The organism is Streptomyces sp. NBC_01515, from assembly GCF_045040345.1.
Lineage (GTDB): Bacteria > Actinomycetota > Actinomycetes > Streptomycetales > Streptomycetaceae > Streptomyces.
The window spans coordinates 3,482,039-3,709,415 of sequence record NZ_CP109416.1; the positions used below are offsets into that span (position 1 = coordinate 3,482,039).

The 227,377-nt window shown below is 70.0% G+C and carries 201 protein-coding genes, 3 pseudogenes and 2 riboswitches (2 of these 206 cut by a window edge); of the genes and pseudogenes, 99 read left to right on the forward strand and 105 right to left on the reverse strand.

Going from position 1 to position 227,377, the window contains the following annotated elements; translation table 11 throughout:
- The 10 genes from OG407_RS15420 to rsmH all read right to left on the reverse strand — a co-directional run.
- Nucleotides 1–552, reverse strand: partial view of a cell division protein FtsQ/DivIB gene (locus OG407_RS15420; protein ID WP_405858496.1) — the 5' portion only. Its footprint begins 243 nt before the window's first position; only the first 552 of its 795 coding nucleotides appear in the window; its start codon is at nt 550–552; the stop codon falls past the left edge of the window.
- Nucleotides 553–577: 25 nt separating this feature from the next.
- Nucleotides 578–1,669, reverse strand: coding sequence for an undecaprenyldiphospho-muramoylpentapeptide beta-N-acetylglucosaminyltransferase (gene murG / locus OG407_RS15425; protein ID WP_403595278.1), 1,092 nt, complete (start codon nt 1,667–1,669; stop codon nt 578–580).
- Between the two features lie 6 nt (nt 1,670–1,675).
- A complete protein-coding gene (gene ftsW, locus OG407_RS15430) occupies nt 1,676–3,043 on the reverse strand; it encodes a putative lipid II flippase FtsW (RefSeq protein ID WP_405858498.1) in 1,368 nt (455 codons plus the stop codon).
- A gap of 21 nt (nt 3,044–3,064) precedes the next feature.
- A complete protein-coding gene (murD, locus tag OG407_RS15435) occupies nt 3,065–4,498 on the reverse strand; it encodes a UDP-N-acetylmuramoyl-L-alanine--D-glutamate ligase (RefSeq protein ID WP_405858500.1) in 1,434 nt (477 codons plus the stop codon).
- Nucleotides 4,480–5,553, reverse strand: coding sequence for a phospho-N-acetylmuramoyl-pentapeptide-transferase (gene mraY / locus OG407_RS15440; RefSeq protein WP_200712987.1), 1,074 nt, complete (start codon nt 5,551–5,553; stop codon nt 4,480–4,482). The genes murD and mraY overlap by 19 nt, the downstream gene beginning before the upstream one ends.
- Nucleotides 5,550–6,965 (reverse strand): UDP-N-acetylmuramoyl-tripeptide--D-alanyl-D-alanine ligase, encoded by a 1,416-nt coding sequence (gene murF / locus OG407_RS15445; protein ID WP_405858503.1) that lies wholly within the window; start codon nt 6,963–6,965, stop codon nt 5,550–5,552. Before murF ends, mraY begins: the two co-directional genes overlap by 4 nt.
- Nucleotides 6,966–6,969: 4 nt before the next feature.
- The gene (locus OG407_RS15450; RefSeq protein WP_405868421.1) at nt 6,970–8,505 is read right to left on the reverse strand and encodes a UDP-N-acetylmuramoyl-L-alanyl-D-glutamate--2,6-diaminopimelate ligase; all 1,536 of its coding nucleotides are present in this window, start codon (nt 8,503–8,505) and stop codon (nt 6,970–6,972) included.
- A gap of 173 nt (nt 8,506–8,678) precedes the next feature.
- The gene (locus tag OG407_RS15455) at nt 8,679–10,673 is read right to left on the reverse strand and encodes a peptidoglycan D,D-transpeptidase FtsI family protein (protein WP_405858505.1); all 1,995 of its coding nucleotides are present in this window, start codon (nt 10,671–10,673) and stop codon (nt 8,679–8,681) included.
- 5 nt (nt 10,674–10,678) lie between these two features.
- Complete coding sequence (locus OG407_RS15460; RefSeq protein WP_405858507.1) at nt 10,679–11,308, reverse strand: septum formation initiator family protein; 630 nt, start codon at nt 11,306–11,308, stop codon at nt 10,679–10,681.
- 37 nt (nt 11,309–11,345) lie between these two features.
- Nucleotides 11,346–12,302 carry a 16S rRNA (cytosine(1402)-N(4))-methyltransferase RsmH gene (gene rsmH, locus OG407_RS15465; protein ID WP_405858509.1) on the reverse strand — a complete coding sequence of 319 codons (957 nt, stop codon included), beginning with the start codon at nt 12,300–12,302 and terminating at the stop codon, nt 11,346–11,348.
- 432 nt (nt 12,303–12,734) lie between these two features.
- Between rsmH and OG407_RS15470 the strand changes: the two genes are divergently transcribed.
- The 4 genes from OG407_RS15470 to OG407_RS15485 all read left to right on the forward strand — a co-directional run bounded on the left by OG407_RS15470 (nt 12,735) and on the right by OG407_RS15485 (nt 18,279).
- Nucleotides 12,735–13,283 (forward strand): beta-class carbonic anhydrase, encoded by a 549-nt coding sequence (locus OG407_RS15470; protein ID WP_403595257.1) that lies wholly within the window; start codon nt 12,735–12,737, stop codon nt 13,281–13,283.
- A gap of 237 nt (nt 13,284–13,520) precedes the next feature.
- Nucleotides 13,521–14,546 carry a MoxR family ATPase gene (locus OG407_RS15475; protein WP_365309893.1) on the forward strand — a complete coding sequence of 342 codons (1,026 nt, stop codon included), beginning with the start codon at nt 13,521–13,523 and terminating at the stop codon, nt 14,544–14,546.
- Nucleotides 14,546–15,901 (forward strand): DUF58 domain-containing protein, encoded by a 1,356-nt coding sequence (locus OG407_RS15480; protein WP_405858512.1) that lies wholly within the window; start codon nt 14,546–14,548, stop codon nt 15,899–15,901. Before OG407_RS15475 ends, OG407_RS15480 begins: the two co-directional genes overlap by 1 nt.
- Nucleotides 15,898–18,279, forward strand: coding sequence for a DUF3488 and DUF4129 domain-containing transglutaminase family protein (locus tag OG407_RS15485; RefSeq protein WP_405858514.1), 2,382 nt, complete (start codon nt 15,898–15,900; stop codon nt 18,277–18,279). The genes OG407_RS15480 and OG407_RS15485 overlap by 4 nt, the downstream gene beginning before the upstream one ends.
- A gap of 128 nt (nt 18,280–18,407) precedes the next feature.
- Here the strand turns inward: OG407_RS15485 and OG407_RS15490 are convergent, their stop codons facing one another.
- The 3 genes from OG407_RS15490 to OG407_RS15500 form a co-directional block, all read right to left on the reverse strand.
- The gene (locus tag OG407_RS15490; protein WP_405858516.1) at nt 18,408–18,806 is read right to left on the reverse strand and encodes a DUF3040 domain-containing protein; all 399 of its coding nucleotides are present in this window, start codon (nt 18,804–18,806) and stop codon (nt 18,408–18,410) included.
- A 277-nt stretch (nt 18,807–19,083) separates the two neighbouring features.
- Nucleotides 19,084–19,854, reverse strand: coding sequence for a methyltransferase (locus tag OG407_RS15495; protein ID WP_405858518.1), 771 nt, complete (start codon nt 19,852–19,854; stop codon nt 19,084–19,086).
- Between the two features lie 161 nt (nt 19,855–20,015).
- Nucleotides 20,016–20,555 (reverse strand): SAV_6107 family HEPN domain-containing protein, encoded by a 540-nt coding sequence (locus tag OG407_RS15500; RefSeq protein WP_405858520.1) that lies wholly within the window; start codon nt 20,553–20,555, stop codon nt 20,016–20,018.
- A gap of 182 nt (nt 20,556–20,737) precedes the next feature.
- On the opposite strand from OG407_RS15500, the gene OG407_RS15505 reads away from it, so the two are divergent.
- The 5 genes from OG407_RS15505 to OG407_RS15525 all read left to right on the forward strand — a co-directional run bounded on the left by OG407_RS15505 (nt 20,738) and on the right by OG407_RS15525 (nt 26,758).
- Nucleotides 20,738–21,430 (forward strand): ATP-binding cassette domain-containing protein, encoded by a 693-nt coding sequence (locus OG407_RS15505; RefSeq protein WP_405858522.1) that lies wholly within the window; start codon nt 20,738–20,740, stop codon nt 21,428–21,430.
- Complete coding sequence (locus OG407_RS15510; protein ID WP_405858524.1) at nt 21,402–23,486, forward strand: YhgE/Pip family protein; 2,085 nt, start codon at nt 21,402–21,404, stop codon at nt 23,484–23,486. The genes OG407_RS15505 and OG407_RS15510 overlap by 29 nt, the downstream gene beginning before the upstream one ends.
- 62 nt (nt 23,487–23,548) lie before the next feature.
- Nucleotides 23,549–24,178, forward strand: a complete 630-nt coding sequence (locus OG407_RS15515) for a TetR/AcrR family transcriptional regulator (protein ID WP_405858525.1) — start codon at nt 23,549–23,551, stop codon at nt 24,176–24,178.
- A gap of 384 nt (nt 24,179–24,562) precedes the next feature.
- The gene (locus OG407_RS15520; RefSeq protein WP_403595229.1) at nt 24,563–25,201 is read left to right on the forward strand and encodes a DUF4126 domain-containing protein; all 639 of its coding nucleotides are present in this window, start codon (nt 24,563–24,565) and stop codon (nt 25,199–25,201) included.
- Between the two features lie 45 nt (nt 25,202–25,246).
- The gene (locus OG407_RS15525) at nt 25,247–26,758 is read left to right on the forward strand and encodes a phytoene desaturase family protein (protein ID WP_405858528.1); all 1,512 of its coding nucleotides are present in this window, start codon (nt 25,247–25,249) and stop codon (nt 26,756–26,758) included.
- 41 nt (nt 26,759–26,799) lie between these two features.
- Here OG407_RS15525 and OG407_RS15530 read toward each other — a convergent pair whose 3' ends face one another.
- From OG407_RS15530 to OG407_RS15555, 6 genes are all read right to left on the reverse strand, one after another.
- Nucleotides 26,800–27,804 carry a hypothetical protein gene (locus OG407_RS15530; RefSeq protein ID WP_405858530.1) on the reverse strand — a complete coding sequence of 335 codons (1,005 nt, stop codon included), beginning with the start codon at nt 27,802–27,804 and terminating at the stop codon, nt 26,800–26,802.
- 56 nt (nt 27,805–27,860) lie between these two features.
- Nucleotides 27,861–28,784 (reverse strand): methylenetetrahydrofolate reductase [NAD(P)H], encoded by a 924-nt coding sequence (gene metF, locus OG407_RS15535; protein ID WP_405858532.1) that lies wholly within the window; start codon nt 28,782–28,784, stop codon nt 27,861–27,863.
- Between the two features lie 111 nt (nt 28,785–28,895).
- Entirely contained in the window at nt 28,896–29,555 is a 660-nt protein-coding gene (gene thiE, locus OG407_RS15540) for a thiamine phosphate synthase (protein WP_405858534.1), read from the reverse strand.
- A 118-nt stretch (nt 29,556–29,673) separates the two neighbouring features.
- Nucleotides 29,674–30,045, reverse strand: a complete 372-nt coding sequence (locus OG407_RS15545) for an Rv2175c family DNA-binding protein (RefSeq protein WP_327404714.1) — start codon at nt 30,043–30,045, stop codon at nt 29,674–29,676.
- Between the two features lie 63 nt (nt 30,046–30,108).
- Nucleotides 30,109–31,338 carry an NAD(P)/FAD-dependent oxidoreductase gene (locus OG407_RS15550; RefSeq protein ID WP_405858536.1) on the reverse strand — a complete coding sequence of 410 codons (1,230 nt, stop codon included), beginning with the start codon at nt 31,336–31,338 and terminating at the stop codon, nt 30,109–30,111.
- A gap of 44 nt (nt 31,339–31,382) precedes the next feature.
- Complete coding sequence (locus OG407_RS15555; RefSeq protein ID WP_405858538.1) at nt 31,383–31,721, reverse strand: hypothetical protein; 339 nt, start codon at nt 31,719–31,721, stop codon at nt 31,383–31,385.
- Between the two features lie 50 nt (nt 31,722–31,771).
- Nucleotides 31,772–31,883, forward strand: a riboswitch (TPP riboswitch).
- Here OG407_RS15555 and thiO point away from each other — a divergent pair.
- From thiO to OG407_RS15580, 5 genes are all read left to right on the forward strand, one after another.
- A complete protein-coding gene (gene thiO / locus OG407_RS15560; RefSeq protein ID WP_405858540.1) occupies nt 31,881–33,044 on the forward strand; it encodes a glycine oxidase ThiO in 1,164 nt (387 codons plus the stop codon). It overlaps the preceding riboswitch by 3 nt.
- Nucleotides 33,041–33,241: a sulfur carrier protein ThiS gene (gene thiS, locus OG407_RS15565; protein WP_327404710.1), complete on the forward strand. Its 201-nt coding sequence runs from the start codon at nt 33,041–33,043 to the stop codon at nt 33,239–33,241. Before thiO ends, thiS begins: the two co-directional genes overlap by 4 nt.
- Before the next feature lie 3 nt (nt 33,242–33,244).
- Nucleotides 33,245–34,039: a thiazole synthase gene (locus OG407_RS15570; protein WP_405858543.1), complete on the forward strand. Its 795-nt coding sequence runs from the start codon at nt 33,245–33,247 to the stop codon at nt 34,037–34,039.
- 200 nt (nt 34,040–34,239) lie between these two features.
- On the forward strand, nt 34,240–36,174 hold the full coding sequence (gene pknB / locus OG407_RS15575) for a Stk1 family PASTA domain-containing Ser/Thr kinase (RefSeq protein ID WP_405858545.1): 1,935 nt from the start codon (nt 34,240–34,242) through the stop codon (nt 36,172–36,174).
- Nucleotides 36,175–36,208: 34 nt separating this feature from the next.
- Complete coding sequence (locus OG407_RS15580) at nt 36,209–37,123, forward strand: deoxyribonuclease IV (protein WP_405858547.1); 915 nt, start codon at nt 36,209–36,211, stop codon at nt 37,121–37,123.
- A gap of 29 nt (nt 37,124–37,152) precedes the next feature.
- On the opposite strand, the gene OG407_RS15585 is transcribed toward OG407_RS15580, so the two are convergent.
- The gene (locus tag OG407_RS15585) at nt 37,153–37,767 is read right to left on the reverse strand and encodes a sulfite oxidase-like oxidoreductase (protein WP_405858549.1); all 615 of its coding nucleotides are present in this window, start codon (nt 37,765–37,767) and stop codon (nt 37,153–37,155) included.
- 159 nt (nt 37,768–37,926) lie between these two features.
- Between OG407_RS15585 and bfr the strand changes: the two genes are divergently transcribed.
- A complete protein-coding gene (bfr, locus tag OG407_RS15590; protein ID WP_019062355.1) occupies nt 37,927–38,403 on the forward strand; it encodes a bacterioferritin in 477 nt (158 codons plus the stop codon).
- A gap of 14 nt (nt 38,404–38,417) precedes the next feature.
- Here bfr and OG407_RS15595 read toward each other — a convergent pair whose 3' ends face one another.
- Nucleotides 38,418–38,678: a bacterioferritin-associated ferredoxin gene (locus OG407_RS15595; RefSeq protein WP_078623126.1), complete on the reverse strand. Its 261-nt coding sequence runs from the start codon at nt 38,676–38,678 to the stop codon at nt 38,418–38,420.
- Nucleotides 38,679–38,830: 152 nt separating this feature from the next.
- The gene (locus OG407_RS15600) at nt 38,831–40,183 is read right to left on the reverse strand and encodes a class II 3-deoxy-7-phosphoheptulonate synthase (protein WP_405858551.1); all 1,353 of its coding nucleotides are present in this window, start codon (nt 40,181–40,183) and stop codon (nt 38,831–38,833) included.
- 96 nt (nt 40,184–40,279) lie between these two features.
- On the opposite strand from OG407_RS15600, the gene OG407_RS15605 reads away from it, so the two are divergent.
- Both OG407_RS15605 and OG407_RS15610 read left to right on the forward strand, forming a co-directional pair.
- Nucleotides 40,280–40,336, forward strand: coding sequence for a trp operon leader peptide (locus tag OG407_RS15605; RefSeq protein ID WP_073735655.1), 57 nt, complete (start codon nt 40,280–40,282; stop codon nt 40,334–40,336).
- A gap of 96 nt (nt 40,337–40,432) precedes the next feature.
- A complete protein-coding gene (locus tag OG407_RS15610; protein ID WP_405858553.1) occupies nt 40,433–42,313 on the forward strand; it encodes an anthranilate synthase family protein in 1,881 nt (626 codons plus the stop codon).
- On the opposite strand, the gene OG407_RS15615 is transcribed toward OG407_RS15610, so the two are convergent.
- The 5 genes from OG407_RS15615 to OG407_RS15635 all read right to left on the reverse strand — a co-directional run bounded on the left by OG407_RS15615 (nt 42,265) and on the right by OG407_RS15635 (nt 47,686).
- The gene (locus tag OG407_RS15615; RefSeq protein WP_405858555.1) at nt 42,265–43,260 is read right to left on the reverse strand and encodes a 2-hydroxyacid dehydrogenase; all 996 of its coding nucleotides are present in this window, start codon (nt 43,258–43,260) and stop codon (nt 42,265–42,267) included. The genes OG407_RS15610 and OG407_RS15615 overlap by 49 nt on opposite strands.
- A gap of 572 nt (nt 43,261–43,832) precedes the next feature.
- The gene (locus OG407_RS15620) at nt 43,833–44,861 is read right to left on the reverse strand and encodes a 6-phosphofructokinase (RefSeq protein WP_327404697.1); all 1,029 of its coding nucleotides are present in this window, start codon (nt 44,859–44,861) and stop codon (nt 43,833–43,835) included.
- A 133-nt stretch (nt 44,862–44,994) separates the two neighbouring features.
- Nucleotides 44,995–45,672 (reverse strand): response regulator, encoded by a 678-nt coding sequence (locus OG407_RS15625; protein ID WP_405858557.1) that lies wholly within the window; start codon nt 45,670–45,672, stop codon nt 44,995–44,997.
- Nucleotides 45,669–46,892 (reverse strand): MacS family sensor histidine kinase, encoded by a 1,224-nt coding sequence (gene macS / locus OG407_RS15630; RefSeq protein WP_403595178.1) that lies wholly within the window; start codon nt 46,890–46,892, stop codon nt 45,669–45,671. Before macS ends, OG407_RS15625 begins: the two co-directional genes overlap by 4 nt.
- A 32-nt stretch (nt 46,893–46,924) precedes the next feature.
- A complete protein-coding gene (locus OG407_RS15635) occupies nt 46,925–47,686 on the reverse strand; it encodes a lysophospholipid acyltransferase family protein (RefSeq protein WP_405868423.1) in 762 nt (253 codons plus the stop codon).
- Between the two features lie 192 nt (nt 47,687–47,878).
- On the opposite strand from OG407_RS15635, the gene OG407_RS15640 reads away from it, so the two are divergent.
- Nucleotides 47,879–48,691 (forward strand): alpha/beta hydrolase, encoded by an 813-nt coding sequence (locus OG407_RS15640; RefSeq protein ID WP_403595625.1) that lies wholly within the window; start codon nt 47,879–47,881, stop codon nt 48,689–48,691.
- On the forward strand, nt 48,684–49,304 hold the full coding sequence (locus tag OG407_RS15645) for a hypothetical protein (protein ID WP_403595175.1): 621 nt from the start codon (nt 48,684–48,686) through the stop codon (nt 49,302–49,304). The genes OG407_RS15640 and OG407_RS15645 overlap by 8 nt, the downstream gene beginning before the upstream one ends.
- 1 nt (nt 49,305) lies before the next feature.
- Here OG407_RS15645 and OG407_RS15650 read toward each other — a convergent pair whose 3' ends face one another.
- The 6 genes from OG407_RS15650 to OG407_RS15675 form a co-directional block, all read right to left on the reverse strand.
- Nucleotides 49,306–50,055, reverse strand: coding sequence for an endonuclease/exonuclease/phosphatase family protein (locus OG407_RS15650; protein WP_405858560.1), 750 nt, complete (start codon nt 50,053–50,055; stop codon nt 49,306–49,308).
- Between the two features lie 139 nt (nt 50,056–50,194).
- On the reverse strand, nt 50,195–51,148 hold the full coding sequence (locus tag OG407_RS15655; RefSeq protein WP_033284421.1) for an ROK family glucokinase: 954 nt from the start codon (nt 51,146–51,148) through the stop codon (nt 50,195–50,197).
- A 174-nt stretch (nt 51,149–51,322) separates the two neighbouring features.
- Nucleotides 51,323–51,820 (reverse strand): DUF5304 domain-containing protein, encoded by a 498-nt coding sequence (locus tag OG407_RS15660; protein ID WP_405858562.1) that lies wholly within the window; start codon nt 51,818–51,820, stop codon nt 51,323–51,325.
- A gap of 81 nt (nt 51,821–51,901) precedes the next feature.
- Nucleotides 51,902–53,074 carry an ArsA family ATPase gene (locus OG407_RS15665; protein WP_405858563.1) on the reverse strand — a complete coding sequence of 391 codons (1,173 nt, stop codon included), beginning with the start codon at nt 53,072–53,074 and terminating at the stop codon, nt 51,902–51,904.
- A 241-nt stretch (nt 53,075–53,315) separates the two neighbouring features.
- Nucleotides 53,316–53,780: an SRPBCC family protein gene (locus OG407_RS15670; RefSeq protein ID WP_403595165.1), complete on the reverse strand. Its 465-nt coding sequence runs from the start codon at nt 53,778–53,780 to the stop codon at nt 53,316–53,318.
- A 147-nt stretch (nt 53,781–53,927) separates the two neighbouring features.
- Nucleotides 53,928–54,683 carry a metallophosphoesterase gene (locus tag OG407_RS15675; protein ID WP_405868425.1) on the reverse strand — a complete coding sequence of 252 codons (756 nt, stop codon included), beginning with the start codon at nt 54,681–54,683 and terminating at the stop codon, nt 53,928–53,930.
- A 338-nt stretch (nt 54,684–55,021) separates the two neighbouring features.
- Here OG407_RS15675 and OG407_RS15680 point away from each other — a divergent pair, with 338 nt between their 5' ends.
- Complete coding sequence (locus tag OG407_RS15680) at nt 55,022–56,857, forward strand: AMP-dependent synthetase/ligase (protein ID WP_405858565.1); 1,836 nt, start codon at nt 55,022–55,024, stop codon at nt 56,855–56,857.
- Between the two features lie 22 nt (nt 56,858–56,879).
- Here the strand turns inward: OG407_RS15680 and OG407_RS15685 are convergent, their stop codons facing one another.
- Entirely contained in the window at nt 56,880–58,466 is a 1,587-nt protein-coding gene (locus OG407_RS15685) for a GMC oxidoreductase (protein WP_405868427.1), read from the reverse strand.
- A 163-nt stretch (nt 58,467–58,629) separates the two neighbouring features.
- The gene (locus OG407_RS15690; protein WP_405858567.1) at nt 58,630–59,772 is read right to left on the reverse strand and encodes a glycosyltransferase family 4 protein; all 1,143 of its coding nucleotides are present in this window, start codon (nt 59,770–59,772) and stop codon (nt 58,630–58,632) included.
- Between the two features lie 141 nt (nt 59,773–59,913).
- Between OG407_RS15690 and OG407_RS15695 the strand changes: the two genes are divergently transcribed.
- Entirely contained in the window at nt 59,914–61,149 is a 1,236-nt protein-coding gene (locus OG407_RS15695; protein WP_405868429.1) for a glycosyltransferase 87 family protein, read from the forward strand.
- A gap of 33 nt (nt 61,150–61,182) precedes the next feature.
- On the opposite strand, the gene OG407_RS15700 is transcribed toward OG407_RS15695, so the two are convergent.
- The 5 genes from OG407_RS15700 to OG407_RS15720 all read right to left on the reverse strand — a co-directional run bounded on the left by OG407_RS15700 (nt 61,183) and on the right by OG407_RS15720 (nt 66,521).
- Complete coding sequence (locus OG407_RS15700) at nt 61,183–62,373, reverse strand: hypothetical protein (RefSeq protein ID WP_405858568.1); 1,191 nt, start codon at nt 62,371–62,373, stop codon at nt 61,183–61,185.
- Between the two features lie 30 nt (nt 62,374–62,403).
- Nucleotides 62,404–63,426 carry an NlpC/P60 family protein gene (locus OG407_RS15705; RefSeq protein ID WP_405858570.1) on the reverse strand — a complete coding sequence of 341 codons (1,023 nt, stop codon included), beginning with the start codon at nt 63,424–63,426 and terminating at the stop codon, nt 62,404–62,406.
- Nucleotides 63,427–63,656: 230 nt separating this feature from the next.
- The gene (locus OG407_RS15710; protein ID WP_405858572.1) at nt 63,657–64,691 is read right to left on the reverse strand and encodes an NlpC/P60 family protein; all 1,035 of its coding nucleotides are present in this window, start codon (nt 64,689–64,691) and stop codon (nt 63,657–63,659) included.
- A gap of 210 nt (nt 64,692–64,901) precedes the next feature.
- Nucleotides 64,902–66,245: an NYN domain-containing protein gene (locus OG407_RS15715; protein ID WP_405858574.1), complete on the reverse strand. Its 1,344-nt coding sequence runs from the start codon at nt 66,243–66,245 to the stop codon at nt 64,902–64,904.
- 36 nt (nt 66,246–66,281) lie between these two features.
- A complete protein-coding gene (locus OG407_RS15720) occupies nt 66,282–66,521 on the reverse strand; it encodes a hypothetical protein (protein ID WP_019067815.1) in 240 nt (79 codons plus the stop codon).
- A gap of 161 nt (nt 66,522–66,682) precedes the next feature.
- Here OG407_RS15720 and OG407_RS15725 point away from each other — a divergent pair, with 161 nt between their 5' ends.
- Together OG407_RS15725 and OG407_RS15730 are read left to right on the forward strand one after the other, a co-directional pair.
- Nucleotides 66,683–67,468: a rhomboid family intramembrane serine protease gene (locus tag OG407_RS15725; RefSeq protein ID WP_405858576.1), complete on the forward strand. Its 786-nt coding sequence runs from the start codon at nt 66,683–66,685 to the stop codon at nt 67,466–67,468.
- On the forward strand, nt 67,465–67,746 hold the full coding sequence (locus OG407_RS15730) for an Lrp/AsnC family transcriptional regulator (protein WP_019062383.1): 282 nt from the start codon (nt 67,465–67,467) through the stop codon (nt 67,744–67,746). The genes OG407_RS15725 and OG407_RS15730 overlap by 4 nt, the downstream gene beginning before the upstream one ends.
- A gap of 140 nt (nt 67,747–67,886) precedes the next feature.
- Here OG407_RS15730 and OG407_RS15735 read toward each other — a convergent pair whose 3' ends face one another.
- The 6 genes from OG407_RS15735 to OG407_RS15760 all read right to left on the reverse strand — a co-directional run bounded on the left by OG407_RS15735 (nt 67,887) and on the right by OG407_RS15760 (nt 75,029).
- Entirely contained in the window at nt 67,887–69,248 is a 1,362-nt protein-coding gene (locus OG407_RS15735) for an aminotransferase class V-fold PLP-dependent enzyme (RefSeq protein WP_405858578.1), read from the reverse strand.
- A gap of 165 nt (nt 69,249–69,413) precedes the next feature.
- A riboswitch (SAM riboswitch) is annotated at nt 69,414–69,530 on the reverse strand.
- A gap of 76 nt (nt 69,531–69,606) precedes the next feature.
- Nucleotides 69,607–70,671 carry an anthranilate phosphoribosyltransferase gene (trpD, locus tag OG407_RS15740; RefSeq protein WP_405858580.1) on the reverse strand — a complete coding sequence of 355 codons (1,065 nt, stop codon included), beginning with the start codon at nt 70,669–70,671 and terminating at the stop codon, nt 69,607–69,609.
- A 134-nt stretch (nt 70,672–70,805) separates the two neighbouring features.
- Nucleotides 70,806–72,470: a cytochrome bc complex cytochrome b subunit gene (locus OG407_RS15745; RefSeq protein ID WP_405858582.1), complete on the reverse strand. Its 1,665-nt coding sequence runs from the start codon at nt 72,468–72,470 to the stop codon at nt 70,806–70,808.
- Complete coding sequence (locus tag OG407_RS15750) at nt 72,467–73,522, reverse strand: Rieske 2Fe-2S domain-containing protein (RefSeq protein WP_403595132.1); 1,056 nt, start codon at nt 73,520–73,522, stop codon at nt 72,467–72,469. Before OG407_RS15750 ends, OG407_RS15745 begins: the two co-directional genes overlap by 4 nt.
- On the reverse strand, nt 73,519–74,328 hold the full coding sequence (locus tag OG407_RS15755; protein ID WP_365309806.1) for a c-type cytochrome: 810 nt from the start codon (nt 74,326–74,328) through the stop codon (nt 73,519–73,521). The genes OG407_RS15750 and OG407_RS15755 overlap by 4 nt, the downstream gene beginning before the upstream one ends.
- A gap of 80 nt (nt 74,329–74,408) precedes the next feature.
- Nucleotides 74,409–75,029: a heme-copper oxidase subunit III gene (locus OG407_RS15760; RefSeq protein ID WP_019062389.1), complete on the reverse strand. Its 621-nt coding sequence runs from the start codon at nt 75,027–75,029 to the stop codon at nt 74,409–74,411.
- Between the two features lie 157 nt (nt 75,030–75,186).
- Between OG407_RS15760 and OG407_RS15765 the strand changes: the two genes are divergently transcribed.
- Nucleotides 75,187–75,588 (forward strand): hypothetical protein, encoded by a 402-nt coding sequence (locus OG407_RS15765; protein ID WP_390158860.1) that lies wholly within the window; start codon nt 75,187–75,189, stop codon nt 75,586–75,588.
- A gap of 101 nt (nt 75,589–75,689) precedes the next feature.
- Here OG407_RS15765 and OG407_RS15770 read toward each other — a convergent pair whose 3' ends face one another.
- The 4 genes from OG407_RS15770 to coxB form a co-directional block, all read right to left on the reverse strand.
- Nucleotides 75,690–76,955: an Ig-like domain-containing protein gene (locus OG407_RS15770; RefSeq protein ID WP_405858585.1), complete on the reverse strand. Its 1,266-nt coding sequence runs from the start codon at nt 76,953–76,955 to the stop codon at nt 75,690–75,692.
- Nucleotides 76,956–77,085: 130 nt separating this feature from the next.
- A complete protein-coding gene (locus OG407_RS15775) occupies nt 77,086–77,484 on the reverse strand; it encodes a cytochrome c oxidase subunit 4 (RefSeq protein ID WP_033284401.1) in 399 nt (132 codons plus the stop codon).
- Nucleotides 77,481–79,217, reverse strand: a complete 1,737-nt coding sequence (gene ctaD, locus OG407_RS15780; RefSeq protein ID WP_318015828.1) for a cytochrome c oxidase subunit I — start codon at nt 79,215–79,217, stop codon at nt 77,481–77,483. Before ctaD ends, OG407_RS15775 begins: the two co-directional genes overlap by 4 nt.
- Nucleotides 79,214–80,173 (reverse strand): cytochrome c oxidase subunit II, encoded by a 960-nt coding sequence (coxB, locus tag OG407_RS15785; protein WP_033284151.1) that lies wholly within the window; start codon nt 80,171–80,173, stop codon nt 79,214–79,216. The genes ctaD and coxB overlap by 4 nt, the downstream gene beginning before the upstream one ends.
- A gap of 287 nt (nt 80,174–80,460) precedes the next feature.
- Here coxB and OG407_RS15790 point away from each other — a divergent pair, with 287 nt between their 5' ends.
- On the forward strand, nt 80,461–81,837 hold the full coding sequence (locus OG407_RS15790; RefSeq protein ID WP_405858586.1) for a cysteine desulfurase/sulfurtransferase TusA family protein: 1,377 nt from the start codon (nt 80,461–80,463) through the stop codon (nt 81,835–81,837).
- An 85-nt stretch (nt 81,838–81,922) separates the two neighbouring features.
- Here the strand turns inward: OG407_RS15790 and OG407_RS15795 are convergent, their stop codons facing one another.
- On the reverse strand, nt 81,923–82,897 hold the full coding sequence (locus tag OG407_RS15795; RefSeq protein WP_365299580.1) for a carbohydrate kinase family protein: 975 nt from the start codon (nt 82,895–82,897) through the stop codon (nt 81,923–81,925).
- 131 nt (nt 82,898–83,028) lie between these two features.
- Here OG407_RS15795 and OG407_RS15800 point away from each other — a divergent pair, with 131 nt between their 5' ends.
- Together OG407_RS15800 and OG407_RS15805 are read left to right on the forward strand one after the other, a co-directional pair.
- Nucleotides 83,029–83,274 (forward strand): hypothetical protein, encoded by a 246-nt coding sequence (locus tag OG407_RS15800; protein WP_405858587.1) that lies wholly within the window; start codon nt 83,029–83,031, stop codon nt 83,272–83,274.
- 167 nt (nt 83,275–83,441) lie between these two features.
- Complete coding sequence (locus OG407_RS15805) at nt 83,442–85,460, forward strand: hypothetical protein (protein WP_405858589.1); 2,019 nt, start codon at nt 83,442–83,444, stop codon at nt 85,458–85,460.
- Between the two features lie 115 nt (nt 85,461–85,575).
- Here the strand turns inward: OG407_RS15805 and OG407_RS15810 are convergent, their stop codons facing one another.
- Complete coding sequence (locus tag OG407_RS15810; RefSeq protein ID WP_019065032.1) at nt 85,576–85,932, reverse strand: iron-sulfur cluster assembly accessory protein; 357 nt, start codon at nt 85,930–85,932, stop codon at nt 85,576–85,578.
- A gap of 296 nt (nt 85,933–86,228) precedes the next feature.
- On the opposite strand from OG407_RS15810, the gene nadA reads away from it, so the two are divergent.
- Nucleotides 86,229–87,425, forward strand: coding sequence for a quinolinate synthase NadA (nadA, locus tag OG407_RS15815; protein WP_329351113.1), 1,197 nt, complete (start codon nt 86,229–86,231; stop codon nt 87,423–87,425).
- Nucleotides 87,426–87,435: 10 nt separating this feature from the next.
- On the opposite strand, the gene OG407_RS15820 is transcribed toward nadA, so the two are convergent.
- The 4 genes from OG407_RS15820 to OG407_RS15835 all read right to left on the reverse strand — a co-directional run bounded on the left by OG407_RS15820 (nt 87,436) and on the right by OG407_RS15835 (nt 90,619).
- On the reverse strand, nt 87,436–88,122 hold the full coding sequence (locus OG407_RS15820; protein ID WP_403604151.1) for a response regulator: 687 nt from the start codon (nt 88,120–88,122) through the stop codon (nt 87,436–87,438).
- A complete protein-coding gene (locus OG407_RS15825) occupies nt 88,119–89,366 on the reverse strand; it encodes a sensor histidine kinase (protein WP_405858591.1) in 1,248 nt (415 codons plus the stop codon). The genes OG407_RS15820 and OG407_RS15825 overlap by 4 nt, the downstream gene beginning before the upstream one ends.
- Before the next feature lie 148 nt (nt 89,367–89,514).
- A complete protein-coding gene (gene pspAA, locus OG407_RS15830) occupies nt 89,515–89,793 on the reverse strand; it encodes a PspA-associated protein PspAA (protein ID WP_405839209.1) in 279 nt (92 codons plus the stop codon).
- Nucleotides 89,794–89,815: 22 nt separating this feature from the next.
- On the reverse strand, nt 89,816–90,619 hold the full coding sequence (locus OG407_RS15835) for a PspA/IM30 family protein (RefSeq protein WP_328683821.1): 804 nt from the start codon (nt 90,617–90,619) through the stop codon (nt 89,816–89,818).
- 178 nt (nt 90,620–90,797) lie between these two features.
- Between OG407_RS15835 and OG407_RS15840 the strand changes: the two genes are divergently transcribed.
- From OG407_RS15840 to OG407_RS15850, 3 genes are all read left to right on the forward strand, one after another.
- Complete coding sequence (locus OG407_RS15840) at nt 90,798–91,499, forward strand: DUF3043 domain-containing protein (protein WP_405858593.1); 702 nt, start codon at nt 90,798–90,800, stop codon at nt 91,497–91,499.
- Between the two features lie 83 nt (nt 91,500–91,582).
- The gene (locus OG407_RS15845; RefSeq protein ID WP_405858595.1) at nt 91,583–92,284 is read left to right on the forward strand and encodes a class I SAM-dependent methyltransferase; all 702 of its coding nucleotides are present in this window, start codon (nt 91,583–91,585) and stop codon (nt 92,282–92,284) included.
- A gap of 95 nt (nt 92,285–92,379) precedes the next feature.
- Nucleotides 92,380–93,465, forward strand: a complete 1,086-nt coding sequence (locus tag OG407_RS15850) for a S1C family serine protease (RefSeq protein WP_405858597.1) — start codon at nt 92,380–92,382, stop codon at nt 93,463–93,465.
- An 86-nt stretch (nt 93,466–93,551) separates the two neighbouring features.
- Here OG407_RS15850 and OG407_RS15855 read toward each other — a convergent pair whose 3' ends face one another.
- Nucleotides 93,552–93,764: a hypothetical protein gene (locus OG407_RS15855; protein WP_033284163.1), complete on the reverse strand. Its 213-nt coding sequence runs from the start codon at nt 93,762–93,764 to the stop codon at nt 93,552–93,554.
- 210 nt (nt 93,765–93,974) lie between these two features.
- Between OG407_RS15855 and OG407_RS15860 the strand changes: the two genes are divergently transcribed.
- Nucleotides 93,975–95,177 (forward strand): bifunctional adenosylcobinamide kinase/adenosylcobinamide-phosphate guanylyltransferase, encoded by a 1,203-nt coding sequence (locus tag OG407_RS15860; protein WP_405858600.1) that lies wholly within the window; start codon nt 93,975–93,977, stop codon nt 95,175–95,177.
- Here OG407_RS15860 and OG407_RS15865 read toward each other — a convergent pair.
- The gene (locus OG407_RS15865) at nt 95,174–95,707 is read right to left on the reverse strand and encodes a methyltransferase domain-containing protein (protein ID WP_405858602.1); all 534 of its coding nucleotides are present in this window, start codon (nt 95,705–95,707) and stop codon (nt 95,174–95,176) included. The genes OG407_RS15860 and OG407_RS15865 overlap by 4 nt on opposite strands.
- Nucleotides 95,708–95,845: 138 nt before the next feature.
- On the opposite strand from OG407_RS15865, the gene cobT reads away from it, so the two are divergent.
- The 3 genes from cobT (at nt 95,846) to OG407_RS15880 (ending at nt 99,669) form a co-directional block, all read left to right on the forward strand.
- Nucleotides 95,846–97,060 (forward strand): nicotinate-nucleotide--dimethylbenzimidazole phosphoribosyltransferase, encoded by a 1,215-nt coding sequence (gene cobT / locus OG407_RS15870; protein ID WP_405858603.1) that lies wholly within the window; start codon nt 95,846–95,848, stop codon nt 97,058–97,060.
- A 177-nt stretch (nt 97,061–97,237) separates the two neighbouring features.
- Nucleotides 97,238–99,004, forward strand: a complete 1,767-nt coding sequence (locus OG407_RS15875; protein WP_405858605.1) for a phosphatidylglycerol lysyltransferase domain-containing protein — start codon at nt 97,238–97,240, stop codon at nt 99,002–99,004.
- Nucleotides 99,001–99,669: a hypothetical protein gene (locus OG407_RS15880; protein WP_405858607.1), complete on the forward strand. Its 669-nt coding sequence runs from the start codon at nt 99,001–99,003 to the stop codon at nt 99,667–99,669. The genes OG407_RS15875 and OG407_RS15880 overlap by 4 nt, the downstream gene beginning before the upstream one ends.
- Nucleotides 99,670–99,694: 25 nt before the next feature.
- Here OG407_RS15880 and OG407_RS15885 read toward each other — a convergent pair whose 3' ends face one another.
- A complete protein-coding gene (locus OG407_RS15885) occupies nt 99,695–100,462 on the reverse strand; it encodes a hypothetical protein (RefSeq protein ID WP_405858609.1) in 768 nt (255 codons plus the stop codon).
- A 60-nt stretch (nt 100,463–100,522) separates the two neighbouring features.
- On the opposite strand from OG407_RS15885, the gene OG407_RS15890 reads away from it, so the two are divergent.
- A complete protein-coding gene (locus tag OG407_RS15890) occupies nt 100,523–101,299 on the forward strand; it encodes an adenosylcobinamide-GDP ribazoletransferase (protein ID WP_405858611.1) in 777 nt (258 codons plus the stop codon).
- Between the two features lie 85 nt (nt 101,300–101,384).
- Here OG407_RS15890 and OG407_RS15895 read toward each other — a convergent pair whose 3' ends face one another.
- Together OG407_RS15895 and OG407_RS15900 are read right to left on the reverse strand one after the other, a co-directional pair.
- On the reverse strand, nt 101,385–102,188 hold the full coding sequence (locus OG407_RS15895; protein ID WP_405868431.1) for an endo alpha-1,4 polygalactosaminidase: 804 nt from the start codon (nt 102,186–102,188) through the stop codon (nt 101,385–101,387).
- Nucleotides 102,189–102,551: 363 nt separating this feature from the next.
- Nucleotides 102,552–102,880 (reverse strand): annotated as a pseudogene (locus OG407_RS15900) (hypothetical protein); the annotation flags it as partial.
- A gap of 572 nt (nt 102,881–103,452) precedes the next feature.
- On the opposite strand from OG407_RS15900, the gene OG407_RS15905 reads away from it, so the two are divergent.
- The 9 genes from OG407_RS15905 to OG407_RS15945 all read left to right on the forward strand — a co-directional run bounded on the left by OG407_RS15905 (nt 103,453) and on the right by OG407_RS15945 (nt 115,771).
- On the forward strand, nt 103,453–104,976 hold the full coding sequence (locus tag OG407_RS15905) for a leucyl aminopeptidase (protein WP_405858613.1): 1,524 nt from the start codon (nt 103,453–103,455) through the stop codon (nt 104,974–104,976).
- Between the two features lie 304 nt (nt 104,977–105,280).
- On the forward strand, nt 105,281–106,669 hold the full coding sequence (gene lpdA / locus OG407_RS15910; protein ID WP_365615787.1) for a dihydrolipoyl dehydrogenase: 1,389 nt from the start codon (nt 105,281–105,283) through the stop codon (nt 106,667–106,669).
- A 57-nt stretch (nt 106,670–106,726) separates the two neighbouring features.
- A complete protein-coding gene (sucB, locus tag OG407_RS15915) occupies nt 106,727–108,553 on the forward strand; it encodes a 2-oxoglutarate dehydrogenase, E2 component, dihydrolipoamide succinyltransferase (RefSeq protein ID WP_405858615.1) in 1,827 nt (608 codons plus the stop codon).
- Nucleotides 108,554–109,082: 529 nt separating this feature from the next.
- Entirely contained in the window at nt 109,083–109,706 is a 624-nt protein-coding gene (locus tag OG407_RS15920; RefSeq protein ID WP_327404646.1) for a GntR family transcriptional regulator, read from the forward strand.
- Nucleotides 109,707–110,006: 300 nt separating this feature from the next.
- A complete protein-coding gene (gene aceE / locus OG407_RS15925; RefSeq protein WP_405858618.1) occupies nt 110,007–112,718 on the forward strand; it encodes a pyruvate dehydrogenase (acetyl-transferring), homodimeric type in 2,712 nt (903 codons plus the stop codon).
- Between the two features lie 235 nt (nt 112,719–112,953).
- Nucleotides 112,954–113,937, forward strand: a complete 984-nt coding sequence (locus tag OG407_RS15930) for a helix-turn-helix transcriptional regulator (RefSeq protein ID WP_405858619.1) — start codon at nt 112,954–112,956, stop codon at nt 113,935–113,937.
- A gap of 78 nt (nt 113,938–114,015) precedes the next feature.
- Nucleotides 114,016–114,537 carry a DUF4240 domain-containing protein gene (locus OG407_RS15935; RefSeq protein ID WP_019065398.1) on the forward strand — a complete coding sequence of 174 codons (522 nt, stop codon included), beginning with the start codon at nt 114,016–114,018 and terminating at the stop codon, nt 114,535–114,537.
- Between the two features lie 67 nt (nt 114,538–114,604).
- Entirely contained in the window at nt 114,605–115,132 is a 528-nt protein-coding gene (locus OG407_RS15940) for a carboxymuconolactone decarboxylase family protein (RefSeq protein WP_405858621.1), read from the forward strand.
- A 159-nt stretch (nt 115,133–115,291) separates the two neighbouring features.
- On the forward strand, nt 115,292–115,771 hold the full coding sequence (locus tag OG407_RS15945) for a hypothetical protein (protein WP_405858623.1): 480 nt from the start codon (nt 115,292–115,294) through the stop codon (nt 115,769–115,771).
- Nucleotides 115,772–115,784: 13 nt separating this feature from the next.
- Here OG407_RS15945 and OG407_RS15950 read toward each other — a convergent pair whose 3' ends face one another.
- The 4 genes from OG407_RS15950 to OG407_RS15965 form a co-directional block, all read right to left on the reverse strand.
- Nucleotides 115,785–116,015 carry a hypothetical protein gene (locus OG407_RS15950; protein ID WP_405858625.1) on the reverse strand — a complete coding sequence of 77 codons (231 nt, stop codon included), beginning with the start codon at nt 116,013–116,015 and terminating at the stop codon, nt 115,785–115,787.
- Nucleotides 116,016–116,118: 103 nt separating this feature from the next.
- The gene (locus OG407_RS15955; protein WP_405858627.1) at nt 116,119–117,006 is read right to left on the reverse strand and encodes a hypothetical protein; all 888 of its coding nucleotides are present in this window, start codon (nt 117,004–117,006) and stop codon (nt 116,119–116,121) included.
- 267 nt (nt 117,007–117,273) lie between these two features.
- Nucleotides 117,274–117,522, reverse strand: coding sequence for a DUF397 domain-containing protein (locus OG407_RS15960; protein WP_405858629.1), 249 nt, complete (start codon nt 117,520–117,522; stop codon nt 117,274–117,276).
- On the reverse strand, nt 117,519–118,301 hold the full coding sequence (locus tag OG407_RS15965) for a helix-turn-helix transcriptional regulator (RefSeq protein WP_405858631.1): 783 nt from the start codon (nt 118,299–118,301) through the stop codon (nt 117,519–117,521). The genes OG407_RS15960 and OG407_RS15965 overlap by 4 nt, the downstream gene beginning before the upstream one ends.
- Before the next feature lie 113 nt (nt 118,302–118,414).
- Between OG407_RS15965 and OG407_RS15970 the strand changes: the two genes are divergently transcribed.
- The gene (locus OG407_RS15970) at nt 118,415–118,822 is read left to right on the forward strand and encodes an ATP-binding protein (RefSeq protein WP_405858633.1); all 408 of its coding nucleotides are present in this window, start codon (nt 118,415–118,417) and stop codon (nt 118,820–118,822) included.
- Nucleotides 118,823–118,878: 56 nt separating this feature from the next.
- The gene (locus OG407_RS15975) at nt 118,879–120,009 is read left to right on the forward strand and encodes a lipid II:glycine glycyltransferase FemX (RefSeq protein WP_405858635.1); all 1,131 of its coding nucleotides are present in this window, start codon (nt 118,879–118,881) and stop codon (nt 120,007–120,009) included.
- A gap of 83 nt (nt 120,010–120,092) precedes the next feature.
- Here the strand turns inward: OG407_RS15975 and OG407_RS15980 are convergent, their stop codons facing one another.
- On the reverse strand, nt 120,093–120,908 hold the full coding sequence (locus OG407_RS15980; protein WP_405858636.1) for a peptidoglycan recognition protein: 816 nt from the start codon (nt 120,906–120,908) through the stop codon (nt 120,093–120,095).
- Nucleotides 120,909–121,101: 193 nt separating this feature from the next.
- Here OG407_RS15980 and OG407_RS15985 point away from each other — a divergent pair, with 193 nt between their 5' ends.
- Nucleotides 121,102–122,286, forward strand: a complete 1,185-nt coding sequence (locus tag OG407_RS15985; RefSeq protein ID WP_405858638.1) for a MarP family serine protease — start codon at nt 121,102–121,104, stop codon at nt 122,284–122,286.
- A gap of 10 nt (nt 122,287–122,296) precedes the next feature.
- Here the strand turns inward: OG407_RS15985 and OG407_RS15990 are convergent, their stop codons facing one another.
- A complete protein-coding gene (locus OG407_RS15990; RefSeq protein WP_327404632.1) occupies nt 122,297–122,785 on the reverse strand; it encodes a GNAT family N-acetyltransferase in 489 nt (162 codons plus the stop codon).
- Nucleotides 122,786–122,858: 73 nt separating this feature from the next.
- On the opposite strand from OG407_RS15990, the gene OG407_RS15995 reads away from it, so the two are divergent.
- The 3 genes and pseudogenes from OG407_RS15995 (at nt 122,859) to OG407_RS16005 (ending at nt 125,704) form a co-directional block, all read left to right on the forward strand.
- Nucleotides 122,859–123,755 carry a TIGR01777 family oxidoreductase gene (locus tag OG407_RS15995; RefSeq protein ID WP_405858641.1) on the forward strand — a complete coding sequence of 299 codons (897 nt, stop codon included), beginning with the start codon at nt 122,859–122,861 and terminating at the stop codon, nt 123,753–123,755.
- Between the two features lie 236 nt (nt 123,756–123,991).
- Nucleotides 123,992–124,186, forward strand: a pseudogene (locus OG407_RS16000) (FAD-dependent oxidoreductase); the annotation flags it as partial.
- A 216-nt stretch (nt 124,187–124,402) separates the two neighbouring features.
- Complete coding sequence (locus OG407_RS16005; RefSeq protein ID WP_405868434.1) at nt 124,403–125,704, forward strand: FAD-dependent oxidoreductase; 1,302 nt, start codon at nt 124,403–124,405, stop codon at nt 125,702–125,704.
- 78 nt (nt 125,705–125,782) lie between these two features.
- Here OG407_RS16005 and OG407_RS16010 read toward each other — a convergent pair whose 3' ends face one another.
- Nucleotides 125,783–127,219 (reverse strand): regulator, encoded by a 1,437-nt coding sequence (locus OG407_RS16010; protein WP_328683795.1) that lies wholly within the window; start codon nt 127,217–127,219, stop codon nt 125,783–125,785.
- A 284-nt stretch (nt 127,220–127,503) separates the two neighbouring features.
- On the opposite strand from OG407_RS16010, the gene lipB reads away from it, so the two are divergent.
- The 4 genes from lipB to OG407_RS16030 all read left to right on the forward strand — a co-directional run bounded on the left by lipB (nt 127,504) and on the right by OG407_RS16030 (nt 130,617).
- Nucleotides 127,504–128,301 carry a lipoyl(octanoyl) transferase LipB gene (gene lipB / locus OG407_RS16015; RefSeq protein WP_405858643.1) on the forward strand — a complete coding sequence of 266 codons (798 nt, stop codon included), beginning with the start codon at nt 127,504–127,506 and terminating at the stop codon, nt 128,299–128,301.
- 105 nt (nt 128,302–128,406) lie between these two features.
- The gene (lipA, locus tag OG407_RS16020; protein ID WP_327404627.1) at nt 128,407–129,372 is read left to right on the forward strand and encodes a lipoyl synthase; all 966 of its coding nucleotides are present in this window, start codon (nt 128,407–128,409) and stop codon (nt 129,370–129,372) included.
- Between the two features lie 261 nt (nt 129,373–129,633).
- On the forward strand, nt 129,634–129,834 hold the full coding sequence (locus OG407_RS16025; RefSeq protein ID WP_327404626.1) for a hypothetical protein: 201 nt from the start codon (nt 129,634–129,636) through the stop codon (nt 129,832–129,834).
- Between the two features lie 75 nt (nt 129,835–129,909).
- Nucleotides 129,910–130,617, forward strand: a complete 708-nt coding sequence (locus tag OG407_RS16030) for a DUF4191 domain-containing protein (protein ID WP_043682242.1) — start codon at nt 129,910–129,912, stop codon at nt 130,615–130,617.
- A gap of 203 nt (nt 130,618–130,820) precedes the next feature.
- Here the strand turns inward: OG407_RS16030 and OG407_RS16035 are convergent, their stop codons facing one another.
- From OG407_RS16035 to OG407_RS16050, 4 genes are all read right to left on the reverse strand, one after another.
- Nucleotides 130,821–131,210, reverse strand: a complete 390-nt coding sequence (locus tag OG407_RS16035) for a hypothetical protein (protein ID WP_405858646.1) — start codon at nt 131,208–131,210, stop codon at nt 130,821–130,823.
- A gap of 182 nt (nt 131,211–131,392) precedes the next feature.
- Nucleotides 131,393–131,734 (reverse strand): hypothetical protein, encoded by a 342-nt coding sequence (locus OG407_RS16040; RefSeq protein WP_405858648.1) that lies wholly within the window; start codon nt 131,732–131,734, stop codon nt 131,393–131,395.
- 920 nt (nt 131,735–132,654) lie between these two features.
- On the reverse strand, nt 132,655–133,290 hold the full coding sequence (locus OG407_RS16045; protein ID WP_405858650.1) for a hypothetical protein: 636 nt from the start codon (nt 133,288–133,290) through the stop codon (nt 132,655–132,657).
- Nucleotides 133,291–133,296: 6 nt separating this feature from the next.
- On the reverse strand, nt 133,297–138,153 hold the full coding sequence (locus OG407_RS16050) for a ricin-type beta-trefoil lectin domain protein (protein WP_405858651.1): 4,857 nt from the start codon (nt 138,151–138,153) through the stop codon (nt 133,297–133,299).
- Here OG407_RS16050 and OG407_RS16055 point away from each other — a divergent pair.
- A pseudogene (locus OG407_RS16055) lies at nt 138,112–138,921 on the forward strand (DNRLRE domain-containing protein); the annotation flags it as partial. The gene OG407_RS16050 and the pseudogene OG407_RS16055 sit on opposite strands and share 42 nt — an antisense overlap.
- A gap of 1,032 nt (nt 138,922–139,953) precedes the next feature.
- Here the strand turns inward: OG407_RS16055 and OG407_RS16060 are convergent.
- From OG407_RS16060 to OG407_RS16070, 3 genes are all read right to left on the reverse strand, one after another.
- Entirely contained in the window at nt 139,954–140,469 is a 516-nt protein-coding gene (locus tag OG407_RS16060) for a flavin reductase family protein (protein WP_403604263.1), read from the reverse strand.
- A gap of 447 nt (nt 140,470–140,916) precedes the next feature.
- Complete coding sequence (locus OG407_RS16065) at nt 140,917–142,092, reverse strand: acyl-CoA dehydrogenase family protein (protein WP_405858653.1); 1,176 nt, start codon at nt 142,090–142,092, stop codon at nt 140,917–140,919.
- 191 nt (nt 142,093–142,283) lie between these two features.
- On the reverse strand, nt 142,284–142,754 hold the full coding sequence (locus tag OG407_RS16070) for an RDD family protein (RefSeq protein WP_405858655.1): 471 nt from the start codon (nt 142,752–142,754) through the stop codon (nt 142,284–142,286).
- Between the two features lie 198 nt (nt 142,755–142,952).
- Between OG407_RS16070 and glnA (OG407_RS16075) the strand changes: the two genes are divergently transcribed.
- The 5 genes from glnA (OG407_RS16075) to pspAB all read left to right on the forward strand — a co-directional run bounded on the left by glnA (OG407_RS16075) (nt 142,953) and on the right by pspAB (nt 147,765).
- A complete protein-coding gene (glnA, locus tag OG407_RS16075; RefSeq protein ID WP_405858657.1) occupies nt 142,953–144,362 on the forward strand; it encodes a type I glutamate--ammonia ligase in 1,410 nt (469 codons plus the stop codon).
- Between the two features lie 142 nt (nt 144,363–144,504).
- Nucleotides 144,505–144,762, forward strand: coding sequence for a hypothetical protein (locus tag OG407_RS16080; protein WP_405858659.1), 258 nt, complete (start codon nt 144,505–144,507; stop codon nt 144,760–144,762).
- A gap of 2 nt (nt 144,763–144,764) precedes the next feature.
- Nucleotides 144,765–146,111 carry a hypothetical protein gene (locus OG407_RS16085; protein WP_405858661.1) on the forward strand — a complete coding sequence of 449 codons (1,347 nt, stop codon included), beginning with the start codon at nt 144,765–144,767 and terminating at the stop codon, nt 146,109–146,111.
- Nucleotides 146,112–146,254: 143 nt separating this feature from the next.
- Entirely contained in the window at nt 146,255–147,178 is a 924-nt protein-coding gene (gene htpX, locus OG407_RS16090) for a zinc metalloprotease HtpX (RefSeq protein ID WP_403603560.1), read from the forward strand.
- A gap of 2 nt (nt 147,179–147,180) precedes the next feature.
- Complete coding sequence (gene pspAB, locus OG407_RS16095) at nt 147,181–147,765, forward strand: PspA-associated protein PspAB (protein WP_403603558.1); 585 nt, start codon at nt 147,181–147,183, stop codon at nt 147,763–147,765.
- Nucleotides 147,766–147,781: 16 nt separating this feature from the next.
- On the opposite strand, the gene OG407_RS16100 is transcribed toward pspAB, so the two are convergent.
- On the reverse strand, nt 147,782–148,081 hold the full coding sequence (locus tag OG407_RS16100) for a hypothetical protein (protein ID WP_405858664.1): 300 nt from the start codon (nt 148,079–148,081) through the stop codon (nt 147,782–147,784).
- A 269-nt stretch (nt 148,082–148,350) separates the two neighbouring features.
- Nucleotides 148,351–149,691, reverse strand: a complete 1,341-nt coding sequence (locus tag OG407_RS16105; RefSeq protein ID WP_405858666.1) for a DUF2252 domain-containing protein — start codon at nt 149,689–149,691, stop codon at nt 148,351–148,353.
- A gap of 161 nt (nt 149,692–149,852) precedes the next feature.
- On the opposite strand from OG407_RS16105, the gene OG407_RS16110 reads away from it, so the two are divergent.
- Nucleotides 149,853–151,037, forward strand: a complete 1,185-nt coding sequence (locus OG407_RS16110; protein ID WP_405858668.1) for a winged helix DNA-binding domain-containing protein — start codon at nt 149,853–149,855, stop codon at nt 151,035–151,037.
- Between the two features lie 251 nt (nt 151,038–151,288).
- Here OG407_RS16110 and OG407_RS16115 read toward each other — a convergent pair whose 3' ends face one another.
- The 4 genes from OG407_RS16115 to OG407_RS16130 form a co-directional block, all read right to left on the reverse strand.
- Nucleotides 151,289–151,603, reverse strand: coding sequence for a hypothetical protein (locus OG407_RS16115; RefSeq protein WP_033284269.1), 315 nt, complete (start codon nt 151,601–151,603; stop codon nt 151,289–151,291).
- A gap of 228 nt (nt 151,604–151,831) precedes the next feature.
- On the reverse strand, nt 151,832–152,254 hold the full coding sequence (locus tag OG407_RS16120) for an arsenate reductase ArsC (protein ID WP_405858669.1): 423 nt from the start codon (nt 152,252–152,254) through the stop codon (nt 151,832–151,834).
- Nucleotides 152,255–152,307: 53 nt separating this feature from the next.
- On the reverse strand, nt 152,308–153,093 hold the full coding sequence (locus OG407_RS16125; RefSeq protein WP_405858671.1) for an aquaporin: 786 nt from the start codon (nt 153,091–153,093) through the stop codon (nt 152,308–152,310).
- A 29-nt stretch (nt 153,094–153,122) separates the two neighbouring features.
- Nucleotides 153,123–153,521: an ArsR/SmtB family transcription factor gene (locus OG407_RS16130; protein WP_405858673.1), complete on the reverse strand. Its 399-nt coding sequence runs from the start codon at nt 153,519–153,521 to the stop codon at nt 153,123–153,125.
- Between the two features lie 112 nt (nt 153,522–153,633).
- On the opposite strand from OG407_RS16130, the gene arsM reads away from it, so the two are divergent.
- From arsM to OG407_RS16145, 3 genes are all read left to right on the forward strand, one after another.
- The gene (arsM, locus tag OG407_RS16135) at nt 153,634–154,425 is read left to right on the forward strand and encodes an arsenite methyltransferase (protein WP_405858675.1); all 792 of its coding nucleotides are present in this window, start codon (nt 153,634–153,636) and stop codon (nt 154,423–154,425) included.
- A gap of 10 nt (nt 154,426–154,435) precedes the next feature.
- Nucleotides 154,436–154,795, forward strand: coding sequence for an arsenate reductase family protein (locus OG407_RS16140; RefSeq protein ID WP_405858677.1), 360 nt, complete (start codon nt 154,436–154,438; stop codon nt 154,793–154,795).
- Nucleotides 154,796–154,925: 130 nt separating this feature from the next.
- Nucleotides 154,926–155,609 (forward strand): hypothetical protein, encoded by a 684-nt coding sequence (locus OG407_RS16145; RefSeq protein WP_405858679.1) that lies wholly within the window; start codon nt 154,926–154,928, stop codon nt 155,607–155,609.
- Nucleotides 155,610–155,612: 3 nt separating this feature from the next.
- Here OG407_RS16145 and OG407_RS16150 read toward each other — a convergent pair whose 3' ends face one another.
- Entirely contained in the window at nt 155,613–156,476 is an 864-nt protein-coding gene (locus OG407_RS16150) for an alpha/beta fold hydrolase (protein ID WP_405868436.1), read from the reverse strand.
- Nucleotides 156,477–156,803: 327 nt separating this feature from the next.
- Here OG407_RS16150 and glnII point away from each other — a divergent pair, with 327 nt between their 5' ends.
- From glnII to OG407_RS16185, 7 genes are all read left to right on the forward strand, one after another.
- Nucleotides 156,804–157,832: a glutamine synthetase gene (glnII, locus tag OG407_RS16155; protein ID WP_365299683.1), complete on the forward strand. Its 1,029-nt coding sequence runs from the start codon at nt 156,804–156,806 to the stop codon at nt 157,830–157,832.
- Between the two features lie 86 nt (nt 157,833–157,918).
- The gene (locus OG407_RS16160) at nt 157,919–158,842 is read left to right on the forward strand and encodes a DUF6891 domain-containing protein (protein WP_405858681.1); all 924 of its coding nucleotides are present in this window, start codon (nt 157,919–157,921) and stop codon (nt 158,840–158,842) included.
- A gap of 293 nt (nt 158,843–159,135) precedes the next feature.
- Nucleotides 159,136–159,714, forward strand: coding sequence for a winged helix-turn-helix domain-containing protein (locus OG407_RS16165; protein WP_405858683.1), 579 nt, complete (start codon nt 159,136–159,138; stop codon nt 159,712–159,714).
- A 75-nt stretch (nt 159,715–159,789) separates the two neighbouring features.
- The gene (locus OG407_RS16170; protein ID WP_405858685.1) at nt 159,790–160,791 is read left to right on the forward strand and encodes an NAD-dependent epimerase/dehydratase family protein; all 1,002 of its coding nucleotides are present in this window, start codon (nt 159,790–159,792) and stop codon (nt 160,789–160,791) included.
- Nucleotides 160,792–160,937: 146 nt separating this feature from the next.
- The gene (locus OG407_RS16175; protein ID WP_405858687.1) at nt 160,938–162,206 is read left to right on the forward strand and encodes a sensor histidine kinase; all 1,269 of its coding nucleotides are present in this window, start codon (nt 160,938–160,940) and stop codon (nt 162,204–162,206) included.
- Nucleotides 162,191–162,844, forward strand: a complete 654-nt coding sequence (locus tag OG407_RS16180; RefSeq protein ID WP_329351093.1) for a response regulator transcription factor — start codon at nt 162,191–162,193, stop codon at nt 162,842–162,844. The genes OG407_RS16175 and OG407_RS16180 overlap by 16 nt, the downstream gene beginning before the upstream one ends.
- Before the next feature lie 183 nt (nt 162,845–163,027).
- Nucleotides 163,028–164,578, forward strand: coding sequence for a DUF1996 domain-containing protein (locus OG407_RS16185; protein WP_405858689.1), 1,551 nt, complete (start codon nt 163,028–163,030; stop codon nt 164,576–164,578).
- An 88-nt stretch (nt 164,579–164,666) separates the two neighbouring features.
- Here OG407_RS16185 and OG407_RS16190 read toward each other — a convergent pair whose 3' ends face one another.
- Nucleotides 164,667–165,068: a hypothetical protein gene (locus OG407_RS16190; protein WP_327404602.1), complete on the reverse strand. Its 402-nt coding sequence runs from the start codon at nt 165,066–165,068 to the stop codon at nt 164,667–164,669.
- Nucleotides 165,069–165,210: 142 nt separating this feature from the next.
- On the opposite strand from OG407_RS16190, the gene OG407_RS16195 reads away from it, so the two are divergent.
- The 5 genes from OG407_RS16195 (at nt 165,211) to OG407_RS16215 (ending at nt 170,587) form a co-directional block, all read left to right on the forward strand.
- Nucleotides 165,211–165,744 (forward strand): tetratricopeptide repeat protein, encoded by a 534-nt coding sequence (locus tag OG407_RS16195; protein WP_405858691.1) that lies wholly within the window; start codon nt 165,211–165,213, stop codon nt 165,742–165,744.
- A 61-nt stretch (nt 165,745–165,805) separates the two neighbouring features.
- Entirely contained in the window at nt 165,806–167,731 is a 1,926-nt protein-coding gene (locus OG407_RS16200) for a hypothetical protein (RefSeq protein WP_405858693.1), read from the forward strand.
- 203 nt (nt 167,732–167,934) lie between these two features.
- On the forward strand, nt 167,935–168,801 hold the full coding sequence (locus OG407_RS16205; protein WP_403603529.1) for a metal-dependent hydrolase: 867 nt from the start codon (nt 167,935–167,937) through the stop codon (nt 168,799–168,801).
- Nucleotides 168,801–169,841, forward strand: a complete 1,041-nt coding sequence (locus OG407_RS16210; protein ID WP_405858695.1) for a PDR/VanB family oxidoreductase — start codon at nt 168,801–168,803, stop codon at nt 169,839–169,841. Before OG407_RS16205 ends, OG407_RS16210 begins: the two co-directional genes overlap by 1 nt.
- 56 nt (nt 169,842–169,897) lie before the next feature.
- Nucleotides 169,898–170,587: a TetR/AcrR family transcriptional regulator gene (locus OG407_RS16215; RefSeq protein ID WP_318015921.1), complete on the forward strand. Its 690-nt coding sequence runs from the start codon at nt 169,898–169,900 to the stop codon at nt 170,585–170,587.
- Nucleotides 170,588–170,605: 18 nt separating this feature from the next.
- On the opposite strand, the gene OG407_RS16220 is transcribed toward OG407_RS16215, so the two are convergent.
- The 3 genes from OG407_RS16220 to pulA all read right to left on the reverse strand — a co-directional run bounded on the left by OG407_RS16220 (nt 170,606) and on the right by pulA (nt 178,097).
- Nucleotides 170,606–170,962: a 5-carboxymethyl-2-hydroxymuconate Delta-isomerase gene (locus OG407_RS16220; RefSeq protein ID WP_405858697.1), complete on the reverse strand. Its 357-nt coding sequence runs from the start codon at nt 170,960–170,962 to the stop codon at nt 170,606–170,608.
- A 31-nt stretch (nt 170,963–170,993) separates the two neighbouring features.
- Entirely contained in the window at nt 170,994–172,613 is a 1,620-nt protein-coding gene (locus tag OG407_RS16225) for a SpoIIE family protein phosphatase (RefSeq protein ID WP_405858699.1), read from the reverse strand.
- A gap of 78 nt (nt 172,614–172,691) precedes the next feature.
- Complete coding sequence (gene pulA, locus OG407_RS16230) at nt 172,692–178,097, reverse strand: pullulanase-type alpha-1,6-glucosidase (RefSeq protein WP_405858701.1); 5,406 nt, start codon at nt 178,095–178,097, stop codon at nt 172,692–172,694.
- 192 nt (nt 178,098–178,289) lie between these two features.
- Between pulA and OG407_RS16235 the strand changes: the two genes are divergently transcribed.
- Together OG407_RS16235 and OG407_RS16240 are read left to right on the forward strand one after the other, a co-directional pair.
- Nucleotides 178,290–180,356: a carbohydrate-binding module family 20 domain-containing protein gene (locus OG407_RS16235; RefSeq protein WP_405858703.1), complete on the forward strand. Its 2,067-nt coding sequence runs from the start codon at nt 178,290–178,292 to the stop codon at nt 180,354–180,356.
- Nucleotides 180,357–180,496: 140 nt separating this feature from the next.
- The gene (locus tag OG407_RS16240; protein WP_405858705.1) at nt 180,497–181,111 is read left to right on the forward strand and encodes a DUF4232 domain-containing protein; all 615 of its coding nucleotides are present in this window, start codon (nt 180,497–180,499) and stop codon (nt 181,109–181,111) included.
- Between the two features lie 61 nt (nt 181,112–181,172).
- Here the strand turns inward: OG407_RS16240 and OG407_RS16245 are convergent, their stop codons facing one another.
- The 5 genes from OG407_RS16245 to OG407_RS16265 all read right to left on the reverse strand — a co-directional run bounded on the left by OG407_RS16245 (nt 181,173) and on the right by OG407_RS16265 (nt 187,872).
- Entirely contained in the window at nt 181,173–182,549 is a 1,377-nt protein-coding gene (locus OG407_RS16245) for an alpha-amylase family protein (RefSeq protein ID WP_405858707.1), read from the reverse strand.
- A 129-nt stretch (nt 182,550–182,678) separates the two neighbouring features.
- Nucleotides 182,679–184,361, reverse strand: coding sequence for a glycoside hydrolase family 13 protein (locus OG407_RS16250; RefSeq protein ID WP_405858709.1), 1,683 nt, complete (start codon nt 184,359–184,361; stop codon nt 182,679–182,681).
- 196 nt (nt 184,362–184,557) lie between these two features.
- The gene (locus tag OG407_RS16255) at nt 184,558–185,421 is read right to left on the reverse strand and encodes an ABC transporter permease subunit (protein ID WP_328683755.1); all 864 of its coding nucleotides are present in this window, start codon (nt 185,419–185,421) and stop codon (nt 184,558–184,560) included.
- Nucleotides 185,422–185,434: 13 nt separating this feature from the next.
- Nucleotides 185,435–186,439 carry a sugar ABC transporter permease gene (locus OG407_RS16260; protein WP_327404588.1) on the reverse strand — a complete coding sequence of 335 codons (1,005 nt, stop codon included), beginning with the start codon at nt 186,437–186,439 and terminating at the stop codon, nt 185,435–185,437.
- 158 nt (nt 186,440–186,597) lie between these two features.
- Nucleotides 186,598–187,872, reverse strand: a complete 1,275-nt coding sequence (locus OG407_RS16265) for an extracellular solute-binding protein (protein ID WP_405858711.1) — start codon at nt 187,870–187,872, stop codon at nt 186,598–186,600.
- 362 nt (nt 187,873–188,234) lie between these two features.
- Between OG407_RS16265 and OG407_RS16270 the strand changes: the two genes are divergently transcribed.
- The gene (locus tag OG407_RS16270) at nt 188,235–189,269 is read left to right on the forward strand and encodes a LacI family DNA-binding transcriptional regulator (RefSeq protein WP_318015932.1); all 1,035 of its coding nucleotides are present in this window, start codon (nt 188,235–188,237) and stop codon (nt 189,267–189,269) included.
- A gap of 153 nt (nt 189,270–189,422) precedes the next feature.
- Nucleotides 189,423–190,283, forward strand: coding sequence for a phosphatase PAP2 family protein (locus OG407_RS16275; protein WP_405858713.1), 861 nt, complete (start codon nt 189,423–189,425; stop codon nt 190,281–190,283).
- A 232-nt stretch (nt 190,284–190,515) separates the two neighbouring features.
- On the opposite strand, the gene OG407_RS16280 is transcribed toward OG407_RS16275, so the two are convergent.
- The gene (locus OG407_RS16280) at nt 190,516–193,515 is read right to left on the reverse strand and encodes a bifunctional [glutamine synthetase] adenylyltransferase/[glutamine synthetase]-adenylyl-L-tyrosine phosphorylase (RefSeq protein WP_405858714.1); all 3,000 of its coding nucleotides are present in this window, start codon (nt 193,513–193,515) and stop codon (nt 190,516–190,518) included.
- Nucleotides 193,516–193,737: 222 nt separating this feature from the next.
- Between OG407_RS16280 and OG407_RS16285 the strand changes: the two genes are divergently transcribed.
- From OG407_RS16285 to OG407_RS16305, 5 genes are all read left to right on the forward strand, one after another.
- On the forward strand, nt 193,738–194,250 hold the full coding sequence (locus tag OG407_RS16285) for a pyridoxamine 5'-phosphate oxidase family protein (protein ID WP_405858716.1): 513 nt from the start codon (nt 193,738–193,740) through the stop codon (nt 194,248–194,250).
- Nucleotides 194,251–194,274: 24 nt separating this feature from the next.
- Nucleotides 194,275–194,715, forward strand: coding sequence for a VOC family protein (locus OG407_RS16290; RefSeq protein WP_328683750.1), 441 nt, complete (start codon nt 194,275–194,277; stop codon nt 194,713–194,715).
- A 134-nt stretch (nt 194,716–194,849) separates the two neighbouring features.
- The gene (locus OG407_RS16295; RefSeq protein WP_405858718.1) at nt 194,850–195,725 is read left to right on the forward strand and encodes an alkaline phosphatase family protein; all 876 of its coding nucleotides are present in this window, start codon (nt 194,850–194,852) and stop codon (nt 195,723–195,725) included.
- A gap of 1 nt (nt 195,726) precedes the next feature.
- Nucleotides 195,727–197,118 (forward strand): MFS transporter, encoded by a 1,392-nt coding sequence (locus tag OG407_RS16300; protein WP_405858720.1) that lies wholly within the window; start codon nt 195,727–195,729, stop codon nt 197,116–197,118.
- On the forward strand, nt 197,115–198,134 hold the full coding sequence (locus OG407_RS16305; RefSeq protein ID WP_405858722.1) for a TolB family protein: 1,020 nt from the start codon (nt 197,115–197,117) through the stop codon (nt 198,132–198,134). Before OG407_RS16300 ends, OG407_RS16305 begins: the two co-directional genes overlap by 4 nt.
- A gap of 153 nt (nt 198,135–198,287) precedes the next feature.
- Here the strand turns inward: OG407_RS16305 and glnA (OG407_RS16310) are convergent, their stop codons facing one another.
- On the reverse strand, nt 198,288–199,649 hold the full coding sequence (gene glnA / locus OG407_RS16310) for a type I glutamate--ammonia ligase (protein WP_327404576.1): 1,362 nt from the start codon (nt 199,647–199,649) through the stop codon (nt 198,288–198,290).
- 354 nt (nt 199,650–200,003) lie between these two features.
- Between glnA (OG407_RS16310) and OG407_RS16315 the strand changes: the two genes are divergently transcribed.
- The 5 genes from OG407_RS16315 to OG407_RS16335 all read left to right on the forward strand — a co-directional run bounded on the left by OG407_RS16315 (nt 200,004) and on the right by OG407_RS16335 (nt 206,176).
- Entirely contained in the window at nt 200,004–200,675 is a 672-nt protein-coding gene (locus OG407_RS16315; RefSeq protein ID WP_405858724.1) for a DUF3105 domain-containing protein, read from the forward strand.
- Entirely contained in the window at nt 200,672–201,301 is a 630-nt protein-coding gene (locus tag OG407_RS16320) for a DUF305 domain-containing protein (protein WP_403602209.1), read from the forward strand. The genes OG407_RS16315 and OG407_RS16320 overlap by 4 nt, the downstream gene beginning before the upstream one ends.
- A gap of 265 nt (nt 201,302–201,566) precedes the next feature.
- Nucleotides 201,567–203,486 carry a protease pro-enzyme activation domain-containing protein gene (locus tag OG407_RS16325; protein WP_405858726.1) on the forward strand — a complete coding sequence of 640 codons (1,920 nt, stop codon included), beginning with the start codon at nt 201,567–201,569 and terminating at the stop codon, nt 203,484–203,486.
- 119 nt (nt 203,487–203,605) lie between these two features.
- The gene (locus OG407_RS16330; RefSeq protein WP_405858728.1) at nt 203,606–205,642 is read left to right on the forward strand and encodes an NAD(+) synthase; all 2,037 of its coding nucleotides are present in this window, start codon (nt 203,606–203,608) and stop codon (nt 205,640–205,642) included.
- Nucleotides 205,643–205,762: 120 nt separating this feature from the next.
- The gene (locus OG407_RS16335; RefSeq protein ID WP_405858730.1) at nt 205,763–206,176 is read left to right on the forward strand and encodes a peptidoglycan-binding protein; all 414 of its coding nucleotides are present in this window, start codon (nt 205,763–205,765) and stop codon (nt 206,174–206,176) included.
- A 69-nt stretch (nt 206,177–206,245) separates the two neighbouring features.
- Here OG407_RS16335 and OG407_RS16340 read toward each other — a convergent pair whose 3' ends face one another.
- From OG407_RS16340 to OG407_RS16355, 4 genes are all read right to left on the reverse strand, one after another.
- A complete protein-coding gene (locus OG407_RS16340) occupies nt 206,246–207,460 on the reverse strand; it encodes an MFS transporter (RefSeq protein WP_405858732.1) in 1,215 nt (404 codons plus the stop codon).
- A 98-nt stretch (nt 207,461–207,558) separates the two neighbouring features.
- On the reverse strand, nt 207,559–208,611 hold the full coding sequence (locus tag OG407_RS16345; RefSeq protein ID WP_405858734.1) for an endonuclease/exonuclease/phosphatase family protein: 1,053 nt from the start codon (nt 208,609–208,611) through the stop codon (nt 207,559–207,561).
- A gap of 196 nt (nt 208,612–208,807) precedes the next feature.
- Nucleotides 208,808–209,464, reverse strand: a complete 657-nt coding sequence (locus OG407_RS16350) for a TetR/AcrR family transcriptional regulator (protein ID WP_405858736.1) — start codon at nt 209,462–209,464, stop codon at nt 208,808–208,810.
- A 55-nt stretch (nt 209,465–209,519) separates the two neighbouring features.
- On the reverse strand, nt 209,520–211,109 hold the full coding sequence (locus tag OG407_RS16355; protein ID WP_405858738.1) for an MFS transporter: 1,590 nt from the start codon (nt 211,107–211,109) through the stop codon (nt 209,520–209,522).
- Nucleotides 211,110–211,342: 233 nt separating this feature from the next.
- On the opposite strand from OG407_RS16355, the gene panB reads away from it, so the two are divergent.
- The 3 genes from panB (at nt 211,343) to OG407_RS16370 (ending at nt 214,323) form a co-directional block, all read left to right on the forward strand.
- Nucleotides 211,343–212,218: a 3-methyl-2-oxobutanoate hydroxymethyltransferase gene (gene panB, locus OG407_RS16360; RefSeq protein WP_405858740.1), complete on the forward strand. Its 876-nt coding sequence runs from the start codon at nt 211,343–211,345 to the stop codon at nt 212,216–212,218.
- A 264-nt stretch (nt 212,219–212,482) separates the two neighbouring features.
- On the forward strand, nt 212,483–213,502 hold the full coding sequence (locus OG407_RS16365; RefSeq protein ID WP_405858742.1) for an ATP-binding cassette domain-containing protein: 1,020 nt from the start codon (nt 212,483–212,485) through the stop codon (nt 213,500–213,502).
- Nucleotides 213,499–214,323 (forward strand): ABC transporter permease, encoded by an 825-nt coding sequence (locus tag OG407_RS16370; RefSeq protein WP_329351082.1) that lies wholly within the window; start codon nt 213,499–213,501, stop codon nt 214,321–214,323. The genes OG407_RS16365 and OG407_RS16370 overlap by 4 nt, the downstream gene beginning before the upstream one ends.
- 39 nt (nt 214,324–214,362) lie before the next feature.
- Here OG407_RS16370 and OG407_RS16375 read toward each other — a convergent pair whose 3' ends face one another.
- Nucleotides 214,363–217,674, reverse strand: a complete 3,312-nt coding sequence (locus tag OG407_RS16375; protein ID WP_405858744.1) for a BTAD domain-containing putative transcriptional regulator — start codon at nt 217,672–217,674, stop codon at nt 214,363–214,365.
- Nucleotides 217,675–217,900: 226 nt separating this feature from the next.
- Between OG407_RS16375 and OG407_RS16380 the strand changes: the two genes are divergently transcribed.
- Entirely contained in the window at nt 217,901–218,671 is a 771-nt protein-coding gene (locus tag OG407_RS16380; RefSeq protein WP_405858746.1) for a site-2 protease family protein, read from the forward strand.
- Here OG407_RS16380 and OG407_RS16385 read toward each other — a convergent pair.
- The 3 genes from OG407_RS16385 to OG407_RS16395 all read right to left on the reverse strand — a co-directional run bounded on the left by OG407_RS16385 (nt 218,668) and on the right by OG407_RS16395 (nt 220,810).
- Nucleotides 218,668–218,832 carry a hypothetical protein gene (locus OG407_RS16385; RefSeq protein ID WP_403602175.1) on the reverse strand — a complete coding sequence of 55 codons (165 nt, stop codon included), beginning with the start codon at nt 218,830–218,832 and terminating at the stop codon, nt 218,668–218,670. The two genes, OG407_RS16380 and OG407_RS16385, sit on opposite strands and share 4 nt — an antisense overlap.
- A 69-nt stretch (nt 218,833–218,901) precedes the next feature.
- The gene (npdG, locus tag OG407_RS16390; protein ID WP_405858748.1) at nt 218,902–219,654 is read right to left on the reverse strand and encodes an NADPH-dependent F420 reductase; all 753 of its coding nucleotides are present in this window, start codon (nt 219,652–219,654) and stop codon (nt 218,902–218,904) included.
- 37 nt (nt 219,655–219,691) lie between these two features.
- A complete protein-coding gene (locus OG407_RS16395) occupies nt 219,692–220,810 on the reverse strand; it encodes an exo-alpha-sialidase (protein WP_405858750.1) in 1,119 nt (372 codons plus the stop codon).
- A 105-nt stretch (nt 220,811–220,915) separates the two neighbouring features.
- On the opposite strand from OG407_RS16395, the gene OG407_RS16400 reads away from it, so the two are divergent.
- Both OG407_RS16400 and OG407_RS16405 read left to right on the forward strand, forming a co-directional pair.
- On the forward strand, nt 220,916–221,518 hold the full coding sequence (locus OG407_RS16400; protein WP_405858752.1) for a hypothetical protein: 603 nt from the start codon (nt 220,916–220,918) through the stop codon (nt 221,516–221,518).
- A 316-nt stretch (nt 221,519–221,834) separates the two neighbouring features.
- A complete protein-coding gene (locus OG407_RS16405; RefSeq protein ID WP_405858754.1) occupies nt 221,835–223,169 on the forward strand; it encodes an MFS transporter in 1,335 nt (444 codons plus the stop codon).
- On the opposite strand, the gene OG407_RS16410 is transcribed toward OG407_RS16405, so the two are convergent.
- Nucleotides 223,170–223,409, reverse strand: coding sequence for a hypothetical protein (locus OG407_RS16410; RefSeq protein ID WP_019064315.1), 240 nt, complete (start codon nt 223,407–223,409; stop codon nt 223,170–223,172). It lies immediately after the preceding gene.
- Between the two features lie 58 nt (nt 223,410–223,467).
- On the opposite strand from OG407_RS16410, the gene map reads away from it, so the two are divergent.
- Both map and OG407_RS16420 read left to right on the forward strand, forming a co-directional pair.
- Nucleotides 223,468–224,325, forward strand: coding sequence for a type I methionyl aminopeptidase (map, locus tag OG407_RS16415; protein ID WP_405858756.1), 858 nt, complete (start codon nt 223,468–223,470; stop codon nt 224,323–224,325).
- A gap of 148 nt (nt 224,326–224,473) precedes the next feature.
- Entirely contained in the window at nt 224,474–225,121 is a 648-nt protein-coding gene (locus OG407_RS16420; protein WP_405858758.1) for a heme oxygenase (biliverdin-producing), read from the forward strand.
- A gap of 79 nt (nt 225,122–225,200) precedes the next feature.
- Here the strand turns inward: OG407_RS16420 and OG407_RS16425 are convergent, their stop codons facing one another.
- The 3 genes in view from OG407_RS16425 to OG407_RS16435 are tightly spaced (at most 11 nt apart) and all read right to left on the reverse strand, a layout consistent with a single transcriptional unit that may run on beyond the window.
- A complete protein-coding gene (locus tag OG407_RS16425; RefSeq protein ID WP_405858760.1) occupies nt 225,201–225,845 on the reverse strand; it encodes a PhzF family phenazine biosynthesis protein in 645 nt (214 codons plus the stop codon).
- Nucleotides 225,838–226,722, reverse strand: coding sequence for a hypothetical protein (locus OG407_RS16430; RefSeq protein ID WP_405858762.1), 885 nt, complete (start codon nt 226,720–226,722; stop codon nt 225,838–225,840). The genes OG407_RS16425 and OG407_RS16430 overlap by 8 nt, the downstream gene beginning before the upstream one ends.
- Before the next feature lie 11 nt (nt 226,723–226,733).
- On the reverse strand, nt 226,734–227,377 hold the end of the coding sequence (locus OG407_RS16435; RefSeq protein ID WP_405858764.1) for an HtaA domain-containing protein. It continues 838 nt past the right edge of the window; 644 of the gene's 1,482 nt are visible here — the last part of the coding sequence; its start codon lies beyond the right edge, outside the window; the stop codon is at nt 226,734–226,736.

Genomic DNA, 227,377 nt, shown 5'->3' on the forward strand with positions numbered 1-227,377 from the left:
CACGAGTCGGTCCTCGCCGAAGCGGCGCAGGCCCGCTGCGGACGAACTCGATTGGGAGAGCGCCAATTCGAGGGTGGGGACGGACTTCGGTGGCGTGGAAACAGTGGCGAACCGTACGCCCTGGTCGTCCACTTCGATGAAGTTTCCGCCCTTTTTCTCCATCAGGACCGGGCTGCGTTCGGTCACTTTCAGCCCGATTCCATGAGGCCAGGAACGGACTACGTCAACGGTGTCAATTCGGGTCAATTTACTGCGGAGTCGGGCTTCGATCGCATCGGTGTCGACGGAAACGAGCGGTCCGCCGACCGGAACGCCGGCGGCTTCGCGCACCTGTTCCGGCGTCAGAACCCTCGTCCCGGAGACCGACACCTTCTCCACCCGCAGCCACTGCGAGCCGTAGAGCAGCCAGATCGCGGCGGTGCCCAACAGGACTGCGGCCAGGGCGAGTACGACAATCAGACGAAGGCGTCTTGGTCCCAGACGCCGGACAAGGGGCGGGCCGGACGACTCCTGTTGGCGTTCACCGCGCTCGGCGGTGCTCGGTCCGGCCACGCTCCCCTGCCTCTCTCACATATGGCTAACGGTGCCGCGAGGCGATCGCCTCGTACACCATGCCGACGAGCAGGTCGTCGGCGTCCCGGCGGCCGAACTCGCTTGCCGCGCGCGACATCTCGTACAGCCGGTGCGGGTCGGCGAGCACGGGCAGGATGTTGCCCTGGACCCACTCGGGCGTCAGTTCCGCGTCGTCGACCAGGAGTCCGCCGCCGGCCTTGACCACCGGCTGGGCGTTCAGCCGCTGTTCGCCGTTGCCGATGGGCAGCGGGACGTAGGCGGCCGGGAGTCCGACGGCGGAGAGTTCGGCGACGGTCATCGCGCCCGCGCGGCAGAGCATCATGTCGGCCGCGGCGTACGCGAGGTCCATCCGGTCCACGTACGGTACCGGGATGTAGGGGGGCATCCCCGGCATCTGGTGCACCTGCGGCAGTTCGTTCTTCGGGCCGACCGCGTGCAGGATCTGGATTCCGGCCTGTTGGAGGTACGGCGCGACCCGCTCGACCACCTCGTTCAGGTGCCGGGCGCCCTGCGAGCCGCCGGAGACCAGCAGCGTCGGCAGGTTCGGGTCGAGCCCGAACGCGGCCCGGGCCTCGGGCCGTACGGCCGCGCGGTCCAGGGTGGCGATCGTGCGGCGCAGCGGGATGCCGATGTAGCGGGCGTCCCGCAGCTTGCTGTCCGGGGTCGAGACGGCGACCCGCGCCGCGTACCGCGAGCCGATCTTGTTGGCCAACCCGGGCCGGGCGTTGGCCTCGTGGATCACGATCGGCACCCCGAGGCGCTTGGCCGCGAGGTAGCCGGGCAACGCCACATAGCCGCCGAAGCCGACGACACAGTCCGCCTTGGTGCGCTCCAGGATCTGCTCGGCCGCCTTGATCGTGCCGCGCAACCGGCCCGGCACGGTGATCAGTTCGGGGGTGGGCTTGCGCGGCAGGGGTACGGCGGGGATCAGCGCGAGTTCGTAGCCCCGCTCGGGTACGAGACGGGTCTCAAGGCCGCGCTCCGTGCCCAGGGCCGTGATCCCCACGGTGGGGTCCTGCCTGCGCAGGGCGTCCGCGAGGGCGAGCGCCGGCTCGATGTGGCCGGCGGTCCCCCCACCGGCGAGTACGACATGCACCGAAATTCACCGCTCTCCGGACGAACGCGCCGCCGAGGCACGCCGTCTCATCGTGTTCCATCTCCGGGAACTCCGGCCGGAACCGGGTGCCCTGCCGCCCCGCTTTCTACCAAAGCGGGGTTGCCGCATCGCAAGCGCCGCCCGCGCAGCGGGGTCGTCGCGCGCGAAGGCGATCAGCAACCCGATGGCGAACATGGTCGGCAGCAGGGCGGAACCCCCGTAGGAGAACAGCGGGAGCGGGACGCCGGCGATCGGCAGCAGGCCGAGCACCGCACCGATGTTGATCACCGCCTGAGCGATGATCCAGGTGGTCACGCCTCCCGCGGCATACCTCACGAAGGGGTCCTCCGTGCGTCCGGCCACGCGGATACCCGCATAGCCTAGAGCCGCGAAGAGGGCGAGCACCGACAGTGTGCCCGCCAGACCCAGTTCCTCACCGGTGACGGCGAAGATGAAGTCGGTGTGGGCCTCGGGGAGTTGACCCCATTTCTCCACACTCGCCCCCAGCCCGGAGCCGAAGATCCCGCCGGATGCGAGCGCGTAGATCCCGTGCACGGCCTGCCAGCAGTCGGCGACCCCGGTCTTGGGCTCGGTGGCGCCGATGCAGGCGAGCCGGGCCATGCGGTTGGGGCTGGTCTTGATGAGGATCACACCGATAGCGGCCGCGATCGAGAGAACGCCGACGAAGAGCCGGGTCGGGGCGCCGGCCAGCCACAGCAGGCCGAACAGGATCGCCGTGAGGATGATCGCCGTACCCATGTCGCCGCCGAGCATGATCAGCCCGAGCAGCATGAACGCGACCGGCACCAGCGGCACCAGCATGTGCTTCCACTGGGACAGCATCGCCTTGTCCTGCTTGCGGGCGAGCAGGTCGGCGCCCCACAGGACCAGGGCCAGCTTGCCGAACTCGCTGGGCTGGATCTGGAAGGAGCCGCCGAGCGAGATCCAGTTGCGGTTGCCGTTGACCGACATCCCTATCCCCGGCAGCTGCACCAGCGCCATCATGAAGACGGCGCCCGCGAGGATCGGATAGGCCAGCGCCCGGTGCAACTTGACCGGCATCCGCGAGGCGGCCAGCGCCAGGACCCCGCCGATACAGGCGGCGAGGAACTGTTTGCGGAAGAAATACGAGCCGGGCAGCGAGAGTTGGAGCGCGGTGATCTGGGAGGCCGAGTAGACCATCACCAGACCGAGCACGGTGATCAGCACGCTGCCGCCGGCGATCAGGTAGTAGGCGGTCAGCGGCCGGTCCCAGGCCCGGCGCGCGTTGGCATAGAGCCGTCGTACGGGGTTGTCGCGGACGGTCCTGGCGGCGGCGGGACGTCTGGGGGGCCGCTGCTGCACGGGCGGCCGGCCGGTACGGCTACTGGGCATCAGCGCCTCCGCTTGCGTCGGTCAGGCGCCGAGTTCGCGAACCGCCGTGGCGAACGCGTCACCGCGCTTGTTGTAGTTGGCGAACATGTCCATGGAGGCGCAGGCCGGGGCGAGCAGCACCGTGTCGCCGGCGGCGGCGAGCCGCTGTGCCTCCTGGACAGCCGCGAGCATCGCCCCAGTGTCGGTCCGGTCGAGGTCGACGACGGGTACTTCCGGCGCGTGTCGCGCGAGGGCTTCGCGGATCAGCGCGCGATCGGCGCCGATCAGCACCACACCCCGAAGGTGCTTCGCCGACTTGGCGACCAACTCGTCGAAGGTCGCGCCCTTGGCGAGTCCGCCCGCGATCCACACGATCGACTCGTAGGCCGCCAACGAGGCTTCCGCCGCATGGGTGTTGGTGGCCTTGGAGTCGTCGATGTACGCGACACCGTCCACATCGGCCACGTGCGCGATGCGGTGCGCGTCGGGCGTGAAGGCCCGCAGCCCGTCCCGTACGGCCTTGGCGGGCACCCCGAAGGCGCGCGCGAGGGCAGCGGCGGCAAGGGCGTTGGCAATGTTGTGCGGGGCGGGCGGATTGACGTCGGAGACCTCCGCCAACTCCTGCGCGTTCTTCTGCCGGTCCTCGACGAAGGCCCGGTCCACCAGAATGCCGTCCACGACGCCGAGTTGGGACGGCGCGGGGCTGCCGAGGGTGAAGCCGATCGCCCGGCACCCCTCCTCGACGTCGGCCTCGCGGACCAACTCCTCGGTGGCTTTGTCGGCGACGTTGTAGACGCAGGCGACCCGATTGCCTTCGTAGATACGGCCCTTGTCGGCGGCGTACGCCTCCATGGAGCCGTGCCAGTCGAGATGATCGGGCGCCAGGTTGAGCACGGCCGCGGAGTGGGCGCGCAGCGAGGGCGCCCAGTGCAGCTGATAGCTCGACAGTTCGACGGCGAGGACGTCGTACCGCTCGTCCCCGAGTACGGCGTCCAGGACCGAGACGCCGATGTTGCCGACCGCCGCCGTGCGCAGGCCGCCCGCCTTCAGGATCGAGGCGAGCATCTGGACGGTGGTGGTCTTGCCGTTGGTGCCGGTGACGGCCAGCCAGGGGGCCGCCTCGGGGCCGCGCAGGCGCCACGCCAGTTCCACGTCGCCCCAGATCTCGACACCGGCTGCCCGGGCCGCCGTGAACAGCGGCTTGTCGGGCTGCCAGCCGGGGGTGGTGACGATCAGTTCGGTGCCGTCGGGCAGGGACGCTCCATCACCGAGGCGCACGGTGATGCCGAGCGCTTCCAGGTCGGCCGCCTGGGCCCGGGAGCGCTCGTCGGCGCCGTCGTTGACGACCGTGACGAGCGCGCCGAGGCCGTGCAGGACCTTGGCCGCCGGGATGCCGGAGACACCGAGCCCGGCGACGGTGACGTGCTTGCCCTCGAAGGAGAGCCCCTGCCCATCGGTCACTTTTCCGCTGCCCATCCCGCGTAGAAGAGGCCCAGGCCGACGATCACGCAGATGCCCTGGATGATCCAGAAGCGGACCACCACGAGCACTTCGGACCAGCCCTTGAGTTCGAAGTGGTGCTGGAGCGGGGCCATGCGGAAGACCCGCTTGCCGGTGAGCTTGAAGGAGCCGACCTGGATGACCACCGACATGGTGATGAGGACGAAGAGGCCACCCATGATGGCGACGAGCAGCTCCGTGCGGGAGAGGATCGCCAGACCGGTGAGGACACCGCCGAGGGCGAGTGAACCCGTGTCGCCCATGAAGATCTTGGCCGGCGAGGTGTTCCACCACAGGAAGCCCAGGCAGGCACCCATCAGCGCCGAGGCGATGACCGCGAGGTCGAGCGGATCGCGCACTTCGTAGCAGGCGTTCGGGTTGGTCAGGGTCGTCGCGTTGGCGCAGGACTCCTGGAACTGCCAGACACCGATGAAGGTGTAGGCGCCGAAGACCAGCACCGAGGCACCGGTGGCCAGGCCGTCCAGACCGTCCGTCAGGTTCACGCCGTTCGACATCGCGAGGATCATGAACAGCGCCCAGATCACGAACAGGATCGGGCCGAGCTTCCAGCCGAAGTCCGTGATGAACGACAGCTTCGTGGACGCCGGGGTGTTGCCGCGGGCGTCCTGGAACTGCAGGGCGAGCACCGCGAAACTGATGCCGACGATCAGCTGGCCGGCCATCTTCGCCTTGGCCCGCAGGCCCAGCGAACGCCTCTTGACGATCTTGATGTAGTCGTCGAGGAAGCCGACCAGGCCCATGCCCACCATCAGACCGAGCACCAGCAGACCCGAATAGGTCGGCGTGTAGCCGGTGATGACCTTGGACAGGAAGTACGCGGCGACCGTCGCGAAGATGAACGCGATACCGCCCATCGTCGGCGTACCGCGCTTGCTGGCGTGCTCGCGCGGGCCGTCGTCACGGATGTACTGGCCGTAGCCCTTGCGGGCCAGCAGCTTGATCAGCAGCGGGGTGCCCACCAGGGTCAGGAACAGGCCGATGACTCCTGAGAACAGGATCTGCTTCATCATCGGGCGGCAACCTCACCCTCGGTACCGGCCTCGACGAGCGCCTGCGCCACGCTCTCCAGACCGACCGACCGGGACGCCTTCACGAGAACGACGTCTCCCGGGCGCAACTCGCTGCGCAACAGGTCGACCGCCGCCTGTGCGTCGGACACGTGCACCGACTCCTCACCCCACGAACCCTCGTTATATGCGCCCAGTTGCAGCCAGGACGCTTCCCTGCCCCCGACCGCGACGAGCTTGCCGACATTGAGCCGGACGGCCAGCCGTCCGACCGCGTCGTGCTCGGCGAGCGCCTCGTCCCCGAGCTCGGCCATCTTGCCGAGCACCGCCCAGGTCCGCCGCCCCTTGCCCATGGCCGCGAGCGCGCGCAAGGCGGCTCGCATGGACTCGGGGTTCGCGTTGTAGGCGTCGTTGACGATGGTCACGCCGTCCGGTCGCTCGGTGACCTCCATCCGCCAGCGGGAGAGGGAGCCCGCCTCGGAGAGCGCGGTGGCGATCTCGTCTGCGGACATGCCCAGCTCATGGGCGACGGCGGCCGCGGCGAGCGCGTTCGACACGTGGTGCTCACCGTACAGGCGCATGGTCACTTCGCTGCACCCGGAGGGTGTGTGAAGGCTGAAGGCGGGCTGTCCGCTGTCCGTGAGTCTCACGTTCTCGGCCCGTACGTCCGCTTCGCCGGACTCTCCGAAAAGGATCACCTTCGCCTTCGTACGGGACGCCATGGCCCGTACGAGCGGATCGTCCGCGTTGAGGACCGCGACACCGCCGTCTTCAACTGAAGGGAGCGCTTCTACGAGTTCGCCCTTTGCCTGCGCGATCTGCTCCCGGCCGCCGAACTCGCCGATGTGGGCGGTGCCGACGTTGAGCACGAGGCCGATCTGCGGGGGCGTCAGATCCGCGAGGTAGCGGATGTGACCGATGCCGCGGGCGCCCATCTCCAGGACGAGGAACCTCGTCTCGGCGGTGGCGCTCAGCGCGGTCAGCGGCAGCCCGATCTCATTGTTCAACGATCCCGGTGTGAACACCGTGGGCGCCTTGCGGGCGAGCACCTGGGCGATGAGGTCCTTGGTGCTGGTCTTGCCCGCCGAGCCGGTGAGGGCCACGAGGGTCGCGCCGAGCCGTCGTACGACATGACGGGCGAGGGCGCCCAGGGCGCTCTGGACGTCGTCCACGACGATCGCGGGCACGCCGACCGGGCGGGACGCCAGGAGGGCCACCGTGCCCGCCTGGACGACCGCGTGCGCGAAGTCGTGGCCGTCGACGTGCTCGCCGACGAAGGCGACGAAGAGGCTGCCGGGTTCCACTTCCCGGGAGTCGCGGACCACCGGGCCGGTGACCTGGACGGACGGATCCGGTATGTCGTGCGTCTGCCCGCCGACGACTTCAGCGATCTCGGCGAGGGAGAGGGCGATCACAAGTTCATCCCTGGGTCTTCTGGATAGCTTCGCGAAGCACCTGGCGGTCGTCGAAGGGACGGACCACACCGGCGATGTCCTGGCCCTGCTCATGGCCCTTGCCCGCGACCAGCACGGTGTCCCCCGGCTGTGCGCGGGCGACGGCGGCGGCGATGGCGGCGGCCCGGTCCTCGAAGACCTGGACCTCGCCACGCTCGTGCGCGGGCACCGACGCGGCGCCCTGGAGCATCGTCGCGAGGATCGCGAGGGGGTCCTCGGAGCGGGGGTTGTCCGATGTCAGTACGGCGGTGTCGGCGAGCCGGGCCACCGCGGCGCCCATCGGCTCACGCTTGGTCTTGTCCCGGTCGCCACCGCAGCCGAGCACGACGTGCAGCTTGCCCTCGGTGACCTTGCGCAGCGCGCGGAGAACCGATTCGACGGCGTCCGTCTTGTGGGCGTAGTCGACGACCGCGAGATACGGCTGCCCGACGTCCACGCGCTCCAGGCGCCCCGGCACGCCCGGCACCGCGGCGATGCCGTCGGCGGCGAGCTGCGGGTCGAGGCCGGCGGTGGCCAGGGCGGCGATCGCGGCGAGGGTGTTGGCCACGTTGAAGGAACCGGCGAGCGGCGAACGAGCGGTGATCAGCTCGCCCTTGGGGCCGACCGCGGTGAACGTCGAGTCCATCGGGCCGACTTCGACGTCCTGGGCGCGCCAGTCGGCGTCCGGGTGGCCCTCGGCGGAGTAGGTGACCACGGGGACCGTGGCCTCGACGGCGAGCCTGCGGCCGTACGCGTCGTCGAGGTTGACCACTCCCTGCCGGCTGCGCAGCGGCGTGAACAGCTGCGCCTTGGCCTGGAAGTAGTCCTCCATGCCCGTGTGGAACTCCATGTGTTCCGGGCTGAGGTTGGTGAAGACCGCGATGTCGAAGATGCAGGCGTCGACCCGGCCGAGGACCAGCGCGTGACTGGAGACCTCCATGGCGACCGCGTCGACCCCGCGCTCCAGCATGACCGCGAACAGGGCCTGGAGATCGGTGGCTTCGGGGGTCGTGCGCTCCGACTTGATGCGCTCGTCGCCGATGCGCGTCTCGACCGTGCCGATCAGACCGGTGGACCGGACCGTTTTCAGGCCGCCCTCCACGAGGTAAGCGGTCGTCGTCTTGCCGGACGTCCCGGTGATGCCGACCTGGAGCAGATCGCGGCCGGGATGACCGTAGATGGTCGCCGCCAGCTCCCCCATCTGCCCGCGCGGATCCTCGACGACCAGCACCGGCAGGCCCGTCGCGGCCGCGCGGTCGGCACCGGCCGGGTCCGTCAGCACCGCTACGGCGCCGAGGCCGGCCGCCTGGGTGACGAAGTCGGCGCCGTGCAGGCGGGCGCCGGGCAGCGCGGCGTACAGGTCGCCGGGGCGGACGGCGCGCGAGTCATGGGTGATGCCCGTGATCTCGGCGGTCGGCACCGGCGCTGTCGTCATGGTCACGGCGGCGCCCAGTTCGTCGGCGAGTTCCGCGAGGGGTGTGGCGGAGATCCGCGCCGGCCTGGGCGGCCCCGGGTAGGTCACGGATGCGCCCTTCTGGGGGGTTTGGGAGTGGTCGGCGGATGGCACGGCGGTGAGCGTACCGGGCACACCCGCCCCGGGGCGAAGCGAGGGGCCGGGCCTGCTGTCCTGCTGGCCCTGGTTCCCGGACTGGGAGGTGATCATGGTCACGGATCGGTTCCTGGCTGTTGCGCTGATCAGGGCGTGAAGGTCACGGGCAGATTCGCGGCCTTCGCCCCGGTGGGCGGGACCTGGAGGGTCTTGAGGGCGAACTCCATCACCTGCTTGTAGATCGGTCCGCAGATCTGACCGCCGAAGTAGCTTCCGCTGGTGGCGTTCTGGATCGCGCAGTAGACGGTGATGCGGGGGTTGTCGGCGGGCGCGAACCCGGCGAACGACGAGGTGTAGCCCTTGTACTTGCCGGTGGCCGGATCCACGCGGTTGGCGGTGCCGGTCTTGCCCGCGACCCGGTACCCCGGAATCGCGGCCTTACCGCCCGTGCCCTGCTCGTCGTCCACCACGGACTCCAGCATCTGGGCGAGGGTCTTCGCCGTCTTCGCACTGATGACCCGGGTCTTCTTGGGCGTCGCCGCGGGCGTGAAGCGGCCGTCGGGTCCCTTCGTGCCGCGCACCAGGGTGGGTTCGACGCGGACTCCGCCGTTGGCGACCGTCGAGTAGACGGAGGCCGCCTGGAGCGCGTTGAGGGACATGCCCTGGCCGAAAGGAATCGTGTACTGCTGCGAGGTCGACCACTTGTCGGCGGGCGCGAGGATGCCCTTCGTCTCGCCGGGGAAGTTCAGCCCGCTGTAGCTGCCGATGCCGAACTTGCGCAGATACGAGTACAGGACCTGGTTGGCCTCGGGCTGGGTCTTGCCGAGCTGGCCGGCCGCCTCGATGGTGCCGATGTTGCTGGACTTGGCGAGGACGCCGTTGAGCGTCAGGTTCCAGGTCGCGTGGTCAACGTCGTCCTGGAAGAGCCGGTCCCCGCGGTGCAGCCGGTTCGGCACGACGACATGCGTCAGCGGGGTGGCCGCGTTCTCCTGGAGTACGGCGGCCATCGTCATGACCTTGGCGGTGGAACCGGGCTCGTAGGCGTCCTGGACGGCCGCGTTGCCGAGCGACGCCGCGCTGGCCTGCGAGAGGTCGTTCGGGTCGAAGCCGGGCGCGTTGGCCATGGCGAGGATCTCGCCGGTGCGGGTGTCCTGCACTATCACGTACCCGCGGTCCGCCTTGGACTTCTTGACCTGCTCGGTGATGGCGTTCTGCGCGGCCCACTGGATGTCGCGGTCGATCGTCAGCTCCACGTCGGCACCGGGCACCGCGGGCGTCTCCGTGGAGCCCGCGGTGGGCACCTGGAGACCGCCGGACTGGGCGTAACGGACCTTGCCGTCCTTGCCGGTGAGGTCCTTGTTCAGCTGCTGCTCGACCCCGCCGCCGCCCTTGCCGTCGGCGTTGACCCAGCCCAGTATCCCGGCGGCGAGATCGCCGTTCGGGTACACGCGCTTAGTGGTGGGGACGGCGAGGACACCGGCCAGGACGTTGACCGTGGTCGGGTCGGTCGAGGCCTTGGTGTTGAGGGCGCTCTTCAGGTCCTTGATCTGCTTCCAGACCTGCGGCGTCTGCCGGTTGGCGAGCACGACGTAGCGCAGGTTCTTGTTCGCGGGCCTGAGCTTCTTGACGAGGGAGGCCTGGTCCACGCCGAGGATCGGGGCGAGGAGGGCGGCCGCCTGTTCGGGCCCGTCGTCGATCTTCAGCTGCTTGCGGGTGAACAGCGTCGGGTCGGCGGTGATCGTGTACGCGTCCACGCTGGTCGCCAGGGCCACTCCGGAACGGTCGGTGATCTCACCGCGCTCGGCGGCCAGGACGTAGTCGACGTACCGGTTCTGCGCGGCCTTGGCGGCGTAGGCGCTCGCGTCGACGGCCTGTACCTGGAGCAGCCGTACGACGAACGCGATCAGGACGAGGGTCAGCGCCAGGCTGATCATGCGCAGCCGGGGGCGGGGGCTGCCGAGCCTGAGGGAGGGGGAGCCCGCGGGCCGCCCGGAGGAATGGGCTGAGGGCGGGGGCGAGGCCGGGCGGCGGGCCGGACGGGCGCCGGGCCCTGGACGGCGCCGGGGGGCGTTGCCGCCCTCGGGGCGTTCGGGCCTGGCCGGTCCGGGCACTCGGCGGCGCGGCGGTTCCCTGTCGGACACTTCCGTCACCTGCCGGGGATTGTCGGGGCGGAGGACCGTGCTGTGGATGACTGTGCTGTGGAAGACCGCGCTGTGGAGGTCTGGGTTGTAGAGGACTGCGCGGGAGATGTCTGTGCGGGCCGGGTCGCGACAGGGGTGGCCGCGGGGGCCGGTGCCGGTACGACGGCCGTGGGGCCCGGGCTCGAACCGGGGCTCGGGCCCGGCCTGCTGACGAGTGCTTCGGGTGCGAGGACCGCCGGTGTGCTGACGGTCCTCGCGGCGGCCTGCTCCGGGACACCCTTCACGGTGCCGTTGGGGTCGAGGAAGGCGGGGTCCCCGCCGGGCACCATGCCCAGCTCGTGGGCGCGGCGCTGGAGGGCGTCGGGGGCGGAGTAGGCGTCGACGTCCCGCTGGAGGGCCTGTTCCTCGTCGGTGAGGCTCTTCGTCTGCTTCTGGAGGTCGTCCAGCTTGAACTGCCCTTCGCTGAGCGCGGAGTTCAGCACGAGCAGCGCGATCAGGCCGCCGCCGAGAAGCAGCACGACAAGGAGGACGAACGGGGTCCTGGCGGCCTGGATCCCGCCCGTCTGCGCGGGCCCGGTCGGGAAGAGCCGCGCGAGTCGGGCGGCCCTGCCCCTCAGTTCGGGTTTCCTGCTCACTCGCACCCCAGACGCCACGCCCACACGCGATACGCACTCACCCGATGTCCTCCCTGATGCGCTGAGCCCCTCGCAGCCGCGCGGGTGCCGCTCGCCGGTTCTCGGCGACCTCTTCCTCGGTGGGAAGTTCGGCACCACGCGTCAGGAGCTTGAGCCGGGGCTGGTACTGCTCGGGCACGACAGGCAGCCCAGGAGGCGCGGTGTTGGCCGCGCCGGCCGCGAACACCTGCTTGACCAGGCGGTCTTCGAGCGAGTGGTACGACAGGACGGCGATCCGGCCGCCCACGGCAAGGGACTTCACGGCGGCGGGGATCGCGGCCTCCAGGACGGACAGTTCGCCGTTGACCTCGATGCGCAGCGCCTGGAAGGTGCGCTTGGCCGGGTTGCCGCCGGTGCGCTTGGCGGCCTGCGGCAGCGAGTCGCGGATCAGCTCGACGAGCCGCGCGCTGTTGCCGAACGGCTCCTTGTCGCGTTCCCGTACGACCGCGGACACGATCCGCTTGGCCTGCTTCTCCTCGCCGTACGCCCGCAGGATGCGGACGAGTTCACCGGGCGCGTAGGTGTTGAGGACCTCGGCCGCGCTGATGCCGGTCGTCTGGTCCATGCGCATGTCCAGGGGCGCGTCCTGGGCGTAGGCGAAGCCGCGGTCGGCCTCGTCGAGTTGCATGGAGGAGACGCCGAGGTCGAACAGGACGCCCTCCACGCGCGGGATGCCCAGGCGGTCGAGCACGTCGGGCAGTTCGTCGTAGACGGCATGCACGAGGGTGGCCCTGTCCCCGAAGGGGGCGAGGCGCTCGCCGGAGAGGCGCAGGGCCTCCTTGTCGCGGTCGAGGGCGACGAGGCGGGCCTCGGGGAACTGGGTCAGCAGGGCCTCGCTGTGCCCGCCGAGGCCGAGCGTGCAGTCGACGACCACCGCGCCCGGCCGCTCCAGCGCGGGGGCCAACATGTCCAGGCACCGCTGGAGCATCACCGGGACGTGTCGACTCTGGCTCAAGGGGCCCTCTCAGATCCGGCGCGGAGCCGTACGCACCGCCGGGTCCCCGCCCGCCGATGAAGAGGAGGCCTGCCGGCGCCGGAAGCGTCAGCCGACCGGGAGCGGGAGGAGGCCGAGCCGTACGTACGCGCCGCGCACGTGGGGAGAATCCGGAAAGTCGCCGGGGTCTCCGGGAAAAGTCCAGCGGGAAAAATCCAGCAGGGAGAGCCTCGCCTCCCGCTTCGCGCAACTTTAGTCCACGCTGTCTCACGGTCAATCAACCGGCCTGCGCGTCGCGGGTCCGGGTGCGTGCGAAGCGTCAAAACGGGAAGAATCACCCGGACGGGTGCACCCCCGCCACCCGTGTGGGTTACCTCACAAGAGGACGCGATGACGCTCTTTTTCCCGCCCCGCACCAAGACCGCACCGCCGTTGACCAGTACCGTCATAGGTATGACGACCTCCGCATCCGTACCCACAGAGTCCGAAGGCGCCATAGTCGACGGCGGGACCGTGACGGACCGCCTCGTCGAGGCCAACGCGCGGTACGCCGCCGCCTTCACCGATCCCGGGATGGACGCCCGTCCCGTCCTGCAGGTGGCCGTGGTGGCCTGCATGGACGCGCGTCTCGACCTGCACGCCGCGCTCGGTCTGGAACTGGGCGACTGCCACACGATCCGCAACGCGGGCGGCGTGGTCACCGACGACGTGATCCGCTCCCTCACCATCAGCCAGCGGGCGCTCGGCACCCGCAGTGTCGTGCTCATCCACCACACCGGCTGCGGCCTGGAGTCCCTCACCGAGGAGTTCCGGCACGACCTGGAGATGGAGGTCGGCCAGCGCCCCGCCTGGGCGGTGGAGGCCTTCCGGGACGTCGAGCAGGACGTACGGCAGTCCATGCAGCGTGTGCGCACCTCGCCGTTCCTGCTGCACACTGATGATGTGCGCGGCTTCGTCTTCGACGTGAAGTCGGGTCTGCTGCGCGAGATCGACCCCGCCTGACGCACCCGCCCGCCCCGAAACTTTCGAAAAGTTCGCCTCTCGGACCGCCCAAAAGGTCGTAAGACCTGACAAAGCGAAGGCAGTTGTCCACAGGCGAGTGACACGAACCGGTAACGGCAACAAGAATGCGGGTGTGGCGTCACGCGGAACTTTTCCCGCGTGCCGTCCGTGTTTCGGGGTGGGCCGGTCCGCAGTGCGTGCGCCGGCCCATGGAAAGAACGGGCCGAGGAGGGCCGGGTGACGACCTATGACGATCGAGCGAGCCTTACAGATCTGACCGCCACTGTGGAGCGAGTCCGCAGTTCGGTGGAAGGAGTGATCGAGGGCAAGCCCGAGGTCGTACGGCTTTCGCTGACCGTGCTGCTCGCCGAGGGACATCTTCTGATCGAGGACGTCCCGGGTGTGGGCAAGACAATGCTGGCCAAGGCGCTGGCGCGGTCGATCGACTGTTCGGTGCGGCGAATCCAGTTCACGCCCGACCTGCTGCCCTCGGACATCACCGGTGTGTCCATCTGGGACCAGCAGCAGCGGGACTTCGAGTTCAAACCGGGCGCCATCTTCGCGCAGATCGTGATCGGCGACGAGATCAACCGCGCCTCGCCGAAGACCCAGTCCGCGCTCCTGGAGTCCATGGAGGAGCGCCAGGTCACCATCGACGGCCAGACCTACGAGCTGCCCAGCCCCTTCATGGTGGTCGCCACGCAGAACCCGGTCGAGATGGAGGGCACGTATCCGCTGCCCGAGGCGCAGCGCGACCGCTTCATGGCCCGGGTCTCCATCGGCTATCCCAGCGCGGAGGCCGAGTTGCAGATGCTGGACATCCACGGCGGGGCGAGCCCGCTGGACGACCTCCAGCCCGTGGCCCACGCGCACGACATCGTCAAGCTGGTCGAGGCGGTCCGCGGCGTCCATGTCGCCGACCCGGTGCGCAGGTACGCGGTGGACCTGGTCTCCGCCACGCGCAACCACGCCGACCTCAGACTCGGCGCCTCCCCGCGCGCGACGCTGCACCTGCTGCGCGCGGCGAAGGCCTCCGCCGCCCTGAGCGGCCGTGAGTACGCGCTGCCGGACGACATCCAGGCGCTCGCGGTCGCGGTCCTGGCGCACCGCCTGCTGCCCACCGCGCAGGCCCAGCTGAACCGTCGTACGGCGGAGCAGGTCGTCCAGGAGATCCTCCAGCGCATCCCCGTGCCCGCGGCGCCGGCCCCGCAGAGCGGCCTGGGTCTCGGGGCGTACGGGCAGCAGCAGCCCCGGAGGCTGTGATGACCACCGGGGAGGCGGAGACCGACCGGGACGAGAAGGGCGGTGTCCGTACGGCCCTGGCCGGGCTGACGACCCGTGGACGTTCCTTCCTGGCCGCCGGTATCGCCGCCGCGGTGTGCGCGTACGTCCTGGGGCAGAGCGATCTGCTCCGGGTCGGGCTGCTCCTGGCGGTGCTGCCCCTGGTCTGCGCGACCGTGCTCTACCGCACCCGCTACCGGGTGGCCGGCAGCCGTCGGCTCTCACCCGCGCGCGTGCCCGCCGGCAGCGAGGCCCGCGTCCATCTGCGGATGGACAACGTCTCCCGGCTGCCCACGGGCCTGCTGATGCTCCAGGACCGGGTGCCGTACGTGCTCGGCCCGCGTCCCCGGTTCGTCCTGGACCGGGTCGAGGCGGGCGGGCGGCGCGAGGTGTCCTACCGGGTCCGCTCGGACCTGCGCGGCCGCTACCCCCTGGGCCCGCTCCAGCTCCGCCTGACGGACCCCTTCGGGATGTGCGAACTGACCCGCTCCTTCTCGACCTTCGACACCCTGACGGTCATCCCGCGCGTGGAGGCCCTCCCCCCGGTCCGCCTCAGCGGCGAGGCCAAGGGCTACGGCGACGGCCGCAACCGCTCGCTGGCCCTGGCGGGCGAGGACGACGTGATCCCGCGCGTTTACCGCTACGGCGACGACCTGCGCCGCGTGCACTGGCGCTCCACCGCGCGCTACGGCGAGCTGATGGTGCGCCGCGAGGAGCAGCCGCAGCGCGCCCGCTGCACGGTCCTGCTCGACACCCGGGGCATCGCCTTCGCGGGCCAGGGCCCGGACTCGGCCTTCGAGTGGGCCGTCTCCGGCGCCGCCTCCGTCCTGGTGCACATGCTGGAACGGGGCTTCTCCGTACGGCTGTTGAGCGACACCGGCAACTCGGTGCCGGGCCAGGACGCCGACGGGTTCGCGGGCGCGAGCCAGGAGTCGGCGGACGCGGCCGGGCTGATGATGGACACCCTCGCGGTGATCGACCACTCGGACGGCTCGGGCCTGTCCCGGGCCTACGACGTCCTGCGCGGCGGGAACGAAGGGCTGCTGGTGGCCTTCTTCGGCGACCTCGACGAGGAACAGGCGGCGGTGGTCGCGCGGATGCGCCAGCGCAGCGGGGGCGCCCTCGCCTTCGTGCTGGACAGCGACGGCTGGGTGCGTGAGTCGACGGATGTCCCCGGTGCCGGGGACGGGCCCGATGAGCGGCTGAGGATGCTGCGCGACGCGGGCTGGACCGCCGTGGGCGTACCGCGCGGCGCGTCCCTGACCGATCTGTGGCAACAGGCCGACCGGGAGCGCAACGGCATCACCGCGACCGGCCTCGGGGAGGGATGGGCATGAGCGGGCGGGCACGACTGGCGATCTGCGCCTGGGTCGCCACACTGCTGGCGTCCTGCGCCATGCTCCCCCTGGTCTCCCCGGCGACCTGGTTCATCCAGGCCGCCTTCATGCTGGCGATCCAGACCGGCGTGGGCGCGGCGACCCGCCGGGTGCCGCTGGCCCGGCCGCTGACCGTCGCGGCGCAGGCCCTGGTCACGCTGCTGATGCTGACCCTGGTCTTCGCGCACGCGCAGGCCCTCGCCGGGTTCGTCCCGGGCCCCGAGGCCTTCCAGCACTTCGCCGACCTGCTCCAGCAGGGCTCCGACGACGTCTCCCGGTACGCGATCCCGGCACCGCTGCACGACGGCATCCGGCTGATGCTCATCGGCGGTGTCCTGGTGATCGGCCTCGCCGTGGACACCCTGGCCGTCACCTTCCGCAGCGCGGCCCCGGCCGGACTGCCGCTGCTCGCGCTGTACTCGGTCGCCGCCGGGCTGTCCGAGAGCAGCGTCAGCTGGCTGTGGTTCCTGCTCGCCGCCGCCGGCTATCTGATGCTGCTGCTGGCCGAGGGCCGGGACCGGCTCGCCCAGTGGGGCCGCGTCTTCGGCGGGGCACCGCGCACCACCCCGGGCTCGGACTCCTCGGGCCCGCTCGCCCCGGTCCGCACCGGGCGGCGGATCGGCGCGGTCGCGATGGCCATCGCCCTGCTGCCGCTGCCCACCATCTCGGGCGGCCTGCTGGACGCCGCCGGGACGGGTGTCGGCGCGGGCAACGGAAACGGCGGCACGATCTCCGCGGTCAACCCGCTGGTCTCGCTGCGCGACAGCCTGAACGTGGACGAGAACCGCCAGGTCCTGTCCGTGCGCACCAACACGAACGACATCTCGGACATGTATCTGCGGATCGTGTCCCTGGACGACTTCGACGGCACCACCTGGAAGCCGTCCCAGCGGCACATCCAGGGTGTGCCGAACCAGTTCCCCACCCCGACCGGTCTCGGCGCCGACATCAAGCGCTCGGAGATCAAGACCCGGATCTCGGCCGCTGACTGGTACGCCCAGGACTGGCTGCCGATGCCGTACCCGCCCAGCGGCGTGAGCATCGACGGCAGTTGGCGCTACGAGCCCGTGGGCATGACGGTCGTCGGCGATCACGGGCAGAACACCCGCGGGGTGACCTACCAGGTCACCAGCCTCGACGTACAGCCGACCGCGGAGCAGCTGGCCACGGCGCCGGAGCCGTCGGCGGCCCTGCGGAACCAGTACACGAAGGTGCCGAAGTCGCTGCCCGCGGTGGTGGCCGACACCGCCCGCAAGGTCACCGAGGGCTCGACCAGTCACTACGAGCAGGCGGTCAAGCTCCAGGACTACTTCGCGGTGAACGGCGGCTTCCAGTACGACACCCAGGTGGACGTCGGCACCGGCCGCGACGCGATCGCCAAGTTCCTGAAGGACAAGCAGGGCTTCTGCGTCCACTTCTCCTTCGCGATGGCGGCGATGGCCCGCACCCTGGGCATCCCGGCCCGGGTCGCGGTGGGCTTCGCGCCGGGCACCCCGGAGGCCAACGGCTCGGTGTCGGTGGGCCTGAAGGACGCGCACGCCTGGCCCGAGCTGTACTTCGAGGGTGTGGGCTGGACCCGCTTCGAGCCGACCCCGAACCGGGGCTCGGTGCCGTCGTACACCCAGTCGACCACGCCCGGCAGCGACGTCCCGGATCCGGCCCTCCCCTCGACCTCGACGAGCACGGCGCCGTCCGCGGCCCCCTCGGCGAGCGAGAGCTGCACGGCCCAGCTGCGGAAGCTGGACGGCTGCACGAGCCAGGCCCCGGCGTTCGCGACGGGCGGTGACCCGCGCGGCCCCTGGTCGTACGTGCAGCTGGTGGCGCTGGGCCTGGGCGCGCTCCTGCTGCTGACGATCCCGTTCTCGCCGATGCTGTGGCGGACCCGGATGCGCTCCGTACGCCTGGGAGCGCACGGTCGTACGGATGCGGACGCGGCGGTCCACACGCTGGCGGTGTGGGAGGAACTGACCGATACCGCCTGGGACTTCGGGATCTCGCCCGACGAGTCGCTGACCCCGCGCAGGGCGGCGGCGCGGATCGTGGAACTCGGGCATCTCGACCCGCCGTCGGCCGCCTCGGTGCACCGGGTGGCGGACGCCGTGGAGCAGGTCCTGTACGCGCCCCGGCCGCAGCTCGCGGCGGGGCTCGCGAAGGACGTCCGGCAGGTGATCGCCGGGTTCCAGGACACGTCCGGCCGCTCCACGCGGCTGCGCGCACTGGTCGCCCCGCGCTCGACCGTCCGGGTGGTGTGGGCGCTGTCGGCCTGGCGGACATCGGTGACGACCCGGGCGGCGGCGCTACGGCCGACCCTGCGCAAGCCGTCCGGACAGCGGGGCTAGCGGACACGGCAGGGCAGGGCAGGGCAGGCGAGCAGGGCATACGGGAGGGGGTGACCACCGGTCCGGTGGTCACCCCCTCACTCGTGTCCGAGTCCGAGGAGCGCCGCGTGTGTGCGGCGCCGGTGCTGCTACTGGCCGCCCTGTTGCTCGTCGCGGCGGCGCTGCCAGCGCTGCTCGATTCGATTCATCACCGAGCGCCGCTGCCGTCCCTGGCTGCGGGCCTGCGGAGCGCCTGCGGCGGGCTGTTCGCCAGGCTTGGGGGCCTTGCGCCAACCGGTCACGGCGAGTACCGCACAGCCCAGCATGACGAGGAATCCCACCACGCTGACCCAAATCTGCAGCGTGACCATGCCGGCGATGAGGAGCGCGATACCTACGAGAAAGCCGGCCACTGCCTGGTAGACCCGTCGCCGGGTGTACGTGCGCAGGCCGCTTCCTTCGAGCGCTGTCGCGAACTTGGGGTCTTCGGCGTACAGCGCTCGCTCCATCTGCTCAAGCATTCGCTGCTCGTGCTCCGAGAGCGGCACGGAGTCCTCCTCATCGTGCAGTCGCCGGGGCGACCCGGGGGGTCCCTTCAGGATAGGCAGGGAATCGCCCCCGTGAAACCCGCCCCTCTACGCCAATTGGCCAACCGGAACCCGTCATGGCCGTTCCGACTCGCTGAGGCTTCCATTCCCCAGGAGCCGTCCCGTCATGCCGGGCGGTCTCCCTCGATCATACGGCGCCGGGCCCCCGATCGGGGGGCCTGTGGCGTACTCCATGTGCTGTCGAGCCCCTGATCAGGGGTCCGGCGCGGGAGGCCACTCACGCCTCGTGGGCACCCCGCGTCTCGCCGAGCACATGAAGCTGGGTGGCCACGGAGTGGTACGCCGGGAGCTCGGCCACCGCGGCCTCCAGCTTCAGCAGCGCGTCCAGGGCGCCGGGCTCGGTGTCCACGAGGACTCCGGGAACCAGGTCGGCGAAGACCCGCACCCCGTGCACGGCGCCGACGTCCAGGCCCGCGCCCTCGACGAACGCGGCGAGCTGCTCGGCGGTGAAACGGTGCGGGACGGGGTCGGCGTCGCCCCAGCGGCCGTTCGGGTCGTCGAGGGCCTGCCGGGCCTCCTTGAAGTGGCCGGCCAGGGCGCGCGCGAGCACGGCACCGCCGAGCCCGGCGGCGAGCAGGCTGAGGACGCCCTCGGGGCGCAGCGCGGCCACCACCGTGCGGACGCCCTCGGCGGGGTCGTCCACGTACTCCAGGACGCCGTGGCACAGCACCGCGTCGTAGCCGCCGCGCTCGACCACGTCGAAGAGGCCGTGGGCGTCGCCCTGGACGCCCTGCACGCGGTCGGCGACCCCGGCCTCGGCGGCGCGGCGCTCCAGCGCGAACAGCGCGTTCGGGCTGGGGTCGACGACGGTGACGCGGTGTCCGAGGCGGGCGACGGGCACCGCGAAGTTGCCGCTGCCGCCTCCGGTGTCGAGGACGTCCAGCGCGTCCCGACCCGTGGCCTTGACCCGGCGGTCGAGGGCGTCCTGCAGGACGTCCCAGACCACGGCGGTACGGAGGGAGGCGCGGGGGCGGCTCGGGTCCGACACGGCAGTTGACTCCTCGGCGCGGCACCGCCTGTGCACGGCGGAGCGAACGGGCTGCCTTCCCGGCCCGGGCTGCGGGCGGAGGGAAGGCTTCAGGCGCCTTCCACCCTATTGCCTCCGGTGCCGTACCTGGTCATGCGTCTCGCGCGGCGAACACCGCGTGGTCACCCCGCGCGGTCCCCCGGCCGCTCCGGGTCCCGGCGTGGCTGGGGCAGGACCGGCTGGAGGACGAGCATGCGCTCGACCAGGCGCAGGAACATCGCCACGTCGCGTATGAGGTCGTCGGCGTCCCGGCGGGTCGCCGCGCCCTGGATGCCCGCCTCGGCCCGCGCGCGGCGCCGGGCGCCGGAGGCGAACAGGGCGCTCCACTCGGTGAGTTCGGGCGCGATCTCGGGGAGCACTTCCCAGGCGCTGCGGATACGGCCGCGACGCCGGGCCGTGGGCTCGGGCTGGACCCGCGCGGCGAGTACCGCGGCGGCGGTGCGCAGGGCGGCCAAGTGGGCTGTTGCGTAGCGCTCGTTCGACGTTTCGAGGACGGCTGCCTCGTCCAGTCCGGCACGGGCCTGGGCGAGGAGGTCGAGGGCGGCGGGCGGGGCCGTGGTCCGGCGGAGCACGGGGTGCACGTCGCTCGCCGGGCCGTTCAGTGAGGGGGCAGGGCCGGCGGCGCGGCGCCGGCGGGCGGCGGCTGCGGACGGATGGGCCATGACGAACCTCCTGTCGTCGTGTGACGGCACGCCCAGTCAGGTAGTGCCGTATGTGCCCATCGTGAGGTATGGCACTGACAATCCGTTCTGACCTGCGCTTTTGCTTCGATCGAAGGTTCGGGTTACTTTTTGCACTGACCAGTCAGTTCAAAAGTTCGCTTTGCGGCGGGGAGCGGGGAACCGTGGGTGGGGTCGGTGTGACAGCCGAGGACTTCGGGGTCGAGGGGCCGCGCGGCTGGGCGTTCCGGGGGATCTCCCTGGACGCCGGGCCCGGGTCGCTGATCGCCGTCGAAGGGCCGTCCGGGTCCGGGCGTACGAGCCTGCTGCTCGCGCTCACCGGGCGGATGAAGGCGTCCGAAGGAACCGCCGCCGTGGGCGAGTTGACGCTCCCGAAGCAGTCGGCGGCCGTACGCCGGGTCAGCGCCCTGGCGAATGTCGGCGGGGTCACCGACCTCGAACCGGCGCTGACCGTCGGCGAGCATCTGCGCGAACGGGCGCTGCTGCAACGGCGGTTCGGCGACTCCGTACGCGGGCTGCTGCGGCCTCGCACCGAGCGCGCCGTGGAGGCGGGGCTGCGGATCGAGCGGGCGCTGACCGCCGCCGGGCTCGACCGCGAGGCGTTGCCCAAGGGCGCCCGGACCGCCGTACGGGACCTGGAACGGCCGCAGGAGGTGCGGCTGTCCATCGCGCTGGCGTTGATCGGGCGGCCCGCGCTGCTCGGGGTGGACGACGTCGATCTCAAGCTCTCGGATGCCGAACGGGCCGAGATCTGGGACCTGTTGAGGTCGCTCGCCGATTCCGGAACGACTGTCGTAGCGGTGTCCACCGAAGGGACGGAGAAGGCCGATGCACGCGCCACGACTGGCCGCGCTTGAGCTCAGGCGCTTCGGCAGGGGGAAGCTGCCACGCGCGGCTCTCGTCGCCCTCCTGCTGCTGCCGCTGCTCTACGGCGCCCTGTACCTGTGGTCCTTCTGGGACCCCTACGGCCGCCTGGACCGCATCCCCGTGGCGCTCGTCAACGACGACAAGGGGGCGAGTGCCGACGGGAAGAAGGTCACGGCGGGCGACGACATCACCCGGGGGCTGCGGGACAGCGGGACGTTCGACTGGCACGAGGTGAGTGCGGCCACCGCGCGGAAGGGCGTCGAGGACGGCACGTACTACCTGTCGCTGACCATGCCGGCCGACTTCAGCGAGCGCGTCACCTCCAGTGCGGGTGACTCCCCGGAGACGGGCGCGCTCCAGGTGCGCACGAACGACGCGAACAACTACATCGTCGGGCAGATCTCCCGGACGGTGTTCAGCGAGGTGCGGTCGGCCGCGTCCACCAAGGCCTCGCGGACCTTCCTGGACCGGATCTTCGTGTCGTTCTCCGACATCCACGGCCAGACCGTGAAGGCGGCCGACGGCGCCGACAAGCTCAAGGGCGGCATCGGCACGGCCGAGGAGGGCTCCAAGGATCTCGCCGACGGCCTGAAGGACGCCAAGAAGGGCAGCGGCAAGCTCTCCAAGGGCCTGGAGAAACTCGACACGGGCGCGGGTGACCTGGCGGACGGTTCGCGGCAGGTGGCGGCGGGGACGCAGACCCTCGCCGACACGGTCAACGGGGTCGCCGACAAAGTGGGCCCCTTCCTTAAGGACAACGAGAGGACCATCGGGGACACGGCTCAGTTGGTCGCCGACTCGGCGAGGACGATCCGCGCCAACCTGGGCACCCTCGTGAAGACGGCACCGGTCGCCGCCAAGGGCGCGCACGCGGCCTCGGACACCCTGGACGAGGTCTACAAGGCGCGCTGCGAAAACGTCGTTCTGAAGGAGGACGCCTGTCCCGACCTGAAGAAGGCCGCTACGGCCGCCTCCGACGTGGCGAAGGTCGCCGACGACGTCAACAGCCTGGTCGTCGACCAGAACGGCGGCCTGAAGAAGCTCGACGCCAACCTCGCCACGCTCCAGACGCAGGCCCAGGCGCTCGCCGACCGCGCCCCGCACCTCTCCGAGGACCTCGACGACGCGGTGGCCAAGGTCAACAGGTTGAACGACGGTGCCTCGAAGGTCGCCGCGGGCGCCAAGACGCTGCACACAGGGCTCGGAACGGCCAAGACCGGCGCCGCCGACCTGGACACCGGCGTCGGCAAGCTCAGGACGGGTGCCGTGGACCTCAACGGCGGCCTGTACAGGCTCGTCGACGGCTCCGGGAAGCTCGCGGGCGGGCTGCACGACGGCGCGGCCCAGATCCCGGACTACGACAAGCAGGACCGCGACCAGCGCACCGGGGTCATGGCCGACCCGGTCCAGCTGGCCACCCAGGACATGCACAAGGCGCCCAACTACGGCACCGGATTCGCCCCGTACTTCATCCCGCTGTCCCTGTGGGTCGGCGCGATGGTGGCCTACATGCTGATCGCGCCCATGAACCGGCGCGCACTCGCCGCCGGTGCCTCGGCCTGGCGGATCGCACTCGCGGGGTGGCTGCCGGTGGTCGCGGTCGGGGTGCTCCAGACGGTGGCCCTGATGGCCGTACTGCACTGGGCGATCGGCCTGGAGATGGCGCGGGCGGCCGGCACGGTCGGCTTCCTGTTCCTGGTGACGGCGTGCTTCGCGGCCATCGTGCAGTGGCTGAACGCACGCTTCGGAGCGGCGGGCCGGATCCTCGTACTCGCCCTGCTGATGCTCCAGTTGACGTCGGCGGGCGGCACCTATCCGGTGCAGACCAGTCCCGGTTTCTTCAACGCGATCCACCCCTTCCTGCCGATGAGTTACGTCGTCGAGGCTCTACGGAGGCTCATCACGGGCGGTGGCCTGGGACCCGTGTGGCACGCGTGCGTGGTGCTCGTGGCGTTCACCGCGGGGGCGCTCGCGCTGACCGCGCTGTCGGCGCGCCGCCGCCAGGTGTGGACGCTGGACCGGCTGCACCCGGAGCTGAGCCTGTGACCGCGCGCGGGACCTCGGCACCCGTGCCCGGCGCGGGAGCCGGGCCTGTGACAATCAGGCCCATGGAAAGCAGCAACACCCCGTCGGGCGGCAGCACGCGCCGCGAGGCCACCCGGCAGAAGCTCTACGAGGCGGCCGTCACGCTCATCGCCGAACAGGGTTTCTCGGCCACCACGGTGGACGAGATCGCCGAGCGTGCCGGGGTCGCGAAGGGCACCGTCTACTACAACTTCGCCAGCAAGTCCGTCCTCTTCGAGGAGCTGCTGCGGCACGGAGTGGGCCTCCTCACCGCCTCCCTGCGGGAGGCGGCCGAGCAGACCGCGCGGGACGGCGGCAGCAAGGTCGACGCCCTGGACGCGATGGTCCGCGCGGGCCTCGTCTTCATCGCCCGCTACCCGTCCTTCACCCAGCTCTACGTGGCCGAGCTGTGGCGCACCAACCGCGCCTGGCAGTCAACGCTCATGGTGGTACGGCAGCAGGTGAACGCGGCGATCGAGGACGTGCTGCACGCGGGCGTGGCCAACGGCGAGTTCAGCCCCGAGATCGATGTCCGGCTGACCGCGGCCGCGCTGATCGGCATGGTCGTGGTGGCCGCCCTGGACTGGCAGTCGTTCCAGCCGGAGCGTTCCCTGGACGACGTCCACGCGGCGCTGTCCCGGCTGCTCCAGGGGCGGGTCAGCGGCAGCCGCTGACAACAAGTCACAAGACGACAGACCACAAGCGGAAGCGCCGGTCCGTTGTGGCCGCGTCCCCCGCGGGCCACCTCGAACCGGCGCTCCCTTGTGCTTCCCCCGTACGTTCCCCCTGTTGGAACCCCCGTTGGTCAGTCCCAGGGTTCCCCCGTGCCTCGCTCCCGCCGAAGATCCGGCGGAAGGAGCGGCCAAGGGCGCGGGCCCCGTTCCGCCGCCCCGTGTCGGCGGTTCCGGAGCCGCGCCCCTTTCCGTGCCCCTACTCTCTCGTTCGCGCAGGTCGCACCCCATCCGCGCGCGTACTCATCTCACTCCCTAGGTACGGATACTCAGCCGTACGCACTCAGGCCCAGGACGTCATGTTGCCGAGTGGTTACTATCGCCTCCGTGTCCGTACTCCCCCTGGTCTTCACCAGCGGCTGGGCCAGCGGCATCAACGCGTACGCGGTGGTGCTGCTGCTCGGGATCTTCGGCGCGACCGGAGTGACCGACGCGGTCCCCGAGTCGCTGCAACGCCCTGAGGTCCTCGTCACAGCGGGCGTGCTGTTCCTGTGCGAGGCCGTCGCCGACAAGATCCCCTACGTCGACTCCCTGTGGGACTCCGTGCACACGGTGATCCGGCCGGCCGCCGGGGCGTGGGTCGGGGCGGTGCTCGCGGGGCACAGCGGTTCGATGAACGACGTGGTGGCGGGCCTGATCGGCGGTTCGTCGGCGCTGGCCAGCCATACCGTCAAGGCCGGGACGCGGATGGCGATCAACACCTCGCCGGAGCCGTTCAGCAACGTGATCATGAGCTTCGCGGAGGATCTCGGCGTCGGCGGGATCGTGTCGTTCGCGATGTTCCATCCCCAGGCGGCGGCGATCATCGCGGCCGTGCTGCTGGTGGCCGGACTCACGGTCCTGTTCTTCCTGGTCTCGCGGATCCGCCGCTTCCTGCGCCGCCGGGCCCAGCGGCGGGAGGAGAAACGGCTCGCCTCGCAGGTGGGACACCCACCCGGCCGGCCACCGGATCCGCCACCGTGGTGACAGCCCGTGGCCGGACTGTCAGTGGCGGCCGATAAAGTCGCTGGCATGGCACGGATTGCGGTGATCGGCGCCGGCATGGGCGCGATGGCGGCCGCTGCCCGGCTGGCCGTCGCGGGCCACCGGGTGGCGGTGTACGAGCGTACGGAGACGTACGGCGGTGCGGTGCGCCGCTTCGAGCGGGACGGGTTCGCCTTCGACACCGGCCCCGGTCTGCTGCCCGTGCCCGCGGTCCACCGCGACCTGTTCGTCAAGACCGGCAAGGAGCCGCTGGAGGACCTGGTCGAGCTGGTCCAGGTCGACCCGTCCTCCCGGCACGTCTTCGCGGACGGCACGGAGGTGTCGTTGCCGAACGCCTCCCGCGCGGGCGTCGTCACGGCCCTGGACGAGGCCCTGGGCGGCGGCGCGGGGCAGCGCTGGGGCGACTTCCTGATCCGGGCCCGCGAGGCCTGGGACCGCACCCGCAGGCCCCTCCTGGAGGAGCCTCTGTGGACCGACTGGTCGGTGCTGGCCGACCAGGAGCCGTATCCGGCGGTCCCGCACAAGAAGCTGCTGCGCACCCGGCGGGCGGGCACCCTCGCCGAGATCGGCGCCTGGGAGCTGCGCGACGAGCGCCTGACGGCCCTCCTGGAGAGCCACGCGCTCGCGTACGGCCTCGATCCCCGGACCGCACCGGCGAGCGCGGCCGTGCTGCCGTACATGGAGCACGCCTTCGGCACCTGGTATGTGCGGGGCGGCATACGGGAGTTGGCGCGCGCGGTGTACGAGCGGTGTCTGGCGAGGAGGGTCGAGTTCGTCTTCGGGGCCGAGGTGATCCGGGTGCTGGAGAAGGACGGGCGGGCGGCGGGGGTGGAGCTGGCCGACGGGACGGTGGTCGACGCGGACCATGTCGTCGCGGACGTGGACCCGGCTCGGTTGCGGGCCCTGACGGAGCGTCCGCTGGACGAGGACGGTGATGTGCGGGCCGACGCGGACGCACCCCGGCCGGTGCGGTGCACGCTCCTGCTGGCTCTGCGCGGACCGCGTGAGGACGGGGCCGTTCACCGGACGGTGGTCCATGCCCCGGACCGCGAGGCCGAGTTGGACCTCCTGGCCTCCCCGGGCGGCGACGAGCCCCGCTGTCCCACGGTGACGGTGCTGCGGCCCGACGACCCCGCGCTCCGGCCGGACGGTGACCACGAATCCGCGGTGGTGTCCGCCGTGCTGTCGGGCGAGGCCGGCTGGGACGACGAGGGCACGGTCCGGCGGTACACGGACTTCCTCCTGGAAGCCGCCGGACGGGCCGTACCGGGGCTGCGGGAGCGCCTGTTGTGGCACGAGGTGCGTACCCCGGAGCACACGGAGAGTGAGACGGGCGCCCGCTTCGGTGCCGTGCCCGCGCCCTCGCTCGCAGCCGGGCGGGGCCGTTTCCTGCACCCGGCGAACACCACGCGCGTGCCCGGGCTCTACCGGGTCGGCGGCTGGTCCCACCCCGGCGGCGGGCTTCCGCACGCCGGGATGTCAGGAGCGCTGGTCGCCGGACTGATCGTGGAGGGACCCCAGTTCAGGGGGTCCCAGTGAGCGGCCTCTGAGCGGCCTCGGCAAGCGGGTCTCAGCAGGCTTCAGAAACGGTACTGCTCGTCGTAGCCGGGGCCCGACTGCGGCTGCTGCTGCGGCTGTTGCTGGCCGTCGCCCTGGTAGGGGTACTGCTGCTCCGGCGGCATGTCGCCGTTGTACGTCTCGTCGTTGCGCTGCTGCGGGACCCACACCCCGCCGGCCGGGGTCTCGCCGCCGTAGCCGCCGTTGCCGTACTGGTCCTGCGTGTAGCCCTGTTGGGGGTACTGCTGCTGACCGTCGTAGCCCGTGTCGTAGCCGGTGCCACCGTAGGTCTGGGTGCCGATGTACGGGTCGGAGTAGGCCGCGTACTGCTGCTGGCCGGTCGTGTCGTAGCCGTACTGCTGCTGGTCGTAGCCCGAGTAGTTGTCGTAGCCGTACTGCTGCTGGTCGGCCGCCGCGTAGGCCTGGTCCTGGGGCTGGCCCGCGGCCGCCGCGGCGTACGCCTGGTCCGCGCCCTCGTAGTTGGGGTCGGCGGCGTTCGCGTACGCGGTGGCGTTGTACACGCCGTAGGAGCCGGTGTCGTCCGGGAGGGGCTGCGGCTCGTAGACCGAGGTGGACTCGGCGGACGTGGGGGCGGCGGGGCGGTTCGGGGTGAACACGTCATCGCGGTCGTAGTCGTCGTCCTGGCCGTAGGCGGCCTTGTTCTGGCCGTACTCCTGGAAGCCGCTCTCCGCCCCTTCGAGGCCGGAGGCGTCCAGGTTCGGGTCCTGCTCGTCCGGCTCGCCGCGGCGGCGCTTGATGCCGCCCGCGCCCGGTCGGCCGGAGACCGCCCAGCCGGCTTCGAAGCCGCGGCGGAAGGACAGCGTGACGTAGGTCTGGCCGACGGCGAACGCCACGGCGCCCAGGCCGATCACGACGACGGAGGGGATCAGCACTCCGAGGACGACGCCCAGGAAGCCGACGAAAGCGAGCAGCCGCCAGCGCAGGCGTGCCTTGTACTGCAGCAGCACCTCACCGAGCAACCACAGTGCGACGACGCCGAACGCGATGTAGAGGACCGTCCAGCCCATGTACGCCCCTCTCCCAGTGGCCGCTACGCAGTGTGTCCTATTCCGGAGCGACCGGTCTAGGCCTGCGGTGGGTGGTGCAGGCCCAAGTTCTCGTAGATTTCGAGTGACGCCGTGGAACTGTTGAGCGTGATGAAGTGAAGTCCGGGGACTCCCTCGGCCAGCAGCCGGGCGCAGAACTCGGTGGCGAACTCGATTCCGATCGAGCGTACAGCGGCCGGATCGTCTTTGGCTGTGAGGATTCGCTCTTTCAGAGCGGCCGGGATGTCGGCGTTGCTGAGCTGCGGCAACCGCTCCAGCATCCGCACGCTGGTGACCGGCATGACCTCGGGGATGACCGGGGTGCCGCAGCCCGCGGCCCCGACGCGGTCGCGCAGCCGCAGATACGACTCGGGTTCGAAGAACATCTGGGTGATCGCGTAGTCGGCGCCGGCCCGGCACTTGTCGACGAAGTGCGCGACGTCCGTGTCCCAGTCCGGGGAGCGCGGGTGCATCTCCGGGAAGGCGGCGACGCCGACGCAGAAATCGCCCGACTCCTTGATGAGCCGCACCAGTTCGGCCGCGTACGTCAGCCCCCGTGGGTGCGCCACCCAGTCGGCCATGGGATCGCCGGGCGGGTCGCCGCGCACGGCGAGGATGTTGCGGATCCCGGCGTCGGCGTACTGGCCGATGATGTTGCGCAGTTCGGCGACGGAGTGGTTGACCGCGGTGAGGTGGGCGACCGGGGTGAGCGTGGTGTCGGCGACGATCTGCTCGGTCTCCCGGACGGTTCCCGCGCGCGTGGAGCCGCCGGCGCCGTAGGTCACCGAGACGAAGTCGGGGGCGACCGCCTCGACCCGCCGCAACGCGCTCCACAGGTTCCGCTCGCCCTTGGGGGTCTTCGGCGCGGAGAACTCGAACGAGTACGTCGCTTTGCCGGTCGCGAGCATGTCCCGCACGGTGCGTGCGCGATCAGTCCTGGTCGATGCGGTTCCGAAGGCCATACCCGCAGGTTAGTCAGGGGGCGGCGGTCACCCAACCGGAAGCGGGAATTTGCCTGGTTTGTCGCCCTCTTGTCCACCCATCGGACAACAGCCCGACTTCCTGGACGCCCGTCAGAGCTGCCGCAGCCGCTTCGCGAACTCCGCCGCCGCCGCGCCGGGGTCGTCCGCCTCCGTGATCGCCCGTACGACGACGACCCGGCGGGCGCCCGCTTCGAGGACCTCGTCGAGGGTGCCGAGGTCGATGCCGCCGATGGCGAACCAGGGGCGGTCGGTGCCCAGGGCGGCCGCGTACCGGACCAGGTCGAGGCCGGGGGCGTGGCGGCCGGGCTTGGTGGGGGTGGGCCAGCAGGGGCCCGTGCAGAAGTAGTCCACGCCCTCCTGGACGGCGGCCGCCGCCACTTCGGACTCGGCGTGCGTGGAGCGGCCGATCAGGATGTCGTCGCCGAGGATCGCGCGGGCCGCGGGGACCGGGAGGTCGCCCTGGCCCAGGTGCAGGACGTCGGCGCCGGAGGCGTGGGCGACGTCCGCGCGGTCGTTCACCGCGAGGAGTCTCCCGTGCCGGGCGCAGGCGTCCGCGAACACCTGGAGGTGCTCCAACTCCTCGGCGGCCTCCATGCCCTTGTCGCGCAGCTGCACGATGTCGACCCCGCCGGCCAGGACCGCGTCCAGGAACTCCGGGAGGTCGCCCTGGCGCCGGCGGGCGTCCGTGCAGAGGTAGACCCGGGCGTCGGCGAGTTCCGCGCGGGCGGCGGCTGCGGCGGTGTCGGGCATGCGTGTGTCCCCCGTTGTCCTGCTGGTCGTGTGGTGGTGTCGCGCACGGGCCGCGGGCAGGGCCTGTTCAGGCAGGCCCTCGCGTCGCCGCGGCCCGTACACCTCTCGGTCGTGCGGGTCAGACGGCGAGCGCCTGGGCGCGGCGCTTCACCTCCGTGCCGCGATTCTCACTCAGCGCCTGCGCGGGGGTGCCGGGCAGGCTGGGGTCGGGGGTGAAGAGCCATTCGAGCATCTCTTCGTCGGAGAAGCCGTCGTCCCGCAGCAGCGTCAGGGTCCCCGTGAGGCCCTTGACGACCTTCTGCTCGGCCCCGTCGATGAAGGCGGCGGGGACGTGCAGCGCGCGGTTCTCACCACGGCGTACGGCGATGACTTGGCCGTCCTTGACCAGCTGCCGCACGCGTGTCACCTCGATATCGAACATTTCTGCGATGTCGGGCAGCGTGAGCCAGGCGGGGACGAGAGCATCGATCTTTGCGTCAATCTCGGTCACGTAAACAGCGTGCCATCCCGGACTGACAGTCGGAAGTCGGGCCGGTCCGACCCGGGGGACGAACTAGGCGATAGCCGCCTTCATCGGCAGAGAAGCATCGGCCAGCAGTGCGTGATCCATGGGCGTGGCCGACTCGATCAGGCGGCGGCCCTGGGCCAGGTCACGGGGGCGGCCGACCGCCAGGAGGGCCACCAGACGGTCCTCGCGCAGCCAGCAGACGCTCCACGCGGGGTTGGCCGGATCGCCGCGCCAGAGGGTGGTGTCGGCGGACGCGTGATGGCCGGCGTACTGGACGAAGCGGCCGAACTGCTCCGACCAGAAGTACGGCACCGGGTCGTACACCGCCGGGCTCTCCCCCACGATGTTCGCGGCGACCGTGCGCGGCCCCTGGAGGGCGTTGTCCCAGTGGTGGACCAGAAGGCGCTCGCCGTACCTTCCCGAAGGGAAGGAGGCGCAGTCGCCGACCGCGTACACGTCCGGTACCGAGGTGCGCAGCCCGGCGTCGGCCAGGACCTCGCGGTGCGCGCCCAGTTCGATGCCGGAGCCCGCCAGCCAGGCGGTGGCGGGGCGGGCGCCGATGCCGACCACGACAGCACCCGCGGGCAGCCGTGAGCCGTCGTCGAGGACCACCTCGCCGGGTTCGACGTGCGCCACGCGCGCGTGCGTCCGCAGCGAGGCTCCGGCGGCGGCGTACCAGGCGGCCATCGGCGCGGCCACCTCGGCGGGCAGCGCCCCCGCGAGCGGCCGGTCGGCGGCTTCCACGACGGTCACCGCGCAGCCCGCCTCACGCGCGGCCGTGGCGAACTCGGCGCCGATCCAGCCCGCGCCGACCACCACGATGTCGTGCTGCCGGGCGAGCACCGGCCGCAGCCGCTCGGCGTCGTCCAGGGTGCGCAGCAGGTGCACCCCGGGGATGCCGTCGGCGCCCGGCAGCCGGATCGGTTCGGCACCGGTGGCGAGCACGAGGACGTCGTAGGGCACCGGGCCCTCGGCGGTGTCCAGTTCGTGGTCGGCGGGGCGCACGCCCACCACCTCGCGCCCCAGTTGCACCTCGATGCCGAGCGCCTCGAAGTCGACGTCGAAGGCGGAGCCCTCGGCCTTGCCGAGCAGGACGGCCTTGGACAGCGGGGGCCGGTCGTACGGCTGATGGGGTTCCGCGCCGATCAGGGTGACGGTGCCGGTGAAGCCCTGTTCCCGCAGCGCGACCGCGGTCTGCACCCCGGCCATGCCCGCGCCGACGACGACCACACGCCGTCCTGCCACCGTGCCCTGGTCCCGCGTCTGCTCGCTCACTCGATCACCATAGACACCTGACAATTTGTCAGTCAGCGGGCGCGTCAGGTGACCTGTTCCACAGTGCTGGTCCCGTTTCCCTCCTGGGACTCCCACTCCCAGGTCTCGTCGAGGCGAATGCGGCCGTCCGGCAACGCGACCACTTCGGACACGCAGTGCCCGGAGGACGTCGTCCCGTCCGTCTTCAACTGCACGTACCGGAAGTCGATCCGGTCCCCCGCGCGCGTGCCGACGAGACGCCCCCGTACGACGTCGCCGCCCCCGTACTCGGCCCAGATCTCGCCGTCCTTCTCGTGGTACGCGAACCGGGTGCGCGTACCGACCTGACCTGGGGCCTGGTCCGCGACAGGGGCGAGGACGAGACCGTCGAGCGAGCGGGCCATGGACGAAGGCTCCCTTACTGGCGCACAAAGCACGGGCTAGGGTGGCCGAGTAAAGCACTCGCGGGAGTCCGGACGTACCGGGCTGAGAGGGAGGCTGGCGGCCTCCGACCGTACGAACCTGATCCGGGTCATGCCGGCGAAGGGAGGGGCTGGACGCCCATGCCTGCACGTACGTCAGACGTCCTCGTCGTCGGGGGCGGGATCATCGGCCTGGTCACGGCCTGGCGCGCGGCCCAACGCGGCTTCTCCACGGCGGTGTTGGACCCCGAGCCGGGCGGCGGGGCCGCCCAGGTGGCCGCCGGGATGCTGGCCGCCGTCACCGAGCTCCACTACGGCGAACAGACCCTGCTCGCCCTCAACCTGGCCTCGGCGGACCGCTACCCGGACTTCGCGGCCGAGCTGACCGACCTCACCGGCCTCGACCTCGGCTACCGCCGCTGCGGCACGCTCGCCGTCGCCCTGGACGCCGACGACCGGGCCCATCTGCGCGAACTCCACGCCCTCCAGCACCGGTCGGGGCTCGACTCCGAGTGGCTGTCGGGGCGCGAGTGCCGGCGCCTGGAGCCGATGCTCGCGCCGGGCGTGCGCGGGGGGCTCAGGGTCGACGGGGACCACCAGGTCGACCCGCGGCGGCTGGCGGGCGCGCTGGTGGCCGCGTGCGAGCGCGCCGGGGTCGTCTTCCACCGGACGTGGGTCGAGCGGCTCACGGTCGGGCGGGACCGCGCCACGGGGGTCGTCACGCGTGAGGACGTCACGCTCGCCGCGGACCAAGTAGTGCTCGCGGGCGGCAGCCTCAGCGGGCAGCTGCGGGGGGTCCCGGACGACGTCCTGCCGCCCGTACGGCCCGTGAAGGGGCAGGTGCTGCGGCTGACCGTGCCGGAGCGACACGCGCCGTTCCTGAGCCGGACCGTGCGGGCCGTGGTGCGCGGCAGCCAGGTGTACCTGGTGCCGCGCGAGAACGGCGAGCTGGTCGTCGGCGCGACCAGCGAGGAGCTGGGCTGGGACACCACCGTGACCGCCGGCGGTGTCTACGAACTGCTGCGCGACGCCCACGAGTTGGTCCCCGGGATCACCGAACTCCCGCTCACCGAGACCCGGGCCGGACTGCGCCCCGGCTCCCCCGACAACGCACCCCTGCTCGGCCCGACCGCGCTGCCGGGACTGCTGCTGGCCACCGGGCACTACCGCAACGGCGTGCTGCTCACCCCGGTCACCGGCGACGCCCTGGCGCACGCGCTCAGTACCGGTGAACTCCCGGACGAGGCACGCCCGTTCACCCCGAAGCGGTTCGCCCGCACGCACCTCGTGGAGCAGCCCGCATGAACATCTCCGTCAACGGCGAGCACCAGGAGATCGCTCCCGGCACGCCCCTCGACGTGCTCGTACGGTCCCTCACCCCGGCCCCCTCCGGTGTGGCCGCCGCCCTCAACGAAACCGTCGTCCCGCGCGCGGAGTGGCCATCGACGTCCCTCTCCGAGGGAGACCGCGTCGAGGTCCTCACCGCCGTCCAAGGAGGCTGACCCATGGCCGACGACCCCTTCGTCCTCGGTGGTACGTCCTTCACGTCCCGGCTGATCATGGGCACCGGGGGTGCGCCCAGCCTCGACGTCCTGGAGCGCGCGCTGGTGGCCTCCGGTACGGAGCTGACGACGGTCGCGATGCGGCGCGTCAACGCCTCCGTGCACGGCTCGGTGCTGTCCGTCCTGGAGCGGCTCGGTATCCGGGTGCTGCCCAACACCGCGGGCTGCTTCACGGCGGGCGAGGCGGTGTTGACGGCGCGGCTGGCGCGGGAGGCCCTGGGGACCGCGCTGATCAAACTCGAAGTGATCGCGGACGAGCGCACGTTGCTGCCCGACCCGATCGAACTCCTCGACGCCGCCGAGACGTTGGTCGACGACGGCTTCACCGTACTGCCGTACACGAACGACGATCCCGTGCTGGCGCGGAAGCTGGAGGACGTCGGGTGTGCGGCGATCATGCCGCTCGGGTCGCCGATCGGGTCCGGGCTCGGGATCCGCAACCCGCACAACTTCCAGCTGATCACCGAGCACGCGCGCGTGCCGGTGATTCTGGACGCGGGGGCGGGTACGGCGTCCGACGCGGCCTTCGCGATGGAGCTGGGGTGCGCCGGTGTGATGCTTGCCTCAGCGGTGACGCGGGCGCAGGAACCGGTGCTGATGGCGTCGGCGATGCGGAGCGGGGTGGAGGCGGGGCGGCTGGCGTTCCGGGCGGGGCGTATCCCCCGCCGGCATTTCGCCGAGGCGTCCTCTCCTGCGGAGGGCCTGGCGGTACTGGACCCTGAGCGGCCCGCTTTCTAGGCACCCTGCGCCGCACTTCCGTTTTGTCTCCCACCCGCGCACCACCCGTTTCCAGTCGGCCAAGAGGTGACCCAACCTGCGGGACTGCCCCGCCATTGGCGGCCGACCGCTCGTGGGATCCGTCACAGGTCCGCTTCAGTACCGCCTCGAAACCGGGCGAAAAGGCCGTACTGTCAGCCTTGGCTCGTACACTCACCTGCGTGGATACGACCCTTCATGACCCTCTCGTCGGGCAGTTGCTCGACGGCCGGTATCGCGTCGACGCGCGGATCGCCGTCGGCGGGATGGCCACGGTCTACCGGGCCGTGGACACCCGCCTGGACCGGGTTCTCGCGCTCAAGGTGATGCACCCGACGCTGGCGGCCGACGCCCACTTCGTGGACCGGTTCATCCGCGAGGCGAAGTCCGTGGCGCGGCTGGCGCATCCGAACGTGGTGCAGGTCTTCGACCAGGGCGCCGACCGGTCGTACGTCTATCTGGCGATGGAGTACATCGCCGGCTGCACCCTGCGGGACGTGCTGCGCGAGCGCGGGGCGCTCCAGCCGCGGGCCGCCCTCGACATCCTGGAGCCGGTGCTGGCCGCGCTCGGCGCCGCGCACCGGGCCGGGTTCGTGCACCGGGACATGAAGCCGGAGAACGTGCTCATAGGGGACGACGGCCGGGTCAAGGTCGCCGACTTCGGGCTGGTCAGGTCCGTCGACACGAACACCAGCACCACGGGGGCCGTGCTCGGCACGGTGTCGTATCTCGCGCCGGAGCAGATCGAGGGCACCACCGCCGACCCCCGGGTCGACGTGTACGCGTGCGGTGTCGTCCTGTACGAGATGCTCACCGGCCAGAAGCCGCACGACGGGGACTCCGCCGCGATCGTGCTCTACAAGCACCTGCACGAGGACGTCCCGCCGCCCTCGGCGCAGGTGCCGGGGCTGGCGTACGAGCTGGACGAGCTGGTCGCCACCGCCACCGCGCGTACCCCGGACCTGCGGCCGTACGACGCGGTCGCGCTGTTCGGTCTGGTCCGCGAGGCGCGGTCGGGGCTGAGCATCGAGCAGCTGGACGCGGTGCCGCCGCAGGCGCTGACCGCGGAGCATCCCAACGCCGAGAACCGTACGAGTGTGATCCCGCGCTCGCTGACCGTGCCACGTCCGCTGCCGGTCAACGAGGACGACGAGCCCGGTGACCGGTTCGACCGGACCAGCCGGTTCGAGAGCGGGCCGCCGCTGCCGCCCCGGCGGCGCGAGGCACGGCGGCCCCGGCGCGGGCTGCTGGCGATCGTCGCCGCGCTGCTGCTGATCGTCGGGGTCGGGGCGGGGGTCTGGTACATCAACTCGGGCCAGTTCACCAAGGTCCCGCTGCTGCTGGCGAAGACCGAGGCGCAGGCGCGGGAGCGGCTGGAGGACGCCGGTCTCGACGTCAAGAAGGTCGACCACGCGTACAGCGACACCGTGAAGCGCGGCACGGTCATCAGCACCGACCCGGAGTCCGGCGCCCGCATCCGGAACAACGACTCGGTCGCCCTGACCATCTCGGACGGCCCGGAGACCGTGAACGTCCCCGACCTGACGGGCACCCGCCTGACCAAGGCGCAGACCCTGCTGAAGCAGGACGGGCTGGCGGCCGGCATGGTCACCAGGGAGTTCAGCGACGACGTCCCCAAGGGCTTCGTGATCAGCACGGACCCGGAGGCGGGCACCAAGCGCCACGCGGGCTCGGCGATAGCCCTGACCGTCAGCAAGGGCAGCGCGATCGACGTCCCCGACGTCACCGGCGAGGACCTGGACGACGCGAAGTCGGACCTCCAGGAAGCCGGCCTGAAGGTGACGGTGTCGGACACCGAGATCACCTCGGAGTACGACGCGGGCCAGGTCGCCCGGCAGACCCCGGCCGGCGACGGCCAGGCCGCCGAGGGCGACACGGTGACGCTGACCCTGTCCAAGGGCCCGGAGATGGTCGAGGTCCCGAGCGTGGTCGGCGCGAGCGTCGACGCCGCGACGAAGCTCCTTGAGCAGTCCGGCTTCGAGGTCAAGGAGGACCGGGGCCTGCTCGGTCTGTTCGGCGACACCGTGAAGAGCCAGTCCGTGGACGCGGGCGAACAGGCCGCCAAGGGGTCGACGATCACGATCACCATCCGGTGACGGGGGCGGCACGCGCGCGTGACACCCTGGACGGGTGAGCAGCGAGTCCCCTTCCAGCGCCCCCGAGTTCTCTTCCCGCGCCCCCGAGTTCCCCTCCCGCAACCCGGTCGGCGGCCATGTCCCGGTCGCCGGCGGCCTCCACTCCGTGGGCCTGTCCTACGCCCGTGAGCTGGCCGCCGAGACCGTGCAGGTCTTCGTCGCCAACCCGCGCGGCTGGGCCACACCGGTCGGGAACCCGCGCCAGGACGAGGAGTTCCGCGCGGTCTGCGAGGCCGAGTCGATCCCGGCGTACGTGCACGCCCCGTACCTGATCAACTTCGGCTCGCACACCGAGGCCACCGTGGAGAAGTCCGTCGATTCGCTACGGCACTCGCTGCGGCGCGGGCGGGAGATCGGCGCGCTCGGTGTCGTCGTGCACACCGGGAGCGCGACCGGCGGGCGGGAGCGGTCGGTGGCGCTGGCCCAGGTGCGGGAGCATCTGCTGCCGCTGCTGGACGAGTTGACCCATGACGACGACCCGTTCCTGCTCCTGGAGTCGACGGCCGGGCAGGGCTCGTCCCTCTGCTCCCGGACCTGGGACTTCGGACCGTACTTCGAGGCGCTGGACGCCCATCCGAAGCTGGGCGTATGCCTGGACACGTGCCACATCTTCGCCGCCGGGCACGATCTGACCGGCCCGAGCGGCATGCACCAGACTCTCGACCTGCTGGTGGACACGATCGGCGAGGGGCGGCTGAAACTGATCCACGCCAACGACTCCAAGGACGTAGTCGGCGCCCACAAGGACCGGCACGAGAACATCGGCTCCGGCCATATCGGCGAGGATCCGTTCCGAGCCCTGATGACCCACCCGGCGACCGCGGGCGTGCCGCTGATCATCGAGACGCCCGGCGGCAAGGAAGGGCACGCGGCGGACGTGGAGCGGCTGAAGAAGCTCCGGGACGCATAGCCCCGAGAGGCTCACAACGCCGCGGGGGTTTACAGCTCCGGGCCCTCGCCGGGTCCCTCCTGGTACGAGTACCGCTGCTCCTGCCAGGGATCGCCCACGTTGTGATACCCGCGCTCCTCCCAGAACCCCCGCCGGTCCGCCGTCATGTACTCGACGCCCCGGACCCACTTCGGGCCCTTCCAGGCGTACAGGTGGGGGACGACCAGGCGGAGCGGGAAGCCGTGTTCCGCGGTGAGGAGTTCGCCGTCCTTGTGGGTGGCGAAGATGGTGCCGTCGGCGGCGAAGTCGGCGAGGCGGAGGTTGGCGCTGAAGCCGTACTCCGCCCAGACCATGACGTGCGTGACCGTCGGCGCCGGCGGGGCGGTGTCCAGGATCGTGCGGGCGGGGATGCCGCCCCATTCCGAGCCGAGCATGCTGAACTTCGTGACGCAGTGCAGATCGGCCACTACGGAGTCGTAGGGCAGGGCAGTGAACTCGTCGTGGTTCCAGCAGTGCTTGTCGCCGTCCGCTGTGGCGCCGAAGACCCTGAACTCCCAGCGCTCGGGGCGGAACTTGGGCACCGGGCCGTAGTGCGTGACCGGCCAGCCGCGCTGGAGCCGCTGGCCCGGCGGAAGCTCGGACTGTTCGACCCCTCTCTGACCCATGACTCCATCCTGACAGACCGGGGGCGGTGCACATGACCGGCTCTGGGCGGATTAGGGCAACTCCTACTAAGCATGCACTTACTGGACGACGTCTTCGCGCCGGTGCAATCATGCGGCGCAACCCGCCAGTTCCCCCCGTTTTTGGAAGGAGCCTCTGCGATGCAGGGCGACCCCGAGGTCCTTGAATTCCTGAACGAGCAGCTCACCGGCGAGCTGACCGCGATCAACCAGTACTGGCTGCACTACCGCATCCAGGACAACAACGGCTGGACCAAGCTCGCCAAGTACACGCGTGAAGAGTCCATCGATGAGATGAAGCACGCGGACAAGATCACCGAGCGCATCCTGATGCTCGACGGTCTGCCGAACTACCAGCGGCTGTTCCACGTCCGGGTCGGCCAGACGGTCACCGAGATGTTCCAGGCGGACCGGCAGGTGGAGGTCGAGGCGATCGACCGCCTCAAGCGCGGGATCGAGGTGATGCGCACGAAGGGCGACATCACGTCGGCCAACATCTTCGAGGACATCCTTGAGGACGAGGAGCACCACATCGACTACCTCGACACGCAGCTCCAGCTGATCGAGCAGCTCGGCGAGGCGCTGTACATCGCGCAGCAGATCGAGCAGCCCAGCTAGAGCCTGCGAGCCTGCTAGGCAGCGTCTTCCAGATCGGCCATCGCGGCCACTCCGGTCAGCTCGGTGAGTATCGACTCGCCCTGGTCGGCCGCCTCGCGGCGCGGGCAGGCGCCCCGGCCCAGCAGGGCCTGGATCCGGCGTACGCACGACCCGCAGTCGGTGCCCGCCTTGCAGGCCGACGCTATCTGCCGGGGGGTGCAGGCACCGCCCTCCGCGTGCTTCGCCACCTGCGCCTCGGTCACACCGAAGCAGTTGCAGACGTACACGCGGGTCACCTCCCGGGCGGGATCGAAGGTCGTCGTGCCATCCCGATAATCGGTGAGGCTAACCTAACCTTACCCGCCGCGCAGGTGCCGCAAAAGTGCCGTGGGGCGGGGATCGTATGTGATCCCCGCCCCACGGCACACTGCTGTAACAGGCGAAACGGCTACTGGTCCCTGTACATCTCGGCGACGAGGAAGGCCAGGTCAAGCGACTGGCTGCGGTTGAGGCGCGGGTCGCAGGCCGTCTCGTAGCGCTGGTGCAGGTCGTCGACGAAGATCTCGTCGCCGCCGCCCACGCACTCGGTGACATCGTCGCCGGTGAGCTCGACGTGGATGCCGCCCGGGTGGGTGCCGAGGCCCTTGTGGACCTCGAAGAAGCCCTTCACCTCGTCGAGCACGTCGTCGAAGCGGCGGGTCTTGTGACCGGAGGCCGCCTCGTACGTGTTGCCGTGCATCGGGTCGGTGATCCAGGCGACGGTCGCGCCGGACGCGGTGACCTTCTCGACCAGCTCGGGCAGCTTGTCGCGGACCTTGTCCGCGCCCATCCGCACGATGAAGGTGAGGCGGCCGGGCTCGCGGTCCGGGTCGAGGCGCTCGATGTACTGCAGTGCGTCCTCGGCGGTCGTCGTCGGGCCGAGCTTGATGCCGATCGGGTTGCGGATCTGGGAGGCGAACTCGATGTGCGCGCCGTCCAGTTGACGGGTGCGCTCGCCGATCCACACCATGTGCGCGGAGACGTCGTAGAGCCGGCCGGTGCGGGAGTCGACCCGGGTCAGGGCCGACTCGTAGTCCAGCAGGAGCGCCTCGTGCGAGGAGTAGAACTCGACGGTCTTGAACTCCTCCGGGTCCGTGCCGCAGGCCCGCATGAAGTTCAGCGCGCTGTCGATCTCGCGCGCGAGCTGCTCGTAACGCTGGCCGGACGGGGACGACTTCACGAAGTCCTGGTTCCAGGCGTGCACCTGGCGCAGGTCGGCGTAACCGCCAGTGGTGAAGGCGCGGACCAGGTTGAGCGTGGACGCGGACGCGTTGTACATCCGCTTCAGGCGCTCGGGGTCCGGGATGCGGGACTTCTCGTCGAAGGCGAAGCCGTTGACCGAGTCGCCGCGGTACGTCGGCAGGGTCACGCCGTCACGGGTCTCGGTGCCCTTGGAGCGCGGCTTCGAGTACTGGCCGGCGATGCGGCCGACCTTCACGACCGGCACGGAGGCGGCGTACGTGAGGACGGCGCCCATCTGGAGCAGGGTCTTCAGCTTGCTGCGGATGTGGTCGGCGGACACCGCGTCGAAGGCCTCGGCGCAGTCGCCGCCCTGGAGGAGGAACGCCTCTCCCTTGGCGACGGCCGCCAACCGGGCGCGCAGCTGGTCGCACTCGCCCGCGAAGACGAGCGGCGGATACGACTCAAGGTCCGCGATCACTGCGCGCAGAGCCTCGGTGTCGGGGTACTCGGGCTGCTGCGCCGCGGGCAGGTCTCGCCAGGTGTTGCCAGCGCTGGCGCTGGTCTTAGCGTTCACGGTCACGCCCTCAACATTACGGGGTCGTGTCGAGCTATTTTCGCGCGGCTCGACAGGTGAGACACCCTCACGCTCAGGTGCGCGTGGGGTAGGGTGCCCCCCATGTTCGCGCATTCGACCCGTAACTGGTGGTGGACCGCTCATCCGGCGGCCCACTGACTGCGCGTACTCCCAGTACTCCGCGAAGGCCGCCCGAGGGGCGGCCTTCGGTGTGTCCGGGGTCCGTTCCTCTCCACGAGAAGGAACCAAGGACCCATGCATCTGGACGACCTGCTCCGCGATCCCCGCCCGTTCGCCCTGCTGCGCCGTCGCACCCCGGGCCACGACCAGGACGTGATCGAGGTCATGCTCGGCCCGGTCGCCTCCTACGACCGCCTCGCCGACCTCCCGGCCGAGGGCCTGGCACTGATCCCCTACCGCCAGATCCGCGAGCGCGGCTTCGACGTCCGCGACGACGGCACGCCCCTGTCCTTCCTCACGCCCGAGGAGTCGTACGAGATCCCGCTCGCCGACGCCCTGGACCAGCTGCCCGCGCACGACGTGCGGGTCGAGGGCGGTGGCTTCGACGTGGACGACGAGGCCTACGGCGAGATCGTCGGGCGGGTGCTGCGGGAGGAGATCGGGCGGGGCGAGGGTGCCAACTTCGTCATCCGGCGGACGTACGAGGGCGAGATCCCGGGGTACGGCAGGGCCGAGGCGCTGGCGTTGTTCCGGCGGCTGCTGGTCGGGGAGCGGGGCGCGTACTGGACGTTCGTCGTGCACACCGGGGAGCGGACGCTGGTCGGCGCGAGCCCTGAGGTGCACGTCCGGATGTCCGGCGGGACCGTCGTCATGAACCCGATCAGCGGGACGTACCGCTATCCCGCCGGGGGACCCACGCCCGAACACCTCCTCGCCTTCCTCGCGGACGGCAAGGAGATCGAGGAGCTGTCGATGGTCGTCGACGAGGAGCTCAAGATGATGTGCACGGTCGGCGACATGGGCGGGGTCGTGATCGGGCCGCGGCTGAAGGAGATGGCCCATCTCGCGCACACCGAGTACGAGTTGAGGGGCCGGTCCTCGCTGGACGTGCGCGAGGTCCTGAAGGAGACGATGTTCGCGGCGACCGTCACCGGCTCGCCCGTGCAGAACGCCTGCCGGGTCATCGAGCGGCACGAGGTCGGCGGGCGCGGCTACTACGCCGGTGCGCTGGCCCTGCTCGGCCGCGACTCCGGGGGCGCCCAGACCCTCGACTCCCCCATCCTCATCCGCACCGCCGACATCGACGAGGCCGGGCGGCTGCGGGTGCCGGTCGGCGCCACCCTGGTCCGCGGTTCGGACCCGGCGAGCGAGGTCGCGGAGACCCACGCGAAGGCGGCGGGGGTCCTGGCGGCGCTCGGCGTACGACCGTCCCGGCCGCGGGACGAGAGCACGCGCCCCCGGCTTGCCGACGACCCACGCGTGCGTGCCGCGCTCGACGGTCGCCGCTCCTCGTTGGCCCCCTTCTGGCTGCGGATGCAGGAACGGTCCGAGGAGCTGACCGGGCACGCGCTGGTCGTGGACGGGGAGGACACCTTCACGGCGATGCTGGCGCACGTACTGCGGTCGAGCGGCCTCGATGTGACCGTGCGGCGGTACGACGAGGACGGGCTGCGGGAGGCGGTGCTCGCGCACGAGGGGCCCGTGGTGCTGGGCCCCGGGCCGGGCGACCCCTCCGACACGGCCGACCCGAAGATGCGGTTCCTGCGCGCGCTGACCGCCGAGGCTCTCCGGGGGAACCGGCACGGCGTCCTCGGCGTGTGCCTCGGACACGAGCTGATCGCGGCGGAGCTGGGCCTGGACATCGTACGGAAGGAGGTTCCGTACCAGGGAGCGCAGACGGCGATCGACCTGTTCGGGCGGGAGGAGACCGTCGGCTTCTACAACAGCTTCGTGGCGCGGTGTGACGACGAGGCGCTGGGTGAGCTGGCCGCGCACGGGGTCGAGGTGAGCCGGAGTGGGTCCGGGGAGGTCCATGCGCTGCGGGCGCCGGGCTTCGCCTCCGTACAGTTCCACCCGGAGTCGGTGCTGACGCTCAACGGGGCTGCTGTCGTACGGGAGTTGGTGGGTCAGTTGCGCGGGACGAGCACGTTCTCGGAGCGGCGGCCGGCCGTGTAGTCGAGGACGTTTTGGACGGTGGCGTCGATGATCTGGGTGACGGCGTCCTGGGTGTAGTACGCCTGGTGGGAGGTGACCAGGACGTTCGGGAAGGTGACCAGGCGGGCCAGGGTGTCGTCGTCGACGGCCTCCAGGGACTTGTCGAGGAAGAACAGGCCCGCCTCCGCCTCGTAGACGTCCAGGCCCACGCCCGTGAAGCGGCCCTCGCGGAGTTCGGCGACGAGGGCCGCGGTGTCGATCAGGCCGCCGCGGCTGGAGTTGACCAGGATCGCGTCGTCCTTCATCAGCTTCAGGGCGTCCGCGTCGATGAGCCGCTGGGTGGCCGGCATCAGCGGGACGTGCAGGGTGACCAGGTCGGACTCGGCGAGGAGCTGGTCCTTGGGGACGTAGGCCATGCCGAGTTCCACGCAGGCCGGGTTCTCGGCGACGTCCCAGCCGAGCAGGCGCATCCCGAAGCCGTGGGCGATCCGGGTGAACGCCTCGCCGATCTTGCCGGTGCCGAGGACTCCGACGGTACGGCCGCGCAGATCGCGGCCCATCAACCCGTCGAGCCGGAAGTCGAAGTCCCGGGTGCGGGTCGCCGCGCGGACGATACGGCGGTTGACGGCCATCGCGAGGGTCCAGGCGAACTCGGCGACGGAGTACGGGGAGTAGGAGGAGACACGGGCGACCGTGAGGCCGAGGCGTTCGGCCACGTCGAGGTCGATGTTGTTGAAGCCGGTGGAGCGCTGGGCGATGAGCCGGGTGCCGCCGGCCGCGAGGGTCTGGAGGACACGGGGGTTCAGGTCGGCGTTGACGCTGGTGGAGACGATCTCGTGCCCGGCGGCGATCGGCGCGGTGTCCTCGTCGAGGAAGACGCCCAGGCAGCGAATCTCGTGCTGCCCGGCGAACGCCCTCTCGATCAGCGACTTCTCATCGGCCTGAACACCGAAGGCAAGGATCTCCACGAGCGCTCCCGTTCTGTGCGGTTATGGGCCGAATATACGACCCATAACCGCACAGTGCCGATCCGGTCGGCCCCGCCGGACCGGGCTTTCGGGCCGCCCTGCGGGGGCGGCCGGATCTGCCGGATCTGCCTGCCCGGCCAGATCTGCCAGATCAGCCGGTTCGGCCCGTTCCGCCGGAGTGCTGCGGGCGCCGCCGCTGCGGGCGGTTCAGCCGGATCCGACCCTTCAGCTCCCTCCGCCGGATCAACCGGTTCGGCCCGTTCCGCCAGGTGCCGCGAGCACCGCCGCAGCGGGCATTTCAGGCAGATCCGACCCCTCAGCCCCTTCCGCCGGATCAGCCGGCTCGACCCGTTCCGTCGGATCAGCGGGTTCGGGCCGTTCCGCCGGGCGCCGCGGGCGCCGCCGCCGCTGCGGGCGGTTCTCAGGCGGATCCGACCCTTCAGCCCCTTCCGCGGGATCAACCGGTCCGGCCTGTGCGGCCCGTTCCGTCAGATCAGCCGGTCAGCCGGATCCGGCCGTCCACCCATTCCGGCGGTTCCGCCCTTTCCACCCGCCCCACCCGCCCCCTCGGCTCAGCCGAAGAACACCCCGACCTCCTCGTACAGCTTTGGGTCGACCGTCTTCAGTTGGGCTGTGGCCTCCGCGATCGGTACGCGGACGATGTCCGTGCCGCGTAGGGCGACCATCTTGCCGAAGTCGCCGTCGCGGACGGCCTCGATGGCGTGCAGGCCGAAGCGGGTGGCGAGCCAGCGGTCGAAGGCGCTGGGGGTGCCGCCGCGCTGGACGTGGCCGAGGACGGTGGTGCGGGCCTCCTTGCCGGTGCGCTTCTCCAGCTCCTTGGCCAGCCACTCGCCCACCCCGGACAGCCGGACGTGTCCGAAGGAGTCGAGGGTGCCGTCCTTGAGGACCACGTCGCCGTCCTTCGGCATGGCCCCCTCCGCGACGACCACGATCGGGGCGTACGACGCCTTGAAGCGGGACGTGATCCAGGCGCACACCTGGTCGACGTCGAAGCGCTGCTCAGGGATGAGGATGACGTTCGCGCCGCCCGCGAGGCCGGAGTGGATGGCGATCCAGCCGGTGTGCCGGCCCATCACCTCGCAGACCAGGATGCGCATGTGCGACTCGGCGGTGGTGTGCAGCCGGTCGATCGCCTCGGTGGCGATGCCGACGGCGGTGTCGAAGCCGAAGGTGTAGTCGGTGGCGGACAGGTCGTTGTCGATGGTCTTCGGTACGCCGACGCAGGGCACCCCGCTCTCGTCCCACAGCCGCGCGGCCACCCCGAGCGTGTCCTCGCCGCCGATCACGATGAGCGCGTCGACCTCCTGCGCGGCGAGGTTGGCCTTGATCCGGCTGATGCCGTTCTCCAGCTTCAGCGGGTTGGTGCGGGAGGAGCCGAGGATGGTGCCCCCGCGGGGCAGGATGCCGCGCACCGCGGGGATGTCGAGCCGGACGGTGTCGCCTTCGAGCGGGCCTCGCCAGCCGTCCCGGTAGCCGACGAAGCTGTAGCCGTACTCCTGTACGCCCTTGCGGACGATGCCCCGGATGACGGCGTTGAGTCCGGGGCAGTCGCCGCCTCCGGTCAGTACTCCGACGCGCATGGAAATATCCCTTCGCCGCGGTTTCCTGTGAGAGCCACGCTAATGGTGATCCAGGTCACAGAGGGATGGGCGGGAAGGTCAATTCGGCTGAATTATGGGGGAGTTGATCTACGCGTCGGATCAACTGGCGCGGCTACGCGTCGTCGAGGCCGCGCTCTATCGCGTACCGGACCAGCTCCACCCGGTTGTGCAACTGCAGCTTGCCCAGGGTGTTCTGGACATGGTTCTGGACCGTGCGGTGCGAGATGACCAGGCGTTCGGCGATCTGCTTGTAGCTCAGGCCCTTGGCGACCAGGCGCAGCACTTCGGTCTCGCGGTCGGTGAGTTGGGGTGCCTTGGGCTGGTCGCCGTCGGTGGCCGGTGCCGGGTCGGAGGCCAGGCGGCGGTACTCGCCGAGGACCAGTCCGGCGAGCCCGGGTGTGAACACCGGGTCGCCGACCGCCGTCCGGCGCACCGCGTCCAACAGCTCTTCCGTGGAAGCCGACTTGAGCAGATAGCCGGTCGCGCCCGACTTCACCGCCTCCAGCACGTCCGCGTGCTCGCCGCTCGCGGAGAGGACCAGGACGCGCAACGCCGGGTTGGCGGCGACCAGTTCCTTGCAGACCTGGACACCGGGCATCGCCGGCAGGTTCAGGTCGAGGACGAGGACGTCGGGGGCCGCGGCCTTGGCCCGGCGTACCGCCTGCTCGCCGTCACCGGCGGTGGCGACCACGGCGAAGCCGGACTCGGCCAGGTCGCGGGCGACGGCGTCGCGCCACATCGGGTGGTCGTCGACCACCATGACCCTGATCGGGCCCCGCTGCTCACTCATCGTGTCCCCGCCTTCCCCCGCGCTTTCGGTACCTTCAGCTCAACTTCCGTGCCCTGCCCGGGAATCGACACCAGTTCGGCACTGCCCCCGAGGTCCCGCAACCGCCCCCGGATCGACAGGGCGACCCCGAGCCGCCCCTCCCCCTCGGCCTGCGCGAGCCGCCCCTCGGGAATCCCGGGCCCGTCGTCCCGCACGGTCACCACGACCTCCCGGGGTTCGTCCTCGACCAGGATCCACGCCCGCGCGTCCTCCCCGGCATGCCGGCGCACATTGTCCAGCGCGGCCCCGACAGCGGCGGCCAGCTCCTTCGCCGCGGGCGCGGGCAACGGCACCGGAGCCCCCGGCTCGGCGAAACTCACCTTGGCCGCGGCATACGGCGCGAGCAGCCCCCGCAGATCGACCGGCCCGCCGTCGTCGGGTTCCTCGACTTCCACTTCCACGGCCCTCACGACCGCGCCCTCCGCCGCGTCCAGCGACACCCGGGACACGGGCACCAGCGCGCCGGAGACCAGGGTGCGCAGTGCGATCTCCTGCTCGCCCGCCATCCGGCCCAGCTCGCCCGCCTCGCCGCCGAGCACGGCACCGCGCCGCTGGACCATCGCCAGCACCTGGAGGACGCCGTCGTGGATGTCCCGGGCGAGCCGCTCCCGTTCCCGGGTGGTGGCCTCGATCTCCAGGGCGCGGGCGAGGGTGCGCTCGGAGGCACGGGCGACCTCCACGACGTAGCCGATGGCGATGGAGGCGACCCAGACGAGGACCACGTTGTGGACGGTGTCGCGGGCCGGGGAGCCGCGCTCGATCAGGTTGGCGACGGCGACCGGTGTGGAGGCGAACGCGGCCCAGCGCCAGCCGCCCTTGATGGCGAACGCGAGAACCGAGCCGGCGGTCCATATCGACGGCAGCGTGGGACCGCCGCTGGAGATGTGGTGGTCGTCGGCCGCGAGCGGGGTGAGGACGATGCCGGTCAGCGCGATCGCGAGGTCGACGGCGAGGAAGCGCTTGGTACAGGCGACCGCGCTCTGCACCCGGGGCAGGGTGACGAGCGTCCAGACGAACAGGACGACGTAGAAGGCGATGGCGATGCCGGGACGGTCGAACTCGTCGTAGGCGGAGGCGAACAGCCCGATCGCGTACAGCATGGTGAGCACGCGGTAGCCGCTCAGGGCGCGCCAGAGCGGCTGCTCCACGGACATTCTGACGACACGTACCTGCTTGGCCATCTCCCCCACCCCCGACACAGACTCCGGCCCGCCTATGGGCTGGTCTGTTCCTTCTCCGTCTGTTCCTTCTCCGTCTGTGCGAGCGCCGCCTTGGCCGCCTTGTCCGCTTCCTTGTCGGCCTTCTGCGCATCCGCGATCTGCCGCTTGGCGGCGGTCGCGTAGATGTCGACGTACTCCTGGCCGGAGAGCTTCATGATCTCGTACATGACCTCGTCGGTCACCGCGCGGAGGACGAAACGGTCGTGCTCCATGCCGTTGTACCGGCTGAAGTCGAGCGGCTTGCCGATCCGGATGCCGGGCCGCATCAGCTTCGGCATCACCTTCCCCGGCGGCTGGATCTTCTCCGTGTCGATCATCGCGACCGGGATCACCGGGGCGCCGCTGGCGAGCGCCACGCGCGCGAGGCCGCCGGGCTTGCCCCGGTAGAGCCGGCCGTCCGGGGAGCGCGTGCCCTCCGGATAGATACCGAACAGTTCGCCGCGCTCCAGGACGTCGATCCCGGCCTTGATCGCGGCCTCGCCCGCCCCGCGCGCACCGGAGCGGTCCACCGGAAGCTGGCCGGCGCCCTTGAAGAACGCGGCCGTCAGCTTGCCCTTCACCCCGGGGGTCGTGAAGTACTCGGCCTTCGCGATGAAGGTCACCTTGCGGTCCAGGACCGCGGGCAGGAAGAACGAGTCCGAGAACGAGAGGTGATTGCTCGCCAGAATGGCGGCGCCCTCGTCCGGAATGTTCTCCAGGCCCTCCACCCAGGGTCGGAAGGCGACCTTCAGCGGTCCCCCGATGGCGACCTTCATCGTGCCGTACAACAACCGAGTGCCTCCCGTTTCCGTCGATCAGACCTTAACCCGGAGCACTGTCAAAGGACCCGACGACCCTGGTCGGTGTCAGTGCGGTCGCGTACGGTTAACCGCACCTGGACTTGTTCAGACCCCTCTCATGAACACGCGTCTCACCATCACGCCCTTCTCATGAACAGGAGACCGAAGGTGCCGGTCCTCCCCGGAGCCGAGCCGTACCGCCACGAGGGCGGGGAGGTCGGAGTGCTCCTCTGCCACGGCTTCACCGGTTCCCCGCAGTCGCTGCGCCCCTGGGCGGAGCACCTGGCCGAGCGCGGCCTCACCGTGTCGCTGCCGCTGCTGCCCGGGCACGGCACGCGCTGGGAGGACATGCAGCTCACCGGCTGGCAGGACTGGTACGCGGAGGTGGACCGCGAGCTGCGCGCCCTGCGCGAGCGCTGCTCGCAGGTCTTCGTCGCGGGCCTGTCCATGGGCGGCGCGCTGGCGTTGCGGCTGGCCGCGAAGCACGGTGACGAGATCAGCGGTGTCGTGGTGGTCAACCCCGGTATCAAGGTGCACGGCCTCGCGGCGTACGCCCTTCCGGTGGCCCGCCATCTGGTGCGTACGGCGCCGGGTATCGCCAGCGACATCGCGAAGGAGGGCAGCGAGGAGGTCGGGTACGACAAGGTGCCGCTGCACTCCGCGCACTCCCTGCGCAATTTCTTCCGGCTGGTCGACCGCGAGCTGCCCCAGGTCACCCAGCCGCTCCTGCTGCTGCACAGCCCCCAGGACCATGTGGTTCCGCCGGCCGACTCGGCTCGTGTCCTCAGCCGGGTTTCCTCGGCCGACGTGACGGAGATCCTGCTGGAACAGAGCTACCACGTCGCGACGTTGGACCACGACGCGGACCGGATTTTCGAGGAGAGCTTCACGTTCATCGGCCGGCTCGCACCCAGTGTCGGCAAGCAGGCGTCCGACACGGGCCGGGTGAGCGAGCAGGAAGGGACGGCCACAGGTGGCTGAGCACGACTCCGACCGCGAGGGCCTCGAACCGGACGAGCAGGGCGTCCCGTTCGACGAGGAGGCCGCGTGGGCCGCGATCGTCGCCGGGTACGGCGACGAGCCCAAGGATCCGCCGGGCGCCAAGCCGTTCAAGTCGATCGAGGATCTCGCGCTGCTCGATCCCGAGAAGAACGACGCCAAGTCCACGGAGAAGCCGGACAAGGCGGATAAGGCGGAGCACGCCGAGAGCCCGGAGAGCGCCGGCAAAGGGGAGCAGCCGCCCGCCAAGCCGCTCGGCAGTTCGGTCTCCTTCGCGCCCGGTGTCGGCGGTCCCCGTGACTTCACCTCGCCGGACTCCTCCGAGGAGGACTTCGACGAGGACGACGAGGGCCACTTCGTACCGCCGGAGCCGCCCCCGCTGCCCGACGCCGACACGACCGCCAAGTTCGCCTGGCTCGGGGTGATCGGCGGCCCGATCCTGCTGCTGCTCGCGGTGCTGCTCAGCTGGGACATGACCTGGTGGCTGGCGACCATCGGGATCGGTGGATTCCTGGGCGGATTCGGCACGTTGGTGATGCGGATGCGGACGGACGAGGAGGACGGGGACGATCCGGGGCGGGGTGCGGTCGTCTGACCTAACGAACTGCCGGGATCTTGAGGGCGGCCAGCACCGGGAAGTGGTCGGTGGCCGCCCTCACATCTGCCTCCGTGACCCCGGGCAGTCCGAGCGGTACCCCGCAGCCCAGTACCTCGATGCCCTGCGTCGCGAAGATCGCGTCGATGCGCTGGAAGGGGTTGCCGGGGGTCCAGGTGTTCTCGGCGCCCCAGGGGGCGGTGGCCCAGCAGTCCTGGAGTTCCTTGGCCAGGCGGCCGAAAGTCCGGCCGTCGGGGCGGTCGTTGAGGTCGCCGCCCGCGATCACGTGGTCCACGCCCATGCCGGCCAGCCGGTCGAGCAGCATGCCGCCCTGCTCGTAGCGCTCGTCCTCGCGGAGGCTGAGGTGACAGCTGAGGACTCCCAGGCGGGCGCCTCCGAACCGTACGACCGCGGTGGCGAAGCCGCGTCGGTGTTGGCCGGGGGTCAGTGGCAGGAGTACGTCCTCCGTGCGCTCGACCGTTGCCCGGAGCGAGCACAACAGCGCCGGGCCGGCTGCGGTGCCTCCGCCGGAGAGGACCACCAGGCCGGAGGCGGAGGCGAGGCGGGCCAGCTTCTTGCGCCAGCGGAAGAAGAGGGGGGCCTCTTGGATCAGGACGAGGTCGGGGGCGCAGGCCCTGATGACGCGGGCCAGGGCGTCCGTGTCGTCGCGCATCGAGCGGATGTTGTAGCTCAGGACGCGGATGATCGCCGAACCGTCGGGGTCTGTGCGGGAGTTGGGGAGCGGCACCATGTGGATCAATCTACGCCCGACAGCTCGGGGCGCGGGGTACGTGGGCGAGTGCCGGTCGTATGTGGCTGGTCGCGCCCACGCGGCGGTAGCCGCATATCGGCTACCGCCCCGCGCCCCTAAGGCAAAAGGACAGGGCGCGTTACATGATCGGGTCCGGCTCCCTCGCCAGGTCCGCCGCGCCCACCATGCCCGCCTTGTTGCCGAGCTGGGCCGCGATCACGTCGGCGACCGGGCGCCAGTTGCCGCCCACCAGCCAGCGCTTGTAGGACTTGCGGATGGGGTCGAGGACCAGCTCGCCCTCGTCGGAGAGGCCGCCGCCGACGATGAACGCGGAGGGGTCGAAGAGGGAGGCGAGGTCGGCGAGACCGGCGCCGGCCCAGCGGGCCAGTTCGCGGTACGAGTCGACGGCCACCGGGTCGCCCTGCCGGGCGGCCATGGAGATGTGCTTGCCCTCGATGCCCTCGGGGGTTCCGTCGCCGAGCGAGAGGAGCACCTCCGCGGACTCGGGGGTGGCGTTCGCGCGCTGCTTGGCGTAGCGCACGAGCGCGCGGCCCGACGCGTACTGCTCCCAGCAGCCCTGTGAGCCGCAGCCGCAGAGCAGGCCGTCCGGCACCATGCGGATGTGGCCGAACTCGGCGGCCACCCCGAAGTGTCCGCGGCGCAGCTTGTTGCCGATGATGATGCCGCCGCCGAGGCCGGTGCCGAGCGTGATGCAGATGACGTTGCGGTGGCCCTTGCCGGCACCGAACTTGTACTCGCCCCAGGCCGCGGCGTTCGCGTCGTTCTCCACGACGACGGGGAGGCCCACGCGGGCCTCGACCTTCTCCTTCAGCGGTTCCTGGCGCCAGTCGATGTTCGGCGCGAAGTAGACCGTGGAGCGCTGGCGGTTGACGTATCCGGCGGCACCGATGCCCACGCCGACGATCTCGTGCCCGGCGCGCGCTCCGTCGACCGCGGCGGCGATGGCGTCCACGATGCCCTCGGCCGTGCCCGGGGTCGGCACCTTGTGGGTCGAGAGGATGTTGCCTTCCTCGTCGACCACCCCGGCCGCGATCTTGGTGCCGCCGATATCGACGCCGATGGTGAGTCCCATGAATCCCTCAGTTTCGGTCGAGCCCCGCTACGGCCCACCGTACCCGAGGGCCTGCCGTCGGAATCGCGGCGTTCGCCCGCTGGGCGGGCCCGACGGGCTCTGGTGGCGGTGAGGGAAGTGCGCACCAGAGCCGGCCGGGCGGACGTGAATCCGACGGCAGGTCCTCGGGGCCCTCTAGTCCAGGTCGATGCGCTCCCCGGGACCGGAGTCGTCTCCCCGGTCGCGGCGGTCGTTCTTCAGGTCCTTCAACTCGCTGTCACGGGCCGTCCAGCGCTGCTCCTGGGCCTGGACCGCGGAGCGGTACGCGGCGAGGAGTTCGCTGCCGGCCGCCGCGAGGTGGTCGAAGACGTCCGGGTTGCGTTCGATGACGGGCTCGACGGCGGCCTTGGCCTGCTGGACGACCTGCTTCACCACCTGCTGGGCGGCCGGTCCGGCGACCTGGCCGAGCAGCGGGGACTGAAGGCCGGACAGCTTGTCCGCGACGGTGTCGACGAGCTTGCGCAGTTCCTCGGCGGCCGAGCCCGGGGGCTGGCCGTACTGGGTGCGGCGGCGGGCCTTCTCCGCCGCGAGGTCTTCGGCGGCCGCCGTCGCCCAGGCGTCGGCGTCGGTCGCCCGCACCTCGTCGAGCGCCTCGTCCTTGCGGGCGTCGGACGGGGGGAGCTCTTCGCTCATGACGGACTCCTGACTACGGTTCGTCTCTACGACGTTACCCGAATGGGCGTACGTGCTTCACGGCTCCGCACCCACCAATCCTCACCTTCCCTGCGGCCACAGGTCCGGGTCGGGGGCGAAACGGATGCGCAGTTCGCCCTCGCGCAGGGCGGCGCCGGCCACGGTGCAGCGGCGCAGGGCCGACGGCAGCGGCACGATCCGGCGGAACCGGCCGACGGTGACGACGAGTTCGTCGCCGCGCCGGACCAGGTCCAGCTCGTCCCGTATCGCGCCGGGCAGCGGAATGCCCCAGACCAGCACGCCGTCCTCGGCCAGCCGGTCGGCGACCGGCCACTCGACCGCGGAACCGGCCTCGGTGACACCGGGCACGGCGAGCGCGGTGAGGTCATCGGTGCCGCGCGGGTCGTGGCCGAGGTGCGGGACGTGGCGGACGTCGTCGTACGTCCCCTGCCACTCGTCCAGGGTCTTGCGCTGCTGCGCGTTGAGGCCGGCCAGCCAGGTGTCCTCGACGGACTCGGGCAGCACCCGGTTGGCGACCAGCACGTCGGGGCGCAGGCCGCGCAGGGCGAGCGCGAGCCCGGCCTCGCGGACGGCGTCGGCGCCCGCCGGTCCGGGCTCGGCGACCAGTCGTACGGTCGTGTCCCGATCGGCGAGAACCGCTTCCACGGCGGCCAGTTCGACGTCCCAGCGGCCGGCTGTGTCGTAGAGCCACTCCGAGGGCATCGGGACGCCGGCGAGGCGGCCGAGGACCGGGCGGAGGGCGCGGGCCGCCTGCCGCTCGGCCGGGAGGAGGCGGCGGAGGTAGCGGCGGAGTTCCTCGGGGAGGGCGAGGAGGGCGAGCGCGTGGGGGGTCGGCGGGAGGTCTACGACGAGGAGGTCGTAGGCCTCGGACAGGGCCGCGTCCCTGAGGGCCCGGAGGAGGGCCAGTTCCTCGGCGCCGGGGAGGGGGGTCACCTCTTCCGCGTCCAGGCGAGCCGCGCCGAGGAGTTCGAGGGCGGTGGAGGCGCGGTCCTGGAAGGCGGTGAGGTCCGCGCGGAAGGATTCCGTGGCGTCGGGGCGCCATGCCGTGAGGTTCTCGGCGGCTTCTACTGGGGCCGCTCCCGTCACCACGCCCAGGGCGGCGCCTAGGGTGTCGCCGCGGTCGGCACCGAGGAGGAGGGTCCGGGTGCCGGTGCCTGCGGCGGCTTGGGCGGTGGCTGCGGCGAGGGTGCTGCGGCCGCTGCCGCCTGGGCCGGTGATCAGGATGGTACGCATATGAGTGAACGGTAGTCGCTCGGTGGGGGTTGAGCGCCGTCGCCGGGGGCTCCGCCCCCGGACCCCCGTCGGCCCTGAAGCGGCCTCGTCCTCAAACGCCGGACGGGCTGGGTACAACCGGCCTGCGCAAGAAAGCCACCGGACGCGCTGGATGGCGCTGGGCCGCGTCAGAAATGGCGCCGACCCGTCTCAGAAGGCACCGCACGGGCCCAGATTGCCGGCCGGCGCCGAAAAGGCCCGCCTACTTCTCGTCCGTCTCCACCGGCGGCTCGCCCGACTCCACCCGCTTCTTCAAGCCCGCCAACGCCCGGTCGATGATGACCTTCTCGGCCTTGCGCTTGATCATCCCCAGCATGGGGATCTTGACGTCCACCGTGAGGAGGTACGTGACCTCCGTGGCACCCGCGCCCGAGGGCTTGAGGAGGTAGGAGCCGTCCAGGGAGCGCAGCATCTGGGACTTGACGAGGGTCCAGGAGACCTCGTTGTCGCCGGTCCAGGTGTACGCGAGGGTCTGGTCGTCCTTGATCGCGCCGGCGTCCATGACGAGGCGGACCTGTTCGGCCCGGCCGCGCTCGTCGGTCTTGAGGACGTCCGCCTCCTTCACCTCGCCGGTCCAGTCCGGGTAGCGGGCGAAGTCGGCGATCACTTCCATCACTTCGGCCGGTGCCGCCTCGATCGTGATGCTCGAACTGGTGTGTTCCGCCATCGCTGTGGCTCCTCCAGATGCGGACCGGCAGGGCGTCGTCGTCGTGCGCATGTGCGTGCAGCGTGAAGGCTACCTCCCCGCCAACCCCCTTACCGCACCCCCTACCTGCGGACATCAGGAGGAGGTCGGGACGAAGTCGGGAGGAGGTCACCACTCCAGTACCCACGGCTTGCCGCTCCCCGCGAAGTGCCCCACGTTCACGCACTCGGTCGCCCCGATCCGCATCCGGCGCACGAGCGGCTGGTGGACGTGGCCGAACAGTGCATAGCGGGGCCTGGTGCGGCGGATGGCGTCCAGGAGGGCGCGGCTGCCGCGTTCGAAGCGGCGCGCGACGGTGTCGTAGACCAGCTCGGGGACCTCGGGCGGGATGTGGGTGCACAGGACGTCGACCTCGCCGACCGCCTCGATCTTCGCGGCGTACTCCTCGTCGCTGATCTCGTACGGGGTGCGCATGGGGGTGCGGAGGCCGCCGCCGACGAAGCCGAAGGTCCAGCCGCCGATCTCGACGCGTTCGCCGTCGAGCACGGTGGTTCCGGGGCCGGCGTACTCGGGCCACAGGGTCGGCATGTCGACGTTGCCGTAGGTGGCGTACGTCGGGGTGGGGAAGGCGGCGAACATCTCGGCGTACTGTTTGCGGACCGCCTTCTCGATCAGGGCCGCCCGGTCGCCGCCGACGCCGGACCAGAGGCGGGCGCCCAGTTCTCGGGCCTCCTCGAAGCGGCGGGCGGTGCGCAGCTCGACCAGGCGGTCGGCGTTCTCCTCGCCGAAGAGTTCGGGGAAGATCCCGCGCGTGTGGTCGGCGTAGTCGAGGAAGAGGACGAGGTCGCCCAGGCAGATCAGGGCGTCGGCACCCTCGCCGGATCTGGCCAGGTCGCGGGCGTTGCCGTGCACGTCGCTGACCACATGGATGCGCGTCCCGGAGTTACCGGCCGGTGTGGGTGCCATGACGATCAAGCGTAGGCGTGTGCGGCAAACGTGAACAGTGGCGGCGGAGCTTGCGGTTACTGGCCAGTCAAGAAAGGGGTGGACTACTGTGCGCGAGGAAACACCAATCTGTGTGACGCAGCGAACATCTCGCCGGACCCCCCTGTCGTAGGACCCATACCGGCGGGTAACGTCCGGGCAGTCCAGTCGTGCTCAGGATTTCAACCACCGGGTCCTGACGCACCTGCCCGAGTCTTGGACCGGACCGTCGCATCACACAACGTCGTGGCGCCGGCGCCCTATGAGGAGCAGCAGTCTTGCGCGAGTTCAGCCTTCCGGCTTTGTACGAGGTCCCTGCGGACGGCAATCTGACCGACATCGTCCGCAGAAACGCCGCGCAGCACCCAGATGTCGCCGTCATCGCCCGCAAGGGGAGCGCAGCGAAATGGGGGTCCCCCCGGCCGGAGGCTGGGGGAGGCGGCTGGCAGGACGTGACCGCCACGGTCTTCCTCGCCGAGGTGCACGCCGCCGCCAAGGGGCTCATCGCCTCCGGCGTCCAGCCCGGCGACCGGGTCGGCCTGATGTCCCGCACGCGGTACGAGTGGACGCTGCTCGACTTCGCGATCTGGTGCGCGGGCGCGATCACCGTGCCGGTGTACGAGACCAGTTCGCCGGAGCAGGTGCAGTGGATCCTGAGCGACTCGGGCGCCACCGCCGTCATCGTCGAGCAGGACGGGCACGCCGCCACCGTCGAGTCGGTGCGGGCTCAGCTGCCCGCGCTCAAGCACGTGTGGCAGATCGACGCCGGCGCGATCGACGAGCTGGACCGTGCGGGCAAGGACGTCACCGACGCGACCGTCGAGGAGCGCAGCTCGCTGGCGAAGGCAGACGACCCCGCGACCATCGTGTACACCTCCGGTACTACGGGTCGCCCCAAGGGCTGCGTGCTCACCCACCGCAGCTTCTTCGCGGAGTGCGGCAACATCGTGGAGCGGCTGCGCCCGCTGTTCCGCACCGGCGAGTGCTCGGTGCTGCTGTTCCTGCCGCTCGCGCACGTCTTCGGGCGGCTGGTGCAGATCGCGCCGATGATGGCGCCGATCAAGCTGGGCCTGGTCCCGGACATCAAGAACCTCACCGACGAACTCGCCTCGTTCCGGCCGACGTTGATCCTGGGCGTGCCGCGCGTCTTCGAGAAGGTCTACAACTCGGCGCGGGCCAAGGCGCAGGCGGACGGCAAGGGCAAGATCTTCGACAAGGCGGCCGACACCGCGATCGCGTACAGCCGCGCGCTGGACACCCCGGCGGGTCCGTCCCTCGGTCTGAAGATCAAGTACAAGACCTTCGACAAGCTCGTCTACAGCAAGCTGCGCGCGGTGCTCGGCGGCAAGGGCGAGTACGCGATCTCCGGCGGCGCCCCGCTGGGCGAGCGCCTGGGCCACTTCTTCCGCGGCATCGGCTTCACGGTCCTGGAGGGCTACGGCCTGACCGAGTCCTGCGCGGCCACCGCGTTCAACCCCTGGGACCGCACGAAGATCGGCACGGTCGGCCAGCCGCTGCCCGGCTCGGTCGTGCGCATCGCGGACGACGGCGAGGTGCTGCTGCACGGCGAGCACCTGTTCAAGGGCTACTGGAACAACGAGGCCGCCACGGCCGAGGCGCTGGCCGACGGCTGGTTCCACACCGGTGACATCGGCACCCTCGACGAGGACGGCTACCTCAGCATCACCGGTCGCAAGAAGGAGATCATCGTCACCGCGGGCGGCAAGAACGTCGCCCCGGCCGTGATCGAGGACCGCATCCGCGCGCACGCGCTGGTCGCGGAGTGCATGGTCGTCGGCGACGGGCGGCCCTTCGTGGGCGCGCTGATCACCATCGACGACGAGTTCCTGGGCCGCTGGGCTGCCGAGCACGGCAAGCCGGCGGGTTCCACCGCGGCGTCGCTGCGTGACGATCCGGACCTGGTGCGGGCGGTCCAGGACGCGGTCGACGACGGCAACGCCGCGGTGTCGAAGGCGGAATCGGTGCGGAAGTTCCGCATTCTGTCCTCCCAGTTCACGGAGGAGTCGGGCCACCTGACGCCGTCGCTGAAGCTCAAGCGCAATGTGGTGGCCAAGGACTACGCGGACGAGATCGAGGCCATCTACCAGAAGTAGCGGGCCCGGTACGGGAGTTGGTCTATGACGCGGTGTCCTCGGCGAGGACCCGCGTCATCGTCCTTTCCGCGAGTGCGGTGATCGTCACGAACGGGTTGACCCCGATCGAGCCGGGCACCAGCGAGCCGTCGGTGATGTACAGCTTCGAATACCCCTTCACCCGGCCGTAGTTGTCGGTGGCCTGGCCCAACACGCAGCCGCCGAGCGGGTGGTAGCAGAAGTCGTCGGCGAAGACCTTGCTGGTGGAGCCGAACAGGTCGTACCGGTAGATCGTCCCGTTCGCCGCGTTGATCCGGTCGAACAGCTTCTTCGCCATGGCGACCGAGACCGCGCTCTGCGCCGCGGTCCAGCCGAGTTTCACCGTTCCTGAGGCGGAGTCGTACGTGAACGACGCCCGCTGCGGGTTCTTGGTGATCGCCAGGTACAGGCTGATCCAGTGCTCGATGCCCATCGGCAGCGGGGCGATCTCCGCGAAGACGGGGTTGTCGGTGTTGGCCCAGTCGTCGATGCCCATGACCGGCATCGTCGACTCGTTGGCGCCGACCGTGTCCCAGATGTGGTTGGCGCGCCCGACCATCGTGTTGCCGTTGGTCCCCCAGCCCGCTCCGACGCTCGCGTTGAGGGCCGGGAGGGTGCCCGTGTCCCGTGCGCGGACGAGGAGTTCGGTGGTGCCGAGGCTGCCGCCGCCGAGGAACAGATAGGTGCAGCTGTACTGCTTGGTCTCGACGACCGCGCCGGTGTCGTCGATCCGGTCGACGGTCAGGACGTACGACCCGTCGCTCGCCCGCGTGATCCCCTTCACCTTCTCCATGGTGTGGATGGTGACCTTGCCGGTGCCCAGCGCGGAGGCGAGGTAGGTCTTGTCGAGGCTCTTCTTGCCGTAGTTGTTGCCGTAGATGACCTCGGCGGCGAGCGCGGACTTGGTGGCGGTGCCGGCGGCCTCCTTCTGCATGTAGCCGAAGTCGTAGACGTTGGGCACGAAGGTGGTCTTCAGGCCCGCGGTGGTGGCGGCCTTCCGTGAGGTGCGGGTGAACTGGTACCACTCCGTCGACTCGAACCAGGTCGGGTCGACGGTGTTGACGCCGAGCATGGTGCGGGCGCGCGGGAAGTACGTGGCGTACATCTCGGTGGCGTCGACGGTGGGGAACTGCTCGGTGAAGTACGACTGGAGCGGGGTGACGGCCATGCCGCCGTTGACCAGCGAACCCCCGCCGACGCCACGCCCCACGTACACGGACATGTTGTCGTAGTGCACGCGGTCCAGGACGCCGGGGTACAGGCCGATGTCCTTGTTCACGATGTCCAGCCACAGGAAGGTGGCGAGCGGGGCCTCGGTGCGGGTCTTGAACCACATGGACCGCTGGTCCGGGGCGGAGGTCGAGCAGAAGATCTTGCCGTCGGACCCTGCCGTGTTCCAGAGCTTGCCCATCTCCAGGACCAGGGTGGTGATACCGGCCTGCCCGAGCCGGAGGGCGGCGACCGCACCGCCGTAACCGGACCCGACGACGATCGCGGGGGCGGCCTCGACGGCCGCGGGTTCGACGGCCTGCGCGGACTGCAGACCGATACGGGTGAGACCGGCGGTGGCGGCGGTCTGAAGGGCGATCATGCCCAGGATTTGACGTCTCGTCAGCTGATGCTGCGTCAGTTTTGCTGTCATGCGCGCAGCATGTGCGGAATATTGGGTTCCGCCTAGAGGTACTGCCGAGTATGGATCGGACCCTTGGCGCAGCTTTTGACAGCCGGCTCCTGCGGAGGTGCCCCTCGGCCCGCTACAGCAGCGCCCGGAGCCTCTCCGCGAGAAGATCCCAGCGCCACCGCTCCTCCACCCACTGCCGCCCCCGCTCACCCATGTTCCGGCGGAGCTCCGCGTCGCCGAGGAGCGCGGTGATGCGGTCGGCCGCGTCCTCCGGGGAGCCGCCGCGGACGACCCAGCCCGTCTCGCCGTCGAGGACGGCGTCAGGCGCGCCGCCGGAGTCACCGGCGACGACGGGGAGGCCGGTGGCGGACGCCTCCAGGTAGACGATGCCGAGGCCCTCGACGTCGAGGCCCCCGCGCCGGGTACGGCAGGGCATCGCGAAGACGTCACCGGCACCGTAGTGCGCGGGCAGTTCGGACCAGGGAACGGCGCCCGTGAAGCGCACGGAGTCGGTGACGCCGGTCTCACGGGCGAGGCGGCGGAGGTCCTTCTCGTACGGACCGCCACCCACGATCAGCAGCACGGCCTCCGGCTCACGGGCCAGAATGCGCGGCATCGCCAGGATCAACGTGTCCTGCCCCTTGCGCGGCACCAGTCGCGAGACGCAGACGACCACCGGACGGTCCGTCAGGCCGAGGCGCGCTCGTACCTCCGCTCCACCCGACCCGGGATGGAAGACCTTCTCGTCCACGCCGGGCGGGAGTTGGACCATCCGCGCCGCAGCCGCCGGGCTCAGCGCGGCGGCGATGCGCGAGCGCGTGTACTCGCCGAGGTAGGTGATCGTGTCGGTGGACTCCCCGATGCGGTGCAGGAGTTGACGCGCGGCGGGGAGCTGCGCCCACCCGGCCTCGTGGCCGTGGGTCGTCGCCACGAGCCGTTCCGCGCCCGCCTTCCGCAATGCCGGCGCCATCAGCCCGAGCGGCGCCGCCGCCCCGAACCACACCGCCGTACACCCGTGTTCACGCAGCAGCCCGACTGCCCTGCGGGTCGCGGCGGGCGTCGGCAGCAGCATGGTCGTGGCGTCCCGTACGACGGTGAAGGGCTGCTCGGCGTCGAACGCCGCCGTCGCCTCCGCGCCCTCCCGCCCCCGCTTCCAGGTCGAGGCGTAGACGACGAACCGCTCGGGCTCCAGCCGTAGCGCCATGTTGTGCAGAAACGCCTGGATGCCACCGGGCCGGGGCGGAAAGTCATTGGTCACGATCAGGGTCTTGCGCACGCGGCAGACCCTACCGGCCCTACCGGACGACGACTCACAGGCCGGCACGGCCGCGCTTCATGGCCATCGCACAGCAGATCGGGAGAACATGTGCCCCACATCCGCAGGCACGGCACGACACGGCACGGAACAGGGGCTCAGGTGGAGATCGCGGGCGCGGGACGGCGGCTGGCGCCGCTGCTGGGAACCTGGGGTCTGACCAGAGTCGTCCTGCTGCTGTTCGTCTTCAAAGTCCTCGTGTTTCCGGGCCCGGACGTCACCAGCGACGTCTCGGTGATCTACCACGGCTGGTACGAGACACTCCGCCACGGCGGCTTCCCGCTGGACGACGTCACCTGGCAGTACCCGCCCGCCGCCGCCCTCCCGATCCTCTCCCCCGCCCTGCTGGGCTTCCTCGACTACGCGTCGGCGTTCTTCGTCCTCGCCTTCCTCGCCGACCTGACCGTCCTGGCCCTGCTCCTGTACACGGGCCTGCGCCCCGGCCGCACGCTCCGCGGTGCCTGGGTCTGGACCGCGGGCGTCCCGCTCCTCGGCCCGACCGTGTACGCGCGCTACGACGTGATGGTGACCGCGGTCGCCGTGGCAGCGCTGCTCGCGGGCACCCGCCACCCCCGCGTGATGGGAGCACTGGCCGGCTTCGGAGCGCTCCTCAAGGTGTGGCCGGCGCTGCTCCTCCTGGGCGCGGTCAAGCGCCGCGCGTGGGGAGCGGCGGCGGTGACGGTGGTGGTGATCGCGTCCCTCTTCGCGGTGTCGATGCCGGGCGCGTTCGCCTTCCTGAACTTCCAGCGCGGCCGGGGCACGGAGGTGGAGTCCCTGGGCTCCCTCGTCTTCCACGTGGCCCGGCACTTCGGCTGGCCGGGCCAGGTCCTCCTGAACTACGGCTCGGTCGAGTTCGTCGGCCCCTACGTCAACTGGGTCAGCACGGCCGCCCTGGGCCTCACCGCGATGGCCTTCGGCTGGCTCATGCTCTGGCGCCTGATGGCGGCCCGCTTCCTCCCCCACACCCTCGCGGACGCGGCCTTCGTGGCAGTCCTGATGTTCACGGTCACCAGCCGCGTGATCAGCCCCCAGTACGTCGTCTGGCTGATCGGCCTCGCGGCCGTCTGCTCCTGCTTCCGAGCCAGCCGCATGAGGCTCCCGGTCGCCCTGGTCCTCGCAGCCGCCTTCGTAACGGTCCTGGAGTTCCCGATCTGGTTCGCCCACGTGGTCGCCAGCGACGGCCTCGGCGTGACCCTGCTGATCGTCCGCAACGGCCTGCTGGTGGCCGCTGCGGTGTCCGGCGCACGGGAGTTGTGGCGCGCGTCGGTCACCTGGGCGGACGTACCGCCGCTGCCGACCCAGGCGACGCGCTCGAAGGCGACTTCGGCGTCTTCCTGAGCCAGGACCCGTCTGAGCCAAGCCCCGTTCGGATCAGCCGAGTTGAGCCTTCAGATACTCCCGCCACTCCGCCGTGAAGTCCCCCGACGTCACCCCGAGCACGCTCTTCAACGCGTCCTCCACCGCGCCCGCCCGCTTCTTGTGGGCACCAACAGCCCGGTAGAACTTGCCCAGTTGGTCGACTCCCCAGCGGTCCTCGATCATCCGGCAGGCCATCCAGCCGCCCTCGTACGCCTGCGCGAGCTTCGTCGAGTCGCTGTCGAAGCCGAAGTCCTTGTCGGTGGGGAGGTCGGTCGGGAGGTCGCCGGCCTCTACGGCGCGGTACAGCTCCGGGGCGGCCTGGGTGGGGGTGCGGCCGGTGCCCCGGTAGCCGATCCAGTCGGCGTAGCCCTCCGAGAGCCAGAGGGGGGTGGCGGCGGTGGTGTGGGCGCGGGTCGCGACGTGGGTTGTCTCGTGGGTCAGGACCACCTGCTTGCCCATCGAGCCCAGGAGCGCGTACGCGTCCGGGTTGACGATGATCCGGTCCGCGGGCGCGCTGCCCGAGCCGCCCGCCTCGCCCGTCGTCACCGCGGCGATGCCCCGGTAGGACGCCGCCGGTGAGCCCAGGAGGCCCGCCATGCCGTCCAGGGAGTCCGGGACGAGCACGACGACGTGCCGGGTCCAGTCCGTGCCCCACGCGTCCGACACGGCCGGTACGGCGTGGTCCGCGAGGGAGCGGTACTCGCGGAGGGTGGCAGCGTCCTGGCCGACCCCCATGACCAAGCTGTGCGCGCCCTTGACGACGCTCACCTTCCCCTGGTCCCACAGCTGTTGGCCGGACGTCTTCGCGGGCCTGTCCGAGTCGACGTACCACTGGCCGTCGGCGGTGAGGCGGAGCCCGAGCGTGCGGCCGACGGTGACGGGTGCGGTGTCGTAGCCCTTGACCTTGTAGCTCAGTTCGGCGTCGGCGGTCGCGGTGGCGCCGCTGCGGTGCAGGGAGGTCAGCCGGTAGGACCAGGAGGCGAAGGGGACCGCGCTCAGGTTCTCGTACGCCGTGCGCGCGCCGGTCCTCGTGTACGCCGTCTCGTCGTGGTGCAGGACGGCCGTGGACCGGCGGTCGAGGAGGCTCTGGACCTCCGCCTTCGCGCTGTTCGCCGCCGGCTGCCCGCCGCACGACACGAGCGAGCCGAGCAGCAGACACAGCGCGAGCACTCCGGAGCGCGACGCCCGCCTACGACCAGTCACTTCCCGATCGTACGACCCTTTCGGGCGGGTTCAGACCCTCGTGACCGACGAGACGGGCATCATGCCGACCGGGTCGTAGCGCACCGGCGCGCCGGGGTAGGGGGCGTGGATGACCTGGCCGTTGCCGACGTACATGCCGACATGGCTGGCGTCGGAGCGGTAGACGACCAGGTCGCCGGGCTGGGCCTGGGAGAGCGGGATCTGATGACCGGCGTAGCGCTGTTCCTGCGAGGTGCGCGGGAGGTGGACGCCCGCGTGGGCGTACGACCACTGCATCAGGCCGGAGCAGTCGAAGCCGCCGGGGCCGTTGGCGCCCCAGATGTAGGGCTTGCCGAGTGCCATGCGGGCGGCGGCCACGGCTGCGGCGGCGCGGCCCGAGGAGGGGACGCCTGCGCCGAGGTCGGGGATGTCCTCGCGGGTGGAGCGGGAGGCCCGGTCGAAGGAGGCGCGCTCGGCGAGCGGCATCCGGTTGAGGAGCTGCCGGGCCTTGGCGAGTTTCCGTTCGACGGTCTTCTTGTGGGTGGCGACGGCCTTGCGGCTGCGCTCCAGTTCGGCGAGGTGCCCGGCGGCCTCGGTGCGTTCCTGGGCGAGCTCGCGCATGGCCTCCTGGAGGTCCTTGAGCTGGCCCGCCTGCTGGGTGGTGATGCGGTCGAGGACGGAGGCCTTGTCGAGGTAGTCGGCCGGGTCGTCGGAGAACAGCAGCGCGACGGTGGGGTCGATGCCGCCGGAGCGGTACTGGGCGCCGGCGAGTGAACCCAGCGCGTCCCGCATGGTGTTGATGCGCTGCTGCTGCCGGGCGATCCGGTCCTGCGCGTCGCTCACCTGCCGGTGCAGCTGCCCGGCGTTCTCGTCAGCCTTGTCGTAGGCCTCGGTCGCCTGCTCGGCCTCGTGGTAGAGCCGGTCCACCTCGGCCCGGGAGTCGTCGTGCGGCGCGGCCACGGCGGAGCCGGCCGGCAGGGCGCCGAGTGCTGCTGCGGCGGCGGACAGGACACAGACCGCGGCACTGGCGCCTCGGTCGAACCCGGACGGTGCAAGGCGACGACGGGATCCCACGGGAAGCCGCACTTCCTTCCGCTGGCGGACACGGACCGCTCCCCCGGTGCGGGGAAACGCGCCAGACAGTAGCTCTGTGAAGGGGTGCGGGCCAAAGACCGCCGCAGGCACACAACGTGACGCCCCGCCTATGACGCAGGTCATCGGCGGGGCGTGGGGTCAGCCTGGTGTGTCGCAATTCGCCCGTTCGGGCGGTCCGGAAGGACCGGACGAGGACGGTCGCGGTCGGATCAGATCCGGACGCCGAACTCGAACGTCATGTTGCCGATCGCCTCGTACCGCACCACGGCGCCGGTGTGCGGGGCGTGCAGCACCTGGCCGTTGCCCGCGTAGAGGCCGACGTGGTGGAAGTCGCCGTAGAAGATGACCAGGTCGCCGACCTTGAGGTCGCTCTGGCTGTAGATCCGGGTGCCGGCGTTCGCCTGCGCCTCGGACGTGCGGGGTATGGAGACACCCGCCTGCGCGTAGGCCCAGGAGGTCAGGCCGGAGCAGTCGAAGGAGGACGGGCCGGAGGCGCCGTAGACGTACGGCGAGCCGATCACGGACTGGGCGGCGGCGAAGGCGGAGGCGGCGCGGCCGGAGGCGGAACCGGTGCTGCCGAGGTCCACGCGCGAGCTGGAACGGTTGGCGGCCTGCGTCTGCTCCTGGTCCAGCGCCGCCTTCTCCGCGGCGGTCAGGGTGTTGAGCAGCTTCTGGGCCGAGGCCAGCTTCGCCTTGACCTCGTCCTTCTTCTTCTTGAGCTCGGTGCGGGTGGCGGAGAGGTCCTTGAGCTTGCTGCTCGCCTCCGCGCGCTCCTGGGCGAGTTCGCGCTGCTTGCCCTGGATCTTCGTGAGCGCCTCGACCTGCTGACTGCTCAACTGGTCCATCGTGGACGCCTTGTCGAGGTAGTCGTCCGGGTTCGAGGACAGGAACAGCTGGATCGAGGGGTCGATACCCCCGGTGCGGTACTGGGCGCTCGCCATCGTGCCGAGGCCGTCCCGGAGCTTGTTGAGCTCCTCCTGGCCGCGGGCGACGTTGTCCTGGATGGTGGAGATCTCCTTCTGGAGCTTCTCCTGCTTCTCCTGGGCCCCGTCGAGCTTCTCGGTGGCCTGCTCGGCCTGCTCGTAGAGAGCGTCGACCTTCGCCTTGACCTCGTCCTTGTTGGGCTTCTCGCTCGGCGCGGCGTTCGCGGCCTGGGAGCTGAGAACAACGGCGGCAGCGGCTGCGGTGGTCAGCACAGTGACGCGCGTGCGGCTCGGCTGCTTCGGTCGACGATGGGACGCCACGGAGTCGAGCTCCTTCTATTGAGTGATCACCCGTTCGGAGGTTCGAGGCCTGACCCTAGTGATGTTTCTGTGATCAGTTCAAATCCTCACACGAAAAAATGCCGTCACTCAAAGCATTCTTTGCACATAACCAACATGCAGTGATGGTCGATTGACGCTACGTTGCGTGACGGTTCGGTCAATTCCGGCATTAAACCTGTACGTTGACCTTCACGACAGTCGCTTGAGGAGTACCGCAGAAGCGACGGGCCGGGCGCCCGCCTTCGCGATGCCGTCGGCCACCTCGCGGTCGGTCGACGCGACGATCACCGGCCGACCGGGCGGCTCGGCGCGCACCAGCTGGCGGATCAACTCGTCTGCGGTGACGCCCGGTTTGGAGAACAGCACCCGCACCCCGCGCGGCGGCGCGAGCAGCACGGGCGCGGCCAGCTCGGCCCCGTCGAAGACACAGGTGACCTCGGCGCCGGTCTGCGCGGCGAGCTGCGAGAGCTGCCCCAGCAGCCTCAACCGCTGCTTCTCCAGGGGCATTTGGGGATAGCCGGTCTTGGTGACGTTGTAGCCGTCGACGACCAGGTGGGCCTGCGGCAGCGCGAGCAACTGGTCAAGGATCGCCGGGTCGTTGTCCGACAACGCCCGTGCCGCGATGTCCTTCGGGGTCATCCGTCCCGGTTCGACCGCGTCGACGGTCTCGGCGGGCCGTACGGAGACCGGCGGCAACGCCAGCTCGCGGCGCAGCCCTTGGGCCGCGTCCAGCACGGTGTCGAGCAGCAGCCGTACCCGCATGTCCTCGACGCTGCGGCCCTCGCGGGCGGCCTTGCGGGTGGCCTCCAGGGCCGCCTCCGCCTCGCCGAGCCGGGCCTTGAGGCGGCGGCTCTCGCTCTCGGCGGCGGACACCTGGACCTGGCTCTCGGCGCGCGCGGTGTCCGTCTCGGCCCGCAGCTTGCGCAGGGCGGCCTCGCCGCGCTTGACGTCGCTGTGGGCGGCGCGCAGCTTGCGGTGCAGCGAGTCCGCTTCCTTCTTCGCCGCGTCCAGCTCGGTGCGCAGCCGCTCGGTGTCGGCCCGGGTCGCGTCCCGCGCCTGCGCCAACTCCTCGCGCAGCCGCTCCAGTTCGGCCCGGCTCTCCTCGTCGGCGCGCTCGGCGTCGGCACGCAGCGCCTCCTCGCCGGCGGCGGTCACGAGCTTCACCCAGCCGGTGGGGCGCAGAACATAGGCCGCGGCCGCCACGTCGAGCGGATCCGCGGCCGGGGGCGGCGAGCCGGAGTCGAGCGCGCCGGCCAGCTCCGACTGGGCCTCTCTCAGCTTCTCCCCGATGCGCTGCCGGAACAGCGGATCGGTCTCCAGCGCGGCGGCCATGGCGTTGCCCGCGAACTTGGCGCGCCGGTTGGGGGCGAAGCGGGCGTACTGTCGTAGCTGCGCGGGCAGTTCGGCGACAGTGAGCCCACCGAAACTGTCCGACACGATCTGTACGACTCGTCTCCGCACGCCGTCGGGCAGCGGACGGTCGAGCACCTCGGCGGCGCCGTCGCCCGGCCCCCCGCCTGAGTTCTCCACCATCCTCACACCCCAATGTCTGTGCGGGGCCTCTCCCTCTCAGGAGCCGGCGCCCGGCCTGTCCACGAGTTCCACCTGGTCCACGGCATTGCACCAGCGGCAGCGCACCGACTCGATGGTCTCACTGACCACCTCGCGCTCCTCCACCTTCGGCTCACCCGCCAGGTCCAGGTGGAGGTACTCCACGACCTTCGACGAACGCGTCACGTCGAAGCGCGTGAGGTTGCCGCAGAGGGTGCAGCGCCACCGCGTGGAGGCAGTCGGCAGGGGAACCGTCATCGTGGCTGTCCGCTTCCTTCTCGTTCCAGTTTCCGTGATCGCCGGTTTCCCCGGCGAGTGTGGCTCGTAACCCTACGGCCTGGCGGGTACTCGCCGCTCGGCCGTCCACAGCGGCGATTCACCCTGTCCCGTTGCGTCCCGTTACGTCATGCTCTGTAGCCATGATCAGCAACTGGGGCTCGGCCCTCGTCAGGACGTTCCGCGGCACCTCGGCGCCCATGACGTACACCCTGATCGGCCTGTGCTGCCTGATCTTCGTCCTCGGCCCGGCCTCGGGCTTCGTCCCGTCCTACGGCACCGGGGACGCGCTGCTCGCCGCACAGCGGGCGTACTTCCGCCACTGGGGCGTGGTCCCGGCCGACCTGTTCGGCAGCCCCGCCCGAGAGGCCCTGACCCCCGTCACGGCCCTCTTCATCCACGGCAGCTGGATCCATCTCCTCGGCAACATGCTCTTCCTCTACGTCTTCGGAGCGATGACCGAGGAACGGCTTGGCCGGGTCGAGTTCACCCTGTTCTACGTGGTCTGCGGCTACCTGGCGCTGCTGGGCTACGCGGTGGCCAACGCCTCCTCCGAGCAGTCGCTGGTCGGCGCGTCCGGGGCGATCTCGGCGGTCCTCGGGGCGTTCCTGTACTTGTTCCCCCGGGCCCGCGTGACGAGCCTCCTCCCCTTCCTCTTCTTCCTGCCGCTGCGCTTCCCCGCGTGGGTCGTCCTGCCGTTCTGGGCGGCCCTGCAGTGGCTGGCGGCGGGGCAGGCGGCGCAGGGGCCGGGGGTGGCGTACCTCGCCCACCTGGTGGGCTTCACGCTGGGGTTCGGCTACGCGTGGGTGAGATTCAGGAAAAAGAAGGGCCCGAAGGGCGGCCTTGGAAGGGCGGTGGTGGGAGACGGGCGGGCGACTAGAGTTGGGCCCGCCCCAGTAACGGTCCCCGAGGGAGAGAACCAGCCGTGATCACCGCGATCGTCCTCATCAAGACCAGCGTGGACCGGATTCCGGAGATCGCCGAGTCGATCGCCGCGCTCGAATCTGTGAGCGAGGTCTTTTCCGTCACCGGTACGTATGACTTGATCGCGATGGTTCGGGTGCGGCAGCACGAGGATCTGGCCGAGGTGATTCCTGGGCGGATCAGCAAGATCCCCGGGGTCGAGGGGACGGATACGCACGTGGCGTTCCGGACGTACTCGCAGCATGACCTTGAGGCCGCGTTCGCCATCGGGTTGGACTCGTGAGGTTGGGCGCCTAGTGGGGTGGGGGCGCGGATCATTTGCGGCTGACCGTGCGTCGTGGCTGGTCGCGCAGTTCCCCGCGCCCCTAGTGGGGTTGCCCTTGAGGCGCGTTGCATCGCACCCCGTTTACGTCAACCGCCACATCACACCGCCGGGACGCAGCGGCCGTTCTCCGTGTGGTAGGTCCACTTGGCGCCCTTGGTCACCAGTTCACGGACTGCGCCTACGAAGCGGTCGACGTGCTCGTCCGGGGTGCCCGCGCCGAAGCTGACGCGGATCGCGTTGAGGGACTTTTCACCCGGGGCCGCTTCGGGGGCGCCGCATTCGCCCTGGGTCTGGGGGGCGGTGCCGAGGAGGGTGCGGACCAGGGGGTGGGCGCAGAAGAGCCCGTCGCGGACTCCGATGCCGTACTCGGCGGAGAGGGCGGCGGCGAAGTGGGAGCTGTTCCAGCCGTCGACCACGAAGGAGATCACGCCCACGCGGGGGGCGTCGTCGCCGAACAACGACAGCACCTTGACCTCCGGGACCTCGGCCAGGCCCGCCCGCACCTTCTCGATCAGGTGCTGCTCGCGGGCGACCAGGGTGTCGAAGCCCGCCTCCGTCAGCGCCTTGCAGGCCGAGGCGATGGAGTAGGCGCCGATGACGTTCGGGGAGCCGGCCTCGTGGCGGGCCGCGCTGTCGTGCCACTCCACGTCCACTCCCCCGTCCTCGCGCCGGGCGACCTTGCGGCTGGCCCCGCCGCCCGCGAGGTAGGGGTCGGCCGCCTGGAGCCAGTCCGCACGGCCTGCCAGGACGCCCGAGCCGAAGGGCGCGTAGAGCTTGTGGCCGGAGAAGGCGATCCAGTCGACGTCGAGGTCCTGGACGGACACCGGGTGGTGCGGGGCGAGTTGGGCGGCGTCCAGGACGATGCGGGCGCCGTGGGCGTGCGCCGCCGCCGCCAGCTCCCGGACCGGCCACAGCTCGCCGGTGACGTTCGAGGCGCCGGTGACGCAGACCAGGGCCGGGCCCTGGGGGTCGCGGGCGGCGAGGGCCCGATCCAGGGTCTCGACGGCCTGGGCCGGGGTGCGCGGGGCGTTGAGGTAGGTGACCCGGGCGTCCCTCCAGGGGAGCAGGGACGCGTGGTGCTCGGTCTCGAAGACGAAGACCTGGCAGTCGGCCGGGAGGGCGGCGGCGAGGAGGTTCAGGGAGTCCGTGGTGGAGCGGGTGAAGATCAGCTGGTCGTCGGGGCGGCAGTCCAGGAACTCCTCGACCGTCGTGCGGGCGTTCTCGAACAGGTCGGTGGAGAGCTGTGAGAGGTAGCCGGCGCCGCGGTGCACGCTGCCGTAGTACGGGGCGTAGGCCGCCACGTCGTCCCAGACGCGCTGGAGGGCGGGGGCGCTGGCCGCGTAGTCGAGCGCCGCGTAGGTGACTTCGCCGCCCGTGACGAGCGGGACGGTGACATCCCGACCGAGAACGGGCAGCGGGGCACAAACGGTCTGAGCGGCGGCAACGGTGGAGACAGACATGGCGAACTCCCGTAAGAGGCAGGCGAATTCACTGCGCGAGCGGGCATGGCTCCAGCGCAGGAAAGGGTGAAAGGGGATGTGCGGAGTGGGGGCTTCGCGCCCTATCGCATTCGCTTGCTCACAGAGAGCTCCCTCGATGACCAGGACCCCTGGTGTCTTTCGAGGGGCCCGCGCTTGCCGCAGACCTCGCTGCCTACGGCCTGGTCTTCACCCGGGGCACCCCGCCACGGACGGAGGGTTGCCGGACAGTCGGCCGGGGCCTCATGACTGTCACTCATGACCTGGTCAGAAAACTTACGCGAGGTGATCGTCGTCCCGCAACCCGTGTCCGGATCGCGGGACGACGACCGCCGTACCGCTATGCGTTGCTGGCGGCAGCCCAGCGCTCCAGCGTCCGCTTGGCCGCGCCCGAGTCGATCGACTCGGCCGCCTTCGCCATCCCGGCCCGGATCCGGTCCGCCAGCGGCCCGTCAGCGGCCTCCAGCGCCACCAGGGCCGCCGCCGAGTTCAGGAGTACCGCGTCCCGTACGGCGCCCGTCTCGCCGTCCAGGAGACGGCGAGCCACGTCCGCGTTGTACTCGGGGTCGGCACCGCGCAGGGCTTCCACGGGGACCAGTTCGAGGCCGACGTCCCGCGGGTCGAAGGACTCCTCGGTGACCTTGCCGTCGCGGACGATCCACACCCGGGAGGTGGACGTGGTCGTCAGCTCGTCGAGGCCGTCGTCGCCGCGGAACACCAGGGAGGAGTTCCCTCGCTCGGCGAAGACGCCCGCGATGATGGGCGCCATCCGCGGGTCCGCGACCCCGACCGCCTGCGCCCGCACCTTGGCGGGGTTGGTCAGCGGGCCCAGCGCGTTGAACACCGTGCGGATGCCCAACTGGCCGCGCGCGGCGCCCGCATGACGCAGGGCGGGGTGGAACTTGACCGCGAAGCAGAAGGTGATCCCGGCCTCCTCGGCGACCTCGGCCACCCGTCGCGGGGTCAGCTCCAGGTTGACGCCGAGTCGCTCCAGGACGTCGGAGGCGCCGGACGCGGAGGACGCGGCCCGGTTGCCGTGCTTGACGACTTTCGCGCCCGTGCCGGCGATCACGATCGAGGACATCGTGGAGATGTTCACCGTCTTCGCGCCGTCGCCACCGGTGCCGACGATGTCCACCGTCTTCCCCGACACCTCGATCACGTTCGCGTGCTCGTACATCGCGCGCACGAGACCCGTGATCTCCTCGACGGTCTCTCCCTTGGCCCGCAACGCCACCACGAACCCGGCGATCTGCGCGTCCGTCGCCTCGCCGCGCATGATCTGGTCCATCGCCCAGAAAGTCGCGTCGGCGTCCTGGTCCTGGCCGTACAGCAGCCCGTTCAGTACCTCGGGCCAGGAACGGGCCGCCGCGGTGTCGCCTCCAGCGGGGGTCACAGCGCTCATACGGCCGCTCCTGAGTGTCGTAGAAACCTGCTTCACAAGACGTGCCCCACCCTATCCAGCGCGGGGCACGGCGAAGGGCCCCGTCCGGTGTTCGGACGGGGCCCTTCGACTGTGGCGTGGCGACGCCTCAGCGATCAGTGGTGGCCGTGGCCGCTCGTGATCTCCTTGTACTCCTCGACGGTGGGCTTGGGGATCTGGGACTCCTCGCCGTAGTACGCCTCGCTCAGCTTGGCGCGCAGCTTCTGGGAGCCCTTCACCTTGCGCTCGACGCCGTTGTCGTCGACGGTCGCACCGATCGCGGCCGGCTCGTACTGCTCGTGCGCGGTGAGCGTGTGCAGCGCGTCCTGGCTGAGCGGCTCGTGGATCTCGACGAACTCACCGTGCGGCAGGCGCTTGATGACGCCCGACTCGCGGCCGTGCAGCACCTTGTCCCGGTCGCGGCGCTGGAGGCCGAGGCAGACCCGCTTGGTGGCGATGAACACGAGCACCGGCACCACGAAGAAGCCGACACGCACCGCCCAGGTGATCGAGTTGATCGACAGGTGGAAGTGCGTGGCCCAGATGTCGTTGCCGCCACCGACGAGCAGGACGAAGTACCACGAGATCCACGCGGCACCGAAGGCCGTACGGGTCGGGACGTTGCGCGGGCGGTCCAGGATGTGGTGCTCGCGCTTGTCGCCGGTGACCCAGGACTCGATGAACGGGTAGACCGCGATCGCGACCAGGACCAGCGGGAAGATGATCAGCGGGATGAACACGCCCAGGACGAGCGTGTGGCCCCAGAAGTTGATCTCCCAGCCCGGCATGAAGCGGATCAGGCCCTCGGAGAAGCCCATGTACCAGTCGGGCTGGGCGCCCGTGGACACCATGTCCGGACGGTACGGGCCCATGGACCAGATCGGGTTGATCGAGGCGATCGCCGAGATGGCCGCGATGACACCGAAGACCAGGAAGAAGAAGCCTCCGGCCTTGGCCATGTAGACCGGCAGCAGCGGCATGCCGACGACGTTGTTGTTCGTCTTTCCGGGGCCCGCGAACTGCGTGTGCTTGTGGTAGAAGACCAGGATCAGGTGGCCGACCACCAGGCCGAGCATGATGCCCGGCAGCAGCAGGATGTGGATCGAGTAGAAGCGGGACACGAAGTCGCCGCCCGGGAACTCGCCGCCGAAGAGGAAGAACGACAGGTACGTGCCGACGATCGGCACGGACAGGACCGCGCCCTCCATGAAGCGCACACCGGTGCCGGAGAGCAGGTCGTCCGGGAGCGAGTAACCGGTGAAGCCGGTGAACATGCCCAGGACGAACAGCAGGAAGCCGAACAGCCAGTTGACCTCACGCGGCTTGCGGAACGCGCCCGTGAAGAACACGCGCATCATGTGCACGAACATGGCGGCGAGGAAGATCAGCGCCGCCCAGTGGTGGATCTGCCGGATCAGCAGACCGCCGCGCACATCGAAGGAGATGTGCATGGTCGAGTTGAACGCCTCCGACATCAGCTGCCCCTGGAGCGGGACATAGCTGCCGTGGTACGTCACCTCGTTCATCGACGGGTGGAAGAACAGCGTCAGATACACACCCGTGAGGATGATGATGATGAAGCTGTAGAGGCAGACCTCGCCCAGCATGAACGACCAGTGGTCGGGGAAGATCTTGCGCATGTTGGACTTGGCCAGGGAGTAGATCCCCAGGCGGCCGTCCGCCCAGTCGGCGATCTTCTCGCCGGCCGGTGCCTTCTCGCGCGAGCGCCCCGGCGCGCCAGCGCCTGATGGGCTCGTGGAGTTGTTCGCCGTAGTACTCATCCGCGCTCCCAGAATGCAGGACCGACGGGCTCCTCGAAGTCGCCGAGCGCCTGGAGGTAGCCCTCGTCGCTCACGCCGATGCGCAGCTGCGGCAGGGCGTGACCGGCCGGGCCGAAGATCACTCGGGCACCGTCGGAGAGGTCGAAGGTGGACTGGTGGCACGGGCACAGCACGTGGTGCGTCTGCTGCTCGTACAGGGAGATCGGGCAGCCCACGTGGGTGCAGATCTTCGAGAAGGCCACGATGCCCTCGTGTGCCCACTCCAGCTCGCGCTTGTCCTTGATGTTGTCCGGCTGGAGCCGGACGATCATCAGCGCCGCCTTGGCGATCTCGGTCTGGAACTCCTCGTCGGTCTCCTCCAGGCCCTCGGGCTTGGCGAAGGTGAGCGAGCCGACGACCACGTCCGAGGGACGCAGCGGCAGGTTCGTGTTCATGTTGACGAGCAGCTTGCCCTTGGACCAGATGGTGTGGCGGAGCTTCGTCCCCGGCAGCGGACCCAGGTCGCGCAGCAGCATGACGCCGGAGAGCGGGAACAGGGCCAGCGCGCCGAACATCGTGTTGCGGATCAGCTTGCGACGGCCGAGCGCCGACTCCTTGGCACCCTCCTTGAAGTCGGCCAGAACCTTGGCCTTGACCTCGGGGGGTGCCTCGATCGCGTGCCGCTCGTCGGCGATCTCCACGTCGGACATCAGGGTGCGGGCCCAGTGGACCGCGCCCGCGCCGATGGTGAAGAGCGCTCCGCCGAGGGTCAGACCGAGCGCGAAGTTGAGCGCGTTGATGTGACCGATCGGGAAGACGAAGATCGCCTTGTCGTGCGGGATCGCCACGTACGAGGCGATGAAGCCGACCGTGAGGAGCATCGACAGCGTGAACAGGAAGGCCACGACGCGCTCGGACCGCTTGGCGGCCCGCTCGTCGATGTCCTGGACACGGTGCTCGTGCGGCGGCAGCCCCGGGTCGGCGAACGGGTTCTGCTCGTCCGCGACCGACACCGCGCCGTGCGCGTCCTGCTCAGCGGGCAGGTTCTCTTCTGGAATGTCTTGGCTACTCATGACTTCTTGGCCTTTGCGGTCCGAGCGGCGACCCAGACGGCTACCGCGATCAGCGCGCCCAGACCGAAGATCCAGGCGAAGAGACCCTCACTGACCGGACCGAGACCACCCAGCTCAAGCCCGCCGGGGCTCTCGGTGTTGTCGCCGTTGACCGCGTTGAGGTACGCGATGATGTCCTTCTTGTTCTTCGACGACAGCGTGGTGTCGGGGAAGGAAGGCATGTTCTGCGGGCCGGTCTGCATGGCCTCGTAGATGTGCTTCGGGGCAACGCCTTCGAGGCTCGGCGCGAACTTGCCGTGCGTCAGCGCGCCGCCCTTCCCGGTGAAGTTGTGGCACTGGGCGCAGTTGGTGCGGAACAGCTCGCCACCCTTGGCGATGTCCGAACCGGCGGGCCCGTACTCGTTCTTCGTCGGGATGACCGGACCGGCGCCCAGCGAGGCGATGTACGCCGCGAGCTGGTCGATCTCGGCCTGGGAGTAGATGACCTTCTTGGCCGGGATCTGAGCGCCCGGCTGCTGCGCCGGCATCCGGCCGGTGCCGACCTGGAAGTCGACCGCCGCGGCGCCGACACCCACCAGGCTCGGACCGTCGGAACTGCCCTGACCGCCGGTGCCGTGGCAGCTTGCGCAGCCTACGGCGAACAGCTTCTTGCCCTCGTCGATGGCGAGGGACTGGGCGGACTCGTCGGCCTGCGCCTTGCTCGCGGGCGCGAACGCGGCGTACAGCCCCCCAGTTGCCGCCAGCGCGAAGAGTAGGACGACGACCGCCGCCAGCGGATGGCGTCGTCGGGTGGAGAGCTTTTTCACGGATTACCCCGGTGTCAGGATCTTCTGCGTCGATGCTTCTGGAATGTGCGCTTCTTGGCCGCGCGCGGGATCGGGCCCGACTACTTGATCAAGTAGATCGTGGCGAAGAGGCCGATCCAGACGACATCGACGAAGTGCCAGTAGTAGGACACGACGATGGCCGCGGTCGCCTGTTCGTGAGTGAACCTCTTCGCCGCGTAGGTACGTCCGAGGACGAACAGGAAGGCGATGAGGCCGCCCGTCACGTGCATGCCGTGGAAACCGGTGGTCAGGTAGAACACCGAGCCGTACGGGTCGGAGGACAGCGAGATGCCGTCCTTCTTCACCAGCTCCGTGTACTCGAAGATCTGACCGCCGATGAAGATCGCACCCATCACGAACGTGATGATGAACCAGCCCCTGAGCTTCTTCACGTCCCCGCGCTCGGCGGCGAAGACGCCGAGCTGGCAGGTGAGGGAGGAGAGCACCAGGATCGTGGTGTTGGTCGCGGAGAATGGAATGTTGAGATGGCTCGCCATCTCCTTCCAGTGGTCCGGACCGGTCACCGATCGCAGGGTGAAGTACATCGCGAAGAGGGCCGCGAAGAACATCAGCTCGGAACTCAGCCAGATGATGGTTCCGACGCTGGTGAGGTTCGGCCGGTTGACCGACGGGTGCGCGTGCCCGGTTTCTACTGTCGTTGCTGTCGCCACGACCGACATTATGTCGGTCGCTTATCCCGCCCTCACTCCGGGGGGTGCCGTTCGGAGTGTTCGCAGCGTGTGTACTGCCCGTATGGCCCATCGCAGGGGTGTTCCAACAGGTGTTGACGGGGTGTTCAAGGGAGTAGCATCCGCGCAACGGACCTTGGGAGGAAGAATGCAGGCGACCGCCACGGTGCTGGTCTACAGCGATGACTCCAACACCCGCGAGCAGGTGCGGTTGGCCTCCGGCAAGCGGCCGGCGTCCGACGTGCCGTTGGTCGAGTTCCTTGAGTGCGCTACGCCCGCGGCGGTCCTGAAGGAACTGGACCGGGGCGGGATCGATGTCTGTGTGTTCGACGGGGAGTCCTCGCCGATGGGCGGCATGGGGTTGTGCCGCCAGGTGAAGGACGAGGTCTTCAACTGCCCGCCGGTGCTGGTGCTGATCGGGCGGCCTCAGGACGCGTGGCTCGCTACGTGGAGCCGTGCGGAGGCCGCTGTGACCCTTCCGGTGGATCCTGTTGAGTTCGCGGCCTCTCTTGCCTCTCTGCTGCGTCAGAAGCGGGCCTTGAGCGCCTAGTGGGGTGGGGCGCGAGTTGTGTGGCGACTGCGGGCCGGCCGTGGCTGGTCGCGCCCGCGCGGCGGAGCCGCAAATGTCACAGCCCCGCGCCCCTGGGGACGTCACGCTGACTCGGGGCGCAAACGTGCCGCGTCTTGGGGGCTAGGACCGTCCGGCGTGCCGCCCACCAGCGCGCTGCCGCCTCGCCACTTCTTCCAGCCGAGGTTCCAGTCGCCGAAGCCGTTGCCGAAGGGTTCCATGTCGTCGCCGTTGGAGTTGACGACCTTGACGACGTCACCCTCGTGGATGGTGTCGAAGAACCACTCGGCGTTGCTGGTGCTCATGCCGGTGCAGCCGTGGCTGACGTTCGCGGAGCCCTGGGAGCCCACCGACCAGGGGGCGGCGTGGACGTACTCGCCGCTCCAGGTGACACGGGTCGCGTAGTAGACGGGGAGGTCGTACGAGTCCGAGGAGCCCTCGGAGATGCCGACGGTGGTTCCGCGCATCCGTACGAAGTACTCCTTGCCCAGTACGACCTTGACGCCGTTTCGGGTCTCGAAGCCGGGCTTGCCGGTGGTGACGGGGATCTCGTTGATCTCCTCGCCGTTCTTGTAGACCGTCATCTCGTGGGACGCGGCGTCCGTCACGGCGACGATCTTGTCGCCCGTAGTGAGCTTGAGGCCCTTCGAAGTGCCGCCCCGCAGACGGTCGCCGATCTTCACGCCGTCGAGGTCGCTGTGCACCTGGACGGTGGCGTGGGCGGGCCAGTAGTCCTTGGGGCGGTAGTGGAGTTCCTTGTCGTCCACCCAGTGCCAGGCACCCTCCACGGCGGGCACGGAGTCCACTCTGAGCGCGCGTTCCACGATGGCCCGCTGGGCCTTGTCCTTGACGGGCATGTTCAGTTCGGCGGTGACCGGCTGGCCGACGCCGTACTGCCCCGCGTCCGGGCCGAACTTCACCGTCAGGCTCTTCTTGGTGGTCGGCTTGCTGGTGTCGAAGGTGAGGACCTTGCGGCCGGGGGCGCCGTCCTCGTCCTCCGTGCTCACCCGGACCGTGTAATGGGCGTTGGCGGCCAGCGGGGAGGTGCTGTGCCAGCGAGTGCCGTCGGCGGCGAGTTCGCCCGTGACGTAGCGTCCCGTGGCGTCCACGGCGGTGACGTCCGTGATGCGCCCGTCGTCTCCGGAGGCGGTGACCGCCAGGGGCTTGTCGGGGTCGACCTTCTTGCCCTTGCCGGACGGGCCGTTGAAGGAGATCTGCCCCGCCGCGTCGTACGGCTTGGCCGACAGCGGGTTGCCGCCGCCGGATCCGCAGGCGGTGACGCCCGCGCCGAGGGAGATCACCAGCAGGGTGCAGCTGACGACGGTGCGGGTGCGCGGAGAGTGGCTCATGAGCCGAGGTTATGAAGCTTCGTCAGCCCCGGCGCGGTGGGTCACTCGGACGAGGGACCGGCATTGCGGCAAAAGCACGAGCCCGGACCCTCCTGACGGAGTGTCCGGGCTCGCGAGTGCTCTGCTCGTGCTACTGGGTGCGGTCTTCACCGCGGTAGTACTCGAAGACCCAGCCGTACAGGCCGATCATGATGATCGGGGCGGAGAAGTACAGCAGCCACCAGCCGATCGCGATCGACAGGAAGGCCAGTGCGCCACCGACACCGAGGGCGAGGGGCTGCCAGCTGTGCGGGCTGAAGAAGCCCACCTCGCCGGCCTCGTCCGCGACGTCGGCCTCCTTGTTGTCCTGCGCGAGCGTGTCGATCCGCCGGGCCGTGAAGCCCAGGTAGAAGCCGACCATGATGCACAGGCCGAAGGCCATGAAGAGGGCCGTGGTACCGGCCGCCTCCTTGGACCAGACGCCGTAGACGATCGCCGTGGCGAGCACGAAGACGGCCAGCCACATGAACATCCTGCCCTGGACCTTCACTTGCCCGCCTCCTTGCCGCCAGTGAGGGCCTTGTCGCCGTGATGCGCGTTCTCAAGCTGGTCGAGAGCGGCGATCTCCGGGTGGTGCAGGTCGAACGCCGGGGATTCGCTGCGGATCCGCGGCAGGGTGAGGAAGTTGTGCCGCGGCGGCGGGCAGGACGTCGCCCATTCGAGCGAACGGCCGTAGCCCCACGGGTCGTCGACCTCGACCTTCTTGCCGTACTTGGCCGTCTTCCACACGTTGTAGAGGAACGGCAGGATCGACAGGCCGAGCAGGAAGGAGCTGATCGTCGAGATCGTGTTCAGGGCGGTGAAGCCGTCGGCCGCGAGGTAGTCCGCGTAACGACGGGGCATGCCCTCGGCACCCAGCCAGTGCTGGACCAGGAAGGTGCCGTGGAAGCCGATGAACAGCGTCCAGAAGGTGATCTTGCCGAGGCGCTCGTCGAGCATCTTGCCGGTCATCTTCGGCCACCAGAAGTGGAAGCCGGAGAACATCGCGAACACGACCGTGCCGAAGACCACGTAGTGGAAGTGGGCGACGACGAAGTACGAGTCCGAGACGTGGAAGTCCATCGGCGGCGAGGCCAGGATGACACCGGTCAGACCACCGAAGGTGAAGGTGATGAGGAAGCCGGTGGCCCAGAGCATCGGGGTCTCGAAGGACAGGGACCCCTTCCACATCGTTCCGATCCAGTTGAAGAACTTCACGCCTGTTGGCACGGCGATGAGGAACGTCATGAAGGAGAAGAACGGCAGGAGCACTCCGCCGGTGACGTACATGTGGTGGGCCCACACGGTCACGGACAGACCGGCGATGGAGATCGTGGCCGCGACCAGTCCCATGTAGCCGAACATCGGCTTGCGGGAGAAGACCGGGATGACCTCGGAGATGATGCCGAAGAACGGCAGCGCGATGATGTACACCTCTGGATGCCCGAAGAACCAGAAGAGGTGCTGCCACAGCAACGCCCCGCCGTTGGCGGCATCGAAGACGTGTGCCCCGAATTTCCGATCCGCCTCCAGCGCGAAGAGCGCGGCGGCGAGAACGGGGAAAGCCAGCAGAACGAGTACGGCGGTCAGCAGCACGTTCCACACGAAGATCGGCATGCGGAACATCGTCATGCCCGGTGCGCGCATGCAGATGATCGTGGTGATGAAGTTGACCGCACCGAGGATCGTGCCGAAGCCGGAGAAGGCCAGACCCATGATCCACATGTCGGCGCCGATGCCCGGCGAACGGACCGCGTCCGACAGCGGGCTGTACGCGAACCAGCCGAAGTCGGCCGCGCCCTGCGGGGTGAGGAAGCCGCCCACCGCGATGGTCGAGCCGAACAGGTAGAGCCAGTAGGCGAACATGTTCAGCCGCGGGAACGCCACGTCGGGCGCGCCGATCTGCAGCGGCATGATCCAGTTCGTGAAACCGGCGAACAGCGGCGTCGCGAACATCAGCAGCATGATCGTGCCGTGCATCGTGAACGCCTGGTTGAACTGCTCGTTCGACAGGATCTGCAGACCCGGCCGGGCCAGCTCGGCGCGCATCAGCAGCGCCATGACGCCGCCGATCAGGAAGAACGCGAACGACGTGACCAGATACAGCGTGCCGATCGTCTTGTGGTCGGTGGTGGTGAGCCACTTGATCACGACGTTACCGGGTTGCTTGCGCCTTACCGGCAGCTCGTCCGCGTAGTGGGACTCCGCCGCCGCGGCACCCTGAGGTTCGTTGAGGATGCTCACAGGTTGTTCGTCTCCCGGTTCTTCTCGTGGCTCGTCTGCGCGATGCCAGCGGGGATGTAACCGGTCTGCCCCTTCTTGGCGAGGTCCTTGAGGTGCTGCTGGTAACGCTCCGGCGAGACGACCTTCACGTTGAACAGCATCCGGGAGTGGTCGACGCCGCAGAGCTCGGCGCACTTGCCGAGGTAGGTGCCCTCCTTGTTGGGGGTCACCTGGAAGGAGTTGGTGTGGCCCGGGACGACGTCCATCTTCATCAGGAACGGCACCACCCAGAAGTCGTGGATGACGTCACGTGAGGTGAGGACGAAGCGGACCGTCTCGCCCTTGGGGAGCCAGAGGGTCGGACCCGGGTTGCCCGTCTGCGGGTTCTTCGTGGCGGGCGTACCGACGTCGTAGACTCCGCCGGCGTTCGCCGGGAACTCCTTCTTGAACCGGTCCGGAATGGCGGCCAGGTTCTTGTCGGTCGTCGCGTCGCCACTGACACCGTCGACGTTCTCGATGTAGTTGAAGCCCCAGCTCCACTGGAAGCCCACGACGTTGACCGTCACGTCGGGCTTCTTGTCGAGGCTCAGGAGCTTCGTCTCGTCGCGGGCGGTGAAGTAGAACAACACCGAGACGATGATGAGCGGAACAACCGTGTACAGCGCCTCAATAGGCATGTTGTAACGGGTCTGCGGGGGGATCTCGACCTTGGTGCGGCTGCGCCGGTGGAACACGACGCTCCACATGATCAGGCCCCACACCAGGATGCCGACGGCGAGCGCGGCGGCCCAGGACCCCTGCCAGAGGGAGAGGATCCGCGGACCCTCCTCAGTGGTCGGGGTGGGGAAACCAAGGCGAGGAAAGTCCTTGGATGTGCAACCGGTCGCGGTCGCCAGGACCAGGCCCGCAGTCATTGCCTGCAGCAGCTTCCGCCGCATCGGGCGCCGCGGCGAGCGGTCGGAGCCGTTGGGACTCACGTAGCGCCTTCCCGAGAGTCTCGCCCGCGCGGATTGGCTGCGGCCTGCCTTCACGCGGGTCGGTCGCCGCCCTGCGTCGGGCAGGGGTTTGGATGTTTATGCGGACCAAACCCTAGCCGACGCCCTCCGGGGGTTCGCGGGGAGGGTGGCATACGCGCCGGGGGTTACTCCGGGCGCCTAATAGCTCGGGGGTTGAGGTGGTTTGGGCGAGTGCGGGGTGCGTTGTGGCTTGTCGCGCAGTTCCCCGCGCCCCTATGGAAAGCCCAGGTCCGCTTTAACGTTGCCCTGTGTCCTACTTTGATGCTGCCTCTTCCGCTCCTCTCCATCCGGTCGCCCGGCAGGCCCTGTTGGCGTCTCTGGACGAGGGGTGGGCGGATCCTGCCCGGCTGTATCGGGAAGGGCGTAAGGCGCGGTTGCTGCTGGACGCCGCCCGTGAGGCCGCTGCCGAAGCTGTCGGGTGTCGGGCCGACGAGCTCGTCTTCACCTCCTCCGGGACCCGGGCCGTACACACGGGGATCGCGGGGGCGTTGGCGGGGCGGCGGCGCGTCGGGCGTCACCTGATCGTGTCAGCGGTTGAACACTCTTCCGTGCTCCATTCGGCCGAGGCGCTGGTCGCGGAGGGCGGTTCGTCCACCGAGGTGCCCGTGGACCGTACGGGCGCGGTGAGCGTGGCGGCCTATGCCGACTCCCTCCGCTCGGACACCGCGCTGGCCTGTCTCCAGTCGGCCAACCACGAGGTGGGGACCGTGCAGCCGGTCGCCGAGGTGGCCGAGGCGTGCCGGGCGGTCGGGGTGCCGTTGCTGGTCGACGCGGCGCAGTCGCTGGGGTGGGGCCCGGTCGAGGGCGCGTGGTCGCTGCTCACGGCGAGCGCGCACAAGTGGGGCGGCCCGGCCGGGGTCGGCCTGCTGGTGGTCCGCAAGGGCGCGCGCTTCGCGCCCCAACGCCCCGTGGACGAACGGGAGTCGGGACGCGCCGCCGGCTTCGAGAACATCCCCGCCGTGGTGGCCGCGGCCGCCTCCCTCCGCGCGGTCCGCGCGGACGCGGCCCAGGAGGCGCTACGGCTGCGGGAACTGACGGAGCGGATCCGGGCGCGGGTGCCGAAGCTGGTGCCGGGCGTGGACGTGGTCGGCGATCCGGTGCGGCGACTGCCCGGGATCGTCACCTTCTCCTGTCTCTATGTCGATGGAGAGACCCTCCTCCACGAACTGGACCGCGCCGGTTTCTCCGTCTCCTCCGGTTCGTCCTGCACGAGCAGCACCCTGACGCCCAGCCATGTGCTGAAGGCGATGGGCGTACTGAGTGAGGGGAATGTGCGGGTGTCGTTGCCGCGGGGGGCGGTGGAGGAGGACGTCGAGCGCTTTCTCGCCGTACTGCCGGGGGTGGTGGCGGGAGTACGGGAGAAGTTGGGAGCGCAGGCGCCGGTGACCGTCGTAGAGGACGACTCGCTCGTCGTGAACGCCCTCGGCAAGCGCTGCCCGATCCCGGTGATCGAGCTGGCCAAGGTCATCGGCGATGTGCCGGTGGGTGGCACGGTCAGGGTCCTGTCCGATGATGAGGCGGCGCGCTTGGACATCCCGGCCTGGTGCGAGATGCGGGACCAGGAGTACATGGGCGAGGAGAGAGCGCTCAAAGGCACGGCGTACTTGATCCGCCGGCTGACCTGAGCCACCTAAGGGGCGCGGGGCTGTGTCGATATGCGGCTACCGCCGCGGGTGCGCGACCAGCCCCCACGCACCCGCACCCGACGAATCAGCCCAGGTAACCCCGAACCTCACCCGCCGCGTCATGCCCATACGCCTTGGTGAACCGGTCCATGAAGTGCACCCGCCGCAGTTGGTACTCCTGCGTGCCGACAGTCTCGATGACCAACGTGGCGAGCATGCAACCGACCTGCGCCGCCCGCTCCAGCGAAACCCCCCACGCCAGCCCCGAGAGGAACCCCGCGCGGAACGCGTCGCCGACACCCGTGGGATCGGCCTTGCGCTCCTCCTCCGCGCAGCCGACCTCGATCGGGTCCATACCGACGCGCTCGATACGAACGCCACGCGAGCCGAGCGTGGTGACGCGGTGGCCGACCTTGGAGAGGATCTCCTCGTCGCTCCAGCCGGTCTTGGACTCGATGAGTCCCTTCTCGTACTCGTTCGAGAAGAGGTACGCCGATCCGTCCAGCAGGATGCGGATGTCGTCGCCCTCCATGCGCGCGATCTGCTGGGAGAAGTCCGCGGCGAAGGGGATGGAACGGGTCCGGCACTCCTCCGTGTGGCGGAGCATCGCCTCGGGGTCGTCCGCGCCGATCAGGACCAGGTCGAGGCCGCCCACGCGGTCGGCGACGGTCTTCAGCTCGATCTGCCGGGCCTCGCTCATGGCGCCGGTGTAGAAGGAGCCGATCTGGTTGTGGTCGGCGTCGGTGGTGCACACGAAACGGGCGGTGTGCAGCGTCTCGGAGATACGCACCGAGCCGGTGTCGACGCCGTGCCGGTCGAGCCAGTCGCGGTACTCGGCGAAGTCGGAGCCGGCGGCGCCGACCAGGATCGGCGCGGTGCCGAGCTGGCCCATGCCGAAGGCGATGTTGGCGCCGACACCTCCCCGGCGTACGTCGAGGTTGTCGACCAGGAAAGAGAGCGACACCGTGTGCAGCTGGTCCGCGACCAGCTGGTCGGCGAAGCGGCCGGGGAAGGTCATGAGGTGGTCGGTGGCGATGGAGCCGGTGACTGCGATGCGCACGGCGAGGACTCTCCTGAGGGAGGCTGCGTTGACACTTCACGCTACCCGGTCCGCGCGGCGGCTCTGAAGCGGCCAAAACTACCCGATAGTAGATCTTTCTTCGCGAGGTCGAGCGTGCCTACGGTGCCGCTATGACGAACCTCAAGGTCGACGGCCCCGTTCCGGTTCACGTTCCGGTCCACATTCCGGTCCATCTCGAAGGCGAGGGCGAGGCCGATCTCGCGTCGCTGCGCGGCGACTGCGCGCGGATGGCTCCCCACTGGACGGTTCCCGACCGGATCGCCTCCCTTCCGGTGTCCCCGTCGCTCATCCACGGGGTGACCGTGCCGTCGGCGTCGGCCCGCCTGCTGGACGGCATGTCGGAGTACGGCAACTGAGCGGAGTCATTCGCAGGATCGGCGCGCTCGGGGGAACCGTGCGCTCCCCCGCTGCGTCCCATCGCTGTCCCCCGTAAAGGGGATGCGGGATACGACCCTTCTGCCTGCCCCTTTGACAGGGCCGGGTCAGGGTCATGGGACAGTTGCGCAGCCGAAGGAGCGATGCGGTGAACACCGAGCGACCCGACAACGACGACACGACCGGCGCGTCCGGTGACGTGCGGGGCGTGGGGGACGCCGCGAAGGGCTCCACGAAGGGGCCCGAGGTCGACGACACCGGCGCCCGCCGCAAGGAAGAAGCCGGTTCTACGGCGCCCCGCGCGGAGGCCGGTCACGGTCTGCCGGACGAGACGGAAGCCGGGGCGTCCGACGTAGACGCCGGCCGCGCGGAGGACAACGACCCGCCGGAGTCCGGCACGGACGCCGGCCGGTCAGCGGAGCCGGAGGAGATCGGCCTCGCCGCGTCCGACGCCGAGGCGGGCCGAGGGGCGGGCCGAGAGGCAGCCCAACCGGACGTCACCGGTCACGGGACGCGCGACGCAGACACCGATGCCGATGCCGATGCCGACCAGCCGAAGGCAACCGGCCCCGCGGCGCCCACCATGGAAGCCGCTCACCGGGAAGAGCCCGGCGCGGCGGTGTCCGACATCGAGGCCGCCCACCCGGAACACCCCACCCCCACCACACCCCCCGACACCGATCTCCCCCTGCACGACCACTCCCCCGAAACCGACGACGACAGGCGCCCCGCCCGATCCAGGTCGCCCCTCGTCATCGCCTCCGTGGCCGCCGCCGTGCTGCTCGTCGGAGGGGGCGGGGCGTATCTCGCATCGTCGTCATCCAACTCCGGCGGTTCGGGGGAAGGTACGGGGTCCGCGGCGTCCGGCACCGACGGGACCCCGCCGCCGCTCGCGCTCGACGGGTATTCCACCGGGGGTACGCGTGGGATCGCGTCCGGGGAGCCGAATCCGTACGGGGAGACGTACCGGGCCGTGGGGAGTCTGCCCGATGGACCCGATTCCGCCGCCGTCTACTCGCCGCAGGGTGAGGTCACCAAGGACGCGGTGAGCCGGCTCGCGAAGGCGCTCGGGGTCATGGGGACGCCGGTCGCGGAGGGGCAGCTCTGGAAAGTGGGTGGGCAGGACGGTACCGGGCCCAGTCTGCAGGTGAACAAGGCCGCGCCGGGCATGTGGACGTTCAGCCGCTACGCGCCCGGCACCGACGACTGCACCGGCAGCACCACATGCAGGAAGGACCCGGCCGCTCCCGCGGTCGACCCGGTGAGTGTCGCCGTCGCGAAGAAGGCCGCCGCCCCGATCCTCAAGGCCGTCGGCCAGGACGACGCGAAGGTCGACGCGAGCCAACTCATGGGCGCGCAGCGGGTGGTGAACGCCCAGCCGGTGATCGGCGGGCTGCCGACGTACGGGTGGACCACCGGGCTGACCGTCAGTGCCCAGGGTGAAGTGGTCGGCGGGAGCGGGGACTTGGCGGCGCCGGTGAAGGGTGACGTCTATCCCGTGCTGAGTGCCCAGAAGACGCTCGACCTGATGAACGCGGCGCCGAAGACCGACCACCGCATGGGCATCGGCGGTTGCGCCAGCCCCGTACCGCTGAAGGACCGGCTGGAGGCGCCCTGCGGGTCCTCGACCGCTTCCTCTGCCTCCGCTACGCCCACGCAGGCCTCGACCACCGTCGAGCACGCGGTGTTCGGGCTGGCCGTGCACTCCGTGGACGGGCAGCAGACGCTGGTGCCGTCCTGGCTGTTCGAGGCGCGGCAGCCGGGCGGGCAGGACAGCTTCACGCTGACGTATCCGGCGATCGACCCGAAGTATCTGGCCTCGGCCGACACGCCTGCTCCTACGGCGAGTTCGACGTCCACCGCGGCGCCGCACGACGTCAAAGCGGACGGTTACACGGCCGACGGGAAGAGCCTCACCGTGGCCTTCACCGGCGGGGTGTGCGCGGACTACAAGGTGTCGGCCGCGGAGAGTTCGGACAAGGTGACGGTCACGGTGACCGACACGCCCTGGCCGGACAAGGTCTGCGTCATGATCGCCAAGATCTACCACCAGACCGTGCAGTTGAAGGCGCCGGTCGGTGACCGGACGGTCGTGGGGCCGGACGGCACGAAGATCCCCGTGGAGAAGAGGGTCGAGGTCGGGGCAGGACCCTCACTCGCCCGGTAGCGACGACCGCAGTAGTAACGACCCACGGGCTCCGGAAAAGCCCGAAGGCGGCGGCCCTGTCGGAGGGGGCCGCCGCCTTCGCTCTGCTCAGTTGCCCAACGGGGCGCAAGCGGGTTCAGCTGAACGAGTCGCCGCAGGCGCAGGAGCCTGTCGCGTTCGGGTTGTCGATGGTGAAGCCCTGCTTCTCGATGGTGTCGACGAAGTCGATGGAGGCGCCGCCCAGGTACGGGGCGCTCATGCGGTCGGTGACGACCTTGACCCCGCCGAAGTCCTTGACGACATCGCCGTCCAGGGAGCGCTCGTCGAAGAAGAGCTGGTAACGCAGGCCGGAGCAGCCGCCGGGCTGGACGGCGACACGCAGGGCCAGATCCTCACGGCCTTCCTGGTCGAGCAGGGCCTTGACCTTCGCCGCGGCGGCGTCGGACAGAAGGATGCCGTCGGTGACGGTGCTGGTCTCGTCCGATACGGACATCTACATCTCTCCCGGGTTGTACGGAGACTGCTTGCCGACATTTCAACCGGCGTGGCCGCGGATTCATTCCGGGCCGGGTGGCGTTCTTTTCGCCTGTACCTCTTCTGCTCTCTCTTCCATGCTCGCACACACCCGCAAGGTCCCTCGCTGAGTGCGTCCCGGGATTGATGTCACATCGACGCTATGGGCATCGTCAAACTGACGTGAAGCGGTTATGATAGATAACGTCAATTCGACGAAAAGGGCCGTCCTCCCATCGGGCCGGCCCGGCCCGCAGAACAGAAAGGGTGCGTGTCGTGACCACCGCCCAGACCCAGGAGCTCGACGTTCAGCCGACGCCCCTCGCCCTGCTCCTCCTCGGCCGCGAGGCCGACCCGAGCAGCGAGCGCGGCGTCGAGTGCCCCGGTGACCTGCCCTCGCCGTCCGACCCGGACCTGGTCGAGCGGGCCCGTGCGGCCAAGGAGAAGCTCGGCGACAAGGTCTTCGTGCTCGGCCACCACTACCAGCGCGACGAGGTCATCCAGTTCGCCGACGTCACGGGCGACTCCTTCAAGCTGGCCCGGGACGCCGCCGCGCGCCCGGAGGCCGAGTACATCGTGTTCTGCGGTGTGCACTTCATGGCGGAGTCCGCGGACATCCTGACCGGCGACGACCAGAAGGTCGTCCTCCCCGATCTCGCGGCCGGCTGCTCGATGGCCGACATGGCCACCGCCGAGCAGGTCGCCGAGTGCTGGGACGTGCTGACCGAGGCCGGCATAGCCGAGCAGGTCGTGCCCGTGTCGTACATGAACTCGTCCGCCGACATCAAGGCGTTCACGGGCAAGCACGGCGGCACGATCTGTACGTCGTCGAACGCCGAGCGGGCCCTTGAGTGGGCCTTCGAGCAGGGCGAGCCCAATTCCACCAAGGTGCTGTTCCTGCCGGACCAGCACCTGGGCCGCAACACGGCGGTCCGCGACCTCGGCCTGAGCCTCGACGACTGCGTGCTGTACAACCCGCACAAGCCCAACGGGGGCCTCACCGTTGAGCAGTTGAGGGCCGCGAAGATGATCCTGTGGCGCGGCCACTGCTCCGTGCACGGCCGTTTCTCGCTGGAGTCGGTGGAGGACGTCCGCGCCCGTATCCCCGGCGTCAACGTCCTCGTGCACCCCGAGTGCAAGCACGAGGTCGTGAGCGCGGCGGACTACGTCGGATCGACGGAGTACATCATCAAGGCACTTGAGGCGGCCCCGGCCGGTTCCAAGTGGGCCATCGGCACCGAGCTGAATCTCGTACGACGGCTCGCGAACCGTTTCGCGCCCGAGGGCAAGGAGATCGTCTTCCTCGACAAGACGGTCTGCTTCTGCTCGACCATGAACCGCATCGACCTCCCCCACCTGGTCTGGACCCTGGAGTCCCTCGCCGAGGGCAACCTGGTCAACCGCATCGAGGTGGACAAGGAGACGGAGGCGTTCGCCAAGCTGGCGCTGGAGCGGATGCTGGCACTGCCGTAGGCCCGCCGGGTTATTCCACCCGCGGCCGGACCAGGCCCGACTCGTAGGCGATGACGACGAGTTGGGCCCGGTCGCGGGCGCCCAGTTTGGACATGGCGCGGTTGACGTGGGTCTTCACCGTCAGGGGGCTGACCTCCAGGCGTTCGGCGATCTCGTCGTTCGAGAGGCCGCCGGCGACCTGGACGAGGACCTCGCGCTCACGGACGGTGAGGGCTTCGAGGCGTTCGGCCCGGGCGGGGTCGCGGTCGTCGTCCAGGTCGCCGCCCTGGGCGAGGAAGCGGGCGATCAGGCCCTTGGTCGCCACCGGGGAGAGCAGTGCGTCTCCGGCCGCCGCGACCCTGATCGCGCTGAGGAGTTCCTCCGGTTCCGAGCCTTTCCCCAGGAAGCCGGACGCGCCCGCGCGCAGGGACTGGACCACGTAGTCGTCGACCTCGAAGGTCGTCAGTATGACCACGCGGACGTGGGCGAGCGACGGGTCGGCGCTGATCATGCGGGTCGCGGCGAGGCCGTCCGTGCCGGGCATACGGATGTCCATCAGCACGACGTCGGCCCGCTCCTCCTTCGCCAGCCGTACGGCCTGTGCGCCGTCCGAGGCCTCTCCTACGACCTCCATGTCGGGCTCCGAGTCGACGAGTACGCGGAAGGCGCTGCGCAGCAGGGCCTGGTCGTCGGCGAGCAGGACACGGATCGTCGTCATACGGGGTCCCCCGAGGCGCGTGGGCGGGTCTTGACCGGCAGGATCGCATGCACGCGGAAGCCGCCTCCGTACCGGGGACCGGTGGTGAGGGTGCCGCGCAGGGCGGTGACGCGCTCGCGCATGCCGAGCAGGCCGTGGCCGCCGCCGGAGTCGGGGTCGTGGTCCTCGCCGGAGCCGTTGTCGAGGACGGTGACCTCCACGTTCGGGCCCACCCGGACGACACTCACCTCGGCCTTCGCCTCCGTACCGGCGTGCTTCTGCACGTTGGTGAGGGCTTCCTGGATGACGCGGTAGGCGGCCAGGTCCACGGCTGCGGGGAGGGTGGTGCCGTTGTCCGCGCGGGCCACCTCGACCTGGAGGCCCGCGCTGCGGAAGGTGCCGGCGAGTTCTTCGAGGCGGTCGAGGCCCGGGGCCGGTTCGGTGGGGGCCTCGGGGTCGCCGGACTGGCGCAACAGGCCGACGGTGGCCCGGAGTTCGTTGAGCGCGGAGCGGCTCGCCTCGCGTACGTGCGCGAGGGCTTCCTTGGCCTGGTCCGGGCGCTTGTCCATGACGTGCGCGGCGACTCCGGCCTGGACGTTGACCAGGGCGATGTGGTGCGCGACCACGTCGTGCAGGTCGCGGGCGATCCGCAGCCGTTCCTCGGCGACCCGGCGGCGGGCCTCCTCCTCGCGGGTGCGTTCGGCCCGTTCGGCGCGCTCGCGTATGGCGTGCACGAATTCCTTACGGCTGCGTACGGCGTCGCCGGCGGCGGCGGCCATGCCGGTCCAGGCGAAGATGCCGAGGTTCTCCTGGGCGTACCACGGGAGGGGGCCGCCGAGCATCGCGGCGCCGGTCAGCACGGTCATCGTGAGCAGGGCGACGCGCCAGGTCGTCGAGCGGTCGGTGGTGACGGCGACGGTGAACAGGGCGACCACGGCGGACATCGCGACCGGGGCGCGGGGGTCACTGGTGACGCTCTCGATGAGGGACGCGGTGGCGGTGACGGCGAGCACCAGCATGGGCGCGCGGCGGCGTTTGACCAGCGCGACGGCACCGACCGCCATCAGGATCAGGCTGAGGGGGGCGGGGGTGCGGAGGCCCCAGCTCACCCCGTTGTCCCCGTGCGGGTCCACGAAGGATCCGGCCACCATGCAGACCAGCACCGCGGCGGCGAGGGCCGCGTCCAGGGCGGAGGGGTGCGCTGTCGCCTGGCAGCGGGCGCGGTCCAGGGTGCGGGTCCCTGCCGGGGGCGGAACGGGGGCCAACGGTACGTCTCCTTGTGAGTGACCGGTGCTGGGGTGACCCCGTACTGGGGGCTGCCGCCCCCAGCACCCCGCTACGGCCCGGACGGCCTCGTCCTCAAACGCCGGACGGGCTGACAGGCAGTTGACCCCGTCCAGAAGAAGCCGCCCTCTACCCCGGGATCAAGCCGTCGTCGCTCAGCAGATCCCGGACCTCCTCCAGCGTCGCGTCCTCGGCCGGGAGGATCAGCTCGGACGGCTCCAGGGAGTCGTCCGGCAGGGGATCGCCCAGTTCTCGGACCTTTGCCAGGAGGGCCTGGAGGGTTTGGCGGAAGGCGGGGCCGTCGCCGTTCTGGACCTCCGTGAGGAGGATGGTGTCCAACTTGTTCAGCTCGGTGAGGTGGCTGTCGGCCAGCCTCACCTGCCCCTCCCCCATGATCCGTACGATCATGTCGCCCTCCTCAGGCGTGGGCCTACTGCTTGTCGAAACGCGGGGTGTCCTGCGGCTGCGACGACGCCTGCGACTGGGACTGGTCCTTGCCGCCTTCGATCGCCTGCTGTGAAGCGGACGAACCTCCGGCCAGCTCCGCCTTCATGCGCTGGAGTTCCAGCTCTACATCCGTACCACCGGACAGGCGTTCCAGCTCGGCCTGGATGTCGTCCTTGGCCATGCCGGTCGGGTCGTCCAGGGCGCCGGAGGCGAGCAGCTCGTCGATGGCGCCGGCGCGGGCCTGGAGCTGCTGGGTCTTGTCCTCGGCCCGCTGGATCGCCAGGCCCACGTCGCCCATCTCCTCGGAGATGCCGCTGAAGGCCTCGCCGATCCGGGTCTGTGCCTGGGCCGCCGTGTACGTGGCCTTGATGGTCTCCTTCTTCGTACGGAAGGCGTCCACCTTGGCCTGGAGGCGCTGGGCCGCGAGGGTGAGCTTCTCCTCCTCGCCCTGGAGCGTCGTGTGCTGTGTCTCCAGGTCGGTCACCTGCTGCTGGAGCGCGGCCCGGCGCGAGAGCGCCTCGCGGGCCAGGTCCTCGCGGCCGAGGGCGAGCGCCTTGCGGCCCTGGTCCTCCAGCTTCGAGGACTGCGACTGCAGCTGGTTGAGCTGGAGCTCCAGACGCTTGCGGGAGGTGGCGACGTCGGCCACTCCCCTGCGCACCTTCTGAAGCAGCTCCAGCTGCTTCTGGTACGAGTAATCGAGGGTTTCGCGCGGGTCCTCGGCCCGGTCAAGGGCCTTGTTCGCCTTCGCGCGGAAGATCATCCCCATACGCTTCATGACACCGCTCATGGGCTTCGCGCGCCCCCTTCTGACGGACTCCAGCTCCAGCGACTACAACAGGACCAACAGTACGGGCCCTGCATCCATTACCGCACTGTTCGGGGACGGATGCGCTCATCCCCAAGGACGACTGACCGCGGTCCTGATCCGGCGTAGGGAGTAGGTGCTCCCCTGGTAGGACCCGCTCATGACGTCCTTCTCTGTCCCCCTACAGACGAGCGGTGTTGCCGGATCGTTCCCCACAGGGCTGGGGTCCAACCCCATTCACCCCTTACCCTTGGGTTTTGTGTTCCGTAGCCGCGCCAAGGAAGAGAAGGCAGCGCCCACCGACAAGGTGTCGCTGACCGACTCCAAGATGCCCCGAGACCCTCAGGCCCCGAAGGGTCGGCCCACGCCCAAGCGCAGTGAGTCCCAGACTCAGCGCCGCAGCGTCGCCAACACTTCGATGACGCGCAAGGATGCCTCCAAGCGCCAGCGCGACGAGCGGCGAACGGCGATGGAGAAGCAGCGCCAGGCACTCTCCGGCCGGGGCAACGACCGGGATCTGCCCCTCCGCGACAGGGGTCCGATCCGCAAGTTCGGGCGTGACTACATCGACTCGCGCATCAACATCGCCGAGTTCTTCCTGCCGCTGGCCGTGGTGATCCTCGTGCTCAGCGTGGTGCAGATCCCCGCGCTGCAGAACATCGCGCTGCTGCTGTGGCTCGTGGTGATCGTGCTGATCGTGGTCGACTCCTTCTGGAGCGTGTTCCGGCTGCGCAAGCAGCTCGCCGAGCGCTTCCCGGGCCAGAACACGAAGGGCACCGTCTGGTACGCCCTCATGCGCTCCCTCCAGATGCGTCGACTCCGGCTGCCGAAGCCGCAGGTCAAGCGCGGAGAGCGGCCCTGAGCACGGACTCCTTCTCCGGGGGCGCGGCCGATGCCTGGCTGAGCAGGCTGGGCGGGCTGCGGGATGTCGTACGACAGGAACTGGTGGCCCGGCAGCTCGACGAGCAGATAGCCGGCCGGTATCCGGTCGGCCGGCGGTTGCGGGTGCTCGACGTCGGGATGGGCCAGGGCACGCAGGCGCTGCGGCTGGCCCGGGCCGGGCATCAGGTGACCGGGCTCGAACAGGAACCGAAGATGGTCGCCACGGCCCGCGAGGCGCTGTCCGGTGAGCCCGAGGGCATCCGGGAGCGGGTGCGGATCATCGAGGGCGACGGCCGCGACACGGGTGTGCACTTCCTGCCGGGCAGTTTCGACGTCGTGCTCTGTCATGGCGTACTCATGTACGTGTCCGAGCCGGATCCGCTGCTCGCGGGGCTGGCGCGGATGCTCGCGCCGGGCGGGCTCCTGTCGCTGCTCGTGCGGAACGCCGACGCGCTGGCCATGCGGCCCGGGTTGTCCTGGGACTGGGCGGGAGCGCTGGGCGCGTTCGATTCGACCGCCTATCGCAATCGGCTGGGTCTCGATGTGCGGGCCGACCGGCTGGGCACCCTGACGGCCACGCTCGCCGGGATCGGGGCGCCGCTGCAGGCCTGGTACGGGGTGCGGGTCTTCACCGACACCGCGCCGGAGGGTGTGGAGATCCCGGCGGACGTCGAGTCGCTGCTGGCCGCCGAGGAGCGGGCCGGGCGGACGGATCCGTATCGGGCGGTCGCCGCGCTGCTGCATCTGTGCGGTGTGCGGGGCTGAGGGCGCGGCCCTCCCCCTGGTCCCCCTAGTCCCCTAGGGGCCCGTTCGGGTCAGCAGCACAAGCCGGATATTCACCCCAAAGAGACACTCGGCGTATGGACTCCTCCCGTACCCGCACCCTCCGCCCCATAGCTCTCCTCGCCTGTTCGCTCGCGCTGGTCGCCGGGTGTTCCGGTGCCGACTCCGGGTCCTCGTCGGCCTCGTCGAAGAAGGACGGCTCGACCACGCAGGCCGCCGAGGCCGCCGTACCGATGTCGAGTGACGATCTGCAGAGCGACTACCTGAAGGTGATCAAGGAGGTCCTGCCGTCGGTCGTGCAGATCCAGGCCAGCAGTGATCTGGGGTCGGGGGTCGTGTACGACGGCCAGGGGCACATCGTCACCAACGCGCATGTCGTCGGGGACGAGAAGACGTTCAAGGTGACCACCGCGAACAGCGAGGACGTGCTCACCGCCAGGCTCGTCTACTCGTATCCCGAGCAGGACCTGGCCGTCGTCAAGCTGGACAAGGTGCCGGACGGGCTGAAGGCGGCTACCTTCGCGGACTCCTCCAAGGTCGAGGTGGGGCAGATCGTCCTCGCCATGGGCTCGCCGCTCGGACTGTCGTCCAGCGTGACGCAGGGCATCGTGTCGGCGACCGGACGCACCGTCAGCGAGGGCAGTACCGGGGGCGGTACGGGCGCGACCATCGCCAACATGGTGCAGACCTCGGCGGCGATCAACCCCGGCAACAGCGGGGGCGCGCTCGTCAATCTGAACGGGCAGGTCGTCGGCATCCCGACCCTCGCCGCGACCGACCCGAGCTTCGGGGGCGGTGCCGCGCCCGGTATCGGGTTCGCGATCCCGTCCTCGATGGTCAAGACGGTCGCCGACCAGATCGTCAAGGACGGCAAGGTCACCGACTCGGGGCGGGCGGCCCTCGGCATCACCGGTCGTACGGTCGTCGACGACAGTTATCAGGCGGCCGGGGTCGCCGTGGTCGAGGTGAAGGACGGCGGGGCGGCGGACAAGGCCGGTATCCAGGCGGGCGACATCGTCACGAAGCTCGGTGACACGGGTATCACCACGATCACCTCGTTGTCGGAGGCGCTGGCGGCCGACAAGCCGGGGCAGAAGACGACGGTGACGTACTCGCGGAACGGGGCGTCGAAGAAGGTCGACGTGACGCTGGGCGAGCAGTAGCCCGGTTCAGTTCAGTTCAGTTCAGGAACGAGGTGGGGGCGGCCGGTGTTTCTCCGGCCGCCCCCACCTCTTTGGCCTACGACGGGTTACGCGTCCTCGGCGTGCAGGCTCATCGGACCGTAGATCTGCGTGCCGTCCTCGAAGAGGAACACCTGGTCCGCGCCGCCCGCGACGAGCTCTTTCCAGATCTCGCCGAGCCAGGACTCCGCGTCGCCCTGTGTGGTGAACTCCTCCGGCGTGACCGCGGGTTCGACCTCGGTCCCGTCGGACTTCTCGAACCGCCAGATCCATGCCGCCATCTACGCCTCCAAAGTCTGAGCGCGTGCAGAACAGAAGCCGGATCTTGGTCCGGCTTCTGTGTGCAGCGTATTCGCTCCGCTGGGTTAGCGGGGGGTGAGCTGCGGATATTCGGTCGGGTGCGGGTCCGTGGGGGCTGGTCGCGCAGTTCCCCGCACCTCTGGGTGGGTCCGGGTCGCGCATGTTTACCGGTGAGCGGTGAAAATCGACCCGTGGAACTCACTCTGCTCGGCACCGGTGCCCCCGCTGGACTCCCGCGGCCCGACTGTCCCTGTGCGGCCTGTGCCGTTTCGCTCGGGGTGGATGCGCGGGCTGCTACCGCCGTGCTCGTGGACGGGACGTTGTTGCTCGATCTGACGCCGGGGGCCGCCTTTGCCGCGGCGCGGGCCGGACACTCGCTCGGCGGTGTGCGGCAGGTGTTGTTGTCGCATCCGCACGACGGGCCCGCGGTGGAGGTGCCGGCCGGGCTGCCGCAGCCGGGGCGGGTGCCGGACGGGCGGGAGCTGGCGCTGTTGACGGGGCATCGGGTGCGGGCGGTGGCGATGGACGCGCCCGGTACCGGGTACGCCGTCACCGGGCCCGACGGGCAGCGGGTGCTGTATCTGCCGCCGGGGGGCGCGCCGGCCGGGCTTGAGGAGGGGGCCGTGCCGTCGTACGACATGGTGCTCGCCGATGTCGTGGGGCGGCCGGACGCCCTGGCCAAGCTGCGGGCGGTGGGGGCGATGGGGCCCGCGACCGATGTCATCGCCGTGCATCTCGATCACGATGTGCCGCCGGGGGCCGAGTTGGCGCGGCGGCTGGCCGCCGTGGGGGCGCGGGCCGTGCCGGACGGTACGACGTTGACCGTGGGGGTGTACGAGGACGTGCCCGATGTGCCGCGGCGGACGCTGGTGCTGGGCGGGGCGCGGTCCGGGAAGTCGGTCGAGGCCGAGCGGCGGTTGGAGGCCTTTCCCGATGTGCTGTACGTCGCCACCGGCGGCTCGCGCAACGGGGACACCGAGTGGGCCTCGCGCGTCTCCACGCACCGGGAGCGGCGGCCGGGGTCGTGGCGTACGGCGGAGACGTGCGACCTGGTGCCGTTGCTCGCGGAGGACGGGCCGCCGTTGCTCATCGACTGTCTGTCGCTCTGGCTGACGGACGCCATGGACTCCGCGGGGGCGTGGGACGACACGGAGTGGGGGGACGGCGGGGAGAAGCAACTCCGGGAGCGGGTACGGGAGTTGACGGCCGCTGTGCGTGCCACGCGGCGGACCCTGGTCGCCGTGTCCAACGAGGTCGGCTCGGGGATCGTGCCGGCGACCGCGTCCGGGCGCCGGTACCGGGACGAGCTGGGGCGGTTGAACGCCGCGATCGCCGGTGAGTGCGAGCACGTGTTGCTGGTGGTGGCGGGGCAGGCGCTGACGTTGCGCGGCTAGGGCTGTTGTTTCCTGCGGGCGATCAGGCGTTGCGGGGGCGGGAAGCGGTCCGGGGTGCGGCGGGGTTCCGTGACGAACTCGCAGTCGTGGGGCTCCAGTTGGGCGCGCAGGGCGTCCGGGCTGCCTTCCAGGAGGAGGAGGCCGCCGGGACGCAGGACCGTGAGGGCGGCGCTGAGTTCGGCGTCGGGGTCGGGGGCGCGTGTGCGGTCGCGGAGGAGGGTGACCACGTCGTAGCGGGACTGGAGGGCCGTGGTGATGTGGGGGTCCGTGAGGTGGCCGGCGTAGGCCTCCTCGATGCGTTCGGCGGCGCGGGCGCGGACTACTCGGGGGGTGGGGTCGAGGCCGTCGAAGGACGTGTACGGGAAGAGGGCCTTCGCCGTTTCCGGGAAGTGGGCGTCGCCGGTGCCGACGTCGAGCCAGCTCTCCGGTTCCGGGAGGAGCCGGAGGATCGCGCGGGCCAGTGCGCGGTGGCGGCGGCGCGCGTCGAGGGTGCTGACGCGCGTGCTGACGCGGGTGCGCAGGCTGTTCATGGGCGGCTCCCGAGGTCGTACGGCAAAACGGTGCAAAACGATACGTACGGGATCTAGATCTTGAGGGCAAGGACGTCCGGGGCGTGTGGTGGCCATGTGGCGCTGTCGCGTTCGATCGCTGCCGGTACTGTTCGGCGAATGAGCTCGCTTAATCTCGACGACTTCTCCGATCTGATCGAGCGCCCCGACGGCGGTGTGCGCCGTGACGCGGAGGCGCGCCGCGAACGTCAGATCGTGCCGCCCGGGTCGCTGGGGCGGCTCGACGACCTGGGTGAGTGGCTGGCGGCGGCGCAGGGCGCCGTTCCGGTGCGGCCGGTCGAACGGCCGCGTGTGGTGTTGTTCGCGGGCGACCACGGGGTCGCCGAACTCGGTGTGTCGGCCCGACCGGCGGGCAGCGCCGGGGAGTTGGTGCGGTCGGTGCTGGAGGGCGGCAGCCCCGCCGCGGTGCTCGCCCGGCGGCTCGACGTGCCGGTGCGGATCGTGGACATGGCCCTGGACTGCGACCCCGGCTCACTGCCGGACGAGGTCGTGAAGCACCGGGTACGGCGGGGCAGCGGACGCATCGACATCGAGGACGCGCTGACGCTGGAGGAGGCGACGGCCGCGTTCGAGGCAGGCGTCGCCGTCGCGAACGAGGAGGCCGACTCCGGTACGGATCTGGTGGTCCTCGGCGATGTGAGCGTCGGTGGTACGACGTCTGCGTCCGTGTTGATCGCCGCGCTGTGCGGGACCGACGCGTCCGTCGTCACCGGGCGGGGTGGGCTCGCGATCGACGACCTCGCGTGGATGCGCAAGTGCGCGGCGATCCGGGACGCGCTGCGGCGGGCCCGGCCGGTGCTGGGCGACCAGTTGCAGCTCCTCGCGACGGTGGGCGGCGCCGACCTCGCCGCGATGACCGGCTTCCTGCTGCAGAGCGCCGTACGGAAACTGCCGGTGATCCTGGACGGCGTCGTGGCCGCCGCGTGCGCGCTGGTGGGCCAGCGGGTCGCGTTCCGCGCGCCGGACTGGTGGCTCGCCGGCCAGAACAGCGGCGAACCGGGCCAGGCGAAGGCACTGGACCGGATGGCCCTGGAACCCCTCCTCGACCACGGCGTGACGGTGGGAGAAGGCGCGGGCGCACTGCTGGCACTGCCCCTGGTACAGGCCGCGGCGGCACTGGCGGCCGAACTCCCGCTGAAGCCGGATGAGTTGGCGGAGCCGGAGGAGGTGCCGGCGGAGGCGGAAGAGTCGGCGGAGCCTTCCGTAGCGCCTGAAGCGGCAACTCAAGCGGCGACTGAGCCGGAGCGGGCCGTGGACCCGGAGAAGGCCGACGCCCCGGCCGACGCCGAGGCCGAGAAGCCGACCGACACATAGCGGCCGACCGGGACCGAGGACCCGGCCGGGACCGAGAAGCTTGCCGACGCACGGCAGCCGCCGGGGTCGGCAAGTCGGTCCGTCAGGGGCGTGGAGTCCTCGGAGTGACCGGGGCGTGATCGTTGTGGTGGCGGATGAGAACCGTTCGTCGGGGCAACGCCCATATGATCCTCCTTCATGGGAGATGTCCGGGTCGGGCCCGTTCAGGAACGTCACAGCTCTGGTGCCTCGCGGCGGGCCGCGGCCTTCGCCGTCTGGTATCTGCGGGCCGTCGCGTTCATCAACTTCCTCAGCGCGGCGTGGGTTTCGCTGGGGCAGGACGTACGACGGCACAACCAGGAGAACTTCTTCACGCCGTATCTGCTGACGGCAGGCTTCGCGTCCGGGGTGTTCACGGCGTTCCTCGCCATCACCATGCGGCGCCGCAAACGCGCCGCGTGGATCCTGAACCTGGTGGTCAGCGGGCTGTTCCTGGCTCTGTTCGGGTTCGCCATGTCGTTCCAGGAGATCCGTCAGTACCCGCAGAACTGGATCTCCCTGGTGCTGACCGCCGCGTTCGTCGCCGCGCTGGTGGTGGGGCGGCGGGAGTTCTACGCGAAGGGCGACCGGTCCAACCCCCGGCTCGCCGCCGTCGTCGCCGTCGGCGGCACCCTGGCCGCCTCCCTGCTCGCCGCACTGCTGGTGACGGTCACCAACCAGGCGCACGACGCGTCCCGTTCGACCTTCGTGGAGCGCTGGCGCTACGGCGCGTTCCGGCTGGTGTCCATCGCCGCCCCGGAGAATCGCTTCCCCGGCATCTGGACCCCGAACTGGGTCAACGTCGTCATCAACGTCCTCAGCACGATCCTGGTCCTCGCCGTGTTCTACGCCGCGTTCCGCTCCCGGCGCGCCGTCGACCCGCTCACCGAGGACGACGAGAAGAAGCTCCGGGCGCTGCTGGAGCGACAGGGCGAGCGGGACTCCCTCGGCTACTTCGCGCTGCGCCGGGAGAAGAGCGTGGTGTGGTCGCCGACCGGCAAGGCGGCCGTCGCGTACCGGGTGGTGGGAGGGGTGTCGCTGGCCTCCGGCGACCCGATCGGCGACCCGGAGGCGTGGCCCGGCGCGATCGAGCCCTGGCTGGCGGAGGCACGGGCTCACGGATGGATTCCGGCCGTCATGGGCGCGAGCGAGGAGGCGGGCACGGTCTACGCACGGCACGGCCTCGACGCCCTCGAACTCGGGGACGAGGCCCTCGTCGAGGTCGCCGAGTTCACCCTCGAAGGGCGCGCCATGCGGACCGTACGGCAGGCCTTCAACCGGGTGAAGCGGGCCGGGTACACCGTGCGGATCCGGCGGCACGAGGACATCCCGGCCGAGGAGATGGCGTATCTGCTGAAGCGCGCGGACGACTGGCGCGACGGGGCCACGGAGCGCGGGTTCAGCATGGCGCTCGGGCGGCTCGGGGACCCGGACGACGGGCGGTGCGTGATGCTCGAATGCACCGATGGGGAGGGCGAGTTGAGGGCGGTGCTGTCCTTCGTGCCGTGGGGTCCGCACGGGCTGTCGCTCGACCTGATGCGCCGGGACCGCGACTCCGACAACGGGCTCATGGAGTTCATGGTGATCGAACTCCTGCGCCGCGCCCAGGACATCGGCATCACCCAGGTCTCGCTCAACTTCGCCATGTTCCGCTCGGTCTTCGAACGGGGGGCGCGGATCGGCGCCGGACCGGTGCTGCGGCTGTGGAGGTCACTCCTCAGCTTCTTCTCTCGCTGGTGGCAGATCGAGTCGCTGTACCGCGCCAACGCCAAGTACCGGCCCATCTGGGAACCCCGGTTCCTGCTCTTCGAGAAGAGCGCGGACCTGCTGCGCATCGGCCTCGCGGCGGCGCGCGCGGAAGGGTTCCTGGAAGCGCCCGGCCTGCCGAAGTGGCTGCACCGCAAGCACCTGGAGACGCACAGATGAACCGTCTCGCCCGCTGGGCCCGCGCCGAATGGGGACTGCTCTACGTCACCGTGCGCGAGCCGCTCCTGAAGCGGGGCCGGCGGGCGATCCCGATGACGATCGGGGCAGTGCTGCTGACGGCGGTCCTGCAGTTCGTGCAGAACCAGTCGTGGGGCTATCAGTTCGTGCAGGACACGGGCGCCGTACGGGCCGTGGATCCGCTGTGGCTGGCCCTCCTCCGCACCCCGCTCTCCCTCTTCGTCCCGGCACTCGACCTCCCGGTGTGGGGCGCCCTGGCCCAGATCCTCTTCGTGTTCGGCATCGCGGAGATCACCCTCGGCCGCTGGCGCACCCTGGTCATCGCCTACGCCGCGACCCTCGCCGGCACGCTCTACGCCCGCCTCGGCATCCGGCTCGGCTTCGACAACCCGTTCGGGCTGCCCGGCTCGGACCGGCTGGTCGTGGACACGGGTCCCTCGGCCGCCGTGGTCGGCCTCGCGGTGTTCGTCGCGTGGCGCTACGGCGCGTACGCCACGGCCCTCGCGGTGACCGCGGCGATAGTGATCGAGGTGATGCTGAAGGGCAACCTCGCGGGCAAGGAACATCTGGCGGCGATCATCGCGGTGGGGTTGCTGTGTCTGGCGTCGGCGCTACGGCACCGCGGGCGGGCGGTGGGCCGGCGGTGAGCTGAGCGGGCCGGGCGCGGTGTCCTCATCGGCGCCCGGGAAGCCGTAGCGGCTCCGGGTCCGGTTTGCCGCCGATCCAGTCCTGGACGGTGCGGCGCGGGCCCGCCCAGCGGCGGTCGTGGTGGTAGGCGCGCAGGGTGGAACGGGCTCGGGCCCGGTGACGGCGCTTGCGGTAGAAGCGCTTGGCCCACGGGGAACCCGGGCGGGCCAGGCGGATCGCGCCGACGACGGCGACCAGCGGGACGAGGACGCCGAAGACCGCCGTGCGGGCCTTGCCCTTGCTCAGGGCGATGAGGGAGAAGAGGAAGTTCACCGCGACGCTGACGATCACGCTCGCGCGGTCGTGGAGTTCGGTGTCGGTGAGGTCGTTGACGCCGAAGGGCGAGAAACCGGCGAGGACGAAGCCGACCAGGGCCGCCGTGAGCACCACCGCCTCGACGCTCTTGCGGCCCGCCTCGGTCCAGTACACGTCGTCGAGGTAGAGGATCAGCGCGAACTCGTCCAGGACCAGGCCCGCGCCCATGCCGAAGACGATCGCGAACACCGCCGATCCGACGCCGTAGCGCGTGCTGGCCACCGCGCCGAAGCCGCCGATCACGGTGAGGACCACGCCCGGGACGACGTGGTGGATGTGCACGTCGCCGGCCTTGATGTTGCCGAAGGGGCCCTTGCCCGCGCGGATCAGGCGGGTGATGACCCGGGTGATGAGGAAGGTCAGGACGAAGGCGGTGAGCGCGAGGAGCAGGGGGAGTTTGCCCGGCTCGACGATGTTGCGGTGCAGCCAATGTCCCATATGCGCACTTTAGCGACGGCCGCCGGGGGTGCCCTCCTGACCGCCGGGTAATCTGCGCCGGTGTCCAAGACCTCGCCCCTCGACGGCCTCCGCTTCGCGTTCGGCACGCTGACCGTTCTCCCGGTCGGGGTGACCCGCTGGGATCGTGATGCCGCGCGCGCCGGGATGCTGGTGGCGCCGGTCGTGGGGGTGGTCGTCGGAGGGTGTGCGGCGGGGGTCGGGCTGCTGTTTCTGTTCCTGGGGGCGGGGTCGCTGCTTGCCGCGGTGGCCAGTGTCGCCGTGCCTGCCGTTCTCACGCGGGGGCTGCATCTGGACGGGCTCGCGGACACCGCCGACGGGCTGGGCAGCGGGAAGCCGGCGGAGGATGCGCTGCGGATCATGAAGCAGTCGGACATCGGGCCGTTCGGGGTGCTCGCTCTTGTCTTCGTGCTTCTGGGGCAGGTGGCCGCGCTGGCTCAGCTCTACGGCGACTCCTGGGCGCGGGGTGCGGTCGGGGCCGTTGTCTCCGCGGTCGCCGCACGGTTGGCGCTGACGTTGGCCGCGCGGGGCGGGGTGCCTGCGGCTCGGCCTGAGGGGTTGGGGGCGGCGGTTGCCGGGGTTGTGCCGGTTCGCTGGGCGCTCGGCCTGGGGGTGGGGGTCGTGGTCGTGGGGTGGGCGTGCGGGGTGGCTCTGGGGATCCATGGGATCGGCCCCGCGTTTGTTGTGGCCCTGGTTGTCGCCGAGGTTCTTCTGCGGCACTGTCGGCGGCGGTTCGGTGGGGTCACGGGGGATGTGTTCGGGGGGCTTGCGGAGAGTGCGGCTACGGCTGCGTTCGTGGTGCTTTCGTTTGGTGGGTGAGTGCGGGTGGGTGGGGGCTGGTCGCGCAGTTCCCCGCGCCCCTAGGTGGGTTGCCCTCAGGTGTGTTCGACAGAACCCGGCGTAGTCAGCAAGCCTTGCGCCACGCACCCAACTCGTACTTCTTCTCCAGGGAACTCAGCTTCAGGCGGCGGGAGTCGGGGCAGAAACGGCTGGTCGGAAGGTCGTACTCGACGTGGAAGACGGCCTTGTTCGCCTTGATGAACGGGGTCAGGGTGTCGCACTCGTCGTACTGGGCGCACTGTTCGTTGACCGCGAAGTCGAAGTCGCTTACCAGGGCGGGGATTTGGTCGAGGTCGTTCTTCAGGCCTACGGCCATGCCCCGGTCGTGGGACAGCTTGGCGATGAGGCGGTTGTAGCGGAGTTGGTCGGCGGCCTTGAGAGGGAAGCCGGTGTCGTTGCGGTAGCCGTCCATGTTGTCGGGCTCCACCGCGTCGAAGCCCTTCTCCCGGCACATGTCCAGGCGGGCCGCCATCAGGGGTTCGAGGACGTCCGTGCGGCGGATGTCCAGCCAGCGTTCGCCCTTCCAGCCGTTGCCCTTGCCCAGCACCGACTTGGGGAACTTCTTGGCGTCCGGCCGGAAGTCCTCCCAGGCGCCGGTCGAGATGTAGCAGATGACCTTGCGGCCCTTGGCGTGCAGCGCGGTCACCGTCGCCTTGGACTGGTCGAAGCCGTCGATGTCGTAGACCGGCACGTCGATGGAGGTGTCCAGACGGCCGCTCAGCTGCCACTGCCAGGCCACTCCCGGACGGGGCTGCCAGCGCTTCCCGGTGGTCGGCGTGGGGGTCGGCTCGGCGTCGGGGGTGGTGGTGCAGCCCGCGAGGAGCAGGAGGAGGGCGAGCAGTGGGGCGGGGCGGATCGGGCGGATCATGGAACGGGCTCCAGGGTGTGGGGCAAGGTACCCCACGGATGATCTCCCATGCCCGGTACCGCGCAGTGCACCGAGGCCCTCCGCGCACGGGCCTCCGCCTCGAAGTGGGCGTGGGCGTCGGGCGGGACGAGGTGGCCGAGGTGGGTTCCGTTTGTGCCATGCCAGGGGTGGGGGGGGGTCGTGCCGTGGTTCAGCACGAGCGTGCCGCGGCCTGTGGCCCAGGCGGCGGTGGCGATGCGTTGGTAGTGCCCGAACTCGGCCTGGCTGGACGCCACTTGGTCTAGGAATGTGCCGTCCGCGCCGTACCCGTCGCGGTAGTGGGTCAAGCCCTCTGCTACGTCCGGGTGTTGCGTAGGCCGGTGAGGCGTAGTGCGGGAGCGGGTCGTTGCTGATGGCGTGGCCGAGGTCGGTGGCCACCTCCTGCGGGACGATGTAGTCGTCGTAGCCGGTGGTGGTGTCCAACGGGGTTGCCAGACAAGTGGAGTTGGGGTTGTTCTCGCAGACTCCGCTGCCGCCATCGTCGGCGGTGGAGGTGTAGGTGGAGGTGTAGATCCAGTTGTACTCGTCGGCCATCTCCGCCTTGGTGCCGCGTTGTTGTACACGTTCATCGGGTAGCGAGGCACAGTGAGCGCGTCGCCGACGGCCCGCTGGTCGCTCTCGCGGGAGTGGTCGGAGGCCGCCCACGTGATGCCGTACGTCGTCCCGTAGGCGTCCAGCGCGCCTTCGCTCTTCAGCTGGGCGGCGACGGCCTCGACGGGACTGTCACCGTTGTCCACCCCACCAGTACCTTGGGATCGACGCGCGGCTCGTCGGCGGCAGATGGGCCGGGTGCCTCCAGGCCCAGCGCCGGCAGTCCCGGGGCCGCCAGTACCGCGGCCCCGGCTCTCCACCTCTGCTTTCTCTGTGCCGTGCCGCCCCTCCCCCAAGCGATCCCCCCTGCGGTCGTCTCGCGGAGGATCCGCGGAAGGCATGCGAATCGATGAGCATGTCGCCCACATGAACCTCACGGGTGTGGCGCAGGACATCCAGGGTGAGGATCGAGAAGTGGCCGCTCCGCTTCCGGCAGGTGAACCCCTCGCGGGAACAGGTGAACCCCCCGCGCGAATGAGCCACGACACCCACGCGCGTACGCTCGTCGTGGGCGCTCCACCAGCCCCCTATGCCCACCACCGCCGCAGGTCGGAAATAGGGTCGGCTGTCGGGCCCGGTCGACCCACCCCGATCGACCACAGGAACTTCACATCGGAAGCGAGAATTCACCACTGTGACTGCTCTCACTCTCAGCACCGCCGCGGCGCCCGGCCTGCGGGCCGACGCGATCGTGATCGGTGTCGGCAAGGGCGGCAAGGGCCCGGTCGTCGCACCGGGCGCCGACGCCGTGGACAAGGCGTACGACGGCAGGCTCGCCGGCGTCCTGGAGACCCTGGGCGCCTCCGGTGCCGAGGGCGAGATCACGAAGCTCCCCGCACCGGCCGGCTTCAAGGCCCCGCTCGTGCTCGCGGTGGGACTCGGCACCGAGCCCGAGGAGGGCGAGGCGTACGGCGCCGAGGCGCTGCGCCGGGCCGCCGGTGTCGCCGCCCGCGCGCTCACCGGCGCCAAGAAGGCCGCCTTCGCGCTCCCCCTCGCCGACGCCGCCGACGCCGGCGCGATCGCCGAGGGCGCGCTGCTCGGCGCGTACTCCTTCGACGCGTACAAGGGCAGCGCCAAGGACGCGAAGGCGGGCGGCAAGGCCCCCCTCGCCGAGGTCGCCCTGCTCGGCGGCAAGCCGCGCGACAAGGAGTACAAGGCGGCCGTGGAGCGTGCGCTCGCGGTCACCGAGGAGCTCAACCGCGCCCGCGACCTGATCAACACCCCGCCGAACGACCTCGACCCCGAGGCCTTCGCCGCCGTCGCGCAGACCGCGGCGAAGGAGCACGGCATCAAGGTGCAGGTGCTGGACGAGAAGGCCCTGGAGAAGGGCGGCTACGGCGGCATCCTCGGCGTCGGCGCCGGTTCCGCGGCCGGTCCGCGGCTGGTGAAGCTGTCGTACACGCACGCCGACGCGACCAAGCACCTCGCGTTCGTCGGCAAGGGCATCACGTACGACTCGGGCGGCATCTCGCTCAAGCCGGCCGGGCACAACGAGACGATGAAGTGCGACATGAGCGGTGCGGCCGCGGTGTTCGCGGCCGTCGTCGCCGCCGCGCGGCTGGGCCTCGCCGTCAACGTCACCGGCTGGCTGGCGCTCGCCGAGAACATGCCGTCCGGGTCCGCGACGCGTCCCGGTGACGTGCTGCGGATGTACAGCGGCAAGACCGTCGAGGTGCTCAACACGGACGCCGAGGGCCGGCTCGTCCTCGCGGACGCGCTGTGGGCCGCGTCGGCGGAGAAGCCGGACGCGATCGTGGACGTGGCCACGCTGACCGGGGCGATGGTTCTGGCTCTCGGGAGCCGGACGTTCGGTGTCATGGCGAACGACGACGCGTTCCGGGCGGCGATCGTGGACGCGGCCGAGGAGGTCGGCGAGCCGTCGTGGCCGATGCCGCTGCCGGAGCACCTGCGTAAGGGGATGGACTCTCCCACCGCCGACATCGCGAACATGGGTGAGCGGATGGGTGGAGGGCTCGTCGCCGGGCTGTTCCTGCGGGAGTTCGTGGGTGAGGGGATCACCTGGGCGCACGTCGACATCGCTGGGCCGGCGTTCAACGAGGGCGGGGCGTTCGGTTACACGCCCAAGGGCGGGACCGGGTCTGCGGTGCGGACGTTGGTGCGGCTGGCTGAGTTGACTGCTGCCGGGGATCTGGGCTGACGTTCGCCCAGTAGCTCGGTGCCTTCAGGTGCGTGGGCGACTGCGGGACGGCCTGTGGCCGGTCGCGCAGTTCCCCACGCCCCTGGGGGGTCGCACCCAGGGATGGTAAAAGCCGCAGCGTCTCTCAAGTGAGCGTGTGGTGTCTCACACCCGGGCCCGGCGTCTCGTTGGGCCTCGACAAGTGCGAAGATGGGCTCGGCAGGACAGGGCCCCCACCACAGGGCCGATGAAAGAGCGGCCGGACACCAGCCGCCGCGCGGTCACTGAAGACCTGCGTACGGCGCACATGCATGGAGGACGTGACGTGGCGAACGACGCCAGCACCGTTTTCGACCTAGTGATCCTCGGCGGTGGCAGTGGCGGTTACGCCGCGGCGCTGCGCGGGGCCCAGCTGGGTCTGGACGTCGCTCTGATCGAGAAGGACAAGGTCGGCGGCACCTGCCTGCACCGAGGTTGCATCCCCACCAAGGCCCTGCTCCACGCGGGCGAGATCGCCGACCAGGCCCGCGAGAGCGAGCAGTTCGGCGTCAAGGCCACCTTCGAGGGCATCGACGTACCGGCCGTCCACAAGTACAAGGACGGCGTGGTCTCGGGCCTGTACAAGGGACTCCAGGGTCTGATCGCATCCCGCAAGGTGCACTACATCGAGGGTGAGGGGCGGCTCTCCTCCCCCACCTCCGTCGACGTCAACGGCCAGCGCATCCAGGGCCGCCACGTCCTGCTGGCGACCGGCTCCGTGCCGAAGTCGCTGCCGGGCCTGGAGATCGACGGCAACCGGATCATCTCCTCGGACCACGCCCTCGTCCTGGACCGCGTCCCGCAGTCCGCGATCATCCTGGGCGGCGGTGTCATCGGCGTGGAGTTCGCCTCCGCGTGGAAGTCCTTCGGCGCCGACGTGACGATCATCGAGGGCCTGAAGCACCTCGCTCCTCTTGAGGACGAGAACTCCTCCAAGCTTCTTGAGCGCGCGTTCCGCAAGCGCGGCATCAAGTTCAACCTGGGCACCTTCTTCTCGAAGGCCGAGTACACCGAGAACGGTGTCAAGGTCACCCTCGCCGACGGCAAGGAGTTCGAGGCCGAGCTGCTGCTGGTCGCGGTGGGCCGCGGGCCCGTCTCCGCCGGTCTCGGCTACGAGGAGCAGGGCGTCGCGATCGACCGCGGCTACGTCACGGTCGACGAGTACATGCGGACGAACGTCCCGACCATCTCCGCCGTCGGCGACCTGGTCCCGACGCTCCAGCTCGCGCACGTCGGCTTCGCCGAGGGCATCCTGGTGGCGGAGCGTCTGGCCGGTCTGAAGACCGTTCCGATCGACTACGACGGTGTCCCCCGGGTGACGTACTGCCACCCCGAGGTCGCCTCCGTGGGCATCACCGAGGCCAAGGCCAAGGAGATCTACGGCGCGGACAAGGTCGTCGCTCTGAAGTACAACCTCGCGGGCAACGGCAAGAGCAAGATCCTCAACACCTCGGGCGAGATCAAGCTCGTCCAGGTGAAGGACGGTGCCGTGGTCGGCGTCCACATGGTCGGCGACCGCATGGGCGAGCAGGTCGGCGAAGCCCAGCTGATCTACAACTGGGAAGCGCTGCCCGCCGAGGTCGCCCAGCTGATCCACGCCCACCCGACGCAGAACGAGGCGCTCGGCGAGGCCCACCTGGCACTGGCGGGCAAGCCTCTCCACTCCCACGACTGACCCCCTCGGTCGGACGACGACACAGACTTCCGCAATTCGTAAGGAGCAACCGAAACCATGGCGGTTTCCGTAACCCTTCCGGCGCTCGGTGAAAGCGTCACCGAGGGCACTGTCACCCGCTGGCTGAAGGCCGAGGGCGAGCGAGTAGAGGCCGACGAGCCGCTGCTCGAAGTGTCGACCGACAAGGTCGACACCGAGATCCCCTCGCCGGTCGCCGGTGTGCTGGCCTCCATCAAGGTGGCCGAGGACGAGACCGTCGAGGTCGGCGCCGAGCTGGCCGTGATCGACGACGGTACCGGCGCTCCCGCCGCTGCCCCGGCCCCGGCCGCCGAGCCCGAGGCGGCTCCGGCCCCCGAGCCCGCTCCGGCCCCGGTCGCCGAGGCCCCCGCGGTTCCGGCGCCCGCCCCGGCCGCCCCCGCCGAGGCCCCTGCCGCTCCGGCCGGTGGCGCCTCCGGTACCGACGTCGTACTGCCCGCACTGGGCGAGTCGGTCACCGAGGGCACCGTCACCCGCTGGCTGAAGGAGGTCGGCGAGGAGGTCGCGGAGGACGAGCCCCTCCTGGAGGTCTCGACCGACAAGGTCGACACCGAGATCCCGTCCCCGGTCGCCGGCGTCCTGCTGGAGATCCTGGTCGGCGAGGACGAGACCGCCGAGGTCGGCGCCAAGCTCGCCGTCGTCGGCGCCCCGGGTGCCGCTCCGGCGGCTGCCCCGGCCCCCGCCGCCCCGGCGCCCGCTCCGGTGGCTGCCGCTCCGGCTCCGGCTCCCGCACCGGTGGCCCCCGCGGCTCCGGTCGCCCCGCCCGCCCCGGCTCCGGCGCCCGCTCCGGTCGCCGCCGCTCCGGCTCCGGTCGCCCCCGCCGCCCCGGCCCCCGCGCCGGTCGCTGCTCCGGCTCCGGTGGCCCCGGCCGCTCCGGCGCCCGCCGCCGCGCAGGCGACGGACGACGGCGCGTACGTCACCCCGCTGGTGCGCAAGCTCGCCTCCGAGAACGGCGTGGACCTGGGCTCCGTCAAGGGCACCGGCGTCGGCGGCCGTATCCGCAAGCAGGACGTCATCGCCGCCGCCGAGGCAGCGAAGGCCGCCGCGGCAGCCCCGGCTCCGGCCGCTGCCGCCGCACCGGCCGCCACCGCCTCCGCCAAGAAGGCCCCCGTCCTGGAGGCCTCCCCGCTCCGCGGCCAGACCGTCAAGATGCCCCGCATCCGCAAGGTCATCGGCGACAACATGGTCAAGGCGCTGCACGAGCAGGCGCAGCTGTCCTCGGTCGTCGAGGTCGACATCACGCGCCTGATGAAGCTCCGCGCCCAGGCGAAGGACTCCTTCGCCGCCCGCGAGGGCGTCAAGCTCTCCCCGATGCCGTTCTTCGTGAAGGCGGCGGCCCAGGCGTTGAAGGCCCACCCGGCCATCAACGCCCGGATCAACGTCGACGAGGGCACGATCACCTACTTCGACACCGAGAGCGTCGGTATCGCGGTGGACTCCGAGAAGGGCCTGATGACCCCGGTCATCAAGCACGCGGGCGACCTGAACATCGCCGGTATCGCCAAGGCCACCGCCGAGCTCGCGGGCAAGGTCCGGGCGAACAAGATCACCCCGGACGAGCTGTCCGGCGCGACCTTCACCATCTCCAACACCGGTTCGCGCGGCGCCCTGTTCGACACGATCATCGTGCCCCCGAACCAGGTCGCCATCCTCGGCATCGGTGCCACGGTCAAGCGCCCGGCGGTCATCGAGACCGAGGAGGGCACGGTCATCGGCGTCCGCGACATGACGTACCTGACCCTCTCCTACGACCACCGCCTGGTGGACGGCGCGGACGCCGCCCGCTACCTGACGGCGGTCAAGGCGATCCTGGAGGCGGGCGAGTTCGAGGTCGAGCTCGGCCTGTAGCCGACTCGTCAGTCACCTGGCCTGTTGTTTTGTACGGTGCCCCCGTTCCGGAACCTTCCGGGCGGGGGCACCGCGCGTTTCCCGGGCGCCCGGCAGGCCGTATGCCGCCGAGCATCCCGGCGTACGATCCCGTCGGGTGCCGGCGCCGGTGTGGCCGCCGGACGGGACGCACAGCCGACCCCGGCCGACTCGGCCGAACTCCCGGGTGCCGTCCGGTCTCACGAAGACCCGGGCGCCGCCGGGAGCGGGATGCCGGCGATGATCCGTAACCGCGCGGTGCCCGTCCGACCGCGCGCCGGAGTGAGCGCCGGTCGACAGCCGGTGACCCCACCGCCACCAGCCCGGGACCCCGGCCCCCGCTTCGAACTCCCCGGTTCATCGCGCCCCCGACACCCCGCAGGGCACCCGCGCCTACCGCCCCACCAGCGTGTAAGTCTCGTCTCACCTGCATGAAAGCGCCCCCGTGCGCCCCTCCCGAGCGGGCGTGCGGCCTTATTGTCTAAACGTCAAACGCCCTTAAGGAGCTCTCATGACCGCGCCCGTCGTCCACTCGCTGCGCGAACAGATCCGCGAGCACATCGTGGAGGGGATCGTGAGCGGCCGCTGGAAGCCGGGCGAGCGGATCGTGGAGCGGCGGATCGCGACCGAGCTGGAGGTCAGCCAGACGCCGGTGCGGGAGGCGCTGCGCGAGCTGGAGTCGCTGCGGCTGATCGAGTCCGCGCCGAACAAGGGCGTACGCGTCCGGAACCTGACCGCGGCCGACCTGGAGGAGAGCTACCCGGTACGGGCCGGCCTGGAGGCCATCGCGGCGGAGCTGGCGGCCGGGAAGCTGGCCGAGGACTGCTCGGCGCTCGAACCGCATGTCGCCGCGCTCTACGAGGCCGACCGCGACGCGGACGGCACCGGCCAGGTGCGGCACACCGTCGGCTTCCACCGCGAACTGGTCCGCGCCGCCGGCAACTCCGTGCTGCTGCACACCTGGGAGGGCCTCGGCATCGAGGTGTTCACGGCGCTGTCGATCCGCTGGCTGGGGACGGTCCAGCAGTCGTACGCGGAGGAGCACGAGGAGCTGGTGGCCGCGTTCCGGCGCCGGGATCCGCGGATCGCGGAGCTGGTGAAGGCGCACGTTCTCGGCTGCGCCCCGCGCCCGTGACGCAGCCGAGCGCAGCCATGCTCACCTGCGAAAACTCCCCGGAAATCAGCCAAAATCACGGCACCCGGTGCCCCCACAAAAGGCACGCCGTGCCGACTTTCTCGTAATCAAGATATTTTGCCCGGGAACCTTTGATCGATCATCGATCAGGGAGTTACAGTCACCGACGGGCCACGCGGCGGAAGCCGCACCGTGTCACAGCACAAGGGCCCGCCGCCCTGTCCTGCCAAAGACCAAGGGCACCCCCCGAAATCCCCTTGCCGATGAGGGAACCCCCCTTCGACCGAGGAAGGCGGCGTTATGACCGACCCCTACGCCATCCAGCCGAGCGAGCTCGACCAGCTCCCGGACCGCGACCCCGAGGAGACCGCCGAATGGCAGGCCTCCCTGGACGCCGTCACGAAGGCTGCGGGCCCGCACCGTGCCGCGTACCTGATGCGCCGCACGCTGGAGCGCGCGGAGGGCAACGGCCTCGCGCTGCCCAAGCTGCTTGAGACGGACTACGTCAACACCATCCCGACCGCCGTCGAGCCGTCCGCGCCCGGCGACGAGGCGCTGGAGCGCCGGATCACCGCGTGGAACCGCTGGAACGCGGCGGCGATGGTGACCCGTGGCGCGAAACACGGCGTCGGCGGCCACATCGCGACCTTCGCGTCCGCGGCCTGGCTGTACGAGACCGGCTTCAACCACTTCTTCAAGGGCAAGGAATCCCAGGAGGCGCCCGGCTCGGGCGACCAGCTCTACATCCAGGGCCACGCCTCCCCCGGCATCTACGCCCGCGCCTTCCTCGACGGCCGCCTCACCGAGGCGCACCTCGACAACTTCCGCCAGGAGGCGGGCGGCAACGGCCTCCCGTCGTACCCGCACCCCCGCCGCCTGCCCTGGCTGTGGGAGTTCCCGACGGTGTCGATGGGCCTCGGCCCGCTGTCGGCGATCTACCAGGCGCGCTTCAACCGCTACCTCACCGCGCGCGGCATCAAGGACGTCTCCGAGTCCCACGTCTGGGCGTTCCTCGGCGACGGCGAGATGGACGAGCCCGAGTCGACGGCGGCACTCGCACTGGCTTCCCGCGAGGGCCTGGACAATCTCACCTTCGTCATCAACTGCAACCTCCAGCGCCTCGACGGCCCGGTCCGCGCGAACTTCAAGATCGTGCAGGAGCTGGAGGCCCAGTTCCGCGGCGCCGGCTGGAACGTCATCAAGTCCCTGTGGGGCAACGCCTGGGACGAGCTGTTCCGGCTCGACACCACGGGCGCGCTCGTACGCCGCCTGCGCGAGGTACCGGACGCCCAGGTGCAGACGTACCAGACGCGTGGCGCCGCCTACATCCGCGAGGACTTCTTCGGCAAGGACCCGGCGCTCGTCGAGCTGGCGAAGCTGCTGAGCGACGACAAGATCCTGGAGTGTTTCCACCTCTCCCGCGGTGGTCACGAGGCGAGCAAGGTGTACGCCGCGTACAAGGCGGCCGTAGAGCACAAGGGCGGACCGACGGTCATCCTGGCGCAGACGGTCAAGGGTCACACGCTTGGCGCGGGCTTCGCGTCGAAGAACGCCAACCACCAGATGAAGAAGCTGTCGACGGACGAGTTCAAGCAGATGCGTGACCTGCTCGAACTCCCCATCAAGGACAGCGACTTCATCGACGGAGTCGTTCCGTACGGCCACCCCGGCGCCGACTCCCCCGAGGTCCGTTACCTCCAGGAGCGCCGCGCGGCCCTCGGCGGCCCGGCCCCTTCGCGTCGTACGCACGCGCTCGCTCCGCTGCCCTCCGCCGCCGACAAGACGTTCGCGTCCTTCGACAAGGGCTCGGGCAGCCAGAACGTGGCGACGACGATGGCGTTCGTACGGCTCGTCAAGGACCTGGTCCGCGACAAGGAGACCGGCAAGCGCTGGGTGCCGATCGTGCCCGACGAGGCACGCACCTTCGGCATGGAATCGCTCTTCCCGTCCCTCGGGATCTACTCCCCCAAGGGCCAGACGTACGAGCCGGTCGACCGCGACCAGCTCATGTACTACAAGGAAGCCAAGAACGGCCAGATCCTCAACGAGGGGATCACCGAGGCCGGTTCGATGGCGGACTTCATCGCCGCGTCGACGTCGTACGCGACGCACGGCGAAGCGATGATCCCCTTCTACATCTTCTACTCGATGTTCGGCTGGCAGCGCACGGCCGACCAGATGTGGCAGCTCGGTGACCAGCTCGGCCGCGGTTTCCTCGTCGGGGCGACGGCGGGCCGTACGACGCTGACGGGCGAGGGGTTGCAGCACGCGGACGGTCACTCGCCGGTGATCGCGGCGACGAACCCGGCCGCCCTGTCGTACGACCCGGCGTTCGCGTACGAGGTCGCGGCGATCGTGAAGGACGGCATCCGCCGGATGTACGGCGAGGCCGCCCCGGGCGAGGACTCGAACGTCTTCTACTACCTCACCGTCTACAACGAGCCGATCCCCCAGCCCGCCAAGCCGGCCGGCCTCGGCATCGACGAGGGCATCGTCAAGGGCCTGTACCGCTTCAACACGGCGGAATCGGCTGGACTTTCGCCGGCTGCCAACGCGGCGCGGATCCAGCTGCTCGGGTCCGGTACGGCGATTCACTGGACGCTGAAGGCGCAGCGGTTGCTCGCGGAGGAGTGGGGGGTGGCGGCTGACGTGTGGTCGGCCACGTCCTGGACCGAGCTGCGGCGGGATGCGTTGGACGCGGACGCGGCGTTGCTGCGGGGCGAGGAGCGAGTTCCGTACGTGCGGCAGGCGCTGCAGGGTGCCGAGGGTCCGGTGCTCGCGGTGTCCGACTACATGCGCCAGGTCCCCGACCAGATCGCGCAGTGGGTCGAGCAGGACTGGTCCTCGCTGGGTGCGGACGGCTTCGGCCTGTCGGACACGCGGGATGCGGCCCGTCGTTACTTCGGCGTGGACGCGGAGTCGATCGTGGTCGCGGCGCTGGCGCAGCTGGCGCGGCGTGGGGAAGTGAAGGCTACGGCGGTCAAGGAGGCACGGGAGCGGTACGGCCTGTAGGGACTGTTTCTCGCCCCCGCCGCCCCTACCCGTCCCATCCTTCTGGGGCTCCGCCCCAGACCCCGCTCCTCAAACGCCGGAGAGGCTGAAAATCAGCCTCTCCGGCGTTTGGCCTTTCAGCCCGTCCGGCGTTTGAGGACGAGGCCGTTCAGGCCGAAGCGGGGGGCTGGGGGCGGCAGCCCCCAGGGATGGGACGGGTAGGGGCGGCGGGGGCGGGATCCCTCATCATGAAGGCATGCGTGCTGCCCGTCTCATCAAAATGGTGCTGCTGCTTCAGTCCCGGCCCTCGATGACCGCCGCTGAGCTGGCCCGCGAGCTGGAAGTCTCCGAGCGGACCGTCACCCGGGACGCGCAGGCACTGTCGGAGGCGGGGGTCCCGGTGTACGCGGACCGAGGGCGGGCCGGCGGGTATCGGCTCGTCGGCGGGTACCGGACCCGGCTGACCGGGCTGGGCCGGAGCGAGGCGGAGGCGCTGTTCCTGAGCGGGGTCCCGGGCGCGTTGCGCGAGATGGGGTTGGAGGACGCGGCCTCGGCAGCCCGTCTGAAGGTGTCCGCGGCCCTGATGCCCTCCCTGTCCGATGCCTCGCACGCGGCGGCCCAGCGGTTCCACCTCGACGCCCCTGGCTGGTTCACCGAGCCCAAGACACCCGAACTGCTCCCCGCCGTAGCGGACGCGGTGTGGGACGACCGGAGGATGGTCGCGCGGTACCGGCGCGCGGACTCCGACGTCGAACGGGAACTGGAGCCGTACGGACTCGTCCTCAAGGCGGGTGTCTGGTACCTGTGCGCGCGGGTCGCCGCCGACCCCGATTCCTACCGGGTGTACCGCATCGACCGGTTCACAGCGGTGGAGCCGGGCGCCGAACGCTTCGTACGGGACCCGGATTTCGATCTTCCGGCGTTCTGGGAGGAACGGGCGGAGCAGTTCGCGAGGTCGATCCTGCGGGCGGAGGTGGTGGTGCGGCTGTCGGCGGACGGCGCGCGGAGACTGCCCTACGCCGTCGATCCGGTCGCCGCGCGGGAGGCGCTGGACGCCGCGGGCGAGCCGGACCCCGACGACGGGTGGGTGACGGTGACCCTCCCGGTGGAGTCCGAGGAGGTCGCCCACAGCCAGCTCGCGGGACTCGGCCCGGACGTGGAGGTACTGACTCCGGAGAGCCTGCGGGCACGTTTCACGAGCGACGCGCTACGGCTGACCAGTCTGTACCACCGCCCATAACGATCTGCCCCGCTCCAGGTGACAATCCGCTGCACTCCACGTGCGCACCACCCCTCCAGGCCCGATGCTTGACCCGTGATGGACGAGACGGAGTTCTGGGAGTTGGTGGACGCCACCCGCGAGGCCGCCGAGGGCGACCCCGAGGAGCAGGCCGACCTGCTCGTCGACCGGCTTCTGCTGCTGGACCCGGAGCTGGTCCTGGACTTCGCCCGGCATTTCGAGGCCCGTTACAACCGCGCGTACACCTGGGATCTGTGGGGTGCCGCGTGGGTGCTGCTGGGCGGGGCGAGCGACGACGCGTTCGACTACTTCCGGTGCTGGCTGATCGGCCAGGGCCGTGAGGTGTACGAGGGTGCCGTGCACGACCCCGACTCGCTGGCCGACCTCATCGACGACTTCGACGAGGAGATCGACGGCGACGGTGAGGAACTGGGGTACGCGGCGGACGAGGCGTACGAACAGCTCACCGGTGCCGTCGCCCCCGACCTGGGGATTCCCCCGGCACCCGCGGAGCCGCTGGGCGCGCGGCTCGACCTGGAGAACGAGGCCGTGCTGGCGGAACGGTTCCCGAAGCTGCGGGAAAGGTTCCAGGAGGAGTGAGCACGAGTGAGTGGGGTACGGCGATGGTGCCCTGTCCGTCGTCAGACCAGATCCCAGTGAGGTCACCGTGGCTCGAATACCGTACCCGGAGCGTTCCGCCGAGGCCGTGGACGCGCTTCCCACTCCGCTGAACGCGTTCCGCATGCTCTCCCACGCCCCTGATCTGACAGGTCCGGCCATCGAGTTGGCCATGGGCGTGCTCGGGTCGTCGATACCGGTGCGGTTGCGCGAGCTGGTGGTGGTGTCGGTGGCGGCCCAGACGGACTGCGCCTACGGGATCGTTCAGCACCGCCCGATCGCGCTCCACGCGGGGGTCACCGCCGACCAGTTGGCGGCGGTCGTCGAACTCCGGCGCGAGGAGGGCGAGTTCGACGAGGTCGAGTCGGCGCTGCTGACGGCGACGGAGGAGCTGCTGAGCCAACACACGCTCGCGGACGCCACGTTGGGCACACTCCGCAAGCATCTGACCGACCGTCAGGTGGTCGAGCTGATCACGACGGTCGGGTACTACACGATGCTCGCCGGTCTCCTGAACGGCCTGGGCGTGGACATCGATCCGGTGGGCGAGAAGTACCTGGGCCTGGGCCGGAGTTAGGACCTGTCCCGCTTCCTCTGATTCCTCCGCTTTCCCGTAACGACGGGTCGACCCACGTGTCACAGCGGTGTCCTGATGCCACTGAGGTCAGAACAACTGCCCGGCCGCGCCCCTCCTATGGAGCGACAACACCCGCTCGGTCCACCCCTCGGAGGGGTCATGTTCCCGATAGTTCGCCCGCGTTCCATGATTCTGCTCGGTGCCGCCCTCATCGTCGTACTGATCGGCGCGACGGTCGGCACCATGCTGCTGGTCGGAGAACAGGCCGAGGGCAAGGAACTCAACGACCCGGATCCGCAGGCGGTCAGTACGGTCACCGTCTGCTCGGACGTGAAGGTCCACGCGTGGGTCACGATGAACGTCGGGACGGTCGCCAAGCCCGACGACAAGTTCGTCGACTACGACGTCGACGCCACCCGGCACGACCACGACCCCTTCGGCCGCACCCTGGCCAAGGGCTGCAACAGCGCCGCCGGAGCCTTCAACTCCCGGCTGCAGTTCAGAGCCCCCGGCCTGAACAAGGGCCGCCCCCTCTATGTGACCGCGCCGGCCGACCGCCGCCACGTCCTGGTCCTCCGCCTCACGCAGCACGCGGACGGCACGGTCACCAGCACCCAGGAACTGGTCGCCGCACGCTGACGGCCGCGGCTGCCTACGCGGTGGTCCGGCGCCGGGTCGAGTCCGTGGAGATGTAGGCCTGCGTCTGGTCGGCCCGTACCGCGTGGTGCATCGGGGCCGCGTTGGCCTGGTCGAGCGCGGAGGCCGTGACGGCGGCCGGGCCGAGGATCACGGTCGCGACCGCGCAGACCACCGCCCAGGGGCCGCGGGCGGACTTGGCCCAACCGGCCGACTTCTCCGTGGTGTTGGTGTGACTGCTGTTCATTTTCCCCACCTCCAGTCAGTGCGTGTGCATGACGATAGGGAGCTTGTCTCGGGGGACCCGGTGAGTTGCCTGCGAGAAACCTGTGAGCGTACGGCGGCCGTGGTCAGGCGCGCAGCGCCGCCCGCACGAGGGCGATGCCGTTGAGCGACACGGGGGTTGGACCCGGTGTCGAAGGCGTCGCCGGGACCAGTCCCGCGCAGCGGCGGCAGATGCCCGTACGAACGCCTCGCGGCAACGGGTCACGGCACTCCCCGCACTCCACCAGGGTCTCAACCGGCTTGCGTGGAGGGGTGATTGCCGGAGTCCGCGCTTCCAGGCGGTACTGGACAAGGGCGGCCGGGGAGCGCACGGGGTGCGGCAGGTCGGCGGTGAGGGCCTGGTACAGGTCGGCCTCGCTCGCCCCGCGCGCCTGCCAGCGGGCGACGAGGGGCACGAGCCGTTCGATCTCACCGGCGCCGAGACGCAGGGCGGGGGTGCGGTCGCCGAGCCGGGCCAGGAAGTTCGCGGCGCCGGTCTCCAACTCGCCTGGCGGCGCGGGCTGGTTGGGGGTGTTTTCCTCGGTGTTCTCGCCCAAGGGGTATGCGCCGACAGCCTGGTCCGCCCCTGCCCCGACCGGCGGGTCCTGGCCACCCGGATCACTCGCATCAGGAGAGGGGCGTACGGTCCCGAACGCGGCGGCGATCTCCTCCGGCGTCGTCAACGCCACGTTGGATACGAGCACTTGGGTGGACCACTGGCCGGTCTCGGGGTTCTGGCTGCGCCGGGTGTGGAGGTAACCCTCTTCCTCCAGCTGCCGCCGCGCCTTGCGGACCGCGAGACGGCCTTCCGGCATCTTCTCGCCGATGGACTGCACGGTCTCCCTCGAACCCTCGGGGAGGGACAGCGCCCACTGGAGGAGACGAACGGCGGTCCCGTTGAGACGGGGATGCCGGATGATCTCGTTCGGGGTCTGGGAGAAGAAGCGGGCAGGCGGGATAGCATGCTGCAGCATCGCGGTGGACTCCAGATTCCACTCGTCGGTGTAGGCCCTCAGATTGGTGTTGGCGCACCGCTGAGGGCCGCTCCGTGTTGGCGCACGGAGGGTGAGGACGTGACTACTTTAGCGCCGACCTTGCGGCCAAGTTTACGAAAATCATCCACTCGTCCAGCGAAAACACCCCTTGCCGGACCCTGCCGGGGGGACCCTCTCCGTGAAGATGTGACACTTCGGGGCGGAGTGTCACATTTCTGTGGCCTACCTCCTGGGGCAGGGCGTGAGTCACTTCCCGCTGGCGAAGCCCACGAACGCCGCCCACTCGCCCAACGAAAACGCCAGCGTGGAACCGGACTTGGCCTTCGAGTCACGGATGTGGACCGTGGGTCGGGCTGATTCCAGGGCGACTTCGAGGCATTCGCCGCCCTCCGCGCCGCTGTACGACGACTTCCGCCATTCCAGGGCGACTTCGAGGCAGTCACCGCCCTGGCTACCGCTGTAGCTGGACTTGAACCAATTCAGGTCGGCGGTCATAGCTCCCCTGCCATCTGTTCGATCAACTTCGCGGAGTCACCTGGGGTCAGGGCCTGCGTCCGGATCATGCCATACCGCGTGAGCAGGACACTGACCTCGTCTCGGTCGTCCACCAGGCGCCCGTTTCCCTGTGCCTCAAGCCACGCGACCCACTGCCGTTTGGGCGTTTCCAGGAGGGTCATCGGGCCGTCCACTCCAGCATGCGCCTCATACAGCATCGGCATGACCTGGAGGGACACGTTGCGCCTGGCGCCGAGTTCCAGCAACCACTCCAACTGCCGCTTGAGGACCGCCACTCCGCCGACTGGGCGCCGTAGAACCCACTCCTCGATCACCAGCGCAATCGAAGCAGCGGGGGTGCGAGACAGAAGTGCCTGCCGGGAGAGCCGTGCATCCAGCCTGCGTTCGATCTCCGCGTCCTCCAACATCGGGAATCGTGCGTCGAGCACGGCACGCGTGTACTCCTCTGTCTGCACGAGACCATGCACGAGGTGTGTGTTGTATGTGCAGAGGCTGACCGCCTCGGCCTCACGGTCCGCGTACTCACCGAACCACGACGGGTGCAGGTTCCGTTCCAGATGCTCCGCCGCGGATTCGATAGTCGTCCGCTGCCCCAGAAACTCCGCCGCCCGGGCGATGAACCGCGCACTCGGCATCCGTTCCCCGCGCTCGACCATCGCCACCTGCGAGGCCGAGTAGCCCACAGCTACCCCGAGTTGCTCCCGCGTGCGCCCCAGTTCCTCCCGAAGCGACCGTGTCACCGCACCGAACATCCGCATGCTCGGCGACCCTTCGCCACCCTCCTGCACAACCAACCCCCTTGCCTGCACACTTCACTGTGTGCTGCTGTCAGCCCTGTTCAGGCTAGCCACACATCACCCACCGTGAGGGCATGCACACGCAATCGCCCCCTGAAGTGGTGCTCCAACTCCTCGCGGAACCAGAGGGGTTCGCCGCCGCACGCCAAGCCGTCCGGGAGCAGCTCACCGCCTGGGGGTACCCCGAACTCGCCGACGGCGCGACGCTCTGCGTGACGGAGATGCTCGCCAACGTCCACCGCCACGTGAAGTCCCCGGCGTGCGAACTGCGCCTCCGTACCCTCCCGGAAGGCGGGGTTCGGGTGGCCGTCGCCGATCGTTCGCCCGAACTGCCCGTCTGGTACACCGAACCCGACTGGGATACGGAGAGCGGACGGGGCATCTTCCTGATCGCGTCCGTGGCGAGCCAGTGGGGTGTCACGCCCAGGCAGGGCCGACGCGGCAAACAGGTGTGGGCGGAGTTCACAGCAGTGAAGTCTTGACCCGCCCGGTGAACCCCGGCTTACGGTGGCCGCCGCCGAACAGGAGCGTCGCGCCCATGACCAGCCCGTACGTGAAGGGGATCACCCGCGAGGAACACCTCGGCCATCTCCGGCTGCACCCGGACGCGAGCCATCTCCAGATCCCCGAGTGGGCCGACGTGAAGCCCGACTGGACGGCGGAGAGCGTCGGTTGGTTCGAGGGGGACGCGCTGGTCGCCGTAGCGCTCGTGCTGTACCGGGCGTTCCCCGGCACCGGGCGCTGTCTCGCCTACCTCCCCGACGGCCCCGCGATCGACTGGCACAGCCAGCGCCCGGAACGGTACCTGGACCCCCTGATCGCACACCTGGAGAAGGAGGGCGCGTTCTCGGTCCGTATCGGCCCACCGCTCGTCGTCCGGCACTGGGACGCGGCCACCGTCGCGGCGGGCGTCGCCGACCCCTCCGTACGGCATCTGCGGGATCTGCCCACGGACGGCATCGACGGCTACGCGCTGGACACGGCGGAACGGCTCCGGCACCTCGGCTGGCGGCGGTGCAAGGAGGAGGACGGCAGCGGGTTCGGCCTCGGCCAGCCGCGCTACGGCTGCCAAATCCCCCTGACCGGGCGGTCGGTGAACGAACTGCGCGCCGCCCTCTCCACCCACTGGTTGCAGTCGCTGCAGACGGCAGAAGCCGGCGGGGTCGGAGTCTTCTGGGGTTCGGCCGACGACCTGCCCGCGTTCCACCGCCTGTACCGGGCCACTGCGGAACGGGACGGCTTCAAGCCCCGCCCCCTGGACTACTTCCGGCGCATGTGGCAGGCGCTGAACGCCGAAGAATCCGACCGCCTACGCATCTACCTCGCCGAGTACGACGACGAGGTCCTGTCCTCCGCCCTGATGATCAGCACCGGCCCCCGCGTCTGGCACTCCTACCCCGCCTCCGGCCGCCGCGGCCGCGAACTCCGCCCCAGCAGCCTGTTGTTGTGGCGGATGCTGTGCGAGGCCTTGGACTCGGGCGCGGAGACGTACGACCTCCGCTCCATCACCCCGTCCCTGATAGCCGACGACCGCCTCGTCGGCCGCCTCCTCTTCAAGACCGGCGCGGGCGGCCGAGCAGTGGAGTACCTAGGCGAATGGGAACGCCCGGTGGGGAGTCAAGGGAAGGTCCTGCAACGGGCGTTGAGCGTCTACCTGGCCCGCAGGTAGACGGGCGGGCGAAGCCCCGCCCTTCAGGGGCGCGGGGAACTGCGCGACCAGCCCCCACCGGGCCCGCACCCGACACTCAACCCTCAACGCCCCTGCAACCGCGCAGCCGACTCCCGCACTTCCGGAAGCCGAGCCAACAACGCCGCCCCCGGGCAACTCGTCATGTACCCGTCCTTGTGCCCCGCCAGGGCAGGCAGCACCGCCGTCGCACCGCTGGCATACCGGCTGAGGCTGTTGCTGGACACGAGCCGCGCCTTCGCCCGCGGATCCACATCCGCGAGCCCCAGCTTCCAAGCGGCCAGCGCGGCGATCGCATCGGTCATCACCTTCGGCACCGCCATCCCCGCCGTGAACGTCCCGATCGCCGCGATCCCCGCCGTACGGTGGTTGAACCCCTGCGTGTGCGCCCCGGTGACGGCCCGGTCGACACCCCCCGCCCGCCCCTCGTAGATCGTCCCGCAGTGGTCGACGAGGAAGTTGTACCCGATGTCGTCCCAGTCCCGGACCCCGGTCTGGCCGGCGTACAGGTAGCGGATGATGCGGGGCGCGTCCGCGCAGTCGTACCCGTTCGGCGAGTCCGTGTGGTGGACGAAGACGGCGACGACCTTGTCGTCGTAGCGCGGCGGCGGCTGCGCGTGCCGGGAGAGGGCGTCCAGCCAGGCCGAGCGCGGCACGATGCGCGGCTTGGGCGCGGTGTGCGCGAGGGCGGCGAGCCGGGCCGCGACGGGTGGCCGTACGGCGGCGGTCGTGGCCCTGCGCCCGATGCCGTTCGCGCACAGGGCCAGCACCAGGACGGCGGCGAGACCGGGCAGGCAGGCCAGCAGAACGACCGCCGCGCGGGGTATTCGTACCCGCGGCCGTCGTCTTCGTGCACCCGGCGTTCTTCTCAGGACACGCATGGTCACACTCTCGGCCGGAAACACTCAGCCCGCGATGTGTGCTGTGCCACCCGGTGGAACCATCGTCCTGGTCCGGCACGTTTCTGGGGGTACACGCACGCGTGGTGGGTTGGGTTCACGGGGGCCACGCGCGCGTAACTGATCAGTGGGCCCGTTCCTCGCGTACTAAGGGTTCCGAGAGAAAGGCGGCTCCGTGGACCTGCTCGACCTGCTGTTGTTGCTGGTGATCCTCGCCTACGCGGCGTCCGGCTACCGGCGCGGCCTCGTCGCCGGATGTGTGTCGCTCGCCGGGTTCGTGGGCGGTGCGGTCATCGGCGTGTGGGTGCTGCCGTGGGTGATGGACCTGGTGACTCCGGGGACGACGACGGCGACGGTGACCGCCGTGCTCACGGTGCTGACCCCGGCGGTGGTCGGGCACGAACTGGCGGGGCGGCTCGCGCTGAAGCTGCGCAAGGAGCTGGACCAGGGGCCGCTGCGGGTGGCCGACGGGATCGGCGGGGCCGCGGCGAACTCGGTGGCGGTGATGATCGTCGCGTGGGTGGCCGCGAGCGTGCTGGGCGCGTCCTCGTCCGCGACGGTCACGACGGCGATCCAGGACTCGAAGCTGCTGGGCAGCGTGCAGAAGCTGATGCCGGACACGACGCCGACATGGTTCTCGCGGGCCACCTCCGCGCTCACCGAGGCGGGCTTCCCGCAGGTCTTCAACCCGTTCGAGAACGAGTCGACGGCCGAGGTCGCCAAGCCCACCGGCGACAGCGTCACCACCGCCGCGACGAACGCCGCCAAGCTGAGCACGGTCAAGATCGAGGGTTCCTCGGGCACCCAGGGCCGCGAGGGCAGCGGCTTCGTGTACGCCCCGCAGCACGTGATGACCAACGCGCACGTGGTGGCGGGCATCGACGACCCGACCGTCCGCATCGGCGGGGTCGGGCGGTCGTACGAGGCACGGGTGGTCCTCTTCGACCCGCAGAAGGATGTCGCCGTGCTGTACGTGCCGGGGCTGTCCGCGCCCGTGCTGAGCTTCGACGACAGCGCGGCCCGCGGCGACTCGGCGGTGGTCGCCGGCTATCCCCAGGACGGTGACCTGAACCTCCAGGCCGCGACCGTCGCCAACCGCGTGAACGCGACCGGCCAGAACATCTACAGCAACGGGACGGTCACCCGCGAGATCTACTCGATCCGCTCCACGGTCCGCCCCGGCAACTCCGGCGGCCCCCTCCTGACGACCGGCGGCAAGGTCTACGGCGTCGTCTTCGCCCGCTCCACCTCGGACAACGAGACGGGGTACGTGCTGACGGCCGACGAGGTCTCCGGGGACGCGCGACGGGCGGCGACCGCGACGGCCCAGGTCGACACGGGCAACCTGGTCACGTCGTAGGCACAACAGGTCACAGCGCGCGGCCCATGAAGACGTCGTCGACGTACTTCCCGTCGAGCAGGAACTCCTCGGGCAGTACGCCCTCGACGGCGAAGCCCTCGGCCTCGTAGAGCTTCCGGGCCGGGGTGTTGTGCCCGAGCACGCGCAACGTGAGCCGGCGTGCGCCCCTGCGCCGTGCCTCCTCGACGGCGGCCCGGATCAACGCCCGGCCGACCCCGTGCCCGCGCGCCTCGTCGGCGACGGCGAGCCCCTGGATCTGCCGGACGTGGGCGTTGCAGGCCAGCTCGGTGGGAAAGGCCAGCCTGATGTAGCCGACGATCCGGCGGTCCAGTTCGGCGACCAGATGGTCGTCGGGCGCGTGCCGGGCGTCGAAGAAGGGGGCGTACGGCGGCTGCGGGCGGGGCATGACCGCGTGCAGGTGGGACCAGGTTGCGCGGTCCAGTGCGCCGAGTTCCTCGTCGTCGTCGGGCAGGGCTGTGCGTATGTTCGGCTCGGACATGTGGGCCAGGGTACGGCGGGGTCGGCGCGGTCCTCATGGGGGTTTTATGGATCAACGAGGCAGGATGGGCGCCATGGAACGCTCGCGAATCGCGGTGACCGGCGCCTCCGGTCTCATCGGCAGCGCACTGGTCCGGTCCCTGACCGCCGACGGGCACGAGGTGGTGCGCCTGGTACGGCACGGCGCCCGGGGCGCGGACGAGGTGTGCTGGGACCCCGAGGGGCAGTACGTGGACGCGGCCGGGCTCGACGGCTGCGACGCCGTGGTCAACCTGGCCGGTGCCGGGGTCGGCGACCACCGCTGGACGGACGCCTACAAGAAGACCGTCCGCGACAGCCGCGTGCTCGGCACGGCGGCCCTCGCGGAGGCCGTCGCCGCGCTGGACCGGCCGCCGCGGGTGTGGGTGAACGGCAGCGCGATCGGCTTCTACGGAGAGACCGGCGACCGTGCCGTGGATGAATCGGCGCCTCCTGGGGACGGCTTTCTGCCGTCGCTGTGCGTGGAGTGGGAGGAGGCCACCGCACCCGTGCGGGAGGCGGGCGTACGGACGGTGTTCGCGCGGACCGGGCTGGTCGTGGCGCGCGAGGGCGGGGCGTGGGCCAAGCTGTTCCCCCTCTACAAGGCGGGCCTGGGCGGGCGGTTCGGCGACGGGCGGCAGTACTGGTCGTTCGTCGCGCTGCACGACGAGGTGGCGGCGATCCGGCATCTCATCGACACGGACGGGCTGTCCGGCCCCTTCAATCTCACCGCGCCGAACCCGGTGACGAACCGTGAGATCGCGGCGGCGATGGGGCGTGTGCTGAGCCGCCCGTCCCTCTTCACGGTGCCGGCGCCCGCGCTAAAGCTGGTCCTCGGCGAGATGTCGGGGGATGTGCTGGGGAGTCAACGGGTGCTGCCGAAGCGGCTGTTGGAGTCGGGGTTCACGTTCGCGTTCCCGGAGATCGAGGGGGCGATCCGGGCGGCGCTGTGAACGCCTGAGACCTCGGGGCGTCCGATGATGCCCGATGATGACGCTCGGCGACCGTATGCGACCGCCGTGCGACCGTGCCCTGCGTATGCGCGACTGCCCTTGACCGATCACGGCCCTAACCTCGACCCGAACTCGGGTATCCCTGGAGGCTGTTGGGGGCATGACGACTCCACCGGCCGCGCAACCTCTAGGAGGGGCACGTGCTTGAGCCCGCGTACCAGGCGGACGTCGTCGTCGTGGGAGCCGGGGTCGCCGGACTCGCCGCGGCGCATCGGCTGATCAGCGCAGGAGTAACGACCGCAGTCCTGGAGGCCGCCCCTTACGTGGGGGGCCGTATGTCGACCGAGAAGGTCGACGGGTTCCGGCTCGACCGGATCGGACAGTTCCTGTCCACCTCGTACCCCGAACTGCGCCTGACCCCGGGCCTCGACGCCCTGGTGCTGCGCCCCTTCGCCCCCGGGGTCCTCCTCCACAGCGACGGCCGCCACCACCACGCGGGCACCCCGGCGCCCGGAGGGAGCGCACGGGGCGCATTCCACGCCGTACGCGCCCTGGCGAGCGCCCCCAGGTCGGGGACGGGACGGAAGGGTCCTCTGTGGAACGGACCGGCGACGCGAGGCCGGGCCGGCTTCTCGTGGGGCGGGCCGGTGGCAAGGGGCCGCGGGGGCGCCTCCTGGGCCGCGGCGGCACCCGGGGGCGGGGCGGCACTTGGGGACCGTACGTCAGGTGCCTCCGGGGACGGGGCCGGACCGGACCAGGCCGCGGCCCGGGGCGCGCTCAGGGGCCGGGCGGGTTCTTCCTGGGGCGGTCCGGCGCTCAGGGACCGAGCAGGGTCCACCTGGAACGGTCTCGCGCCCAAGGGCCGAACAGGTCCCTCCTGGAGCGCGCTCACACCCCGCAACCGCGCGGACTCCTCCTGGGGCGGCCCCGCGCTCAAGGACCGGTCCGCGGCGGTCACCCCGGGTTCCTCGACCGTGCCCAGGCCCCGCTCCACCGCCCCCCTCGGCGGCCCCGTCGACCAGGCTCGGCTCGGCACCGCGCTGACGCGGCTCGCGGGCACGCCGGTCGAACGCCTGCTGTCCCGGCCCGAGTTGGCGGCCGGGCAGGCGCTCGCGGCACGCGGGGTGCCCGCGCGGACCATCGACGGGTTTCTGCGCCCCCTGCTCGCCGCGCTGCTGTGCGACCCGGAGTTGACGACCTCCAGCCGGTGCGCCGACCTCGCGCTGCGGGCCTTCGCGGGCGGGCGGCTGTGTCTGCCGGAGGGGGGCGCGGAGATGCTGCCCGAGGTGCTCGCCGCCGCGCTGCCGCCGGGCACCGTGCACACCGGCGTGCGCGTGACGGCCGTATCGACGACGTCGGTGACCACCGCCGAGCACGGCGAGATCCGCTGCCGGGCGGTGCTGGTCGCGACGGACGCGCGCGCGGCGGCCGAACTCCTGCCCGGCCTGCGCGTACCGGACTTCCACCCGGTGACGGTGGTCCACCACACGACCGACGACCCGCCCACGACCGGCGCCGCCCTCCTCCTGGACTCCGACCGCGGCGGCCCGGTCGCCCACACCGCGATCATCAGCGAGGTCGACCCGAGCCGCGCACCGGCCGGCCGCGCCCTCGTCTCCTCAACGGTCCTCGGCCCTCCCCCACCGGACGTCGAGACCGCCGTACGCATGCATCTGTCCCGCCTCTACGGCACCTCGACCACCCGCTGGGAAACCCTCGCCGTCCACCACACCCCCACGGCGGTCCCCGTCATGCGCCCACCGCACGATCTACGGCGCCCCGTACGCCTGTTGGCCGGCCTGTACGTCTGCGGCGACCACCGGGACACGAGCACGGTCCAGGGCGCCCTGCACTCCGGCCACCGGGCGTCGTCGGCGATCCTGGCGGACCTGGGCGCGGCAGGTTCGATGCACATGGCCGACCCTCTGCCAACAACCCAGGCCGCCTGAATTCCCTTAGGGGCGCGGGGAACTGCGCGGCCGGCCACGACGGCGCCGCGCAGTCCCCAACTCACAGCCACCCATGCCTCACCCGAACGCGGCGACCTTGTCGCGATACCCCCGCACCGGCGCCGCGTCCTTGTACGGCTCAAGCCGCCGCTCGAAGTCCCGCACGTACTCGACCGCCCGAACCGACCGCATCTCCACGGCCTGCCCCGCCGCCTCCGCCCCCAACGCACACGCCTGGTCAAGCTCACCGAGCCCAAGCCGGGCGGAGGCAAGGACAACCCGGCAGAACAGCCGACTTCGGGCGAACGCGGGCGCCCGCAACTGCAACGACCGCTCCGCGTGCTGCGCAGCCGCCCGGAACTGCTGCAGATCCCGATGCGCGTGCCCGAACTCGTCGGCGAGCTGCGCCTCGTCGAAGAACCGCGCCCAGTAAGGCACTTCGTCCCCCGCCCGCGCCGTCTCAAGGGCGCGCTCGGCCCGCACGAGCGCCGACGTGCACGCCCGCACCTCCCCCAGCACCCCGTGCGCCCGCGCCTCCACGGAGTGCAGCAACGACTGCACGACGGGCGGCGCGCTGGTCCCGACCCCCTGCTGGGCGACCCGCGCGAGCTGTACGGCCTCGCGTCCGTGCCCGAGGTAGACGGCCTGCCGGCTCATGGTCATGAGCACGTACGAGCCGTAGGCCCGGTCCCCGGCGGCCTGCGAGAGCCGCAGCGCCTGCACGAAGTACCGCTGCGCGAGCCCGTGCGCGGCGATGTCGTACGACGTCCAGCCCGCGAGCCGGGTGAGGTCGGCCGCCGCGGCGAACAGGCGCCGGCCGGTCTGCTCGCCGTAGGTGCCGCGCAGCATCGGCTCGGTCTCGTGCTCCAGGTAGCGCACGAGCGCCTGCCGGGCGTGGCCGCCGCCGTAGGCGTTGTCGAGGGTGCGGAAGAGTTCGCCGACCGAGCGGAGCGCGGAGATGTCGCCGCCGGTGACCTTCTGGCCGGGGCCGCGCTCGCCCTGGCCGCGCTGGCGGGGTACGGCGGGGCGGCCCTGCGGGGGCACCCGGTTCGCGGGTTCGGCGCGGCCCACGCGGTCGTCGGCGCGGCCGATGAGCCAGTCCCGGCTGGGCACCACGAGCCCGGCCGGGGTGAAGGCGATCTTGCGGAGTTCGGCGTGGCTGCCGGAGTCCTTGCGCCACAGCCCGCTGACGATGTCGACGGCCTCCTCGGGGGTCGCGGCGAATTCGAGCCCGGCGTACACCGGCGCGCAGGCGTCGAGCCCGAGGTCCTGGGCGGTGAGCCGGCGGCCGAGCCGGCGGGTGAAGACCTCGGCGATGAGGGCGGGCGTGGTGCCTCTGGGCTGCTGTCCGCGCAGCCACCGGGTGACGGATGTCTTGTCGTATCTGAGATCGAGTCCGTGCTCCAGACCGAGCTGGTCCACGCGACGGGCGAGACCTGCGTTGGAGAACCCCGCTTCTGCGATGAGCGCGGCGAGCTGACGGTTGGGAGTGCGCTGCGCGGGTCGTTCCGTCATCTGCGGTGCGGTCTCCTGCCTTTCGGGCCCCAGCAGGGGCCGATGCGGCCACTGCCTGCCCGGATTGCCTGTGAGCAGCCCTTTTGGCCTCGTGAACGGCGCGAATGTAGCGGAGCGTAAGCATCCCGTCGCACATTCCGACGTGCATTCATCCGATCGTGTGAGGATTGGTCGTAGGGCTGACGGTCCCGGCCGCCCGGTGGGCTGTCAGCGGTCGGTCGTACAGTGGCGTAGGCATGTTTCGTGCCTTACGACTCATAGGTGCTGCTGAGGAGGCGCTTGCCGTGGGTGAGTTGCGGTTCGTCCGGATGGGCTTCGGCGCGGAGGCCGTCGAGTACCAGGAGGCGTGGGACGAGCAGCGCCGGGTGCACGCGGCCCGCTTCGCGGACGAGGTCCCCGACACCGTGCTGCTCCTGGAGCACCCGCCGGTCTACACGGCGGGCCGCCGCACGCAGGACAACGAGCGCCCGCTGGACGGCACCCCGGTCATCGACGTGGACCGCGGCGGCAAGATCACCTGGCACGGCCCGGGCCAGCTGGTCGGCTACCCGATCCAGCAGCTGCCCCGCCCGGTGGACGTCGTCGCGCACGTACGACGCCTGGAGGAGGCGCTGATCCGGGTGTGCGCGGAGTTCGGCGTGGAGACCAGCCGGGTCGAGGGCCGCAGCGGGGTCTGGATCCTCGGTGACCCGGTCGATCAACGTCCGTCGATCGGCGGCCTGTCCCTGGACTTCGACCCCCGTCTGCAGGACGAGGAGTTCGACCCGCGGATGAACGGCCCGGAGTACGCGCCGTCGAACGCCGGCCAGCGCCGCGAGGACCGCAAGATCGCCGCGATCGGCATCCGCGTCGCCAAGGGCGTCACGATGCACGGCTTCGCGCTGAACGTGAACCCGGACAACCGCTGGTTCGACCGCATCATCCCGTGCGGGATCCGCGACGCGGGGGTCGCCTCGCTCGCCGCCGAGCTGGGCCGGGACGTGACGATCGGTGAGGTGCTGCCGGTGGTCGAGCGGCACCTGAAGGACGTACTGGAGCACGCGGACCTGAAGCCCCGGGAGATCGAGAAGGCGACCGCCTGACCCGGGAATGTGACTTTGCGCTCTGAGGTTGGCCTCAAGGCGGGGGTCGGAAATCACGGGCGTACCCTGGTGTACGCCGAAGAATCGAAGCTACAGGGAGCCGATGTGTCCGCAGTCGCACCCGACGGACGCAAGATGCTGCGCCTGGAGGTCCGGAACGCCCAGACCCCCATCGAGCGCAAGCCCGAGTGGATCAAGACCCGGGCGAAAATGGGTCCCGAGTACACGAAGATGCAGGCGCTCGTGAAGAGCGAGGGTCTGCACACGGTCTGCCAGGAAGCCGGCTGCCCCAACATCTACGAGTGCTGGGAGGACCGCGAGGCGACCTTCCTCATCGGCGGCGACCAGTGCACGCGGCGCTGCGACTTCTGCCAGATCGACACCGGCAAGCCCGAGGCCCTGGACCGCGACGAACCGCGCCGGGTCGGCGAGTCCGTCGTCACCATGGACCTGAACTACGCCACGATCACCGGCGTCGCCCGCGACGACCTGGAGGACGGCGGCGCCTGGCTGTACGCCGAGACGGTCCGCCAGATCCACCAGCAGACGGAGTCCCGCGAGGCCGGCCGCACCAAGGTCGAACTCCTCGCCCCCGACTTCAACGCGGTCCCGGAGCAGCTCGCCGAGGTCTTCTCCTCGCGCCCCGAGGTCTTCGCGCACAACGTCGAGACGGTCCCCCGCATCTTCAAGCGCATCCGCCCCGGCTTCCGCTACGACCGCTCGCTCAAGGTCATCACCGAGGCCCGCGACTACGGTCTCGTCACCAAGTCGAACCTGATCCTCGGCATGGGCGAGACCCGCGAGGAGGTCAGCGAGGCGCTGCGCCAACTGCACGAGGCGGGCTGCGAGTTGGTCACCATCACGCAGTACCTGCGGCCGTCCGTACGGCACCACCCCGTGGAGCGCTGGGTGAAGCCGCACGAGTTCGTGGAGCTGAAGGAGGAGGCCGACCAGATCGGCTTCTCCGGCGTCATGTCCGGCCCGCTGGTGCGCTCGTCGTACCGCGCCGGGCGCCTCTACCAGATGGCGATCGAGAAGCGGGGCGCGTATGTGGCCTCGCAGGCGGTGTGACCCGCCCGGTCCCAGTCCGGCTACGGCTGTGTGAATTCGCGCACAAGTGGCTACTCACGGGTAGCACCGCGCTAGGACGCGGTCCTGACCGTCCTCCCAGTTGAGGGCGTCCATCAGGGCCGCGTCAGCGTTTGGGCCCCACGCATCAAGGCTTCATTGGCGTTTGACCGGTCGGTCACGCCCTGGTAACACCAAACAGTGACACTGGGTTTACAGCACGTAGACCCATACCCAGAGCCGTTCCGAGGGGGGACCTCCACGATGCAGGCCGCGCCCGTCCGTGCCACCGCCATCCCGTCCGTCACCGACGCCCTGCGCGCGGTCGAGTCGCTGCTGCTGAGCAGCGGCCAGCGCACCGCCCGCCGCAACGCGTGGACCTCCGTCCTGGAGGACCGCCGCCGCGCCAAGGACCGGGTCGAGGCACAGCTCGTCATCGAGCAGGCCCTGATCTCGCACTCCTGAAGCCCCACGCGCCGAATCTCCACCCTGCGGGCACCGCCGTCGTCGGCGCTCCCGCGGGCACGTAGACTTCCTCGCATGGCGAGGAAGGACACGACAGCGGAAAACGCTGCGAACCCCGGGCGACTCAAGCAGATCGCTCTGACGTACAAGATGACGCGCAAGGCCGACAAGACGATCGGTCTTGTACTCGCGGCTGTCGGAATTGCCACCTTCGGTGTCTTCCTCGCGATCGGCTTCTTGCTCGGTCACCCCATCTATCTGGGCATTCTCGGCCTGCTGCTCGCCTTCCTCGCGGCGGCGATCGTCTTCGGACGACGCGCCGAGCGGGCGGCGTTCGGGCAGATGGAGGGCCAGCCGGGCGCGGCCGCGGCGGTACTGGACAACATCGGCCGGGGCTGGACGACGACTCCGGCGGTGGCGATGAACCGCAGCCAGGACGTGGTGCACCGCGCGGTCGGCAAGGCCGGCATCGTCCTGGTCGCCGAGGGCAACCCGAACCGGGTGAAGTCCCTGCTGGCCGCCGAGAAGAAGAAGATGAACCGCATCGTCGCGGACGTCCCGGTGCACGACGTGATGGTCGGCACGGGCGAGGGCCAGATCCCGTTGAAGAAGGTCCGCACGACGATGCTGAAGCTCCCGCGCGTCCTGACCGGCCCGCAGGTGACAGCGACCAACGACCGCCTGCGCGCGATGGGCGACCTGATGAGCAACATGCCACTCCCCAAGGGCCCGATGCCGAAGGGCATGAAGCTGCCCAAGGGCGGCGGCGGCAAGGCCCGCTGACACCTCCGTATTTCGACTCCTACGACGTTGGGGGCACCCGGATCACTCCGGGTGCCCCCAACGTCGTAGGACCGCTACTAGCGGCTTGCCGTCCTCTCCGGCTTGGCAGTCCCCAGCACGTCTCATACACACGTAGTGGGCCGGGCGCCCTCAGACGGACGCCCGGCCCACTCGATCCCGCCTGCCTGTCGGCGGGCCGTCCTCTAACCGAGCCGCCCCGCGGGCACGGCCGCGTCCCCGTGCCACTTCTTGTGCACCCACAGCCGCTCCCCGGCCAACTCCGTCTGCGCCCAGGTGCCGGACAGGGTCCCGATCGCCGTGCCCTGCGGCAGCCGTGCGATGACCTTGGTCGGCTTCACGCCGCCGAACCGTCCGTACTCCAGCACCACGAGACCCCGGTCGGTCGCGAGCAGCACCCGCCGTGTCGTCAACAACGCGGCGATCACGGCCCCGGCCAGTGCGCCGAGCACACCCCCGAGCGCCCCGACCCCGCTCGACGCCCCCGCGGCAACGGCCACGGCCCGGACCCCGATCAGCCCCACCACGACAAACCCGACCTGCGCCCAGGGATTGATCCCACCCTGAGCCAACAAGACCCGCTCCACACGCTCACCGGGCTCCAGGAGCCCTTGCGAACGCTCAATAACGCTGGTCGATATCTTCGGTGTCATGAAGCGTCATCCAATCGATCAAATAAACGTCAATCCAGGAGCTCCGGCCGGAGGTATTTCCGGTCAGAGATCTGTATTCACTGGGCCGGACAACTGCCCAGCCGTCAGCTGAAGGGGAATTCTTCGGGAACTGTGACAAGACCCGCCTGCAACCGCACCGTCAGATCAATTCCCGACTTCCCTGCCGCATCAAGTGCCCGCTTCACCCGCTGATCGGCTGCCGAATCGGATGTCATCACATGGATCCGCGAAGAACCATCCGGCAAATAAGTGAGGTGCGGCTCAACATAGACTGCAACATCACTCCCCAGCCACCACGACGTCTCTCGCGATGAAGCGCACTCCACTTTGGACAGTCCGTCCAGATCACCCAGAGCATCCAGCGCCTCACTCGCATGACCGTCACACAGCGCAGACCTCTGCCACCCGATGAGATCGATCCACATGGCGCTTGACTCGACTAGACGGTACACATCGGTATGCCACGGCAGAAATTCTCCCGCCCATGACACTCCGAAGTATCCATCTGCCCTGCAGACGAGTCCGCATTGGACGAACTGCGGCTCCGCGAAGTTGAAAATCCATTCGCCGGCACCAGACTGCCATGGTTTCCCAGACTTGACACCGAGCCGAATCCAACCCTGCAACTCGCCCCCCTGTACGGGAAACGAAATCCCACCGAATTCCCGTTCGTGAGAGAGGATGGCGTCTCTGACCCGGCGAGGAGCATCGGATGAAATTACAGGAGCAGGTCGCGAAACCCTCCTCCCCCAGAGATCCAGGAAACAGCGAGCCTTGGGCGTCAATTCAGCCATCACTTGCCCTACTCACTTCTTTCCGTCAAGAAAATCGAAGAGCGCTCTACATGAAGGACACTTCGGATAGAGCTCTCCATGCACCTCGGGCCCGTACTCCTGGGTGCCACCCATGACCTTGACAGTCGTCGCCTTGGTTCCTGTCAGATCCGCACCCTGCAGTTCCAACTGACACAGTGCCCCAATCTCAGAACACCCTCTGTGGTGCCCTGTCGCTTCCGCCGCAGTGCGCACCTGGGGTGTGAGCGCAGAAGGCGCTCGCGCACCGCTGACGCCGTACCCGACCGTCCCGTCCGCCGAAACGATTTCACTGGCCGCATTGGTACTGCCGATATTTTCGTCAGCACTATCGAGTACATCGGTGTCACGGCCAGCGTCTACGCCCACGTCCGCCTCCGTCTCCAACGCCAAGCCATCGATACCCTCAACGACGCGCTCAACGCCGGGAGTGATGACTCTGGCGGCTCACCTTGCGCCGCAGGCGTCCACTGACGGTGCCGTCAGCGTTGCCAGCATCCTTGCCGGCGGGGCTTTCACGGTTCAGCGCACCGCTAGAGTTCCCAGTTGCTAAGTGCGACAACCTCTTCGACGGAAGGTGCCAGCCTCGCGCCAAATTCGGTCGATGATGCCTGGATTTGATTCACCGATGAGGCGCTGGGTGCACCTTGCCTAGAAGCTTCTGCCTCGCGAGCTAGAAGCTCAATTACTTCACGCTCTGCACCAATCTCCATTTGAACCAGAGGACCCGCCGGCGGGGCTGGGTCGCCATATCTCAGGATCACGGGCTTCTCTCCTCCCATCTTGAAGTCGAGCATGGAGAGCAACGACCTGATGGTGTTGATAGCCATCTCAGTCTTTGCGGCGGACGGCCTCAACGAAACCGCGAGAGCGATTCCGACCAACGCCACGGATTGAGCCACATAGAACTCGGGTCGAGAGGAATCATCCTCGCCATCCTGAGATTCCATCTCCAGCTCATCCAGCGCCTCAGCACACGCGTCCTGAGTGGAATCGCCAGCAGCAGCCGCCCAGACAAGCCCGAGCGAGGCATCGACCCACTGGGACTGTTCCGATCCACCGAGGGCTCGGCAGAAGGCAGCACCTCGCTCCGCCGCTGCGGCGCAGATCAGCACCAGTTCAGAGTCCGATGCATTCGAAATTGCCTGCAGTTCCGGTGAAATCGTCATTTCTCTCTAGTCTCCAGTGGCCCAGAAGATCGTGAATGGTGAGTTCTGTGCAGCGTGACCACGTATCCCTGCACCACCCACTGCCACCCCCCGAACGTTCAGCATGGGAGAACAGATGGCGACGCAGAAGTTTCTCGACGCTGCACCAAACACAGCATGCTCATTGGGACCCAAACTGCTAAGAATCCCTTGTTCTGCGTGCCCAGCAGCCTGCACGAACTCTTCTCCCGGTCGAAGTGTCCAGCCGGAAGGCATAGCTCCATCGCCGTTGATGCCGATGCGATTGACGAACGTCTTCGTTTCTGAGTTAAAGACACCAATGACAGCCGTGGTGCCCTTCACATCCGCCATGAAGTAGTCATTGCGGGATGCCTGCAGCTCGTCCGCACGGCCGAGAGCTAGCATTGCATCATCTTCAGTTGCAACGCCAGGACCACAGTTGTGAACCAGAACCGGTGTGGCCCCCGCGAGCACATAGTACGTGTGCTTGTCGCTCACCCCGAGGTTGTGGACCGTCGTTGTTTCGGTCCAGCGCTTCAGTGCCGTGATCTGAATTCGGGTGCCGGCACTGGTCTGGAGCCATTCGCCGGCGGTCAGGTCGGTGGCGTCGAGCCATTCGCCCAGAGCCGGGACCCAGAAGGGGTGGTTGTCCGTGGCCGTGACGGTGGCCGTCTCGTCGCCCTCGTCTCCGTCCGTGTCGACGGTGATCTTGACGAGGTGCTTGATTCCCTTGCCGAGGATGGTCGTCGTGACGGCTTCGGTCGTGGTCTCGCCGGTCTCGGGGTCGGTGGCGGTGACCTCGTCGCCCAGTTCGAGTTCCTCGATCGGCTCGGTGCTGCCGTCGGCCATCAGGACGAGCGTGCCGGTGGTGAAACTGTTCAGGCAGCTCTTGTTGCCCAGAACCTTCTTGGCCACCTCGATGGCCTTCTGGCCCAGCCCTGTCTTCGCCAGCGCCTTGACGCCCGCGCCCACACCCGCTCCCGCGACACCGCCCACCGCTCCGACGGCCGCTCCGATGCCGCCCGCTGTCAGGTAGCCGCCGACGCTGTGATCCGCGTTGTCGTCCATGGCGTTGCCGACCAAGCCGCCCGCGAAACCGGCGACGGCTCCGCAGCCCGCGGCCAGGGCGAGGCCGGCTCCGCCGGTGGCGACGCCCGCCGCACCGGCCGCGCCGTAGCAGGCGGCGCCGACGGTGACCTCGACCGTGAAGGTGATGATCTCGGTCTTGTGCTTCTCCAGCCAGTTGCCCGCCTTGCACCACAAGTTGCACTCGGGCGGAGGCTTGGTGACCGTGACGGTCTTCGTCACCGTGACCGTGACGGTCTGGGAGCCCGAGCTGCTGCCCGTTCCCGTGCCGCCGCCTCCCCCTCCGCTACCGGCCTCGGGGCAGGCCGGGTTGGTCAGGCTGGGGCAGCCGACGTAGGTGCCACCGCCGCCACCGCCCGTGGTGGGCACCGCGACCATGCCGCTCGGGTCCGAGTGCGAGACAGGGCTGTTGTTGCTGTACGCGTACCCGTTCATCGACAGCGGGTCGGCGATGTCCAGGACGAGGTCCGCCGAGAGGAAGCGGCCCGTCTCCGGGTCGTACTCGCGGGCTCCGAGGTGGATCAGGCCGGTGGTGTTCTCGTCGGTGCCGCCGATGTACGCGCGATGCAGGGCCCAGGTGTTGCTGGTGGAGCGTTCGACGCCGAACGGGTCGGTCTTCGTTCGTTTGACCTCCTGGCCCGAGGCCAGGGCGATGGTGAACAGGGTGGTGCCCTGGTGGTCGGGGATCAGCGCCAGGAGTGACGTGGTGGTGGAGCCACGGCTGGAGTGACGAAGCACGGACGGCGTGCCGGCCTGGGAGTACGTGCGCTGGGAGTAGGAGACGGCGCCGTTGACGTCCGTGGAGAGTTCCTGGCCGTCGAGGTAGAGGGTGTGGCTGCCCGCCGTGCTGGTGATCAGACGGTTGCCGGCCGCGTCGTAGAGATAGCTGGTGTCGTCGCCGAGGGTCCAGGTCTGCGGGTTGGTGCCGTTGCAGGTGTAGAGCTGAAGGTCCTTGCCGGTGGTGTAGTCGGCGTTGGGGACGTCGAGGCACTTGCCGGAGGCGACGTGCTTGAGGGTGTTCGAACTGGTCGCCGTCCACTGCTGGTTGGCCGCGCCCGTGCAGTCGGCGATGACGATCGCCGTGTTGTTGGCGGTGGCACCGCCCGAGGGCATCACGCAGTGGCCGAGAACCTTGAGCGCGCCGGTGGAGGGGTCGGTCTCGGAGTCGGTGGCGTCGATGCGCAGGCGTTGCGGCTTGGTGCCGTTGCAGGTGTAGAGCTGGAGGGCGGTGCCGGCGGTGGTGGAGCCGTTCGACAGGTCCAGGCATTTGCCGGAGGGGTTGACGGCCTGGCCCTCGCCCTCCGCGCCGAAGCCGGTGACCGTCTCGACCTTGCCGTCCCAGGTCCAGGTCAGCGACTGGGTGTCGCCCCCGTACATCCGGGTGGTCGCGTTGCCCGAGGCGTCGTAGCCGAGGCTGGCGGCCGAGTCCACGGTGGAGGAGTCGGAGGTGACCGCGGTCAGGGTGTGCGGCTGGGCGGTGACGCCGGAGCCGGACGGGTCGATGCCGTAGTCGTACGACGTGGTGACGTCGAGGGTGGCGTCCGCGACCGTCGAGCCGTTCACCAACTCGACCGAGTGGTCGACGAGTTGGTCGCGGTTGCCGATGGCGTCGTAGTGGTACGTCTGCCAGTAGCCGTCGCCGTCCACGGTGGCCGTGACACCGTTCGGGGCGCCGGTCGACGTCACCGCGCAGGTCGTCGAGTTCGACGTCCAGGCCTGGTTCAACTGGCCGAGCACGTCGTACGTGAAGCACTGGCGGTCGGTCTTGACCGCGGTGGAGTCGTCGTCGGCCGTCTTCGGGACGGTGTCGGCGAGGATGGTGATGTTGCCGGCCGCGTCGTAGGTGTAGGTGCGGTCGTTGACGCGGTGCGTGTCGGCGGTCTCCCGGTCGGTGACCGTCCTGTTGAGCTGTCCGGTGTTCTCGTCGTAGACGTTGGTCGTCCAGACCCGGTAGGGCTGTTCACCGGTGACCGCGCGCAGCACCTCGCCGTAGGGCGAGTAGTCGACCTCGGCGGTGTACCAGTCCTCGCCCGAGGTGGAGACGGCGAGCCCGTCGCCGTCGTAGCGGGTGACGACGTCTTCCTTCGCGATGCCGCCGACCGCCGGGACGGTCGTCGAGGCCAGCTTGCCGGTCGCGGTGTACGTGTAGCCGTAGGTGTAGGTGCCGGACAGGCCCTTGGTTGCGTCCGCCTCCGGGATCGTCACCGACTTGCCGGTCGGGCGGTATTCGTCGTCGTAGCCGGTGACCGAGGTCGTGTACGCCTTGTCGCCGGTGTAGCGGGTGGAGGTGGCCGGCTGGCCGAGGCCGCCGGTGACCGTGTCGTAGGTGAAGGCCGTCAGGGCCTTGCCCGAGGAGCTGTCCAGCCGCTGCCCGGTGCTGCGGCCGAGCGCGTCGTAGCCGGTCCAGACCGTGATGCCGTTCGCGTTCTTCGACGTCAGGGGGCGGTCCAGGTCGTCGTACGTGGTGACCGTCGTCCCGGTGTCGGGATCGATCGCCTTGATCTGGCGGCCACGCGCGTCGTACTTCCACTCCCAGGCGTTGCCGTCGGTGTCCGTCGCGGAGAGTTGGTTGCCGCGGGTGTCGTAGCCGTAGTGGGTGGAGGTGAAGGCCGCCTTCAGGGCGTCCGTGTAGTGGTCGACGCGGACCGCGCGGCCGAGTTGGTCGGTGTAGGTGCGGGTGGAGGCGGCGCCCGCGGGGGCGGTCACCTTGGTGTAGTCGTAGCCGTACTCGTACGTCGTCCGCTTGGCGGTCTTGGCGGTGCCCGCCTCGTAGGGGGTGACGGTCAGCGGGCGGTCCATGCCGTCGTACGTCGTGACCGTCGAGGAGCGGAGGACGAAGTCGCTGACGGGCTCGAAGAGTTCGCCGGTCGGCTCGCCCTCGGCGAGGTACGCGCCGTCGACCCGGCGGACCGTGCCGCTGGAGTTGTAGTGGGTGTCGGTGATCAGCCGGCCGCCGCCGGCCGCCTCGGACTGGGTCTGACGGACCCGGCCGAGGCCGTCGTAGAGGGTGACGGAGTCCTCGTACGTGCCGTTGTCGCGCAGCGTGTATCCGGTGACGGCGGTGGGTTCGCCGGCCGTGACGTCGTAGGCGTACTTCGTCGACGGGCTGTCGGTGTCCGGGTTCTGGGACGCCGTCCACATCGCGGTGGCGCGGCCGAGCGCGTCGTAGGCGTAGGTGGTGGTGTTGCCGTTGGCGTCGGTGGCGGTCAGGGCGGTGCCGCGGCCCGGGTCGACGGTCGTGGTGGAGGTGTAGCCGAGGGCGTTGGTCGCGGTGGTGGCGTAGACCTGGCCGGTGGTGGGCGTGTACGCCGTCTTCGCCTGGTTGTTGCCGGCGTCCGTCACCGTGGTGATCCGGCCGTAGTCGTCGTAGGTCGTGGTGGCGGTACGGGTCCAGCCGTCGCCGGTGCCGTTGACCGTCCACGTCTTCGTCGTGAGGCCGTAGGTGGGGGCGGTGCCGTAGTCGGCCCCGTCGTAGGCGGTGCGGGTGCCGGAGACGACGTCGTCGGCGGTCGCGGTGGCGGCGCACAGGCCGGCCGTCGTCTTCACCTCCTTGACCAGGCCGATGAGGTGTTTGGTGGTGTTGTCGAGGTAACTGGTGACCGTGCAGGTCTCGTCGCCGGTGACGCCGGTGTCGCCCTGGGACTCCACCTTGGTGGGGAGGCCGTCGGAGTCGTATGTGGTGTCGACGCGGACCAGGGCCGAGGTGCGGGTGTCGTCACCCGTGGCCTCGACGGCGTGGATCTGCTGCTCACCGCGCGCGACACCGGCTTCTCCCACGTCCTGATCGTCAAGACCCGTGCGGCCGCGGCGAGTTCGGCCCTGAAGAAGCTGACCTACGGCCTGAGCTCGACCGACCTGACCTTCACCGCCGACGAGGTCTTCTCCCTGGACGGCCTCGCGGGCCCCGGCATCGGCGGCACGACCGCGATCGCCGACGCGGCCCTGACCGACGAGGGCGAGGGTGATGGCGCCGGCCACGAGGCCACCCTCACCGTCACCCCCGACGCCGACTTCCTCTCCTCCGAGGACACCGAGCTACCCCTCTTCATCGACCCCTCCTTCGCCGGCCACAAGGAGGCCTGGACCACGGCGTACACCCGCTTTCCCGGGTCCAGTTTCTGGAACGGCACCAACTTCAACGACGGCACCAGCGAGGCCCGCGTCGGCTACGAGTCGACGACGTACGGAAAGTCGCGCTCGTTCTTCCGCCTCGACTGGAGCCCGTCCCTGAAGGGGGCGCAGATCACCTCCGCCTCCGTCACCGGCCTGGAGACGTACTCCTGGTCCTGCAACGGCCGCACCGTCCAGCTCTGGGAGACGGGCGCCATCTCCTCCAAGACGACCTGGAACAACCAGCCGTCCTGGAAGACCCAGATCGACTCCAAGGACCTGGCCCACGGCTACAGCAGTTCCTGCCCCGACGACTATGTGAAGTTCGACGCCAAGTCCCTTGCCCAGGACGCCGCGGACGGCGGCTGGGACAAGATCACCATCGGCCTGAAGGCAGCCGCGGACGGTGAGGACGACGCGGGCGCCTGGAAGAAGTTCAAGGCCACCGGCGACCACTCCCCCTACATCAAGGCGTACTACAACCGGAAGCTGGCCACCCCGACCTCACTCACCATGACCCCGGGCCCGGACTGCGACCGCACCTCCCCCTACGCCCATGTCGGCAAGTCCGACCTGGTCTTCGCCGCCACCTCCTCCGACAAGGACGGCAACCTGGCGTCCCTGGACTTCGAGGTGTGGCGCACCGGCTACGGCGACTCCAAGATCCTCGACAAGAACCTCAGCACCGACACCGCCGGCCACGCCTCCGCCACCGTCGCCTCGTCCAAGTTCACGAACGGCTACACCTACTCCTGGCGAGTACGCGCCCTGGACTCCGAAGGAGCCGCTTCCGCCTACGCCCCCACCGCCGACCCCCTGGTCTGCCGCTTCGTCTACGACAGCGACGCCCCGAACTCACCGAAGGTCTCCTCCACCGACTTCCCCGAGGCGGACGACAGCGGCAGCGTCTGGTCGGAGGTCAAGTTCGGCACCGCGGGCTCCTTCAGCTTCGCGCCCGACACCGACAAGGACGTCACCAAGTTCGAGTACTCCTTCAACTCCACCTCCTACTCCAGCAGCAGGACCGTCACCGCCGGCGCCTCCACGACCGTCTCGCTCAAGCCCCCGGTCGCCGGGCCGAGCATCCTGTACGTGCGTGCCGCCGACTCCTCCGGCAACGTCTCGGAGGGCACCAAATACCTCTTCTACGTCACTCCGCGGGACGTCGCCGACACGGCCGGGGACACCACCGGAGACGGCAACCCCGACCTGCTCCTGATCGACGAGACCGGCAACCTGCGTCTGTACCCGGCCAGTTCCGGCGGAGACCTGCATGTCAGCCTGGACGCCGCACACCGCGCGGGCGTCCCACTGGTCGACAACGACGAGAGCGGGTACTGGAAGTCGGCCACCGGCAGCTCGCCGGCCCTGATCGCCCACGGCGGCGACCTGCTCCCCGGCGACGGCGCAACCGACCTGATCGCCCGCATGCCGGACGGCAAGCTGGCTGAGCCCCGCGCGGCCCCGTCAGGCCAAGGTCCTGAACCCTCGGTCGTAATACACCATCGGGGACCCCTCCCCCAGTCGCACTCCCGTCACCCGGCCGATCAGGACCGTATGGTCACCGGCCGGGTGACGTGCGTGGGCGGTGCAGTCCAGTTCGGACAGCGCGCGGTCGACCGTGGGCAGGCCGTCGGGGCTGGTGCGCAGGCCGCCGGAGGCGAACTTGTCACTGCCCTTGGTCGCGAAGCGCACGGCGAGCGGGCGGTGGTCCGGGGCGAGCACGCTCACGGCGAACCGGTCGCAGTGCCCGAACGACGGCGCCGAGTCGGCGGAGTTCGCCAGACAGACCAGAACCATCGGCGGCTCCAGCGAGACCGAGCAGAACGAACTGGCGGTGAAGCCGCGAGGGGTCCCGTCCTCGCAACAGGTGGTGACGACCACGACACCCGAGGGGAAGCGGGCCATCGCCGCCCGAAACTCCTCGGGAGCCACAGCCGCTCGTTCCCGTGCTTCTTCGAGTACTTCCTGACGCTCCGGCATGACGGTGCACCACCTGTCGGGCCTCACGGAGACCACCGCGGGTTCAGCAGCCTCGGGCCAGCCTCGGACGCGGCTCACCGACAGTGATCGGGACCGCCATCCGGGTCCAGATCGACTATGCGGGCAGGGCCTCGGACCGGCAACCGGGGCGGGGGCGGGGGAACGGATCGGCGCACCGGCAGCCTAGGTAGGGGCCGAGATCGGAGCCCGGCCGAGGCCGGGATTCCGACCGAGACCGGCGCACCGGCAACCAGCCGGAGCCAGCCCGGGGTCGGAGTCGCGCCGAGGCGAGCGCCCTGCCGACGCCGGAGCCGGGCCAACGCCGGAGCCAGCCCGGGATCAGAGCCACGCCGGAGCCAGCGCCCTGCCGGAAACGGAGCCAGCCCGAGGACGGAGCCAGCCCGACGCCGGAGCCAAGCCCCAACCCAGAGCCGAACCAGAGCCCGATCAGCGCACCGCGCCCACCCCCCGCTCGTCCCCCGACAACGCCCACGCCCCGTAAGCCGCGCCGGTCGTCTCGAAGGACAGGGCGACGTGCGACGCGGCGCAGTTCACGTCGCGCCAGAAGCGCTGGACCGGGTCGGACGACGACTGGCCGGACGTGCCGCTCGCGCGGAAGACGCGGTCGACCGCCGAGACCAGGAGTTCCACCGCGAGCGCGAGGTCACGGGCGCCCCGGACCGCGGCCTCGCCACCCGGTGGGCAGTCCTGCGTGCCGTCCGCGACCGCCGCCGTACGCAGGATCAGGAGTTCGGCGGCGTCCACCTCGGCGGCCGAGCGGGCCAGCGCGACCTGGGTCGAGGGCTTCTCGCCCACAGCCTGCCCGCGGCGGTCGACGCGCGCACCGGTCCGCGCGATCCAGGCCCGCAACGCGCCCCGGGCCGCGCCGATCAGCGGGGCGGCGAACGGCAGGGCGTTCACGGCGTGCATCGGGACGATGTGGCAGCGGGCGTCCGAGTCGGGGGCCTGGCCCGCGTGGACCAACGAGCGGGCCAGGGTGCGGTGTTCGGGCACGAACGCGTCGGAGAGGATCAAGGTGTCGCTGCCGGTCCCGCGCATCCCCACGGTGAACCAGCTGTCCTCGATCGAGAAGTCCGCCCGCGGCACGGCGAAGAACCGCACCTCGGGCCGCGCCTCGGGATCCACCGGTCCCTCCGCGGGTACCGCCGCGCAGGCCAGTGCCCAGTCGGCGAAGTGCACCCCGCTGATGTACTTCCACTCACCGCTCAGCCGCCAGCCGCCGGCCACGGGCTCCGCCTTGCCGGACGGCATGAGCGCGCCGGCCAGCAGGGCGTCCGGGCCGTCCGCCCAGATCTCCGCCTGGCCCTCGGCGGGGAGGAACGCCGCGTACCGCCCGGCGTACGCGGCCAGCGAGGCGGCCCAGGCGGCGGAGGTGCAGCCCTCGCCCACCAGGCCGACCGCAGCGGTCAGTTCGGAGAAACCACCGGCCTCGCCGCCGTGGGCCACCGGTACGAAGTGCCGCGCGAACCCGGCGTCCAGCACCGCCCGGACCACCTGCGGCGAGAGCCGCCGCGCGGTCTCCGCCTCGTCCGTGTGCCGGGCCGCGATCTCGGCGACCCCCGGCGCCCGGGTCACGATCGTCGACTTGTCGCCTTCCGGCATCCTGCCCACCACCTCCGTCGGGAACAGGGAGTGTCCCCGGCCGGACCCGCCCTCGACCGCACCCCGGGCCGAGACCACCCGACCGGCACGGAAAAGAGGCACCCGGCACGGCAAAAGGGGGCGCCCAGATCACTCCGGGCGCCCCCTTGGTCGTACGACTGCTGCGTTAGTCGTACGACTACCGCGTCCTTCTAGGTCCGGACCTCCACCGTGCGCGCCAACCGGTCGTGCAGCCCCCGTCCGTCCCGGTCCCAGATCAACGCCGGGATCGCGATGCACAGGAGGGCGGTGCGGAGCAGGGTGCGGAGGGGGTTGGGGCGGCCGGAGTCGAGGGCGTACACGCGGAGGCCGAAGAGGCGCTTGCCCGGGGTGAAGCCGATCGTGCCCACCGTGAGGGCGCTCAGGACGAAGAAGACGAGGAGGGCCCAGTTGCCGGTCGCGCCTGGCTTGTAGCCGTGGGTGAGCAGGCCGTATGCGATCAACAGGCACAGGGCCCAGTCGACGGCGAGGGCGCCGAGCCGGCGGCCGGGGCGGGCGATCGAGCCGGGGCCCTCCTCGGGCAGACCCAGCTGCTCACCGCGGTAGCCGAAGTCGACACCTGCTCGTTCCGCGGCCTCGCGGGGCCCGGAGAGCCATGAGCCGATTGCATCCCTGTTGTCCACCCGTCCACGGTACTGCCCGCGTTCTGCCATGCGGACAGGAGGGGCCAGCGGGCCCAAGACCGGTTAACTTGGGCGAAACAAATGGGTCACGCTGGAGAAATCCCCCGTCCCTAAGGTCGGGTCCAGCGTGTGCCACCGCACTGGCCGCACGAACGAACTACCACCCCGGCACGGACGGTCGGGAGTAGGAGGAGCTGGATGTTCCAGAACGCCGACGAGGCCAAGAAGTTCATCGCGGACGAGGACGTCAAGTTCGTCGACGTCCGATTCTGCGATCTGCCGGGTGTGATGCAGCACTTCACGCTGCCGGCGACGGCCTTCGACCCGGACGAGGAACTCGCCTTCGACGGCTCCTCGATCCGCGGCTTCCAGGCCATCCACGAGTCCGACATGGCGCTCCGCGCCGACCTGTCGACCGCGCGCGTGGACCCCTTCCGCCGCGACAAGACGGTCAACATCAACTTCTTCATCCACGACCCGATCACGGGCGAGCAGTACTCCCGTGACCCGCGCAACGTGGCGAAGAAGGCCGAGGCGTACCTCGCCTCCACCGGCATCGCCGACACCGCGTACTTCGGCCCCGAGGCCGAGTTCTACGTCTTCGACAGCGTGCGCTTCGAGACCAAGGCGAACGAGAGCTTTTACCACATCGACTCCGAGGCCGGCGCCTGGAACACCGGTGCGGTCGACGACAACCGCGGTTACAAGGTCCGCTACAAGGGCGGCTACTTCCCGACGCCGCCGGTCGACCACTTCGCCGACCTGCGTGCGGAGATCTCCCTGGAGCTGGCCGCGTCCGGCCTCCAGGTCGAGCGCCAGCACCACGAGGTGGGCACCGCCGGCCAGGCCGAGATCAACTACAAGTTCAACACGCTGCTCGCCGCGGCCGACGACCTCCAGCTCTTCAAGTACATCGTGAAGAACGTGGCCTGGCGCAACGGCAAGACCGCGACCTTCATGCCGAAGCCGATCTTCGGCGACAACGGCTCGGGCATGCACGTCCACTCGTCGCTGTGGGCGGGCGGCTCCCCGCTCTTCTACGACGAGGCCGGCTACGCGGGTCTGTCGGACCTCGCGCGCTACTACATCGGCGGCATCCTCAAGCACGCCCCGTCGCTGCTCGCGTTCACCAACCCGACGGTGAACTCGTACCACCGCCTGGTGCCGGGCTTCGAGGCGCCGGTCAACCTGGTGTACTCGCAGCGCAACCGCTCCGCCGCGATGCGCATCCCGATCACGGGCTCCAACCCGAAGGCCAAGCGCGTCGAGTTCCGCGCGCCCGACTCCTCCGGCAACCCGTACCTCGCCTTCTCCGCCCTGCTCCTCGCGGGCCTGGACGGCATCAAGAACAAGATCGAGCCGGCCGAGCCGATCGACAAGGACCTCTACGAGCTGGCCCCCGAGGAGCACGCGGGCGTCGCCCAGGTCCCGACCTCCCTCCCGGCCGTCCTCGACCGCCTTGAGGCCGACCACGAGTTCCTCCTCGCGGGCAACGTCTTCACGCCCGACCTGATCGAGACGTGGATCGACTTCAAGCGCACGAACGAGATCGCGCCGCTGCAGCTGCGTCCGCACCCGCACGAGTTCGAGCTGTACTTCGACGTGTGATCGAACCGGCCCAAAGCCCTCGGCGCCCCCGTCTCTCCTCGGAGAGGCGGGGGCGCTGTCGCCTGCCCAGAACTCGCTTCACAGACCGGGGACAGCCAGGGATCATCGTCACTGACACGGCTGTTCGAGAAAGGTAACGGGGATGGCGCAACAGGGCGACGAGGAGCGCGAGTTCGACCTCAAGTGGGCCGACGGGGCCGAGCACAAGGAGCCGTCCGCGCGGGCTCGGATGCTGGCGGCGCGGTGGAAGGAGAATCCGCCGGAGCCGATGCCGTTCCGGGGTGAGCCCGAGGGGGTGGGGCCTCGGCGGTCGTCCTGGATATCCACGGCGGTCGTGCTGGGGAGTGTCGTCGGAGTCATCGTGTTGTTGGGGTACGTCAACTTCCGGGCTCCGTACTAGAGATGGGCGAGAACATCGACTTCGGGGATCCCCTCGCGTGGCTCCGGCTGGACGAGGCCCTGCGGCGCGAGCCGTATGCGCCTGCCTGGCTCGCCGAGCCTGAGCTTGCGATCGGGCTGTGTCATCACGACGGGCGGGTTCGGGAGGCCGCGCTCCAACAGGCCGTCGGGTGTTCGGAGTTGCTGCCGTTGGTGGTCGTCCGGTGTGGTGACTGGGTCGGGGAAGTGCGGGAGCGGGCGCGGGAGTTGCTCCGTGAGGCTCTCGACACCGACACCGACACCGACACCGACGCCGTTGCCGACACCGACACCGCTGTTGCCCTTGTGCCGCTGGTTCTGGTCCTCGGGTGGCGGGGGCGAGGGGACTTCGCCGTCGAGTTGGTCGGCGGAGTGCTGCGGCAGGCGTCCCGTGAGCAGCTTGCTCCGCTCTTCGTCCACTCCGACCGTGCCGTGCGGCGCTTTGCCTATCGTCTTGCCGTCGAGGAGGGGCTCCTCTCGCCTGCCCAACTCGCCCGCGTCGCTGCCCGGGACGCCGACGCCGTCGTACAGGACCTGTGTGCGGAGGCCGCGTTGGCGGTCGTAGCGAAGACGGGCGGCTACGGCGAGGTGCTCGAACCGTTGCTCGGGGCGCGGAGTCCGCGTGCTCGGGCGGCCGGGGTGACCGCGTTGCGGGCCGCGGGGCTGCCGGGGCGGGCCGAGGGGTTTCTCGGGGATCGGGCGGGGGTCGTGCGGGCCTGTGCTCGGTATGTCGTGCGGCAGCACGGGGGTGATCCGGTGTCGTTGTACCGCGCGCGGTGTGCGGCGGAGCCTGTGCCGGGGGTCGTGACCGGGCTTGCCGAGTGTGGGGAGCCAGGGGACGCGGCTTTGCTGTGGGCGCTTGTCTCGCATGCGAGTGGTGCCGTGCGGGCGCGGGCCGTGGGTGGGTTGCGGGTGCTCGGTGTCGTGGATGTGGCGCGGATGCTGCCGTTGCTCGACGATCCGGCGCCCGGGGTGGCGCGGGAGGCGGCGCTCGCGCTGTTGCCGTCGGCCGGGGTGCTGCCGGACGGGTGGCTCATGGAACGGCTCGGGGGCGGGTGGCCCAAGGAGTGCCCCCGGCACGTACGCGTCGCCGCGTTCCGGCTGTTGGACGCGCGGGGCGGGATCGTACGGCTGCGGGCCGCCGTGAGCGTGCTCGATGATCCGGACGAACGGTTGCGGGCCCGGGGTGCGCGGGTGGTGCAGCGGTGGCATCTGGAGGAGGGGATGACGCCCGGGGATGCCGAGGTGGGTGAGCTGCTCGGGCGGGCGCGGCATCTGTTCAGTGAGTACGTGCTGACGCGGCGGCTGTGGGAGGCCGGGCTTCCCGGCTGACGTGCGTCTTCGTCCTCGCCCGCGCGCTCAGCGGATTCTCAGGGACCTTTTGCTCCGCCTAGGGCCGATCGGGACCACTTCATGGGAAGGGGCGGGTGCACACTGGGCGGTGGGACGAGTGCCTGACTGCGGGGTGATGGCAGATGCAGAGCCGCTTCCGGAGCGACCGGCGGTTGACCATACGTATGGGTCTGACGCTGTTCCTGCTCGGGCTGTTGTACGTGGCGTTCGTGGCCGCGCTGATCGTGTTGCTGAAGTCCTGGGTGCTGGTCGTGGTGCTGGCGGGCGGACTGCTCGTAGCGCAGTACTGGTTCTCCGACCGGATCGCGCTGTACGCGATGCACGGGCGGATCGTGGAGCGGGAGGAGTATCCCGAGCTGCACGGTGTGATCGACCGGCTGTGTGCCGTCGCCGACATGCCCAAGCCCGTGGTCGCCGTCTCCGACATCGACATGCCGAACGCCTTCGCCACCGGGCGGAACGCCGACCACGCCGTCGTCTGCGTGACCACCGGTCTGCTACGGCGGCTGGAGCCGGCCGAGCTGGAGGGTGTGCTCGCGCACGAGCTGTCGCACGTGGCGCACAAGGACGTCGCCGTGATCACGGTGGCGTCGTTCCTCGGGGTGCTCGCCGGGCTCATGGTCCGGTTCGCGTTCTACTCGCAGATCTTCCGGGGGCGCAAGGACCAGAACACCCTCGCGGTCTTCGCGGGGATCATGGGGATCTCGGCGGCCGTGTACGCGATCAGCTTCCTGCTGATCAGGGCGCTGTCCCGGTACCGCGAGCTGGCGGCGGACCGCGCGGCGGCCCTGCTCACCGGCAAGCCCTCGGCGCTGGCGTCCGCGCTCACCAAGGTCGACGGTGACATCGCCCGCATCCCGACCAAGGACCTGCGGACCGCGCAGGCCTTCAACGCCTTCTACTTCAGCCCGGCGAACGGCGCCGAGCCCGGTATCGCGCGGTTCTTCTCGACCCACCCGAGCCTGGAGCAACGGCTCGACCAACTGGGGCGGATCTCCGCCGAGTTGGGTGAGGCGGCGGTGCCCGGTATCGGGAAGGCGGACTGAGGATGGGGTTGCTGGACATCCTGCTCGGCCGTACGAAACCGGTCGCTCCCAATCTGGACCAGCTGTTCGCGCTGCCCTCGGCGGCGGTGACGCTGGAGGCGGCGGCCGGCTTCCGGGCGACCGGGCGCGGTGCGGTGTGCTTCGCGACGGTGGAGGGTGGGGCGTTCGAGCAGACGCACCGGGAGGTGCAGGCGCTGCTGGACGCGGACGCCGAACGCACCGGTCCGCCGGTGGAGTTGACCCAGGATGCCTACGGCTACTCGTGGCTGGTCTCGCGCCGGACGCCCGACCAGTTGTCGGCGCTGGTGAACGACCTGCACGCGGTGAACAGCGCGATGGAGGTCAACGGCTTCGGGCCCCAACTCCTGTGCTCGCTCGCCGGGTTCGAGGACGACGGGGGCCGACGGCTGGCGCTGGTCTATCTGTACAAGCGCGGGACGTTCTTCCCGTTCGCGCCGCTGGCCGGTGACGGTCAGCGGCGCGACAGCGCGCTGGAACTCCAGGTCAAGTCGATGCTCGGCAACGACCTGCGGATCGAGCAGGACCTGAGCCGGTGGTTCCCGGTGTGGGGCGCCCCCGGGTTGTGACGGGCGCCCCGGTCTCCTACTTGCTCTGCTGACGGGCCTGCCGACGCGACTCCAGGGGGCGCTCGCGCTGGTAACGGCGCTCCCACTTGGCCTGCTTGTCACGGCGGTCGCGGTACGCGCGGTAGCTCGACGGGCTGCTTCCCGAGGAGGAACCGCCGGTCGACGACGCCGACGAGGACGAGGACGTCGAGGAGGACGAGTCCCGCCCGTACTGGACGTACAGGAAGAGGACGACGACCGCGGCCAGCCACCAGATGTGGTTGCCGAAGCCGAAGAGGACCAGGACGGCGGTGCCGGATATGACGATGGTGCCCATGACGGGCCTCCGTGGGCGTGGGTGTGTGTCCGAGCGGTGTGAACCTGTTCCCGACAGGGCGCTGGGGTGGGCGGCCGACCGTCGGTGGGTTGGGTGCGACAGAGACTAGCGCCGACTCCGCAGGGTGACGCCTGCCCTGCGCGAAACGGTGGTGACCTGCTCCGCAATGCGTCTCCAGCGTAGGGAGTCGGTCACTCGGTGTGCATCTCTTTTTTCTACGGGCCTTCTACGGGCCTTCTACTGGCTCGCTACGGGCTCGCTACGGGCGGTCAGATGCCCGGTGCCGCCGTGATCACGCCCGCCGCTACGGCCGCGCCGAGGGCCGCGTGGTCGGCGGTCGTCTGGCTGGCGTAGGACAGGGCGAAGTCCGCCACGGCTCGTTCGAAGGTGTCGGTGCTGCCCAGGTAGGCGGCGATGGCGATGCGGTCGCCGGAGCGGGCGTGGGCCCGGGCGAGGGCGTTGCCGCAGAGGCGGGCGTAGGCCGTGAGGGCCTGCGGGCCCATGCCGACGACCTCGGCGGAGCCCTTCATGTCGCGGAGCTGGCGCCAGTAGAAGGCGCGGCCCTGCGGTCCGGTCATCCAGCCGAGGAAGATGTCGCTGGCCGCCTGGAGGAGGCGCTGGCCCGCTACGACCCGGTGGCCGGGGTGGACGTAGGGGCCGTTCGGCAGATGCTCCTCCAGTACGGACTTCCGCGCTTCCTTGATCTGCAGGAACAGCGGGTCGTCCTGGTCGCGGCCGGCGAGCAGCACGATGAAGCAGCGGGTGCCCACGCTGCCGACGCCGACGACCTTGCGGGCGGCGTCGACGAAGCGGTAGCGGTCCAGGAGCAGGCGGCGTTCCTCGGAGAGCGTGGAGCGGTAGTCGCTGAAGATCTTGCGCAGGGAGGCCATGTCGGCGGCGCCGGCCGGTTCCAGGAGGGGCGGGTCGTGGACGATACGGCGGCGGCCGTCGACGGTCTCGGTCAGTTTGCCCACGGCGTGCAGGCTGGTGCGGCGGCGGGCCCGGGTGAGGCTGGACTCCACCCGGCGGCGGTGGCGGCCGGCGCGCACCAGCGGCAGCAGGCTGTCGGCGTCGATCCGCTCGTACCAGACGGCCAGTTCGCCCTTGCGGGCCAGACCGCGAAGAGCCGTACGGTACGCGGCTGTCGCCTCCAGCGCGGCGCGGTGGGCCTTCGTGTCGCTGTGGCCGTTCTCGCGGGCGGCGACGGCCACGCTCGCGGCGAGACGCTTGACGTCCCACTCGAAGGGGCCCGGGAACGTCTCGTCGAAGTCGTTGAGGTCGAAGAGCAGGGCGCGTTCCGGGGAGGCGTACAGGCCGAAGTTGAGGAGGTGCGCGTCGCCGCAGAGCTGGACGGTGAGGCCGGTGTGCGGCTGGGACGCCAGGTCCGTCGCCATCACGGCGGCGGAGCCGCGCAGGAAGGCGAAGGGGGAGGCGGCCATGCGGCCGTACCGGATCGGGAGGAGTTCGGGGAGTCTGTCCCGGCCCTGTCGTTCGAGTACGGCGACGGGGTCCGGGCGGTCCACGGCGGGGATCCAGCCGGCGTGGGCGGAACGGGCAACGCGTTTACGCGCAGCGCGACCCCGGTCTGCTCGGTCGGCCGGTGTGGTCATGCTACGCAGTGAATCCGGGCGGGTGCGGGGGTGCATTCCGGGGGCGTCGATCGGGTGAACGTCCCCTGGGGGCTCCCGCCCCCAGCCCCCCGGATCAGTCGCCCACCCACCCACCCGTTTACTGTCAGTTGAGAAGTGGACGTCTTCGAACCGAGGCCGACATGACTCGCACCCCCCGTCACATCACCACCCCCGAGCGCCGAGCCCGCCTCGCCCTCCGCCACCGCCTCACCGCGTCCACCCACGCCGCGACCCCCGAGGCCGTCGCCGACTCCCTCGTCGCCCTGCACGGCACGGACCCCGCGACGGTGTACCTGGCGGTGGGCGCCCGCCTCGCCGACCCGTCCCTCACCGTCCCGGAGACCACCCGCGCCCTGTACGAGGACCGCACCCTGCTCCGTATGCACGGCATGCGCCACACGGTGTTCGTGTTCCCCGCCGACCTGACCGCCGTAGTGCACGCCTCGACGGGACTTGCCGTCGCCGCGCGTGAACGGGCCTCCCTGATCAAGGACATGGCGAAGGCGGGGGCACCGGACGCGGCCTGGCTGAAGGAGGTCGAGGCCGCGCTGCTGACCGCGCTGACCGACCGCGGCCAGGCGACGGCGGCCGAACTCGCCCAGGACGAACCGAGGTTGAGGGAGCAGTTCGTGTACGCGGCCGGGAAGAACTACGAGGGCGTCCACACGGTCTCGACCCGGCTGCTGAGGGTGCTGGGCGTGGAGGGAAAGGTCGTACGGGGCCGGCCGCTCGGCGGATGGACGTCGAACCAGTTCCGCTGGGCGGTGGCGCCTGAACACCCCGAGCTGGACATCGCCGAGGCCCAGGCCGCCCTCCTCGACCGCTGGCTCACGGCCTGCGGCCCCGCCACCGAGGCCGACCTGAAGTGGTGGACGGGCTGGCGCGTGACAGAGGTCCGCCGGGCCCTGACGACGATCGGCGCGGAACCGGTGTCCCTGGACGAGGGACCGGCCTACGTCGCCGCGGGCGACCTGGCCCCGCCCGCGGTCCCCTCCGAGCCGTGGGCGGCCTTGCTTCCCGGGCTCGATCCGACGGCGATGGGATGGCAGCAACGGGACTGGTACCTGGCACCGGAGCTGCGCCCCGCGCTGTTCGACGGGAGCGGCAATGTGGGTCCGACGGTGTGGTGGGACGGGCGGGTGGTGGGAGGTTGGGCCCAGCGGCCGGACGGGGAGATCGTGTGGCGGATCCTCGACGGGGAGGGGGTTGGCCGGGAGGGGGAGGCTGCGATCGGGGTGGCGGCGGAGCGGTTGCGGGGGTGGGTGGGGGTTACTCGGGTGACGCCTCGGTTTCGGACGCCGGTGGAGCGGGGGTTGTTGGGGTAGGGGGTTGGTCATGGCCGGTCGGCATCACTCAGCCTGTTGGGTCCCCTCTCCGAGGGAAAGCGGCACCTTCTCAGTTCAGGCCGACACAATCCAGCCCGTCCGGCGTTTGAGGACGAGGCCGTTCAGGCCGAAGCGGGGGTTCGGGGGCGGCAGCCCCCGGGAGCGCCGGCACCGACTCCCCTCGCCCCGAAAACGCGTGCGCGTAGGCGCCGGGTGCCCCAACAAAACACAGGGCACCCGGCGCCACCCGCTCAGCGCGAGTACCGCATCAGCGCCCGCACCATGTGACACGTCGTGTCGGACGGGGCATGGACGCCGATCAGCTCGGCCGTGCTGCGGATCGTCTCGTTCCGGGCCTGGTTCGGGACGTAGACGCCCGAGTCGAGCAGGGCGATGGCCAGCCGCATCGCCTTGAGGCGGCGGTTGTGCGTGACGTACCAGTCCCGCGGGCGCCCGGGCGGCAGCGGGCGCTTCTCCACGGGCACGTAGGGCAGGTCGAGTTGGACGGAACGCTTCGCGGTGGACTGGGTCGGCAACGGCTTCGGCTTCAGTGCGGCAGCGGGCACGGACATCCTCCTGTCGCGGTCAGGGCGCCGTCCGGATCCCCCGGCGACACCCTCGAACACTGCTCCTAGTTTACTGCCCGCCACTGACAACCGGCGAACCCCGACAGCCCACCAAATCCCCAGGTGGGAAAGGATTTTGCCGCCGTGTCACGCAAGCTCCGGGAGGTATCCGTGAGACGGCGTCAAATTCGAACAGAGCCCTCCGCCCCCCGGGGTGCGATCCGGTCGTCAGCCGGACAGTACGTCCGAGATCAGCCCCCGTACGTATCCCTCGATCGCGTCCCGGATCGGCCGCACCGCCTCGACACCCTGCCCGGCGGGGTCGTCGAGCCGCCAGTCGAGATAGGTCCGGCCGGGAAACACCGGGCAGGTGTCACCGCACCCCATGGTGATCACCACGTCGGACGCCTGTACGGCCTCGGCGGTGAGGATCTTCGGGGTCTCGGCCGCGATGTCGATGCCGACCTCGGCCATCGCCTCGACGACCGCGGGGTTCACCTGGTCGGCGGGGGCAGAACCGGCGGAACGGACCTCGACCCGGCCGCCCGCGAGGTGGGTGAGGAAGGCGGCGGCCATCTGCGAACGGCCGGCGTTGTGGACACAGACGAACAGGACGGACGGAACGGACGGGAGCGGGGCGGTCGAAGGCACAGGAAGAGTCCTTGTCGGCGGAGGGCGGTCAAGTCGGGTCGGGTCAGTGCGGGTCAGGAGGTGGCGGACTCCGGCTCACCCTCCGGAACCGGAGCCGGAACCAGGACCGCAGCCGTGTCACCGACCGGTGCGGCACCGCCGTACAGCACCACCGCGATGGTCAATCCAAGCGCCGCGCCCGCCAGTTGGGCCGCGATGAACGGAAGGACGGACCCGGGGGCGATCCCGGCGAAGGTGTCGGAGAAGGCGCGGCCGACGGTCACCGCGGGGTTCGCGAACGAGGTGGAGGACGTGAACCAGTAGGCCGCGCCGATGTAGGAGGCGACGGCAGCCGGGGCGAGATGTGTGCGGCCGGTGCGTTCCAGTCCGAGGACGAGAAGGATCAGCCCGGCCGTGGCGACGACCTCGCCCAGCCACAGGTGTCCGGCGAAACGGTCGTGCGTGGAGAACCTCAGCAGCGGCTTCGCGAACATCGCGTCGGCCACGACCGCGCCGCCGATCGCCCCGCCCACCTGCGCGGGCACGTACGCGGCGACATCCCGCAGGGACGGTCCGGTGCCGGTACGGCGGCCCGCGCACCAGGCCGCCAGGGTGACGGCGGGGTTGAAGTGCGCGCCGGAGACCGGCCCGAGCACGGTGATCAGCGCGGCCAGGCCGAGGACGGTGGCGAGGGAGTCGGCGAGCAGTCGTAGGCCGATGTCATGGGTCAGCCCGGTGGCCTGGATGCCGGAGCCGACCACGACGGCGACCAGCAGACCGGTCCCGAGCGCCTCCGCGGCGGCGCGACGGCCGAGGGAGACACCCGCGCGAGCGACACCGCGGCCGGGGAGCACGCTCACGCCGACGGCCCGCGAACCCGGGGACGCCCTCACGCCGGTGTCGCGGCGGTCTTCGGGGTGACCAGGAAGTCGGCGAGGCGGTCCAGGGCGTCGGGCAGCGCCCAGTAGTACACCCACGTGCCGCGGCGCTCGCAGTCGATCAGGCCGGCCTGGCGCAGCAGCTTGAGGTGGTGGGAGATCGTCGGCTGGGCCAGGTCGAAGGCGGGGGTCAGCTCACACACGCACACCTCACCGCCCTGGCCGGTCTCAGCGCCCTGGCCTCGCGAGGCGATCATCGACAGCAGCCGTAGGCGGACCGGGTCCCCAAGTGCCTTGAAGACCTTGGCCAGTTCCGTCGCGCGCTCGTCGTCCAGCGGTGCGGACGCCACTCCGCCGCAGCAGGAGTCGGCCGCGTCCTGGCCGATCACCACAAGTTCTTGTTTCGACATCCTTCTATATTGACATTCTTCAATCCAAGGCACAACGTTGCATCGAAGAACGTCAATACAGGCAGTCAGTTCCAGGAAAGCGATCACACCTCACCCCCTCCAGGAGCCAGACATGAGTGAGCACTCCACCGACCTGCGTGAAGTCGTCCGCCGCCGCTACGCCGCCGCAGCCGTAGAGGTCGCCGGGGGCGGCACCGGCTGTTGCGGGCCGCAGCCGGCCGAGACCGACGACACCATCGCTGACGACACCTTCGGTTCCGCCCTGTACTCCGCCGACGAACGCGGCACCCTGCCCGCCGAGGCCGTGGCCGCCTCCCTCGGCTGCGGCAACCCCACCGCCGTCGCCGAACTCCGGGAGGGCGACCGCGTCCTCGACCTCGGCTCGGGCGGCGGCATCGACGTCCTGCTCTCCGCGCGCCGCGTGGGGCCCACCGGCCGGGCGTACGGGCTCGACATGACCGACGAGATGCTCCGACTCGCCCTGGCCAACGCCGAGAAGGCGGGTGCGACCAACGTCGAGTTCCTCAAGGGCACCATCGAGGCGATCCCCCTCCCGGCGGACACCGTCGACGTCGTGATCTCCAACTGCGTGATCAACCTGTCCGTCGACAAGCCGGCCGTCTTCGCCGAGACCTTCCGGGTCCTGAGGCCCGGCGGGCGCCTGGGCGTCTCGGACGTCGTCGCCGACGACCACCTCACCGCCGGGCAGCGTGCCGAACGCGGCGACTACGTCGGCTGCATCGCCGGGGCCCTGTCCTTCGCGGAGTACCGGGACGGACTCGAAGCGGCCGGGTTCACGGACGTCTCGATCACGCCCACCCACCCCGTCGCCGACGGCATGCACTCCGCCCTCGTCCGCGCCACCAAGCCGCCGACCGGGCCGGACCGGGCGCCTCTCGCCTAACGTGAACGCCATGGAGATCTGGATCAACCCGGCCTGTTCCAAGTGCCGTAGCGCCGTGAGTCTGCTCGACGCCGAAGGGGCCGAGTACACCGTCCGCCGCTATCTGGAGGACGTGCCGAGCGAGGGCGAGATCAGGGACGTACTGGAGCGGCTCGGGCTCGAACCGTGGGACATCACGCGTACGCAGGAGGCCGTGGCGAAGGAACTGGGGCTCAAGTCGTGGGCGCGGGACGCGAGTTCGCGGGAGCGGTGGGTGGCCGCACTCACCGCGCATCCGAAGCTGATCCAACGGCCGATCATCACGGCGGAGGACGGCACGGCGGTGGTGGCCCGCAGCGACGAGGCCGTACGGGACGCGCTGTCGCGCTGAATCGGCCCCGGCCGGACCCTCAACTCCCTTGTGACGCACGTCACTTATGGGACTCCTGTGTCCGCTGAGTTACATCGTTCGGTATCCCGTACATAGCGGCGTACGCTCCCCTACCCCACAGGAGACGCGCATGTCGCGCAGGAGAACTGCCAGTACGAAGAAGAAGCTGGCGCTACTGGTCACCGCCGCGGCGGTCGCGGGCGGCGGGGCCTTCGCCCTGGCCACCACCTCGAACGCGTCGCAGTCGACGGCGCAGAACGCCAAGACGCTGTCGGCCGCGAACTCGACGGTCTGCCAGGGGCTCGCCACCGCGCTCGGCAACAACCAGAAGTTCATCGACGGTCAACGCGCCGCGCCCGACGCCCAGTCGAGCGCGCGGATCGCCAACCGCGAAGCGGTCATCGCGCAGATCAAGGTGCAGCAGAAGGCGTCCGGTTGTGCGGTTGGGGAGTCGGCTCAGGACTCCCAGGTCGCGCAGCCGGCGCAGTCGGCGCCCGCGGGTTCCAAGACCACCCCGGCCGCGACCCCGCCGGCGGCGGGCAACACCGGTGGCGCCGCCGCCGCGGGCAGCCAGGTGTGCAACGGCTCGACCGTCACGCTCTCCGGCGAGGCCGGCGCGCCCGCCGCGTCCAGCAACCAGTTCCCGGCGGGTACGACGCTGAAGGTCACCAACCTGGACAACAACAAGTCCACGACGGTGAAGGTGACTTCGGTCTCCGGCAGCTGTGTCCTGCTGAACAACGCCGCGTTCGAACAGGTCCGTGAGCCCGGCAAGTTCCTCATCCGCCGCGCTCTGATCCAGAAGGTGGGGTGACGCTCAAGGTCCCAGAAAACCGGTGAGGTGACGGCCCAGTCGCTCCGGCGCGGCATGCGGCAGCGCGTGATGCGAGACGTCCGGGAGGATGTCCGTCTCGACGCGCGGCAGCAGACCGCCCGCCCGGGCCGCCACCAGGTGCGTGTCATGGGTCCTGCTGCTTCCGGCCAGAAGCAGCAGGACCGACGCGTTCAGCCCGCGCAACGCCTCGGGCCCCGGGCGCGGACCGGTCACCGGTCTCGCGGACGGGAACCCCGCGCCCGCCTCCTGGAGGCGGAGCCAGTCGGGGTCCAGCGGCACTCCCCCGGTCTCCCACTCCAGGAACGCGCGGACGCGGCGCGTGGTGGGCCGTAGCAGCATCGGCAGTGCGTGCAGCAGGTACGCCGTCTCGAACCCGGCGAAGCACTGGGCCGGGTCGAGGAGGAACAGACGGCGTACCCGGGCGGGCGCGCGCAGTGCGTAGTGCAGCGCGATCCAGCCGCCGTACGAATGACCGCCGAGGTCCACGACCGGCGCCCCCAGCCCGTCGAGCACCGCGTCCAGCCAGGCCGTCAGATCGGCCACCGTGCGCGGCCGCCGGCCGACCACCGGCACGCTGCGGCCCGGGGCGCCGATCAGGTCCATGGCGTAGAGGCGGTGGGTGCGGGCGAGTTGGGCGGCCTGGGCGTACCAGGACGCCGAGGTCGCTCCCCCGCCGCCCGGCAGCAGCACGAGCGGGCGCCCGTCGGCGGGCCCGCACACGTTGACGTACGTCTGCCCGAACGGCGTCGGGACGGTCACCGCCGCCCGGTCCTCGGGCCACTTCGCCATGACCTTGTCGTAGGCGGACGCGAAGCGGTCCCTGTCGTACGGGCTGCGGACTAGCATGCCGCTCACCTCTCCCTCCCCTTCATTGAACGGGAGTTGATAGCGGTCCGAGGCTTCCTGGACGGGGTCCGCGAGGCCGCCGCCGAGGGCTAACCCCATCGCATACGAGCCGTCCGGCGGCCACCGTCCGCGACTGCGAACAGCCGCCCGGGGGCGGGTGGGGTGAATCGCGACACAACACCACCAGGTAACACGGGGTTCACGCTTGGGCAATGATCGGGAAATCGCACGTTGACAGGCTGCCCGGCATGAATCGCGGCGCTCCAGTGCCGCTGCGCCGCAGCACCCGCGAGTGCGACGAATGACCCACCCCGAAGGATGTGGCCCGTGACCTTCAAGGCTGAGTACATCTGGATCGACGGCACCCAGCCGACGGCCAAGCTCCGTTCCAAGACGAAGATTCTGGCCGACGACGCCAAGGGCGCGGAGCTGCCGATCTGGGGCTTCGACGGGTCGTCCACGAACCAGGCCGAGGGGCACTCCTCGGACCGCGTGCTCAAGCCGGTCGCCAGCTTCCCGGACCCGATCCGCGGCGGCGACGACATCCTCGTCATGTGCGAGGTCCTTGAGATCGACATGACGCCGCACGAGTCCAACACGCGTGCCGCGCTCGCCGAGGTCGTCGAGAAGTACGGCTCGCAGGAGCCCATCTTCGGCATCGAGCAGGAGTACACCTTCTTCGACGGCGCCCGTCCGCTCGGCTTCCCCGAGGGCGGCTTCCCGGCCCCCCAAGGCGGCTACTACTGCGGTGTCGGCGCCGACGAGATCTTCGGCCGCGAGATCGTCGAGGCCCACCTGGAGAACTGCCTGAAGGCCGGTCTCGCGATCTCCGGCATCAACGCCGAGGTCATGCCCGGCCAGTGGGAGTTCCAGGTCGGCCCGGTCTCCCCGCTGGAGGTCTCCGACCACCTGTGGATCGCCCGCTGGCTGCTCTACCGCACCGCCGAGGACTTCGGCATCTCCGCGACCCTCGACCCCAAGCCGGTCAAGGGCGACTGGAACGGCGCGGGCGCGCACACCAACTTCTCCACCAAGGCGATGCGCGAGGGCTACGACGCGATCATCACCGCGTGCGAGTCCCTCGGCGAGGGCTCCAAGCCCCTCGACCACGTCAAGCACTACGGCGCCGGCATCGACGACCGCCTGACGGGCCTGCACGAGACCGCCCCGTGGAACGAGTACTCCTACGGCGTCTCCAACCGCGGTGCCTCGGTCCGTATCCCGTGGCAGGTCGAGAAGGACGGCAAGGGCTACATCGAGGACCGCCGTCCGAACGCGAACGTCGACCCGTACCTGGTGACCCGACTGATCGTCGACACCTGCTGCGCCGCCCTGGAGAAGGCCGGCCAGGTCTGATCCCCACCCCACTTCCCCGAAGGGGCGTCCACCGTCGTGGTGGACGCCCCTTCGCGTTGTCAGTGGCGCCTGCCATGGTTGGGGACATGGAGATCGACGGAGGTCTCGACATCAAGGTCGAGACGGAGAACGGACAGACACACACGCGCATTTCGGCGCTACGGCTGCGGGAGCTGGTGGCGGGGATCGGCGGCGCGGGCGACCGCTTCCTGGTCGTGCAGCGGATACCCGACCTCCCGGACGTGTTCGCGCAGGTGTGGCACGAGGAGGGCGGGGACTACCGCCTCGAACACCGGCTGAGCGAGGACGAGTTCTACGGCACGAACCTGGACGGCGCGGACCGGGTGGCGGATCTCCTGACCGCCTGGGCACGGCAGGCGGGGGCCGGCTGGGACGCGGGCGTCGCCTGGGAGCCGGTCGACCCGGGGCCCCAGGAAGAGGTGCCCGAACTGCCGGACGCGGTGCGGGAGAAGGTCGAGGAGCGGGTCCGGACGCGGCTGCGCTGCGGCTACGACGACCGGCGGATGCTGACCGAGATCGCCGAGGAGTGGCTGGTCACCGGTGACGAGCGGCCGGTGTCCCGTGCGCAGGCCGCGCGGCTGGTGGACCGGCTGTGGCCGGAGCGGGTGGCCGAGCAGGCCGAGTGGGCCGCCGTCACCGACCCGGACCGGCTCACCCGTGCCTTCGAGGCGCTGGACGCGAGCGGCATCACCGCCCGGGAGAACTTCGCCTGCTGCCGGGGCTGCGGCCTCGCGGAGATAGGCGCGGAGCGCGAGGACGCCCGCGGTTTCGTCTTCTTCCACGACCAGGTCACCGAGCACGCCGTCGCGGGGTACGGCCTCGCTCTGCACTACGGCGGGTTCGACGGTGCGGCCGAGACCACCACGGCCGTCGGGCAGGAGATCCTGGCCGCGCTCCGTGGCGCCGGGCTGTCCGCCGACTGGGACGGCGATCCGGACAAGGCGATCGACGTCAAACCGCTGACCTGGCACAAACGGCTGGAGGGATGAGGGGACGGCGTCGACTTCGCGCCAAGGAAGCGTCCAAGCTGTGAGAGGAGGGTCCTGTCACGGGGCTGTGTCTGCTTCAATGGGCTCATGGCCAGCTATCAGAAGTGCAGCGCGACGGGTCGCCATGACCTGGAGCCCTTCTGGCCTTCCCGTCAGCACCATGACTTCGACCGGGTGTGTTGTCGCGCGATGAACGCGCCGGCCCTCTAAAGCCGAAACACCCTCGGCCTCCGGCCTGCGCGACTCGATGTACGTCCCTCGACGAACCTCTCGCGCGAAAGAGCTGACTTCTCATGGCGATCATCCGTTCCCTCCCCGCTCTCCCCTCCACCACGCTCGACGCCCCCGCTCCGAACGCCCCACGGCACCATCTGCGCGCCGTGGACCGGGACGAGGTGATCGACGTGGCGGAGTTCCTGCCGCCGGGCGCCACCTGGCTGCCCGCGCCGCCGCACACGCTGCCCACACTGCCGGGGCAGCCGCCGATGATCGGGTACCTCGTCCTCATCCCGGCCGACAGCCCGCACCTCACCCGGACCGACGCGGTCCCGGCCCTCCCCGCCCTCCCCGCCGAGGCCGAACCGCTCGTCCGCATCGACACCGTGCAGCGCACCGCCCAGCTGAACGGGGCGGAACTCGACCTGACGTACCTGGAGTTCGAGCTCCTCGCGCATCTCGTCGCGCACCCCAACCGGGTGCACACCCGCGACCAGTTGGTCACCACGGTGTGGGGGTACGGGCATGTGGGCGACGGCCGTACCGTCGACGTCCACATCGCGCGGCTGCGCCGCAAGCTGGGGGTCGAGCACCGGAAGGCGATCCAGACGGTGCGGCGGGTCGGGTACAAGTACACGCCGCCGACCGCGCGTTGATCTTCGACGGTCCGGGCATCTGCTGATGGCAGAGCCGTGTTCCGTTCCGTGGGCCTCGCGGGCAGAGTCGGCGGTATGAGACTTCTGGTGCTGGGCGGTACGGAGTTCGCGGGGCGGGCCGTCGTGGAGGCCGCCCTCGGTCGGGGCTGGGAGGTGACCGTCCTCAACCGGGGCCGGCACGAACCCCCGGCCGGGGTACGGGCGTTGCGCGGTGACCGCACCGCGCCCGGTGGGCTCGCCGCGTTGGCCTCGGGCGAGTGGGATGCCGTGGTCGACACCTGGTCGGCGGCGCCGCGGGCTGTCGACGACGCGGCGCGGCTGCTGGCCGACCGGGTGGGCCGGTACGTGTATGTGTCGAGCTGCTCCGTGTACGCGTGGGCTCCGCCCGCGGGGTACGGGGAGGACGCGCCGCTTGTCGAGGGGGCCCTCGCCTCCGCCGACAAGACCGACTACGCGCGTGACAAGCGGGGCGGGGAGCTGGCCGCGCTGGGGGCGTTCGGGGCGGAGCGGTCGGTGTTCGCCCGGGCCGGGCTCATTCTCGGGCCGTACGAGAACATCGGGCGGTTGCCGTGGTGGCTGGGGCGGGTTGCGCGGGGTGGGCCGGTGCTTGCGCCCGGGCCTCGGGATCTGGCGCTTCAGTATGTGGATGTGCGGGATCTTGCGGGGTGGTTGCTCGGGGCGGTGGAGCGGGAGTTGAGCGGGGCGTACAACCTGATCTCCGCGCAGGGGCACGCGACGATGGGGTCGTTGTTGGATGCGTGTGTGCGGGTTACCGGTGGAGGGGCTGAGCTGCGGTGGACCTCGCCGGAGGTTGTGCTCTCGGCTGGGATCGAGCCGTGGACTCAGTTGCCGGTGTGGGTGCCGGCCGGGAGTGAGGGGTACGACGCGTTGCACAGTGCGGATGTGTCTCGGGCACTGGGTACGGGGCTGAGCTGTCGTTCTGTCGACGAGACGGTGGCCGATACGTGGAGCTGGTTGCAGGGGATCGGGGGTTCCGCGCCGCAGCGGCCTGATCGGCCGGGGGTGGGGCTTGACCCTGCCGTGGAGGCGAAGGTGCTGGGCACTCCGTTGGGATAGCGGTTCGTTTGGCTGCGGGCCGGTGGGGGCTGGTCGCGCAGTTCCCCGCGCCCCTAAAAACTCGGCCGGCCGGTGTTGCTAGCGACACCCCCGTCGCGGTGGCTTGACCCCGTGACCTCGTTGGCTCGCTCGGTGAGACTGGGCTCATGGACACGAACAGCGAGAGTGGGCGGGCCCGTGCGGTCGTTACAGCCGGACTGCGTGCTCTCGTCCTCGCCCTCATCTCTCTCGGCGGTTCACTCACCCTCTTCGTCCTCACGCTCGTCTCCCTCGCGCTCATCCCGGCCGGTGTCGGGCTGATCACCACTCCCTGGGTGCTGGCCGGTGTGCGGGCGCAGGCGAATCTGCGGCGGGTGCTCGGGGTGCGGTGGTGCGAGGTGCGTATTCCGGTGGCGTACCGGTCCGTCCCCGCCGGGGCGCGGCCCTGGACGCGCACCCTCCACCTCCTCCGTGACCCCGCCACCTGGCGGGATCTGCGGTGGCTGCCTGTCGACATGGTCGCCGGGTTCGTCACCGCGCTGGTGCCCGCGGCGCTGGTGTTCTATCCGCTGGAGGGCTTCGCGTTGGCGTTCGGGTTGTGGCGGGTGTTCACGGACGGGACGTATGTGGGGTGGTGGTACGGGTTCGTGCCGGTGGGTGGGCAGGGCAGTGCGCTGCTCGCGGGGCTGCTGGGGGCCGGGATTCTCGTCGCCTCCTTCTTTCTCACTCCTCCGCTCCTCCGCGTTCATTTTCTGCTGACGCGTTCCCTTCTCTCCCCGGGGCAGGGCCAACTTGCGGAACGGGTACGGGTGTTGACCGAGACGCGGCGGGACGCGGTGGACGGTTCCGCCGCTGAGCTGCGGCGGATCGAGCGGGATCTGCACGATGGGGCGCAGGCCCGGCTGGTGGCCATGGGGATGGATCTCGGGACCATCGAGGCGCTGTTGGAGAAGAACCCGGCCAAGGCCCGGGAGTTGCTCGCGCGGGCCCGGCAGTCCTCCGTCGAGGCGCTCGACGAGCTGCGTGATCTCGTGCGCGGTATCCATCCTCCGGTGCTGGCCGAGCGTGGACTCGGGGACGCCGTAAGGGCGTTGGCGCTGCGGATGCCGGTGCCGACCGAGGTGCGTGCGGAGCTCGGGGGCGGGCGGGCCGACGCGCCGGTCGAGTCGGCCGCGTATTTCGCCGTCAGCGAGGTGCTCACCAACGCCGTGAAGCATTCCGGTGCCGATCGGATCTGGGTCGATATGCGGTCTGCGGAGGGGGCGTTGCGGATCTCCGTCACCGACAACGGTGGAGGTGGGGCGGTGGTCGGGGCGGGGTCGGGGCTCTCCGGGGTCGAGCGGCGGCTGGGTACATTCGACGGCGTCCTGGCCGTCAGCAGTCCCGCGGGCGGTCCCACCATGGTGACCATGGAGATTCCGTGCGTGTTGTCCTAGCCGAAGACCTGTTCCTGCTGCGGGACGGGCTGGTGCGGCTGTTGGAGGCCTACGACTTCGAGATCGTCGCGGCGGTGGAGAGCGGGCCCGAACTCACCGAGGCGCTGGCCGAGTCGGCGCCCGACGTCGCCGTGGTCGACGTACGGCTGCCGCCCACGCACACCGACGAGGGGCTGCAGTGCGCGTTGCGGGCGCGACGGGAGCGGCCGGGGCTGCCGGTGCTGGTGCTGTCGCAGCACGTGGAGCAGTTGTACGCGCGGGAGTTGCTCGCCGACGGGACCGGCGGGGTGGGCTACCTGCTGAAGGACCGGGTGTTCGACGCGGAGCAGTTCGTGGATGCCGTGCGGAGGGTGGCGGGGGGTGGGACGGTGATGGATCCGCAGGTGATTCAGCAGTTGCTGGCGCGGCGGGCGGCCGACGACCGGCCGCTGGGGCGGTTGACGCCCCGGGAGGTCGAGGTGCTGGAACTGATGGCGCAGGGGCGGTCGAACGCGGCGATCGCGGGCCAACTCGTCGTCACGGAGCGGGCGATCGGGAAGCACACGTCCAATATTTTCGCCAAACTGGGGCTGGAAGTCTCGGACGACGACAATCGCCGCGTGCTGGCGGTATTGGCCTATTTGGACCAGGGTCGCTGAGCACTAGCTGTGAGTCGATCACAACTGCCGGTGTTTAAAGGCCAGTTGGGAGGGGACTTACCCAAGAATCTCTCATCAGTTTCTGAGACGGCTGAACACTCCTGTGACCCCCTGCGTATCAAAGGGCGCCGCTTCACTCCTGTCGGGCGCCTCGCTGCCCCGCAAGGAAGTCAGAGGAGTTCCATGGGACGCAATGATCGTAAACGCCGTACGCCGCTGGCCACCAAGGCCATTGCCGCATCGGCTGCCCTAGCGCTCGGTGGGGGCGGGCTGCTCTGGGCACAGATGAACGCTTCGGCGCACGAGTCCAACTCGGGCCAGAACGAGACCAAGGCCGCGGCCGCTTCGGCGCAGGTCGCCACGATCGCCTGCCCGGACGTCGGCCAGCAGCTGACGAACGTGCCGCAGAAGGCTCGTCAGGGTGTCGCCGTCGAACTGGCGAACCTCGACAAGCAGATCACCGAGGCCTACGCCCGGCTCGCGTCGACGCGTCAGGCCCAGGCGAATGACGCGAGCTTCGTGCAGAACGCGATCGTCGGCCCCCTCAAGGAGAAGCGGGCCGCGACGATCGACCGCATTCGCATCGACATCCAGCGAGTGGGCGGCTCCGTCAATGCCACCGCGCTGAAGCAGCTCGCCGCGTGCACCACGCAGAACGCCACCAACACCACCACGGCAGGTCGGGGCAACGGCGGCAAGGGCGGCGGGAAGGGCGGCGGGCAGAACAACGGCGGCGGGCAGAACACCGCCGCGCCGAGTGCGAGCGCGAGTGCCTCCGCGGCGCCGCCCGCCAACAACGGCGGCCAGGCCGGCAACGGCCCGACGGCGGCCGACTTCGTGGACATCACGAAGGTGGCGAACAATGTGCTGGCGAAGCCGCAGAACAGCGGCCAGGCTTCGACCGGTTCGTTCACCACCAAGTGCGGTGTCAACGCGAACAAGAACCACAACACCGACAACGTCATCGTGGCGCCCGGCGTGACCAACGGCGCGCACCACGAGCACGACTACGTCGGCAACCAGAAGGTCAACGCGTTCTCCACGAACGACTCGCTGCTGGCCGCCCCCTCCAGCTGCCAGAACCAGAGTGACCTCTCGTCGTACTACTGGCCGGTCGTTCGTGTGCAGGACGGCACGAAGGAGTTCGACCAGAACGCGCTCGGCGGTGGCCAGGAAGGCAACGTCGGCAAGATCCTGACCGCGCAGTCGGCGCAGATCAAGTACGTCGGTTCGCCGGCCAGCAAGGTCGTCGCGATGCCGCAGTTCCTGCGCATCATCACCGGTGACGCCAAGACCCTCACCAACGGTCTGGCCAACGCCAACGCGCACTGGAGCTGCACCGGCTTCGAGAACAAGGTCCAGCTGACGGAGCAGTACCCGATCTGCCCGCAGGGCAGCAACGTGGTCCGCACCTTCGCGTTCCAGAGCTGCTGGGACGGCGTGAACATCGACAGCGCCAACCACCGTACGCACGTGGCCTTCGCGGACCCGGCGAGCGGTGTCTGCGGGAACGGCTTCAAGGCCATCCCGCAGCTGACGATGCGCCTGGTCTACAAGATCACGCCTCCCACCCTCCAGGCGGACGGCACCGTGAAGAACGCCTACGCGGTGGACGGATTCCCGGAGCAGCTGCACAAGCCGTCGACCGACCACGACGACTTCATCAGCGTCACCAAGAACAACCTGGCGGCGAAGATCGCCAACTGCGTCAACGCCGGCAAGCAGTGCCAGTGAGCAGGACTAGCAGCCGGTAGGACCCGGTAGCACGAAAGCGGGCGGTGGGTTTCTCCCACCGCCCGCTTTCGTTTGTCCGTACGGGAGTTCAGCTGGTGTGCTTCGAGTGGTCGACGCCGATCTCCTCGTTGCCACCGAGCGTGGTCTGCAGCTTCTTGACGATCGTGTCGGTGCCCACGGCGACCCACTTGCGGCCGACGAGGTAGAAACCGCCGTAGTCCTTCGCGTCGTTGATCCACTCGCGCTGGCCGCGGTCGGTGGCGAAGGTCGCGAGGACGAACTTGCCGTAGCTCATCTTGCAGATGGCCTGGCGGAGTTCGTCGGCGTCGGTCTGGATGTCGGGCGTGCACTTCACCTTGGCGGCCAGGCTCTCCAGGCTGCCGGTGGCCTCCGTCGGCACGGTCGCGGCCTTGGTGTCGGCACCGCACCCCACCAGCGCCAGCGCCGCCGCGGCGCCGGCCATCGCGAGCATCGGTCGGGTCAACCTCATCTGTCGTTCCTCCGGTCGTCCGGTCAACAAAAGCATGCCGCGACGCACCCCGGCGAGGGGCCGTCTCATCCGATACGGCCCCGAAGCGCCCAGCGCTCAAATCCGTGGTCATCGGCCGGCCGCGTGTGCGAGGGTAACGCCCATGGATCAAGGTGGGGGTCAAGACGTGGATCAGGGCTGGGAAGACCGGGTGACCGCCGCCTGGGCGACCTTCGACGACTATCCGGAGGAGCGTGCAGCCGAGTTCCGGGGCGTGATCGACGCGCTCGTCGCCGAACTCCCGGACGGCAGCCCGCTGGGACCGTTCGAACAGGCCTGTGCCTGGGACTCGACGGGGCACTCGGACAAGGCCGCTCCGCTGTACCGGGAGGCGCTCGCACGCGGGCTGAGCGAGACGAGTGGCTACAAGGGTCGTCGCGCGAAGATCCAACTCTCCAGTTCGCTGCGGAACATCGGGCAGGCGGAGGAGGGCGTCAAGCTGCTCACTCCCGAACTCGACGCCCCCTCGGACGAGTTGGACGACGCGGTCCGCGCGTGCCTCGCCCTGTGCCTGTCCAGCCTGGGCCGCGACCGCGAGGGCCTGTCCCTCGTGCTGGGCGCCCTCGCGCCCCATCTGCCGCGCTACCAGCGGTCGATGGCGAACTACGCACGGGCACTGGTCGAGCCCGGGGGCTGACCGGAGCGCCGAGTCCCCCGGGCGGCGGTGACCAACTCACCATTCGCTCGTTTTGCTGAACGTGCAGTCACAGGATGTCGCCAAGCGCCCCGCAGCTTCACCCACCGACCCGGTCGTCGATGTCGAACAGGCCGAGGCCGCGCTCGTCGAGCACTATCCACGGCTCGTCCGGCTCGCCTATCTGGTGCTCCCCCCGAGCCTCGGCCGCAACCGGCGCGTCCTGACCGCGCACGCCCTCACCCAGCGCGCCCTCCCCAGAGGCCGCGCGTCCGCGTCCGCGATCCCGGCCCAGTCGACCGGCCGCGACGTCGACCCCGGCTACGCCTTCGTCCGCCTCAACGTCGTCCGTACGGCACTGGAAGCGGGCCTCCCGCTGTCGTTCCGGGCATGGCCCAAGCGGTCCCAACTCCCGCCGCTGCTCCCCCAGGTGCGGGGTCTACGACTCTTCCCGCGCTCGGGCGGTGCCGACGAACTCGCCCTGGACCAGCGGCTGTCGGCGCTGTCCGGCCCGGCCCGCGCGGTGTACGTGCTGCGCGGCCTGGAGAAGCTGCCCGACGGCGACGTACGCAGGGTGCTCGCGGCGGCCGGCGTGGATGCGGATGAGGTGGACGAGGCGCTGAGCGAGGCCGACGAGACGCCCGCGCAGTACGAACTCCTCAACTCACCCGAGTTCGACCCCTGTTCGCTGCACGCCCGGCCCACCGACCTGATGCGCCGCCGCCAGCACGGCAAGGCCGCGCTCGCCGCCGCGGCGGCCGTCGCGGTCTGCGGCGCGCTGCTCGCGATGCCCGGCGGTGGCTGGGGCCCGGACGGCGCCGCCGCACCCGCGTACGCGCAGAACCCGGCGTCCCAAGCCGCCCTGAACCCGGGCAAGTTGATCCGGATCGCGCCCACCGCGTGGGAGTCCTCCGCACGCGAGGACTTCTCCGTCTGGCCCGCCCGCGGCGACCTCACCGAGGACACCGCCCTGCTCCGCCGCGCCCTCGCCGTCTGGGCCCGCCCCGGCGAGTCCGTCCAGGTCTCGGCCACCCCCGGCACCCCCTCCGGCGGCCCGGCGGGCCCGCCCCAGCTCCTCTACGCCGGCACGGTCGACAACGCGCGCGTGGTGATCCTCTACGACGGTCTGCGCATCGCCCGTTACGCCGAACCGAAGGACGGCACCAAGGGGGCGGCGCTGGACTTCGCGCGCGTCGACGGCGCGACCGGGTCCGAGGCGAACGCGGTGGTCCTGGACCGCGCCGACGGCAACGTCCGCTATCTGACGGCCCCTTGGGTCAAGAAGGCGGCCGAGCGCGACCTGCAGAAGCCGAACGCCGGCGCGCTGCCCATGACCATCACCGACGGGATCACCTCACCGCTGGCCAGCCCCGCGCAGGCGACCGGCGCGTGCACGTCCTGGAACGTGCTCCAGCTGACCGACGACACCGGCACCCGCCTGATGAGCGACCTCGGCGAACTGGTCCCGGCCCGCCTCACCGTCGGCCGCCCCGGCTCGGTCCACGAGGTGTCCGGCGCGGCGGCCCAGCACGCCTGGGCGCCCTTCGCCTGCTCCCTCGGCGCGATGCGCTCGCTCGGCGTACGCACGGTGAACGCCTGGCAGTTCGCCCAGCAGCCGCTGCCCGACGCGAGCGGCGCGGCGGACTGGGTGTGCACCCGGGCCGAGACCTGGCAGGGCGGCGGCGAGCGGGTGCTGGCCCAGTTCCGCACACCGGGCGGGATCTACGGCGCGGTCGCCGCGAAGGCCTCTGGCGTGCCGGCGTGCGGGGTGCGTGATCCGCATGTGCTGGCCGGGGTGCTGTGGAAGTCGGCGGCGGGCCACTGGTTCCTGTTGGCGGCGGGTAGCAAGGGCACGGAGTCCGTCACGGCGACGGGCGGGGTGACTGGCTCGGCCCGGGGTGGCTTGCTGACGGTCAAGACCAAGCAGGGGGTTCAGGCCGAGTTGAAGGGGGCGCTGGACGACGGCACCACGATCAGCGGCCTGCGTTAGCGCTCCACGGGTGGGTGCGTCGTCGGGTGCGGGGCCGTTGTGGCTGGTCGCGCCCGCGCGGCGGAGCCGCAAATCGACACAGCCCCGCGTCCCTTTGGGGCGCGGACCTCACCCGGCGCTGAAAAGTCCCCTAGCTGACACTTGCGTCAACAAGTCCCCGCACAAGGCTTCCCCAGGGACTTACCCGTCAGTACATTGACGCCATGTCTAACACGCCGCTCAAGGCCCGAAAGGTGTCCTTCTCCTGGGCGGGCACCCCGCTGCACTGGGTGCCCGGCGATCCGTTCACCACGCACACGATCAACGTGCTGCACCTGCTGCTGCCCGCCGGTGAGCGGTGGTTCGTGCACGTCTACAAGCAGGTGCTGCCCCTGATCCGGGACGACCGGCTGCGCGCGGACGTGATCGGGTTCATCGGCCAGGAGGCGATGCACTCCCAGGCGCACGACGAGGTCCTGCCGCACCTGAGGGAACTGGGGCTCGACCCGACGCCGTACACCGCGCAGGTCGACTGGTTCTTCGAGAAGCTGCTCGGCGACCGCACGCTGCCCCCGGGCAAGGCCCGGAAGTGGTGGCTGCTGGAGCGGGTCGCGATCATCGCGGCGATCGAGCACTACACCGCGTTCCTCGGCAACTGGGTGCTGAACGCGGAGGAGTTGGACCGGCGCGGCGCCGATCCGACCATGCTGGACCTGCTGCGCTGGCACGGCGCCGAGGAGGTCGAGCACCGGTCCGTCGCCTTCGACCTCTTCATGCACGTCGACGGCAGCTACCGGCGGCGCGCCCGCACCTGGGCGACCGCGTTCGCCGCCCTGATGTTCCTGTGGCAGCGCGGGTCCCGCTTCTTCATGGCGAACGACCCGACCCTCGTCGACGCCCACGTGAGCTTCAAGGACTTCTACGTCGCCGGAAAGCGCGGCACCCTGCCCGCCACCGGGGACATGCTCAGGTCCATACCCCGCTACCTGAGCCGCGCCTACCACCCCTCCCAGGAGGGCAGCACCGAGCAGGCCGTCGCCTACCTCGCGTCCTCGCCCGCCGCGGTGGCGGCCGAGAAGAGGGCGGAGTAGTGCCGAAGCCCCTCACCGTCGCCGTCCTGGCCGGCGCCGCGCTCCTGACCCGCCGTGCGCTACGGCGCCGGGTGCGGGCCTCGCCCCTGTGGCCGCTGCCCGCGCTGGACCCGCCGATCTCCGGCCGGCCGCGCTCACGGGCGCTGAAGCTGAGGGTCGCGGCGCGGGAGACTGTCGCCGAGGGCGTCGTACAACTGCGGTTGGAGGGACGGGACTTGCCGCGGTGGGAGCCCGGGGCGCACATCGATCTGGTGCTGCCGTCGGGGCTGGTGCGGCAGTACTCGCTGTGCGGGGACCCGGCGGACACCTCGTCGTACACGGTCGCGACGCGGCTGGTCGAGGACGGGCGGGGCGGGTCGCGTGAGGTGCACGAACAGGTGCGGGTGGGCGCGGAGTTGGAGGTGCGGGGGCCGCGCAATCGCTTCCCCCTCGTCGACGCGCCCGCGTACGTCTTCGTCGTCGGCGGGATCGGGATCACCCCGGTGCTGCCGATGCTGCGGGCGCTGCCCGAGGGTGCCAACTGGCGTCTGCTGTACGCGGGCCGTACGCCGAACTCGATGCCGTTCCTTGGGGAGTTGGCGGAGTTCGGCGCGGACCGGGTCACCGTCGTGAGCGGGCGGCGGCCCGAACTCGACGCGCTGCTCGCGGAGTTGCCCGAGGGCGCCGCCGTCTACTGCTGCGGGCCGGAGGGGCTGATGGCGGCCGTGGCGGAGCGCTTCCCGGACGTACGCCTCGAACGCTTCGCGCCCCGCACCGCACCGGACGGGAGCCGCGGCAACGCGGCCTTCGAGGTCGAACTCCGGCGCAGCGGGCGGACGTTGACCGTGTCCGCCGACTCCACGGTGCTGGCCGCCGTGCGGGCGGAGCTGCCCGACACGCTCTACTCCTGCGAACAGGGGTTCTGCGGAACCTGCCGGCAGCGGGTCGTGGAAGGGGAGGTGGAGCACCGGGACGAGCTGCTGACGGACGCGGAGCGTGAGGACTCGATGCTGATCTGTGTATCCCGGGCCCGTGGTGGGCGAATCGTGCTGGACATGTGAACGACCTTGGGTGGACCGGGCCGTTGAGGCCCGGTTCCGATCGGTAAGGTGTTCGCATGAGTACCGGGGTTCGCCGCAGGATGGGAGTCGAGGAACGGCGACAGCAGTTGATCGGCGTCGCTCTCGACCTGTTCAGCCATCGCTCGCCCGACGAGGTCTCCATCGACGAGATAGCCGCGGCCGCGGGCATTTCCCGGCCGCTGGTCTACCACTACTTTCCCGGCAAACTCAGCCTGTACGAGGCCGCGTTGCAGCGCGCCTCGGACGATCTCGCCGGGCGGTTCGTGGTCGCCCAGGAGGGCTCGCTCGGGGGACGGCTGCTGCGGGTGATGGGCCGGTTCTTCGACTTCGTGGACGACCACGGGCCCGGTTTCGCGGCGCTGATGCGCGGCGGTCCGGCGGTCGGCTCGTCCACCACCAACGCGTTGGTCGACGGGGTGCGGCAGGCCGCGTATCTCCAGATCCTGTCCCACATGAAGGTCGAACAGCCGCCCGCCCGGCTGGAGTTGATGGTTCGCTCCTGGATCTCGCTGGTCGAGTCGACGGCCCTGATCTGGCTGGACGGCCGGCGCATCCCGCGCGCCGACCTGGAACGCCAACTCGTGCACGACTTCGGGGCGTTGGCGGCGGTGAGCGCGGCCTACGACGACGAACTGGCCGCGCTGCTGCGGGAGTCCCTCCGGAACGAGCCGGGCGACGGGCCGTTCACCGACCTCGTCGTCCGGCTGATCGCGCTGGCGTCCTAGCAGCCGTGGAACACGGCCCTAGCGCTCGAACTTCCGGTAGGACGCGTCCAGTTCGCGCACCTCGGCCGAGGCGTGCAGGACCGAGCCGTCCTCGTCGATGTACTCGCGGAGGAGTTCCAGGACCTTCTCGGTCAGCTTGGACTTGGTCTCCTCGGTGCGTCCGGCGAGCAGGCCGAGGGTGACGTGGACGACGGTGTGTCCCAGCTCGTCGAGACCCTCGTACCCGAAGGCCGTGTACTCGCTCGGGCGGAACTGGGTCTTGCACGCCTCCGGCTTCGCGGCCGCGATCTCGACGACCGCCTCGTGCAGCGCGCGGGAGAAACCGTCCTGGTCGAAGGAGATCGTGTGGGAGTGGTCGACGGTGATCTGCGGCATGGGATTCCCCTGTTCTAGGCCAACAACGCGCTCACCCTAGCCGGAGCGCCAGCATCGCGATGTCGTCGTCCCGGTCGACACCGAAGCAGTCCAGCAGCGTGTCGCACAGGGCGTCGAGACCCGGCAGCGCGCCGGAGGCGGCAGCGCGGAGGTGTTCCATCGACACCGAGATGTCCGTGCCCCGGGTCTCGATGAGGCCGTCGGTGATCATGAGGAGCCGGTCGGTGGGTTCGAGGAACAGTTCCGTGGGCGGCGGATGGGGCAGGCCCACGCCGAGCAGCGGGCCGGCCGCCTTGGCGTAGTCCGCGCTGCCGTTGTCCCGGATGATCAGCGGCGGGATGTGGCCCGCGTTGGCGATGAGGGTGCGCCCGGTGTCCGGGTCGACGAGGGCCAGGCAGACGGTGACCGTGGTCTCCTGGTGGTAGTGCTGGAGCATCCGGTCCAGCCGCTCGGCGAGGACGCTCGGGTCGCTCTCGTCGACGCAGTAGGCGCGCAGGGCGTGCCGTATCTCCACCATGACGGTGGCCGCCTCCAGCGAGTGCCCGACGACGTCGCCGACGGCGAACAGCACGCCCCCGGCGACCTTCAGGACGGCGTAGAAGTCGCCGCCGATCTCGGTGTCCTGGGAGGCGGGCACGTACCGTACGACCGTGTCGACGCCCGGGAGTTCGGGCAGCCGGTCCGGTGTGGGCAGGAAGCTGCGCTGGAGGGTGAGGGCGACATGCCGCTCGACCTGGTACATGAGGAGCGGTTCGGCGGCGAGCGCGGTGGCCTGCGCGAGTTGCGCGAGCAGCGCCCCGGCCTCGGGGCCCACCCGGCGCAGCCCGCGGGTGGGGGCGGCGAGACAGACCGGGGCCCGGCCCTCCTGGGTGAGGACCAGCGCGAGGCGGGCGTCGTGTTCCACGCCGGGCCGGAAGAACCCGGTGGGCCACAGCGGCGCGGGCACCGTGGTGATCTGCACCCCGGACTGCCCCTGGGAGAGCCGCCGCAGCAGCCGGGCCACGGTCCGGTCGGCGTCCTCGCCCGGCAGCGCGACCGCGGTGCGATCCCGGGGCAGGCCGCGGTACAGCTGGTCGTCCCGGTCGAGGACGAACACGGCGGCGGGGGTGCCGGTGAGCCGTGCGGTGCCGTCGGCGGCGACGTCGACGAGTTCCTGGAGGGAGCGCGCCGCCTGGATGGTGACGATCATCTCCGAGAGCAGCGTCAGCCGTCGTACGAGCGCCTGGTCGTCGGCGCGCAGCCGGGCGGCGCGGACCGCGGACCGGACCGCCGCCTCGATCTCCTCGGGCTCCGCGGGCACCGTCAGAAAGGCCTCGTCGCCCGCGTCGAGCGCCTGGCAGCGGTCGATCGGGGGCGCGGCCAGCGCCGAGACGTGCACGACCGGCAGGCCCGCCATGCGCGGGCGCTCCTTGAGCAGCCGGCACAGTTCGAACCCGCTCATGTCCGGCAGGTGCACGTCGATCAGCGCCACGTCGGGCAGGTTCCCCTTGCGCAGCCGCACATCGAGTTCGTCGAGCGCCTCGGCGCCGCTGCCGACCGCGAGGACCCGGTGCCCGGCGCGGCTCAGCACGCTTTCGACCGCGAACCGGCTCGCCGGCTCGTCGTCCACGACCAGCACGGTCGCATGCGTCAGTTTGCCGTTGACGTCCATTTTTCTCAGACCTGGCCCTTTGACACACCGGTGGGGCAGGCCGGTGTCCACAGCCTGCCCCACTACGGTAATGCGCTTTCAGGGTGTCCGGGTGAATACCGCCACAGTGCGTCCCGGAACGGCGAAGGTCCCCGAAACCTTCGTGTACGAGGCCGACTTCACGGTGGCGTCCGCACCGGCCGCCTGCACCGGGTGCAGCCGGTAACCGGTACCGGCCAGCGCTTCCACTTTCTGCTCCCGCGCACTCGGCGTCGCGTTGAACACGACCACCAGATCACCGAGTTCCATGGTGATCACCCCGGGCGTCTCGTCCTTCCCGGACAGCGGGAAGGCCAGCTTCGCCTGCACCTGCCCGGCCGTGCCGAGCGAGAACACGGGTTCCGTCGTACGGATCTTCAGCAGATCCTGATACGCGGCGGAGGCCCCGTCGATCTGCCCGCAGCCCACCTTGACCGACGTCAACAGACCTTTCGCGTACGGCCACTTGGACGCGTTGTCGGCGGCCATCGGCAGACCCCGCCCGAAGCCGTTGCCGTCCGCGCAGTTCCAGTGGATCGCGTTGAACCAGTCACCGCTGTCGAACGAGTTGCGGTCCAGGGACTTGGAGCGCAGCAGGTCGGTCCCGGCCTGGGACAGGGACGGCCCCTGCGAGAGCGTGGCGGTGGCCATCGCGAGGACCTGCATCCGGGCCCGGTCGGAAGCACTCGTCGTGGCGGGCAACTTGTAGGTCAGCGCGTCGAACAGCGACTCGTTGTCGTGCGCGTCGACATAGGCGAGGGCGTCGCCGGGCGCGTCCGCGTAGCCCGCGGGAGCGCCGTTGTAGTCGATCTCGGCGCCGGTGACGTCCTTCCCGTCGGTGTCGGTGAACCGGTACTTGGCGAGGTTGCCGCTCAGGCCGACCTTGATGAGGTCCTGGTAGTGCAGGAGGCGGGCCTTCTGCTCGGCCGAAGTGCCGTTCGCCGTGGATGAGTTGGGGTCGGTGTAGAGCCCGGACGCGAAGCCCTGCACCCCCGGGTCGTCGTCGAAGGGGCTGCCGCCGCGTACGGCGTCCCGGGCCCGGTCGGAGAAGGTCGCGATGCCGGTGCCGGCCATGTTCTTCTGCGTGGCCTGCACGAAACGGGCGTCGTCGGCGACCTCGCCGAAGTTCCAGCCCTCGCCGTACATGATGATCTTCTTGCCGTCGACGCCGTCCTTCGCGAGGGTCAGCGCGTCGAGTGCCTTGCGTACGGCGAGGATGTTGGCCTTCGGCTGGTGCCCCATGAGGTCGAAGCGGAAGCCGTCGACCTTGTACTCCTTGGCCCAGGTGACCACGGAGTCGACGACGAGCTTGCCCATCATGGCGTTCTCGGTCGCCGTGTTGGCACAGCAGGTGGAGGTGGCCACGCTGCCGTCGGCCAACAGCCGCTGGTAGTAGCCGGGCACGATCTTGTCCAGCACCGAGTAGTCCGCCTGCCCGCTGGCCGCCGTGTGGTTGTAGACCACGTCCATGACGACCCGCAGGCCGTCCTCGTTCAGCGACTTGACCATCTCGCGGAACTCGACGGTACGGCCGGTGCCGTCCGGGTCGGTCGCGTACGAACCCTCCGGAACCGTGAAGTGGTAAGGGTCGTAACCCCAGTTGTAGGCGTCCTTCGCGGCGACGGCCGCCACGCACTCCTGTTGCTGCTCCGAGTCGGCGGCGTAGGAGGCGAGACCGCAGTCGGTGGCCGTCTGCTCGGACTTCTTCTCGGGGATGGTGGCGATGTCGAAGGCGGGCAGCAGATGCACGTACGACGTCCCGGACTTGGCCAGCGCGCGCAGATGCTTCGAGCCGTCGCTGTTCTTGTCCGTGAAGGCGAGATACGTGCCCCGGTCGACGGCCGGGACCGTCTTGTCGTCAACTGAGTAGTCCCGGATGTGCAGTTCCTGGATCTCGGCGTCCTTCAGCGGCACCGCCTTCGGCTTCTTCAGGCTCGACCAGCCGCTCGGGGCAAGGGACTTGGCGTCGAGGTCGACGACGAGGCTGCGCTTCGAGTCGGTGGTGAGGGCGACCGAGTAGGGGTCGGTGACCTCGTTGGTGACGAGCTTCTGGACGGTCGGCGCCCACACCTTCACGACGTACCGGTACGGCTTGTTCCTCCAGGAGGCGGGACCGGTGACGGACCAGACGCCGGTGGTGGAGTTCCGGCTCATCTTCTTGAGCGAGCCGTCGAGGTCGAGGGACACGCTCTGCGCGGTCGGCGCCCAAACGGCCAGCGCGGGACGGCCGTTGTGGAAGGTCGGGCCCAGGTCGGCCTTGGTCGCGGAACCGTACACGTCGTCGAGCACTCCGGCGATCTGCACGCCGGTAGCGGCCAACACGGCGCCATTCACGGCCCGTTGAGAGGCGACGAGCTGCCCGTTCAAGGCCTCTCGTACCCGCCCCCGATCACGCGGGTCGACGGACCAGGCCGAATAGTCCTTCAGGTAGGGGAACTTGGCCTTCTGGGCGTCGGTGAGCGTGGTCTTCGACAGGCGCAGCCAGCGCTCGTCGTCGCTCGTCAGCGTGCCGTCCTTCACGGCGATCGAACCGTCGTGGGAGTACACGAGCTGGGTGGAGGCAGCCGCGTCGGAGCCGTTCCAGGCGACCGTGTTCCGGTCGATCCAGACCGCCTTGGAGGTGGTCAGGTCGAGGGCCGCCGCGCTCCCGGCGGGCTGCGGCAGGAGGTACTTCTCCTGGCCGTTCAAGAGCCAGACCTCGTTGCCGTTGGTCTTGAGGTCGAGCGACTGATCGGCGGAGAGGTCCTTCTCGTCGCCCTTGTGGATGATGTAACTGAGACTGGTGGCACCGGAGTTGAGCGGTACCTCGAAGACAGCGCCATACGCGTCGGTCTTCACCGGCTGAAGCGGGCTCGACCAGTCCGTGGGGCTCGCGGCACCCGTCCAGACGTGCAGACCCCAGCCGGTGTAGTCGCCGTCCGCGCGGTGGTAGTGGATGACGGCCTTGGTGGTGTCCTGCGCCGGGTAGTCGGGCCGCTGGGTCCCTACGGCCTCCTTGCCCTGCTCGATCCACACCTCGCCGGTCTGCGTGACGTCGATCGAACGGTCGGCGGAGACGTCCTTGTCGCCGTCCTTGTCGATCACCAGGAAGCTGACGTTCGTCGCGCCGGGCTTCAACTTGACGTAGGCGAAGGCGCCGTAGGCGTCCCGCCCGACGAAGGGATGACTGGCCGGCCAGGTCGTCGCCTCGCCGTCGGCGAGGTCGCCCCAGGCGTACAGGCCCCAGTTGTCGTAGTCGCCGTCGGTGCGCTTGTAGTGGACGATCGCGTAGTCGCGCGAGGAGGCGGTGGGGATCTCCTCGGCGGGCGGGGTGCCGCTGGTGGAGACGGCCGTCGCGCTCGCCGTGCGTCCGGTCGAGTCGACCACAACTGCCTTGTAGCGCAAGGCTGTTCCGGCCGGTACGTCCTTCCCGATCGCCTGCGTGACCTTGTACGGGGCGTGGTCGGCGGAGCCGAGCGTCTGCCACTTGCCGTTGCCGGTCTGGGCGGCGAAGACGACCCGGTTGAGCTGACCGCCGGTGACGTCGGCGCTCAGCTCGACGGTGCCGGTGGCGCCCGCGTCCGGCGCCTTGAGGGTGATCGTGGGGTTGCTCAGCGGTCGGGCGAGGGCGCCGGCAGCCTTGAGGACGATCGCGGTACCGGCCGGGACGGTGACGGTGACCTTGTTGTCGGCGCCGCTCGTCGCGGTGGCCGAAGTGCCGTAGATCCCCCTGTACTTCATGTCCGGCGAACCGGTCGCAAAGGTCGCGGTCTTGGCGGTGTCGGCGTTGTTGAGGGCAACGACGTACTCCGAGGCGCCACTCGTCCGCGTGAAGGCGTAGACACCGGCGCCGTCGGCCGCGTAGCGCTCGGTCTGGACGCCGTCGGTCAGTGCCGGGTTGTCCTTGCGCAGCTTGGAGAGAGCGGCAATCTCCTTGTACAGCGGGGCAGTTGAGTCGTAGGAATCGCTGGCAGCAGTCCGATCGGTGCCGATCTCATCGTCGTCGAGATAGTCGGCGACCTTCGACGCGAACATCGTCTGGCGGGCGTCCTTGTCGCCGCCGGAGCCGGTGAAGCCCTGTTCGTCGCCGTAGTAGACGACGGGGTTGCCGCGGCTGAGGAACATCAGCTCGTTGGCGAGCCTGTCCTTGGCGAGGAGTTGGGCGTCGGTGGCCTTCGGGTTGTCCTGGTCGAGGAAGTAGCCGATACGGCCCATGTCGTGGTTGCCGAGGAAGGTGACCTGCTCGTACGCGTTCGCCTTGTCGGTCGTGTACTTGTAGTCGTCGCCGAAGACACTCGCGAGCTTCTGCGCGCTGCCGCCCTGCGAGGCGTAGGCACGGGCCGCGTCCTGGAAGGGGAAGTCGAGCGTGGCGTCCAGGCGGCCCTGCGTGACGTACGGCGAAGTGACCGACGTGTCGGCGGAGTAGACCTCGCCGAACATGAAGAAGTTCCTGCGGCCGTGCTGCGCCGCGTAGTTGTCGAGCGCGGTGGCCCACTGGGTCCAGAAGTCCATGTCGACGTGCTTGACGGTGTCGATGCGGAAGCCGTCCACGTCGAAGTCGCGGACCCACTTCTCGTAGATCTTCTCCATGCCGCTGACGACCTCGGGGCGTTCGGTCCACAGGTCGTCGAGGCCGGAGAAGTCGCCGTACGTGGCGTTCTCGCCGACGTACGTCGAGTCGCCCCGATTGTGGTACATCGTCGGGTCGTTGAGCCAGGACGGGACCTTCACGTTCGCCTTGTCGGCGGGGACGGTCGGGGTCTTCGGGAAGGAGGAGGTGGAGACAGCCGGGAAGCTCTTCCTGCCGTCCGCGTAGTCGGCGTCGTCGAAGGGCTGCCCGTCCTTGGTCAGGTAGGGGAAGGCGCCCTTGGAGAGGTAGTCGTAGGACTTGCCCTCGTAGTCGACGACGTCGGCGGTGTGGTTGGTGATGACGTCGAAGAAGACCTTCATGCCCTTGGCGTGCGCCTTGGAGATGAGGGTCGTGAGGTCCTTGTTGGTGCCGAAGTGCGGGTCGACCTGGGTGAAGTCCGTTATCCAGTAACCGTGGTAGCCGGCGGAGGCGTCGGCGCCGGTGCCTTGCACGGGCTGGTTCTTGAAGATCGGGGCCATCCAGATGGCGGTGGTGCCGAGGCCCTTGATGTAGTCGAGCTTCTTTGTCAGGCCCTTGAGGTCGCCGCCCTGGTAGAAGCCCTTGTCGGTGGGGTCGTAGCCGGTGCTGAGGCGTGAACCGGTAAGCCCGCCAAGGTCGTTGGAGGTGTCGCCGTTGGCGAACCGGTCCGGCATCACGAAGTAGAACTGCTCGCGGGTGTCGTCGTGCCGGGCGGGCGTCGCCGCCAGCTTGGCGTCCGACGGGGGTGCGGGCGGGGTCGCGGCGTGGGCGGCGAGGGGTTGGACGAACGCCGCGAGGAGTGCGGCGACGATGACGCCGGTGGCCCTTCTCCGTCGCTCGGTGCGGCGCGTCCGGGGCGCCGGCCATCTCGGTATCACAGGCGTGAACTCCTTGCGATTACGGCTCAGTTCGGGTCCGACCCCGGCGAGACCGTATCGCCGACGCAAGGGTTGCAGCAAGAGGCCTGAAAGTCACAGAAAGAACTTTCAACCGCAACCTTGACGTGCCCTTCTCAACGGGCCCACGCTCACCAGTTGTTGAACGCCGAATCCTCTCCTCCGGAGCCGCAGATGAGCAGATACGGACCAGCACGGCGCATGGCGAGTGCCGTCGCCGCCGGCGCCCTCGCCCTCGCGGGTGTGATCGCCCTGCCCGCCGCCACCGCCCACGCGGACACCTCCGCCAAGGGCGATGTCATCGCCAACCTCTGGGAATGGAACTGGGACTCCATCACCTCGGAGTGCACGAACGTACTGGGCCCGGCCGGTTACGGCGCGATCCAGGTGGCACCGCCCGCCGAGTCGCTGAAGCAGACCAACTACTACTGGTGGGACGTCTACCAGCCCTACTCGTACAACCTGAACAGCCGCTTCGGTACGGCGACGCAGTTCGCGAGCATGGTGTCCGCGTGCCACACGGCGGGCGTGAAGGTCTACACGGACGCGGTGATCAACCACACCGCCGCGCAGACCGGCACCGGTTACAACGGCACCACGATCACCAGCAAGTACGACACCCCGGACTGGGACCCCGGCGACTACCACACCTCGGCGGACTGCCCCACCTCCGACCTGACCATCCAGGACTACTCGAACCTCACCCAGGTCCAGAACTGCGAACTCCTGGGCCTGCCCGACCTGAAGACCGGTTCGGACTCGGTCCGCGCGGGCATCGCGAACTTCCTGAACAAGCAACTCGCCCTGGGCGTCGACGGGTTCAGGGTCGACGCGGCCAAGCACATCCCCGAGACCGACATGGCCGCGATCGAGGGCAAGCTGACGAACACGACGGCGGGCTCGGCACCGTACGTCTTCCAGGAGATCTACCCGGGCTCGACCCCGCAGCCCAGCGACTACTACGCCTCCGGTGACGTCCTCGACTTCACCTACGCGAGCAAGATGAAGTCGGCGTTCCAGGGGAACGTGAGCGACCTGTCCTCCCTGGAGAGCAGCGGCATTCTCCCGGCCGCCAACTCGGTGTCCTTCGTGACGAACCACGACACCGAACGCAACGGCCTCCACATGAGCTACAAGGACGGCGACACCTACAAGCTCGCCAACCTCTTCCAGCTCGCCTACAAGTGGTCCACCCCGACGGTGTACGCCAGTTGGGAGTGGACGCAGAGCGACCAGGCCCCGCCGAACTCGTCCGGGTTCGTCACCAACACCGACTGCTCCAGCGGCAGTTGGTACTGCCTGGACCGTGACACCGGGGTCGTCGGCATGGTGGCCTGGCACAACGCGGTGGACACGGCGGCCGTCTCCAACTGGCAGACCAAGTCGTCGAGCGTGATCGGCTTCGGCCGTAGCGGAGCGGGCTTCTTCGCGCTCAACAACGGTTCCTCGGCGGCGACTTACAGCTTCACGACCGGGATGGCCGACGGCACGTACAAGAACGTGGTGGACGGCGGTGCCTCGACCATGACGGTCTCGGGCGGCAGCGCGTCCCTCACCATCCCGGCGAAGAGCGCGATCGCCTTCTACAACTCCTCCTACACCTGCACGGTCGGCTGCGACGACACCGGCGGCGGCGGTTCGTCCGGTTCCACGGTGACCGCCACCTTCAACGAGTACGCGGCCACCACGTCCGGTACGAGCGTCTACGTCGTCGGCTCCATCGACGCGCTGGGCGGCTGGGACACCTCGAAGGCGGTCGCGCTGTCGTCGTCCGGGTACCCGGTCTGGTCCGGGGCGGTGAGCGTGCCGACCAACACGTCCTTCACGTTCAAGTACATCAAGAAGGACGCGTCCGGAAACGTCACCTGGGAGTCGAACGCCAACAGGGCGGCCACGACGGCCAGTTCGGCGGTCTCGCTCAACAGCTCCTGGAACGTGGCCGACGCCGACGCCACCGACGTCACCTTCAACGAGTACGCGACCACCGACCTCGGCACCAACGTCTACGTCACCGGCTCCATCGCGTCCCTCGGCTCCTGGAACACGAGCGACGCGATCCCGCTGTCGTCGGCGTCCTACCCGACGTGGAGCAAGCTCGTCATCGTCCCCAAGAGCACGGCCTTCACGTACAAGTACATCAAGAAGGACAGCTCCGGGAACGTGGCGTGGGAGTCCGGCACGAACCGCTCGTACACGACGGGCACCGCGTCCGGCTACACGGCGAGTGACACCTGGAAATAGGTCCTTCCGCGATTCCTTCCGGCTTCCTCCAACTTTCTGCGAACAAAATCGCCGTACCGCGCATCGAACCTTGTGTACGGCACAGAAGGACGGTGCGGGGCGCAGACCACGCCCCGCACCGCGGAGCAGGAGTGGGGAACATGACCGTGAACGAAGTCCAGAACACCACCGACCAGGCCGGCACCGCCAAGCACCGACGCCGCGCCGACCGCAAGCTCGGGCGCACGATGATCGGCCTGGGCGCCGTCGTCGGTCTGGGGCTCGCGGGCTGGGCGGGTACCGCGAACGCCGCGACCTCCAGTGGTACGGCCACGGCGAAGGCGACGCCGACCTGCTCGGCCGCCGCGCTGAAGGCGACCTACGGTCAGCAGCTCGCCGGCGGCATGAACCACGAGGGTGTCGTCATCCGGCTGCGCAACCTCAGCGGCAAGACCTGCGCGCTGCGCGGATACCCCGGCCTGGGCCTGGAGAACTCCGCGCACAAGAAGCTGACGACCCACACCACGTGGGGCAACACCTGGTACGCGCACAACCCCGGCAAGAAGACCCTCACCCTCAAGGACGGCGAGAGCGCCGAGGCCGTCGTCGCCTGGACCCACGCCAACACCGGCACGTCGGGCGCGGTGCACGCGGCCTACCTGGAGATCACCCCGCCCGCCTCCACCCAGCACAAGACCCTGGCCCTCCCCCAGTGGGTCGACCACGGCGACCTCTCGGTCACCGCGCTGGCGAAGCACATCACCATCACTTCCTGACCCCCCTGACACGGACGGCGGCGGCGTGCCCCCTCGCGCCGCCGCCGTCCGGCTGCGGGGATCAGCAGCTCGACTTCCCGGCGTAGATCGCCAGCGCCGTGTTCGAGCCCAAGGTGGCCGTGAACTGCCCGCTGGAGTTCACCGTCACCGACGTGTTGTGCTGGACGTCGCAGTACGTGCCCGCGGCGAGAGACGTCTGGTACGTCTGTGTCAGCGAGGACGTCTCGTGGTTGATGGCGACGTAGCCCTTGCTGCCGCGGCCGAAGGCGATCGCGTCGTTGCCGTCGTCCCACCAGTTGGTGAGGGACTGGCCGCTCGTCGCGTTGCGGAAGGCGACCATGGACTTGATCTCCGGCCAGGCGTGCTGGCACTTCCAGCCGTCCTGCCAACAGGCCGTCACCGCGCCGCCGTTGGGCGGTCCGGCGTCCGCGTCCGTCCACTCGTAGCCGGAGTTGATGTCCGGAGCACCGTACGGGTAGGCGAGCATGAAGACGTTGGCCAGGGTGTAGTTGGCGCCGTCCTTGTAGTTCAACGTGCTGCCGTTGCGCTCTGTGTCGTGGTTGTCGACGAAGACTCCCGCCACCGAGCTGCTCATGTAGCCCCAGCCCTCGCCGTAGTTCTTCAGGTAGGCGAGGTTCTCGTTGTTGAAGACCCGCTTGAGGTCGTAGGCGTAGCGGAACTCCTGGACGTCGCCGTTGCCCGTGTACTCGGTGGGCTGGACGGCCTCGCCCGCGCCGTAGATGACCTCCTGTTTCCAGTACGCGGAGGGGTTGCTCAGGCGGGACTTGATGTTCGCGAGGTCGGTCGCCGGGATGTGCTTGGCCGCGTCGATGCGGAAGCCGTCGGCGCCGTAGCCGAGGAGGGTGTTCATGTAGCCGGCGATGGTGGCGCGGACGTACTCCTCGCCCGTGTCCAGGTCGGCCAGGCCGACGAGTTCGCAGTTCTGGACGTTGGCGCGGTTGGTGTAGTCGCTGACCAGCGACGTGCAGTCGTCCATGTCGTACGAGGAGTACAGGCCGGGGTAGTTGTACTTCGTGTACGACGAACCGCCGGTGCCGGTGCCGCTGCCCGCCGACATGTGGTTGATGACCGTGTCGACGACGACCTTCACGCCCGCCGCGTGACACGTGCTGATCATGTTCTTGAAGGCCGTGGCGTCGCCGAGCCGGCCCGCGATCTTGTAACTCACCGGCTGGTACGACGTCCACCACTGCGAGCCCTGTATGTGCTCGGCGGGCGGGGAGACCTGGACGTAGCCGTAACCGGCCGGGCCGAGGGTGTTGGTGCACTCCTTGGCGACCGAGGCGAAGTTCCACTCGAAGAGGACCGCGGTGACGTCCTTGGTGCCGGGAGGGGAGGCATGTGCGGTGCCGGGCACCAGGAAGGCCGTCGCGGCGGCGAGGGCGCAAGCTCCTGCAAGTGATCTGCTGTTGGCCATGTGGGGTTCCTTCTCCGTTGAAGGTTCTTGACAGTTCTTGCTGAAACACCATGGAAATCTTGCGGTGGCCAGATGTTAAAGGCCCGCCACCCAAAAGGGCAGCGGGCCGTGTGAAGTTCCTGCGAGAACTTACGAGTTGGTGGTCCACCACGCCGTCGTGTCGGCGGGCAGCTTCGCCTCGCCGGCCGTCTCGGTCACCTCGCCGCTGGCGAGCAGGAGACGACCGTACGCCTTGGTCGTCACCGACTCCCCGCTCGTGTTCGCGACACACACGAACTCCCCACGCCGGAAGGCGAGTACGCCCTCGGGCGCCCGCAGCCACTCCACCGAGTCACCCGCGCCGAGGTCCGGCTGGGTGCGGCGGGCGGCGAGCGCGGCCCGGTACAGCTCCAGCGTCGAACCGGGCGTCCCGGTCTGCGCCTCGATGCTCAACTCGCCCCAGCCGTCCGGCTGCGGCAGCCAACTCCCCCCGCTGCCGAAGCCGTATGACGATCCGTCACGCGTCCACGGGATCGGCACCCGGCACCCGTCCCGGAAGCCGTCCTGGCCCGCGCCCCTGAAGTACGCGGGGTCCTGGCGGACTTCGTCCGAGAGGTCGACGACGTCCGGGAGGCCGAGTTCCTCGCCCTGGTAGATGTACGCCGATCCGGGCAGCGCCAGCATCAGCAGGGTCGCGGCACGGGCCCTGCGCAGGCCCAGCTCCCTGTCCCCCGCCAGGCGGATCTGGGTGCCGAGGCCGGGCGGGTTGGCGAAGCGGGTGGCGTGCCGGGTGACGTCGTGGTTGGAGAGGACCCAGGTGGCGGGGGCGCCTACCGGGCGCATGGCCTCCAGGGTGCGGTCGATGACCGTACGGAGTTCCCCGGCGTCCCAATCCGTCGACAGGTACTGGAAGTTGAACGCCTGGTGGAGTTCGTCCGGGCGGACGTAGTTGGCCGTGCGCTCGACGGTCGGCGTCCATGCCTCGGCTACGAAGATGCGCTCGTCCGCGTACTCGTCGAGGACCGTGCGCCACTGGCGGTAGACGTCGTGCACGCCGTCCTGGTCGAAGAACGGCATGACATCGTTGCCCAGCAGCTTGAGTTGTTCGTGCGAGCCGAGGTCGGGCAGACCCTCCGCCTTCACCAGCCCGTGGGCCACGTCGATGCGGAAGCCGTCGACCCCGATGTCCAGCCAGAAGCGGAGGATCGAGCGGAACTCGTCGCCCACCGCCGGGTGTTCCCAGTTGAAGTCGGGCTGCTCCGGCGCGAAGAGGTGCAGGTACCACTCCCCCGCCGAGCCGTCCGGTTCGGTGACCCGGGTCCAGGCGGGGCCGCCGAAGATGGACTCCCAGTCGTTGGGCGGGAGTTCGCCGTGCTCGCCCTTGCCGGGGCGGAAGTGGTAGCGCTCCCGCAGCGGTGAACCGGGGCCCTCCCTCAACGCCCTCTTGAACCACTCGTGTTGGTCCGAGGAGTGGTTCGGGACGAGGTCGACGATGATGCGCAGGCCGAGCCCGTGGGCGTCCCGGATCAGCGCGTCGGCGTCGAGCAGGTTCCCGAACATCGGGTCCACGGCACGGTAGTCGGCGACGTCGTAGCCTGCGTCCGCCTGCGGGGAGGCGTAGAACGGGCTGAGCCACACGGCGTCGATCCCGAGATCCCGCAGATACGGAAGCCGGGCGCGGACGCCCTCCAGGTCGCCCATGCCGTCACCGTTGCTGTCGGCGAAGCTGCGGGGGTAGACCTGGTAGATCACCGCGTCCCGCCACCAGTCGCGGCGCTTGGCCTGAGCGGGGTTTTTCGGTGCCGGGGCGATGGCCGAGTGCTGCTGGGTCATGGCGTCCTTGGTGCGTAACTGGGGTTTGGTCAGGGGGAGTTGTGACGGGGCGGCCGTGAAGTCAGCGGGGTCGGATGGACGTCACGGCCGCCCCGGGTATCAGGGGGGCTTGGGGGGCAGCGCCCCCCAAAAAAGGGCGCGGGGAACTGCGCGACCAGCCCCCACGCACCCGCAGACAACAACGAAACCGGATTTTCTAGCCCTTCGTGCCACCCGCGGTAAGCCCGGTGACCAGGTTCTTCTGCACGAGATAGAAGAACGCGGCAACCGGTATCGCGATCAACACCGCCGTCGCGGCCATCAGGTTCCGCTGCGCGTCGTGCTCGCTCACGAACGTCTGCAACCCGACCGCGAACGTGTACTTCGTGTCGGACAGCATGAACGTCGAGGCGAACGCGACCTCGCCGAAGGCCGTGAGGAAGCTGTAGAACGCGGCGACCGCCAGGCCCGGCTTGGCGAGCGGCAGGATCAGTCGCAGGAACGTGCCGAAGGGGTTCAGCCCGTCGACGCGTCCGGCCTCGTCGATCTCGAACGGGATCGTGTCGAAGTAGCCCTTGAGCAGCCAGGCGCAGTAGGGCACGGCGGTCGAGCAGTAGACGAGGATGAGACCAAGGTAGCTGTCGATGAGCTGCAGATCGGCCAGAATCTGGTACATCGGCACGATGAGTACCGCTATCGGGAACATCTGGGTGACCAGCAGCACCCACATGAACTTCCGGTAGCCGGGGAAGCGCATGCGCGACACCGCGTAGCCGGTGCTCGCGGCGATGGTGACGCCGATGACCGTGGTGCCGAGCGAGACGATCAGCGAGCTCTTCAACCAGTCGAAGAACCCGGTGTGCTGGAGGACGAACGAGTAGTTGTCGAACGTCATCTTCTTCCAGATGCCGGCCGGGTGGAGATAGTCGTCCGAGTCCGGGCCGAGAGAGAGGAAGACCAGCCAGGCGATCGGGAAGAGCGCGATCAGGCTCGCGACGATCAGGACGCCGTGCGAGCCGAGGGCGCCGGCGCGGCTCAACTCGCCCCGGCGGCGGGTCCGTTCGGGTGTCGTGGTGCTCATGGGGACTCCTGCCTCAGATCGCGAGCTGTTGGTCATTGCGGTTCAGCCAGCGGCGGTAGAAGGAGGTGAAGACGATCAGGATGGCCAGCAGCAGGATGCCGTAGGCGGCCGACTGGGCGAATTCGCGCGGCTGTTGGCCGAAGCCGAGGAAGTACGACCAGGTGACCAGGATCTGGGCGTCGGGCGCGGTGTTGCCGAACAGCAGGAAGATCACGGCGAATTGGTTGAAGGTCCAGATCACACCGAGCAGGACGACGGTGGAACTGACCGACCTCAGGCCCGGGAGAGTGACGTAGCGGAAGCGCTGCCAGGGGCTCGCGCCGTCCATCTCGGCGGCCTCGTAGAGCGAGGCGTCGATGGACTGGAGGCCGCCGAGCAGCGAGACCATCATGAACGGCACACCGCACCAGGTGTTGACCATGATCGCGGCGAACCGCTGCCAGAACGTGCTCTCCAGCCAGTCGGGTTGGGGCAGATGCAGGCTGTGCAGCGCGGAGTTGATGATGCCGCCGTCGGCGAGCATGAAGCGCCAGCCGAAGACCGTGACGAAGGTGGGGACGGCCCACGGCAGGATCAGGATCAGCCGGTACAGGGTGCGGGCGCGCAGCTTCTGGTTGAGCAGGAGCGCCAGGGAGAGGCCGACCGTGTAGTGGAGGGCTACGCAGAGCCCGGTCCAGACGATCGTCCAGATGAAGTGCGACCAGAAGCGGTCGTACGACGTCGGGCCGAACAGGATGTCCTTGTAGTTGTCGAGCCCGATGAACTTGTAGGTGGCGTCGATGTGGTTGACGCCGATCGTGCGCGCGGTGTTGAGGCTGTCGGCGTCCGTGAGCGTCAAGTAGAGGCCGTACACCAGGGGGTAGAGCACGAGGACGCCGAGCACGACGACCACGGGGATGATCATCGCGTACGCGTACCAGTGCTTCTGGTAGGCGTACTTGAGGCGGCTGCCGGGGCCGGGCCGGGGTGCGCGGTCACCGTGGCGCTTGCCGGTCGCGCGGTCGATGGCGACTGTCATGGTTCGTTCGACACCTTCTGGAAGACCTTCTGGAAGTTCAAGCGGGTACGGCGAGTTCGCGGACTACGGCGAGTTCGCGGACTACGGCGGCGCAGGCCGATGGCCGTCGGATCCGTCCCCCCAGTTCCTGATCCGGCGGATCCGACGGCCATGCGGGGCTACTTGCTGAAGTCCGGGACCAGCTTGGCGATCGCCAGCTCGGCGTTGCTCAGGCCCTTGTCGAGGGACTCCTTGCCACCGGCGACCTTGGGCAGTTCGGTGTCCAACGGGCCCCAGAGGGAGCTGTATTCGGCGAGCGCCGGGCGCGGCTGGGCGGCGCCGAGGACGCTCTGGAAGCCGGCGATCCCCGGGTCGGACTTCACGGCGGCGGTGTACGCGTCGTCGCGGGTCGGCAGCGTCGAGTTCTTCAGCGCGATCGTCGACTGGGAGGCGGCGGAGGTCATGAAGTTGACGAACTTCAGGGCCGCCTTCTGGTGCGCGGAGTCCGAGCCGGCGTAGACCGAGAGGTTGTGACCGCCGGTCGGGGCACCGGACTTGCCGGTGGAGCCGGCCGGGATCGTGGCGATGCCGAGGTTGGACTTGTCCTTGAAGGCCGAGCCCTTGTAGAAGTTGGTGATCTCCCACGGGCCCTGGATGATCGCGGCGACCTTGCCGTTGACGAACGCGTCCTGGATGTGGGCGTAGGCGTCCGCGGTGGTGTCGGCCTTGTGCAGGCCGGTGCCGGAGAAGAGGCCCAGCCAGGTGCCGTAGGCCTTCTTCGCGGCGGCGGAGTCCACGGTGATCTTCTTGGCGGAGGTGTCGACGGTGTCGGTGCCCTCGCCGTAGAGGAAGGTCTGCGCGTAGTAGGCCTGGGTGGAGCCCCAGTAGCCGTCGACCTTGGCCTTGGCCTTGATCGTCGCCGCGTCGGTCTTCAACTCGTCCCAGGTGGTGGGTGCCTGGGTGATGCCGGCCTGCTTGAAGAGGGCCTTGTTGTAGACGAGCGCGAGGGTGTCGGTGACCAGCGGCACGCCGTACGTCTTGCCGTCGTACTGGGCCTGCGTGATCAGGTTCGACTTGAACTTCGCCTGGTCCGCGAGGGCTTCGGTGCCGTCGAGCGGCAGGAAGTAGCCCTTCTTCGCGAAGGCGGGGGTCCAGCCGACCTCCGAACGCAGCACGTCCGGGGCGCCCTTGGAGCCGGCGGCGGTGTCGAACTTGTTCTGCGCCTGGTCGAAGGGCACGTTGACGTACTTGACCTTGACGTTCTTGTTGGCCGCCTCGAACTTGGCGACCAGGGCCTTGTACGTGGGTGCCTCATTGGTGGCGTTCGAGGTGTCCCACCAGGTGATGGTGACCGGCCCGTCGGACTTGCCGCTGCCACTGTCACTGCCGCCGCAGGCCGTCGCCGCGAGGGCGATGGACGCCACCAGCGCGGTGGCCGCTATGCCACGCCGCATGAGTTCTCCTTGAGGGTGAAAGCCCGTGAGGTGCAGGGCGGAGGTCCCGTCCGCCGCCCTGTCGACTTGCCGACTGCGCCGTTGCGTCCGCCGGGCGTCGCCGAACGTAACAGCGATGCAAGCGCGGCGAAAGTCCTTGCTGCAAAAAACTGCAAGACGGCCCGAGAGTTACCCGTCCGTGACCTCTCCTCGACCCCCGCGAAACCCAGCACTGGTGCGGCTGAGCGGGCAAGGGGACACTTGTGCAAGACTCTGCAAGCTCTTGCCGCATGCCGTACGTCGACCAGCAGCCGACCAGAACACGAGGGATCGCGATGACGCAGCAACCCGCAGCGCGCCGACGGCCGGTACAGTCCACTCCCGTGACCACACGGCTTGCCGACATCGCCGCCCAGGCGGGGGTGAGCGAAGCGACCGTCAGCCGCGTCCTCAACGGCAAGCCTGGCGTCGCCGCCACCACCCGCCAGTCCGTCCTCGCCGCGCTCGACGTGCTCGGCTACGAACGTCCGGTACGGCTGCGGCAGCGCAGCGAGGGCCTCGTGGGCCTGATAACGCCGGAGTTGGAGAACCCGATATTCCCCGCCCTGGCCCAGGTCATCGGCCAGGCGCTGACCCGGCAGGGCTACACCCCGGTGCTCGCCACCCAGACCCCGGGCGGTTCCACGGAGGACGAGCTGACCGAGATGCTCGTCGACCGCGGGGTCGCGGGCATCATCTTCGTCTCCGGGCTGCACGCGGACACCTCCGCCGACATGCAGCGCTACGAGCAACTCCGGGCGCAGGGCGTGCCGTTCGTGCTCGTGGACGGGTTCTCGCCGAAGGTGCAGGCGCCGTTCATCTCCCCCGACGACCGCGCGGCGATGACCCTCGCCGTCACCCACCTCGTCTCGCTCGGCCACACCCGCATCGGACTGGCGCTGGGCCCGAAGCGGTTCGTACCCGTACAACGCAAGATCGAGGGCTTCGTCCGCACGATGCAGGACCAACTGGCCCTGACCGCCGAGGATGTGGAGACCCGGCTCGTGCAGCACTCGCTGTACACGCTGGAGGGCGGGCAGGCCGCGGCCGCCGCGCTGATCGACCGGGACTGTACGGCGGTGGTGTGCGCGAGCGACATGATGGCGCTCGGTGCGATCCGGGCGGCCCGGCAGCGGGGTCTCGATGTGCCGAAGGACGTCTCGGTGGTCGGTTTCGACGACTCCCCCCTGATCGCGTTCACCGATCCACCGCTGACGACGATCCGCAAGCCGGTTCCGGCGATGGGACAGGCGGCGGTGCGGACGCTGCTGGAGGAGATCGGCGGGACGCCTGCCCCGCACAGCGAGTTCGTGTTCATGCCGGAACTGGTGGTGCGCGGGTCCACGGCTTCGGCCCCCGGGGACCGGAACCGTCCCTGAATCATCCCTGAATCGTCCCTAAGGGGGAGGAAACGCGGCTGCGTCCAGTGCGCTGGTAGTAGTACGGGGACTCTTCTCGTCGTAGAACATGCGAGCCGGACCCGACCAAGGGATGATCGGTCGCGGAAGCCTTTTCTGGCAGACTTTGTGTCTATGGGTGAGACCACCGTGACGACATTGGAAGGCCGTGAAGAAGCCGTTCCGAGCCCCGTCGCGGACGCCGCGGGGCAGGGTTTTCTGCGCCGGTTGCGGACTCCGCGCCGGCCCCGGCTCTGGTTCGAGATCCTGCTGATCGCGGTGAGCTACTGGACGTACTCACAGATCCGCAACGCGGTCCCGGAGCAGAAGACCGAGGCGCTGCGGAACGCCGACTGGATCTGGCGTGTGGAGCACCATCTCGGCATCGCCGTCGAGCAGTCGGTCAACCATGCCGCGAATTCGGTGACTTGGCTGATCGTCGGGATGAACTACTACTACGCCACACTGCACTTCGTGGTGACGCTGGGTGTCCTGGTGTGGCTGTTCCGCAGCCATCCGGGCCGGTACGCGGCGACGCGCCTCGTCCTCTTCGCGACGACGGCCGTGGCCCTGGTCGGCTACTACTTCTTCCCGCTGGCCCCGCCCCGGCTCATGAACGGCGGCCACTTCGTCGACACGGTCATGGTCCACCAGACCTGGGGTTCGATGGCGTCGGGCGACCTGAAGCACGTGTCGAACCAGTACGCCGCGATGCCGTCCATGCACATCGGCTGGTCCCTGTGGTGCGGCCTGACGATCTTCACCCTGGCGAAACTCCCCTGGGTCCGCATCCTGGGCCTCCTCTACCCGGCGGTGACCCTCATGGTCATCGTCTCCACGGCCAACCACTTCTGGCTCGACGCGGTGGGCGGCATGCTCTGCCTGACCTTCGGCTTCACGGTCTCCCGCCTCTGGTACGGCGCGTTCCCGTACGCCCTGCCGAGGACGGTGGCGGTACGGGGGGCGAGCGGGACGTGGCTGCCGACGAAGGCGTGAGCGCTGCGCTGGCTGGGTGGGCTGCGTGGATATGCGGCTCCGCCGCAGGGACACGGGGCCGCAATGCCGTCGTTCGGCTGCCGCGCCGTCGTGGCTGGTCGCGCAGTTCCCCGCGCCCCTTTGAGGCGCTGCCACGCCCCGCGTCTTTAGGAGCGCGGGGCTGTATCAATGTGTGGCTCCGCCGCGCGGGCGCGACCAGCGCCCACCGGCGGTCAGCCGAAAGACAACCCAGCTAGGCCCCGTAGAACAACACGTCCACCACACCACGTGCCCGCCGAGTAGTACGCCGATAGTCATCCAGCATGTCGCCCACATGCCCCGGCCCATACCCCAAGTACCGCCCCACGGCAGCCAGTTCACGCGGGTCGGACGGAAACGTGTCTCCCGCCCGCCCCCGCACCAACATCACCGCGTTGCGCACCCGGGTAGCCAACACCCAAGCCTCGTCCAGTATCGAAGCGTCCTCGACGGAAATCAGCTCGGCAGCACAGGCCGCGGCAAGCCCCGCCCGAGTACGCGTCGTACGCAACCCCGGCTCGGCCCACCCGTGCCGCAACTGCATGAGCTGCACGGTCCACTCGACGTCGGACAGCCCCCCACGCCCCAACTTGGTATGCAGGGTCGGGTCAGCCCCGCGGGGCAACCGCTCGGACTCCATCCGGGCCTTCAGCCGCCGAATCTCCCGTACGGCGTCATCACCCAGCCCCTCCGCCGGGTACCGCAGAGGATCGATCAGCTCGATGAACCGCTGCCCCAACTCCCCGTCCCCGGCAACAGGTTCGGCCCGCAACAACGCCTGCGACTCCCAAACCAGCGACCACCGGCGGTAGTACGCCTCGTAGGAGTTCAACGACCGTACGAGCGGACCCGACTTGCCCTCCGGCCGGAGATCCGCGTCGATCAGCAGCGGCGGATCCGAACTGGCGACCTGAAGCAGCCGCCGCATCTCGGAGACGACCTTGTTGGCCGCCTCGGAGGCCTCGCGCTCGGGCACGCCCTCGCGGGGCTCGTGCACGAACAGGACGTCCGCGTCGGAGCCGTAGCCCAGTTCGTGGCCGCCGAAGCGGCCCATGCCGATGACGGCGAAGCGGGTGGGGAGGGTGTCGCCCCAGCCCGCGCGGACCACCGCGCGCAGCGTGCCAGCGAGAGTGGCCGCGGTGAGGTCGGAGACCGCGCCGCCGACCCGGTCGACGAGGGCGCCCTGGTCGGCCTCGACGGGCTGGGTCTCGGTGCCGTAGGAGCCGACGATGTCGAAGGCGGCCGTACGGAAGAGTTCGCGGCGGCGGACGCCCCGGGCGAAGGTGACGGCCTGGACGGCGTCGTCGGCGCGGCCGACCGCGGCCAGTATCTCCTGGTCCAGGTGGGCGCGTTCGCGGGGTTCGAGGCCGCTGCCGCCGTCGCCGTCGCCGAGGAGGGCGACCGCTTCGGGGGCGCGCATGAGAAGGTCGGGGGCGAGGCGGCCGGCCGAGAGGACGCGGGCGAGGTTCTCGGCGGCGGCGCCCTCGTCCCTCAACAGCCGTAGGTACCAAGGGGTTTTACCGAGCGCGTCGGACACCTTGCGGAAGTTGAGGAGGCCCGCGTCCGGGTCGGCGGAGTCCGCGAACCAGCCCAACAGGACGGGCAGCAGGGTGCGTTGGATGGCGGCCTTGCGGGTGACGCCGGAGGCGAGGGCCTCGATATGGCGGAGGGCCGCCGCCGGATCGCTGTAGCCGAGGGCGACCAGCCGTTCGCGGGCCGCCTGCGGGCTCAACCTGGTCTCGCCGGGCGCGAGTTGGGCGACCGCGTCGAGCAGCGGGCGGTAGAAGAGCTTCTCGTGGAGGCGGCGCACGACGGTGGCGTGCCGCTTCCACTCGCGGTTCAACTCGGCGACGGGGTCGGTGCGCAGGCCCATCGAGCGGCCGAGGCGGCGCTGGTCGGCCTCCTCGACGGGGACGAGGTGGGTGCGGCGCAGCCGGTAGAGCTGGATGCGGTGTTCCATCGTGCGCAGGAAGCGGTAGGCGTCGTCGAGGCGGGCGGCGTCCTCGCGGCCGACGTAGCCGCCGGCGGCGAGCGCCTCAAGGGCGACGAGCGTGGTGCCGCTGCGCAGCGAGGTGTCGGCGCGGCCGTGCACCAACTGCAGGAGCTGGACGGCGAATTCGACGTCCCGGAGGCCGCCGGGGGCGAGCTTCAGTTCGCGGTCGATCTCGGCGGCGGGGATGTTCTCGACGACACGGCGGCGCATCTTCTGCACGTCGGTGACGAAGTTCTCGCGCTCGGCGGCCTTCCACACGAGGGGTTCGAGCGCGTCGACGTACTCCGCGCCGAGCGCGAGGTCGCCGGCCACCGGGCGGGCCTTGAGCAGGGCCTGGAACTCCCATGTCTTGGCCCAGCGTTGGTAGTAGGCGAGGTGGCTGGCGAGGGTGCGGACCAGCGGACCGTTGCGGCCCTCGGGACGCAGATTCGCGTCGACGGGCCAGATGGACCCCTCGACGGTGGTCTCGGAGCAGATCCGCATCATGTGCGCGGCGAGCTTGGTGGCCGCGCGGACCGCCTTGCCCTCGTCGGCGCCCTCGACGGCCTCGCCGACGAAGATGACGTCGACGTCGGAGATGTAATTCAGCTCGTGGCCACCGCACTTGCCCATCGCGATCACCGCGAGCCGGCACAGCGCGGCGTCGTCGGGCGCGGCGGCACCGGCGATGGCGAGGGCTGCGCGCAGGGTCGCGGTCGCGAGGTCGGCGAGTTCGGCGGCGGTCTGCACGAGGTCGGTGGTGCCGCACACGTCACGGGCGGCGATGGACAGCAGGCAGCGGCGGTACGCGACGCGCAGGGCGACCGGGTCGGTGGCCTCGGCAAGGCCGCGCTCGAACTCCTCCACCCCGGGGTGGAGGTCTCGGGGCTCGTACATCACGAGGGCGTGCCAGTCACGCGGATGCCGGGCGAGGTGGTCCCCCAGGGCGGCGGAGGCACCGAGGACGCCGAGCAGCCGGTCGCGCAAGGGCTTCGCCGCGATCAGGGTGTCCAGCAGCTCGCGGCGGGGCGTGTCCTCGGGCTGCGCCTCCAGGAGCCGTACGAGACCCTGAAGGGCCAGGTCGGGGTCGGCGGTGGCGCCCAGGGCCTCCAGCAGGACCGGGTCGTTCCTTATCGGCGCCAGCTCCGCGCTCTCCAGGAGCCGCTCGGCGGCCGAGGGATCGGTGAAGCCGTGCCGCAGCAGTCGCGTGAACGTGCTGCTCCTGCGCCCCGGCGCCGTCATCCTCGGCCTCCCTCGGATCTGGGTCGTTCGGATCAAGGTCGTACGGATCTAGGTCGTAACGTCCCGAGCCTAACCGCAGGTGCGGGCGGTGGCGCCGGGGCGTGCGGCGATGAGTTCCGGAGGGGTACGGGGTCTGCCCCGTAGGACCAGGGACGGACCGACACGGACGGACCGACACAGGGAGAAGCCGATGATCTACGGCTCAGGGACTAGGGGTAGCCGATGACCGACAAGAAACCGATCACCCGTCTCGACCCCCGCTACAGCGACCCGGCGGCCACCGCGACCGACTGGTCCGCGGCCGAGGCTCAGCTCGCGGCGGCCGAGCAGTTCTGGATCTCGACGGTACGGCCGGACGGGCGGCCGCATGTGACGCCCCTGCCCGCGGTGTGGGCGGACGGCGCGCTGCACTTCTGCACCGGGCCCGAGGAGCGCAAGGCGCGCAACCTCGACGGCAACCCGCACGTCGTGCTGACGACCGGCACGAGCACCTGGGACGAGGGGTACGACCTGGTCGTCGAGGGTGCGGCGGCGCGGATCGTGGACGAGGGCCGGCTGCGGGAGCTGGCCGCCGCGTGGGAGGCCAAGTACGGCAGCTTCTGGCGCTTCGAGGTGCGGGACGGGGCGTTTCATCACGGTTCCGGATACGCGTACGTCTTCGCTGTGGCGCCGCGTACGGTTTTCGGCTTCGGTAAGGGGGAGCCGTTCAGCCAGACGCGGTGGCGGTTCGAGTGACGCGCCTGACAAAGGAGTCAAGCCATGGACATGACCCTCGAAGTGATCGTGCTGCCCGTCTCGGACGTGGACCGGGCCAAGGAGTTCTACCGGGACAAGGTCGGCTTCCACGTGGATCTCGACGGCGAGGTGATGGAGGGCGTACGGATCGTGCAGCTGACGCCGCCGGGCTCGGGCTGTTCGATCGCGCTGGTCGACGGGTTGCGGATCCCGACCGGATCCCCGCAGCCGGGGACGTACCACGGCATGCAGCTGTGCGTGCAGGACGCGAAGGCGGCCTACGACGAGCTGACCGCGCGCGGACTTGAGGTGAGCGAGCCGGTGCAGTTCGCGCCGCAGGACGGGGCGACGTTCATGTACTTCAAGGACCCGGACGGCAACGGCTGGGCGATCCAGGAGTACCGGAAGCGGGCCGCCGAGCCGCTGCACCAGGTGCTGGCCCAACTGGCGGCGCTGCAGGAGTAGTTCACCACTTCTTCATCCGCCGGGTTGGGAGCGGTGGAGTGCGGGCATCTTGGCGTGTGCATGCTCGGTTCGCACCGTCACCCCCGTCCTCCCCCCACCCGGAGGTAGATGTGTCCGGCAGTTCCGCTAGTTCCGTGTACCGCCGCAGCCGCGCCGCCGTGGCGTCCGTGCTCGCCTTCTCGGCAGCCGCCGTCGGGGTCTGGACCGGGTTCGGAGGCATCTCGACCGCGCACGCCGCGACCGGGGTGCCGACCCCGGACCACGTCGTCGTGGTGATGATGGAGAACCACGCCTACAGCCAGGTCATCGGCTCCTCCAGTGCCCCCTACATCAACTCGCTCGCGACCGGCGGCGCCGCCCTCACCCAGTCGTACGGGATCACCCACCCGAGCCAGCCGAACTACTTCGCGCTGTTCTCCGGCTCCGCCCAGGGGATCACCAGCGACAGCTGCTACACGGCGGGCTTCTCCTCGGCCGCGAACCTCGCCTCCGAGGTGACCGCCGCGGGCGGCACGTGGGCGAGCTACAACGAGACGCTGCCGAGCCAGGGTTCGACGACGTGCAGCAGCGGCAACTACGCGCGCAAGCACAACCCTTGGTTCGGCTTCTCCAACGTCGCGACGTCCACGGCGAAGACGTTCACGCAGTTCCCGACGGACTACACGACCCTCCCCGACATCTCCTTCGTCACCCCCAACCTGTGCAGCGACATGCACGACTGCTCGGTGGCGACCGGTGACACCTGGGTGAAGAACAACCTCGGCGCGTACGCCACTTGGGCCAAGACCCACAACAGCCTGCTCGTCGTCACCTTCGACGAGGACAACCTGCTCAGCGGCAACCGCATCCCCACGGTCTTCTACGGCCAGCCGGTGAAGGCGGGTTCGACGTCCTCGACCACGTACAACCACTACAACCTGCTGCGGACCCTGGAGGACTCCCAGGGCCTGACCACCCACGCGGGCAACGCGGCCTCGGCCGCCGACATCACCGGCATCTGGGCGTCCTGAGATGTACGTGGCGGACAGCCGCGCCAACGCCGACCCAAGTGCCGGGAGTACTACGGGTATGGCCCGTAGTACCGCGCGGGTGTCCGCCGTAGTCGCCCCCACGGTCTTCGCGCTCGGCGCGGTCAGCCTGATCACCGACGTGTCGTCCGAGATGGTGACTGCGGTCCTCCCCCTGTACCTGGTGACGGGCCTCGGCCTGTCCCCGCTGGGCTTCGGTCTCCTGGACGGCATCTACAACGGCTTCTCGGCACTCGTCCGGCTGGCCGGCGGCCACCTCGCCGACCGGGGCGGCGGCCGGCACAAATGGGTGGCGGGCATCGGCTACGGGGTCTCGGCGGCCTGCAAACCGCTCCTCCTGCTGGCCCACACCCTCACCCCCATCGGCCTGGTCCTCGCCGCCGACCGCACGGGCAAGGGCCTGCGCACGGCACCGCGCGACGCGTTGATCTCCCTCTCCTCCACCCCGCAGAACCGGGGTCGTGCCTTCGGGGTACACCGCGCGATGGACACGGCGGGCGCGCTGCTCGGCCCGCTGGTGGCGTTCCTGATCCTCCGGGCGACGGTGGACGGCTACGACGCGGTGTTCACGGTGAGCTTCTGCGTGGCGGTGGTCGGCGTCCTGGTGCTGGTGCTGTTCGTGCCGGGGTCGTCGCCAACTGCCGCGCCCCGCACGGAGATAGCCGCACGGAAGAGGGGCGTAGGGGAAAGAGTCGTAGGGGAAAAGGCTGTAGGTGAGACAGCCGTAGGTGAGATAGCGGTAGGTGAGACAGCCGTAGGTGAGAAGGCCGTACGCCCCACCCTCCGCGCAGCCTTCGCCCTCCTCGCCGGCCGCGACCTCCGCCGCATCACCGTCTGCGCGCTCCTCCTCGGCCTCGCGACGGTCAGCGACTCCTTCGTGTATCTCCTCCTGCAACGGCGGCTCGGTGTCCCCGACCGCTGGTTCGCGCTGCTCCCGCTCGGCACGGCGGCGGCGTTCCTGCTCCTCGCCGTGCCCCTGGGCCGGCTCGCGGACCGTGTCGGCCGCTGGCGGGTGTTCCTCGGCGGCCACGGCGCCCTCCTCACGGCGTACGCCATCCTGCTGACCTCCTGGCACGGCACGGCCCTCCCCTACGCCGTCCTCCTCCTGCACGGCGCCTTCTACGCGGCGACCGACGGCGTGCTGATGGCGGCGGCCTCGGACAGCGTGCCGGAGGAACTGCGGTCGTCGGGGCTCGCGTTGGTGCAGACGGGCCAGGCGGCGGCGCGGTTCGTGTGCTCGCTGGGCTTCGGTGCGGCGTGGACGCTGTGGGGCGACCGTACGGCGCTCATGGCGTCGGCGGTGGCGCTGGCGGTCTGCGCGGCGTTCGCGTCAATTCTCCGCCCGGGCCGATCAGTTCTGGAGCCTGCCCCATGACCCTGCGCAACCGCATCCTGATCCTCGTCGCCGCCGTAGCCGCACTCGCCGTAGTGGCGGTGGCCTCGGTCCTGCACGCGTCGGCCCGCGCCGAGCGACGGAACGAGACCCAGCCCGGCGGCCCGAAGATCACCGCGGGCCGGATCACGCTCACAGCCCCCGGCACCATGATGTTCCGCAACATGGCCTGGGGCCCCCACCGGGACGAACTCACCACGGTCCCGGCATCCGACCCCTCCGGCCCCCGCACCGCGTCCGGCCTCAAGTGCCTCCGCTTCTACGCCGCTTCGGGCACCGGGGTCTGCCTCCAGGCGGTCCACGGCACGGTCACGGACACGTACCGCGCGCTGATCCTGGACGCCCACCTCAAGGAGACGGCCCGTTACGACGTCCCCGGCATCCCCTCCCGTGCGCGCGTCTCCCCCACGGGCCACTTCGCCGCGTGGACGGCGTTCGTGGGCGGCGACTCGTACGCGGGCACGAACTTCTCGACGCGGGCGGCGATCGTGGACACGAGGACGGGGAAGCTGATCCCGACGTTGGAGTCGTTCCGGATCATCAAGGACGGCCACGTCTACCACTCCGCCGACGTCAACTTCTGGGGCGTGACCTTCGCGTCGGACGACCGCGCGTTCTACGCGACGCTGGCGACGAAGGGCGGCACGTACCTGGTCAAGGGGGATCTGAAGGCCCGTACGGTGACGACGCTGCACACGAACGTGGAATGCCCGTCCCTGTCCCCCGACGGCACCCGTATCGCCTTCAAGAAACGCGTCAAGGGCCTCCCGAAGGACGCCCCTTGGCACCTGTACGTCCTCAACCTCCGCACGATGCACGAGACTTCGCTGGCGGAGCCGAGAAGCGTCGACGACCAGGCGGTGTGGCGCGACGACCACACGATCGTCTACGCCATGCCCGGCGACTACGGAGCGGATCTCTACGAGGTCCCGGCGGACGGCACGGGAAGCTCCCGACGGATCAGCAGCGCGGCGGTGTCTCCGGCTTTCCTGAAGTAGCGCCCGACAAGTTGCGCGACGGCGTTGCGACGGGCGGGTGAACTGTGCCCCAGGCGCAGGTCGGCCCAGGGCTCACCAAACGCGGTGGGACCGACCGTCTGTGACCGTCAGCCCCACCCGTCGAAACAGCAGAAAATCCGCTCTGACCCGCCCCTACAGCACCGGCAGGTTCTTCCGCAGCTCGAACGCCGTGACCTCGCTGCGGTACTCCTCCCACTCCGCCTTCTTGTTGCGCAGGAAGAAGTCGAAGACGTGCTCGCCCAGGGTCTCGGCGACGAGGTCGCTGCGCTCCATCAGGGTCAGGGCCTCGCCCAGGTTCTGCGGGAGCGGCTCGATGCCCATCGCGCGGCGTTCCGCGTCGGAGAGGGCCCAGACGTCATCCTCGGCGCCCGGGGGGAGTTCGTAGCCCTCTTCGATGCCCTTGAGGCCGGAGGCGAGGAGGAGGGCGTAGGCCAGGTACGGGTTCGCGCCCGAGTCCAGGGAGCGGACCTCCACGCGCGCGGAGCCGGTCTTGCCGGGCTTGTACATCGGGACGCGGACCAGGGCGCTGCGGTTGTTGTGGCCCCAGCAGATGTACGAGGGGGCCTCGCCGCCGGCGCCGGCCGTGCGCTCGGAGCCGCCCCAGATGCGCTTGTAGGAGTTGACCCACTGGTTGGTGATGGCGGAGATCTCGCCCGCGTGCTTCAGCAGGCCCGCGATGAAGGAGCGGCCGACCTTGGAGAGCTGGTACTCGGAGCCGGACTCGTAGAACGCGTTCCGGTCTCCCTCGAAGAGGGAGAGGTGTGTGTGCATTCCGCTGCCCGGGTGTTCGGAGAACGGCTTCGGCATGAACGTCGCCTGCACGCCCTGCTCCAGTGCCACCTGCTTCATGACCAGGCGGAACGTCATGATGTTGTCCGCCGTCGAGAGGGCGTCGGCGTAGCGGAGATCGATTTCCTGCTGGCCCGGGGCTCCCTCGTGGTGGGAGAACTCGACCGAGATGCCCATCGACTCCAGCATGGTGATCGCCTGGCGGCGGAAGTCCATGCCCACGTTCTGCGGGGTGTGGTCGAAGTAGCCGGAGTTGTCGGCGGGGGTGGGGCGGGAGCCGTCCAGGGGGCGGTCCTTCAGGAGGAAGAACTCGATCTCCGGGTGGGTGTAGAAGGTGAAGCCCAGGTCGGAGGTCTTGGCGAGGGCGCGCTTCAGGACGTAGCGCGGGTCCGCGAAGGACGGGGAGCCGTCCGGCATGAGGATGTCGCAGAACATGCGGGCCGTGCCGGGGGCCTCCGCGCGCCACGGCAGGACCTGGAAGGTGGAGGGGTCCGGCTTGGCGATCATGTCGGACTCGTAGACCCGGGCGAAGCCCTCGATCGCGGAGCCGTCGAAGCCGATGCCCTCGTCGAAGGCCTGTTCCAGCTCGGCGGGGGCCACGGCGACGGACTTGAGGAAGCCCAGCACGTCCGTGAACCACAGCCGTACGAACCGGATGTCGCGCTCCTCCAACGTCCGGAGCACGAACTCCTGCTGCTTGTCCATCTTCCGCTTCCCCATCCTTGCTGGTCAGGCCGCCTGTCCTCGTACCGCAGGAGGCGGTCGGGCACCTGAGCATCCCACCACAACACCATTTCGTGCGCGTTGCCGACCTTGATCGGCAGGCCGACCTCGGGCTGAACGGCTCGCGTACGGCGGGTGTCCTGCGCTGTTGCCCCTCTTCCGACCATCTTGCCTGCTCGGACTGACATTCGTAATGCCTGGTCCGGGGGTGACCCTGGTGTTCCCCTGACTTTGCTGCGGGGGCCCTACGAGAACGTGTTTCTGCCCACTACGATCAGCAGGGCCCGACCTTCCCGCACCTTCCCCGTCCCTTCCCCCAAAAAGGACACATACCTCATGGGTTCCGCCAAGAACACCGGTACCGCGGCGCGCAAGGCCCGCATCGAGGAGATGCGGCGCGCCGAGCAGTCCCGCGAGCGACGCAGCCGGATCGTGAAGATCGCGGCGAGCGCGGTGGTCGTCGCCGGTCTCGTCGTCGGCGGTGTCGCGGTCGTGCACGCGCAGTCCGGCAAGAAGGGCAGTTCCGCGAGCGACTCGAAGAACTCCGCTTCGGGGCACTTCGTGGCGGGCGCGGACGGTGTGAACACGTGGAAGGGCACGCTGGGCCGCACCCACGTCACGGGCACGGTGAAGTACCCGATGCACCCGCCGGTCGGCGGCAACCACAACCCGGTCTGGCTGAACTGCAACGGCGACGTCTACACCAAGGCCGTCAAGGACGAGAACGCGGTGCACGCGCTGGAGCACGGCGCGGTCTGGGTGACGTACAGCAAGAAGGCCTCGGCGGCCGACATCAAGGCGCTCGCGACCAAGGTGAAGTCGACTCCGTACTCGCTGATGAGCCCGTACGACAGCCAGAAGGACCCGATCATGCTGTCGGCGTGGGGGCACCAGCGGACCGTGAAGAGCGCGAGCGACCCGGCCGTGAACACGTTCTTCGAGAAGTTCGTGCAGGGCAGCCAGACGCCGGAGCCGGGCGCCGCGTGCACGGGCGGGCTGTCGCAGTGAGGTCCGCGGCTCTGATCGCGGGGGCCGCGGCGACGGCGCTCGTCGCGGCCGGCGCGATCACGTACGCGGTCGCCGAGGACGGCAGCTCATCGACCAACTCCCCTGCTCCTACGGCCGGTTCGGCGGACGCGGGCTTCGCGCGGGACATGGCGGTCCATCACCAGCAGGCCGTCGAGATGTCGTACATCGTGCGGGACCGGACGAAGAACGTGGAAGTGCGGCGCCTTGCATACGACATCGCGCAGACGCAGGCCAATCAACGGGGCATGCTGCTGGGCTGGTTGGACCTGTGGAACCTTCCGAAGGTGTCGGCCGACCCGCCGATGACCTGGATGGGCATGGGTGACATGGCGTCCGGCAAGGACGGCGCGCTGATGCCGGGGATGGCGACCAACACCGAGCTGAAGAAGCTGAACACGCTGAGCGGCAAGCCCGCCGAGGTGCTCTTCCTGCAGCTCATGACGGACCACCACAAGGGCGGTATCCACATGGCCGAGGGGTGTGTGGAGAAGTGCCGGGTGGGGGTGGAGAAGCGGCTGGCGCAGGGGATGGTCGCCGCGCAGCAGTCGGAGATCCAGTTGATGGCCGACATGCTCAAGGAACGTGGCGCAAAAGCGCGTTCGTAAAGCATCCCTGGTCGTTCGTTACATGCCCGTAAGGAAAAAAGCCCCCAATTCGCCCTGGGTGACGGTTCCTTGGGCTTCTCTTGACTTTCGCGTTCCCCTGGCATGAACGGTTCATCGAAAGAGTGGCCCCACGTGTGATCCATCCACGGGCCTTCCCGCCGCGGGTTCCGTACGGATCGACGACGACCAACCACTCCATGCGTCGAACCGCATAGCAGGGGGTTTTATGAGATCCAATCGCGCCACCAGGCGCGCCGGCGTGAGCATGGCAGCGACACTGCCCATGATCGCCGGGGCGCTGGCGCTCGGCATACCCGCGGCGCACGCCGCGGACAGCCCGGGCCGGGACTCGCTCGCGGGCACCAAGCCCGCGTGGGCGACGGCCAAGGCGGACAAGGGAGCGACCTCCGACAGCTCCAAGGTCTCCGCCCGGGTCTACTTCGCCGGCCGGAACGCCTCCGGCCTCGCGGCGTACGCCAAGTCCGTCTCGGACCCGAGTTCGGCCCTGTACGGCAAGTACCTGAGCGCCGCTCAGGTGCAGCAGCGCTTCGGCGCCACGACGGCCCAGGTGACCGCCGTCAAGTCCTGGCTGAAGTCCGCCGGGCTGAAGGTCACCGGCACCACGCAGCACTACGTCACGGTCTCCGGTGACGTGGCCGCGGTCGAGAAGGCGTTCAGCACCTCGCTGCACAACTACTCGAAGGGCTCGAAGACCTACCGCGCCCCGTCGAAGACGGCCTCCGCGCCGGACAGCCTCAACGGTGCCGTCCTGACCGTCACCGGTCTGGACAACGCGCCGCACACGGCGAACCACGACGACGCGCTGCCGGGTCCGACCGCGGTGTTCAAGAACGCGGGGCCGTTCTCCTCGTACTACGGCTCCAAGACCGCGACCACGCTGCCCAGCGCGTACGGCAAGAAGATTCCGTACGCCGTCGAGGGCTACACCGGCAAGCAGCTGCGTGCCGCCTACGGCGCGGGCAAGTACACGGGCAAGGGGGTGCGGGTCGCGATCACCGACGCGTACGCCTCCCCGACGATCGCCTTCGACGCGGCCAAGTACGCGAAGAACCACGGCGACGCGTCCTGGAAGACCAGCCAGCTGCACCAGGTCCTGCCCTCGCAGTACACGAACACCGGCGCCGACGAGTGCGACGCCTCGGGCTGGTACGGCGAGGAGACCCTCGACGTCGAGGCCGTGCACGCGGTGGCTCCGGCCGCCGACGTCACGTACGTGGGCTCCGCCTCCTGCATGGACGACGACCTGCTCGACTCGCTCAGCAAGGTCGTCGACAACCACCTGGCCGACATCGTCTCCAACTCGTGGGGCGACATCGAGGCCAACCAGACCCCGGACCTCGCGGCCGCCTACGACCAGGTGTTCCAGCTGGGCGCGGTCGAGGGCATCGGCTTCTACTTCTCCTCCGGTGACAACGGCGACGAGGTCGCCAACACCGGTACGAAGCAGGTCGACACCCCGGCCAACTCGGCGTGGGTGACGGCGGTCGGCGGTACCTCGCTGGCCGTCGGCAAGGGCGACAAGTACCTGTGGGAGACCGGCTGGGGCACCGAGAAGGCCGCGCTGTCCACGGACGGCAAGAGCTGGACCAGCTTCCCCGGCGCCTTCACCTCGGGCGCGGGCGGCGGCACCAGCAAGACGGTGGCCGAGCCCTTCTACCAGAAGGGTGTCGTCCCGGACGCGCTCGCCAAGGCCAACAGCGCCACCGGCAACCGCGTCGTCCCGGACATCTCGGCGATCGCCGACCCGAACACCGGATTCAAGGTCGGCCAGACGCAGACCTTCCCCGACGGTTCGGAGCAGTACAGCGAGTACCGGATCGGCGGCACCTCGCTCGCCTCCCCGGTGATCGCGGCGGTCCAGGCCCTGGCCCAGGAGGCGCGCGGCGGCAAGGCGATCGGTTTCGCCAACCCGTCGATCTACTCCAAGTACGGCACGAAGGCCTACCACGACGTGACCGACAACCCGACGGGCTCCGGCCTGGCGGTGGCGCGTGTGGACTTCGCGAACGCGTTCGACGCCTCCGAAGGCCTGCTGACCTCGGTCCGCAGCCTCGGCAAGGACAGCTCGCTGTCCGCGGTGAAGGGCTACGACGACGTCACCGGCGTGGGCACGCCCGCGGACGGCTACGTCTCGTCGTTCAGCCGCTCGCAGGGTCACCACTGACCCCGTAGCGGCAACAAGTAGCGAGTAGTCACCTGTAAATGGGGTGGCGTGGGGTGCACCACACCTCGCGCCACCCCATTGCGTCGCCCTGACGATTACAGGCGATTACAGTGGACCCCGTGCCTCCACTGAACTTCTGGTCGATCTATCAGCACGGCTTCGCCCGCGTCGCCGCCTGCACGGGCCACACCGTGATCGCGGACCCGCACGCCAACGCCGAGGCCGTCCTGCGCCACGCCCGCCGGTGCGACGAGGAGGGTGTCGCCGTCGCCGTCTTCGCCGAGCTGGGCCTGTGCGGCTACTCCATCGAGGACCTGCTCCTCCAGGACGTCCTCCTGGACCAGGTCGAGGAGGCGCTGCGGGAGGTGGTGACGGGGTCGGCGGACCTGCTGCCGGTGCTGGTCGTCGGCGCCCCGCTGCGGCACCGCAACCGGATCTACAACTGCGCGGTGCTGGTGCACCGGGGCCGGGTCCTGGGTGTCGTACCGAAGTCGTATCCCCCGAACTACCGCGAGTTCTACGAGCGCCGCCAGATCGCCGACGGCGCGGACGAGCGCGGCGGTTCGATCCAAGTGGGCGGCGAGAGCGTGCCGTTCGGGGTGGATCTGCTGTTCGCGGCGCAGGACGTACCGTCGCTCGTGCTGCACGCGGAGATCTGCGAGGACATGTGGGTGCCGGTGCCGCCGAGTGCCGAGGCCGCGCTGGCGGGCGCGACGGTCCTCGTCAACCTCTCCGGCAGCCCGATCACCGTAGGCCGCGCGGAGGACCGCAAACTGCTCTGCCGCTCGGCGTCCGCGCGCTGCCTCGCCGCGTACGTCTACGCCGCGGCCGGCCTCGGCGAGTCGACCACCGACCTGTCCTGGGACGGCCAGGCGATGATCTACGAGAACGGCGCACTGCTGGCCGAGACGGAACGCTTCCCGCTGGGCGACGAGTACGCGGTGGCCGACATCGACCTGGACCTGCTGCGGCAGGAACGGCAGCGGATGGGCACGTTCGACGACAACCGCCGTACGCACCGGGCGAGGACGGCCGACTTCCGCACGGTCTCCTTCGAACTCGCCCCGCCGCTCACCGACTTGGGACTGCGCCGGCGTCTGGAACGCTTCCCGTTCGTGCCGGCCGACGCGGAACGCCTCGCGCAGGACTGCTACGAGGCCTACAACATCCAGGTCGAGGGCCTTCAGCAGCGGCTCGCGGCGATCGGCGGCCCGAAGGTGGTCATCGGGGTGTCCGGCGGCCTCGACTCGACGCACGCGCTGATCGTCGCCGCGCGGGCGATGGACCGCGCGGGGCGCCCGCGCAGCGACATCCTCGCGTGGACGCTGCCCGGTTTCGCGACCAGCGACCACACGAAGGACAACGCGCACGCGTTGATGCGGGCGATCGGCGTCACGGCGGCCGAGCTGGACATCACGCCGACGGCACGGCTGATGCTGAAGGAGATGGACCACCCCTTCGCCTCCGGCGAGCCGGTGTACGACGTCACCTTCGAGAACGTCCAGGCGGGCCTGCGCACGGACTACCTGTTCCGCCTCGCCAACCAGCACAACGGCATCGTGCTCGGCACAGGTGACTTGTCCGAGCTGGCGCTCGGCTGGTCCACGTACGGCGTCGGCGACCAGATGAGCCACTACAACGTCAACTCCGGCGTCCCGAAGACCCTGATCCAGCACCTCATCCGCTGGGTCGTCAGCAGCGACCAGTTCGACGAGGAGACCGGCAAGATCCTCACCGCGATCCTCGACACGGAGATCAGTCCGGAACTGGTACCGGGCGAGGAGATGCAGTCCACGGAGTCGAAGATCGGGCCGTACGCGCTGCACGACTTCACGCTGTTCCACGTGCTGCGGTACGGGTTCCGCCCGTCGAAGATCGCGTTCCTCGCGTGGCACGCGTGGCGCGAGGTGGGGGCGGGGGCTTGGCCGCCGGGGTTCCCCGAGGCGAAGCGGGTGGCGTACGACCTGCCGGAGATCCGGTCGTGGCTGGAGGTGTTCTGCCGCCGCTTCTTCGGGTTCGCGCAGTTCAAGCGGTCGGCGATGCCCAATGGGCCGAAGGTCTCGGCGGGGGGGTCGTTGTCGCCTCGGGGGGACTGGCGGGCGCCTTCGGATGGATCGGCGACTGCCTGGCTGCGGGATCTGGAGCGGTTCGACTAGGGCTGTTCCGGGGCACGGTCGGCAGGTTTTGTCCTCGGCTTACCGGTGTGGGGTTGGTTCATGGTGAGGACCGGGGTGAGGGTGTTCCGCGACATCCACCCTCACTCGTGACGAGGTCCGATGCGACACACCCCCCTGCTCCGCCGTGCCACGGTGACCCTGGCCGCGGCCCTCACCGTGGGGCTCGGCACGACGACGGCCCACGCGGACCCCGGAATCCCGGACATCGGCTACGGGTATGCCAACAACCCCGGGTCGGTCCGCTGTGTGCAGTTCTTCGTGAACAACTACCTCGACCTGCACCTCCTGGTGGACGGCGAGTTCGGCCCGCAGACCGAGCTGGGGGTCGAGAAGCTCCAGAAGTACTCCACCTACCACTGGGCCACGACCCAGTTGGCGGTCGACGGGATCTTCGGCAAGAACACGGGTGAGGTCGCGCTCAAGCACATCAAGCGGTACCCGCTGTCGATCGACTACCCGAAGGCCACGCGCTGCGCCCACGAGGTGCCTTCGTACGGCGTCATCCTCAACTGACGCCCCCCGAGCGGCCGGTGCCCCTCCCAACACCGATCGAGACGGGCGGGAGGGTGGGCAGGGGCGAAGTCAGGGCCGCAACGCCGGTGCCTGTTGGGGGACGTGGGCCGCGACCACGCGCTCGCGGCCCGGTACCGCGCGGCGCCGGTCCACCGTCGCCGCCGTAGCGGCAACTCCCAAGCCCAGCACGGCCAGTACCGCTCCGGCCAGCGCGGGGGACGTGGCGCCGAAGCCCGCCGCCAATGCGAGGCCGCCGATCCAAGCACCGCCCGCGTTGGCCAAGTTGAAGGCCGCCTGGTTTGCGGAGGAGGCCAACGACGGGCCTGCCGAGGCCTTTTCCATCACCATCAGCTGGAGCGGGGAGCCCGTCACGAACGCCGCTACGCCCAGCAGGATCACCGCCAGTGCCGCCGTCCACTCCGTCGTCATCAGGACGGGGAACAGGGCCAGGACCACGGCCAGGGACGTCAGGCCGCCGAACAGGGTGCCCCGGAGGGAGTGGTCCGCCAGGCGGCCGCCCACCAGGTTGCCCGCCGTCGCGCCCACGCCGAACAGAGCCAGCAGCAGCGTCACGCTGCCCTCCGCGAAGCCGGCCGCGTCCGTGAGCATCGGGGTGATGTAGCTGTACGCCGAGAACAGCGCGCCGAAGCCGGCCACTGTGGTGCCGAGGGCCAGCCAGACCGGGAGGGAGCGAAGCGCCGCCATCTCGCGGCGCAGGCCCACCGCGGGCGCCTGTGCGTGGTCGTGCGGGATCAGGAACGCCAGGGACGCTATCGCCGCGACGCCGATGACGCTCACGCCGAGGAACGTGGCCCGCCAGCCCAGGTGCTGGCCCATCAGCGTGGCCGCCGGTACGCCCACGACGTTGGCGACCGTGAGGCCCAGGAACATCAGGGAGACGGAGCGGGCCTTGCGTTCGGGCGCGACCATCGTCGTAGCGACCACCGCCCCTACGCCGAAGAAGGCGCCGTGCGGGAGGCCGCTCAGGAAGCGGGCCGCCAGGAGGTAGTCGTAGTTCGCGGCGAAGGCCGAGAGGACGTTGCCCGCCACGAACAGGGCCATCAGGCCGATCAGGACCGTGCGGCGGGACAGGCGGGCCGTGGCCGCGGCGAGGAGCGGGGCGCCGATGACGACGCCCAGCGCGTACGCCGAGACCAGGTGACCCGCCGTGGGGATGGAGACGTGCAGGTCGTCCGCGACCTCGGGCAGGAGGCCCATGATCACGAATTCGGTGGTGCCTATACCAAAAGCGCCGACGGCCAGAGCGAGCAGGGCCAGGGGCATGGAAGTGCCTGTGCCTTTCGAGGGAGAGCGGAGTTCCGTACTGCCAAGCTTAAGTTCAGTTACGGAACAAAGACTCCCAGGCCCGCTATTCCACGAGGTTAAGAGCTCGTGTCGAGGTTCACACGAGCCGCGATCGGGAGATGGTCGCTGCCCGTCTTGGGGAGGGTCCACGAGGACACCGGTTCGACGCCCTGGACCATGATCTGGTCGATCCGCGCCATCGGGAACGACGCCGGCCAGCTGAACCCGAAGCCACTGCCCGCCGCGCCCTGCGTGGAGCGCATCTGGGAGGTGACGGCGTTCAGCGAGCGGTCGTTCATCGTGCCGTTCAGGTCGCCGAGGAGGATCTTCCGCTTGAGCGGCTCGGCGGCGATGGCCTCACCCAGCGCGTCGGCGCTCGTGTCGCGCTGCCGGGCCGTGAAGCCGGCCTGGATCTTCACCCGCACCGAGGGAAGGTGGGCGACGTAGACCGCGATCTGTCCCTCGGGGGTCGCGACGGTGGCGCGCATGGCGCGCGTCCAGCCCAGCTTTATGTCCACGGCCTTGACGCCGGTCATCGGGTACTTGCTCCACAGCCCGACCGTGCCCTCGACCGAGTGGTACTTGTACGTCGACGCGAGTGCCGTCTCGTACGTCGGGACCGCCGACGCGGTCAGTTCCTCCAGGGCGACGATGTCCGCGCCGGACGCGGCGACGTCGCGGGCCGTACCGGCCGGGTCGGGGTTCTCCGCGTTGACGTTGTGCGTGGCCACCGTCAGGTCGCCGCCGGTGCCGGTCTTGTCGCTGAGCAGCAGGCCGCCGAAGAGGTTCAGCCACACGACCGTCGGGAGGACGACGGCGATGAGCGCGGTCGCCGACTTCCGGACCAGGCCGAGGATCAGGAGGACCGGGATCGCGAGCCCGAACCACGGCAGGAACGTCTCCGTGAGGCTGCCGAGGTTGCCGATCCGGTTCGGGATGCGCGAGTGCAGCAGCATGACGAGGGACAGGAGGAGCGCGAGCGCGGCGAGGACCAGGCCCCGGCGCCAGATCCGCGGATCGCCTCGCCAGCCGCCGGTCACTCTGTTCCACAGGCGCCGAAGCCGGGATCCGCGCGGCTCGTCCCCCGAGCCGCCGTCGTCCGTCTCCGCCACATACGCCTGCTGTGCCATACCGTCGCCTCACTACCTGCCGTGCACACCATCGTCCCCGCGCCTACGACCCTAGGGGATGATCGGTTCCGATCCGCCGTCCCATGACGGCCGTACGGGCACGAGGACGAACAAGTGGGTGTCCGGAGTTCCGAACACGCGCGGCCGTAGCGCCTTCTGTGACGGAACGCGCACATTCGCGCGCCGCGCACACCGACTACGAACTGACGGGTCGTAGGGCCACCAGCACCGTGTCCACGAGGAGTTCCGACAGTCCCTCGGGGAGGTCCGCGTCGGCGCGCATGACGGTGCGCAGGAGCATCGGGCCGACCAGCATGTCGTTCATCAGCTCGGGGTCGAGGTCGGTGCGGAGTTCGCCGTTCTCCTGGGCCCGGCGCAGGAGGTCGACCTGCTTGCGGCGGCGGGGTTCCACGACCGTCGCGTGGTAGGCCGCCCACACCTTCGGGCTGCTCTTCATCTGTGCGAACACGTTGTGCAGGATCGCCGAGGACCGGGTCAGCAGGCCGCGCTGGCGCAGCTGTTCCATCATGGCCACGAGGTCGTCGCGCAGGGAGATGCCGGGCAGTTCGGGGTCCTGCGGCTCGGCCTCGCGGACGACGTCGACGAACAGTTCCTCCTTGCCCGGCCAGCGGCGGTAGATGGTGGCCTTGCCGACTCCGGCGGTACGGGCGATGCGCTCGATGGAGAGTTCGGCCAGCGGCACGCCTTCCTCCAGGAGCTTCATCACGCCCTCCGTGATGGCCCGTTCGACGGCCTCGCTGCGCGGGCGCCCCCTGGTGGGCGCGCACGGCCGGGTCCCGTTGCCGGTGCCATGGTCGTTGCCGGTGGCGGTGCCGTTGTCGGCAAGGCTCACTTCACTCCGTCCCTTCCGCTGTTCCCCCCGTTCCCGTCCTGGGTGATTGTCCTCGCTATTCCCCTACGACGACCAACTCCGGCTCCTCCTTGCCCTCCTGAGGGACCGGAGGCCTGCCGGGCAGGAAGAGGAACGCCACTACGGCGCCGACGAGCGCGACGCCCGTACCGCACAGGGCGGTGACGTGCATGGCGTGCAGGAAGGCGTCGTTGGCCGGGGTGACCAGGGCCCTGCCCTGCGGGCCGAGCTTCGCGGCGACACCGAGGGTGGCCTCGATGGACTCGCCGGCGGTGTCCCGGAGGGCGGCCGGTACCGAGCCGAGCTTGCCCTCGATGCCGTTGCGGTACGCCGTGGACAGCACCGAGCCGAGGACGGCGATACCGAGGGCGCCGCCGACCTGGCGGAAGGTGTTGCTCAGCGCGGACGCGGAGCCCGCCTTCTCGCGCGGCAGCGCCTGCATGATGACGACGCTGGTCGGGGTCATGACGTGGGCCATGCCGGCGCCCATGAAGAAGAAGATGACCTCCAGGATCCAGATCGGCGTGTCCGCCTTGAGGGTCGCGAAGGCGGCGAGCATCCCGGCGAGCACCAGCAGGCCGACACCGGTCGTGATCCGGTTGCCGAACCGGTTGACGACCAGCCGGGCCCGCGGCGCGAAGACCATCTGCGCGGCGGCCAGCGGCAGCATCAGCAGGCCGGTCTGCAGCGGCGAGTAGCCGCGCACGCTCTGGGTGTAGAAGACCGAGAAGAAGGTCACGCCCATCAGCGCGAAGAAGACCAGCGCGATGGCGGCGATCGCGGCCGAGAACACCTTGTTCTTGAAGTACGTGACGTCGATCGACGGGTGGTCGCTGCGCTTCTCGAACCACACGAACCCGGCGAGCACGACGACACCGGCGATGATCGTCGCCAGCACCTTCGGCGCCGTGAAGTCGGCCAGCTCGCCGCCCTCGATGATGCCGTAGACCAGCAGGACGAGGCCTACGACGGACAGGGCGACGCCGACCGGGTCGAGGCGGCCGGGCTTCGGGTCGCGGGAGTCGGGGACCAGCCAGATCATCAGGGCGAGGGCGACCAGCACGATGGGCACGTTGATCAGGAAGACCGAGCCCCACCAGAAGTGGGCGAGGAGCACACCGCCGGTGATCGGGCCGATCGCGATGGCGAGGCCGACGCCGCCGGCCCAGATGCCGATGGCCTTGGGCTGCTCGTCGCGCTCGAAGACGTTCATGAGGACGGCGAGGGTGGCGGGCATCACGAACGCGGCGCCGAGGGCCATCAGGGCGCGGAAGGCGATGAGTTGGGTCGGTGAGCCGGACTCGGCGGCGAGCGCGGAGCCGATGCCGAACACGACGAGTCCGCCGAGCAGGACCTTCTTGCGGCCGATCCGGTCACCGAGCAGGCCCGCGGTGAACAGCAGACCGGCGAAGACGAGGGTGTAGGCGTTGATCGCCCACTCCAGCTCGCTCTGGGTGGCGCCCAGGCCGGTCGGGGCCGGGGTGGAGATGGTCTTGATGGCGACGTTGAGGATCGAGTTGTCGAGCACCACGATGAGCAGGCTCAGCATCAGCACGCCGAGGATGGCCCAGCGGCGACGGTGCACCGCTTCGGGTATCCGGGTGCCGGGGACGGGTGGAGTGGTCATGCGGTCCAGACTAGGGAGCCGCGGGCCAATTACGATACGGGACCGTACCGTATCGTAAATATTTTACTCAGGCCTTACATATGCCTTCTTACGCATGTGCCTCAACACGCATGCCTTCGTACGTGACGCGGGCGACTGGGGTCCCTCTGGCCCTCTGTGGCACGAGGTGCCACCATGGAGGGGATCTGGGGACGCCGTAAGGGTGCCTCAAGATGACTGAAGGAGCCGTTGCAATGACGCAGCTTTCGGCTGCCCAGGCTGGGAAGAACAGCTCCTCCGACGGCAGCAAGACGCTGTACGGAGGCAAGGGCACACGCCGTATCACCGTCCGGGACATCGCCCTCGCCAAGGAACGCGGCGAGAAGTGGCCCATGCTCACCGCCTACGACGCGATGACCGCGTCCGTCTTCGACGAGGCCGGGATCCCGGTCATGCTCGTCGGGGACTCGGCGGGGAACTGTCACCTCGGGTACGAGTCGACCGTGCCGGTCACCCTCGACGAGATGGCCATGCTGTCCGCGGCCGTCGTACGGGGCACGAGCCGCGCCCTGATCGTGGCCGACCTCCCCTTCGGGTCCTACCAGGAGGGTCCGGTGCAGGCGCTGCGCTCGGCGACCCGGCTGGTGAAGGAGGCCGGGGTGGGTGCCGTGAAGCTGGAGGGCGGTGAGCGGTCGCACGAGCAGATCCGGTTGCTGGTCGAGTCCGGGATTCCGGTCATGGCGCACATCGGTCTGACCCCGCAGTCCGTGAACTCGATGGGGTACCGGGTGCAGGGGCGGGGCGAGGAGGCGGCTCAGCAGTTGCTGCGGGACGCGAAGTCCGTGCAGGACGCGGGGGCGTTCGCCGTTGTACTGGAGCTGGTTCCGGCGGAGTTGGCGGCCGAGGTGACTCGGGTGCTGCACATTCCCACGGTCGGGATCGGGGCCGGTGCGGAGACTGACGCGCAGGTGTTGGTGTGGACCGACATGCTGGGGCTGACCGGCGGGAAGATGCCGAAGTTCGTGAAGCAGTACGCGGATCTCCGAGGGGTCATGGGGGACGCGGCGAGGGCGTTCGCGGAGGATGTCGTGGGCGGGACGTTCCCGCTTGAGGAGCACTCGGTCCACTGACCGGGCTGACTGATCTGGCCCATCTGAGCCACTGCGGCACCATGGCAGCCCGCCGATCTTCCCCCGTCGGCGGGCTGCCCCCTCTTTTGCGCCTAAACCGGCGCCGCTCTCGCGGAGGTGGTTGCTCGCCATCGTGGTTCCTCAATTGATGGTTGCGGTGATCGTCGGAAGATTGTCGCTGCCGTCGGTCAGTTGTCGGCGGCTGTCGGTGGCTGTCGGTGGGATGTAGGCGTTCTGTCGGTCGGCCCTGGCACTGTCATCCGCATGACGCGAATCGACAAGAATTCCGGCGGCACGGCCGTGTCCGTGCGGGGGCTGGTCAAGCACTACGGCGAGACCAAGGCGCTGGACGGCGTCGACCTGGACGTCCGGGAGGGCACCGTGATGGGTGTGCTCGGGCCGAACGGTGCCGGTAAGACCACCCTCGTACGGATCCTGTCCACGCTGCTCGCCCCGACCTCCGGCGAGGCCACCGTCGCCGGCTACGACGTCCTGCGCCAGCCCCGCCAGCTGCGCCGGGTGATAGGCCTCACCGGCCAGTACGCCTCCGTGGACGAGAAGCTCCCGGGCTGGGAGAACCTGTACATGATCGGGCGGCTGCTCGACCTGTCCCGCAAGGACTCCCGCGCCCGCGCCGACGAACTGCTGGAGCGGTTCTCGCTGACGGACGCGGCCAAGCGGCCGACGAGTACGTACTCCGGCGGTATGCGGCGGCGGCTCGACCTGGCCGCCTCGATGATCGGGCATCCGCAGGTGCTGTTCCTGGACGAGCCGACCACCGGGCTCGATCCCCGCACCCGCATGGAGGTGTGGACCGAGGTGAAGTCCATGGTCGGCGGCGGCGTGACCGTGCTGCTCACCACCCAGTACATGGAGGAGGCCGAGGCGCTGGCCTCCGAGCTGACCGTCGTCGACCACGGCAAGGTCGTAGCGGGTGGCGCCATCGACGAGCTGAAGGCCAGGGTCGGGGGGCGGGCATTGCGCATCCGGCCCGCCGATCCGCTGCAACTGCGGCCACTGGCACGGGCGTTGGACGAGCTGGGTATCACCGGACTCGCCACCGTCACCGTGGACGTGGAGAGCGGAACCGTCCTGGTGCCGATCCTCAGCGACGAGCAACTAACCGCCGTGGTCGGCGTGGTGAGCGCCCGTGGCATCACCATCGCCGCCATCACCACCGAACTCCCCAGCCTGGACGAGGTGTTCCTGTCCCTCACCGGACACCGCGCCAGCGCCCCGCAGGACTCCGTGCCCACCCACGACCGCGAGGAGGTCGCCGTATGAGCGCCGTCACCGTGAACCCCGCCGGCGTATCGGCGGCGGACCCCCGTATCCCGCTGCGCAACCACCTGCGCCACACCGGCGCGCTGATCCGCCGCAACCTGCTGTGGATCCGGCAGGACCCGGAGTCGATGTTCGACGCCATCCTGTTCCCGGTCATCTTCACGCTGCTGTTCGTGTACGTCTTCGGCGGCTCGATCGGGCAGTCGCTCGGCGGCGGGCAGCACGCGTACGTGCAGTACGTCGTGCCCGGCCTGCTCGCCATGATGGGCATGAACATGGCCCAGGGGGTGGGCACCGGCTTCAACACCGACTTCCACACCGGGGTCATGGACCGCTTCCGGTCGCTGCCCATCGGGCGCGGTTCGGTGCTGATCGCCAAGATCGTGGTCGAGATCATGCGCATGCTGGTCGCGTGCGCCGTCCTGATGGTCGTCGGTGTCCTCGTCGGCTTCGACATCCACCGCTGGGGCGGCATGTTCGCCGCGATCGGGCTGTCCGCGGTGTTCGGCTCGGCCCTGATGTGGGTGTTCATCACCCTCGGCGTGACCATGAAGAGCGCGCAGTCCGTGCAGGCCATGGGCTTCCTGGTGCTGATGCCGCTGCAGTTCGGCTCGTCGATCTTCGCGCCGACCGGGTCGATGCCGGGCTGGCTGCAGAACTTCACCGACTACAACCCGCTGTCCTCCCTGGCGGACGCGGCCCGCGGGCTGATGGTGGGCGGCCCGGTCGCCCACGGTGTGCTGCTGACGCTGGCCTGGTCGGTGGGGCTCACCGCGGTGATGGCCCCGATCGCCATCCACAAGTTCCGCACCAAGACCTGACCCGGCCGTGCGTCCCGTCCCACCGGGTCCGTGCCGGCCTCACACCAGGGCGGCAGCCTCCCTCGCGGAGAGGCTGCCGCCTTCGGCGTACTCGGTCTCGTACGACTCGTAGGCCGCGTCGCCGAGCACGGCGCGCGCTCGCAGCTCGGCCCGGCGGTACACCTCGCGCTCGACGGAGGTCGCGACATGCCCCTGCGGCAGCAGCGCCCGCGCCGCGACGAGGCAGCGGACACCGTCCTTGGCCCGGCTGCCGCCGTCGAGTTCGGCGAGGACGACCGCGGCGATCCCCAGGTACAGGGAGGCCATGCTCGGGGCGATGGCCTCGGACAGTGGGTCACCGGCCCGCTCCAGCGCTTTGCGGACCTTGTCCAAGGACTCCTCGTAGTTGCCGTCGACCGCCTCCACCCACGCCTCCGAGCCGAGGATGAACGCGTCGAAGACGACGAAGTGGGAGATCGTGAACTCCTCGCGCAGCAGCCGCATCTCCTCGCGTGCCTCCTCGACGCGGCCGGACATGGTGAGCCGGCTCGCGAGGAACATCCGGGCGGCGGGCATCGCCTCGCTGCCCTGACCGTTCTGCTTCTCGATCACCTCGCGCAGCAGGCGCTCGCCCCGCTCGAACTCGCCGGCCTCGATGAGCGCGCTCCCCAGCCGGGCGCCGAGTACGGCCGTCTGGCCGTGGGCGCCGAGCCGTTCGGCCTGTTCGATCGCGGCCTCGTAGTCGAGGGCGGCCAGGTGGTAGTCGCCGGTGCGTTCCCGGGCCTCGGCGCGGGCGGAGAGCGCCTCGGCGGTGCCCCAGGCGTCACCGAGGCGGCCGAAGATCTCCAGCGACTCGTCGGCGTCCCGGGCCGCGTCGCCCGCCCAGTCGGTGCGGTTGGCGAGCATGTTGGCGCGCATCTGGAGGGTGGTGGCCAGTTCCCACTCCATGCCGGGGTTGGAGCGGCAGGTGTGGACGTCGGCGTCGAGGATCGCGGGCAGCCGCTCCGCGCTGCCGCTCAGCAGCACGGCGAAGAACCAGAACATGCCGGGCGTACGGCAGGTCTGCGGCAGGCCCGGTTCGTAGACCTCGGCGATGAGGCGCAGCTTCTCCTTCGCGGCCGGCGCCTCCCAGGCGTCCAACTCCGTGTCCATACAGGCCAGATGCGCGAGATGGAGTCCGCGCCGGGCCTCGGCGAGGAGTTCTCCGGTGAGCGGGGGCGGAACGTCGGTGCAGCGCTGCCAGACCGGGGCGGCGCGCTGGACGGGGGTGGCGAAGGGGTCCGGCCCCAGGGCCATGACCTCGACGCACCAGTTGCGGGCCTCCATGCGGACGTCGCGCATGTGCCAGTACCAGGTCAGCGACAGGACGAGGCAGATCGCCTCCTGTTCGTCGCGCTCGGCGACGGCATGCCGCAGGGCGGTGCGGAGGTTCTCGTATTCGAGCTCCAGCCGTCCCACGGCGGCGAGTTGGCCGGGGCCGCGCAGCAACGGGTCGGTGGTGCGCGCGAGTTCGCGGTAGTACGTCAGGTGGGCGCGCTCGGCGCGGGGGCGGCGGCCGGCCTCGTCGAGCCGTTCGCCCGCGTACTCGGCGACGGTCTCCAGGAGCCGGTAGCGCATCTCCCCCTCGCCCGAAGGGGCCGCCACCACAAGGGACTTGTCGACGAGGGAGCCGAGCGTCTCGAACGCGACCGGCCCGCACACGGCCTCGGCGGCGGCGAGGTCGCAGCCGCCGGCGAAGACGGACAGGGTGGTCAGCACGTCCCGTTCGTCCGCGTCGAGCAGGTCCCAGGACCAGTCGACGACGGCCCGCAGGGTCTGCTGGCGGGGCAGCAGCGTACGGCTGCCCGACGTGAGCAGCCGGAAGCGGTCGTCGAGCCGGTCGGCGATCTGACGCGGCGTCAGCATCCGTAGCCTGGCTGCCGCCAGCTCGATGGCGAGGGGCAGTCCGTCGAGCCGCCGGCAGATCTCGGCGCAGGCCTCGGGGTCGTCCTCGACGCTGAACCCCGGCCGGGCGGCGGCACCCCGGTCGGCGAGCAGCCGTAGCGCGACGGGGTCGGGCAGCGGTTCCACCGGGCGCAGCAACTCGCCCGGTACGCCCAGGGGTTCGCGGCTGGTGGCGAGCACGGTGAGGCCGGGGCAGCGCTCCAGCAGGGTCTCCACGAGGCGGGCGGCGGCGTCCACGACGTGCTCGCAGTTGTCGAGGACGATCAGCATCCGGCGGCTGCCGCAGTGTTCGGCGAGCCGGTCGACGGGGTTGTCGTACCGCTCGCCGCCGGCGGCCCGGATCGCCTCGGCGCCGGCGCCGTACATCACGGTCTCGCGCGCGCCGACGGCGGTGAGCACGGCCGTCGGTACCGCGTCGGGGTCGTCCACGGGGGCGAGTTCGGCCAGCCAGACCCCGTCCCGGGCCGCGTCCCGCACCCCTTCGGCGGCCTCCTGCGACAGCCGCGTCTTCCCGGCCCCACCGGGTCCGAGCAGCGTCACCAGCCGGGCCGAGGCGAGATCACCCCGGATGACGTCGATGTCGGCCTCCCGGCCGACGAAGGAGGTGAGGCGGGCGCGGAGGTTGCCGGGGGGTGGGATGGCTCGGGGGGAAGCGGCGACCGCGCGGGTGGGGGTGGACGTACTGGGCGCGGGCGCGGGGGCGAGGCTGAGCAACTCCCCGTGCAGCGCCCGCAGTTCGGGACCCGGATCGGAGCCCAGCCGGTCCGCCAGGAGCTGTCGTACGTCCTCGTACGCGGCCAGTGCCTCGGCCGTGCGGCCCGTCGCGCGGAGGGCGCGCAGGCGGAGGGACTGGAGGGGTTCGTCGAGGGGGTGGGTGTCGCAGAGGGCGGTCAGTTCGGGGAGGGCGGTGTCCGCGGTGCCGAGGGCCACGGCCGCGGTGAGGCGGGCGCGGCGGGCGTCCAGGTGGCGGGTCTCCCAGCGGGCCGCCTCCGCCGTGCGGTCGGGGAGGTCGGCCAGGGCCGGGCCGTTCCACAGGGCGAGCGCGTCGTCCAGGACCTCGGCCGCCTTCGCGGGGTTGCCGTCGGCCAGCGCCCGCAGCCCCTCCCCCGTGAGCCGCTCGAAACGGTGCAGGTCGATGTCGTCGGGGGCGGCGGCGAGCCGGTAGCCGCTCTCCGCCGAGGTGATCGCGTCGGCGCCGAGCACCCGGCGCAGCCTGCCCACCAGCGCCTGGAGCGCACCCGTGGCATCGGCCGGCGGGTCGACGCCCCACACCTCGTCCACCAGGAGGCTCGCGGGCACGGTCCGACCGGGCCGCAGGGCGAGCACGGTGAGCAGGGCGCGCAGCCGCGCCCCGCCGACCGTGACGGGCGTACCGTCGGGCCGTAGTGCCTGGGTGGTGCCGAGAATGCGATAGCGCACGGGGTCCATTGTCTCCGGTGGCGTGGAAGGCGGTCACGGGGTTGCGGCGGCGCGGCGCCGGACGCGCCACGACGCCTCCCCAAGAAGCCCCCGAGGGGTGACGGGGTCGTAGAACGCGTGCCAGAGTCCCATGTCCCCACCTTCCCCGGAACCGACGGCCGCTCGCGAGACGTTTTCCCCAGTGCCCGGTACCGTCGGGCTTCGCGTCCACCGACCCAGCAGGGAGCCCGCCCCCATGACCGCCACCACCACCCGCCCCAGTGACCGGCGGATCAGTCCCGTCTTCCTCGGGATCCTGGCTGTCACGGCGGTGACCGGCTGGGCCACCTGGACCGGGTTCGCCGAGAAGCCGGGCATCGCCGTGTTCCTGTTCGTGACGGCGGCCTGGATCGTCTCGCTGTGTCTGCACGAGTACGCGCACGCGCGCACCGCGCTGCACAGCGGTGACATCTCGATCGGCGGGAAGGGCTATCTGACCCTCAACCCGCTGAAGTACACGCACGCCCTGCTCAGCATCGTGCTCCCGGTGATCTTCGTCATCATGGGCGGCATCGGCCTGCCGGGCGGCGCGGTGTTCATCGAGCGGGGCCGCATTCACGGCCGCTGGAAGCACAGCCTGATCTCGGCGGCGGGCCCGCTGACGAACGTACTGTTCGCGGCGGTCTGCACGGCCCCGTTCTGGCTGCACTCCCTCGACGGGGTGCCGGCCGACTTCCAGTACGCGCTGGCCTTCCTGGCCCTGCTCCAGGTGACCGCGGCGATCCTGAACTTCCTGCCGGTGCCGGGCCTGGACGGCTACGGCGTGATCGAGCCCTGGCTGTCGAACGACATCAAGCGGCAGGTGGAGCCGTTCGCGCCGTTCGGCCTGCTGTTCGTGTTCGCGCTGCTGTGGGTGCCGTCGATCAACCGTGAGTTCTTCGACATGATCGACGCGGTCCTGCGAGGGCTGGGCGTCAGCGACTGGCAGACGTCGAGCGGCTACAGCCTCTACCAGTTCTGGCGCTAGGCGGTGCGGCCCCGCTTGAAGTAGTACCAGCACATGTTGGACGACAGCCCCGCGAGCAGTACCCACACGATGCCGATCCAGCTGCCCTCCACGAAGGAGACGACCGCCGCGGCCACGGCGAGCAGGCAGACGACGAGGGCGTAGAGGGCGAGGCGGGGCATGGGATCGGCTCCTGTCGGCAGAACAAAGGGGACACCGGTGGTCGGTTGCCACCAGTGTCCCCCACGCGCTCAGACGTCCGTGACGCGCAGGCCCGCGTGTGCCTTGTAGCGGCGGTTGACCGAGATCAGGTTCGCGACCAGGGACTCCACCTGGTGCGCGTTGCGCAGCCGGCCGGCGAAGACACCGCGCATGCCGGGGATACGGCCGGCCAGCGCCTGCACGATCTCGACGTCGGCGCGCTCCTCGCCCAGCACCATCACATCGGTGTCGATCTCGGCGATCTCCGTGTCCATGAGCAGCACCGCCGACAGGTGGTGGAAGGCGGCGGCGACCCGCGAGTCGGGCAGCAGGGCGGCGGCCTGTTCGGCGGCGCTGCCCTCCTCCGGCTTCAGCGCGTAGGCGCCCTTCTTGTCGAAGCCGAGCGGGTTGACGCAGTCGACGACGAGCTTGCCGGCCAGTTCCTCGCGCAGCGACTCCAGGGTCTTGCCGTGGCCGTCCCAGGGCACGGCGACGATCACGACGTCGCTGCGGCGCGCGGTCTCCGCGTTGTCGGCGCCCTCGACCCCGTGGCCGAGTTCGTCGGCGGCGGCCTGCGCGCGGTCGGCGGCGCGGGAACCGATGATCACCTTCTGGCCGGCCTTGGCGAGCCGGTAGGCGAGGCCCTTGCCCTGCGGCCCGGTCCCGCCGAGCACGCCGACGACCAGTCCGGAGACGTCGGGAAGGTCCCACGGGTCCTTGGCGGGGGCCTTCGCGGGGGCGGTCCCGGAGGCCGTCGCGGGGGCCGTCGCGGGGGTCTGTGCAGCACTGTCGGTAGAGGTCATGGGCCGACTTTACGTCCGGCTCCGGACCCGTATCGGGTCAGGTGAGGTCCGTCACGGGCACCCGGCGGAAGGTGATCGTCTCGTACGGCCCGAAGTCGCCGGTCTCGTAGAGGAGTCCGACCGTGTCGCCGTCGACGCGTACGAGGTCGGAGTAGGCGGCGGGCAGTCCGTCGACCGTGTGCACGGGGCGCCAGGTGGTGCCGGCGTCGGTGGAGGCGCGCAGGGTCAGCAGGGCGCGGGCGGCCGGGTCGCCGGGCCCGGAGTACAACAGCACGTCGGGGTCGCGGAGTTGAAGGACGCTGGCCTCGCAGACGGGGGCGGTGAGGCCGGCCTGCGGGCGGAAGGGTTTCACGAGGGTCTTGCCGCCGTCCGCCGAGTACGCGTCGGCGCGGTGACCGGGGGCCGTCGCGTCGTTGCGGGTGTTGAAGTAGACGCGCCCGTCCGGGAGTTCGGCGGCGGTGGTCTCGTTGCAGTTGACGTAACCGTCCGGGTTCTCGTCGACGTAACCGAGGGACCAGGTCTCGCCCTTGTCGTCGCTGAGCAGGCAGTGGCCGCTGTTGTACTTCCCCTCATTGCCTACGTCCGTCCCGGCCGGCGGGGTCGTGTGGTTGCCGGGGACGACCACGCGGCCGGTGCTCAGCTGGACGGCGTGCCCGGGGGTGGTGGCGTACCAGCGCCACCCGGGCTTCTTCACCTGTGCGGTGATCTCCTTCGGTGCCGACCAGGTGACGCCGTCGTCGTCGCTGCACCGCACCCACACCCTGCGCCCGTCGGCCGCCGTCACCTTGCCGCGCAGGATGGCGTCCTCGGTGGCGGCCGCGGCGGCGCGGACGTGAACGAGCAGGATGCGGCCGGTGTCGAGGACGACGGGGGCGGGGTTGCCCGCGAGGTCTTTGCCGTTGTCGGCGGCGACGGTCTGCGGGCCCCAGGTGCGACCGCCGTCCGTGGAACGCCGGAGGACGATGTCGATGTGGCCGTGGTCGCTCGCGGAGTCGACCCGGCCTTCGCAGAACGCGAGGAGGGTGCCGGCGGCGGTGACCACGACGGCCGGGATCCGGTAGCTCGCGTAGCCACCTTGGCCTGCGACGAAGGGGACGGATACATCTGCGGTCTGTGCGGTCTCTGCGGTTTCTGCAGTCTCTGCGGTTTCTGTCATGAGGTGACTCCTTGTGGGACCGATGAGCCCGTACCATCCCCAAGTTGGGCGAATTCATGGTGAACTCCACGTCACGAGTGGCTGGTTGGGGCAGGATGCGCGGACATGGATGCCGTACGGGTCGCGCTGTTGCGTGAAGTGCTCGCCGGGACCGAGTGGTTGGGGGCCACGCGACGGTTCGCGGGGGTGTTGCGCGGGTCGGTGGTGTCGCACGGGGGTGGGCTGCTGCTGGTGGGCACGCCCGCGTACGAGCCGTGGCATCTCGCGGCGCACCTGGTCGACGAGGCCGCGTGGTCGGGTACGCCCGAGTTGGCGCCGACTCTCGTACGACACGACGCGCGTCCCTCGGATCCGGCGCACCTGGCCGTCGGACTCGGCCGGATCGAGGCGGCCCGGCGTGGCGAGACGCTGCTGGTCGTGTCACCGGAGGGACCGGGTGCCCCGCTCCTGGAGCGGGTCCACGACGCCCGCCGGGCCGGCGCGACCGTCCTCGCGCTGGGCTCCGGTGACCGCGAACTCGCCTCCCTGGCCCACGAGTCACTCCCCGTACCCGAGGGCACGGACCTGGACCTGGACACCGTCCAGCACCTGGTGAGCGCGGCGGCCGGCGAGAACGTCCTCCCGGCGACACGGGGGCGGCGCCGCTTCCGTGACCGGTTGTCCCGCCTGACGGACCATCTGACGGCACCGCCGCCCGCGCCCTGGTAACAGGTCTCCCACCCACCCAACCCGTCCAGGTCAGCTGAGAGGTGAACGAAAAGCGCGGCACCGGACCGCCACCGACAAGTGACCGTCGCGGATCATCACCGCCGCCAGTTTCCCACCCATCCACCCGTCTAGGGCGGTTGAGAAGTGGCCGAGAAAAGCGGCACCAAACCGCCGCCTACAAGTGACCGCGGCGCGTCCCCACCGCCGCCGGCTGCCCACCCACCCACCGCCCCCCGACAAATTCCGGTCACCCCCACACCCCGCCCCCCGAAAATCCGCTTGCCACCCCCACCCCCCACCCCGACCATTGCCCCTCGTGACCGACAGCGCCGATCCCCCCGCCGAAGCCCCCACGGGCCTCCGCGCCCTCCTCCCCGATCTGACCCCCTGGCATGCCTCCGTCGACTTCCGCAGGCTTTGGCTTGCGGGGCTGGTTTCGAACTTCGGCACCTTCCTCACGTTCGTCGCGCTGCCGGTGCAGATCAAGGAACTCACGGGCTCCGCGGCGGCGGTGGGTGCGGTCGGTGCCGTGGAGTTGGTGCCGTTGATCGTGTTCGGGCTGTACGGCGGTGCGCTCGCGGACGCGTGGGACAAGCGGAAGTTGATCGTCTGGACCGAGGTCGGACAGGGGGTGCTCTGCGGGGCGCTGCTGTTCAACTCGCTGCTGCCGCACCCCGCCCTGTGGCCGCTGTATGTCTTCGCGGCCCTGACCTCCGTGCTCGGTGCGATCCAGCGGCCCGCACTGGACTCGTTGTGGCCGCGGATCGTGGCCCACGAGCACATGACGGCCGCGTCCGCGCTCAACTCCCTGCGCTGGACGGTCGGCGGGGTCACGGGCCCGGCGCTGGCGGGTGTGGTCGTGGCGTTCGCGGGGCTGCCCTACGCGTTCGCGGCGGACACCCTGACGTTCGCGGTGTCCGTCGTCCTGATCTTCCGTATCGCCGCCTCCCCCGGCGCCCACGAGGCGCGGAAGCCCTCGCTGCGGTCGATCGCGGAGGGCGCCCGGTACGCGTGGAGCCGTAAGGAACTCCTGGGTACGTACGCCATCGACCTCGCGGCGATGTTCTTCGCGATGCCGCTGGCGGTACTGCCGTTCCTCGCCGATGATCTGCACGCCCCGTGGGCACTGGGGCTGATGTACTCGACCGTCCCGGCCGGTGCCCTGCTGGTGAGTGTGACCAGCGGCTGGACCTCGCGGATCCAGCGGCACGGACGGATGGTGGTGCTGGCGGCGGCGTTGTGGGGCGCGGCGATCGCCTGCGCGGGCGCGGTCGGCAACGTGTGGCTGGTGCTGCTGTTCCTCACCCTCGCCGGCGGCTGCGACATGGTCAGCGGCATCTTCCGCGGGGTCATCTGGAACCAGACGATCCCGGACGAGCTGCGCGGCCGGCTCGCCGGGATCGAGCTGCTGTCCTACTCGGTGGGCCCGCAACTGGGCCAGGTCAGGTCCGGTGGCATGGCCGCCCTGTCCGGAGTGCGGACCTCGGTGTGGGCGGGCGGGCTGATGTGCGTGGGCGCGGTGGGGCTGCTGGCCGTAGGACTGCCGAAGCTGATGTCGTACGACGCGAGGACGGACGAACACGCCCTACGGCTGAAGGCGCAGCGGGCGGCCATGATTCCTACGACCCCCACGGCCCCCGCCGATGCCTGATCAGTCGTCGTCCGTGCTCCCCTTGGCCGCGTCGGTCGCGTCGTGCCACTTGGGGTCGGTCTCCCACTCCAGGTTGCGCTCGCGGGCCGTCTCCATCGCGTGTTCGGCCTCGGCGCGGGTGGTGTACGGCCCGAACCGGTCCTTGGCGGGGCACTCCGGCCCCTCCTCGACCTTCTTGTGTTCGAGGCAGTAGTACCACTCGCCGGGCTTCCCGACCGTGCGCTTCTTGAACAGGGCCATCAACGGCTCCTTTCCCTACCGCCATGTTCCCCCATCTCCGCTGGTTAGACTCGCTGGCATGTCTGGCCAGTCGCTGCTCGTACCAGGGGACCTCTCCCCCACCCGTCCCGTGCCCGGAAACATCCGTCGCCCCGAGTACGTCGGCAAGCCCGCGCCGACCCCGTACACCGGGCCGGAGGTGCAGACCCCCGAGACGATCGAGGCGATGCGGACCGCCGGGCGGATCGCCGCGCGGGCGATGGCGGAGGCCGCGAAGATCATCTCGCCGGGGGTGACCACGGACGAACTCGACCGTGTGGCGCACGAGTACATGTGCGACCATGGCGCCTACCCGTCGACGCTCGGCTACCGCGGTTTCCCCAAGTCCCTGTGCACCTCGCTCAACGAGGTGATCTGCCACGGCATTCCGGACTCCACGGTGCTGCGCGACGGCGACATCATCAACCTCGACGTGACGGCGTACATCGGCGGGGTGCACGGCGACAACAACGCGACCTACCTGGTCGGTGACGTCGACGAGGAGTCCCGGCTGCTGGTCGAGCGCACCCGCGAGTCCCTGGACCGCGCGATCAAGGCGGTCCGTCCCGGCCGCCAGATCAACATCATCGGCCGGGTCATCGAGTCGTACGCCAAGCGCTTCGGGTACGGCGTGGTCCGGGACTTCACCGGCCACGGCATCAACTCGTCGTTCCACTCCGGCCTGATCGTCCCGCACTACGACAGCCCGCACGCGACGACGGTCATCCAGCCCGGGATGACGTTCACGATCGAGCCGATGCTGACGCTGGGGACGTACGAGTACGACATGTGGGACGACGGGTGGACGGTCGTCACGAAGGACCGGAAGCGGACGGCGCAGTTCGAGCACACGTTGGTGGTGACGGAGACGGGAGCGGAGGTCCTGACGCTGCCGTAGGGCTCCTGCAGAAGTCCTCTCGGGCCCTCGCGCCTGGTCACAGCGGTCCGCTCTCTCGTGGGGCGGGCCGTTTTTCTGTACCCTTTTACCGACAGGGTGTCGGCAAACCTGTTGACTTAGGTAAGCCTTGCCTTAGAGGATAGGGCCCATGGACTCCTTCTCGACAGTCATCCGCACCGCCTCCCACGAACAGCACGTGGAGGCCGAGACCTCCACCTTCATGAGCGATCTGCTCGGCGGCCGGCTGGGCGTGGACGCGTACGCCCGGTACACCGAGCAACTGTGGTTCGTCTACGAGGCGTTGGAGACCGGGGCGGAGCGGCTGGCGGCGGATCCGGTGGCCGGGGCGTTCATCCAGGCCGAGTTGTTCCGGCTGCCGGCGCTGGAGCGGGACCTTGGGCATCTGCGGGGTGCGGACTGGCGGGCGGGGCTGACCGCGCTTCCTGCGACGCGGGCCTATGCCGAACGGGTGCGGGAATGCGCGGAGTTGTGGCCGGCCGGGTACATCGCCCATCACTACACGCGCTACCTCGGGGACCTCTCCGGCGGCCAGATCATCCGGGACAAGGCGGAGCGGACGTGGGGGTTCTCGCGGAAGGGTGACGGGGTGCGGTTCTACGTGTTCGAGGGGATCGGGAACCCGGCGGCGTTCAAGCGGGGGTATCGGGAGTTGCTGGACGGGGTTCAGGTCGATGATCTGGAGAAGCAGCGGATCGTGGCCGAGTGCAAGCGGGCGTTCGCGTTGAACACGGGGGTGTTCCGGGCGTTGGGTGAGGAGTTTCCGCTGTCGGCGTGAGCGTTTGTCCGCGGGCGTGTTGCTGAGGGCTCCGCCCCCAGACCCCGATCGGCGTGACGTGGCAACTGTTGTGGAGAAATCAGCGTTCCAGGAAGACCCGGCCCCCGACCTCCACCCAACCCCCCGGCTGCGGAGCCGTGAGGATCTGGGACCCCGCGCCCTGTGTGATGTTGAGAGCCCGGCCCAGCTGGTCGGTCAGGAGCAGCGCCGCCGCGCCTGTCGCCTCGTCCTCGTGGATGGCGTCGTCCCGGCCGGGGAAGGCGCGGGCGCGGACGCGGCCCGCTGCCTCGTCCTCCCAGGCCCAGGCGTAGATCCACTCGCCGGGCGGGGGGACGGGGAGGGCGTCGACCTCTCGGGCGGTGGCGTACTGGCGGAGGGTGCGGGGCGGGGCCCACTCCGGGAGGGCCTCGATCCAGGTGAACTCGCCGTCGAGGCGGGTGCCCACGATGCCTGCGGGGGTGACCAGTTCGGGTATGTCCAGGAGCCAGGCCGTGCCGACGCAGGGGTGGCCGGCGAAGGGCAGGCGGGTGGTCGGGGTGTAGATGTCGATGACCCCGCGCTCGGGGTCGTCGACGAACACCGTCTCGCTGAAGCCGAGTTTCCCCGCGAAGACCTGCCGCTCGTCCGGGTCGGGCATGACGGAACCCTCGCGGACGACGCCGAGTTCGTTGCCGTATCCGCCGCTGGGTCCGCAGAAGACACGCAGTACGTCGTAGTCAGTCACGGGGGCATTCAAACACCGCGCGGGCGGCGAGGTCATCCCAGGCCGGAGCTCCGCCGGGGAGGGGCCAGGTGAGGGTGGGGGCCTCGTCGTACGGCAGCGAGGACATGGTGTCCTCGTACGCCGTTTCCAGGAGGGCCCGTTGGCGCTCAGGGGTCTCCGGGTGCTCCGCGAACTGTCGCATGCGCTGGTCGTGCGTCTCGGTCAGTTCGGCGGCGATGCGGCGCCAGTCCTCGTCGTCCGGTACGCGGTACAGGACCACGCACGGCGGGGTTCGGCCCTCCGCCAGTGCCGCCACGGCACGGTCGTGACCGTCGAGGAGCGCCCAGCCGTCGAACGGTGTGACCCGCCACAGGAGGACGGGGGCGAGCGTGTCCTCCCGGGCGTGCTTGCGGTAGGCCTTCACGCGTGGCGCGTCCGTGGGTGAGAGCGGTCGTAGGGCTACGACGCCCTCCCAGCCGCCCGCGCACCAGTCGAGGTGGCAGGCGGGCCAGTCCCGCATGAAGTCGCCCCACCACACGTACGCCGGGAACTTGTGCCGCTCGCGGAGGTGCCAGCGTGCGTCGTGCAGCGGGCCCTCCTTCGCCTCCTCCAGCCAACTCGCGTACTGGTGGACCCAGTTGCCGGGGTTCCTCATCAGGTCCGACCGGATCCTCGGCAACGGTGAGCGGAAGCCGTCGAGCCGGTGCAGGAAGAGGCCCTCGTGCGAACAGCCGCCCTCTTCCTCCCGGCCCAGCAACAGGGGCCGCCCGCCCTGCCGGAGCAGCAGCCGGCCGCCGGCCGCCGTCTCGAAACGCAGCGGGGACGGACCGGGCCGGCCTGTCACGGCCAGCACCAGTCCGCCCTCCGGCAGTGGTTCTCTGTGCCCCCTGATCTCCATGGGGCACAGTCTTACGCCTCCGTACGCCGCCTGCGCATCGCGAGCACCACGCCCGCGCCCGCCGCCACGGTCACCGCCGCCGCCGTGCCCAGGGCCGCCGCCGGGATCTCGGAACCGGTCGAGGCGAGTGAGCCGTTCACGCTGCCCGTCGTGGAGCCGGTGACGCCGCCCGAAGTCGAGCCTGTCGTACCGGAGTTGTCGGTGCCGCCGGAGGAGCCGGTGCCGGTGCCGGACGTCGACGACGAGCCGTCCGAGGGGAGGGTGGCGTCCGCCGTCAGGGCCAACGTCAGGTCGAGCGGGTCGAGTTGGGCGCCGGTCTGGTAGAAGCCGCCGAAGGCCTTCGCGCCGGCTGCCGTGAGGGTGGCGGTGACGTCGTCGAGGGTGATGACGTCGTTCTTCGCGGTGAGGTCGGGCGAGCCCGCCTTCAGGTCGGCCAGGACCACGTCGTCGGACTTCGTGCCCAGGCTCGTCACGTCCGCGGTCAGTTTGCCGGAGCCGTTGTCGAGGGTCGCCTTGAGGTCGGTGAAGGTGAGGTCGAGGCCGTAAGTGCCGTTGTCCTCATGGCCCTTGAAGTTCACCGAGCCCTCGAAGGCGGCGGAGAGGGTGTCCGCGTCGGTGTCGTAGCTGCCGGTCGCGCCTGTGAAGGTGAAGACGC

What these genes read in the sequence shown, in the direction of transcription:
- ftsW (WP_405858498.1), bottom strand. Translation starts at nt 3,043, where the DNA reads ATGCCCAGTAGCCGTACCGGCCGGCCGCCCGTGCAGCAGCGGCCCCCC.
- murD (WP_405858500.1), bottom strand. Translation starts at nt 4,498, where the DNA reads ATGGGCAGCGGAAAAGTGACCGATGGGCAGGGGCTCTCCTTCGAGGGC.
- mraY (WP_200712987.1), bottom strand. Translation starts at nt 5,553, where the DNA reads ATGATGAAGCAGATCCTGTTCTCAGGAGTCATCGGCCTGTTCCTGACC.
- OG407_RS15470 (WP_403595257.1), top strand. Translation starts at nt 12,735, where the DNA reads ATGACGACCTCCGCATCCGTACCCACAGAGTCCGAAGGCGCCATAGTC.
- OG407_RS15480 (WP_405858512.1), top strand. Translation starts at nt 14,546, where the DNA reads ATGACCACCGGGGAGGCGGAGACCGACCGGGACGAGAAGGGCGGTGTC.
- OG407_RS15485 (WP_405858514.1), top strand. Translation starts at nt 15,898, where the DNA reads ATGAGCGGGCGGGCACGACTGGCGATCTGCGCCTGGGTCGCCACACTG.
- OG407_RS15500 (WP_405858520.1), bottom strand. Translation starts at nt 20,555, where the DNA reads ATGGCCCATCCGTCCGCAGCCGCCGCCCGCCGGCGCCGCGCCGCCGGC.
- OG407_RS15510 (WP_405858524.1), top strand. Translation starts at nt 21,402, where the DNA reads ATGCACGCGCCACGACTGGCCGCGCTTGAGCTCAGGCGCTTCGGCAGG.
- OG407_RS15515 (WP_405858525.1), top strand. Translation starts at nt 23,549, where the DNA reads ATGGAAAGCAGCAACACCCCGTCGGGCGGCAGCACGCGCCGCGAGGCC.
- OG407_RS15525 (WP_405858528.1), top strand. Translation starts at nt 25,247, where the DNA reads ATGGCACGGATTGCGGTGATCGGCGCCGGCATGGGCGCGATGGCGGCC.
- OG407_RS15530 (WP_405858530.1), bottom strand. Translation starts at nt 27,804, where the DNA reads ATGGGCTGGACGGTCCTCTACATCGCGTTCGGCGTCGTCGCACTGTGG.
- metF (WP_405858532.1), bottom strand. Translation starts at nt 28,784, where the DNA reads ATGGCCTTCGGAACCGCATCGACCAGGACTGATCGCGCACGCACCGTG.
- thiE (WP_405858534.1), bottom strand. Translation starts at nt 29,555, where the DNA reads ATGCCCGACACCGCCGCAGCCGCCGCCCGCGCGGAACTCGCCGACGCC.
- OG407_RS15555 (WP_405858538.1), bottom strand. Translation starts at nt 31,721, where the DNA reads ATGGCCCGCTCGCTCGACGGTCTCGTCCTCGCCCCTGTCGCGGACCAG.
- thiO (WP_405858540.1), top strand. Translation starts at nt 31,881, where the DNA reads ATGCCTGCACGTACGTCAGACGTCCTCGTCGTCGGGGGCGGGATCATC.
- thiS (WP_327404710.1), top strand. Translation starts at nt 33,041, where the DNA reads ATGAACATCTCCGTCAACGGCGAGCACCAGGAGATCGCTCCCGGCACG.
- OG407_RS15570 (WP_405858543.1), top strand. Translation starts at nt 33,245, where the DNA reads ATGGCCGACGACCCCTTCGTCCTCGGTGGTACGTCCTTCACGTCCCGG.
- OG407_RS15585 (WP_405858549.1), bottom strand. Translation starts at nt 37,767, where the DNA reads ATGGGTCAGAGAGGGGTCGAACAGTCCGAGCTTCCGCCGGGCCAGCGG.
- bfr (WP_019062355.1), top strand. Translation starts at nt 37,927, where the DNA reads ATGCAGGGCGACCCCGAGGTCCTTGAATTCCTGAACGAGCAGCTCACC.
- OG407_RS15610 (WP_405858553.1), top strand. Translation starts at nt 40,433, where the DNA reads ATGCATCTGGACGACCTGCTCCGCGATCCCCGCCCGTTCGCCCTGCTG.
- OG407_RS15620 (WP_327404697.1), bottom strand. Translation starts at nt 44,861, where the DNA reads ATGCGCGTCGGAGTACTGACCGGAGGCGGCGACTGCCCCGGACTCAAC.
- OG407_RS15625 (WP_405858557.1), bottom strand. Translation starts at nt 45,672, where the DNA reads ATGAGTGAGCAGCGGGGCCCGATCAGGGTCATGGTGGTCGACGACCAC.
- macS (WP_403595178.1), bottom strand. Translation starts at nt 46,892, where the DNA reads ATGGCCAAGCAGGTACGTGTCGTCAGAATGTCCGTGGAGCAGCCGCTC.
- OG407_RS15635 (WP_405868423.1), bottom strand. Translation starts at nt 47,686, where the DNA reads ATGAAGGTCGCCATCGGGGGACCGCTGAAGGTCGCCTTCCGACCCTGG.
- OG407_RS15650 (WP_405858560.1), bottom strand. Translation starts at nt 50,055, where the DNA reads ATGGTGCCGCTCCCCAACTCCCGCACAGACCCCGACGGTTCGGCGATC.
- OG407_RS15655 (WP_033284421.1), bottom strand. Translation starts at nt 51,148, where the DNA reads ATGGGACTCACCATCGGCGTCGATATCGGCGGCACCAAGATCGCGGCC.
- OG407_RS15660 (WP_405858562.1), bottom strand. Translation starts at nt 51,820, where the DNA reads ATGAGCGAAGAGCTCCCCCCGTCCGACGCCCGCAAGGACGAGGCGCTC.
- OG407_RS15665 (WP_405858563.1), bottom strand. Translation starts at nt 53,074, where the DNA reads ATGCGTACCATCCTGATCACCGGCCCAGGCGGCAGCGGCCGCAGCACC.
- OG407_RS15670 (WP_403595165.1), bottom strand. Translation starts at nt 53,780, where the DNA reads ATGGCGGAACACACCAGTTCGAGCATCACGATCGAGGCGGCACCGGCC.
- OG407_RS15685 (WP_405868427.1), bottom strand. Translation starts at nt 58,466, where the DNA reads ATGATCGCCCTTCAGACCGCCGCCACCGCCGGTCTCACCCGTATCGGT.
- OG407_RS15715 (WP_405858574.1), bottom strand. Translation starts at nt 66,245, where the DNA reads ATGGTGGAGAACTCAGGCGGGGGGCCGGGCGACGGCGCCGCCGAGGTG.
- OG407_RS15720 (WP_019067815.1), bottom strand. Translation starts at nt 66,521, where the DNA reads ATGACGGTTCCCCTGCCGACTGCCTCCACGCGGTGGCGCTGCACCCTC.
- OG407_RS15725 (WP_405858576.1), top strand. Translation starts at nt 66,683, where the DNA reads ATGATCAGCAACTGGGGCTCGGCCCTCGTCAGGACGTTCCGCGGCACC.
- OG407_RS15735 (WP_405858578.1), bottom strand. Translation starts at nt 69,248, where the DNA reads ATGTCTGTCTCCACCGTTGCCGCCGCTCAGACCGTTTGTGCCCCGCTG.
- trpD (WP_405858580.1), bottom strand. Translation starts at nt 70,671, where the DNA reads ATGAGCGCTGTGACCCCCGCTGGAGGCGACACCGCGGCGGCCCGTTCC.
- OG407_RS15745 (WP_405858582.1), bottom strand. Translation starts at nt 72,470, where the DNA reads ATGAGTACTACGGCGAACAACTCCACGAGCCCATCAGGCGCTGGCGCG.
- OG407_RS15750 (WP_403595132.1), bottom strand. Translation starts at nt 73,522, where the DNA reads ATGAGTAGCCAAGACATTCCAGAAGAGAACCTGCCCGCTGAGCAGGAC.
- OG407_RS15760 (WP_019062389.1), bottom strand. Translation starts at nt 75,029, where the DNA reads ATGTCGGTCGTGGCGACAGCAACGACAGTAGAAACCGGGCACGCGCAC.
- OG407_RS15765 (WP_390158860.1), top strand. Translation starts at nt 75,187, where the DNA reads ATGCAGGCGACCGCCACGGTGCTGGTCTACAGCGATGACTCCAACACC.
- OG407_RS15770 (WP_405858585.1), bottom strand. Translation starts at nt 76,955, where the DNA reads ATGAGCCACTCTCCGCGCACCCGCACCGTCGTCAGCTGCACCCTGCTG.
- OG407_RS15800 (WP_405858587.1), top strand. Translation starts at nt 83,029, where the DNA reads ATGACGAACCTCAAGGTCGACGGCCCCGTTCCGGTTCACGTTCCGGTC.
- OG407_RS15810 (WP_019065032.1), bottom strand. Translation starts at nt 85,932, where the DNA reads ATGTCCGTATCGGACGAGACCAGCACCGTCACCGACGGCATCCTTCTG.
- OG407_RS15820 (WP_403604151.1), bottom strand. Translation starts at nt 88,122, where the DNA reads ATGACGACGATCCGTGTCCTGCTCGCCGACGACCAGGCCCTGCTGCGC.
- pspAA (WP_405839209.1), bottom strand. Translation starts at nt 89,793, where the DNA reads ATGATCGTACGGATCATGGGGGAGGGGCAGGTGAGGCTGGCCGACAGC.
- OG407_RS15835 (WP_328683821.1), bottom strand. Translation starts at nt 90,619, where the DNA reads ATGAGCGGTGTCATGAAGCGTATGGGGATGATCTTCCGCGCGAAGGCG.
- OG407_RS15840 (WP_405858593.1), top strand. Translation starts at nt 90,798, where the DNA reads ATGACGTCCTTCTCTGTCCCCCTACAGACGAGCGGTGTTGCCGGATCG.
- OG407_RS15850 (WP_405858597.1), top strand. Translation starts at nt 92,380, where the DNA reads ATGGACTCCTCCCGTACCCGCACCCTCCGCCCCATAGCTCTCCTCGCC.
- OG407_RS15855 (WP_033284163.1), bottom strand. Translation starts at nt 93,764, where the DNA reads ATGGCGGCATGGATCTGGCGGTTCGAGAAGTCCGACGGGACCGAGGTC.
- OG407_RS15865 (WP_405858602.1), bottom strand. Translation starts at nt 95,707, where the DNA reads ATGAACAGCCTGCGCACCCGCGTCAGCACGCGCGTCAGCACCCTCGAC.
- cobT (WP_405858603.1), top strand. Translation starts at nt 95,846, where the DNA reads ATGAGCTCGCTTAATCTCGACGACTTCTCCGATCTGATCGAGCGCCCC.
- OG407_RS15875 (WP_405858605.1), top strand. Translation starts at nt 97,238, where the DNA reads ATGGGAGATGTCCGGGTCGGGCCCGTTCAGGAACGTCACAGCTCTGGT.
- OG407_RS15880 (WP_405858607.1), top strand. Translation starts at nt 99,001, where the DNA reads ATGAACCGTCTCGCCCGCTGGGCCCGCGCCGAATGGGGACTGCTCTAC.
- OG407_RS15885 (WP_405858609.1), bottom strand. Translation starts at nt 100,462, where the DNA reads ATGGGACATTGGCTGCACCGCAACATCGTCGAGCCGGGCAAACTCCCC.
- OG407_RS15895 (WP_405868431.1), bottom strand. Translation starts at nt 102,188, where the DNA reads ATGATCCGCCCGATCCGCCCCGCCCCACTGCTCGCCCTCCTCCTGCTC.
- sucB (WP_405858615.1), top strand. Translation starts at nt 106,727, where the DNA reads ATGGCGGTTTCCGTAACCCTTCCGGCGCTCGGTGAAAGCGTCACCGAG.
- OG407_RS15920 (WP_327404646.1), top strand. Translation starts at nt 109,083, where the DNA reads ATGACCGCGCCCGTCGTCCACTCGCTGCGCGAACAGATCCGCGAGCAC.
- aceE (WP_405858618.1), top strand. Translation starts at nt 110,007, where the DNA reads ATGACCGACCCCTACGCCATCCAGCCGAGCGAGCTCGACCAGCTCCCG.
- OG407_RS15930 (WP_405858619.1), top strand. Translation starts at nt 112,954, where the DNA reads ATGCGTGCTGCCCGTCTCATCAAAATGGTGCTGCTGCTTCAGTCCCGG.
- OG407_RS15935 (WP_019065398.1), top strand. Translation starts at nt 114,016, where the DNA reads ATGGACGAGACGGAGTTCTGGGAGTTGGTGGACGCCACCCGCGAGGCC.
- OG407_RS15945 (WP_405858623.1), top strand. Translation starts at nt 115,292, where the DNA reads ATGTTCCCGATAGTTCGCCCGCGTTCCATGATTCTGCTCGGTGCCGCC.
- OG407_RS15950 (WP_405858625.1), bottom strand. Translation starts at nt 116,015, where the DNA reads ATGAACAGCAGTCACACCAACACCACGGAGAAGTCGGCCGGTTGGGCC.
- OG407_RS15955 (WP_405858627.1), bottom strand. Translation starts at nt 117,006, where the DNA reads ATGCTGCAGCATGCTATCCCGCCTGCCCGCTTCTTCTCCCAGACCCCG.
- OG407_RS15960 (WP_405858629.1), bottom strand. Translation starts at nt 117,522, where the DNA reads ATGACCGCCGACCTGAATTGGTTCAAGTCCAGCTACAGCGGTAGCCAG.
- OG407_RS15965 (WP_405858631.1), bottom strand. Translation starts at nt 118,301, where the DNA reads ATGCGGATGTTCGGTGCGGTGACACGGTCGCTTCGGGAGGAACTGGGG.
- OG407_RS15970 (WP_405858633.1), top strand. Translation starts at nt 118,415, where the DNA reads ATGCACACGCAATCGCCCCCTGAAGTGGTGCTCCAACTCCTCGCGGAA.
- OG407_RS15975 (WP_405858635.1), top strand. Translation starts at nt 118,879, where the DNA reads ATGACCAGCCCGTACGTGAAGGGGATCACCCGCGAGGAACACCTCGGC.
- OG407_RS15980 (WP_405858636.1), bottom strand. Translation starts at nt 120,908, where the DNA reads ATGCGTGTCCTGAGAAGAACGCCGGGTGCACGAAGACGACGGCCGCGG.
- OG407_RS15990 (WP_327404632.1), bottom strand. Translation starts at nt 122,785, where the DNA reads ATGTCCGAGCCGAACATACGCACAGCCCTGCCCGACGACGACGAGGAA.
- OG407_RS15995 (WP_405858641.1), top strand. Translation starts at nt 122,859, where the DNA reads ATGGAACGCTCGCGAATCGCGGTGACCGGCGCCTCCGGTCTCATCGGC.
- OG407_RS16010 (WP_328683795.1), bottom strand. Translation starts at nt 127,219, where the DNA reads ATGACGGAACGACCCGCGCAGCGCACTCCCAACCGTCAGCTCGCCGCG.
- OG407_RS16025 (WP_327404626.1), top strand. Translation starts at nt 129,634, where the DNA reads ATGCAGGCCGCGCCCGTCCGTGCCACCGCCATCCCGTCCGTCACCGAC.
- OG407_RS16030 (WP_043682242.1), top strand. Translation starts at nt 129,910, where the DNA reads ATGGCGAGGAAGGACACGACAGCGGAAAACGCTGCGAACCCCGGGCGA.
- OG407_RS16040 (WP_405858648.1), bottom strand. Translation starts at nt 131,734, where the DNA reads ATGTGGATCGATCTCATCGGGTGGCAGAGGTCTGCGCTGTGTGACGGT.
- OG407_RS16045 (WP_405858650.1), bottom strand. Translation starts at nt 133,290, where the DNA reads ATGACGATTTCACCGGAACTGCAGGCAATTTCGAATGCATCGGACTCT.
- OG407_RS16060 (WP_403604263.1), bottom strand. Translation starts at nt 140,469, where the DNA reads ATGCCGGAGCGTCAGGAAGTACTCGAAGAAGCACGGGAACGAGCGGCT.
- OG407_RS16065 (WP_405858653.1), bottom strand. Translation starts at nt 142,092, where the DNA reads ATGCCGGAAGGCGACAAGTCGACGATCGTGACCCGGGCGCCGGGGGTC.
- glnA (WP_405858657.1), top strand. Translation starts at nt 142,953, where the DNA reads ATGTTCCAGAACGCCGACGAGGCCAAGAAGTTCATCGCGGACGAGGAC.
- OG407_RS16080 (WP_405858659.1), top strand. Translation starts at nt 144,505, where the DNA reads ATGGCGCAACAGGGCGACGAGGAGCGCGAGTTCGACCTCAAGTGGGCC.
- OG407_RS16085 (WP_405858661.1), top strand. Translation starts at nt 144,765, where the DNA reads ATGGGCGAGAACATCGACTTCGGGGATCCCCTCGCGTGGCTCCGGCTG.
- htpX (WP_403603560.1), top strand. Translation starts at nt 146,255, where the DNA reads ATGCAGAGCCGCTTCCGGAGCGACCGGCGGTTGACCATACGTATGGGT.
- pspAB (WP_403603558.1), top strand. Translation starts at nt 147,181, where the DNA reads ATGGGGTTGCTGGACATCCTGCTCGGCCGTACGAAACCGGTCGCTCCC.
- OG407_RS16100 (WP_405858664.1), bottom strand. Translation starts at nt 148,081, where the DNA reads ATGGGCACCATCGTCATATCCGGCACCGCCGTCCTGGTCCTCTTCGGC.
- OG407_RS16105 (WP_405858666.1), bottom strand. Translation starts at nt 149,691, where the DNA reads ATGACCACACCGGCCGACCGAGCAGACCGGGGTCGCGCTGCGCGTAAA.
- OG407_RS16110 (WP_405858668.1), top strand. Translation starts at nt 149,853, where the DNA reads ATGACTCGCACCCCCCGTCACATCACCACCCCCGAGCGCCGAGCCCGC.
- OG407_RS16130 (WP_405858673.1), bottom strand. Translation starts at nt 153,521, where the DNA reads ATGTCGAAACAAGAACTTGTGGTGATCGGCCAGGACGCGGCCGACTCC.
- arsM (WP_405858675.1), top strand. Translation starts at nt 153,634, where the DNA reads ATGAGTGAGCACTCCACCGACCTGCGTGAAGTCGTCCGCCGCCGCTAC.
- OG407_RS16140 (WP_405858677.1), top strand. Translation starts at nt 154,436, where the DNA reads ATGGAGATCTGGATCAACCCGGCCTGTTCCAAGTGCCGTAGCGCCGTG.
- OG407_RS16145 (WP_405858679.1), top strand. Translation starts at nt 154,926, where the DNA reads ATGTCGCGCAGGAGAACTGCCAGTACGAAGAAGAAGCTGGCGCTACTG.
- OG407_RS16150 (WP_405868436.1), bottom strand. Translation starts at nt 156,476, where the DNA reads ATGCTAGTCCGCAGCCCGTACGACAGGGACCGCTTCGCGTCCGCCTAC.
- OG407_RS16160 (WP_405858681.1), top strand. Translation starts at nt 157,919, where the DNA reads ATGGAGATCGACGGAGGTCTCGACATCAAGGTCGAGACGGAGAACGGA.
- OG407_RS16165 (WP_405858683.1), top strand. Translation starts at nt 159,136, where the DNA reads ATGGCGATCATCCGTTCCCTCCCCGCTCTCCCCTCCACCACGCTCGAC.
- OG407_RS16170 (WP_405858685.1), top strand. Translation starts at nt 159,790, where the DNA reads ATGAGACTTCTGGTGCTGGGCGGTACGGAGTTCGCGGGGCGGGCCGTC.
- OG407_RS16175 (WP_405858687.1), top strand. Translation starts at nt 160,938, where the DNA reads ATGGACACGAACAGCGAGAGTGGGCGGGCCCGTGCGGTCGTTACAGCC.
- OG407_RS16185 (WP_405858689.1), top strand. Translation starts at nt 163,028, where the DNA reads ATGGGACGCAATGATCGTAAACGCCGTACGCCGCTGGCCACCAAGGCC.
- OG407_RS16190 (WP_327404602.1), bottom strand. Translation starts at nt 165,068, where the DNA reads ATGAGGTTGACCCGACCGATGCTCGCGATGGCCGGCGCCGCGGCGGCG.
- OG407_RS16195 (WP_405858691.1), top strand. Translation starts at nt 165,211, where the DNA reads ATGGATCAAGGTGGGGGTCAAGACGTGGATCAGGGCTGGGAAGACCGG.
- OG407_RS16205 (WP_403603529.1), top strand. Translation starts at nt 167,935, where the DNA reads ATGTCTAACACGCCGCTCAAGGCCCGAAAGGTGTCCTTCTCCTGGGCG.
- OG407_RS16215 (WP_318015921.1), top strand. Translation starts at nt 169,898, where the DNA reads ATGAGTACCGGGGTTCGCCGCAGGATGGGAGTCGAGGAACGGCGACAG.
- OG407_RS16220 (WP_405858697.1), bottom strand. Translation starts at nt 170,962, where the DNA reads ATGCCGCAGATCACCGTCGACCACTCCCACACGATCTCCTTCGACCAG.
- OG407_RS16225 (WP_405858699.1), bottom strand. Translation starts at nt 172,613, where the DNA reads ATGGACGTCAACGGCAAACTGACGCATGCGACCGTGCTGGTCGTGGAC.
- OG407_RS16235 (WP_405858703.1), top strand. Translation starts at nt 178,290, where the DNA reads ATGAGCAGATACGGACCAGCACGGCGCATGGCGAGTGCCGTCGCCGCC.
- OG407_RS16240 (WP_405858705.1), top strand. Translation starts at nt 180,497, where the DNA reads ATGACCGTGAACGAAGTCCAGAACACCACCGACCAGGCCGGCACCGCC.
- OG407_RS16245 (WP_405858707.1), bottom strand. Translation starts at nt 182,549, where the DNA reads ATGGCCAACAGCAGATCACTTGCAGGAGCTTGCGCCCTCGCCGCCGCG.
- OG407_RS16250 (WP_405858709.1), bottom strand. Translation starts at nt 184,361, where the DNA reads ATGACCCAGCAGCACTCGGCCATCGCCCCGGCACCGAAAAACCCCGCT.
- OG407_RS16255 (WP_328683755.1), bottom strand. Translation starts at nt 185,421, where the DNA reads ATGAGCACCACGACACCCGAACGGACCCGCCGCCGGGGCGAGTTGAGC.
- OG407_RS16260 (WP_327404588.1), bottom strand. Translation starts at nt 186,439, where the DNA reads ATGACAGTCGCCATCGACCGCGCGACCGGCAAGCGCCACGGTGACCGC.
- OG407_RS16265 (WP_405858711.1), bottom strand. Translation starts at nt 187,872, where the DNA reads ATGCGGCGTGGCATAGCGGCCACCGCGCTGGTGGCGTCCATCGCCCTC.
- OG407_RS16275 (WP_405858713.1), top strand. Translation starts at nt 189,423, where the DNA reads ATGGGTGAGACCACCGTGACGACATTGGAAGGCCGTGAAGAAGCCGTT.
- OG407_RS16280 (WP_405858714.1), bottom strand. Translation starts at nt 193,515, where the DNA reads ATGACGGCGCCGGGGCGCAGGAGCAGCACGTTCACGCGACTGCTGCGG.
- OG407_RS16285 (WP_405858716.1), top strand. Translation starts at nt 193,738, where the DNA reads ATGACCGACAAGAAACCGATCACCCGTCTCGACCCCCGCTACAGCGAC.
- OG407_RS16290 (WP_328683750.1), top strand. Translation starts at nt 194,275, where the DNA reads ATGGACATGACCCTCGAAGTGATCGTGCTGCCCGTCTCGGACGTGGAC.
- OG407_RS16300 (WP_405858720.1), top strand. Translation starts at nt 195,727, where the DNA reads ATGTACGTGGCGGACAGCCGCGCCAACGCCGACCCAAGTGCCGGGAGT.
- OG407_RS16305 (WP_405858722.1), top strand. Translation starts at nt 197,115, where the DNA reads ATGACCCTGCGCAACCGCATCCTGATCCTCGTCGCCGCCGTAGCCGCA.
- glnA (WP_327404576.1), bottom strand. Translation starts at nt 199,649, where the DNA reads ATGGACAAGCAGCAGGAGTTCGTGCTCCGGACGTTGGAGGAGCGCGAC.
- OG407_RS16315 (WP_405858724.1), top strand. Translation starts at nt 200,004, where the DNA reads ATGGGTTCCGCCAAGAACACCGGTACCGCGGCGCGCAAGGCCCGCATC.
- OG407_RS16325 (WP_405858726.1), top strand. Translation starts at nt 201,567, where the DNA reads ATGGCAGCGACACTGCCCATGATCGCCGGGGCGCTGGCGCTCGGCATA.
- OG407_RS16335 (WP_405858730.1), top strand. Translation starts at nt 205,763, where the DNA reads ATGCGACACACCCCCCTGCTCCGCCGTGCCACGGTGACCCTGGCCGCG.
- OG407_RS16340 (WP_405858732.1), bottom strand. Translation starts at nt 207,460, where the DNA reads ATGCCCCTGGCCCTGCTCGCTCTGGCCGTCGGCGCTTTTGGTATAGGC.
- OG407_RS16345 (WP_405858734.1), bottom strand. Translation starts at nt 208,611, where the DNA reads ATGGCACAGCAGGCGTATGTGGCGGAGACGGACGACGGCGGCTCGGGG.
- OG407_RS16355 (WP_405858738.1), bottom strand. Translation starts at nt 211,109, where the DNA reads ATGACCACTCCACCCGTCCCCGGCACCCGGATACCCGAAGCGGTGCAC.
- panB (WP_405858740.1), top strand. Translation starts at nt 211,343, where the DNA reads ATGACGCAGCTTTCGGCTGCCCAGGCTGGGAAGAACAGCTCCTCCGAC.
- OG407_RS16365 (WP_405858742.1), top strand. Translation starts at nt 212,483, where the DNA reads ATGACGCGAATCGACAAGAATTCCGGCGGCACGGCCGTGTCCGTGCGG.
- OG407_RS16370 (WP_329351082.1), top strand. Translation starts at nt 213,499, where the DNA reads ATGAGCGCCGTCACCGTGAACCCCGCCGGCGTATCGGCGGCGGACCCC.
- OG407_RS16375 (WP_405858744.1), bottom strand. Translation starts at nt 217,674, where the DNA reads ATGGACCCCGTGCGCTATCGCATTCTCGGCACCACCCAGGCACTACGG.
- OG407_RS16380 (WP_405858746.1), top strand. Translation starts at nt 217,901, where the DNA reads ATGACCGCCACCACCACCCGCCCCAGTGACCGGCGGATCAGTCCCGTC.
- OG407_RS16385 (WP_403602175.1), bottom strand. Translation starts at nt 218,832, where the DNA reads ATGCCCCGCCTCGCCCTCTACGCCCTCGTCGTCTGCCTGCTCGCCGTG.
- npdG (WP_405858748.1), bottom strand. Translation starts at nt 219,654, where the DNA reads ATGACCTCTACCGACAGTGCTGCACAGACCCCCGCGACGGCCCCCGCG.
- OG407_RS16395 (WP_405858750.1), bottom strand. Translation starts at nt 220,810, where the DNA reads ATGACAGAAACCGCAGAGACTGCAGAAACCGCAGAGACCGCACAGACC.
- OG407_RS16400 (WP_405858752.1), top strand. Translation starts at nt 220,916, where the DNA reads ATGGATGCCGTACGGGTCGCGCTGTTGCGTGAAGTGCTCGCCGGGACC.
- OG407_RS16410 (WP_019064315.1), bottom strand. Translation starts at nt 223,409, where the DNA reads ATGGCCCTGTTCAAGAAGCGCACGGTCGGGAAGCCCGGCGAGTGGTAC.
- map (WP_405858756.1), top strand. Translation starts at nt 223,468, where the DNA reads ATGTCTGGCCAGTCGCTGCTCGTACCAGGGGACCTCTCCCCCACCCGT.
- OG407_RS16420 (WP_405858758.1), top strand. Translation starts at nt 224,474, where the DNA reads ATGGACTCCTTCTCGACAGTCATCCGCACCGCCTCCCACGAACAGCAC.
- OG407_RS16430 (WP_405858762.1), bottom strand. Translation starts at nt 226,722, where the DNA reads ATGGAGATCAGGGGGCACAGAGAACCACTGCCGGAGGGCGGACTGGTG.